Here is a 230686-nt window from a genome sequence, read left to right as displayed (position 1 = left end):
TCATCCTGTACCTCAATGGATTTCGTGACAGCCGATTCTATCACTTGTTTGAGTTCGCTTTCCAAATCCGGGATAGCGATATTAGGCCGAATATTACTGATCGGCCGATTGGTGTCGGTATCGATAAGATTCAGCAGTACTTTTGCAGCAGGAGTAAATCGCCGGATAGATAAGTTTTTGTGCAGAATGACAATGGGCGTATCAATGCTAGCCAGTAGATTGATTAGGTCGTTGTTAACTTGATTTAATTCTTGATTCCGATTTTCATGCTCTTCGATGATGGTGGTCAGTTCTTCATTGGTGGACTGTAATTCTTCTTTAGTAGTTTCTAATTCTTCGTTAATACTTTGCAATTCTTCGTTGGCGGATTGGATTTCTTCATTAGCAGACTGCAATTCTTCATTGGTTCCTTCCTGTTCTTCAATAATCGATTGCATATACTCCCGTTCGGTAAGTAATTCATTTTCCAAAGTACTAATGCGAAGATCTCTAGCATCTCTACACGAGTCTTCTGGCTGTAATGGGTTCTGCCTAGCGGGGATTTCAGCGCCAGGTTCAAATACGACCAAATAACTTGGCATCATAGTTTTTGGACTGACGAGGGGTATTATTTGCAAATTTATATTTTTATAGCTTCCATTATGATGCATGCGCAAGCCTTCCTTGCGAACAATGTTGTTTTCCTTGATGGCTTGATGGACAAGTGCTCGTAGTTCTATTATCAGTTCCGGATGCACCATTTTCAACAAGTTGAGACTTGCGCTCCCAGTAGTTGGCTCAATGTAGGGGCCGGTTTGGCCACGGAAATAGAGTATATGCATATTCTGGTCGATTACTACCGCCGGTGGCCCATATTTTGTCAGAATTATATTTTCAGCTGCTTGTTGCACTTGCATTGCCGGTGGTGCGTCCTTTGAGTGAAAATGAAATGTCGAAACTGATGGAGATGTAGAGAGTATTTTGGCTAAATCAGTATTAGGTGGATTTGCCTGAGATTTACGCAAATAAATCTTATTCTTCCTGTCAATTAAAGAGTAAAGATCGGCTTCGCTACCAATCGTTTCAGAAGTGCCTAACATCAGGAAACCATTCGGACGTAGCGCATAGAAAAAAGTGTTTAATACTCTTTTCTGTATTGGTGTATTGAGATAAATCAACAGATTGCGGCAGCAAATCAGATTTATCCGGGAGAAAGGGGGGTCTTGGATAACATTCTGTATCGCAAATACGCAGACATCCCGGATACTTTTGCAGATCTGGTAACCGTTTGTTGTTTTGATAAAAAACCGCGCAAGCCGCTCAATTCCAACAGTCTCATCGATGTGATGTGAATAGATCCCTTGGCGTGCTTTGTCGATCGCTTGCTTATCGATATCTGAAGCAAAGATCTGAATATGCATGGCATTAACTTGATTACCGAGAAATTCAAATAGCGCAATGGCTATTGAATAAACCTCTTCACCCGTTGAACAAGCGGGTATCCAAATACGAAGTGCTCTTTCATTTGCCAGTTGTTCAATGAGACGAGGAAATATTTCTTTCTTGAGAACCTCAAAAGCTTCTGGATCGCGAAAGAAGCTCGTGACATTGATCAGCATGTCCTGAAACAATATGTCCAGTTCCTTTGGGTGCTGCCGCAGAAACTTGACATAATCTTTCATTTCATCCAGTTGGTGTAGCATCATGCGCCGTTTAATACGACGCAGAATGGTCGTGTGCTTGTAGTAAGTAAAGTCGATACCGGTGCGCGCGCGCAGCAGAACGAAAATTTTACCGAGGTTCGTTTCTTTGGCTGGCACATCTTCTGCAAGCTTAACTAACTGTTGTTTTAAATAGGGATGATGCGCTATTTGCGCCAATTTACGGGCAATTTCCTTAGGTGGCAGGATAAAATCCACATGCCCGCTAGCGATTGCACTGTGCGGCATTCCATCATATTCCGCCGAATCTTCAGATTGTGCAAAGGTAATACCGCCCACTGTCTTGATGGCTTGTATACCCAAAGTGCCATCGGATGCTGTGCCTGAAAGAATAATTCCAATGGCATGATTTTGCCGGTCTTGTGCAAGACTGGTTAGAAAATCATCAATGGGCAGGAATTTACCCCATACATCCGGACGTGGGAGCAATTGCAATACACCGTGCAGCAGTGCCAAGCTATGTGTCGGTGGCATCACATAAATATGATTGGGCTCAACACGCAGATTATCGCTTATTTCGATCACGGGCATTGCCGTGGTACGTTTTATCAGATCAGGTAATAGGCTGATATGTTTAGGGTCAAGATGCTGGATCAGAACAAAGGCCATGCCAGTGTCGATAGGAAGTGCTTTGAGCAGTTGGGTAAATGCATTTAATCCTCCCGCAGAGGCGCCGATACCCACTATTGGGAATGTGTCTGTTTCTGTATTTGGATTGATATCCACTTTATCCTGATGCGTCATCGAATGAGAGAGCTTAAATTTATCCTTATTTCATGAACCCAAAAAGCTATTTTTCCATAAAAATTATGCACTACGAATATTAAACTATTTGGTTGAGGAGTTTGGCGAATTTGCTAATCCGATTAAATATTCTTGCTTTTGTTTTGGGTACTGGCTTGTTGCAACAACAAGCTGAATTACCCGAATTAATTTGGGCCTGCAGTTTATTGTGGGTAACAATTGCAATCGGCTTAATACAGCATTATCAATTGGCCTTACTGGGAACAGTAAATAGAGTCTTGTTATGGGGGATTTTCCTGGGGATTGGATTTTTCTGGGCAGCTGCTTTTGCACATTGGCGCTTGTCTGATTCATTACCCCAAGCATGGGAACAAAAGGATATTCAGGTGATTGGCGTAGTGGCCAGTGTGCCGCAAAGCGATGATCGTAGTGTGCGTTTCCGCTTCGATATCGAGCGAGTGGTTACTGAAGGTGCGATTGTGCCCAAAAAGATTGCGTTATCCTGGTATCAAGAGCAACAGGCGGATTCAGATCAGAAGAGGTTGCCGGTTATCAAAGCGGGGGAGCGCTGGCAAGTAACGGTGCGTCTGAAACAGCCGCACGGCACAATGAATCCGCATGGCTTCGATTATGAAGCATGGGCGTTGGAGCGTAATGTTCGAGCATCCGGATATGTGCGTTCCTCGGCCGATAATCGGCGTTTGCATCCCATGGTTCCACATCCAATCTATTGGATTGAGCATGTTCGCGAGGAAATCCAGCAACGCTTTGCTGCAAGTCTAGGCGATAAAGCTTATGCCGGCATATTAAAAACGCTGGCCACGGGTGATCAGCACGCCATTCCCCGCGATCAGTGGCAAATATTTACGCGTACGGGGACCAATCATCTGATGGCAATTTCCGGCCTGCATATCACCATGATCTCCAGTATGGTGTTTGCAGCGGTGTTCTGGTTATGGCGTTGGAATAATTACTTAACGTTACGTTTGCCAGCACGCCGCGCGGCTGTCATGGCCGGATTGATAGTGGCTTTCAGTTATGCTGTGCTGTCCGGCTTCGCCATTCCGGCGCAGCGGGCATTCTGCATGTTGGCTGTGGTGGCAGTCGCGTTATGGAGAGGGCACCAAACTTCTGCAACAAGGGTGCTGGCATGGGCGTTATTTTGGGTGGTGTTGCTCGATCCTTGGGCAAGCATTGCGCCTGGTTTCTGGCTATCATTTGGTGCCATTGCCATTATTATGCTGGTGACGGTAGGGCGGATCGGCAAAATTCACTGGTTGAATGATTGGTTACGGATTCAATGGGCCATTACATTGGGACTCATCCCGCTATTACTGGCTTTGTTTCAGCAGGTGTCATTGGTATCCCCCATTGCAAATGCCATTGCCATTCCGTTGGTGAGCCTGGTAGTGGTGCCGCTAACCTTATTGGCAACGATACCATTGTTTGATTTTATGTTACCGATTGCCCATGAGGCGTTAAGTATTGTCATGCTGTTACTGCGCTCGCTCAGCGATATGTCAAACGTAGTATGGCAGCAGCATGCGCCGCCGATGTGGGCAATAGCGGTGGCAATCGTTGGGATCTTATGGTTGTTGCTGCCTGGAAGTTTGGGGCTGGGATTTTTTGCCGGTTTCCCGGCACGCTGGCTGGGGGTCATTGCACTGTTGCCGATGTTTTTGGTACAGCCTGCCCAACCCAAGTCCGGTGAATTATGGTTAACGGTGCTGGATGTTGGTCAAGGATTGGCTGTAGTGGCGCGCACCGAGCATCATACTTTGTTATTTGATACCGGGCCTGGCCTTGGTGAAACAGATAGCGGCGGCCGCATTATCGTGCCTTTTTTACGCGGAGAAGGTATTCGACAGCTGGATGCCCTAATCGTATCACATGCTGATTCGGATCATAGCGGCGGCGCTGTGTCGGTATTGGAGGCGATACCTGCTCAAATGCTACTATCGTCTCTGCGCAGCCATCACCCAGTACAACAAGTTGCGCTCCATAAAGAACAGTGCCGGGCTGGTCAATTCTGGCAATGGGATGGCGTACATTTTGAATTGCTGCATCCATTGGAACAAGATTACGGAAATCCACAACGTAAAATCAATGCCAATAGTTGTGTGTTAAAAATTACATCAGCGCATGGCAGCGTATTGCTGCCGGCCGATATTGAAGGAAAGGATGAGCAGGCATTGCTCGCTCGCGCCAGTGATAAACTTCCCGCAACAGTATTGATTGCGCCGCATCATGGCAGTAATACTTCATCGACCGCCGCTTTTGTTCAAAAAGTAAATCCATCGCTGACGATATTCACAATGGGTTATCAAAATCGCTACGGTCATCCGCGAGAAAACGTGGTGGCGCGCTATCACAATTCGGGAAGTCAATTGCTGCGCAGTGATAGGGATGGTGCTATTTTAATTCGTTTTGCAAATAATGGATGGTTTGCCGATAGCTGGAGAAAATTACATCGCCGCTATTGGCACCACAGCACAATTGAATAAATTGATACTGTGATTAAAGTGCGCATCTATGATTTTAGTGAAAGCTGAGGTTTCTATTATTCGTCAGGAAATTCGATATTGTTAAACATCACAGTGAAAGAAGTTCCGGCTCCGGGCTCGCTGGCAACTTTGATTTTTAGTTTGTTATTTTCTGCTGCGATTCTTACTATAGACAAGCCGATACCGCTGGTTGCCTTGTTATGGAGAGCTGCTCTGGGTGAATAAAAATACTCATTAAATATATTCGGCAAATCTTTGCTATCAATACCGATCCCATGATCGGTTATGGTAATTTCGGCAGTATGATTAAGCCGGTTGACAGTCGATGTAATTTCAACGGATCCATTATCATGAGAGTAAGTGATTGCATTGGTAATAATATTTTCCAGAAGTATCCCCAATTGATCAGGAATTACCTTACAGATAAAGTTCTCAATAGATAAATTGAGTACAACATTTTTGGAGTTAGCAACGGGAGTTATTTTTTCAAGACACTTTTGCAGAGCGGTTTGAATATTAACGGACTCGAAAACCGCAGTGTCAAGACAGGTATCTTTCAATCGTTCTAACCGGAGTAAATCAAGTATTAAACCAGACATATTTTTTGCCCGGACATCCATCTGAACAAGGGCCGTACTGACTTCAGGTGTTGTTTCTCCCAGATAACCTTCGTTAATTAAATTTATTTTGCTACGAATAGCATCGAGAGGGGATTTCAATTGGTGTGTGATTAGCAATGCATATTGGTCTTTTTCTACTTGTGCTTGATTGATTTGTTTATAGGCATCCAATAGATGGCGTTCATGAGCACGAACGATCAAGGAAAGCCTCGAGACAACATACCAGACGATAAGAAATAAGGCATCTAAAAAGAACATCCATACTATTGCACCATCTCTGCGTGAACTTTCAGAAAGAAGATGATTGTTTATCAACGTTGAGAGCGGCGTTTGAGTGATTAGGAAGTTATCAACAACGATGACGATCGTATCCATTAAACAGACTAATATGGTTACATACAGGCTTTCACGGGTAGAAAAAAAGATACAGGCTAGTGCGATATGCAGCACGTAGAAGAAGGAGATTGGTGTAGTAGTGCTGCCAATATAATGTACGACAACGGATAAACAGACCAGATCAACGATGATTTGCACCCACAAATTAATAGAGGGCGAGTTATATTTACTGGGTTTGCCATGATTTAATGCGAAGATGTATGCAATATTAGCAACAACCAGCACAATAATGACAGCAATCGGCCATTTTTGCTGCTCACTGATACCCAATTGCGCCAGCGCATCTGACGCTGATAGCATCAGGATCTCGAAAAAAACCAGTGTGGCGATCAATACCCAGCGAAAGGTAATAAACCAACGGATATTGCTAATTAAAACATCATCACTGAGTTTTAGTTTTTCTCCTATTAATTCAAGCGATATATTGGGGATATTCGATTTATTCCAGGAAAACTCAGTAGTTGCCATGCTTGTTTAATCCAGATCCAATTAGGCTGCTGCTCCAGTATGTTTCAAGCGCTCGTTAATTGTTGCCAATAAGCTCACCGGTTCAACGGGTTTCTCCATAATACAAACCCATTCATGCGACCCATCTTCAAAATAGGGTCTGATCATATCACCGAGAGATGTCAGGAAAATGGCTTGTATTTGCGGAAAACGCTTGTGGATTTGTGCATAGGTAGTCAATCCGGAATCCATTGATTCAACCATTACATCAAGGATAGCCAAATCAGGCCGTTTGGTCTCATCTTCCAATGAGTCGATAAATTCCTGCATAGTCAGGTAACTATCAACCTCATACCCGTTTTTACACAGTATGCGCTCAACTGCTTCCCGTATGTCCGAGTCATCATCGACGTGTGCGATTCGTGGTGCCATAGTAATTCTCCTTACTTCATAATGTGGGCCCGGAAAAGCTTTTTACAAGAAACCGCTTGCTTACCGGGGATATTCTTGATTCGATCATATCTTAACAAATGTGAAAAATATGTGAAGTGCGATTAGTATCATCTGACCGGGAAATCTTAGTTCTCAGGTAGAGGAATTTAACAACTGGAGCCATTTTTTCATATTTCACTCTCCTTAGGGAAGATTGAAGATTAAGTTTAGTTTGAATACTTAATAATCAAGACACAGAAAACGAAAAATACTCCAGTAAGTAAAGTCCCCCAACGCTACTAAATGGCATTAATAACGACAATACCACCGGATGTTGTGATAGCGGTAAGAAAGGTCCTTCCTTGAGATTTTTTATTTCTGCAATCAGTAGCTTTATCATATAAAGATGCTTTTCTATTAATAATTTTATCTTATCAGAACGCTCATCTAGCTTATGCCAAGCTGCATTCCTGGATAATTGCAACAAATAATCCGCCTCTAATTCCTTAAGAACACTTTTTCTAGTTTCTTCCGCTGCTCTTTTAAGTCTGTATGCGCTGGCGGAAGCAATTAATGCGGTAAAGCTGAAAATCATAATAAGTTCTTTTGTAACTTGCCAGTTATCGAAATAATGATTGCGAGACAAAATTAACAAGAACAGAATGATGAAAGGATAGTATACAAAGCTATTAATTGTTTTAGTATTTGTGAGAATGATATCGATAAGAATTTTTTTCTTAACTATTTGCTCTGGCAAAGCGTATTTCTTGGAGTAGCGGCGAAGTAAAAATTTTGGCCAAACGACATTATGGCTTTTAAGTAGTGTTACGAAATGACTACTTGAATGCGAAATATCTACGATAACAAAAATTAAAGCTAAATAAATACCAACTGTTAGATAAAGAATTTTAGGAGTAAAATATTGATTCCATTCACCGCGCGTTGGAAAAGTTAGAAGATTTAGTTTAAATGAGTCATTAATAAAATATAGAAGAAGAAAGATACATGCTAGATATACTAGAAGTGAGATTAACACCCGATAAATATGTAATAGGTAAGAATGCTTACGATATTTAGAAAGATAATTAGTGAAATAAATTGACCAAATCGAACTAAATTCTATTGGTTCATTTTTCATAAAGTCTTTTCCCCACTGATCAATGTATAGAAAAGACGTTGATGGTGTATCTTGTTTCTCTTTTAATGTTTTTACCGATATCGGTTTATAGCGCTTAATGATTTCACGATTATTTTCTTTAATTTGATCATATATATGTTTTAGAAAACAGCAAGCAAAAACGAAGGCTAAAATTCTTATCCCACTAGCGTGCCAGGAGCTAGCGCCACTGGTAAATGATAATGGCTCAGATCCCAAGTCGCCTTCTAGTAAGATTGCTATTGCCATGTAAAAACTAACTACAGAGAGAGTGCCAAGCGCAATTATATTAATGTATTTGTGAGAAATGCGTGGGGTTAGGAGATAAGATAAAATTATTAAAGAAGCTATACCACCAAAGATATTAATATAAGAAATGGAATGTGTTATTTTAGAATTTCCAGCATATTTTAGTTCAGGGTGTATTCCTTTCCCGGGTGTATGACTCAGATCGATTGCCTCATTATTGCCAATCTCAAACAATCTAGGCTTAATTTGTAGTTTTTTAATTGCTTCATTCAAATTGTCTCCTGAGCAGTGTTTTTCCGTATGAGGACAATACAAAGCTAACAGGGTGGTTAAATATAAAGCAGTTTGATAGCTATCACGGAAAGGCGGAGTATTTCGTTGTAACTCATCATGTAACCGTAAACCAAATGGTGAAGCAACGATCAGATTTCGCGCCCATTTTATCTCAGTTTGTTGTGTGAGCAGTGCATCGAGATCTGTTGTGAAGAACAAGCGATCAGGGAATTTATTGCGTAGTGCCTGCAATATGGATAACTTGTCATATACATCGCTGCCTGTAATACCGATTGCTTTAATGCCTCCTTCGCCGGCATGTTGCTTATCCAGTCGTTTTATTTCCTCAGCAAGTCTGAGTAAATAATCGAGTTGGCTTGGGCCAACGGGGCGTTCGCGTTGTTCTATTGTTTCTTTGCTAACTTGCTTATTGACTGAAGATCCTTGATCCTTAATCTTGGAAGCTTGATTGTTGAAGGCGCCTGCAGTTGTGATGCCGTCAAGTCCACGAAGATAACTGAAAGTATGCACCCGGCTGGACTTTTCTTTATGAGATTGACCGCTATCTGGGTTAATTTCTTTCAATAAGGTAGTGAGTAGCGATTGCGAATCAAAAGTATCCAGTTCATTAATCAATACAATATGATGCGTTGTTTGAGCAGGTTTCTCAAGTACAAATTCTGGTTTTACACCACACTTTTCTTTTTCATACAGTGTTACTCCTCGTAATGCTAACTCGCAGAGCAGGATATCAACTAGCTGATCATTGGTGTTAATTGTTCTAATTATGTTACTTTGCAGCCATTGCGACAAGTTTGCAGGGGGCTCATCTATCCAATTTGCGTTTACTATTTTTGTTTTAGAAGGGATTAGTTGATTATCTTCCGCAGTTACAAAAGGTGAAAATATATTACTTCTTGCGAAGCGATAGTATTCTTGCTTGTGAATTAAGGGTAAGTTTTTCCAAATTTTATTCAAATCATGTGCTTCAGTATACATCCCCTTTAGAGTATCAGAATCGTGTGGACCGATAACATTGAAGTTTATCGATGCAGTGCTTTTGCTATTAGATTTTATGCCGGTTTTTAGCTGACTTAAGATTTTTATGCTATTAGTGTTATGCGCCAATATATCATTGTTCAACCAAAGTACGAGGACTAATTCTTTTTTATCTGAGGACTTAAGTTCGAGCTTTTGCATGATTGCTGAATCATCGGCGATATCATTAGTTGATTTGGATTTATCCAATTCAAACCATTCATAGGGAGTGTAATCCGGGAAGTCGCAATAATCTTTATTTTTTCTACATGCTTTTTCAAAATCGATAAATCCGATATGCTCGGAATCTATCGGGTTATAGCCAGCAGCACTGAGCCCTGATATCAGTGCATAACGGTTGCGCAACCGCCACTCTTGATTCTCTGCATAAGGTCTGTTGGATACCATGACGGCCAAAATATGAAGCGATTTTCCTTCATCAGTTTTATGATAAATTTGACAGCCTAATTCTTCTATCGAGTGAAGAGTTGTTTTATTGTGCAAGTGGGATCTGCAAATTTCTTGTATAGAGCCAGCTTCATCCTGGTAAGTACGACCAGATTGATCGGTGAATATTATTTCTGTCTTTTCGTTATTATTTTGTTTGCGATGCTGCTCTACAGCTTGAAAAGGATCTTCCCATAATCGTGCACGGACATCTTCTGTGACTGCTCTTTCTGTATTGTTCATGGCAGGCCGTGTTGGATTGAAGATCGTACCTTGAGTCGCAAAGAATCCTAACAGAAGTGCAATGACTGCAATTGTAGGCGTTGTGTGAGAGGATTTATCCTCGGATTTATTTTGCTCGCTCATGATATAACCTCCTAATAATTATCATGCATTGCATCACCTATCTGCATTATGACAAATGGATGACTTATTGTCTGTGGTTATTATCACAAGCTTGAATTGTGCGGGGTATATACTGGTTGGGGGTGTTGGTGGAGTGTTTGGAGTTTGGTTTATGAAGCGATTATTTTTATCGCCCGCAAACAATTTAATGCACTGTCGGCCCGGCTTCCCGGAATACCGCGTCAACCGCCAATGCATCCAAGCGATATTCGCGGTTACAAATATCATCACTGACAACGACTTCGCCAAATTCTTGCAGGATTGAATCTACTTCCTCGCGCCCTAATGCGCGCAGCATGGCATAAATTCTTGCCGGGTTTTCTTGGCAGCCATAGTGGACGGTTTGTGCGTCAAAGATACGTATGGTTTCTTCGTAAAACAGGCGAGTCAGTATTTCTTCAGCGGTCAGATCAAATAGCGTCTGATCGTAGACTGTTGCTGCCAGCGCTTCGGCACGCGTCCAGCCATCGGGATCTTGTTGATCGGCGGCGGGCAGTTTTTGTAACAGTAAACCGAAAATGGCAGTGTTTGTAGTGATCAAAAAAAGGCGCGAAGGCAGTTGTTCGGATTGTTTGAAATAATGTTCGAACAGTTCAGCGATGTTGTCGCCGTCGAGCGGTACGATACTTTGGTAGGATTCCCGCATGGAGGGCATATCCAGGGTCAGCAGCAGTTGTCCGTGACCGAGCAAATCGGACAGAGGTTGCGCTTCGATAGCTTGCGCGCATTTGGCCATGCCGCGTATGTGCAAGCTGTCATTACAGTCGATGACCAGCATTGAAACCGGGCCGCTACCGTTCATTTGGATGGTCAGGCGTCCGGCTTGCTTGAGGTTTTCGCCCAGGAGCAATGTGACTGCGCTCATTTCTCCCAGTAATTGAGTTACGGGCTGCGGGTAATTGCGGCCGGATAGCATTTGTTGCCAGACCGAATCAAGATGCACCACTGCGCCCCGAATATCCAGGTTTTCCAGAAGGAAGCGCTGTACGTAGTTACTCATTTATAAACCTTGGATGAATTGATCAATCAAAAATACAGTCACAATTATACCGCAGAGCTACCCATGCCTGACCTAACGCAATGGCGCTGTCATCCGGTTGTATTTGTTGCGCGCTGAATAGGTGGAAAGATGGTGTGGCTAAGCGGTTTTTTAATCCATGTCGCAACACAGCATTATGAAAGCACCCGCCGCCCAATGCCAGTTGTGAAATATTATGCTGGCAAGCAGCTTTTTCCACCCATGCCGCTAATCCTGCGATTAAAGTGGCGTGGAATAGGGCGGCTGCGTAGGAAGTATCATGCTTTGCATCATGACAATCGATCATCGCCGATAGCAATGGTGAGAAATCCAAATGATTATTTTCAGTGATTTGAAAGCCATCAGCCAACGCGGCAACTTCTCCATGTTGTTCGGCCAATTGTTGTAATTGTATGGCTGCTTGCGCTTCGTGGGACTGAATCGAATTGACTTCCAACAAACCGGCCGCTGCATCGAATAATCGACCCATGCTGGAAGTCTGCGGGCTATGGAGATTCTTTGCCAGCATGGTGGTAACGGTTCCGGCTGCCGGTTGATCTGAGAAACGTTGCATAATTTCATCACTACGATTTAATCGCGCCAATGCCGCTGCCGCCATGCGCCAAGGCTCCAGCGCAGCACGATCACCACCCGGTAGAGCCAGGTTGGTCAGATGGCCGAGCCGGTGAAATCGGGCGCCATCCACCAATAGTAATTCGCCGCCCCAGGGTGTGTTGTCCGTTCCCAATCCGACGCCATCCAGCGCCAAACCCAACACAGGTTGAATCAGTTTGTGCTCGGCGCAGACCGCAGCAATGTGTGCATGATGATGCTGCACGGCAAGGGTTGGAATATGCTGCTGTTCAGCATAGGCTTGGGCAAATTGTGTGCTGTAAAAATCCGGGTGCAGGTCATGTGTAACGATTCCGGGCGATACCGAATAATCCTGACACATGCGTTGTACGGTTTTGTCCAACTGGTGGCGGGCCTCTACAGTGGCTAAATCACCAATAAGCGGTGAAATATACGCATTATTTCCCTGTGTCACACAGATGGTGTTTTTTAACCAGGCACCACAAGCCAGAACGGCGGGTCCGTTGATAGCCAACGGAATCAGTGTATCGTTCGAATTAGTCAAACGTGGAATCGAATTGTTTCAGACCTTGCTTTGCATTTGCAGCACTGCGGCAACCAGTCATAATCCAGTCTATCCATTCCGGCATACCGTTGTCTTGCGTGGCTGAAATCTGAATCACCGGCAATTCGGGGTGAATGCGGTGCGCATATTCAATCGCCTGGTCAACATCAAAATTCAGGTGTGGCAGCAGGTCGCATTTGTTCAGCAGCATCAGATTGGCGGCATGGAACATATCGGGATACTTGAGCGGCTTATCTTCCCCTTCGGTGACGGACAGGATAACTACTTTATGCGCTTCACCCAGATCGAAACCAGATGGACAAACCAGATTGCCGACATTTTCAATGAATAGCAAGCTGTTATCTTGCAAGGGGAGCTGTTGTATGGCTTGATTTATCATGTGCGCATCCAGATGGCAGCCTTTGCCGGTGTTGATTTGTATCGCCGGTACGCCAGTTGCACGGATACGCGCCGCATCGTGATCGGTTTGCTGGTCGCCTTCAATCACGGCGATGGGCAGCTTGCCGCGTAGCATCTCAATGGTTTTGACCAGCAGGGTGGTTTTCCCGGAGCCCGGACTGGAAACCAAATTGAGTGCGAAAATGCCCTGTTCTGATAAGAGCCGCCGATTTTCATCGGCATAAAGGTTGTTTTTTGCCAGAATATCGCGCTCAATTTTAATCATTCGCGCCTGACTCATTCCTGGAGCATGTGTGCCTGCAATGCCTGTTCCGAAATGGATGGTATTCGATGAATGACTCGTGCCGGCAGGCATCGGATTGTGTTCGTGTACATGAGAATGCTTATGCGGGCGATAATTTAGCGGTTTATCAGAGTGCTGATGCGGTTGCATCGATTTGCCATTAATGCGCGTCTGGCCAATACCACATCCACAAGTTGTACACATACGATTTCCTCTATTTCACTTCAATCTCTTTAATCCGCATTTCGTTACCTTGGGTGACATGCAATGCGTAGCTGCCACAGTGCGGACAGGCTGCATGGTAAGCAGTGATCAAAATATCCTGATTGCATTGATTGCACAAGGCTTGCCCTGGAATTTCTATAATTTCCAGTTTAGCTTGCTGGGCAACGCTGTCTTGTGTCACCACATCAAAATAGAAATGCAATGATTCCTTTTCTACACAAGCCAATTGTCCAATTTCCAGCCATACCGTGATGACCTGCGTGAACTGTTGCTCAAGTGCCGCATCTTCAATGAGTTGCATAATATTCTCGGCGAGTGACATTTCATGCATACCTCACCTCATTGTTTATTAGATCATTAAAAATCCGCCGTAAAATGCAATTATGATACCGCTAAAGCGTATCCAGTTGGCATTGGCGAAAATTCTAAACAGCAGTGCCAGACCAATGCCGCATAAATGCAGCAACAGGGTAGCCAGCATGAACCCTGCTGCATAGGAAATCATCGAGATGCTTTGCGGCATTTCGTTGCCATGCGCATAGCCATGACTGAGTGCAAACAATCCGACCAGAATAATACTGGCACTGAGCGGCAAATGTTTCCGGCAGGCAAGCAATGCACCCAGAACTAATAGTGATAGTGTGATGCCAAATTCCGCAAAAGCTATCGGCAAGGTGATCATTCCCAATAAACCGCCTAATCCCATAACCATTACAAAAACCAGCGGGATTAACCAGATAATACGACCATGAGCTTGTGCCGCCCATAAGCCCACTGCGATCATTGCTAGCCCATGATCCAATCCGTTCAAAGGATGAAAAAACCCGTGTAGCAAGCCATTATGCGGACCAGCATCGGAATGGGCAAAAGCCATTGCAGGAATAATCCAAAAAGGAATAATCCAAAAAGGAATGATCAGAACCGAAAGTCGGAAGAATTTGAATTGTGGAATCGGGTTCTTCATACGTGCTGTAAATGCCATTGTTGTATTTGCTTGATTGCTGCTTCCAGATTTACACCTGCCCGAGCGCTAAGTGTATCACCCAGCTCAAAATGATAACCGCGGATACGCAGTAGAAAAGCAGGTGGTGCTGCATGTTGATAGATTTGCAGATAAACAAACAACAGTGCAGCCGGCGTTAATGTGTGGCTGGTATAACTGCTGTCTTTTTCGGCATGCACAGCTGAGAATTCAAAGGGTTCCCCGCACGATATATCCGCGTCAACAAATATGATCTGGTCAAATCCTGTCAAGTCGCTAGCATGCTCGATCAGTAATTGCATGTCAACGAGACAGGTAACACCCGCCAATTCCAATTGAGCCAAACGTTCAATCAATAAGGGGCCTAATGCATCATCTCCACGTCCTGGATTTCCATATCCGAATATCAGTAATTTGAGCATGGATTGAGGGCTATTGAATTATTTTCTAAAACAAGCGTTCAGCCAATACCCGATCATTCCAATACCACCGGTTTATTAGCAAGCTCATTTTTTTTGTGATTGGAGTCAGATGGAAAATATTTCCGTAAATGACTGCCAACCGCGTTGATTCCTTCGATTACACCGCCCTCAAATTGTTGTTGCCGGAATGAGGATTCCATTGAGCGGCAAATAGTTTCCCATTCATCACTGGAGACTTTAGCATGGATACCGCGATCCGCAATGATTTCTACGTCACGATCGGCAAGCAGCAAATAAATTAATACGCCATTATTGTGTTCGGTATCCCAAATACGCAATTGTGAAAATACTTCTACCGCACGTTCGCGGGCGGTCTGGTTTTTGAAAAGTGGAATTGTGTTGAGTGTGGTTTCTACGGCAAAACAAATTTGACCCCCGTGTTTCATTTCCGACTGTTGAATGGCTTGTTCGATAGCACCCAGCGAAGCAGCGGGGAATATGCGGCGCAATGCGAGTTTCCCGGTTAAAAGATGGCGGAGGATACGGGCAAAATTCATTTACCATCTCCCCGATGCGCCGCCGCCACCAAAGCCACCCCCGCCTCCGCTAAAACCGCCCCCAGAGCCGCCGCTTCCAAAACCTCCATTCCTGAAACCATCATCTGGCCAATTGCGTCCGCTTCTATAGATTCCACTGCCTGTGCTCTGAAAAAGGCTTATAAAGAATACAACAACGGCGATGAATATGGCGGCAACGATCGAAGAAAAAAATAACCAGCCAATGAATCCCACACCGATACTGGTTATAGCAGCTCCAACAAGACGTCCTAGTAGTGTTTGCAGTATTCTTCCGAGCACAATAAGTCCGATTAAAATGGGAATAAAATTGTCAAGAAGGAAATGCATGCCGGAAGAGTTGCCAGGGCCGTTTCTGGTTGATGGTAGTGGAAGTGATTCTCCTTTAAGCGAACTTAGAATCGCGTCAATGCCCGCATCAATACCGGCTGCAAAGTTTCCTGCTTTAAATTGCGGCACGATAATTTCAGCGATAATCCGTTTTGCCATCGCATCAGGCAATGCACCTTCAACACCATAACCCACTTCGATGCGTAGTGTTCTGTCATTTTTAGCAATGAGCAGCAGTACGCCATCATCGATGCCTTTACGACCTAATTTCCAAGTTTCAGCAACCCGCAGTGCATATTGTTCAATGGTTTCTGGATGTGTGGCGGGTACAATCAACACCGCGACCTGACTGCCTTTTGCTTTCTCGAATGCCGCTAATTTTTGTTCCAATTGTGTAACTTCACTGGCGGAAAGTATTGCAGTCAGATCGGTTACATGTGACTTGAGCAATGGTATTGCTACCTCTGCTCTGGAGAGTGTGGCGGCAAGAAGTAAAACTGCAAGCGCCAGGATTTTTACCCAAATGTGGATCATTTTGACAGATATCATCTTGCTCTCTGGTTAGCTTTTAAAGGAAACATTTAAACTGGGTATTCCTGCATGAGGTGCCTTTATTTTGCCGCCGGATTGGGAGCATTAAAATCAACTTTGGGTGCACTGGAAATCTCTTGCTCATTTTCTACCGTGAAACTGGGTTTTATTTGAAAGCCAAATAGCATCGCCGTGAGATTGCTGGGAAAAGAACGTACCACGATATTATATTCTTGCACTGCTTTAATATAGCGGTTGCGGGCCACAGTAATGCGGTTCTCAGTGCCTTCCAGTTGTGCCTGCAAGTCCCGAAAATTGGCATCCGATTTTAACTCCGGATAATTCTCTACTACTACTAACAGCCTTGAAAGGGCACTAGACAATTCTCCCTGAGCACTCTGGAATTTGGAGAATGCTTGCGCATCATTAATCAATTCGGGTGTTGCTTGAATACCGCCAACCCTGGAACGAGCGTTGGTTACACCCAGCAATACATCCTTTTCCTGGGAAGCAAATCCCTTTACCGTATTAACCAGATTGGGAACTAAGTCCGCTCGCCGCTTGTATTGATTCAATACTTCCGCCCAGCTGGCCGTAATCTGTTCATCCGTTGACTGAAGTGTATTGTAGCCACATCCACTCAAAGAAAAAGTACAGAGAATCGCTACGATTAATAGCAAATTGCGCATAAACTTCTCCTGATAAGAATCATAATTATTTATTAAATAACGATGTAAAGGGTATTTTCAAGAACATCAGATTATTGTTTTGTAAAAAAAAGCTTTTTTCATCATTACATATTTTTTCGGTACTTTGTGGGTTATGAAGAATATGTTTGTTTAATTCATTTATTTTTATATAAGTTATGTAAAATAAATAGGCTGCATGCAATGAAAGCAATCAACACTGATTGGATTTTAGTTATCAGGCTTTGGGTAGTCTGGCTATAAATTTATCAATAACTTGAGTACGCATACGCTTATTTTGAAAGCTTAAGCATATAGATTAAACAAGTTTTTTATGATGTTCTGCATATAGCGATTTATTACTTATACAGTTTTAATTTAAAAGGGAGAGATTTATGAGTATGGAAAGTGAGATGAGAATGAGATTTGGAGGCTTTTGGAACTCCCTCATTTTGCTCTTTGTAATTATTGTTTGTCTTCGCTTCTCAAGCCTTGAGCTTGCAGATGCGGATTTAACCAAAAGAGTTCTTTGTGCATTACATCTATTTTTTGGGTGTGTGGCTACAGGCGTATTGCTTGGTATATTGAGAATATTTTTGGCATTCTCCAATCAAACCTACACGCGCGCGCCAGCATCGGCCAATTTTGTGCTGGGTCTTAAATATGGAATTGTTGCTGGTGGTTTATTGATTCTTATTGTGGGTGTTCTGCAGTTAAATAATTTCTTGGGTGTATTCCAACCCATGGTTAATGGCTTGTTAGCAAAACTAACCGCTATTTTTGTGTAAACTCAAAGTGGGGCTAGTTAGCGGCGCTACTTGATAACTGGCCCCAAACAGTTAGAACAAATAATGGATTGGCTCTTTAGAAGCACACTTTTTCAGTTAGAACATTACTGAGTAGAAAATTTTTTGGTTTTCTCTTTCCTTATCATGTTACTTCCTATTCACCTGCCTGTCACTGAGTGCTATCCAAGATAGGCATTAGTTAGTACGCATTATCTTTACGCAGTACGATCCAGACGGTTTTGAGGATGATCCAGAGGTCGAGCCAGATAGACCAATGTTTAAGATAATACAAATCGTGTTCGATGCGTGCTTTCATTTTTTCCAACACTTCAGTTTCACCGCGCCAGCCGTTGACTTGAGCCCATCCGGTAATGCCTGGTTTGGCCTTGTGGCGTAGCATATAGCCTTTAATCAGCTTGCGATACAGCTCATTATGGGCCACCGCATGCGGGCGCGGGCCGACAATACTCATGCGTCCCTGCAACACATTAAAGAACTGCGGCAACTCATCCAATGATGTGCGGCGCAAGAAGCCGCCGATTTTCGTAAGCCGTTGATCGTTTTGTTTCGCCTGTTGAATGCTTGCACCATCTTCCGTGACGGTCATCGAGCGAAACTTATAGACGATAATCTCCTCGCCGTTGAGACCATAACGGCGCTGTTTAAAGATAACCGGACCCGGCGAAGTAAACTTTACCGCCAATGCAATGCACGCCATCACTGGAGAGAGCAAAATAATAATCACCAAAGCCAGCACAAAGTCGCTAGCAGCCTTGACCACGCCATCGACACCGACAAAAGGTGACTCACTCATTGCAACTACTGGCACATCACCAATGTATTCGAAACGGGTTTGCATCAAATCAAAGATATAAATATCCGGCAGGAAATAGATAGAAACCGTAGTGTCGGGTAACTCATCCATAAGCTTCTGAATACGCGGCTGAGACGACATCGGCAAGCTAATAAAAACCATCTCGATATTATGCTTTTGAATGTAAGGCACGACATCAGCCAGTCCACCCAAACGGGATCCGAAGTTATCCGGCCTGGTAACCGTTGCGGCTACGGGAGGATGGGTCAGTTCTCCCAAATGGGATCCAAAATCGCCGGCGATTCGGGAACTGTTGCGTTCATCGAAGAAACCCTGATATTTAATCAACAGAAAGGGGAGCTCTGCGATATGCTGGATGAACGCAAAACTGGTTTCGTTCGCTCCGATCACAATTGCTAAACGCAATTTACCTTTGTTGTACAGGTTGGTGACGATACTGCGTACGGTGATATGACTGGCAATCAGCATCAATGGTGTGACAATAAACCAGGTCAGAAGCACTTTTCCGGAAAACTGATTGTGAAATTTGGTGGCATAACCTAGAAATATCAGGATAGTGATAATCACCAGCCAGCCCATTACCGTATCCCGCATATAGGCAAGCAATCTGCCTTTGCGCCAATTGCGGTAAATGAGAATACGCTCGTAAATGTAGGTGGAAATGAAAAAGGTAATAATGACTAATACTAGATAGTAACTGGTAAAATCTTCGTCATACATCCAGGTTGTCAGTATCAGCATGCTCCATATGATGAAAGGGTCGAGCAGGTGCTTGAAGAAGGCCACTATGGGTAAATCGTTGGCTGTCATCGTCTTCCGTAAGTATACTGTAAATTGATATTTGCACCATTTGCGTCAAACCCGCCTCGAGAGGAATCTGATTTTAAGTGATTATTGTAGATCGAGGCACTGAGCTGCAAACCAAGATAAGGGGTGTATATGAGTTTTATCGCTGCATTGCGAAGCGTGTTGTTTATACCCAATGGTAATGCTCCGTCGGTGAGAATCGAAAAGCGGTCAAACTTCATATGCTGATAGAAAAAATCTCCCTCCAATCTTATTTTCTGTGTAATGTCCCAGGATGGAGCAACACGTACCCCAGTATTAAGACTAAAACTTGCAGTAAGCTGTTGCATTGCTGCGGTCTCGCGCCATCCGGAAATCGATAATCCGATCTTGTCGGTAGGTTGCCAGTGATAGGTCATGCGGGCATTAAATCCGCTAAAATTACGCGCTGTAAAGCTGGCATTATTGCGTTCTACCCACCCGCCCGTCCCGCTAAGGCTGGATTTTGCAGATACTGCCCAGTTGATTTTGGCCAATGCTTCTTTCTGATCATAGCTGTTGTCTGTGAATGAGCCATCCGGTGCTCGGACAAGAATCGGAAAATCACCGATTATATTGCGAAAGAGCACACCCACAGTATTTCTACCGGATGTCAGGTAGTCTACTCCGCCTTCAAACCGGTCTTCAGTCCGGTTTAGAAATCTAAAGATGTTGCTCGGACTATCGTTACTGAGATCATAGCGCGTATAGTCGCCATGTAAATTCCAGCTTGGGTGAAAGCGCCAGACGGCATTAATAAATTCTCTCTGCTCGGTACGTATATTTCTAACACCCGGCTGAAACAGGAACGGTGACAGGGATTGCACGTAGCTTGCTCCCATATTACCTTCCAACCGGTTGCCTAAAAACCAGTTCCAGTTACCGGTCAAACTCTTCAGATCGTTATCCATCTGATTGAATTTATCGAAACTGGTGTGGGTCCAGTTCAAATTGGCGGTCAATCGTTGCCGGCTGATTTCTTTCTCGAACATGAGACCGCCGGTAAAACGATGGGACATATCGAAAAGATTACGCGTGCCGAGCAGCGGCAGGGGATCCACTTTATCCCGTATACGCAATAGGTTGTCATCAGCAGTATAGGTATAACTCCCAAAGGGCTGCACTACTTTGCCTATTACGGCAGCAGATGCAGGCTGGTGGAGAAAGAACAACAGCAAAACCCCTGGAAGGAAGGACTGCAACCGGCTGGGTCGTGTAAAGCAGGGCGCTATGCGCGGAAAATACTGATTGATGTTCGTAAGTGTAACTTCCATGAACTGATGTATCATTAATGTGAGATTCTCAGAATTTCCAATGGCCAAGTATCAATGGCATTTGACAGAATTTACCTTTTCTTTAACATGTTCTCATAAAACTATTTTGAACAACACCTTTTACAGGAGAAAAAACGCTTTTTTGCCCAAAGGGTAATATTACTGTCGCTATTTTTGGCAAATCATTTTGGGAACCTCTGAAGTTTTAGAATGTTGGGTATTGCACCTTCTTTAGAATGAAGCTGGATGTCTTCACTTTCATTTTTTTACACCCATTTCCAAAATCTGCAAGAAATCTACCGGTTATGAATTTGATGGAACAAATCTCATTTGTCTTTCGGGCTTACCGGGAAGAAATGGTGCGGGTTTTCCGCTCACCCAATTCGCATGTCCGCTGCCATAATAGGGAGAGAGCGGATGCCCGCTTTGCCCGCCCGGCATATCTAAATAGCCTCGCTCTTCTTTGCCTGGAGTGACTGCAGAACGTTGGGAGGCACCAAAATCAGGGGTTTGAACACGCGGCATATTGTGATCACCGGGTAGCGGATCTGCTGGCATATCAAGCCATCGTGCAATCCATGCGGGAAGCTTGTGACTGAGTGGGTGCCGGATACGTGCTGCGTTGACTTCACCCCAGTTCCGTTCAGTAATGCCGCCATCTTTTTGCATTTGCTCTGCGATTCTCTGAGCAGAAAGGAACAATAGATCTTCCCAGTTTTTATAGGTTGCTGGAAGCAGATGCTGTGGTTGTTGTTCGATTAATTGCCATACTATCACTTCAGCCTGACTTAGCCGAGGCAGCTTAAATGAGGTATCGTATTGCCTGATCTGAGCAGCAAATCCGTTTAGGACAGTCTGCATAACTTCATAGCGATAAGTACGTACAGCCCGGTAAGCGATAGAATTCGAGGAAGCATGTCCGTCCCAATCGTTTAATGCCGCTTTCATAACGGAAACCCATGGCAGAGTGTTGTCAGCTGAATCCAGCGTTGTTGTCAGCAATTGATACCATTTCGATAATAATAGCGCGCGATGATCCAATTGGATTGCTTGCATGTCTTCAACGGTAAATTGCTCGCGCGCAAATAAACTGTTGCGAATTTGCGTTGCCCTTGCTCCCAGGTCGTAACCACCGTTGCCTAGAAGTTCTAGTTTATTGCCGGAAACGGTGCGCGAATTGGCCGACCATAGCCGATGCGAAGCGGGATTAGTAATCAGCGGGTATTGCTCCGGATTTAGCCAGCCGTTCCAGCCGGTATTAGGGGAAGTCCAGTCGGCAGGTAGCTGCGGATCAAAGTTGCCGGATCGTGCAGGAATCCGTCCTGCAAGCGTCCAGCTGATGTTGCCGCTACGATCGCCGACAATAAAGTTCTGTACCGGGATGCCGGCTAGTTGAGCAATCTTTGCGGCTTCTTCGGCTGTTTTTACTTGTTCCAGTTCAATTAGCTTAAGATTAATTGCTTCGGGCCGCAGTGCCGTCCATGCGAGCGCTAATGGAGTTTTATCATGGTCTTCCGCCATAATAGGTCCCCACTCGGTCTCGGAAATAGTGAGTATTTCATCTGGGGCATTGCGAATACGAATGGTCTCCTGAATGATATGGATGGGTTGCCAGCCGGTTGAATTGAGATAGCGTGTTTTGTCGTTCCCATCGAAATTTATCCGCACCCAATCAGCAAAATCACCATGGCTGTTGGTGAAACTCCACGCAATATAACGGTTTGAACCGATAATAATGGATGGCACACCTGGCAGGCTGATGCCTGTAATGTCATGAAGTTGTCCTGCAGATGCTGCGGACGGATAAATAAGACGTGACCGGAACCATAAATTAGGTACGCGTAATGTCAAATGCATATCGTTGGCTACTACGGCAGAGCCGTTGGCTAACGCACCGGAAACCGCAAAACTGTTACTCCCCGGTGTCTGCTCGGTGATGAATCGCTCATCTTTAAATAAATGTTCATCCAAGCTTTGCAGGTTAATGTCCGTGGCTGAGGGGAGTTCCGGTAACTCAAAGGATTCATCGAGGAGTGGTGCATCCCAGATCCCCGCATGCATTGTCAGAAATTGATAAACGGAATCTGGGAGTGTTGCGCGCATGCTGGATAATTTTAGTTCACGATAAATATTCGTTTCATTTAAGGTAAAAAACATGGCGAATATCACCAGGATGCTGTCTTCATTCTGCCATACAGCGGGCTGGGTTTGCGTCAGTAAGTAAGGAAACGGGTGTATGGTTAGTGCAGAAATACCTCTGTTAACACCAATCCGGTAAACTTCGAGTAATTGCCGTTGTTCTGCAGGAAGTTGATTCAATACTGCTGACGCACGTGCGCGCATGCGAAAGTGACGTGCCTTGAGATCATGCGTGATTGCAGCGGCACCAAATAATTCAGACAGTTCACCCGCAGCCTGCCTGCGCATTAAATCCATCTCAAAGAACCGTTCCTGAGCATGAATGTAACCCATAGCCATGGCCAGATCTAATCGATTTTCACCCGTTAAGGTGACGCTGCCTAGCCCATCTCTGTCAGCAAATACAGGGGCGGATAATTGCGGCAAAACTGTTTCCCCGTCATATTGCGGCAAACTGCCTCGCAGTAGTAAAACTGTCATAAGAATTAATAAACAAGCGATTAACAGGCTTATTATCAAGAAGTAACGAGTAAAACGTAAAGTAATATGCATAGCCGCAAGAAAATAATCGAGAAATCGTTAAAGCGCAATCATGGGCGCGTTCTGAACTAAAAGCCTCAATCTGGGTAGTTATCTCATAACCATTTGATAGCACGTATGAAATAAAACAGCTGCTGGCGCTTCAGTAATAAAGGGGATGATTCCTTCTTTATTCCTTATATTGAATTCGAGCATTTGCAATGATAATTCATTTGTAGAATTTTGGAGTTGATCATGGCTGAAGACAGTGATTTAGAACGTACCGAAGAGGCCACGCCGAAGCGCTTGGAAAAAGCGCGAGAGGAAGGCCAAGTTGCGCGTTCTCAGGAACTTACCACATTTACCTTATTGATGGCTGCTGCTGCCGGAATAATGTTTATGGGTGCTGGCCTGATGGATAAACTCTTGAGAATCATGAAAGCAGGCATGCAAATGGAACGTGATCTGGCGTTTCAAACAGATCTCATGCTTAATCGTTTGTATGAACTTGCTTTTGAAGGTTTGCTATCGATGGCGCCTTTATTATTTTTGCTGCTGGTTATTGCATTTTTCGCACCGATGCTATTGAGTGGCTGGATGTTTAGCGCCAAAGCGCTTATACCTAAATTTGATCGTATTAATCCCATTAAAGGGCTTGGCCGGATTTTTTCCGTGCACAGCTTGGTCGAGCTGGTGAAAGCTATCCTTAAGACCGTTGTGATTGGCGGTGTCGCAGCATTGGTCATTTGGCACAACAAAGAGGCTGTGATGGCACTGTTGACCGTGCCGGTCCATCTAGGCATCAGCCGCGCTGGTGATTTTCTGGCGATGAGTTTTTTATTGATCATTGGTGCCATATTACTGGTTGTTGTGATCGATGTGCCTTATAAAATCTGGGAGCATGCAAAACAGCTGCGGATGACTAAGGAAGAAATTCGCAAAGAACACAAAGACAGTGAAGGCGATCCGTTTATTAAAGCACGTATTCGCGGTTTACAACGCGAAGCTGCGCGTCGCCGCATGATGGCTGAAATACCGAAAGCCGATGTCATTGTCACTAATCCGACGCACTATGCGGTGGCGCTTCGCTATAAAAGTGAAACTATGCGCGCACCTACGGTAGTTGCAAAAGGGGTGCATTTACTGGCTGCCCGTATCCGTGAAGTAGCCGAAGAGCATCGTATACCTATTCTTGAAGCGCCACCACTTGCACGAGCTTTATATCATCACGCGGAACTGGAAAGTGAAATACCAGAAAAACTCTACACCGCGGTTGCTGAAGTATTGGCTTATGTCTTTCAGTTAAGGCGCTATAACGAATACGGAGGAGCAGCGCCAAAACCACCGGTTGATGTCCCCGTACCTGTTGAACTGGATCCGGCGCAGCAGGCAGTTTAATAGATTTCAACAGGGTTTTTATTTTAAGCAGATTTATTATAGGTATTTATTACACATGCTATGAATAACACGGCCGCATTGTCATCCTTAACGGATATCAATAATCTCAAGACTCTTGCCGGTCCGATATTGATTATTATGATTCTGGCTATGATGGTGTTGCCACTGCCGCCATTCATACTGGATTTTCTATTTACCTTCAATATTGCAATATCCATCATCGTGCTCATGGTGAGTCTTTACACCAAAAATCCGCTTGATTTTGCCGTTTTTCCTACAATACTACTGATTACAACCTTATTAAGGTTATCACTCAATATAGCTTCAACCCGGGTTGTATTACTGGAAGGGCATACCGGCCCAGATGCAGCTGGCAAGGTGATCGAAGCTTTCGGTCATTTTTTGGTCGGAGGAAATTATACCGTTGGATTGATTGTGTTTATTATTCTGGTCATCATCAATTTTGTGGTGATAACCAAGGGTGCCGGACGTATTGCTGAAGTCAGTGCGCGTTTTACACTGGATGCTATGCCGGGTAAGCAAATGGCCATTGATGCCGATTTGAATGCCGGATTGATTGGTGAAGATGAGGCTCGCAAGCGTCGATCTGATATTTCGCAAGAAGCTGATTTTTATGGATCGATGGATGGTGCCAGTAAGTTTGTGCGGGGTGATGCTATCGCGGGCATATTGATTATGCTCATTACCATTATCGGTGGATTGCTTGTCGGTGTACTGCAGCATGATTTGGAATTAGGTGCAGCAGCCAAGCAGTATACGATGTTGACTATTGGTGATGGTTTGGTTGGACAAATTCCTGCGCTGATTATTTCAACAGCAGCTGGTTTAGTCGTGAGTCGTGTGACCACCGATGAAGATCTGGGCGAGCAAGTCTTAAGTCAATTATTTAATCAACCGCAAGTATTAGTGATAACGGCTTGCATTATGGGCATCATGGGTTTGGTGCCTGGTATGCCGAATTTTGTATTCTTGTTTATTGCATCTATTTTAGGCTCTATAGCTTATTTAAAGATAAAAAATATTGCAGTTGCTCCAACCATTGAATCAATCGCCCCAGAAATACCTTCCATAGAAAAAGCAGATGCGAGCTGGGATGATGTGACACCCATTGATACGCTTGGGCTAGAAGTCGGTTATCGATTGATTCCTTTGGTAGACAAAGCGCAGCAAGGTGATTTGTTAAAAAGAATAAATGGCATACGTAGAAAATTTGCGCAAGAAATCGGCTTCTTGCCACCGGTGATTCACATCCGGGATAACCTGGAGCTGCGGCCAAACGCCTATCGCATTACACTCAAAGGCTCGGTAATCGGTCAAGGGGAGTCTTATTCCGGTATGTATTTGGCGATCAATCCGGGACGGGTCACTATGCAGTTACCTGGGACTGTGACCAGTGATCCGGCGTTTGGACTTCCTGCTGTATGGATAGAAGCTGCACTGCGTGAACAGGCGCAAATCAATGGTTACACCGTTGTCGATGCCAGCACTGTCGTAACCACGCATATCAACCATTTGATTCATTCACATGCTGCCGAATTATTGGGCAGACAGGAATTACAAAAGCTTCTTGATCATCTCAACGCGCAGTTTCCAAAACTTATCGAAGATCTGGTTCCGAAATTATTGCCGTTATCAACGGTGCAGAAAATCTTACACAATTTATTGGAAGAAAGTGTGCATATCCGGGATATGCGTACCATCATCGATGTACTGACCGAACACGCAACGCAAACCCAAGATGCGATTGAATTAACAGCGATTGTCAGGGCGGCTTTAGGTCGTGCAATCGTGGATCAGTTTTTCCCCGCAGGCGCGGAGGTCCAAGTCATGAGCCTACATCATGAATTGGAAAATATACTTATCCAGGTGATGCAGTCTGGTGGTATTCAAGGCACCGGGATTGAACCCGGGCTTGCCGACACGTTATTAAAAGAAGCCCGGAGTGCAGCGCTACAACAAGAAAAACTTGGATTGCCTATTGTATTACTGGTACCAGGTGCTATCCGTTTCTTACTGGCGAAATTCTTACGCCGTGCATTACCTCAATTAAGAGTGCTTTCTCATTCAGAAATTCCGGATTCACGAAAAATCAAAATCACTTCCCTTGTTGGAGGTAACAAATGAAAGTAAAACGCTATATCGCTTCCACATCACGAGAAGCATTACGTCAAGTTAAAGAAGAACTTGGTGTTGATGCCGTCATATTATCGAACAGAAAAACAAGGGACGGCGTTGAAATCATGGCGCTGGCGGATTCTGAGATGTCAGATCTGGTGCATACCCAAGGGCCGTCTGCTATGTCATCAAATGATATTACTCACCACAGACAAAACAAAGAGTCGAGTGTGGTTGACTCCTATTCAACGCTACTTTCTTTAGCGAGTGAGCCAGCAGAAACGGTGAAAGCATCGAATGATGTGATGTCCGCGTCATTGGCCCGCGACATTATTGCAGAGATACAGTTGATGAAAAATACACTGGAAGATCAGTTGGCTACTGTTGCATGGGGAAACTTTACGCAGCGCAGGCCAGAAAAAGTAAAACTGTTACGTACTTTGTTGGATACGGGTTTTAGTCCGATGTTATCACGCCGGCTTGTCGACAGACTACCCGTCGATCTGGATTATGAACAAAGTCTGAAACAGGCAATGTCCGCATTGGCTTTTAATCTGCGTACAGTTGCCAATGATGACATGATTGAAAAGGGTGGTGTTTATGCACTGATCGGTCCTACTGGTGTCGGCAAGACCACGACTACGGCGAAACTGGCGGCGCGTTGTGTAATCCGGCACGGTGCAGACAAAGTCGCGTTGCTGACTACTGATAGTTACCGTATTGGTGGCCATGAGCAACTAAGAATCTATGGGCAATTATTGGGTATTCCTGTGCGCAACATCAAAGATACCGATGATTTGCAGTTAACGCTGTCGGAGCTTAAAAACAAGCATATGGTGTTGATTGATACGGTGGGTATGAGTCAACGTGATCAAATGGTTGCTGAGCAGATTACGATGTTGAGCAACTGTGGCACCGATGTAAAACGTATGCTTATTTTGAGTGCTGCATCGAATGGAAAAACTCTGGATGAGGTGATTTCTGCCCACCAGAAGAGCGGTATTTACGGTTGCATCATTACAAAAGTCGATGAGGCTGCCAGTTTAGGCGTAGTTTTGGATGTAGTCATACGCAGAAAATTACCACTGCATTATGTCGCAAACGGACAAAAGGTCCCGGAAGATATTCATGCCGCTAATCCACGCTATTTGTTGCATCGAATTTTTAAATCGACCCCGGGTGAGTCCGCTTTTACTTTGCGGGATGCGGAGTTTGCTTTAATTATGGCAACTAAGAATGGTGGAACGCCGTCACAATCAGAGGAAAAAGCATTGGCAGGATTTACCTATGACTAGATTGATTTTACACGATCAGGCGGCAGGGCTACGTAATCTGACATTATTTCAGGCACCTGATTCAGCGCGTGTTTTCACAATCGCAGGTGGAACAGCACGGGTCGGAAAAACGAGCATTGTGGTGAATCTTGCTACGGCATTAGCGCAGAATGGCCAACGTGTGTTATTGATTGACGAGAATCCCTGCCATAACAGCATTTGTACGAGTTTAGGCCTACAGGCACGCTTTGATTTGCTACACGTGATCCACAAAGATAAAAGACTGGATCAAGTGCTTTTACAAGGCCCGGAAAATATCATCATATTATCTGCCATGCGCGGCATTCATGCATTAAACAAGCTGAATCCGCTTGAACAAGATTGGCTTATTAAAAGTTTTGCGGAGCTTACCGGTTCTGTTGATATTGTGTTAATTGATACTGCAATGTCCGGTACAACCCATGTCCTGCCTTTAAGTTTAGCTTCAGAACAAGTCATGATCGTGATTTCTGGTTCAGCCGCATCCCTTACGGGAGCGTATGCGCTGATTAAAATCATGAGCCAGGAATATACCAAACAGAATTTCCTTGTTCTGGTGAATAAAGTTGACTCGGAAACAGAATCACTGTCCATCTATCAGAATTTATACAAAGTGGCTCGTCAATATCTGTCTGTAACACTGGAATATATTGGCTATATCCCAAGTGATGAAAAATTACGTAATTCAACGCAATTATGTAGACCGGTGCTTGAAACATTCCCGGCTTCGCAAGCAGCACTTAGTTTTAAACATCTGGCTCAGAATGTTTTGCGCTCTTCATGCCCGGATAAATATACCGGGGGAATCGATAATTTCATGCAACGATTGATTCGGACAAGCCATCTTAGTATGGCAAATTTTATGGTGTGATTGGATATGTATACTGCGACCGGAACTAAAGCTATTGATAAAGAACAGTTTATAACGGAATTTACGCCATTGGTAAAACGCATCGCCTATCACATGATGACTCGATTGCCAGCAAGTGTGCAGGTTGATGATCTTATTCAAGCGGGGATGATTGGTTTGCTTGACGCAATCAATCGCTATGAAGGTTCGTATGGCCGGCAATTTGAGAGTTACGCAGCGCAGCGCATACGCGGTTCTATCTTGGACGAATTGCGGGAGGCAGATTGGCTGCCGCGCAGTATACGAAAAAAAATGCGACGTATAGAAGCTGCGGTGAATTTGTTAGAGCAACGCAAAGGCTGTGCACCCAGTGAACAGGATCTGGCTCAGGAATTGGATATGTCGCTTGATGAATACCATGAGACTTTGCAAAGTGCACGGGGCGCTCAATTAATTTATTACGAAGATTTTCAGCAGGATGATGAAGAACCATTTTTGGATCGTTTATTCATCGACTCTGAAGGTGATCCATTAAATGTGCTTCTGGATGAGAATTTTAGGAATCTGCTGATTACAGCTATTGATAATCTTCCCCCTCGGGAAAAACAGGTAATGGGGATGCATTACGAACAAGAAATGAATTTAAGAGAAATTGGTGAAGTGCTTGGCGTTAGTGAATCCAGGGTTTGTCAGCTACACACGCAGGCAGTTGCGCGTTTGCGCAGCCGTTTAAGAAATCTTTGAGATGTCATGCGAATTATCCAGTGTCATTAAATGGATTCTGCGATGAATAAAAAATCAAAGATGGATTTAAATAGTGTTATCGGTATTTTGTTGGCTTTTATTGCAATAATTGGCGGGCAGATTCTCGAAGGCGGTCATGTTGGTTCCTTGCTGCAAGTTGCTGCTTTTTTGATTGTTATGGGTGGTACAGTTGGAGCAGTTTTGCTACAAAGCCCAGTGAAAATTTTCCTCAATGGAGTCAAAATGAGTGCGTGGGTATTTTTTCCGCCAATCAATTCTCCGCAAACATTAATAAAACAAATTATCAATTGGGCTCATATATCACGCAAAGAAGGATTGCTAGCGCTTGAAACGCATGTGCCGGTTGTAAAGGATCCTTTGACAAGGAAAGGATTGCAGCTACTGGCCGATGGGAGTACTCCGGAAAAATTACGTGAGGTTCTGGAAATTGATATATTGGCTTTAGAGGCGCACCAACGCCAATCTGCCCGGATTTGGGAAGCGGCTGGCGGTTATGCCCCGACGATCGGCATATTAGGGGCTGTGCTGGGTTTGATTCATGTTATGGAGAACTTGTCGGATCCTGAACTTTTAGGGAATGGTATTGCAGTCGCCTTTGTTGCAACCATATACGGTGTTGGATTAGCCAATCTGATTTTTTTGCCGATAGCAAATAAGTTAAAAAGTATTATTAATGAACATGTGGTCATGCAAGAAATACTGGTTGATGGGTTTGTTGCTATCGCCAGTGGCGAGAATCCCCGGTTAATTGAAAACCGCTTGAAGGGTTATTTCATTTAAATTGAACGTGCAATATCTGATTGTCCAATGAATTTTTGAATAGTCCATGTTAAAGAAAAGAAAGCGAAAAGAAGATGAACATGCGGATAATCATGAACGTTGGCTAGTTTCATATGCTGATTTCATTACGCTGTTATTTGCTTTTTTTATTGTAATGTATGCAGTTTCATCGGTTAATGAGGGTAAGTATCGCGTCTTGAGCTCTTCGCTGGTTAGCGCATTTAAAAACGATAATCCATCCAATTTTCCACCTCCTCAATCAACAGAGTTTTCACCTATCAATACCCAACAATCCAGTCAGGCTGACTCAATCAAGCTGATTGATAATCTAAGTTTTCAGAAAACAAAGAAGCAAGAAAAAATGAAAAGCATGGCGAAAAATATTCTCCATGCGTTGGAGCCCTTAGTAAAGGATGGTCAAGTGCGAGTTACACAGAGTGCTTTAGGAATTACTGTTGAAATCAATGCCAGTGTTCTTTTTTCACCGGGACAGGCTAAACTAGCAGACAGTTCAAGTTTGACATTGCAAGCAGTTGCTCACGTTATCAAGGGACATGAGCATGAGATTCATGTCGAAGGGCATACGGATAATTTACCCATCCACACCGAGAATTTTCCCTCAAATTGGGAACTATCTTCAGCACGTGCAAGTAGTGTGATTAGGTTATTCATAGAAAATGGTGTTGAGGCACATCGTCTTACTGCACTTGGCTATGGTGAGAATAGACCCATAGAAACTAATGAAACACTTGAAGGTAGAAAAAGAAATCGCCGGGTAACGGTTATGATTTTATCAACGAATCCGGATAAAGTAACTGAAATCCCGATTGTTGAGTATTAGAATGAAATTCAAATATAAGTTTGACCTTTCGGGCCATATAAAGAAACATTCCCTGCTGCACAGTGTAGTGCAGTGAAAGCACGTTGATTATGTTGCAGCTGAGTTGAAATAATCAAACCATTTGAATGATTAAGTTGTTGCGCTGTTTTTGCCAGATCTAATAATTCATTCCATAAAATTTTTATTTCAGACTGACCAGTATGTTGTTCGCTCAGCCAAGCATTGATGCTGTTCTTTTCCAAAGAAAGACCTTGCTTCCGTAAGAATTCGTTTCGATGATCATCAAACTGTATCAATTCTTCAATTAAACGTGATTTATCGGAGGCAAGGTAATCTATTTTTTCTATTTTTCCTTCAACGAGCGCATTTTCTTCTTTTTTAAGAATTTCAATAAATGCACGTAAAGTGTTTCTTTCAGTTTCTAGTTCTTTCATAAAATATAAGAAAGGCTGAGAAGAAGTCATTAAATAGCACCTTTCTTAGACTGTATCAGTTCTTTAACTGTTTCAAGCAATCTATCGGCAACGACCTCCGGATTTATTTGAAAATTTCCTTCACTGATTGCTTGCTTGATTTCCTGAACACGTGCCGTGTTAATAATCGAGCCGCTAGCGGAGCTGCTGTCGACATTTTGCAGTTTCGCAACATTCGGACTTAAATGCACATTATTTTCTTGGCCTGCACTTGGATTAGGCGTGATATCAATGCGCCTTTTTCCATCACTGACAGAAACCGTCGACACTGGCTGTAAAGATTTATCTATTTTCATTTTTATACCTCATAACAAATTTCATTGGCTGCTTAACGGCACCTTTATTAAGAACTTTAGTATCCAAGTCTATATTGTTGGGATTCTGGAAAGTTAAAGCAAACACTTTAAGTATTACATAATTAAGACTATTACGGCGATAGTCAAAAAGAAATTCAGTATTTTTCTCAACTAAAGAACAATAGTAGGCGTTGCCTTACCTTACCGTTTCACCATATTGTAAAGGATTAGGCGCCTAGTAAATCAAGTTGAGATCGTAGATAATTACCATTTTAAGCCTATGTATCATTTTTTGGTGACAATCTAAATGTCTTTTATTTTTAAAGCGACTGCAAGTGCATTTCGCGATCTGATACGGTTTAAGATCGCATGGATTATTATTTGGCCAATTTTGGTTTCAACACTGCTCTGGCTCATTATCGGTTTTGTTTTTCAAGATAGCTCTTCTGGACTGATACTCCTGGTGCTTAATGAAATTGGTATTGGCGAATGGTTGCAAAATATGGAATCCGGGTGGATAACTTCTGTTATTCAAAGCTTAATCCATATAATTGTGTTCATTCCACTCGTGATGATAACCACTTTATTGATTACAACTATTTTTGTTATGCCTGCACTGATCAAGCTGGTTGCTAATCGTTATTACCCTGAGCTTAAGTGTGAGTATGGCGGCACCGTGAGCGGCAGTATCATTAATGCGATACTTGCCAGCGGTATTTTTATACTGATCTGGGTCATTACAGTGCCGCTATGGGCAATTGGGGCTGGAATTATTATTCCTTTTGTGGCAGCAGCATTTATGAACCAGCAGTTGTTTCGATATGATGCATTATCTGAACATGCCAGCAAACAAGAAATGAAGATTATTTGTGCATCAAATAGATACTCACTATGGGGATTAGGTTTGTTAACCGGTTTATTTCAGTTTGTACCTATACTTAATCTACTGGCTCCGATTTTTACAGCGCTTGCATTTATTCATTTTGGATTGGAGCATTTAAGGCTTTTGCGTGCAGAAAATGTGAAAAAAGATTTGTCTGTGATTGATCATTAATTTTTTATCAACATATCCTTTAGTTAGGATCCAAACCAAGCATGAACATACGTGATTGGAATCCAAATTTTGTGGATATTTCGCCCATGTTCGAATCGTTTCTGCATTTGAGACAGTATCTTGCAAATTGTCCATTATGGCCTGAGCATACTGACTTAAATAAGCTGGTGCTGCTGAGAGACCAACAAGTTCTTACTCAATCTGAGAAACAAATTTGTTTTGTACCTCAGGGCATTGGGAAACAATGTTTTGAGCAAGACTACGAATCGAGAATTTATCTAACCGGTCAAGTGCAAACAAGAGCTAAGAACTGGCATGATTTTTTTAACGCCTTAGTATGGAATACATTTCCACGTACAAAATCAGCACTTAATCAATTGCATTATCAAGCTCAATTATTGGAATCAGTAAACAAAATTAAACATCGTAGTACGTTAAGAGATGCTGCGACGCTGTTTGACGAATCAGGTGTTATCGTTGTTAGTAGCGAGAAAACACTCATTCAATTATTAAACGACTTTGAATGGAAAGAATTATTTTGGCAGCAACGTAAAGCAGTGTTGTCATCAATGCGATTCTTTGTTTTTGGTCATGGGTTGTATGAGAAAGCATTAAACCCTTATATTGGTATGACAGGTAAAGGAATAATTTTTAATGTCAAAGCAGCATTCTTCGCGCAGTCCTTATTAAACCAATTACAGTCAATCGACTCTATTTTAGAGTCCTTTCTATTGCAAAATTTAACATCAAACTCTGATTTGACGCCTGTTCCACTCTTGGGCTACCCAGGTTGGATTGAAGACAATAATAAAGAAATATACTATGAAAATAAGAAATATTTTCGAGAGCGACATAAATCTGATCCAGTATCTTGAGAACTATAGTTTGATTTCAACTAATTTTTAATCATGATTTAATAATGAAATTAAGTGATACGATAAGGGTAAATACAATGAAAAAAATCTTATTTTCGCTTCTGATTTTGTTATTCTGCTTTGTGAATACATCAAAAGCGGAGAGTTTGGCGCCAGAAAACATTGAAGGTGCGCGCACCATAAGTACTGCAACAGCGAAATTATTATTTGATAAAGGTTACCGCTTCATCGATGTCAGGGGACTAGATGATTTTAAAATTGGACACATTCCGGGCGCTTATCATCTTCCTATCAAAAGCGGTTTCGATGAGCAAAATTTAAGTACCGTTGTAAAAAAGAACCAGCCTGTTGTTATTTATTGTAACGGCATTTTATGTATGGGCAGTTCAATTGCCACCCGGAAAGCCATTGATTGGGGTTGGTCAAATATTTTCTATTATCGTGAAGGCATTAGAGATTGGAAACAGCAAGGCTATTCAACTCACGCGATCAATCCATAATCGTGCGCGATCTGCAAAATATTGCATTGATTTATTATTCTTAATTTGCAGAATAATTTGCCTTTAACACAATACAATTTGTATTTGCGAATTGTTGATGTGTTTTTTTGTTAAAATATAATGTTTAATTTATTAATTTATTGGAGTATTTAATGGCAATTGAAAGAACGCTATCCATTATTAAACCGGATGCTGTTGCAAAAAATGTAATCGGACAGATTTATTCACGTTTTGAATCAAATGGTTTGAAGATTATCGCGGCGCGTATGATGCATTTGTCACAGTCGGAAGCGGAACAATTTTACGCAGTGCATCGTGAACGTCCTTTTTTTAGGGATCTGGTTACATTCATGACATCCGGTCCTGTCATGGTGCAAGTATTAGAAGGAGATGAGGCTATTAAAAAGAATCGCGATTTAATGGGTGCAACAGATCCCAAAAAAGCGGAAAAAGGGACTATTCGTGCCGACTTTGCTGACAGTATTGATGCCAATGCAGTGCATGGTTCAGATGCGCGCGAAACTGCCGCGGTCGAAATCGCTTGTTTCTTTCCGACATTAAGTATTTATTCCCGTTAAAGCTCACCAGTCTCTGAATAGTGACAATCAATCTGTTAAATTATGATAGCAAAGGCCTAGTGGATTTTTGCACTGGAATTGGTGAAAAACCTTTTCGCGCAAGGCAACTGCTGCGCTGGATTCACCAAAATAGTACTGCCGATTTCAATGCTATGAGTGATCTGGCTAAAAGCTTGCGTGAGAAACTTGCAGATCAAGCGGTTATTGAATTACCACAGATTATCTCTGACTATGTGGCGACAGATGGAACGCGTAAATGGTTATTAGCGGTTGGCGCGGGTAATGGTATAGAAACAGTTTATATACCGGAAGCGAATCGTGGCACATTATGTGTTTCAAGCCAGGTTGGGTGCGCTTTAGCTTGCACTTTCTGTTCTACGGGCAAACAAGGTTTTAATCGTAATTTAACAGTTGCCGAGATTGTCGGGCAGTTATGGATTGCAAATAAGACACTGCGATCGGATGTGAGCGATACCTCAATCCAAGCAAACAGAGCTGTTACTAATGTGGTAATGATGGGTATGGGTGAGCCGTTGGCCAATTTTGAGAATGTTGTTACAGCGCTGGATTTGATGCTCGATGATCATGCTTATGGTCTTTCACGGCGGCGTGTTACGGTGAGCACTTCGGGGTTGGTGCCCGCGATTGATCGGTTACGTGAACGTTGCCCGGTTGCCCTGGCCATATCTTTACATGCACCGAATGATGCTTTGCGCGATCAATTGGTGCCGATTAATAAAAAATACCCGATTAAGGAGCTATTAGCTGCTTGCCAGAGATATCTGCTGGCAGCCCCTCGTGATTTTATAACTTTTGAATATGTAATGTTAGCGGGTGTTAATGACAGTATCGCACATGCACGTGAACTGATCGCATTGGTGCAAGATACACCCTGTAAATTTAATTTAATTCCGTTCAATTCATTTCCAGGATCTGGTTTTAAGCGTTCGACAGCAGAAACTGTACGTGTTTTTCGTGATGTGTTAATGCAAGCAGGGCTTGTAACCACGGTTAGAAAAACCCGCGGTGATGATATTGCTGCCGCTTGCGGTCAGCTCGCTGGTCAGGTAAAGGATAAAACGCGCCGTACAGCTGGTGTGAGCGTAGAGGCGGTTCAGTGAAAAAAAATCTGTCAATTTTTTTCATATTGATGCATTTTGTATGGCTAGGTGGTTGCGTGCAACAACCCATAGATGATGGGATGTCGGCTCAAGCCAATTCAGAAAGGGTTTTTCAGAGTGCAAAAATCCACACAGAATTGGCTGCGGAATATTTTCATCGAGGACAATTGGATGTTGCGCTAGAAGAAGTTAGTGAAGCTTTAAAGGCTCAATCGAATTATGCGCTTGCATATAATGTACTGGGGCTGATTAATATGACCTTAAATGAAAACAGCAAAGCGTTGGATAATTTTGAACGCGCGATCCGGATGGCACCTAAGAACCCTGAGATTCACAATAATTATGGATGGTTTTTATGTCAGCGTTTTTCTCAACGCATGGATCAAGCTATTGATCATTTCATGACGGCTGTCAGAGATCCGCTTTATTCGACGCCGGAAATGTCCTATACCAATGCGGGAATCTGTGAAATTAAGCGTCAGAAATACAACGAAGGACAAGTTTTTTTTCAAAAGGCGTTATCCATCCAGCCCAATTATTCACCTGCACTGATTGGATTGATTGATGCGGATTTTCAACGTGGTAATCTAATCGATGCACAATCTAAACTTGTTCTATTTCTGCAAAATAATGCGCCAACGCCTGAAGGTCTGATGCTGGCGATAAAGATCGAGCAAGCAATGGGTAATCAACTGGCTGTTGATAGTTATATTTTTCAATTGCAGAAGCATTTCCCTGAATCCAAAGAAGCAGCAGCGATTCGAGAAGGAAAGATCAGATAATGAATACAATAAACGAAAAGAACGGCAATAAGGATCAATCTCCTGAAGATATTACTGCCATCAGTATTGATCTAAATGTAGCGCCTGGAAATCATACTCTCCAAAATGACACTGAAAAGATTTGGCAAGATCGGGCAACGAGTGAAAATATTCTAAAGACAGAAAAAAGCGAGATCGAATCATTATCTGGCATGCAGATTATTGATTCAGATGCAGTTTCTTCCGGTTCTGATAATCATCAGAACGCGCTAATCAAGGACAATAGCAATCAGAATAATATGTATACCCACAATGATCATAATAAACCGGCAGGAAATGAATTAAATGACATTGATTCCGCGAGTGTTGTCCAAAGCGTCGGGCATTTGTTGCGCAAGGCCAGAGTAATGAAAGGTATGAGCATCGAAGATGTATCTCGACAATTACGTCTCTCGGTGCAGCAGATCGAAGCAATTGAGAAAGAAAATTATGAGAAGTTACCGGGACGCACTTTTTTAAGAGGTTTTATTCGTAATTATGCCAATCTGGTACAGTTAGACCCAATTCCTTTGCTGCAATTGCTTCCTGAGTCTACTCCTGTTATATCAACTTATGAACGTACACCGTTTAAGAATAGACAAATATCGTTTACTTCAAACCGGGAAAACGCAGGCAGCAATAAAATAATAGTTGTTATTGCTTCACTTATTCTCATTGCGGGTGCTTATTTTAGTTTTGTGAAAGATATGTGGATTAAAACGCCTGAGACCAGTTCTGTAAGTACTGTAGCAAAAGTTGAATCTGGAACAGCTTCGGTACAAATTCAGTTGCCATTGTCGGAAACCGTGAAAACTGCAGCCAGTTCTCAAACCAATCAACAATCTCAAACCAGTGATCGAGTTAATGGCGAGAAAAATTCTGAAGCGGAGCTGGATAAAAAAACCGAAGCAATTCCAGCAAAAAACAAGCCCGTTATTCCAGGTGCTGAGAAACCAATTGCGGCGCCAAGTAACTCAGGTAATTTATATTTTAAATTGACCGGGGATTCATGGATTAAAGTAGTCGATGGCACAGGCGCTTCTTTGTTCGAGCAGCTCAAGAAGAACGGCAGTGAACAAATTATCACGGGTAAAAGACCATTATCGATTGTTATAGGCAATGCATCGGCAGTTAATCTCACCTATAATGACAAAGTAATTGATATCGCTTCTTATAAGCGGCAAGACGGAACTGCACGTTTTACACTTGAGTAAAAGCGTTTGTAATAATTTTTTGATCTTAATACAGTTAAATTATGCCTGAAAATAGTACTTCTACAAATCGCCGGTCTAGCGTGGGTGTCCGGGTTGGTACAGTAATGCTGGGTGGCGGTGCGCCAGTCGTAGTGCAATCAATGACCAATACGGATACGGTTGACAAAACTGCTACTGTCGAACAGGTCGCACAGTTGGCGCGTGCTGGCTCTGAACTGGTTCGTATTACGGTCAATTCAATGGAAGCTGCAAGTGCGGTGGCGGAAATTCGTGCACGCCTGGATGATATGGGATGCCATGTGCCTCTGGTAGGCGATTTCCATTTCAATGGTCATAAACTACTGACCAGTTATCCTGAGTGTGCGAAGGCTTTGGCAAAATTTCGCATCAATCCTGGAAATGTCGGTCAGGGTAAGAAACGCGATGAGCAATTTGCCACTTTGATTGAAACAGCTTGTAAGTATGACAAGCCGGTGCGAATTGGGGTCAATTGGGGAAGTCTGGATCCGGAAATGCTGGCGCGTATCATGGATGAAAATGCGGCTTCCAGTAATCCACAAGACGCCAAATATGTTATGCGGGAAGCATTAATCACTTCAGCACTGGAAAGCGCTGCCAGGGCCGAGGAAATTGGCCTTAACCGCAATAAAATTGTTTTATCTTGTAAAGTAAGCGGTGTCCAAGATTTGATCATGGTTTACCGCGATTTGGCTGCACGTTGCGACTATGCGCTGCATCTGGGATTGACAGAAGCAGGTATGGGATCCAAGGGTATTGTGGCATCTACAGCGGCATTGGCAATACTTCTGCAAGAGGGCATTGGAGACACAATCCGCATTTCATTAACACCCGAGCCGGGTGGAACCCGTTCTCGCGAGGTTATTGTCGCGCAAGAAATTCTGCAAACCATGGGATTACGTGCATTCGTACCGCTGGTGGCCGCTTGCCCTGGATGCGGCCGTACCACCAGCACGTATTTTCAGGAACTGGCAGAAAGTATTCAAGCCTATGTACGTGACGAAATGGTCGTTTGGCGTGAGCAATATGATGGGGTTGAAAACATGTCTCTGGCGGTCATGGGCTGTGTCGTAAATGGCCCCGGTGAAAGCAAGCATGCCAATATCGGAATCAGTTTGCCGGGTTCCGGAGAGAATCCGGTAGCGCCGGTGTTTGTCGATGGGCAAAAAACCGTAACGTTAAAAGGCGATAATATTGCCAACGAATTTCGCCAGATTGTCGATAAATATGTTAGCGAAAAGTATCCGAGAAAAGCTGTCTGATGACTATTGGTGTTAAAGCAATTCGCGGGATGAATGATATTCTCCCGGACGAATCCTATCTTTGGGCCTATTTTGAACAGACGGTGCAACAATGGCTCGCTGCCTATGGCTACCGGAATATCCGGACACCTATTGTAGAACAGACCGATTTATTCATCCGCTCCATTGGTGAAGTGACTGACATCGTTGAAAAAGAGATGTATACCTTCATTGACCATCTCAACAATGATAGTCTGACCTTGCGGCCTGAAGGCACGGCATCGTGTGTACGTGCTGTCATCGAACATAACCTATTGTATGCTGGTCCACAAAGGCTCTATTATGCCGGTCCGATGTTCCGGCATGAACGTCCGCAAAAAGGGCGTTACCGGCAATTTCATCAAGTGGGTGTCGAAGCGTTGGGTTATGCCGGACCGGATATTGATGCGGAATTGATTGTCATGTGCTCACGCTTGTGGGATTTATTGGGAATCTCGGGCTTGCGTCTTGAAATCAGCACATTGGGTAATGCTGAATCACGTGCATTGCACCGCGCCCGGCTGATCAAATACTTTGAGCGATATCGTGATAGCTTGGATGAAGATTCATTAAGACGTCTGCATACTAATCCACTGCGCATACTTGACAGCAAAAATCCCGGAATGCAGGAAATCATTGAGAATTCGCCAAAATTGATTGATGATCTGGACGTTGAATCATGCATCCATTTCGAGGCAATGCAGCATATACTGCGTGAGCAAGGTATTAATTTTGAGATTAATTTACGCTTGGTAAGAGGGCTAGACTACTACAACCGCACGGTATTTGAATGGGTAACCGATAAGCTAGGCGCGCAAGGGACCGTTTGTGCAGGCGGAAGATACGATGGTTTACTGGAACAAGTCGGAGGAAAACCCGCTCCAGCTTGTGGTTTTGCAATGGGTATAGAACGATTATTAGCGTTGATGCAAGAGTGCGGAAAAAAGATCACGCAACCTGTACCCGATATTTATATCGTTCATCAAGGTGAGCAAGTGATGGATTATGCTTGGAAATGCGCTGAATCTCTTCGCGATGAAGGATTCAATGTCGTATTACATTGCGGGGGTGGCAGCTTTAAATCGCAGATGAAGAAAGCTGATGCCACTGGTGCCAATTATGCAATGATTATTGGTGATGATGAAGTGAATGCACAGGAAGTAACTATTAAACCGCTACGAGAGCCCATCGAGCAAGCCAGTGTTAAGTTAAACATGGTCACCGATTTAATCAGAAAACAACCTTCGTAGCATTACTATTTCGCTACTTAACACAGTAAATTGCAATCTTTAGTAAATTTAGTGTTCATATCATTTAGTATTTATTCAGGAAGATATAATGGCAACTTATAGTTTTGAAGAACGGGAAAAAATTGATGGATTCAAGGCCTGGTGGGACAGGTATGGCACGGCGATCACTGTTTTCCTAACAGTCCTGCTGGTAACGATTGGCGGCATGCAAGCCTGGAAGTATTATCAACAACAACAGGCACAACAGGCAGCCGATTTATACAACCTGGTACAGCAAGTTCAATCGTCAAATGATCCAGCAAAAATTAATGACGCGGCTCAGCTGCTCACAGAAGGATTCCCATCCAGCGGCTATGCGTCTCGCGCCGCCTTGATTGCTGCACAAGCCGATGTGCAGGCAAACAACAATAAACGTGCTATACAAAACCTTCAATGGATCATTGATTATGCGAAAGAAGCAGAACTGCACGATTTGGCGCGTTTGAGGATGTCCGGTATTTTGCTCGATGAAGGAAAATACGACGAAGCATTACGGCTTTTGAGTGCCGGGCACGGTGAGTCCTTTGCAGGATTATATTGGGATCGTAAAGGTGACATTCAGGTGGCGGCAAAGAAAATTTCAGAAGCACGGCTAAGTTATCAAACTGCTATCGATAAGTTAAGTAAAAATAACAATTATTACAATATTGTTCAAATGAAACTGGATGGACTAGGCGATTCCGATTAATTATCAAGAAGTGACTTGTCTGTTGAATTCTGCCAGATCCTGGCAGATATTACTCTATTGGATGATATTCACCTTGTTGCTATCAGGTTGTGGCAGCACGATGAATCCCTTTGATATGCGTATCATTGAATCGATGAGTACGCAGCTATCCGATATATTAGTCAAGGAAGAAGTCATCGTTTATGAAAAAGAAGAGCTCGATGCTTTAAAGGCAGCTGATCCAATTCCTTTAAAATGGAAAAATAAAGTCAGTGAGAATCATATCGCTTCCTTTTATACCGTTTATGAAAATGACGCAGTATACACAGCTGATGAAGAAGGAAAGCTGACGAAGTATGATGCGGCTAGCGGAAAAGAGCTATGGCAGATTAAAACCAAAAATAAGTTTTCAGCAGGCGTTGGTATTGGTGAAGGACTGATTCTGGTTGGAACATTTAAAGGCGAGCTACTTGCATACAATGAATCCGGACATATGTTATGGCAAGCAACGGTCACTAGTGAAATTCTCAGTCCACCGCAAGTACAAAATAATATCGTAGTTGTGCGTACTGTCGATGGCCGGATATTTGGTCTCGATGCCATTGATGGAAAGCGCAAATGGGTTTATCAGGGCGCTACACCTCCATTGACTGTCCGAAGCACTGCTGGAATAACGATTGCACATGGCGCTGTGTTTGCTGGTTTTCCGGGTGGAAAAATGGTGGCTATGAGCCTGTTTAATGGCAATATTGGCTGGGAGGTCGCCGTTTCGCAACCGCGTGGTGTCACTGAACTGGAACGCATGACGGATATTACCAGTGCCCCGGTGGTTAATAATCGATTTGTCTGCGCAGCAGCATATCAGGGACGTGTCGCCTGCTTTGCGATTAATGATGGCGCGCAAATCTGGGCGCGTGAATCATCCAGCAGCGCCGGTTTGACTATGGACAATGACTATGTGTATGTAACCGAAGAGAAAGGTGTCGTTGCTGCCTATGAATTGCTCAGCGGTGCCAGCATGTGGAAACAGAGCCGGTTAGGTAGTAAGAAGCTGACGAGACCTATCATCAAAGGCCAATACATTGTGGTAGGGGATGATCAAGGGTATGTCAATTTACTACGGAATTATGATGGCGCCTTGATAGCGCGTTCGGCCACCGATGGCAGTATTATTCCGAACTCGGCGAGTTTATTGCCTGACGGGTTTGTAGTGCAAACAGCAAAAGGCGGTGTCTACGCCTTTAGTACGACACAATTCTAGCAGGTTGTTGAAAAACGTATTCGAGGCAGCCGATACAAAACAAAAACAGACGAAAAAGCGCAGCTTATGCTTAATAAATGAGTATCTTGAGTCTGTTTTTAACACCGCAGCGGCAACGCAGATAGTTTTTCAACGGCCTGCTAGTAGACCTTGTAAGTCTCTCTGAATCTTAACGATTCATCTGGATTCTGGTAACACAAATATGAATTCTTTCCATTTAATGACACCTAGCGTGTACGGCACTGGTAGCAAAAAATCATGAAACCTACACTTGTTTTAGTTGGCCGGCCGAATGTCGGCAAATCAACCTTGTTTAACCGCCTCACCCGCACCCGCGATGCCATCGTTGCTGATATCCCCGGTTTGACACGGGATCGTCATTACGGTCAAGGCAGAATAGGGGAGAAACCCTATCTGGTGATGGATACCGGGGGTTTCGAGCCGGTTGTTAAAGAAGGAATCTTGCATGCTATGGCCAAGCAAACATTGCAAGCGATTGATGAGGCGGACAAAGTACTGTTTATCGTGGATGGCCGCCAAGGTGTGACGGCCCATGACAAAATTATTGCCGAACAATTGCGCAAATCCGGGCAAAAAATTCTGCTGGTCGTGAATAAAACGGAAGGTATGGCGACAGCCGTCGTCACCGCTGAGTTCTATGAGTTAGGTCTGGGTGATCCTTGCGCGGTGTCAGCGATCCATGGCGACAATATCAAGGAATTGGCCGATTATGCGTTAGCGGATTTTCCTGATGTCGAAGAAGAACCGCTCGAGAGCAAGTATCCAAAAATTGCGATCGTCGGTCGTCCCAACGTCGGGAAATCGACGCTCATCAACACCTTACTAGGCGAAGAACGAGTGATCGCATTTGATCAACCGGGAACGACACGCGACAGTATTTACATCGATTTTGCGCATAAGGACAAACACTATACATTGATCGACACGGCGGGTTTGCGGCGCCGTGGCCATGTGTTCGAAACCATCGAGAAATTCTCCGTCATCAAAACGTTGCAAGCTATCGAAGATGCCAATGTTGCGGTACTGATATTGGATGCAAAAAATGAGATTTCCGATCAGGACGCGCATATTGCCGGATTTATACTGGAAACAGGGCGCGCGCTGGTCATCGCAGTTAACAAGTGGGATGGCTTGGATGAATACCAGCGCGATACGATTAAACGTGAACTGACGCGTAAACTGGCTTTTCTGAGCTTTGCACAATTGCACTATATTTCTGCATTGCACGGCAGCGGTATGAAAAATCTGTTGCCTTCGATTGATCAAGCCTATGCGGCTGCCATGGCTGATTTATCAACGCCTAAATTGACACGTGCATTGATTGCGGCGATCGAGAAACACCCGCCGCCGCGCGGTGGCATGTCGCGCCCCAAAATGCGCTATGCGCATCAGGGCGGTTCCAACCCGCCGCTCATCATCGTGCATGGCACCATGCTCAACCATGTGCCGGAAACCTACCGGCGCTATCTGGAAAATACTTTCCGTGAGGTTTTTAAACTGAAGGGCACGCCGTTGCGCGTTGATTTTAAAGTCGGACACAATCCCTATGCCGACAAAAAACCTGCACCGCTTACCGAAGCTGAAGCCCGGCGCGCGCATGGCAAGCGTCGGCGCAACCGGAAGAGATATGGATAAATTGGCAATCTGGGAAATGAGATTAGCCTGAAATCAGTTCCCAGGAATGGCAGACTAATAGCCGAACAACATCAGATATTCAGCCGCAAAAAGGCCGAGTGAACCCAATAACAATAATGCGGAGCGAACGACGGGCTGTTCTGACATGGGTTGAAAAGCCCCATAATTCACTTCTTGTATTTTCCTGATCATTTCTTTTTTATCTTTTATATCAATCGAAGTTATTTGATTTTCAATAGTGTCAATAACATTCAATTTTAATCTGTTTGCTTCAGATCTGAGTTTCAGTCCTGCATATAGAAGCAAAGAAATACAGATGGTAAAGGTGATTCCGCTACTGATCGGAAATTCCAGAAAATCAAAATATACTATTCTGGCAAAAAACATCAGCATCAAAGCGATAATCGGAAAATAAATAAGCTGATCGACAGCACGCGTTCTTTTTGCGACCAACGTGATGATTTCTTCTAGGGATTGCGATGGATCATTTATTGCTTTTTTACTATCTATTAAACCTAGCATATCGCAGTAGGGTGCTTTATTAAGTTTTGTCTCGTCAACTAGTAATGGATGCTGGGTACGCAATTTTTCTATCCAATGAATGCAAAGCCTTTGAGCATCTAGTACAAGTAATATTAGAAAAATGACGAAAGAGCTGCTAAAGACTAATGTCAGATCATCCATCACATCGCAGGAAAAAAAACCGCGGCAGAACGATGAATGCTCAGTAAACATATGTGTCAGAAAAATATCAATATTCATAAATATCAACCACATGATGGTGGTTCGCAATAGGCGTTGTTCAAGCATGCCGTGTTCCCGATATTCTTTCCAAAGAAAGGTCTCTTTCTTAAAAGGCCCCGAATCATTTTGTACCCATTCCTGAATGGATTTCATTTTTTCATTTTCATCTTTTTCTGAATAAATCAGGAGGGAAAAAATCAATAAAGTTGCGATAAGAGGGGTCAATTCTGGATGTGTTAGGATATTCAGAAATACAAATAAGGTCGGTATAAAAATCAATATAGTAAGTATTTTATTAGATACTATCTTTTTTAATAATAGAGAAAGTTTTGCAAAACACGATTTGAGTTCTTCAATGTCTTCTAGCTTTTTTTCAGGGTATAGAAGAATTAAGGCGAAAATGATTTCCAAAAGTATGAAAACGTAATATATGAACTGATAGTTTCTTGGATCAAAATCGAATAACGTAGAAAGGACATAAGAAGCTATGCCAAATAGCATAAAAAATATAGATACCTTGATCCATTTTTTCTTACAACAAGTATCCATTATTGAGGTACGAATCTCTTCCCAGTGATCCAGAATCTCTTCTTCTGATCTTCTTCTATCAGTATCACGGAATATTGCTCTGAGACTGGATCCTTCTTCTAAATTTAAAGCTTCTTTTCCCCTTCTCCTGTTCATGCGATAAAAATTAGTTTCAAGCGCCCAAATCAGTTTGATAATGAATGCGAGTACCAGCAATATTGTAAATGTACGTATCAGAATAGTCGGCCAGGTGCTGATGCCATCAGTGAAGCTGAATGGCTCGTTGTCGGTAGGAAGAAAAAAAACCTGCAGGGCAATAATAAGAAATAAGAAAATTGCCGTCCCAGAAAGCCAGAAAGTTTGTGCTCCCGAATTGGGGCGCATCTGATATTCCGTAAGTATTAGTGCGATAGTAATAAGGAAAACAAATGACAGAGAATAAATCAGTTGTTTTTGTTGATCATAATTTGGATGTATGGAATCAGTACCTAAATTTGTTATCGATAGAGGTAAATAAACTGGGCCGTTTCTTCCAATTTCAAAAATTAGCGGTGATAGTTGTGCATTTTGAAGATCCTTCTTGTTATCGCTAAATATCATACGCGTCTGATAAAAAATCCCGGTTTGTCGGCTGTCACGGAAAGGCGGAATTTGCTTCTGCAAATCGTCGCGAAGACGCAAATCAAAATGCGTTGCTACGACGAGGTTGCGTACCCAATCCCAATATTCCGGTTGCAGCATCTGCGCATCCAGATCCGTAGTGAAATAAACAATATTCGGATTTTCCCGCCACAATGCTTCTAGAATGATGAGCTTGTCATAAAAATCGCTGCCGAAAATGCCGACGGCTTTGATGCGATCTTTAGTCGGAGCTGTATGTGCTGTTTTGTTATGATCTTTAATTTGCTGTGCTAGCCGGTGCAAGTAGTCAAATTGCGCATGACCGATAGACGGGTTTTCATGAGCATGAAGTGAAAAATAGTCGCTCCAGTTTTTTACACTGGTTTGATTATCAGGTTCATCCCGTTTCTTGATAGCCTGCTGGTTGGCATCCAATCCTTTGAAGTAGGAGAATTGCATTTCACCTTTATTATCCGGATCAAAAAGATTCTTTAGGCTCTCAGCTAATTTGTTGGCAGTATCTGAGCCTTGTTCTGCAATGATGGCGACCTCAGATAATTTCTCGATTCTGCGTAAATTGAGTTCTTTTTTAAGTCTTTCTGTGAGTTTTTCACTCTGATCGTGGTGATGAAATTTGACTAATTGAGGATATATGCCATATTTATTTTCTTTTATTCCTGAATTTAATAAGTTATCTAAAGCATAGATATAAATTCCATGATTTAATCCTGAATAATTTTCAGGATCGAGTAGATTCAAATTTAAATCGAACAAACGTTTGCCAAAATTATCTATAAAACTATTAATCTCAGTATCATGAGTAATCCAGGCAACAATAACGTCTGGTTTACTTGTATGCCTGAAATGTTCCCAGCGTACGTTATATTTTTTGATATGCTTACTGATAGATTCATTAGCTGATTCATTTAAACTGGTACAAAAATTCAAACGATTAGATTCTAAGATGGAATAACCGGAGGCTGTCAACCCTGCATTCACAGCATAGCGCTGCCGGGTACGATTCTCTTTATTTTCAACAGTTTTTGGGTTAATCTTGACGACTGAAATCAGTATTTTGACGGGTCTCGTGATGTCCGCAAGTTTTTTTCAAGTTCTTTGCTACATAAACCATTTCCTTCTCCTGAAAAATCATGACCATCCAGGCTTTTATGCAATCTGATTTGTAACTCTTGCTTTTTATCTTTGTTTAAGCCGATAAGTCGACCTAAATCTTCTCCGATATCAATCTGATACAAATCTCTTTCCTTGAGGTCGCCTGGTTTGAAGTCGAAAGGATCTTCCCACAGCCAGCTTTCGTAAGAATAATCAGCCAATTGACGATCCAACGGTTGCGGATAAGGCGTATCGTAAGGGCGGGGACTTTGAACTGGCTGGTCATTGAATATCATGATACCGAATACAATCAGCAACAGTACGCCGACAAACGCCATGCCGGGTTCATTTTTCTGCGATAATGCCATCAGCTTCTCCCTGCTTAAGACAAGCACTATTCAACGAATAGGGGAAAACAGCAAATGATTGGCGAGGTTATTTCAGCAGTCGCTGGAACAGGTTATACGATGTTACTTGCACGCATACTTATCATTTGTGTATGAGGCTATCCCCATTAGAGTCTGGTTTAATAATATAGCCATTTGAAGTTGCTGATGCAATCATTACTGAAAATCAGATCTAATCAATTGAAATGTATAAAACAGATCAATCGCACTGTCTTCGCCTGCTTGCGTGACAACGGGTCCGTAGGATGTGCTGAGCAAAGTGAAGCGCATCATTCTCGACAAATGCGCTTCCTTACGTCCATCCTACATACTTTCTTGTTATTGCTCTGGAAAGAGCAGGGTGCGCAGTATCATTGATTAAACCCGTGCCAACAAATGTACCTCGTTCAGCAGCTCGCCAAGGCTAGCCTCGGCAATTTTTAAATCATAAGCGGTTTGCAGATTGAGCCAATATTGCGGCGATTGATCCAAAGCGCGTCCGATCAGTAGAGCCAGTTCTGCTGTGACCGGACGTGTGCCTTTGATGATATGCGTGATGCGCATCGAGGAAACGCCGATAGCGCGGGCGAAATCGGCCTGTGAAATATTCAATTCTGTTAGGGTTTCGCTCAGATATTCGCCTGGATGAATTGCGGACAATCCTTGTTTGATCATAATAGCGTTCCTTAATGATAGTCTACGATTTCGACGTCAAATGCATCGCCATTCTCAAAGCGAAAACATACGCGCCACTGGTCGTTGATACGAATACTCCATTGCCCGGTGCGATCCTGTGTTAATGTTTCCAGCTTATTTGACGGCGGCAAACGTAAGTCTTCGATTCGTGTGGCTGCGTTTAGTTGTATCAAACGCATTGCTGCGCGCTTCAAAATATCCGGCGGAAGCCGGCGCGATTTGCCAATGGAATAAAATTGCTCTGTTTCTGAGGTGGCAAAACTTCGAATCATTCACAGACTATAAACAAATAGTTTACGACCGTCAAGAACATCAAGGCCTATCATAAAGTATCCCTTTAGCGAAGAATAACTCCAATCGTCGTTTTCTAGTCTTTTTCTGCTTTGGTATATTTCAGTCGTCATTTTTCTTTGATAGTGATCTGATCCGTTCAGTACAGAAAATTAGTTCTAATCAAACTGAAATGTATAAAACAAATCAATCGCGCTATCCTCGCCTGCTTGTGTCACAACAGTAATTTTTGGAGTCAAATTGTAAGTCAGTTTCGTGATTCCCATGGTGGTTGTCGCCAGACTGCGCTCATAGCTCAAATAAACACGCGATGAAATACGCTTTCCGACCACACCGATCTGTCCGCTTAGTGAACTGCCGAGTCCTGCTTGCTTGAATGAAATTTCATCGACACCCAGTGCCTTAGTAATCTGTTCCGTAATTCCGCCGCCGGATTGTCCGCCCAGTATAGAACCCGCGGCTGCCAGTAATACCGAAGTGTCTAATCCGCCGGGGTCGGGTTTTCTTCCTAAAACAATCCAGGAAAGCTTTTCGGTATCGGGAACATTCGGAGTCGATACCAATGTCACCCTCGGGTGACGCACCGAACCCATGATTTCAACGCCGGCTTCTACTGCTAAGCCTTCCCGCACGGCCAGAATATTTAACCCGGGATCATCCAGGGGGCCTTGAAAGCTGACAATGCCGCGTTGAACCGTAAGGTTCTGGCCATACGCTTTAAAAGTGGTATCTTTTGCTGCAATGGCGCCATGCACCTTAAGCGTATTATTTTTATCATTCTGAACCTGTAATTGGCCCGCTAAGCGGCCTTCCAACCCGGCTGCGCGGAGATAGAATTTTTCTCCTAAATTGAGGGCTATATCCAACAGCAGCGACAAATTTTGCGGGGCAGTATGGGGGCTGTTCACAAACACAATGTCGTCCGATAATTCCGGGCGATCTTGCGGCGGTTGCAACAATAAGCCGGCATCTGCCGCTAGGCTGCCTGTCACGCTCAAACTATTTTTGTGATACCTGGCCTGACCGGAACCGGATGCGATGATCCAATAATCTGTTTTGTGTGTGAAAGGGAGTTGATTCATTTCAAACTCTAACCGGCTTTCATTGCCAACAAGCCCAATGTTTCCGGTGATTGCTAAAGAGCCCGATGCGCTATCCAGCTTGACATCTTTTAGCAACCGCTCATCCGGTGGCGCTTCGTGCAGTGTAATAAAGTGCAGCCGATCAATCTTTAAGTTCGATTGACGGAAATTGGCAACCAAGCTGCCTTGCTGCAAATTTATGCCATGCTCCAGCAGCACCACACTCAATTGCGTGCCGGAAACGCGGCCATTAAAATCCGGCTGCTTGAGCGTTCCTTGTATAGTTGCCTGAACTTGAAGTTGCCCATTGGTACTTACACTGTTGCCTAAAAGGGAATCAATCCATTTCAGGTCCTTAATGTTGGCAATGACTTCCCCGTTCAGCGGTGTTTCATCGGGAATAGTCCAGCTATTGTTCGATTGTTTTACCGGTACGGACAAATGCGCTTTGGCAGTGCCGATAGATTGGCTAGCTAATTCAAACTTGCCGGTTATTTTGCCATTTTGTGCGACGATTTTGAGCCGGGCCACCTCCAAGCCCAAAGGCTGTGATATTTCGTTGGGTAAATACCAATCCCCTTTTTCACGTTGTATTTGCAAATTGCCGGTTAACTGCGAATTGGAAACAAAATCCCAATGACCGCCTAAATGTAACGACGATTGATTTGAGTCCTGGTGTTCGCCCGGCAGTAAAGCGATGCCTGAAAAATGACCTTGGGTTTTCCATTCCCGGGGTGTCCAGTGCAATTGATCGATGCTTAAGAACCCATCGGAAACAGACAATTTTGTATGGCCGAGCGACACCAATTCCGAATTTATTGCCAAAGTTGTTGGCGCTGTTAAGCGAACGGGTATTTTTCCAGTGGAGGTGAGTTCGGCTAATTGCCCGTTCCAGCGCAGGGATTGAGCGGGTGATTTTTTGTCTAGGCCGCCTACGGCTTTTAATTGGATTTTGGAAATATCATTTATCTGTGCTTTAGCCAGTAGCGTATGGTCAGAAATTTTTCCGCCGACGTTTATTTCCACGTGCTGCAGGGTTGCTTTATCGCTGGCAGCATAGTTTCCAATAGTTGCTTTGAGTGAAATAGTTCCATTGTTTAAACTTCCATCGGCAACTAGCCCTGAGAGGTGTTGATTTCCCGGTAAGTGGAGATGCCGGCTTTTTATCTTGAGATCAAGATCGGGTGACTGAAAGTTTCCGTTCCACTGAATGTGTGTCTGTAAATCGCCCGCCAAACCAAAGCCGAGGTGTTCTAAAGCGGGCGCATTCACAGCGAGTTGATAGGTTTCGTCGGATTCACCGGTGCCGCCTTGTGCCAGAAAATGATTGGATCCGATATTTAGTTCTGCCTTACCCTTAATCTGGTCCAATCCATTGAATGCAATCCGACCGGCTCCTGTTACCGGGAATTTCTCTAAGCGGCTTTTTTGAATCGTGTATTTCAATATTCCAGAGATTCTTGGAGACAATTGACCAGATAGCTGGATCGCTGCATTCAGATTAGAATCCGGTGCCTGGATAAAATCAGCAATATTAAAATTTTCTAGATTCCCTGACAGTTCAAATGATTGTTCATTGCCGAGATTGAATTTCCCTTGCCCGGCTAATTGTGATTTGCTGCGCTGAAGATTAAATTGCTCGAGCGTAACATGCTCGCCATCCCGCTTTATTGCCGCATTGAAACTGATTGAATTATCCTTGAGCTGGATACGGACAGACTGTGTTTGCGCATTGCCTTCCAATTTAATTTCACCCGAAACTTGGGCTGCGCGGACGCGGCTATCGATATGCTGCGGATTTACTTTGCTGACAAGCAGATTGGCTGCCCCGGAAGCTTCTTCTAAATGCCAGATAAGATCCCCGCTTACAATTTCGCCGGGCTTAATTTGCGCATGGAAATCCTGCAACTGCAGGATTTCTGCAGTGATGCGCGCCTGCGCGCTGATTGCGGAAAAGGGTAGGCTGCCGTCATTCAATGTGGCCGCAGCATGATTCTCAATTAGAATCTTGCCTTCAAGTTGTCCGGATTCATTCTGGATCAAATTTGTGATGACGGAAAGGCTGGCATGGGGTGCGTCCGAAACAAAACTAGCCGGATTAAGCCTTTCTAAAACTGCATGAAACTGTGTCACTGGATTGGTTGCAAATGGCTGCAGTTGTAGAGTCAAATCTTTTTTTGTGTGCGACTGCTTGGCATGAATCTGAATATTCATCTGCTCCAGATTCCCGGCGATGACAGCTTGCGCATCGCCCCATTGATGGGCATCAGACAGATCGATTTGCGCAGACAGATCAAAAGGAGAATTTCCGTTGAGTTCTGCCAGAGCACTGAAAACCCCCCAAGGTGTACGAAAATCCAGATTGTTAAGTCGGTGGTAATGCCCATTGCTATCAACCGATAGCATAAGGTCAGAAATAATCAAAGTAGAACTTTCATGGGTCGCTGAGATTAAATGCACAGAATCTACTTTAATCGCATGAATTGACAGAGCAAATGGCAGAGATAAGTTTTCGGGTAAAGTGCGCTGTGGCGCTGCAGTGGGTGAAGGGAGTATGCGGATATCTATCGTTTCAACAGATAACCGATCGATTTTTATCTGCTTCTGAAGCAAATCATTGGGATTCCAGGTTACGTGGGTGTTGTGCAGTGTTAACTGAAATTCCTCATTGGCAAAATGAATGCTATTAATTTGAATGTTTCGCAGTGTTCCCTGAATTCCTTCAAATTGAATCGCCCCGGAACTCAATCGATTGATTGTCGAGAGCGTTCCTTGTAACCCTGTTTGGCTGTTCAATACCCAATACCCGGCTATCGACACGGACACCAGCAAGACTAAGAGCACACCGATCAGCCGTTTGAATTTCTGACTGATCCGCTTGGGATTCTGATTGCTATGCGGTTGATTGGTCATGGTCAAAGTTTAGAATGCAACCGCCATAGAGAAATGGAAACGTAACGTGCCGGTTTCATGCGCCCGGGCCAGATCAAGCGCGATAGGTCCTGCAGGACTGCGCCAGCGAACGCCGCCGCCATAGCCTATAAACGGATGCATTTTCTGCCAGCTGTCCGCAGCGCTACCGATATCCGCAAAAGCAGCGGCACCCCATTGCTGCGTTATCCAGCGCGTGTATTCAATGGTGCCCGTTGCCATGGTACGGCCGCCGACAATTGCATTGCCTTCCTGCACCCCAATGCTTTTAAAGTCATAGCCGCGAATCGATTGAATACCACCCGCACGAAATAGATATTCCTGAGGAATTCCGAAGCGTGACGAAGCAAGCGTGTAACCAATTTCCGCGCGCAGAAAAATGACATCCTGAGAGCCAACCGGCCACCAGCTTTGATGTCGCGCATAGGTGCGTACAAAATCCTGGGTTGATAGGAGTTGCTGACTGCCTCCTCCGATACGAATCTCGGTCACATCACCACGCCGGATATTAAGCGGATCATCGACAATCTGGCGCCGCCAGCGCCAGTCCAGCGTTAAAGCTTCATTAATCTGGTTGATTGCACCCGCAGGCTGTTTATTTTCTCGTTGCCAATTCATTCCAAACTGCATTTGAATTTCTGGCGTTTGATAATTGCGCGTCATACCAATTTTTTGTTCATTCGTCTTCAAATTCTGAATGTCAGTCATTTGCAGGCTGGTGATTAATGAATAATTGATATTATTCTGATCGGGAAGTGTATCAATGCCAGCAAAAAAGGTTTGGCGTTTTTGCTCTAGACGCAGCATGCTCGTCAAATTCCAGGCGCGATCCAGGAAATTATGATTACGATAATTGATCTCACCGCGTGCCCCGTTGTTCGAGCTGTAACCGCCGCCAAATGCGAAACGTTGCGATTGCGCTTCAGTCAAAACGACTTGAACAGGAATGGACTTGTGTTGGGATGTGTCGGGAGAAATGTTGACGGAGACCGTGTTAAATTGCGGCGCTTTTTGAAGTGCAATTTGAAACAGATGCAGTAGTTCGCGTCGATACGCATCGCCGGTTTTAAATGGCGCGAGATTAGTGATCAATGCCTGGTTATATCGTTCTAATCCGGTTATTTGTATCGCACCCAAATAAAAAATGGGCCCGGAATCAATGATTATGGAGAGATCCGCACGTGCATGATCGGGATCAATCGTTGCCTGGCTGGTAACAATATTTGCTGCCGCAAAATCTTCTTGTGTGATGTCAGATAATAAAGTCGCTTTTGCTTGTTCCCACTCGGAAGAACGGAAGGGTGAGCCCGCTTGTAAAGACCATGCGGCACGAAGTTGTTCAATGCGTTTCCGGTATTTGGCGTCTTCTTGTATGATTTCACCGCGAAACACGATGGAAACCTCGCCAATGCGCGTTACTACGCCGGGATCGACTCGGATTTCGGGTTTTGTAACTTCCCCTTGAGTCTGGTGCGACAATGTAATTACGGGCGAGAAATAACCTTCTGTTGCCAGTAAGCTGCGAATTTCTTTTTGCGCGCGATACAGAAAAGTTTTCTCGGCAGTACTGTCAGCAAAGGGTTCTGCTGGGAGTTTAAAGTACTTTGCAAGAAATTCTTTAATAGTGTCCGGTGCCGACAATATCACGGTTGTTGAATTTTTTGTGATATCGAATGATTCTTGCGCCACAGCTATACCAGGTATGATTGCGATGAGCAGCAGGATTGTTGACCAGAACCGAATATAATAATAATCAATTTTTGAGGGGGTGCTTGACATAGTGACTCGATCTAAAACCGGCTACGGCCTCAGTCTAAATAGCATCCTTTTGTATTTTTATGGTTAATACAGTGTACCTTTATCAAAAGAAGTTTAACAAAAACTCCATGTTGAACGGATTGAACCTTGCGCTATCACCAATTACTTTGATTCCCATTCATGACGAATAATTCTTTAACGCAGCACTGCAATACTTTGGATTCTTTTGATTGTACGCAATGCACACGTTTATCCAATTTCTTGCAATCCGTAAAAACCAAGCACCCGGATTATTATGCACGGCCCGTCAGCGCTTTTGGGGATATTCATCCGAAACTATTGATTATTGGTCTGGCACCCGGCATGCACGGCGCCAACCGGACAGGACGGCCATTTACCGGTGATTTTGCGGGAATTCTACTGTACCAGACATTGCATAAATTTGGTTTTGCCACTCAGCCAGAATCCGTTTCTGCGGATGACGGGCTGCAACTGCTTGGATGCCGCATCACCAATGCGGTCAAGTGCCTGCCGCCAGAAAATAAGCCCGTTCCTCAGGAAATTAAGCAATGTAACCAATATCTGGCAACAGAAATCAACGAATTTGTTCAAAAAGACGGCACAGCATTACTTGCGCTCGGGACAGTCGCGCATCAAGCGGCATTAATGAGCGCGCGGCTTAAACTAAAGGATTATCCTTTCGGTCATGGCGCCGTCCATCATTTGCCGCTTGAGAATGGCGTGAAACTCTATGACAGTTATCATTGCAGCCGCTACAATACACAAACCAAACGTCTCACAGCGGAAATGTTTGAACAAGTATTTGAAAAAATTGTTACTGACATGAATCGATAAGAATATCACTAAAAAACAAAGGAGAAATTTTATATGCCGTATGTCAATATCCGCGTTGCCGGAACACTAACACGTGAACAGAAAAAGCAAATCGCTGCAGAGTTGACCGATACCCTGGAACGCATCGCCAAGAAGCCGAAATCCTATACGTATATCAGTTTTGATGAGATTCCTGATGAAAATTGGGCGATTGCAGGAAAATTACTTGGTAGTCAGGATTAAGCAGTTTGTCGAACACCGATTTTGATGCAAAGGATTTTTGTGTAAATTTACCGCATCAGCCGGGTGTTTATCGCATGATAAATGCCAAAGGCGAAGTGATCTATGTCGGAAAGGCGATTAGTCTTAAGAAACGCGTCTCTTCCTATTTTCAGAAGACTAATCTGGGGCCCAGAACCCAGTTAATGGTTTCGCAAGTGACCGGTATTGAAACAACGGTCACTCGCTCCGAAGCCGAAGCGCTGTTACTTGAAAACAATTTAATCAAGAGCCTGAAGCCGCGCTATAACATCATATTCCGGGATGATAAATCCTATCCCTATGTGATTCTGAGCGGTCACAATTTTCCCCGGCTGGGGTTTTACCGCGGCGCGCTGGATAAAACGCATCAGTATTTTGGACCGTATCCGAATGCCGGTATAGTCCGGGAAAGCATACAGCTATTACAAAAAATATTCCGCTTACGTACCTGCGAGGACAGTGTTTTCAGCAACCGGACAAGACCTTGCTTACTGTTTCAGATCAAGCGATGCAGCGGGCCGTGTATCGGCCAGATTTCTCAGCAGGCGTATCAAAATGACGTAAAAAACGCCGAGTTGTTTTTACAAGGCAAACAAACTGAAGTGATGGAAGTTATCTCAGCCAAGATGCAGCAGGCTGCAGACCGCATGGAGTATGAGCAGGCAGCTGCACTGCGGGATCAGATTCAAGCTTTACGCAGAATCCGGGAAAAGCAGTTTGTCGACAGCGGGAAAGCACTGGATGCCGATGTCGTTGCTTGTGTACTGCTGAACGATGGCTCAGGAAAAGTATGCGTCAACTTAGCGATGATCAGGGGAGGGCGGCATCTGGGAGACAAGAGCTTTTTCCCGCAAAACGCGGATGATTGTACCGCGGTAGCTGTTGTTGAAGCATTTCTGGCACAGCATTATTTGAATAGAAGCGTACCACCGCTGATTATTCTGAGCGAAAAAATTGAGCGCGAAGCAATACAGGATCTATTAACTGAGCAATGCGGGCATAAAATTACGATTAACTTAAATCCGATCGGGGAAAAGCGCGTATGGCTCGATATGGCGACCGAGAATGCGCATTTGGCACTGAAACAAATGATGAGCCGGCACGCTAGCCAGGAAAAACGTTTATTGGCATTGCAGCAGGAATTGCAGATGCCCGGCTTGAACCGGATTGAATGTTTCGATATCAGTCATACCCTCGGTGAGGCTACCGTTGCATCCTGTGTTGTGTATGATAATTTTTCTATGCGCAATAATGAATATCGCCGTTATAACATCGATGGGATTACTCCCGGTGATGATTATGCCGCCATGCGCGAGGCGCTTTCCCGGCGCTATCAGAAGGTTGTTAGCGGAGAAGGGCAGTTGCCTGATTTGATTCTGATTGATGGTGGAAAAGGGCAAGTCACAGCAGCGCAGGAAGCCTTGCAGGAGCTGGGTATTTCTGATGCCAATTTATTGGGTGTGGCCAAGGGCGAAGAACGTAAACCCGGTTTAGAGCAATTGATTTCTCCCGCACTGGAAAAGCCGTTACAATTACCCAGTGAGCATGCGGCGTTACATCTGATTCAGCAGATTCGTGATGAAGCGCATCGGTTTGCGATCCAGGGCCATCGTGGCAGACGCGGAAAAGCCAGAACTAGCTCCAGCCTGGAGAATATCAGCGGTGTTGGCGCTAAACGCCGGCAACGCTTGTTAGGCCGGTTTGGCGGGTTGAAAGGGGTTTTAACCGCGAGTATTGAAGAATTACAACAAACAGAGGGAATTAGCCGGAAGCTGGCAGAAAAAATATATAAAGAAATACATTAATAATTACTTTCTGTTACCAGTCCAGATCGCTACCCATTTAATCAATCAGTATCAGCTTACGATCATGCCTTACAATCTACCTAATCTGCTCACATGGCTACGGATACTCGCTATCCCGTTATTTGTCGGTATTTTTTATTTGCCGCATTCCTGGTTATCGCCAGACAATCAGAATCTGGTAGCTACGCTGATTTTTGCCGGTGCAGCCATCACAGACTGGCTTGACGGTTATCTGGCGCGTGTTTTGAATCAAGCCTCCGCGTTTGGCGCTTTTCTTGATCCGGTTGCTGATAAATTGATGGTGTCAGCTGCGTTGATTGTATTGGTTTATCTTGGGCGGCTGGATGCGCCGATTGCCTTAATCATCATCGGGCGTGAGATTACTGTTTCAGCGTTACGCGAGTGGATGGCACAAATCGGTCAGTCAAGAAGTGTTGCGGTATCTTTCCTAGGTAAAATCAAGACAACTTCACAAATGGTCGCCATCCCTTTGTTACTTTATCATGAGTGCATCGGTGAGAACTTTAATTCGCAAGAAATAGGTACATGGCTTATTTATATTGCCGCAGTTTTAACCCTATGGTCTATGTTTTATTACTTAAAGGCTGCTATGCCACAGGTGCTTAAGGATGAAAATAAGATTCTTTAATTACTTTCCATCTGCCCCAAGTGATAAACGATGAAAATTTTGATTGATGCGGATGCGTGTCCCGGCGTAATCAAAGAAATTCTGTTTAGAGCTGCTGAGAGAACCAAACGGCATTTGGTATTGATCGCAAATCGTCCAGTATATATACCGCCATCACAATTTATTCGAATGCATCAGGTGGAATCCGGATTTGATGAAGCGGATAACGAAATTGTAAAAAGGCTGGTAAAAGGCGATCTGGTGATTACCAGTGACATTCCGCTGGCAGCCGAAGTCATCAAAAAAGAAGGTTTTGTGCTGAGTCCTCGTGGTGAACTATACACCCAGGAAAATATAGGGGCACGATTAAGCATGCGGGATTTTATGGAAGCTTTACGTTCCAGCGGTATTGATACCGGCGGTTTGTCTACTTTGAATCAAAATGATCGCAAATCATTTGCGAATCAATTGGATAAATTATTAACACAATAGCCGCGAAGATTATTTGCGCGCAACAACCATCCATTCGCTCTGCCACCCCTCTATTTTGATAGCAGGATGGCGAATATCGGAATGATTACTATGTATTGGTGATTATTCCATAAAGCTTATCTTTTAATAACAAGCGTTTCTTTTTCAGTTCCTCCAGGTATTCATCCGTTGTATTTTCGACGCCTTCCTCAATTCTGAGAATTTCTCGATTGACGGAATGATATTCCTCAAACAGGTGCGCGAAATGACTGTTGCTGATCTTTAATTCATGGATGCGATCATAGTGTTCGGGGAATTCATGGTGTAAATCATGTTTTTCTATCATTGGCTAGTTCCTTATTCTAGTTATCGTTCAAATTAATATGCTGAGCTGATTACAAAGAGCAAATACTGATCTAAATCAAAACTCAAGCGGATCTATGTCCAGCACCCAACGCACTTTATGTGCGGGCAATTTATTAATTTGTGCATACCATTCGGTCATAAACGCTTGTAATTGCCGGCGTGAGGACGATTGTATCAGTAAGTGCGCGCGCTCCAAACCCTTTAAACGCAGCATTTGCGCGGGTACCGGATCAAATAGTTCAACGGAGCGGGGCGGTTTGGCAAGATTGGCAGCTTGCGTAAGAAAATCCAGCACGATTGCAATGTTGTGGGCTTCTGCACGCAATAAGGCTTGATAGACATAAGGCGGGAATCCGGCTATTTTTCTTTCCGCCAGCAGGGTTTGTGCCAGTGCATCATAATCGTGTTTCTGTAAGGCATGATATAGGGGATGATCAGGAAACTCGGTTTGAATAAGCACGTGACCGGCGACATTGGCGCGTCCTGCACGGCCGGCGACTTGCATCAATTGCGCAAATAAACGCTCACTGGCACGAAAATCGGTACTGTATAGCGAAGTATCGGCGTTCAGAATACCTACCAATGACAGATTCGGGAAATCATGTCCTTTGGCAAGCAGTTGTGTGCCGATCAGAATATCGACTTCTTGCGCATGAATCGCTTGCAGGATGTTTTGCCAAGCATTTTTACGGCGTATGCTGTCCCGGTCGATGCGCAGTATCCGTGCGGCTGGAAAATGCGCTGTCAAAGTTTCTTCCACGCGTTGTGTGCCTTGGCCGAAAGGCGCGATATCCTGATTGCCGCAGTGCGGGCATGCGCGGGGAAAGTTTTCCCGGTGGCCGCAATGGTGGCAGCATAGTTTTTTATCGCGTAAATGAACGACCAGACGGCTGGAGCAGCGCTGGCAGAGGGCTGTCCAGGCGCAGGCTTTGCACAGGAGCACCGGTGCATAGCCGCGCCGGTTGATGAAAACGAGACTCTGGTGTTTTTCTGCCAGACACTTGTCCAATGCTTTGATGAGCGGTTCGGATAAACCTTCCTGAGTTTTGTTGGTGCGCGTGTCTATACACTGAATCAGCGGTAATGCGGCATTCTTGATAGCACGGGATTGCAGACGCACACTGCGGTAGCGTCCATTGAGCGCATTGTAATAACTTTCCAATGAAGGGGTGGCAGATCCCAGCACCACTGGAATATCATTTTCTCTGGCACGAAAAATCGCCAGATCACGCGCGGAATAGCGTAATCCATCCTGTTGTTTGAAAGAGCTGTCTTGTTCTTCATCGACGATGACCAATCCCAGATCGGGCAATGGGGTAAAAACAGCAAGGCGTGTGCCCAATATGACTTTAGCTTCACCGCGTTGCGCCTGTAACCAACCGGTTAGCCGTTCCGTATCATTGAGTCCGCTATGCAAACTGACCAAATGGGTAGCGGGGAAACGTGCGCGAAAGACGGCCTCCAGTTGTGGCGTTAAGCTGATTTCGGGAATGAGTATCAGTACTTGCTTACCGTGAGCAAGTATGTGTTCAATGATTCTGAGATAAACCTCAGTTTTGCCGCTGCCGGTAACACCGTGCAGCAGCCAGGTATTGAATTGCTGGATGTCGGTTGTAATGGTATTAACAGCAATTTCCTGCTCGGCGGTCAACGTTGGGATTGCTGCAGCCTTTTTCACCGCAGATGGAGGAAAGGGTATTGCCGACACCCATTTCTGTTGTACCCATTCTTGTAACAACTTGACGGCGCGTGGCGAGATTTGTTTTGCTTGGTGACTGGTTAGCGTTGTCGCGTGATGGAATTCGGTAAGTAAGCGCCGGGCTATGCGCTGACGTGCTGGAATACTGGATAAATCAATTTGTTTGCCTGCTTTGGTAAGGCTGTATTGAAGATCATTCGAAGATTCTTTCAATTTGACCGGTTTGTTGCCGCGCAGCTTGACGGGCAAGCCGTTCATGACAACCATGCCAAGCGGGTGATGATAATACTGGCTGCAAAAATGAAATAAGTCTAGCGATGCAGCCGGCAGCGGTTCTATTTCCCTGAAAATACAATGTGCTGATTTAAGTTTCTCAGCTGGGACTTGTGTCTCGGAATTGACCGCGATGATGACACCGGTTACCTGTTTCTTTCCGAAGGGTACGCAGGCGCGTAAGCCGATATCGTGCTGGGTTGCTTCATCCGATTGATAATCAAACAATGTGTCGACTGGAACGTTAAGTGCGACACGAATGATAGGCATAGGCGATGTTAAGGCAGGTTAGTCCGGAGTGATTAAAGCATTTGCTACCTTAAGGAAACTCTGAATAACTGCCATTTCGAGCGTAGCGAGAAATCTATGGTATTGATTGCCAAAGATTCCTCACTTTGTTCGGAATGACATATGACAGTTATTCAGAGTTTCCTTAAAGACAAAGCACTCACCGGCAATTCGTGCAATTCCGGTGAGTGTTTTTAATTTATTATTAGTAACCGTGTTATCTGGAAACCCGATAGACCGTCACCGATTCATCACCTGGTTTTTCGAGTTTGGCGGTATTTCCATCAGAACTGATCGAGAAGCCGATTGCCGTATTGTTGTCCAGATCAGAGAAGCCAGCGCATCCATTGGTGTTGTACGTAAAACTGGATAAGTTTAGCTTGTTGGCACCTTTGTTATACGCGTAGGAAGCAAATTCGATACCGGGTTTCCCGCATTTTGCTTGATCTGCCCGCTGGGTAGCGCCGGTCGGGTCAATCATCAGAAATTTGCCGTTTGGAAAGAAAACCAAGGTTTGTGTTTGGATGGCATGCTCGTCATAGGCCCATGCGCCGGTGATACCAGACGGATCGTTATCAATTTTTGCGTAGCGTGTTTCTTTGACTTCCTTTTCTACCACTTCATTTTCATCGCTCAGCTGAATCGGTTTGGCGATATGGAACAGTTCGCCAAATACACTGCTTTCTGCGCGCGCTCTTTGCACAATGACGATGTCGGAGTTGATCAACTCAAGACCATCGGTGCGAACCCGGCGGGTTGGACCAGGATTGGAGAATCCAGCCTTCAGGTTGGTGTCAACGGAGGGTTTTCCAGTCAGTTTGAATCCACGGGTATCAAATTCTTCTGCAATAGCAACACCGTATTCGACACCGGATTGAAAAATGGTACGGCCGCCACAAACACGGTTTTCATCGCAGGAATCATCCGGTCTGGCATCGCCCTGCAAATATTCTCCGCTGCTGTCGGCAGCGATCCGCAGGACGCTGGCTGTTGTATTGTCATAGCTCACCCAGATTTGAGCGCTGAGAAGAGCGGTGCCTTGTGAGAGGAAGTGCGTGCGGGCTTCTTCGGGTGTTCTGATATTGCCTTCGATGCCACTGGTTTCCATGATGTTTTTTAAATTGGCCGAACTGGCAAATGTTTCCGGATCGCTTTCCAGATTAATCGATGACTTGACAGCAGCGGCTGCTTCGCTCGAAATGGCGATGCCGTTTGAAAGATCGCTATCGGAATCCAGAGATTGCAACAGAATTAGCAGATTCTGTAATTTATTGTCATTGCCGTTGGCCAATTCGATCGGTGTCACTATTTGTGAACCTGGGATATTGCCCAGTGTCAAACCACCCAGTTTAAATTCGATTTTGTCACCGTGATTAAAATTAAAGCTGCCTTTATCATTGGTTAAGCCCGATTTGCCGGAAGATGCGGCATAGGATATACCGGAAACAGGGGAGTCAACCAAAATACCAGTCGCTGGACCTGTAGGCATGGTCCTATTAGACGCCGTCGTTGATGATGAAGTTGAGGATGACGACGCGGCTGATTTTTCATCGCCGCTGCCACAGGCTGTTAGACCAACAATAAATAGAGTGGATAATATGGGTATCCAGGAATTCTTTCTTAACGGGTGTGTAAATTTCATTCAAGAGGCTCTCTTTTTGATTAATTAAATAATTCAATATTGTACAATTCGCAATTTTGTACGCATAACGTGCAAATGGATACTAATATTTTACTACCAAAAGATTGCTATTATAGCGAAGCATTCAATTTTTCTTTCCTCACTTGCTTAAATTGGTTTTAAATTTTTGTCTTTTCGTGTATTTTCGCCGCTAATTTTTTATTCGGGAGATATAAGGTATTTATATGTCTAACATGGCTGAGATCTCACAACTGACAGAGATGTCAGTGCAGCTCCCCATCGATTGGTACTTGGATCCTAAAATCCTTGAGATTGAGAAACGTATTCTGTTTGATCAAGGTCCTGGCTACGTGGGGCATGAAGTGATGGTACCCAATGTTGGGGATTATTATGTGCCGGAGTGGATGAACAATGCCAAGGTACTGGTGCGCAATGGGCAAGGTATTGAGTTACTTTCTAATGTTTGCCGTCACCGGCAAGCGCTTTTGTTGAAAGGTAGAAGCAGTACTAAGAGTATTGTGTGCCCTATTCATCGCTGGACTTATGCACTGGACGGCAAATTGCTGGGCGCGCCGCATTTCAAGCAGAATCCTTGTCTTAATCTAGATAAGACGCCACTGCAAAGTTGGAATGGTTTGTTATTTAACGGCAAGCGCAAGGTTTCGCAAGATATGGCTAATCTGAGTGTGCTTAAGGATTTTGACTTTTCCGGTTATCTGCTGGACCGTATTCAAATTGATGAGTATCCATGTAACTGGAAAACATTTATTGAAGTGTATCTGGAAGATTACCATGTTGACCCATTTCATCCGGGTTTAAGTCATTTTGTGAATACCGAGCAACTCGATTGGGAGTTTGGCGACTGGTATAGTGTGCAAACGATAGCAATCGATAATGCACGCTTTCAGCGGCCAGGCAGCCCGGTTTATGCCAAATGGCACGAGCAGGTGCTGCAACAGACGGAAGGAAAAACACCGCCGCATGGTGCGATATGGCTGCTTTATTATCCCAATATCATGCTCGAATGGTATCCCCATACCTTGGTAATCAGCACAATACTGCCTACCGGGGTTGAGAGTTGCACGAACGTGGTGGAATTTTACTATCCGGAAGAAATTGCACTGTTTGAACGTGATTTTGTTGAAGCGGAACAGGCTGCCTATAAAGAAACTGCACTTGAAGATGATGAGATCTGTAAATTGATGACCGCCGGACGGCGTGCGTTATACGAACAGAACCGCAATGAAACGGGACCGTACCAAATCCCTATGGAAGCGGGGATGGAGCATTTTCATCAATTCTTGCAAAGAGAAATCGGGCCGCATGTTTGATCATCGCTTAACCGCAATTTCTGTATTCTAGGAAGGGCCAACGAGTGCGCTCGCTGTGGATGCTGGTGGCTGCATTTATGTTTGCTTGCATGGGTGTGCTGGTCAAACTGGGTGCCGCTTATTTTTCCAGTACCGAGCTGGTATTTTACCGCTCGTTATTTGGTGTCTGGATGACTTATTTGATCCTCCGTTACTATCGCCTCCCGGTGCGCACCCCGCATTGGCGGATTCACTGCTGGCGGGGGATCTCCGGTCTGGTCAGTTTGTTGATGTTCTTTTATTGCCTGACGCAATTGCCATTAGCAACGGCCATTTCGTTGAATTACACCTGGCCGCTTTTTGTGGCGCTATTTTCCACGCTGATTCTCAAAGAACATATCCATTGGCCGTTAATCTGCACAATTTTGCTTGGCTTTGCTGGTGTTATTCTGCTGATGCGGCCTACTTTACCTGAAGATCACTGGGTTGCCAGTCTGATGGGTATGGCTTCTGGTTTTTTTGCGGCGATTGCATATGTCAATGTCAAGCAACTGGGCAATCTGGGCGAAACGGAATGGCTCGTGGTGTTTTATTTTACATTGATCAGTACGCTGATTACCGGGGTATGGCTGCTGTTTACCGCGTTCAATCCGATTACCTGGCACGGATTGTTGCTGCTGTTGGGCACCGGCTTGACAGCGACTCTGGCACAACTTGCCATGACGCGTGCTTATCACAAAGGTGTAACGCTAGTCGTTACTTCGCTGGGTTATAGTACGGTATTGTTTGCCAGCCTTTGGGGCATCCTGCTATGGAACGAGCTATTGCCGCCCATTGCTTGGCTGGGTATGGGATTGATTATTCTCGGCGGATCGCTCAGCGGGTTTTTGAGTGTTAAGCTGACTCCTGCTGTTGCACAAAAGTGACTTCGCAACCGATTTCCCGGTAGCAAAATTTGCACCATCCCGTTTAATTGCCTATGATGGGCTTGTTATCATTTGAGGTGGGGTCATGATTACTATTCAAAAGAAAGGCAATCTCGTTATTGTTGCAATTATTGGAGAGTTTACGTTAGCGGACTATAACGAATTTGAACAGCAGGTGCTTTACCAGTCGCACTTTGAAGGCAAAGCAAACCTTTTATTTGATTGGCGCGACATGCTGGATTACACCGTCGATGTGGCCTGGGAAGAAATCAAATTCATGCGTGATCACGGCAGTGAGTTTAATAAGGTGGCCATTGTCACTGATGACGAATGGCAAGCGTGGGGCGCCTGGGTTTCTAATCTATTTACCAATGCGAACGTAGTGGTGTTCCATAACTATGAAGAAGCCGAGGAATGGGCATCTGACAGCACAGATAGTTGATGTGCTGAGCATAATCGCCAGATGCGCTGTATCAAAGTATTACACCTTAGCTACAGCACATTCGGGTTCGATAATTCGGTCATTTTCAAAAATGTTAACCGGTAAGAAGAAATCGCATGGATGAGTTTGTTTTTGCCAGAGTATTGCATGTTCTGGGCGTGGTGCTTTGGATCAGCGGTGTCGCTATGGTGACTACCGTACTGTTGCCGACTCTGGCGCGCATGCAATCACCTGCGGAAGCGGTGGAATTTTTTGTTCGATTCAGACAACGATTTGCCGCACAAGCCCGTGTTTCCACATTAATCGTTGGTCTGAGCGGTTTTTACATGGTGTATGTACTGGATGCCTGGCAGCGTTTCACGCAATGGCAATATTGGTGGATGCACACGATGGTTTTGATCTGGTTGTTGTTTAGCGTGATGTTGTTTGTCATGGAACCGCGTGGTCGGCGTCAGCAAGCTACTGCGCCGGTGCAAACAAATGTTTCGGCAGAAACATTTGTTAAAATTCAGCGTAAGCATCTGTTTTTATTAATTCTGAGCTTGATCACCATTGCCGGTGCCGTGGCAGGCAGTCATGGCTGGTTGATTGCCGGGAGCTGAGCATGAGTTACGCAGTACTAAAACTGATTCATGTGGGTAGCGTTATCGTGAGTTATGCGTTGTTCTTCTTGCGCGGCGTCTGGTTGATGCAAGATTCGGAGAAATTACGCCAACGGTGGATAAGAATCTTGCCACATATCGTGGATACCATTCTACTGACCAGTGCCATTGTATTGGCAATGACCATTCAGCAAAATCCGCTCGATAATTCCTGGTTAACTGCCAAAGTAACCGGTTTGTTGCTCTATATCGGTCTTGGCATGATAGCAATCCGCTTCGGTAAAACCCGGAGAACAAAAATCACCGCTTGGATTGCGGCGCAGTGTGTGTTTATTTATATCGTACTGGTTGCTCTGACCAAAAGCCCGGTGTTAGGCCTCTGATCCTAAAACCGGCAAGACTGTTTTATCCTGCAAAACACCCTAAAAACCGATGGATTTCTCGCATTTTTGTCTTGAAAAAGCCAGTCGGGATCAAGCGCAGGCGATAGCTGATCTGGTTAATCTGACCTATCGCGGTGAAACCGGCTGGACCCGGGAAACGCATATTATCCAGGGTGATAGAACCAACCAGCAGGAAGTGGAAACGGCCATGTCCAATCCCGGCGCACGGTTCTTTGTCATCAATCAACCGGAAAACCTGGCTTCCTGTATCTATGTCGCTAAAGAACACGATTCTGCGTATATCGGTTTTTTCTCAGTTCACCCCAATCTGCAAGGAAAAGGGCTCGGCAAGTATATGCTCGAACAGGCGGAAACCTTTGCGCTGCGCACTCTGGGTGTGCACAAGCTTGTCATGTTCGTGGTATCGCAACGCCCGGAATTAATCGCATTTTATCAACGCAGAGGCTACTCGCGCACCGGCAAGATTGAAACTTATCCATTGCATCTGGGTATCGGTGTGCCCAAGGTTCCCGGGTTAACGATTGAATATCTAGAGAAGATCATTTAATTCAAGGCTGTTGAATCAATGTAATTATTGCAGTACTGTCCAGTTTTTCCTTTATACTTTTCCGTAATTATTTTTCCATTGGTGGATGAGGCTTTGTTCATCCATCCAACTCCGCCGCTTGTGCAAGGAATAACAGGATGACTGAGCAAGACATATCGAAGAAAGCGATGGCAAATGAACAACTTTCTCTGCCTCCGCTGGTTGCGGCATTACGTCAACGCGCGAAGCGGTTGAAGTATATTTCGACGCTATATTTGGTTTTAATTCTGGTAGCGTTGGGTGGCGGTGGTTTTTTATTTTATTGGTTGCCTCAGATTCTGGCAGGGCAGGAACAAATGCTCGGTCAAGTGCAACAACTTTCGGTTGAAAAGGGCACATTGGAAGCTTCCAGAGAATTTGCATTCTCTCGATGGAAGAATCAATACGATGATGCACGGGCTGCCGTTTTAAGGAACGGATTTGTCATCACTAAATCTGGTTTTAACAATCTCTCTTCGGTGAGTTTTATCACTGCGCAAACGGGCTGGGCTGTGGGTGAAATGGGCAGTATTTATAAATTGATCATTCTTGATGATGCATTGTTAATGAATGCAAAAACATTGGATGAATTTGGCCAGGCATTGGACACGCTTTCAAATGAAAATAAAATTGACTTAAAAGTATTTCAAGGCTATGTAGTAATTAACTGTTGAAATTGTCTTGTTTTCCCAAGTGACATTAGGAAACAAAGGGTTGGTGTAACGTTCTGACCGAGACGGTCAATCATTCTATGCCACCCCAGATAACTTGCAAGATAGCGTGTTGCCACACCATGGAACTTCGCCATCCATTGTCTGAGTCGGCTGCCATAAGCATTAACATTCTGAATGTGGTAAACATCGTTGATAACTCGTTGACCTGCAGCAATGTTGACTGGACGATGAACAATTCTTGCATTCCTGGTGATCTGTCTGTAGGCGGGCATTCCATCTGTGCAGAGAATGACATCTTTGCTTAACAAAGGGATAAGCACTGTTCCGATTTGCTCTGCGCTTGTGTCATGCAGTATACGGTCATCAGTTTCACCATAACGATCGCGCACCACTAGCACAGGTATCTGTTCTTTTGATGTGCCGCGCTTGGCAGCTTTGCCGCCTCGTTTGCGTGCGGCTCTCGGTAAATGATGTTGTCCCTTAAAAGATTCCAGAAAATACATTTCGTCAGCTTCAACAATGCCAATCATTTTGGGAGATTGATGGAGTGCAGGCGTTCGCAAAAAACGGTGACGCCATTTAAAGCTCGTGTTCGTGGTTACTCCGCAGCTGACCGCTGCTTTACGTACACTTACCCCTTGAACCATCGCTTGCTCATAATCAAACCATTTGTCTTTGTGGCGTAATCGGGCCAATGCCGTGCCTGTCAGGGCATTAAATGTGTGATTGCAGTGGCGGCATCGGTAGCGTTGTAACTCACTGGCTTTACCCCACCGATACAGCTTTGTTCCCTGACAATAGGGAACAAATTCGTTCTTCATTCTGCCCTTGCTCAATCAATTCTATGATCGTATCAGCACCGGCTTTTCTTTCTAATCTTTCTCGAAGCTTGTCTCGCTGACCGCGGCTCATCCTCTCAATCGATTTTATCCAATCTTTGAATTCAGCTGCTTTCATGATGCATAACCCCTCTTTTACATTCCGATGCATATTTGACTAGCAATTCAACAATTAATTGCTACAGAGCCTATTTCAAACCATTGTAAAAACAGATCAACAGGAAATAAGCAGACTGACAGAGAAATTGAAGGGCATCGATGACAAAATTGCACGTTTAAAAAAACCAGCTAACCGAACAGAGACAGATAAGAAAGAACCGGAGCAAACCATTAATGAATTTTTTGATCCGCTCAATCAGCTTTCGACCAATGCGACCATGACGTTGAATTTTACCCGCGTGGGTGTGATTGGTTTTGTCATCTATTTCATCAGTATCCTGTCCAATCTTTACCGCTATAGCATGCGTCTTGCCGCATTTTATGACAGCCGTGCCGATGTGTTGGAATTGAAACAACCCGGCGAGACCGAATTCACCACCTTGATTGATAATTTCTCTCCCGATCACCTGAATTTTGGCAGGCAAGTGCAAAATCCGGCCAGTCAAGCGATTGATTTGGCCAAGGAGCTGTTGAAGGTCAATAAATAGGGGCAATACTATATTTTTTAAGGAGACTCTGGATAACCGTCATTTCGAGCAGAGCGAGAAATCTATGCAATTGATTCTCAAAGATTCCTCACTACGTTTGGAATGACAAATATCGGTTATTCAGGGAAGCACGGGGTCAGATACGCGAATCGAGAATATATCCGACGGATTAAGTCTGATTTCTGTTTTGTGACTTGGTGGTGTGTGCGTTGCCAGTATTGGATTCGAGATTCGGTGCTTGGTAGGCATATTGTAAAAAATCACTCAATGTACTTGATAATCATTGATGTACTTGAGTCCGATGCCTTCAGTAATGCCGAGTAATGCGCATCGATGGCAATCAATTGCCCATGGCCGAAAATAATATTTGCCGGTGTCTGTGGCATGCAGGCTCTTTCCGTTTGTAGTGCTTGCGGAACGACACAAACGAAATCATAAAGTTGTTGCGCTGTGGTTATTTCGGCTGCAGGAATAGCCGCATCGCGTGCCGCAGGACTTTTATTTCGTCCGCCGGTTAAACTTCTGAAATAACTCAACTGGCGGGATGTTGCCGTATCCTCGATTTCTACGCGGTAGACGGTGCTGCGCCCGTTTTGTGCCGGTTCCTGCTTGGTATAGAGGGTTTCATTGACTGGGATGTAATCTTGCGCTTGCAGAATTTTCGTTATCGTTTCCGGCGGTGTATTTAACGAAATACCTGCGATCTCAATTGTTTCCAATGGGTGTTTCTCCGTGCCGGTAGTCTGACTGGCCGAAATTGAGAAACTGATTGTCGTCGCTACCCCTAACAACAAAAATCGGAGTACTAAAGAACTTTTATGCCAATTCGACGAAGAAATAAAGCGCATCATAAACCTCTCGTAGAAACATTAATGGGCATGCTCACCAGGCGGCATTATCTCACCATCCTGGTTGAGGAGTCTCTGAATAAACCACCTTGTCATTCCGAATGAAGTGAGGAATCTTTGGGGAACAATAGCATAGATTTCTCGCTATGCTCGAAAAGACAGTTATTGAAGCATGGAGCCAGGTCCAGAACTGAGAATATAGCCGATGAATTAAGTTTGATTTTTGATTTGTGATCTTGTTGGGTGCGTTGCCGGTATTGGATTCTTGATTCTGTACCTGATCCCAAAGATTTGGATTTGTGTGACCCCAAAGACTTGCGATAATGGATTCTCTCGATGTCGAATTTATCGCGAATGCATTTAAACTTGGTACAGATTAATACAAACAATAACATTTTAATGTCAATCGCACAGTACAACCCTGAAATATGCTTCGATTTCTGAAGTCTCTTTCTTTCGTAGAGCATAGGCCTTGAATAAGGAAGAAGAGCCTTTCCATGTGCAGCGTACCTGCACGCGCAGATCGGATAAAGTGCAAGAGCGAAGAAGTTTTTCTTTGGAATCCTTTCGTGATCAAGCTGCATACGTGTTACTGGGCGATCCGGGATTGGGTAAAACTACATCCTTTAAGCAAGAAGCGGAAGAATCCGGCGACAAGTATATTAGCGCGCGAGACTTTGCCACTTTCGAACCTGGAGTGGAGTACCAAGGCAAAACCCTGTTCATTGACGGATTGGACGAGATGCGTGTCGGTGGTGGTGATAGCAGAATACTACTTGATGACATTCGTAAACATCTGGCAAGACTCGGCCGTCCACGATTCCGTCTGTCATGCCGCGAAGCGGATTGGCTGGGCGCGAGTGACAGCGAAGCCTTGAAGTGGGTATCGCCGGATAGCGAAATCATCGCGTTGCATCTTGATCCCTTGAATGATAATGACATCGCCGAAATTCTCCGGCATAAACCCGCCGTTTCCGATCCGGCTAAATTCATGCGCCAGGCGCGGATCCATCGGGTGGATGAACTACTTCGCAATCCGCAAACATTGAATTTGCTGGTCAATGCAGTAGGCGGAAACGAATGGCCGCAAAGCCGTATGCAGGTTTATGAAATGGCTTGCAAAAAGCTCATAAAAGAAGAAAATCGCGAGCACCGTCAAGCAAAACGGGAACAGCCATTTTCCGAAGATATACTGCTGGATGCTGTAGGATATTTGTGTGCCATTCAGTTGTTATCGGGTGTGGCTGGTTTTTCGCTCGATGAAGAATGGGTAGATGATCAGCATCCTTCCTGGAAGGAATTGATAGAGTCTAATCTTCCACTGTTTGCTGCACTGAAAACCAATTTGTTTCAGGGTGATGGTGAAGAATTGCGCGTCCCGGTGCATCGCAGCATTGCTGAATTTCTCGGGGCGCGCCATCTTGCTTTACGTATCAAGGATGATGGTTTGCCGTTTGCCCGCGTGCTTGCATTGATGACAGGTGCGGATGGCGGCGTAGTCACCGATCTGCGCGGATTTGCCGCATGGCTTTCGGTTCATTGTCTTAATGAGTCGCGCCGCCTCTTAATCGAACGCGACCCATTGGGTGTGGTGCTATATGGCGATGTGCGGCATTTCCCATTGGCGGATAAAAAATTTGTTTTTGCCGCTTTAAAAAATGAAGCGCAACGCAATCCGTGGTTTCGTTCGGAAGATTTTTCTTCCTCACCTTTTGGCGCATTGGGCACGAAGGATATTGAGCCGCTATTGCGTGAAATATTGATTTCGCCTTCTCGCGAGCAAACGGATCAGGAGATATTAAATTGCGCGCTGGAAGCGATCCGTTATGGCGAACCACTATCAAATCTTAATGATTTACTCGAAGTTATTGCGCGCGATAGCAGCTACCACCGATTCGTTAGAACAAGTGCGATAAAAACGTGGGTTCGTAATGCTCTGGATGATTGTGTAACGTTGCTGAAATTCGCGGTGGATATTCGCGCTGGTATTGTCGAAGACTGTGATGATGAAATACTCGGTATTATTCTAAAAGAGCTTTATCCGCAGCTTATTCCGCCTGACAGAATATTTGATTACTTGCATGTTCCAAGAATTGAAAGTTTGATTGGCAGTTATCGTGTTTTTTGGATTCACTATCTTCCGGAAAAATCTTCCAAAGAAAGCTTGTTGGCTGTGCTTGATAGATTCATACAAGTAAAACCGGATATCGATCATATTCTGAAAGAGCATCATCAAAACCGTATGGCGGGAAATCTGCTGGTGCGCGGATTAAAGGAGTTCGGCGATACAATTGCCAATGAACAGCTCTATGACTGGTTAGGCATTGGTCTTAACGAGCATGGCGGCCCTAGGCTTGATCGAGAAAGCGCTGAATTTATTGCAGCATGGTTTGCTGATCGGCCTGAACGTTATAAAGCCATGATTGAACTGGGTGCTGCACGATGCGCCAATCATGAGAATACTCGGGCTTGCATGTATCGCTGTGAAAATCACCTGTACCGGTCACGGCCTCCAAACGGAATTGAAATGTGGTATCTGGAGAAAGCGGCAACGGAACAATATCGCGAATTAGCGGAATTTTATTTTGATCAAGCTATTCGGCAGCTAAAGCAGCGAGGAGAACAGCAGGAATTGACTCTCTCGATGTTGGAGTTTCTTGAAATATGGATTGCGGCACATCCCAATTTTCAAGTCCAGTTTGAACAAGTTATATCTTGTCCCATCGGAGATTGGCAACATAAATTCGCCCTCGAAGATCGGCAACGCAGAATCGGGCAGGAAGAGCAGAAAAAAGGCTGGATTAAATCTTTTCGTCAACATATTGCAGTTATTCGGGATGGCAGTGCGCATCCAAAGATATTGGATGAACTTGCTTTGGCATATGAGGGATTAAGTGACGAGACCTGGGGGGAAACATCTCGCGAACGTCTTGTGAATTTTCTGAATGACGATGAGGAACTGATCGAAGCGGCTTATTCAGGTTTTCGCCAAGCGCTTAATCGTAACGATTTGCCGAGTGTGAGTGAAATTGTTGATTTGGAAATTAGGTCAGAATGGGATCATATTCGTTTGGTTTGCTTGGTTGGTATGGATGAATTATTTCAGAATGATCCAATCAATGCGTTACGGCTTGAAGATGCTGTGTTGTCACGCTTAATAGCGTTCCAGCTTACTTATGGCAATTACAATGATTCGGAATGGTTTAAGGCACTTGTACGGCAACGTCCTGCGTTGGTGGCGGAAGTACTGCTAGTTTACCTCCTGGCCATGTTGCGTGCGGGGAAAGAGCATGTTTCCGGGCTGAGTTCCTTGGTGTGTGACGATGCGTATAGTGAGGTTGCACGCGCGGTGCTACCGAAACTTCTGGAAGAATTTTCGTTACGCGCCCGAAGAATTCAGTTACCGAACACACTTGTTCTGCTGCTAAAAGGTGCATTGCGTTACCTTGACCGGGAAGTATTTACAACATTGGTCGCTCGAAAACTTGAACTAAAAAGTATGAATGCTACGCAGCGAGTGTACTGGTTAAGTTGTGGTTTGCTGATTGCCCCGGATATTTATGAAACCCGATTGTTTCAGCATATTGGAGCGAACGCTGTGCGGAAGGGATGCTTGGTAAATTTTTTCTATCACGACCACGTCGAACGCCATTTGCCCGATTGGGTGTTAATTTCCGAAACTGCGCTTGGCCGTCTGATCGAATTGCTGGCACCGGATTGTTCTCCCGAACGTGTAATTGGGGCTTATACGGTTAGCTTATCCATGAACGCAGCCGACTTGGTACGCTCCTTTATCAATAAACTAAGTAATTACCCTACGGAAGGAGCTGCCTGTGAACTTGAACGTTTACAGAATCTACCTGAGCTTAAGTCTTGGCAGAGTCATTTGCGCAACGCTTTGCATTCTCAGCGTATTATTCGACGCAAGGTGTCGTTCAAACGCTTAAGCATCACGGAAATTGGTCGCACGCTGGCTAACCTTCAACCAGCTAGTGCTGCCGATCTGGCTGCTTTGACTTTTGATCATTTGCGCGGTATCGCGCGGAAAATTCGTGATGGCAGTACCAACGATTACCGGCAATATTGGAGCTACGACGCAAATAATAAAAAACTGGAAAAACCCAAACCTGAGAACGATTGCCGCGATGCTTTGCTGTCCGATCTGCGGGAGCGGCTTGGGAAGCTCAGTATTAATGCCGAAAGGGAGGGCAGTTACGCGGACGACAAGCGTGCTGACATCAGGGTTTCATTTGACGGCGCCAATGGATTCAACATTCCCATCGAAATCAAGAAAGACAGTCATGCTGATCTTTGGCGTGCGATTCGTGAGCAATTGATTGCCAAATATGTTCGCGATCCGGGTACGGATGGGTATGGAATTTATTTGGTGTTTTGGTTTGATGGGGAAGGGATGCCCTCTCCTGTCGATGGCGGTAAGAAACCCACTACTGCTCCTGAATTGGAGAATCGTTTGAAACAGACACTGACATCAGAAGAAATGCATCGTATTCGGATTTGTGTAATTGATTGCGCGCTTCCACGGAAATAAACTCAAAGCTACGGCAATACTGGGGGGAAGGTACTTTGTCGCGGATCCAATGCAAGTCAATAGACATCCCACAAGGTCACGAAATAAAAATTATCGTTATGCCATCGGCTATATTCTTAGTTTGAGACTTCATTACTTAAAATGGTCGAATCTATAATATGGGATCCAGTCTGTGTTCTGACCTCAATTTGCAAAGAAAAAGGCTCGGCAAGTATGTGCTTGAGCAGACAGAAAGTATTGCATTCAGCACTCTGCGCGTGCACAAGTTTGTCATGTTTGTGATATCACAGCGCCCGGAATTAATCGCATTTTATCAACGCAGAGGGTACTCGCGCACCGGCAGGATTGAAACTTATCCATTGCATCTGGGTATCGGTGTGCCCAAAGTTCCCGGGTTAACGATCGAATATCTTGAAAAAATTATTTAGCTAAACAAGTTTGCGCGCTAATTGCTATAGGTGTTCACACGTATTTCATCTTAATTATTTTTCGCTACAATTTCTACTGAACAGGTTGGACGCTGTTTGAATGATAAGAGCTCGACTAATCCTTTTTTAATAATGAGGAATTTATGCTTATAAAAATATTTCTGGTTGCTGCATTGACTTTTAGTACTTCATGTTTTGCTGAATCAGCGGGAGATAAATCCAAATTATCCTCTGACTCGGATCAACAAAAGCAGACGTCACCATCAGATTCGTCAACCACCAAAGAAAATTCTCAATCCCCTCAGGATTCGAAGCAGACCAAGAAACCAGCCATGGTTGAATTTTGCAAAAAGAGTACCTGCTAATCCAATGACTATCTGAAATCGGAGTTAACCAATGAGTACAAAAATATTGAGAAACCTGGCTTCTACAATTTTTATAGGCTACGCAACCGTTGCGATTTCCAGTCCGCACTGGGGTTATGATGAACAATCGCAATGGGGTGCGATTAAAGATGATACCCAGTCAGAAGTGCCGTTGATGTATCCATATGCCACTTGTGGCATTGGTAAACATCAATCCCCCATAGATTTGACAGCATTAAGCCACGAAGAACGGCTGGATAGATTAAAGTTTAGATATCCTACCGATAAACCGGTTTTTTATAATACCGGCCATGCGGCGCAGGTCAATACATCGGATGATTACCAAGGTCACGCGGTTATTGGTGAAGAATCTTATCCATTAATACAATTTCATTTCCATGAACCCAGTGAACATGTCATTGGAGAAAAAAAGTTTCCTGCGGAATTGCATTATGTACATATTAAAGACGATGGAAAAATTGCTGTTGTCAGCGTCTTGATAGAAGAAGGCGAGAGCAATCCGGTATTCCAGACTATTTTGGACAATGTGCCGGCTACCAGTGGCGAACAAAACGATCAATCCGGTATCCGGCTGAATCCGGGATCATTATTGCCTAAAAATCAAATGGATCATTATTCTCTGGCAGGCTCTCTCACAACGCCACCGTGTAGTGAAGGCGTTAACTGGCTGGTTTTGTCAGAACCGATCACCATTTCGCAAGAGCAGCTTGCACAATTGAAAAGCATTTATTCCGATAATGCCAGGAATAAGCAAGAACTGAACGGCCGCTCTGTTTCACAAAGGATAAATCACTAAGCTTCTTCTCTCGCTGTAATCAGTAGTTCCGGAGGGATTCAAAGTTTGATTTGAATCCCTTTTTATTCCAGTAAACTGCTCAGTGTTTCTATGGCGCGGTTGTGTGCCGATTGCCACAGCATTCTCTGGGTTTTTCTTTATACTCTTCCGTTATTTTTTTCCATTGGTGGATAAGGCTTTGTTCATCTATCTCTCCATGCTGCTTGTATAAGGATATTAGCAACTGCAGGTGTACGCTGGTTAAGAAAGGCGGCAAGTCAGTTTTTGGCTATAAGCAGTACACCTTAATCAATAACAACGATTTGTTGATAGCCGTTGAAACCGCTGCTGCCAATCAGCTGCCAGAATACCTTCTTTCAAGAGCTCTGTACGATTAGATATTCTTGATTCTGGACACCTATTTGTTTTGTCTGCCAGTGTTTCGGCAACGCGGATTTTAATTTCTTCGCGCGTTTTGCCCGACATTTTCAGCGAGGATCCGATATTGTCGGTTACTGTCATATGCGGAAATGGCGCATAGCTCTGGAAAACGGTATGAAAGGGACGTTTCTCCGGAGGAAAGCCGACAATATCTTCACCATCGAGCAAAATTTGCCCGCCGTCGGGCGCATCAAAACCGGCGATCATGCGTAATAACGTCGTCTTGCCACAACCGGATGGACCCAGCAGCGTGAAGAATTCACCGGCTTTGATCTCGATACTAAAATTATCTACGGCGGTGAACTTTCCTAATCGCTTGGTTACATTGCGTATTTCAAGTAGTGTCATCACTTTTCTCGAAGTGAAAACGTACACTTTATCAAAGTTTACTAACGTACTGAATGTATAAATTCAATGCGAACAAAAGTAGGCAATCTATTTTCTGCTAACAGGCCCCAGATCATTAAAAATAACAGGATTAGGCTATGAATACCGGCAGCCGATAATTGGCCGGCGGTTGGTTTATGTTGCTTATCGCACAGACAACTCGCGTACGGAAGGTTAAATATATAATTATTTACGGTATATTTAAGAAGTAAAAGGTTGAAATCTTAAGTTGCCGTTGTGTTAGCACAGGATATTGCCGATCGTTTAACACTCTTCATTAAATAAGCTATGCGCAATCCAAAAAATACCTTGCGAACTTCTCCTTCGGTGCCAGCGCAGACACCTACCTCCAAATCGATGAGCGATCTTGCTCTGAAAGCGTTACTGGTATCGGAAAGCCGCTACCGTCGGCTGTTTGAATCCGCTCGCGATGGGATTCTGCTTCTCAATGCCGATACTGGGCAGATTGAAGATGTTAACCCTTATTTGATCGAGATGTTGGGTTATACGCATGCGGAGTTTCTAGGAAAAAAGTTGTGGGAAGTTGGTACGTTTACCGACATTGCTGAAAGCCAGAAAATGTTTTCTAAGATACAAGCAGAAGGCTATGTACGTTACGGAGATCTTCCGCTCAGGACAAAAGCAGGTGCATTAATAGCGGTTGAGTTTGTCAGTAATAGTTACGACTGTGAAGGGACGAACGTAATTCAGTGCAACATCCGCAACATCACTGAGAGAAAGAAGACGGACGAAAGGATCAAAGAACTGGCATTCTTTGATCAACTTACCGGTTTGCCCAACCGGTTACTCTTGCAGGATCGGCTGAAGCAGGCTATGTTCGCCAGCTCACGCAGCGGTATATTTTGTGCGCTGTTGTTCATGGATATGGATAATTTCAAGAATCTTAACGACACCCTGGGTCATGACAAGGGCGATGCGCTGCTCAAACAAATCGGGCAGCGTCTGACTTTGTGTGTGCGTGAAGGCGACACCGTTGCCCGATTGGGCGGTGATGAATTCGTAGTCGTGCTTGCCGGATTGAATGCAGATAAAGCGGAGGCGGCCAAGGGCGTCAAAACCGTTGTCAGAAAGATGAACGTCGCGCTTAACCAGCCATACCAAATTGGCGGTGCGTTGCATAATAGCACGGCAAGCATGGGTGTAACGCTTTTTAAGGACGATCTGATTAACAGTGATGATCTGATGAAGCAGGCTGATCTTGCCATGTACAAATCCAAGGAAGCCGGGCGCAATACACTACGTTTTTTTGATCCGAACATGGAGTTGGCCGTAATGAAGCGCGCTGGGATGGAAAACGATTTGCGGCGCGCTATCGAGGAGAAGCAGTTCGTACTTCACTATCAGGCTCAGATAACAGGTGAGAACCGCATCACGGGTGCCGAAGTCCTGTTGCGCTGGCAGCATCCCCAGCGTGGCATGGTACCTCCCGCCGAATTCATTTCATTGGCCGAAGAAACCGGGCTGATCCAGCTTCTGGGAAAATGGGTTCTGGAAACTGCTTGTGCTCGTTTGGTTGTCTGGGCCGACCAGCTTGAGATGGCGGATCTCACGATTGCGGTGAATGTCAGTGCGAACCAATTTCGCCAACCTGACTTCGTCGATCAAATATTAAAAATACTGAAGAACACGGGCGCCAATCCCAGTCGACTGAAGCTTGAGCTGACAGAGAGCCTGCTGATACATGACGTCGAGGATACAGTCGAAAAAATGTTCGCATTGAAGGCAAAGGGGATATGTTTTTCACTGGATGATTTCGGGACAGGATACTCATCCTTGTCGTACTTGAAACGTTTGCCGCTGGATCAGTTGAAGATTGATCGGTCGTTTGTACGCGACATACTCACCGATCCCAACGACGCCGCGATTGCCAGGACTATCGTGGCTCTGGGTCAGAGCCTTGGATTGGGAGTAATCGCAGAAGGTGTCGAAACAGAAGCGCAACGGAATTTTTTGGCCGTCTCGGGTTGTCATGCTTATCAGGGTTATTTTTTCAGCCAACCTTTACCTGTTGAGGGTTTCGAAAAAATTGCGCAAGGCGTCTGAACATCGGCCTGGAAATTTCCGGTAATTGCTCTGTATGAATGTGACCTGTTGCTCGATATTTATAAAATTTAATTTCTTAGAGAACTGCAGCTGACAAATGATCATGTATGCGGATACGAATTGCCCGATGGCTAGCTGAAAATTCCTGATCAGATCTTAATAGGCTATGTGCGGTAACAGACAGACATAATTCCGGCAATAAATTATGCTGCTCTTAGAATATAAATCTGTAATGAAAAGGAGAATCGAATGAAAATCTTAAAATTGTTTACAGTGGTAGCGATGATTGTCGCGGGAACAAGCGGTTGCTTGTCGTTTGGTTCTGGAACGCCTGGTCCACAAGGGCCGCAGGGTAACCAAGGGCCATCCGGAACCAATGAAAAGATTATCGTGGTTCCAGAGAGAACTGACGAAAAGGTTATCGTGGTACCAGCGAAATCATACTAAGCAAGGGATTTTCTGGCGGTTAGCCGATGCGAAAAGCCAGTGCGAAAAGCCAGTGCGTGGTTTTGAACATGTGTCGCATAAGGCGAGATTACTCAATCTGGCCGAAACGCTGCAGAATGTCGCAAAAGCCTACAAGATAATGGGTATGTCCAGAGATACTTTTTATCGTTATCAGGAACTGTAGAGACAAACGGTTGGAAGCATTAAACTTGATCCAGATCTACAGGTCGTTGAAAAACGTTTGCGAGGCAGCCGATGCAAGGCAAAAACAGGCGAAGAAGCGCAGTTTATGCTTAATAAATGAGCATCTTGAGTCTGTTTTTAACACCGCAGATAGTTTCTCAACTGCCTGTTAGGGGAATTGAGCTCATTCTGCAGTGGGGTGATAATGCTGCGCGAGCAATCATACTGCCCGAGTAATTCACGGTAAACACTAGGTTTGTTGAGATCCCCATGCTACTAACTTTTTCAACAACTGTACTCAGGGTTAATCTTTTTTGGCGGCTGGCCAGGTTAATGTAATTATTTTCCCATGCTTTTCTTGAATATTTAGATCGCGATGGAGGGTAGTTAACTCGTAGGTGGCATTAAGGGAATAGTTTCCTGGGGCAAGGTTTACCAACAGGTAGGGGCCTTCAGTGGTGGTATCAAGAACAGTATTGCCTGCCTTGTCTTTAATTAATACGTGGACATCACTGATGTATTGGGCTTTGGAGCCGGTTTCTTGTGATAATTCAAGCATCAATGCCCATGCTTTTCCTGCCTGCAATATTGCTTCCGATTCATCTTTGCCTATGCCTCCAGAAATAAATTGCGTTTGCCCTTGCAATTTAACGAGTGGAAGTGATGACGTTACTTCAGCAAAACTTGCAATTGAAAAAATCCCGGTTAGCGCTATAATTATTTGACTGATTTTAATTTTCATATTGGCTTCGAATCTTGATAAGTGTTCATTTAAAAAGAATTTCATCGCGCTTTATATCGCTATGCAACAGATCCATCTGGATTCACCTGCCGACAGTTTTATAGTCATAACGAAATTGTTGCGACCAAAGCACGACTTGCTTATTCCACAAAATAAAAGAAACACATTACAATTATCTTTGAACCAGTTCTGTGCAGTAACGCACATAGACGCATTGTGATGTATGTGCTGTCAAATATAGAAAATATCGTGTTAAACCGCAACTAGATTTGCATCACATTGCCCAAGTATATTCATTTGGCAATCAATAGCCTTCATCTTCTCGCTTTCACTGTCAGTTTATTGCTTTATCCTTGTTCTCTACTTTCATTTCTTCATTGTATGAAACTATCAATTCCATGAAAATCAGCATAGCTCAGATAAGGAATAATGTGATGATAATCGCATTTAAGTTCGCTGCTGCAGCGACCTACTGCTTATTCATCGCGACCGGTTGCGCGACGCTGCCGGATACGCAGTTCCTGTCAGAGCGTTACATTGCACAAGCAGCGCATTTCAAAGACGCATGGGGTTCGATTTCGGCAAAAAGAAGTGCTGCCATCGTGGAGAAACTCAAGCAAAAGTCCGGCGACATCGATATCTTGGATAAACAGATTGCGCTCGAACAGGAAATCGTCGGCAGTCCACTCGTGGTAGGCAATAAGGTCATATTGCTGCAGGACGGCCCAGCAACGTACCAGGCTATGTTCGCCGCTATCCGTAAAGCCCAAGATCATATCAATTTGGAATCCTTCACCATCGAAGATAATGACGTCGGTCAACAGTTCGCGGATCTCTTGATCGAGCGGCAAGCACAAGGCGTCCAAGTCAACCTGATTTATGACAGCTACGGCACAATAGGCACAGCAAGAACGTTCTTCGATCGTCTCGCACAAGCCGGCATTCAGGTACTTGAATTCAATCCGATTAATCCATTATTAATAAAGAAGTCATGGACACCCAATAATCGTGATCACCGCAAGCTGCTCGTAGTGGATGGACATACGGCATTTCTTGGCGGCATCAATATCAGCAACGCTTATTCGACCGGATCCTCCATCAGGAGGAAAGAAGAACCGGTCGACCAAACACGCGGATGGCGCGATACTGACATTCAAATCGAGGGGCCGGTAGTTGCCGAATTTCAAAAATTGTTCCTGCAGACCTGGAACAAGCAGCATGGCAAGACGCTGGCACAAAGAAACTACTTTCCGCTTATCGCACCACAAGGTAAGGAAATAATTCGTGCGATTGGCAGTACGCCGGATGATCCTTACAGCCTGATCTATCTGACGCTCATAGCCGCGATCACCAACGCGGAAAAACAGGTATATATCACAAATGCCTATTTTGTGCCTGATCCGCAGCTTCTCAATGCCCTGCTTGATGCTGCTGGTCGTGGCGTAGATGTCAGGCTGATCCTACCGAGTTATTCCGATTCGGTAGTGGCATTTCATGCGGGACGTTCACACTATTCTGAATTGCTGAAGGGAGGCGTTAAAATTTACGAACGGCAAGGTGCACTACTGCATGTAAAAACCGCGATTGTAGACAGTGTCTGGTCCTGCGTTGGATCCAGCAATCTGGATTGGCGCAGCGCGCTGGACAATGATGAAATCAATGCGGTCATTCTGGGGCGTGACTTTGCGCAGCAAATGCAGGCAGCCTACTTTAGGGATATTGCGAATTCGAATGCGATCGAACTCGAAGAATGGGAGCGTAGGCCGCTACTGCTCAGGCTGAAAGAATGGACGGCTCGATTGTGGGGGCGCATGTTCTAGAAAAATGCTGAATAAATGGACCAAATGTATTTTTCACCACAGCAAATCATATCCCTTCCCTGGTAAGTTATACATCTAGAAGATCCTAGGTAGAATTCCCTGACTCAAAAACCACGTGGCGTAGTTGCGTGAACCCTATTATGGTGTTTTTTGGTTTTGCTCGTCCATCTTTCGTTCCGTTGCGCTTAATGATCGAGCTTTCTGACTAAAAATTCGCGTTTAATCGTCAGTTGTCCTATGACACGGTGGAAATCGTCCGTGGTGAGCTGTCGTTTTCAGTTATTGATCTGTGTGGGATGAATCCCATAACGAGCTGCCAGTTGGGGAACCCGGTATTGCGGCCAGCTTCACCTTTGCCTTGAATTCACTGGAATTCTTACAGAAAAACCTGAGCAGCTGGATCGTTTATTACAATAATGAAAGTTTGTGTTTATTACTGATTTGCGTGATATGTTAGGCTTTGTGCTGCTTGTGCCGGAGTCAAAGTGCAAATTTCAACTTTGACCCCGGTACATTAATCACCTCTGCACCGCTTCTGCGTCACTCTAGCCAATAACCTATAAGGCTGAGATGCATCTAAATGCCTATGAGAGATTGAGTGTTCCCCGGCAAATTTACCAGAAGGCTTAAAACAAGCGATAAAACGCCATTACAAGGACGGAATTAACCTACGAGCCGCTCCAGCAGGGATATTTGAATTCTTTGGCGAAGGATCGCTTGGATTTACTCCAGATGGAAGCTGCATTTCTTCTTCTGAAGTTTTTACTTTTGCTGCTTTCTCTTTGTCGATTACAAAACCGGTTTTAAAATTTGGACCAATACTTTCTCTATCGACAAATTGATGGTTTGGATGAAAAGCTTTATCGAAAGCAGATGCACTGCCTGCAAAAAAAACTGTACAAATAATAATCGCTATCGTTAAGATTTTGCTAAGAATCATCATTATTCTCCTTAAATGCGTTTAATGTAGATTTTTATAATCCCAAAATTTACATACTTGATCGGTGCGTTACCGCACATTTAATTAATATATCTAGCCAACAAAAACTTGCATGAAGCTAGTGTGGGTGGCTGATGCATCAGATATTAAGGAATCTTTGGCAATCAACAGTATAGATTTCTCGCTCTGCTCGAAATGACGGTTATTCAGAGGTTCCTTAATTAATCGACTGTTTCTGGAGGATTATCTGGCCTCACTCTGCCAATAGTTAAAATAAGTAAGAAATTGATTCATATTTACTTATTATATTTCCGGTGTTCTGAACGCGCTTAAGTCGCGCAACCGGCTACCGCAAGGGGCGGCATACTACCCAGTACCCAGTTATTTTCAGTGTTCGTTACCGAACAGACTGGCCGTGCTTACGCATATATATCTATAAATGGCGATTGGAGACATTATTCGCTGTTCTGACCATCGTTTAAATTAAACATCACTGGAGTAATAAATGAACAAGAAAACTATTATCATCTATGCAAGCATTCTCATCATGGCCCTTTTCTCATTTGGCGCAGTTGCGGGGCAAAGTCATTTAGATGAAGCAATTCAGCACGCTGAGGCTGCGGTCACATCAGCCGATGGAAAAGCTTTGGCCAAACATGCACAAGAGGCTAAAACCCACGCGAAAGCCGCCAAAAACGATAAAACCGATGCCAAGCACGTGGATGAAGGGATTAAATGTTTAGATGCTGCGATTAAAGAAGGTAATGAGGGAAATTTAGATGCAGCTAAGAAAGAGGCGACGGATGCTGTGAATCATTTTAAACAAGCTGTAAAATAATCCAATAAGCTCCGAAATATAAAAAACAGTGGCTAACAATCCACTGTTTTTTATATTCTTCTACCGATAGTCCTTAAAATTACCAGAATTTCCAATTGCAATAACAGCCAGATACCCTGTAAGATCATCCGCGCTGTACCCCATGACGCGCGCCCGAACACCCTACTTGGAGAACCCATCAGCCAATGTCCGACACAGCGGTTACAGTTTACGATTATTTCGATGAGACCACCTGGGGACGGATTAAAGCCTTCTCCGACACGCACGAAACACCGTTCCTAGTTGTCGATCTCGCAACGATCGATCGCCAATATGATGAGATGTTGCGGCATTTTCCGTACGCGCGCACTTACTACGCGGTCAAAGCCAATCCGGCATCGGAAGTCCTGACACTGCTCAGAGACAAAGGCGCGTGCTTCGACATCGCGTCGACGTACGAACTTGACAAGGTGCTTGCGCTCGGCGTGACGCCCGATCGCATCAGCTTTGGCAATACGATCAAGAAAGCCAAGGACATCCGCACCTTCTACCAGAAGGGTGTGCGCATGTTCGCGACCGATTCCGAGGCGGATCTGCGCAACATTGCAAAGGCTGCACCCGGCGCGCGTATCTACGCCCGCATCTTAACAGAAGGCACATTGACCGCCGACTGGCCGCTGTCGCGCAAGTTCGGCTGCGAAAGTGACATGGCTATGGATCTATTGATCCTCGCGCGCGATCTCGGTCTCGAGCCATACGGCGTATCGTTCCACGTCGGCTCGCAACAGCGTGAAATCGGTGCTTGGGATGCGGCACTCGGCAAGGTGAAAGTGATCTTCAATCGCTTGTGGGAAGAAGATCGCATCAAACTGAAGATGATCAACATGGGCGGCGGATTTCCCGCCAACTATTTGCAACGTACGAACGAACTCGCGATTTACGCCGAGGAGATTACGCGATTCCTGCACGAAGATTTCCTGGATGAAATGCCGGAGATCATCATCGAACCGGGCCGATCAATGGTATCGAATGCCGGAGTACTTGTGAGCGAAGTCGTGCTGATCTCGCGAAAATCTCGTACGGCGTTGCATCGCTGGGTGTACACCGATGTCGGAAAGTTCACCGGATTGATTGAGACGCTTGACGAATCGATCAAGTATCCGATCTACACCGAGAAGAATGGCGAGCTCGAAAATGCGATCATCGCCGGACCGACGTGCGACAGCGCAGATATCATGTATGAGAACTATAAGTACGGATTGCCGTTGAATCTCGCAACCGGCGATCGGCTGTATTGGCTATCGACCGGCGCCTACACGACAACATACAGCTCAGTGGAGTTCAACGGCTTCCCGCCGTTGAAAGATTACTACATCTAATAGCTTCCGGCTTTGCCGGAGGTAATTTAACTGATATACGTGCTTGCTCGTATATCATCTTTATTATTTTTCGCTAAAATTCGTGCCGAACAGGCTAGACGCTGTTTAAATCATAAGGGCTCGACTAATCCTTCTTTATTAGTGAGGAAATCATGCTTATAAAAATATTTTTGGCTGCCGCATTGAGTTTAAGCGTTTCATGTTTTGCTGAACCAGGAGGAGATAAATCCAAATCATCCTCTGATTCAAATCAGCAAACCCAATCATCGCAATCTGGTTCATCGACATCTGATCCTTCAACTACAAAAGAAAGTTCTCAACCCACTCAAGATTCTAAGACGGATAAGAAACCACCAATGGTTGATTATTGCCAAAAGAATACTTGCTAAGCTTGGTATTAAGACTTAATAACATAGAGAGGTATATCAATGAAGATAATTAAATTTGCTTTAGTAAGTGTGGTGTCTATTCTTATGCCTAATATCGTTATTGCTAGTCCGGAATGGACTCATGCCGAGCAATCAACGTGGGGTGCGATTCAAGATACATCTCAAACAGTAGTGCCTCTAAATTACCCTTATGCGGAATGCAGTATAGGCAAGCACCAATCTCCGATTGATTTTGCTGCAGCGCCAGTAAATAATGCAAAAGCGCTCAATAAATTAGAAATATGGTATGACATCGATAAGCCAACATTTTTCAATAGCGGTCACGCGGTACAGGTAAATACTTCGTCTGGTTATGCGGGTGAGTTTAAAATCGGAGAAGAATCTTATCCATTAATTCAGTTTCATTTTCATGAACCAAGTGAGCATGTAATCGGCGATAAAAAATTCCCAGCTGAATTACATTTTGTTCATATTGGAGAAGATGGAAAAATTGTAGTTTTGGCTGTTGCTGTTAATGTGGGGGAAGCCAATGCAACATTCCAAACTATCTTGGATAATACTCCTCACTCCGCAGGAGCGCAAAATTCAACTTCAGGTATCCAAGTCGATCCTTTATCCATACTTCCTCCTATTAATCATCAAGATTTGAATTTTTATTCATTAGCGGGTTCGTTGACTACGCCACCTTGTAGCGAAGGGGTGCAGTGGTATCTTTTGTCAGAAGTTGTCACGATATCATCAGCGCAACTTGATCAACTTAAGGGGTTCTACTCTAATAATGCGAGAACACCCCAAGCTCTAAATGGACGAGTTATATCGTCAAAAAATTAATCTTTTTAAGCTTGTCACCATTGCGATATGAGGGAATATCGCAGATTTCTTGACGAGTTAATGTTATTGTTCTGCTAATAATGTAAGTGATCCTTCCCCGGTTGAAGTCTCGGAATCGGGGAAGGATAAAAAATACAAACTCTCTTGTTTATATAATTTTCACTACCCTATCCTTTTTGAAAAATAAATAAGAAATTTGATTTTGGTCAGAGCAATATTGATATCTCTGACCATCTTTCAGCAGATGCGGCCTTGAATTGAATACTATTTGCGTGGATTCGATCAATATACTGCCAATGTCCCCCTCTGCAACATACACTTCGTTATCTTTATGATAGCCGCACTGATGATGCCGGAATTGAAGCGCGCCTGAGATAACAAATGCACTACGAATTCCAAAAATCCTGTGCATAGCCAGCGCCCATATCCCAACCGCCTGATACCAATCGGTTATCCAAATACTGTTGTAAAAATTATTACACACGCGGAAAAATTTGCAAAAATTTGCAGCTTTGTCATAATTTGTGGTGTACTATTTGTGCCGTAGTTATTTGTGTTAGACACTATATATAGTGGTATTGAGAGAAAAATGATAGTTCATTGAATCAATGGAAATTTATTTTTTCTCACGTGAATAATCAGTCAGGAGGGATCATCGATGCAGCTTACGACAGAACATACCAACCTCAAACCTGTTTCCGGAAGTCAAAGTTTTGCCGATTCCAGTAACCAAAATTCCCGTTTTTCCCAATATCGAGTCATCCGCCGTAATGGCGCGGTGGTGGCATTTGAGCCGGGTAAAATTACAGTTGCGATGACCAAGGCGTTCATCGCGGTCGATGGCGGTCAGGGTGCGGCGTCGGTCAGGGTGCGCGAGGTGGTCGCGGGGTTGACCAATGATGTCGTGGGCGCATTACTGCGCCGCCAGCCGGATAGCGGTACTTTTCATATCGAGGATATTCAGGATCAGGTTGAGCTGGCTTTGATGCGCTCGGGCGAACACGATGTGGCGCGTGCTTATGTGCTGTATCGTGAAGACCGTGCGCGTGAAAGAGCCAAGCTCAAACAGAAATCCGCCGCCGAAGTGGCAGCAGAAACACTGTATGTTGTGGATAACGGGCAGAGGGTGCCATTGGATATGGCCCGATTATCTGCATTGATCGAATCTTCCTGCAGCGGGTTGGGAAATACCGTCGATGCTTCGCTGATTCTGAAAGCCACAATCAAAGATTTGTATGACGGCGTGCCGCTTGATGAAGTCAGAAAATCCGTGATTCTGTCCGCGCGCGTTTTGATCGAAAAAGACCCCGCATATAGTTATGTCACTGCACGTTTATTGTTGAATAACATGCGCTATGAAGTGCTGGGCGAAGAAGTTTCCCAGCAAATGATGCAAGCGCAATACAAGGATTACTTTCCGGCTTTCATCAAACGCGGCATTGAGGCCGATCTTCTGGATGAGCGACTGGCGCAGTTTGATTTGACGCGTCTGGCCGAAGTACTCGATGCGGCGCGTGATTTGCAATTTGATTATTTGGGATTGCAAACCCTGTATGACCGGTATTTCCTGCACATCAAAGAAAACCGTATTGAATTGCCGCAAGCATTTTTTATGCGCGTGGCGATGGGGCTGGCACTGAATGAAATCGACCGCGAAGCGCGCGCGATTGAGTTTTATCACGTGCTATCCAGTTTTGATTTCATGAGCTCGACGCCGACTTTGTTCAATTCCGGCACTTGCCGTTCGCAATTGTCATCGTGCTATCTGACCACAGTGCCGGACGATCTGGACGGCATTTACGAAGCCATCAAGGAAAACGCCTTACTGGCCAAGTATGCGGGTGGATTGGGCAATGACTGGACCGCGGTGCGCGCCATGGGTGCACGCATTAAAGGCACTAATGGCAAATCGCAGGGTGTTGTGCCTTTCCTTAAAGTGGTATCGGATACGGCGGTTGCGGTGAATCAAGGCGGCAAACGCAAAGGTGCGGTATGCGCGTACCTGGAATGCTGGCATCTGGATATCGAGGAATTTCTCGAATTGCGTAAAAATACCGGCGACGACCGCCGTCGCACGCATGACATGAATACCGCCACCTGGATTCCCGATTTGTTCATGAAACGGGTGATGGACGGTAGCGACTGGACCTTGTTCTCGCCTTCCGATGTGCCGGATTTACACGAAAAATTCGGCCAGCAGTTTGAACAAGCGTATTTAGCGTACGAAGCCAAAATCGAGCGCGGCGAGCTGGAGCTGTACAAAAAAATCCCGGCGGTGCAATTGTGGCGCAAGATGTTGAGCATGCTGTTTGAAACAGGGCACCCCTGGATTACTTTTAAAGATCCGTGCAATATCCGCTCGCCGCAGAATCATATCGGGGTGGTGCACAGCTCGAATTTATGCACGGAAATCACCTTGAATACCAATGACAAGGAAATTGCCGTGTGCAATCTCGGTTCGGTGAATCTGGTGGCGCATTTGAAAGACGGCGCGCTGGATCTGGACAAACTGAAACGCACTGTGAGTATTGCCATGCGTATGCTCGACAATGTCATCGATATCAATTTCTACGCAGTCGCCAAAGCCAGGAATGCCAACCTCAAGCACCGGCCGGTCGGATTAGGCATTATGGGATTTCAGGATTGCCTGCATCAACTAGGTATTCCGTATAGTTCCGATGCCGCAGTGGAATTTGCCGATCGTTCGATGGAAGCGGTGGCGTATCAGGCTTATTGGGCTTCCACCGAACTGGCGGAAGAACGCGGTTGCTATAGTTCGTACAAAGGCAGCTTGTGGGATCGCGGCATTCTTCCGCATGACACGCTCGAAATACTGCGAAAAGAGCGTGGCGGTTTTGTCGAAGCGGATTTGTCCACAACGCTGGATTGGGATGCGCTACGTCAACGCATCAAAAATCATGGCATGCGTAATTCCAATTGCCTGGCGATTGCGCCTACCGCAACCATATCCAATATTATTGGCGTTTCAGCCAGCATTGAGCCGACTTATCAGAATTTGTATGTCAAATCCAATCTGTCCGGTGAATTCACGATCACCAATCGATCCTTGGTTGATGATTTGAAGAAACTCAATCTGTGGGATGAGGTCATGATTGCGGATCTGAAATATTTTGACGGTGCCATCAGCAAAATAGACCGTATTCCGGAGAGTATCCGCACGCTATATGCCACCGCATTCGAAATGGAACCGTGTTGGCTGATCGAAGCCGGTGCGCGGCGGCAAAAATGGATTGATCAATCGCAATCGCTGAATATTTATATGGCGGGCGTCTCTGGTAAAAAACTGGATGACACTTATAAATTGGCTTGGCTTCGTGGTCTAAAGACCACTTATTATTTGCGTTCGATGGGAGCGACAGCCGCTGAGAAATCGACTGTGCGTGCGGGTTCGCTCAATGCAGTGCCTGCCGATGGCGGTATGGCGAAAGTGGCGATGGAAGTATCGGCTGTCGAAATCAAATACTGCGCGATCGATGATGAAAGTTGCGAATCGTGCCAATAACCTATTGAATAGATAAGAATAAAAGGAGTAAAACATGCTGACATTTGAAGATGAACCCGTTAAAGCGCAAGCACCATTACCCATTGATCCATTGTTTCAAACAGGCAAACAGGATTTTGATTTACGGCCGCAAACGCCGTTGCAGGGACAGGGCAATGCTTCTGTAGGCGCCAACGCAGCAACTGCGGATGAAGCCGTAGCAGGGAGCGCCAACCGGCGCGTCTCGGTTGAGGACAAGCAGATCATCAATTGCAATGCCGACGTCAATCAACTCGTGCCGTTTAAATATAAATGGGCGTGGGATAAATATCTGGGCGCGTGCGCCAATCATTGGATGCCGCAGGAAATCAGCATGAGCCGGGATATTTCATTGTGGAAAGATCCCAATGGCCTGACCGAGGATGAGCGCCGCCTGATCAAACGCAACCTGGGCTTCTTTGTGACGGCGGATTCATTGGCAGCGAATAATATCGTGCTGGGCACTTACCGGCATATTACCAATCCGGAGTGTCGCCAATATTTGTTGCGCCAGGCATTTGAGGAAGCCATTCATACGCATGCATATCAGTATATTGTCGAATCGCTGGGCCTGGATGAAGGTGAAATCTTCAATGCCTATCATGAAGTGGCTTCTATCCGCGATAAGGACGAATTCCTGATTCCATTTATTGATACGCTGACAGATCCGCATTTCAAGACCGGGACGCAAGAAACCGATCAGCAATTACTCAAGAGCCTGATTGTTTTCGCCTGCATTATGGAAGGATTATTCTTCTATGTCGGTTTCACGCAGATACTCGCGCTCGGCCGGCAAAATAAGATGACCGGCGCCGCTGAGCAATATCAGTATATTTTGCGGGATGAATCGATGCATTGTAACTTCGGTATTGATGTGATCAACCAGATTAAAATGGAAAATCCGCACCTATGGACCAAAGCATTCCGCGATGAAATCAATGAATTGATGCATAAAGCCGTTGCGCTGGAGTATCGTTATGCCGAAGACACCATGCCCCGCGGCGTGCTCGGCATGAACGCGCCGATGTTCAAGGAATATTTACGCTATATCGCGAATCGCCGTTGCCAGCAAATTGGTTTGGATATCCTTTATCCGAATGCCAATAATCCATTCCCCTGGATGTCGGAAATGATTGACCTGAAGAAAGAAAAGAATTTCTTCGAAACGCGGGTGACCGAGTATCAAACGGGGGGTGCGCTGAGTTGGGATTGATGGTTGTTGAATAGTCGCAATCGATACCGATTTGGTATATGCAACATTTTTTGTCGTTAGCCTTCAAAGAGACGAAATAATAAATGCAGACAACTAATTATTTCCCACCGGTACTCGGTAATGGCGAGTACAACTGCCCTCACTGCAATGTATATGCAAAGCAATTTTACGGACACATACATTCTTTAGCCAATTTCGGTTGGACGAGCATTGTTGATAAGCAATCAAAATTTGAGGAGTCCCTGCCTGAGGTCTGGGTCGTGACAAAATGCCAACACTGCCAGGGTGTTGCCCTTTGGCACGGCATGAACATGATCTATCCGAAGAAGCTCATTGCACCTCCCCCAAACCCAGATCTGGATGAAGAAATAAAAAACGATTATCTGGAAGCAGCCAACATTCTCGCTGAGTCTCCACGGGCTGCAGCAGCGCTACTCAGGTTGGCCTTGCAAAAACTGTGTATTCAACTGAATGAAAAAGGCGAAAACATCAACGAAGACATCAAGAGTCTCGTAGCAAAAGGATTAAATCCTTTAGTTCAGAAGTCCCTTGATGCTCTTAGGATCACAGGAAACAATGCGGTTCACCCAGGTGAAATTAATCTTTCTGAAGAGCCAGAACGTGTGACGAAACTCTTTGAATTGATCAACTTCATTGCAAGTAAGATGATTACCGAACCAAGAGAAATTGAAGGATTCTATTCAAATCTCCCGGCTGGTGCACTTGAGGCAGTTGAGAGGCGAGACAGAAAGGCTAGCTAGTTGTTCAGCCAGATGCCTTCTGGTGCCGGTTAAGATGGAGGTTTATTGTTGCAACTGTTGGAAGCTAAATTTTTCACTACAATTCCTACTTACTACGGGAGCTAATGATGGCAAAAAATACAGGTAATGAATTTCGCAAAGGTTCGGTAACGGATAGAACCCAGACTCACAATCCAAAAACAGATTCCTGGGTGAAGCGTGATACCAACACAGGAAAGTTTATGGATCAGAAATCCGATGGAACTCCGTTCAAAGGTGTTGCAAAAGAAAAAGATGATCGTCGTAAGTAATAAAAAACCGAGCTCGTAGGTTGGGGTGAGGCACGAACCCCAACATCAACAAGGTCGCCAATCGTTGGGCTTCATTTCATTCAACCCAACCTACGGGTTGTTGCCATTGAAGATGATGCGGTGCTCGGCGGCAGTATGGGGGTTTTATATTCCGCTCATAATGTTGGTTGCAATCGCGAGGAGCCTTGTAATCGGATAAAACGTTTAGCAGTCGTGTCAACTCGGACAGAAAACGTCATATATGCAATGAATGAAACGCTAAACCGGAATTTTATGAGAACACTAAATTATTCGTCACACCGGCGAAAGCCGGTGTCCAGTTCGTTGGTTTTTCTGGATTCCGGCCTTCGCCGGAATGACAAGTTTAGAATAATTCAGCGACTTTTTAGTAAACCAGTACCCCAATTTATCCACATAGTGAGGTAACTACCCATGCAAACCCGTGAAGAACGCGACACTATGGGCGTGGTCGAGGTGCCCACCGAAGCATTATGGGGCGCGCAAACGTAGCGCTCGTTACGGAATTTCAAGAAATAAAGCTTCACAGAGACCTGAATTCTTATAATTTTTGTTAAAACACTTATTTTAGGCTTATAATAATAAGTGTGAATGATATTGACTGGAAACCCAAAGCGCTTAAGCAGGTTGAGAAAATCAAGGCTGCTGCCGTGCGCAAAAGAATTTTTACAGAAGTTCAGTCGTTGGCTGATTTTCCTGATTGCCAAGGTGTCAAGAAACTCGCCAATCATACGTATAGCTACCGGCTGCGGGTTGGTGACTATCGGGTATTTTTCGAGTTTGACGGTAGCGTGCATGTTATTGATATTGAAGAGGTGAAAAAACGCGATGAGCGCACTTATTAATTACCAAACCATCCTGGATAGCAACGGAAAACCGGCTTTTGTCGTCGTGCCTTATGCTGAGTTTGTCAAACTTCCCGGCGTAGTACGCCCGGGCATGATTCCCAACGAGGTTGTCGGTAAGCGCATCATGAATGAAGTCAGTATGCTCGCCGCCTGGCGCGAATACCTGATGCTGACGCAAGAGGAAATGGCTAAACGCATGGGGATTACGCAAGCCGGTTACGCACAGATAGAAGCTGCCAAACGCCCGCGCAAGGCAACACTTGAGAAAGCCGCAGCGGCTATGGGTATTACCTTGGATCAGCTCGCGTATTGAAGGGCGTGTTTGGTGCTAAACAAAATCTCAATCCCGGTCAACTAATTCCTCCAATTCATTCCATTTAGTGAGGTAGCTACCCATGCAAACCCGTGAAGAACGCGACACTATGGGCGTGGTTGAAGTGCCCGCCGAAGCATTGTGGGGCGCGCAAACGCAGCGCTCGTTGCAGAATTTCAAGATTTCAAGCGAGCGTATGCCGGTTGCGTTGATTCATGCGCTGGCCAAGGTCAAACGCGCAGCCGCCAAGGTCAATCACGATTTGGGGTTGCTCAATGCGGCCAGCACTGCGGCGATCATTGAAGCCGCCGATGAGGTGATCGCCGGTCATTTCGACGATCAATTCCCGTTGGTGGTATGGCAAACCGGTTCCGGTACGCAAACCAACATGAACGTGAACGAGGTGCTGGCGAACCGGGCGTCAGAAATTCTCGGCGGCGGGCGCGGCGCCAGCCGGATCGTGCATCCCAACGACGAGGTCAACAAGGGTCAATCATCGAATGATGTGTTTCCCACTGCGATGCATGTTGCTGCGGTGCAGGAATTGCAGCAACGGCTGATTCCGGCGATTCAGCAATTGCGTGACACGTTGGCGGGTAAATCGCAGGCGTTCGACAGCATTGTCAAAATCGGCCGTACGCATTTACAGGATGCCACGCCGTTGACGCTGGGACAGGAATTTTCCGGCTACGTGGCGCAACTGGATCATGGCCTGCGCCATGTTGAAGCCGCGATGGCGCATGTGTGCGAACTGGCGCTGGGTGGCACGGCGGTCGGCACCGGGCTGAACGCACACCCGGAATTCGCCGTGCGCGTCGCCGCCGAATTATCGCGTTTGACCAGTTTGCCGTTTGTCACCGCGCCAAATAAATTCGAGGCGCTGGCGAGTAACGATGCTCTGGTGCATGCGCACGGCGCGTTGAAAACTCTGGCGGCGTCACTGATGAAAATTGCTAACGATATTCGCTGGTTGGCATCGGGGCCACGTTGCGGCATCGGTGAATTACGCATCCCCGAAAACGAACCGGGTAGTTCGATCATGCCGGGCAAAGTCAATCCGACGCAATCGGAAGCCATGACGATGGTGTGCTGTCAGGTCATGGGCAATGATGTCGCCATCAATATGGGCGGGGCGCTGGGGAATTTCGAATTGAATGTGATGAAGCCGCTGATTATTCATAATTTCCTGCAAAGCGTGCGGCTGCTCGCCGATGCCATGGTCAGTTTCAACGAGCACTGCGCCGCCGGCATCGAGGCCAATATTGAGCGTATCGATAGGCTGATGCATCACTCACTCATGCTGGTAACCGCGCTCAATCCGCATATCGGTTACGACAAAGCCGCCGAGATTGCAAAAAAGGCGCATCGCGAAGGCATCACGCTCAAAGCGGCTGCGATTGCAACCGGGTATGTCACTTCAGAGCAATTTGAATCCTGGGTTATTCCAGAGAAAATGGTAGGAAAGTAGGGCGGTTTAATTGCCCTGCTTTACGGTACACACCATGTCATCAACCAGCAAAAAGCCCGATCCAGCTACCCGGCGTGAACGTTTTGCGTGGTGTATGTACGATTTTGCCAATTCGGGTTACACCACCGTCATACTGACCGCCATCTTCAATGCCTATTTTGTCGGCGTGGTAGCCGCTGAGAGCGGGAATGGCCATGCCACATTACTATGGACATTGACCATGGCTTGCGCCAATGCGCTGGTTTTGCTCAGTGCGCCGGTGGTAGGGGCTATCGCCGATTATTCCGGTGCAAAAAAACGTTTTCTGGTTGTTACGACAGTGGGCTGCGTGCTGTTTACCGCATTATTGAGCTTGGTCGGTCCCGGCGATATTACCTTAGCGATCATTTTAGTCATCCTTGCAACTTTTATGTTTGCCAGCGGTGAGAATCTGATCGCGGCATTTTTACCTGAAATCAGCACGCCTGAGACGATGGGGCGGCTTTCCGGGTATGGTTGGGCGCTGGGTTATTTGGGTGGCTTGCTTGCTTTGGTGTTATGTCTGGCTTATGTGACGTATGCCGAAAATCAAGGATTGGATGCTACACATTACGTGCCGGTTTCCACGCTAATTGTCGCTGCCTTATTTGGTATCGCCGCGTTACCGACGTTGCTGTGGTTGCGTGAACGCAGTGGTATCTCAAATTCAATCCAAGCTACACATGTGATACGCAAGGGGTTTGAACGGCTAAAAGTTACGCTGCGCGACGCCAGCCGGCACACTGATTTGTTCCGTTTTTTAATCGCATTGACTACCTATTATTCTGGTATCCATATCGTTATTGTGCTGGCGGCAGTGTATGCGCAAGAAGTGATGGGATTTAAAACCCAGGATACGATTATCCTGATTATGGTAGTGAATGTAACGGCGGCTATCGGCGCCTTTCTGTTTGGTCATCTACAGGACCGGATCGGCTCCAGTCGATGTATTGCCATTACTTTGTTGATCTGGATTGCGGCGATTATTTGCGCTTATTTTGCCACGGATGAGAGTTTGTTCTGGATTGCGGCTAATTTAATTGGCACTGCACTCGGTGGCGCACAATCAGCGGGTAGGGCATTGGTAGGGCAGTTTACGCCGCCAGGGCGTCAAGGGGAATTCTTCGGTTTGTGGGGATTGGCTACAAAATTGTCGGCGATCATCGGCCCGCTTACTTATGGCGGAATGATTGTTATTTTTGAAGGGGATCACCGGATAGCGATACTCAGCACACTGGTGTTTTTTATCTTCGGTCTTGTGTTTCTTGCGACTGTGAATGAGAAGAGAGGGCGGGAAATGGCTAAAATCGAATATTAAGTGGCTTTCTCTCAATTAAAAACAAGATCAAATTTGTTATTGCGATTTGCTTATTGTTTAAAGCGCCTGTAGGAAAAATACAGATCCTACAGGGTATCATCTAGGTCAATTACACGACATTGAACGATAAATTGTATCTATTGCTTTAAACTACTATTACTTAGCTGGTGGAAGTTCATTGCGGCCTTCCGCTGGTTTACCTTCATGCGTTGTTCCGTAACCTTCAGAATTTGCGCCTTCCGGTGCTGTTGGTTTGCCACAAGCTACTAATGTTAATGCAAAAAATGTTGCAACTAAAAATGCTGAAATTTTCATTTATGGGGACATCCTTAAAATTTATAAAAAGTATCACTAGTTTTTCTTTGTCACAATGAAACTATAGCATGTTACGTGCCGTAACCTTGCATTAAATTAATTTTGTATAAATTATTTAGATAAAAAAATAAGCTTGATCAATTGAGGAGGGTATCGCAATTTAACTTATCAAAGCTGTCAGCTGGCGTCGTTTTTACCTATTATTTAACCATCAGATTTTTCTTGACCAATTAAGTCAAGCGCATAATCTTCGATTTCTTTTATCTTAATAAGTCTATTGCGAAGTTCGGTAGTTATCGCTTCAAACCACCTGATTTGATTTTCTATTTGTCTGCGTTCTTCAACGACATCTTCTATGGGCATATTGGCTGAAGGCTGCCCATGTTCATCAAAAAGAAATTTAATTTCTTCAGCGATTTTGCGTTTCGTATTGAGTTGAGTTACCTGCTTTTTTACATACTTTTTTATTTTCTTTGCTTGAAATTCCCGGAGTGTCGCAAGGCGGAGCGATTGCTGGAAAGGGGTTAATTTGCTCAGATCGGCAATCCGTTCATCGCTACCGGAAATGCCTATTTTTTTCCGTGTAGTTTTAATTTCATTGATTAAATCACTCATAATGTAATTCTCTGTCCAGATTCGTTTCGTTTATTTATAGCCAAATTCCTGTGCCATTGCAACCACTTCCGGGCGCAATCCTTTTTTATCCTTTCTCCAAGGAACTGGCATATCTAACGATGGTATTTTAACCTTGTGCGGGCGGAAGGTAGGGCCCTTCAGGAAAGCAGGATCGTTACCAAAAAGCGCGTTAAACGGGCCAAAACATGCAAATGGAGATCGCTCGGTATGTATCATTTCTTCAATCGCCTCATCGTCATCGCGAATTCCAAGCCAACGGCAAATTATTGGCAAGTAATGTCTGGGATTCTCAATAATATCTTCGCCTCGCATACGCAGCTGTTGTTCTTTCGGTACAGTATCAAGAAAATTGAGTATATTGATATTAAGGTCATGCCAGGCTATTTGCGGTTCTATGATAGCCCGGTTATCTGTAAATTCAATAGAATTTACATACTTTGCAAATGTTCCTTCATTAAGGCTCATTACCGATTTGCATTGTGAAATGGGATGCCGGACTAAGTGAAGAAAACGCGCATCTGGAAAAGCTTCCCGTATTGAGAGCATGCATTTCAACGATGTTGTATAAATAGGACTCTTTTCTACCGAGATCAAGGGATCAATCTTCGCTACTAACTCTTGGTATACGGACGCAATAGATCTTTCCTCGCGCGCGATAGCCCAGTGATGAGCCATAGTGATAGCCGCAGCACTTTGTTCTCCCGCATAAATCTCAGCCACTGCTCTAAGAAAACCATGGATAGCCCAAGTGGGTTGTGATTCGATTCTGGGATCGGTAGGGGGCATCCACATTTCTTTCAATTTATCAACGACAAACATGCACAATTCGGGCAAACCAAACGCCTGTGGATGTTGGCCAATCATAGCGTTGACTAGCGAGGTATAGGATCTGGGGGGAGCTAAAAGAAATAGTGGAGCGGCCATAACGCAATAACCTACTTAGCAAATCCTTCAACAAACGGAATTTCAAAGCATTTCTCGTGCATTATCGGCCCATGCCCAAAATATCCGTCTTCACCGAAAAGCTCGCCATGGTCTGCTGTGACAATGAAATAAGTATTTGATGGCGCTTTCTCCATCAGTTTGCCAATATATCCATCAACATACTCTACACAAGTTATTTGTTGTTTATGCAGCATTTTCATTTGTTCCATGCTGAAAGACTGATCTTGTTCCGGTTTATTATCAACCGCATCTTTACCGATATCTTTTAATACGCCATGAACCCCGGAAACATGCGGTAAATTATCACCGGATAGCATATACGGATAATGCGTTTCGCCAAGATTCAGAAAATAATAACAGGGTGTATCGTCTGGGAATTCGATCTCAGAAACCATGCCGGAAAAATCATTGTGGTGACTCATAAGCTTATATTCATCAAAGTGTTGACTAATTAGCGTATGCTTGTTAAGTACCGGCATCGATACTTTGGCGACTGTGTGATAGCCAAAATTTTTCAACACTTTCGGTAACGATATCTCCGGTATAAAATCCTTAAAAGAGACATCTTCAGAACCAATTCTAGTTTTCCATTGCAGGAATTCTTCTTTGTATACTTCGGAAGCAAAAACATTGGTCGGACTAGAGTGCGGCATCATCCCCATGGTAAATGCATAGTGCGATGGGGCAGTCCATGAAGCATACGAGTATCGTTTTTCAGCTTCACCAATACGATCGATATTCGGTGTTTTAGCAGCTAAAAACGAGTCATACCGGCAACTATCCATTACAATAAAAACGATATGATTCTTATGCATATAATCTCCAAATTTCAAATGATGGGGGTAAAAAATTAAGGCTTGCAATAATACGTCATCTTATTAAGATAATCAGCAAGAATGATGACACTATTATTTCATATTAAATCAAAGAATACGGCAACCAATACGATACATTTAATCAATAACGTTTGACTGTGTTGCTTTAATTTTCGCGTCTGCACAGAACTCGTGGCAGACGGCGATATATGCGCAGAGAAAGTGCGGGAATCTATCATCTATCCGTCTTCTGGCATTACTGACCGCGCAAGATGAGTTTGTCTGCATGGAAAGCGCGCTCATCCTCAAATATATAAGATGAGCGAGTATATTGAATCAGATCTTATTTCTCCTGATCTACGCCAATACGGAGCGCTATAGGATCAACTGCCTGCAGCTTGTAATGTATTATTTGTATTCAGACAGGATGGAATCAATACACGGATTGGTCTCGGGCTGATGCTAAAATCGACCGTGCTTTCTGCTTCAATATCACGATTGCGGAAATAATCACCATCGACTTGAAGTGGATAAGCCCGGTCATGTAATGTACATGCAATGTTTTTGCCGGAAAAATACTGCATGGGCAGGTTAGCTGGTTTGCGTTGCAGAATTCTCATGGCTTTGACCAACTCGTGCTGATGCCGGGCTCCTGGTAAGAAACCAACAACAAGTTCGTTTTTGGATGGATTAGCCGCAGGAACAAGCTGCAGATTTCTTGCATACGCCGAATTGTTGGCTACGATGATATAGCCGGATCCATGATCAATGACTTGTTCGCCATCCACACTGACGGAAACAGTAGGGTGATGTAACGAGCATAAAGCTTTTAATCCGTGCCAAATATAGATCGAGTCATTGAGCGGGCCTTTTCTTTTGCCAATATTTTTGACGGTGAGCGAATCCAAACCCATCGACGCCATATGGAAGAAAGGTTTCTCCCCTTTAATGCCTTTACCGCTGATCAGGCCATAAAATTGCTGCAGGCATGTTCCCGAGGCTATAGCGCGGAGTAAATCGTCGGCATGGATACTCATTTCATAGGAACGTGCAAACAGCGATTCATTTCCGCCCGGGATAGCATAAATCGGTGTGTCTGTTTTGTTGATGGCATCTAACAATTTTCTTATCGTTCCATCTCCGCCGACTACGACAACGAGGTCACTTGCGGCGATGTTATCTGAAAGGCGTGTATACCCTTTCATCTTTTTCTCAGATGCACATACTTCAACATTTTTCCCATGGAGAGTCAGTTCCATTTCCAGCTGACAGGCGAGTGTTTCCGTGTTTCCTGCGCTGGATATCGGGTTAAAAATAATTAATATTTTTTCCGGCGAGGGTATTTTAATAACCAATTGATTGGTTTGAAATAAGAGATCGTCTTTCATGGAGAGTGTTGAGTGCCTTTAGAATCATAGATTAAACCGGCAATTTTTAGTAAGCGCATGATTGTTAGGATTAAGACCACTCGACCGGTATTACTTTGACATCCGCCCAGATCTGATTACACCAAGACTGATCAATCGGCGGCATGCCTTCCTTTATCCATTGCACCAGATATTTGGCGGTGTTGGGATAGGTAACACGGATGGCTTTGGTTTCATACAGCCATTGCTCAATAACTCTTGCATCGATTTTGTGCATCATTTTTCCATAGCCTAACGTTTGCAAAGCTGCTGCATTTGAAATTTGTTCCATCTGCGCATGTAGCGGTTTCACCAGGATTTTCTTACCTAATTGTAAGGATTCACTGGCCAGTTCAAAGCCGGCATTGCAAATAATACCGGCGCAATCCGATAGGTCTTTCTGGAAACCTTGCAGGGATAACGGTTTGCAATGCACGTGCGCATAAGATGAGGATATAACCTCTGGAGAATACATAAAAAATTCAAATTCTTTAAATGGCGCTAGCAGTGCTGCCATACGAAGTTGATCCTCGAATGGCAGATAGACAATAATTTTATTTTTTTGTATTTGCTGGGAAATGATGGGGGTTTCAATAACCGGCGGCAATATGGGCTGATCGAAATGATGCCAGTGCAGACCAATACCGATATCGACCGGAGCAAAATTTCTCATAACTGCTTCAGAAAGCGGATCATTGCCTGCGCGCGGTATGTTATGGTGGAATGCATACTGATGATTGATGCCGATGGTTTTCTTATTTTGTCGGCGTGCTGCCCATGCGGTTACGGGCTCGTAATCGCAAATGACCAGATCGTAACTACTCAGATCCAGTTGCTTGATGTCTCTAAGAAAATTTAATGGTTTGGATTGCAGTACTGTTTTGACAGGACTGAGTTTGCCGTTCTTTGTACTGAAAGTCAGACCATCGCGCCATTGATAGCCATTAAAGACTTCCATATCAAAAAATTTATCTTGCGGCCTGCCGGTAAACTGGTAGGTAACCTCAAGATTTGCAGCCTTAAATTCCTTGGCCATAATCCGGCCGCGCGTGATATGACCATTGCCCGTTCCTTGGATACCATAAAATATTTTCATTTCATTACGGCTCCTAAACGGATTAGTACGACACTGATGTCAGAATCAAAAGATTGGATTACGTTATGGAAGCTTTGTGGGATTAATTGCGGCCGTGTATCAATTGATCCTTGAAATAGCGTTAAATTATTTTGATGAGCGTTTTTCTGTGGCTTCATAATCTCAACTTTATTGATTGAAACCAGAGCAGTTTAGTGATTTGATATGACAAGAAAATGACCGATATTTTGCTTTTATGTGACAGTTTTATTAATGCGCATGCAGCTAAACGGGAGAAAAAACGCCAACGTCAGTTTTGTATCCAGTGCTGGATTTGTTCGCGTTGATTGGCATACCATAGCTTGCCGATATCCAATGCTTTTTGTTGGAGTGCCGGATTATTGGCGGAATCCATGTTGCCGGGCATATCGTAGTTTTTCAGATAATGATTGATATACAGAACACGATTGCCCAAAACTTCTTCGGTCATTCTGACATTCGCCATCATTTTCTCTCTGAGAATGATCGAAGCGATACCTTTCGCCGACCATTGCACACCGCCATATCCGCAGGCTTTGGCACCGCTTACTGCAAAGCTGCGCCAGCCCGATCCGATGGAGAGCATTTTTATTTCATAATCTTTCCAGTATTGCTTGGCATGAAGATAAGCGCTTAAGCCGGGATTATTCATGCCAACACCGCCATCGATTCGCCAGTCGCCATCTTGCATTTGCACGGGCGGGTAGAACGATGGTGCAGCGGTGCAGGCATCGGCTATCTCGCTTAACAAAAAATCCGTTTGACTGTCATTGGTGAAAACTTCCAGTTGATCCTGATCCAGATTGAAACAAGGAATAAATATCCGTTTGTTGAGTGAAGAAAGCCTGAGATTCTCTAATTCTGTTTGTAAGGCTAGGTTTTTCGAGTCACCTTTGAATTTGGGATGAATTTGCAGCTTACTGAATAACCGGCGCAACCAGTGCTCCGCCATCATTTTTTCCAGCAATCTCTCTTGTAAAACCTTTTGAATGATTTCTTTTGCGCTCAAACGCCGTCCCAAGATCAAGCAGGTGATTAATCCGCCCGATGAAGAACCGGCGATCAGGTCAAATAAATCATAAGTTGAAGCGCCAGTATCCTCTTCCAGACAGGCCAACACGCTCAATTGAATCAACAGATGGCTGCCGCCGCCGTCCAGGCTTAAAACCGTTTTGGGTAACAGTGAATGTTTCAAATTGTTTTAAGCTGCCCTTTTACTGGCCAATAATTCTTCTTGCAAAAGGTTTTTATATTGCTCAAACCGCTCAGACCAGAAAACCAATTCCAACGATCCATCGTTATGTTCCAGCAAAGTAGAACAGCTTTCTACCCAATCGCCGTCATTGCAGTAAAGGATCGAATTGATTTCTCTTAATTCAGCATGGTGAATGTGGCCACAGACGACACCATCGACACCGCGATCTTTTGCCAGATGTGCCAATGCATCCTCAAAACTGCTGATGTAGCTGACCGCATTTTTAACGCGCAATTTTAAGTAGGCCGCAAGTGACCAATAAGAAAACCCGAAGAACTTGCGCATGCCATTGATATAATGATTTAGATCCAGCAGCGTGTCATAAGCAACATTTCCCAGTTTTGCTAGCCAACGGCTGTTCTTGACGATGACATCAAACTCATCGCCATGCATTATCAACAGCTTTTTACCTTCGGTAGTGGTGTGCACATAATCTTGATGAATCTCAACATTACCGAATACATGGCCGATGCAATCCCGCATCCCTTCATCATGATTCCCCGGTATGTAAATCACTTTAGTGCCATGCTTGGCTTTGCCTAAAATAGACCGGACCACGTTGGTATGCTCTTGCGGCCAGTAAGGACTCTTTTTGATACTCCAGAAATCGACAATATCGCCAACCAGGAAAAGATAATCGGTTTCAATCGAATGCAGGAAATGCAACAGTGCATCTGCCTGACAACCGCGAAATCCGAGGTGAACATCTGAAATCCAAACGCTTCTTACTTTGATAGGGGCTTTATTTGTCACCATACATGCCTTTTAATTGGATTAGTGATGGCATGACAGCATAAAGCGCATTTGTTAAGCTTCTTTGAAGTATTTGTTAAATATTCATGAAGTATTTATTAAAAAAGAGAGTAGGGGGAGTTTTGCAATGATTCTTTGATGCGTATGAGCATATTCCAGTAAGATCCATTTTTTACAGTAATTACTTTTACGGTAGCAGTACTTTAATACACAATGCACGCCACACCCACCCTGAAGCGATCATTACCTGAATTGCAACAAGTTGAAGCGATTATTCAGGAGGATAATAATGTACATCTGCACAGTAAGGTGCTTTGTCATGCGCCTTGCGATGATGATCTACTGCCAATTTACGCGCTGACGCTCGGGAATACCGCGCAAGATATTCCGTGTGTGACCTATGTTGCCGGTATCCATGGCCTGGAACGCATTGGTACACAAGTAGTCATTGCTTTTCTGGAAGGTTTGCTCGAACGCCTTAAATGGGACCGGGTCCTGGCTGATATCTTGCAACGGGTGCGGATCAATATTTTACCCATCATCAATCCGGTTGGCATGCTGAACGCTACGCGCTCAAATGGGCAGGGGATCGATCTCATGCGCAATGCGCCGGTGGATAGCCACGAAAAAACCATTTGGCTGGCTGGAGGGCACCGGATTTCATCGGTGTTGCCGTGGTATCGGGGAAAGTCCGGTGACGTCATGCAACCGGAAGCCCAAGCACTGTGTGACTTTATTAAGAAGGAAGTCTTGCCTGCGCCGTTTAGCTTGGTCCTGGATTGTCATTCAGGTTTTGGTTTTCGTAACCAAATCTGGTTTCCTTATGCCAAAAGTCGGCTTGAGCCGATTAAACATCTCAAAGAAGTTTACTACTTGCGCCAACTCTTTATGCAGACATATCCGCATCAGGATTATTTGTTTGAGCCGCAATCACAGCATTATCTGACCCATGGTGATCTTTGGGATTTTCTTTATCAGCAATCGTTGGCGAGCAACAATGTTTTCTTGCCATTAACGCTTGAAATGGGCTCGTGGCGGTGGATTCGCAAAAATCCGCTGCAGTTGCGCCGATTGCAGGGCCTGTATCACCCGGTCAAACCACACCGGCTGAATCGCGTGCTGAGAAGCCATTTAATCCTGATGGAGTTTTTGTTGCACGCGACCTTATCGTATCAAAACTGGCTTAATCTAAGTGAGATGCCGGGATTGGAACAACAAGCACGGGCACTGTGGTATTCATGAGGGATAACGAGCATTTCGTGCTGATTCGGGGATTATTGCGTGAGGCACGACATTGGGGAGAGTTTACCGGAAGTCTGCAACAGCAATTCCCCCACGCCACGATCAGTACACCGGATATTCCGGGAAATGGCCAATTGCATCAGGCCACCAGTCCCCAAACCATTGCGGAAATGACCGAAGCATTACGCGAGCAAATCAATACAACCCAGCCACTCCGATTGATCGCACTTTCCATGGGCGGGATGATCGCGATGGATTGGATGACGCGGTATCCGGATGAAATAGAAGCGGCAATTCTCATCAACACCAGCGCAAGACCGATATCGCCGTTTTACCATCGCTTACGCTGGACGGTTTATCTCCAAGTTCTCAAGATGATTTCCGATTCGGCTGCACAAAAGGAAGCGGATATCCTGAGTTTGACTTCAAATCGTCACCCGCATGACAACAAGCTACTGGAGTCCTGGCAGCAGTGGCAACAACAAAATCCGGTATCAAAGGCCAGCGCCAGAAACCAATTTCTGGCCGCCGCAAAATTTTCCGTTACAGCCAAACCGCAGCAACCCATACTCGTTGTAACCAGTCGGGCTGATCGTTTGGTGGATTATCGTTGTAGTCTGAAATTGGCGGAAACTTGGCAAACCAGCTATATGCAACATGAGACGGCCGGTCATGATTTGCCGCTGGATGAGCCGGAGTGGTTGGTGCATGTCATGAAGCAGTGGTTTGATCTGCAGACTGGTGTTTAAGTTGCAGCCGAAGAGCCAACCATATTCCGGCTGAGTGTAATGTGATTTTATTATGCTCTGCACTATTGAGCAATAATTCAGGCAGCAACTTCAATATACTGAACGATACTTGTAGGTTGTGGTACAGGCAAACCATCTTCGATCATTCCTTCGATATGCAGTCCAATTGCTTCACGAATTTCCCGCTCTGTTTCTTCAATCGTAGAGCCGGTCGCGATGCAACCAGGCAAATCGGGCACATAGGCTGAGTAGTTATTTTCTGTTTTTTCGACAACGATTGCATAACGCATGAATTACTCCTTTAGTTTTGCTTGCTTGAGTATGCTATTCAAAGTGCCCGGTGCTAAATCATCGCCAGGTTTCCCAGATACAGTTACGCGGCCGCTTTTGATTGGATGCTTGAATTGTCGATGGCTTCCTCGCATTGTGACAAGATACCAGCCATCTTGTTTCAGCATTCTCAATATTTCATTAACTTTCATGTAAGTAGGATGGTGGATTACAATAATTTTTCCATAATTCCTAATGTGATCGTAAGTACACAGTTGACCAATCCAGGGTCAACGACAGAACGGTACAACTGTTACCAGATGATACGTGTCTTTGATTACCATCTGCTGGTTATTATGTTTGATTGCAAGATTCGATCCTTGCTCCTGCTCAGTGATATCGAGAAGGATTAGATTGAGTGTTACGTCAGATCTATCCACGTTTCCAGTTAGTAAGAGAAATTTTGGGTTTTTTCTGAATTTCTTCGATTTGTTTTTTGTACGTATAAACTACAAAGAAAAGAACAATAATTGCACCAATTAATAGGACTACTACTGGCAGCAGCAATATTGATAATTTCTGCGCCAATTCTAGCGGCAAGAGCTTATCAATTTGCAACCACTCAAGGAGAGCATAAAGCGATCCTGAGAGGAATAAAAATAGCCACGCTGCCCATTTAGCCGAAGTACTCGGCAGGAAGTCGATTACTTTGAATGGAGGTTCCATGATTTGCTGCCTTAACAAAAATTAAACTTCAGAAATAATTAAAAATTATCTCGTCAGAAATGAGTTCCAATACAGTAAGCCTTATGATGTTTCCTTGTGTTTTATGGCGGTTAGTTGAGTTAACTTTGATCATACCAAACTTTGCAAGCCCCACAGAGATAAGACCAATAAATCAGTAAAAAAATTGAACGTCATTCCTTTGTCACATTGATCTTCTATCTTATCCAACATCAATTTCTGACATGGAGTCTGTTTTATGCTTGATGTGGATATCTTACTGAAAGATTATTTTCAGAATACGGATGAGGGCCATGACAAGCCGCTGATGAAGGCTGCTTCTTCGGTCTTAAAGAAGCTTTTTCATCAGAAAGAAATCAACGCATTCATTGAAACTCACCGGCATTTGGAAGGGTTGGAGTTCAACGATGCGGTGCTGGAACATTTTAATTTTACCTTTCAGGTTTCTAGCAAAGACCGCGCGCGTATCCCTGATCAGCGCCGGGTGCTGATTGTCGCGAATCATCCGCTCGGTTCTCTAGACGGGCTGGCGCTACTTAAGATGGTATCGGAGATCAGAGCCGACGTGAAAATTGTCGCAACGACCTTGTTGAACTGTATTGATCCGCTGCAAAGCTTGTTTCTCTCGGTGGATAATTTAGCGGAATCCGCGAATCATCGTGACAATTTGAACCAGATTGTTGAAGCATTGGAAGCGGAGCAGGCTGTTATTCTATTTCCGACCGGAGAAGTGTCGCGTATTTGCCCGTTGGGTGTTCGTGACGGCAAGTGGAAAACCGGTTTTATATCGCTGGCCAAGAAAACCAAAGCACCGATTGTTCCGGTTTATATTGGCGGCAAAAATTCAACACTTTTCTACGGACTTTCGAGCCTCTACAAACCGCTGGGCACGATGATGCTGGTGAATGAGATGTTCAACCAGAAGGGCAGTGAAATTTCATTCCGGATTGGTAAACCGATCCCATGGGAATCCATCGCGGCTATGGATTTATCCAAAAAAGCCGTGGCAAAATTGATGCGCAAGCAGGTCTATTTATTAGGCAAAAAGAAGAAAAAAGAACTGTTTAAGCCGATTGAAAATATTATCCACCCCGTCCGCACCAAATTAATCCGCAAGGAGCTGAAAGCGTCGCAACTGATCGGCAAAACCCAGGACGGCAAGCATATTTATCTGTTTGACTATATGCCGAACTCCAGTGTAATGCGTGAGATTGGCCGGTTGCGCGAATTATCTTTCCGGCAGGTGCAGGAAGGCACCGGCAACGCGTTGGATATCGACAGTTATGATCGCTATTACCGGCACTTGATTCTGTGGGACGAAGACGAACTGGAAATTATCGGCTCCTATCGCATCGGAGAAGCTGAAAAAATTCTTAAGGAACACGGGGAAGCGGGGCTGTACACCCATAGCTTATTCGAGTTTGATTCAGCGTTTAAGCCTTATCTTGAACATGCGATTGAATTGGGACGCAGCTTCATTCAACCGCGATACCAGGGGAAACGCAGTCTGGATTATCTCTGGTACGGGATTGGCGCGTATCTGTATCAACACCCGGAGATACGCTATATGGTTGGACCGGTGTCGCTGAGTACTTCCTTACCTGAATCTGCGCAAAAAGTGATTGCAGGTTTTTATACAGAACTTTTCGGTAAAGACGAGCTACTTGCTAAACCCAGATTGCCGTTTGAATTTGAGCAAGTAGAGGATTTCGCGCCATTCAAGAAGGTTGCGGATGAGGTTGAATACAAACAAGCCTATACGATTCTGAAAGAAAAAATGGATGAATTTGGCGTGAAGGTTCCGATACTCTATAAGCAATATGTGGAACTATGCCAGCCGGGAGGTTGCGAATTTCTGGGGTTTAATATCGATCCAACCTTTTCTAACTGTGTCGATGCGTTGATTCTGGTGCATATCGATACCATTAAAGAAAAGAAAAAACAACGCTATATTGAGAGCCATGCAATGGTCATGCAGAATCTGAACTCCGCATAGTGAAGCTTTGAACATCCGGGAATTTTTATAGGTGGCGTGTGATGACTTGATTACCGCCATTTGATTTTGCTTGATTAATAGCATCGTGGGTGGCTTTAAATAATTCAGGGAAACTTTCGGTCGAATCCGGTTGCATCTCTGCGACGCCAAGGCTTGCGGTTACATTCAGGTCTGATGGATGCAAATTTTCAATAGCTTGCCGTATTTTTTCTGCAATGATCGTCGCATTAGAGATATTGCAGTGGGACAGTAACAAAACAAACTCTTCTCCATCATAACGCGCGACAATATCTTCTTTGCGAGTAGGTTTGACTAATTCGGAAGCTATTTCTTTCAATACCAAATCACCCGTTAAGTGACCGTAATTCTCATTGATTAGATTGAATTTATCGATATTCACTATAATCAGGCTATAGGGAATACTATGACGGGTTGCTTCGCGCAATCTTGAGGAAACAGCTTCCATCATAAAGTAGCGATTATACAAACCGGTCAATGGGTCCTTTACCGCCAATTCTTGCATGACATTCTGCTGTGTGACTGTCTTATCCAGTAACTTCTTATTGGTAATAAGATTGCTGACTCTTGCAAGCAATTCTTCTTGGATTAGGGGTTTTGTAACGTAATCATTGGCTCCCAAGCGCAACAATTCTACTTTGTGTGCGGTATCATCAAGCACCGAGAATACCAGTAAGGGCACATATTTTTTATTATCCTCAGCAAGGTGCCGTAGTGCTTTAACAGTTCCCTGGCCGTTTAATTTGCCTTTGAGCAATATATCGGTAAGCACTAAATCGTAGGCATTCTTCTGGAATGCTTGTAACCCCTCTTCACCCGTGGCGAAATGATCGACGGTATAGCCTTTGTCTCTTAACACCGCCGATGTTAAGCTGACAACTGATGGACTGTCTTCAATATATAAGATGTGCCCCGACATGGTTTTGCTGCCGTTTTTTCTAGAAAACTGAGCAGCATAACTGGTGATTTTGTCCAGTTCATGTTTAGCAAATATTTCTGTTACGCCTGCTGAAAATGCCTCGTCTAATAATTCTTTATCTTCATTCGAAGTAACCATAACCAGCGGTATTTGCCGGGTGCGGGAATCGGCACGCAGATGCGACGAAAACTTTGGACCATCCATATCCTGCAAATGCATTGCAATAAATACCAGATCAAAAGGCTGTTTTTTAAGCAATGTCAGGGCTTCGTTGCCGGTTGAAACCTGCTTTGTTTCAAGTCCGCCAGATTCAATTGCAGACGATAGAAGTTTTTGATACGTTCTGGATGGTTCAACGATAAGTCCTTCCATATTTTAATACCCCCTCAATGACATAAATCTGATTGGTTGTGGCCAACAAAACCGGCCTGTTACGATATGAGAAAGGATATCGACATCTATATTGATTTCTTTGAGAAGGTTTGGTAAATAGATTGTAAAAAATGACTTTTATTTCGATCTGTTTGAGTTCAAGATCGTAAAAATTTTACACAGAAGTTAATTGCGCTATGTAATCCTGTGTAATCATGAATTGTTTGTTTAGATATGAAGAGGTAAACTTCTGATAAATTTCTGCTCATTTCTTAACTGAGAACAGAGATCTTATTTTAAAATCGAATAAAGGAGTTTTTTGATGAGAAGAATTGCTAAATTATCTTTACTGCTTTCTATATTTTTTCTTTTCTCGTCTCAAGCTGTTGCGTCTGACAGTTATTTTGGTAACTCAAGCGAGAAATTTGTAAGTGGTATTGCTAATGCGGTTACTGGGTGGGTGGAGTTACCTAAGAACGTTATTTTAACCAGCCAGAAAGAGGGGCCAATTTATGGTGCCACAATTGGCGTGGCAATGGGTATCATGCATACAGTCGGTCGTAGTTTGGTGGGTGTGCTTGATGCAGCTACTTTCTTTATTCCAACCAAACCATCGGTTAATCCCCCTTTTATCTGGCAAGATTTCTCCAGGGAAACTTCCTATTGATCGGTTTGTTATCGTTTTTTATCTGATCCCATAAAATAAGAACGCCGTACCCGTGCGATGGTACGGCGTTTTCACAGAGCGTAGTGCAGTGATACTAGCGTTGCATCTCAAGTGCTGCAATTCTTTCTTCCAGCGGCGGATGTGACATGAATAAACGCATGAGTCCGCTACTACCCCCGGAAATACCAAAAGCAGCAAGCTGATCCGGTAAATGTGCCTGTTCGTGAGTTAATTGTAAGCGCCGCAATGCAGCGATCATTTTATTTCTGCCCGCCAGGCTGGCACCACCGGCATCGGCACGGAATTCACGCTGACGGCTAAACCACATAACGATAATACTCGCCAAGACACCCAGCACGATTTCGGCAATGATAGTAGTAACCCAGAAAGCAGGGCCGTGACCTTCTTCTGTTTTGAAAACAACACGATCGATCGTATGGCCGATGACACGCGACAAAAAGATCACAAATGTGTTGACGACACCCTGAATCAGCGCCAATGTCACCATATCTCCATTCGCGATATGACTGACTTCATGCGCCAAAACGGCTTCAGCTTCATCCTGGCTCATGGTATTTAAAAGCCCGGTACTGACAGCGACGAGCGCGTCATTTTTTGACATACCCGTGGCAAAAGCATTGACATCCGGTGCATTATAAATGGCTACTTCCGGCATACCAATACCGGCTATTTTTGCTTGACGTTGTACAGTGGTGACTAGCCAGTGCTCCTGCGCGTTACGCGGCATCTCAATGACTTGTGCGCCGGTAAATCGTTTCGCAGTCCATTTTGACAAGGCAAGCGACATAAACGAGCCGCCAAATCCAAATACCGACGCGAACAGTAACAGGGAATTGATATCCAATCCTGTCCCTTGCGCATCTAAAATTTTTTCAAACCCAAACAGCCGTAGTGTGATGCTTAGAACGACGATGATGGCTAGGTTGGTTGCTAAAAAAAGAATAATTCTTTTCATTTCTTTACTCCATAGTGTCAATAAAATCCAAAACAAAGCTGGTGTGGATATGTGATCAAATCGTCACTTTTCAAGCGGATTATATTTAAATTTGCCTGATTAGACTGCTAAGAATTTAGGTGCCGGAATTCTTGAAGCGTTCAAATGAACTCGGAATTTTCTGGGAGCAAGTGCGGAAATAATACCGAGTGAGTTCACCGGAGAGCGTTTTTGATCGCTACTGGGCGGTTTGAGTAGTACGAGATTACTGGGAAGGTTGGGATGGTGTATTTCTGACAATCTGAAAAAGTATTTCGCCTTCCTTGATCATGCCCAGGTCGCTACGGGCACGTTCTTCAATGGCTTCAAAGCCTTGCTTCAGATCATTCACTTCGGCTTCAAGCTTGTTGTTGCGATTCTGCAGTATTAAATTGTTTCCACGCGCCGCAACAACATCTTGATCAACCTGCCAGACTTTAAGCCAGCTTGCTTTGCCGTACCATAAGGGATACTGCATCGCAGCAATCAGTAGCAACAGTATAAAACTCAAAAGCTTCATTATTTGAGCTGATAGAATGCTCTCCGGCCAGCATAGCTTGCTGAATCCCCCAGGTCTTCTTCAATCCGCAATAACTGATTGTATTTGGCGAGACGGTCAGAACGGGATAGTGAGCCGGTTTTTATTTGTAATGCATTGGTTGCCACCGCAATATCAGCGATGGTGGTATCCTCGGTTTCTCCGGAACGATGTGAAATGACCGCGGTGTAGCCGGCGCATTTTGCCATTTCAATGGCTGAGAGTGTTTCAGTCAGTGTGCCAATTTGATTAACCTTGATCAAGATCGAATTGGCAATGCCCCGTTTGATGCCTTCTTGCAGAATCTTTGCATTGGTAACAAAGATATCATCGCCGACTAATTGAACCGATTTACCCAGTTGGTTAGTCAGTATTTCCCAGCCATCCCAATCATGCTCACTCATGCCATCTTCGATACTGATAATCGGGTACTTATCTACCCATGATGCGAGGTAATCAGCAAATTGCGCGGAAGTCAGATGCAGGCCTTCCGACGCCAGATGGTATTTGCCGTCCTGAAAGAATTCCGAGCTGGCACAGTCGAGACCAATAGCAACTTCTTGTCCTGCTTGATACCCTGCCAGATCAATAGCTTGTACGATTAATTGCAGGGCTGCTTCATTATTTTCCAGATTGGGAGCAAATCCGCCTTCGTCACCAACTGTTGTAGGCATGCCTTTATCGTTGATGAGCTTTTTCAGTGCGCTAAAAACTTCTGCTCCGCAACGAATGGCGTCATGAAAGTTTGAAATTCCCAGCGGAACAATCATAAATTCCTGCATGTTGATATTGTTGTTGGCATGTGCGCCGCCGTTAATCAGGTTCATTAGAGGAACAGGCATAGACATCAAACCGGCGCCGCCCAGATAACGATACAGGGGTAAACCGGATTCTTCGGCAGCGGCTTTGGCAACGGCGAGAGATACCGCCAGAATGGCATTGGCGCCAAGCCTGGATTTGTTTTCAGTGCCGTCCAAGTTGATCAGCGCTTGATCGATGAAGCTTTGGTCGACAGCATCCAGCCCCATCAATGTTTCAGAAATCTCAGTGTTAACGTTTTCGACCGCAGTGAGCACGCCTTTGCCTGAGTAGCGCTGCGCATCCCCATCTCTCAACTCAACGGCTTCCCTGGTTCCAACAGACGCTCCGGAAGGAACAGAAGCGCGGCCTAACACGCCCGATTCCAGCAGTACATCTGCTTCAATGGTTGGATTGCCACGAGAATCAAGAATCTCGCGGGCGATGACATCTACTATTGCGCTCATGCTACATTTTCCCTGTTATTGAATTGGTATTATTTCTGATATTTTTTGTTGCTATATTATTATTGTTACTTATTCAGAACTGCATGTATTTTTTCATCCCCTGTATGCTGGCGGCTGTCATGAAAGCAGATGGCTGCCTGAATATAGGATTTAAATAGCGGATGACCTTGTCGTGGTGTGGAAGTAAATTCCGGATGAAATTGACAACCAAGAAACCATGGATGTTCTGTTTCCGGAAGTTCTATCATTTCACACAGACTTTCTTCTTTGGATAAGCCGCCGATGCAAAGCCCTGCTTTTTCTAATTTGGGGATATAAAGGTTATTGACTTCATAGCGATGGCGGTGACGTTCAGTAATTTTATCCGCGCCATAAGTTTTCCAGGCTAATGAGTTCTTTTTTAAAATGCATTCCTGTCCGCCTAGACGCATACTGCCGCCGATGTCAGAATTTTCATCGCGTATTTCAATTTGTCCATCCCGGGTACGCCATTCCGTAATCAATCCGATGACCGGGTACGGGGTGTCCGGATTGAATTCAGTACTGTGTGCGCCTTTCATCCCGGTCATGTTACGCGCATATTCAACGACAGCCAGTTGCATCCCCAGACAAATACCCAGATACGGAATACGGTTGGTACGGGCAAAGTGGATGGCCATGATCTTGCCTTCCACGCCGCGTTTGCCAAAACCGCCGGGAACCAGAATCGCATCCATATTAATGAGACTGTCTGTGCCTTCTTTCTCGATAGTCTCTGAATCTATGTAGTTGATATTAATCCGGCTGTTAGTATGAATGCCGGCATGAATTAAGGCTTCAGATAGCGATTTATAGGATTCGGTTAAATCAACGTACTTGCCGACCAGTGCAATGGTAACGGTACATTTCGGATGTTCCAGTGCAAAAACTAACTTCTTCCAGATACTTAAGTCGGCTGGTTTGGCCAGGATATTCAATTTATGGCAGATGATTTCATCGAGCATTTGTTCGTGCAGCAAGCCTGGTATTTTATAAATGCTGTCAACATCGATGGCGGATATTACCGCTTCTTCCTGGACATTGGTGAATAGTGCTATTTTGCGGCGCTCTTCCTTGGGTACTTCGCGATCTGAACGGCATAACAATACATCCGGTTGGATTCCAATTTCCCGCAATTCTTTGACAGAATGTTGCGTGGGTTTGGTTTTTAGCTCACCGGCTGAACCGATATAAGGCAATAAAGTAAGATGGATAAAACAAGTATCAGTGCGTGGATTTTGCACGGCCATTTGCCGGATCGCTTCCAGAAAAGGGAGCGATTCGATATCGCCGACCGTGCCGCCGATCTCGATAATTGCGACTTGTGCATCACCAACACCAGCTTGAATATAGCGCTTTATTTCATCCGTGATATGGGGAATAACTTGTACCGTGCCACCGAGATAATCGCCACGCCGCTCTTTGCGGATAACACTTTCGTAGATTTGACCGGTGGTGAAGTTGTTATGCCGGGTCATACGGGTGCTGATAAAACGTTCATAATGACCCAAGTCAAGATCCGTTTCGGCGCCGTCTTCCGTGACAAACACTTCGCCATGCTGAAAAGGACTCATCGTGCCGGGATCTACATTGATATACGGATCCAGTTTGAGCATAGTGACTTTAATCCCGCGCGTCTCAAGAAGTGCGGCCAGGGATGCAGCGGCAATACCTTTACCCAAAGAAGAAACAACGCCGCCGGTCACGAAGACATACTTGGTCATGGATGGTTATAGTAACTAGAATAATCGAGGGGAATTGTGAGAGTGTTTTTGCATGGTTTTTGAGCAGACAAAACTTTATCCAGTATTTATTAGCGAATTTCAGCAAGTAATCTATCCATCATTTGTTCAGCTTGGTGGCAGTAACTGCCGCCAAAAAGATTCAAATGATTGAGAATATGATAGAGGTTATACACAACTTTACGAACATTATACCCGGAATCCAACGGATAATCATATCGGTAAGCAGAATAAAAATCGGCTGGAAAGCCGCCAAAAAGCTCAGTCATGGCAATATCCGCTTCACGATCACCGTAATACACGGCAGGGTCAAACAGTACCGGATTTCCTATTTCATCATAGGCATAATTGCCACTCCAGAGATCGCCATGTAAAAGCGAAGGGGATGGTGTTACACCCGAAAAGAACTCATCCAGATCAATCAATAAGTGCTCCCCCAATTTTTGCAGTTTTCCGTTAAATCCATTGGTTTTGGCGAGATCTAATTGATAGCCCAAGCGATGCATTTTCCAGAAGTCTATCCAATCGGAAGAAGCGGTATTTATTTGCGGGCTTTGTCCGATGGTATTATCCCGGATCCAGCCAAATTGTTTGGCAGCAGTGCGGTGCATAGCGGCGAGTTGTATGCCTAGATCGGATGCTTTGCCACGGGCGCCAGTATTAATTTCAAGATATTCCAGAACCAGCCAGGCAGCGTGATCAGCATGTCCATAACAGACCGGTAGCGGAACACGCACGGTGTGCGATTGATGGATTTCCACTAAGCCGGCTGCTTCCGCTTCAAACATAGCAAGACGGCCGGGAGAATTTAATTTAACAAAATAGCGTTGTGCGCCATTAGTAATACAATAGGTTTGATTAATACAACCCCCGCTAATTGTACGGGTGTCTTTTATTTTGAAGTAACTACCAATGGTTGTGGAAATTTGTTCGCCGATTTGATCCCAGGCATGCATGTTGTGTGTTCCGTCAAAAGCAGCCTGAGCGCATAATCAGGATAACCACTGTCTGGCCTGGTTAATTGCTCTCTGTACTTGCTCGGGCGCTGTTCCGCCAGAGTGTTTGCGGCTTTGCATAGAACCTTCCAGCGTCAAAACAGCAAAAATATCGGACTCGATTTGCTGCGAGAATTTCTGTAACGCATTCAGATCAAGATCGCTGAGATCGCAACCTTTTTGTTCTGCGAATTGTACCGCTTTTGCCACAATCTCGTGTGCATCGCGGAAAGGAATGCCTTTTTTAGTTAAATAATCGGCTAGGTCAGTGGCCGTAGCGTAGCCACGCAGAGCCGAACGGCGCATGGCATCTTGATTAACGCGGACACCGGTGAGCATATCGGCATAGATCCGTAGAGTATCGGTCAATGTATCGACGGTATCAAAAAGCGGTTCTTTGTCTTCCTGATTGTCCTTATTATAGGCGAGCGGCTGGGCTTTCATCAATGTCAGCAGGGCAACCAGATGGCCATTGATACGGCCGGTTTTGCCACGTACCAGTTCAGGCACATCCGGATTCTTTTTTTGCGGCATGATCGAAGAACCGGTGCAAAACCGGTCGGCCAATTGGATAAAACCGAATGACGGATTCATCCATAGAATAAACTCTTCCGACATGCGGGATAAATGGGTCATGATCAGGGCTGCACAGCCAGTAAATTCGATGGCGAAATCCCGGTCTGAAACAGCATCCAATGAGTTTTCGCAAATCCCATCAAAACCCAGTATTTCTGCAACTCGTTCCCGATTGATCGGATAACTGGTGCCAGCCAGAGCTGCTGCTCCCAGCGGTAATTGATTCACGCGTTTTCTGCAGTCGGTTAATCGTCCGATGTCGCGTTTCAACATTTCGAAATAAGCCATCAGATGATGACCGAAGGAAACAGGCTGAGCAACTTGGAGATGTGTAAAACCTGGCATAACGGTATGGATATGCTGCTCCGCCAGATTTAACAAAGCGTGCTGCATGGCTTGGATCAGCTCAATAATTTCATCGATCGCGGTGCGCAAAAATAATCGAATATCGGTAGCGACTTGGTCGTTACGCGACCGGCCGGTATGTAATCGTTTGCCTGCATCTCCGACAAGAGCTGTCAAACGTTTCTCAATATTTAAATGCACATCCTCCAGTTCCAGCAACCAGGTAAATTGCTGATTACGGATTTCATCACGAATTTGATTTAAACCTTGTTGGATATCTCCCAAATCTTCTTTGCTGATAATTCCTTGCTCTGCAAGCATCTGTGCATGAGCCAGCGATCCCTGAATGTCATATTCAGCAAGCCGCTGATCAAATCCAACAGAAGCGGTATAGCGCGCCACAAGCGCTGAGACCGGTTCATTGAACCGTCCAGACCAGGTTTTTTTATTATTTTCTTGTTCTAATGCTGAGTTATTATCCATTGTGTTGCTATAATCCCTTATTTCCTGCCGTGAGAAGCATCGATTATAAAACATAAATGCACACAGCCGTTCATTTTGCGGTACTGCAATATTTTTGCATTGCGACTGTTATCTGCCAAGTTTGTAATTATTAAATCATAAGAACAATGATCAACAATCATGATAGCAGCGGCCGCCAGTAAATTTAAGGAACCTCTGAATAACTGTCATTTCGAGCATAGCGAGAAACCTATACTGTTGATTGCCAAAGATTCCTCACTACGTTCGGAATGACAAAGGTGAGTTATTCAGAGATTCCTTAATTGATGTACGCCACTTTTCCTTCCTCAAGGATTAGTGGATAATTTGAACTTTCCCCTACTATCCATAAATACACAAGGAGTTATCCATGACGGATCGAAACAACCAAAACCAGAATGAACAATCCGCAGTTAATACTTTTTTTTCAATGTTAAGCGCCAAATTCGAGATCTTGGCTAAAATTCCTACCATGCAGTTTCCGGCTAAGTATGCTGTGATGCTCGTTGGCGTCATAGTGGTAATTTTTGTTTGGAAAACCATTGCTGTGAGTAAAGTGGAATCTGATATGGCCAAGAAACTTGAGGGCGAACGCGTATTGATTACACAGCAAGCCCGCGAATACGCTGATCAGCAATATACTAAGGAAGAAGAGCGCTTTGGCCAGGTTCTGTCCTGGGCGGTGCGTGGCGAGTTGATTCGTCACAATATTGATCAAATTGATCAATATTTGAGTGAAATCGTCAAAATGAAAGATACCGAAAGAGTTGTGTTGATTGGTGAAGATGGCCAGTTGCTGGTTTCAACAGATAAAAGACTGGAAGAAACAAAAGGCGTGGAATTATTTCCGAAGGAAATTCTCAATCTCCAGAAGGTAACTGTTAAATCCGATGTCGACGGCAAAAAAATTCTGGTTGTTCCGGTAATGGGATTAAATAAGAAAATTGCTACCGTTGTTGTCAGCTACAAGCAACCGAAATTTTAATGGAATTTGATCAATCGGCGCGATTGATGATTTAACGCTGTCAACGCATTAAAAGGTCTTTGTTAGCTACAAAGGCCTTTTTGATTTTCTAGCTTGCGCGGCAGATTTGCGCACCCAGCGCAGATAACTTCCCTTCAATATTTTCATAACCGCGATCCAGGTGGTAGATACGATCAATCACGGTTTCACCTTGAGCGATCAATCCTGCAATCACCAGACTGGCCGACGCCCGTAAATCGGTGGCCATAACATGTGCGCCATCCAGCTGGGAAATACCGTAGACAATGGCAGCATTGCCTTCCACTTCGATATTGGCATTCATGCGTTTTAATTCCTGCACATGCATCAACCGGTTCTCAAAAATAGTTTCAGTGATGATGGCAGTTCCGCTGGCAATACAATTCAAGGACATGAATTGCGCCTGCATGTCGGTTGGAAAGGCCGGGTAGGGGGCCGTGCGTAAATTAACCGATTTGGGTTTTGCGGACATTTTCAGGTGAATCCAATTTTCACCGGAATCAATCTGGGCGCCAGCTTCGGTCAGTTTGTCCAGAACAGCATCAAGTAAGTGAGAATGGGTGTACTTTAAATGAATTTCGCCCCCGGTAGCTGTGGCCGCAACTAAAAAAGTTCCCGTTTCGATTCGATCTGGCATTACAGTGTGTTCTGCACCATGGAGCGAAGACACACCTTCAATCGTTATGATGTCACTGCCAGCGCCATGAATTTTTGCGCCCATTGCCGTCAAGCAATTGGCAAGATCAACGATTTCCGGTTCGCGTGCGGCATTCTCCAGAATGGTTGTGCCATCCGCTAATGTGGCCGCCATCATTAAATTTTCTGTTCCAGTGACGGTGACAATATCAAATACAATGCGTGCACCATGCAGTTTCTTTGCCACGGCATGGATGTATCCATGTTTGATGCTGATTTCCGCGCCCATAGTTTGCAGCCCTTTGATATGCTGATCAACCGGACGTAGCCCGATGGCACAACCGCCTGGTAATGAAATATTAGCTTCTCCGGCGCGGGCAAGGAGTGGACCAAGCACCAGAATTGCTGCGCGCATGGTTTTAACCATCTCATACGGAGCGATCAGATTGGTCAGTTTATCTGCTGACAGCACGACTTCCGATGAATCGTGCGCTGTGATGCTTGTTCCCATTTGTTCGAGCAATGACAACATGGTGGTAATGTCTTGCAGAGCCGGGACATTACTTACTTTTAAAGATTCTCGGGTTAGAAGTGCAGCACATAAAACAGGAAGCGCAGCATTTTTCGCGCCCGAGATGGTAATTTCACCCTGTAATGGTTTGCCACCCTGGATAATCAGTTTTTGCATTGCATCAAAGATTCAATTAAAAGTTTTATTAAAATGCTTGTCCGAGTGGATGCAAAGCAGACAAACAGGAATTAACCGGTTGAAATGCGCTCAAGTTCACTGCATCATAGCGTAATAAAGCGTTGAAGGTTTTGTTCAGAAGCACCTACTATAACAAAAAAAGTATTCAATAAATTCATCAGGAGAAAAAATGAGTAAGCAAATCATCCAAACCGCAGATGCTCCGCAGGCAATCGGTACCTATTCACAGGCAGTTCGGGTCAGTGGCGGCGATACGGTTTATTTATCCGGTCAGATTGGGTTGGATGCGGTAAGCATGCAAATGGTCAATGGGATTGATGCACAAATTCAGCAGGTATTTTTAAACCTGAAAGCTGTGGCAACGGCCAGTGGCGGTAGCTTGAATGACATTGTAAAATTAAATATATACCTGACGGACCTGGATAATTTTGCACTGGTGAATGAAATTATGGCTGGTTATTTTACTCAGCCTTATCCCGCACGCGCCGCGGTCGGTGTTAAAGCGCTGCCACGCGGTGCTTTGGTGGAAATGGATGCGGTGATGGTTTTGCAGGGTTAGATCTTGAACCAATCTGCGGATACCGCATGACCCGATATCGTAATGATTGTTAGTGCCAATGTGCAGGAAAAATTATCCCGTCTAGGTATTCGCAAAGAACTGGACTTGATTCTGCACCTGCCGATTCGTTATGAAGATGAGACGCATCTGTTTCCAATCAGTGACGCGCTGCCAGGGCAAGTGGTTCAGGTCGAGGGTGTGATTATTCATAACGAAGTGGTAATGCGCCCCAGACGGCAATTGGTTTGCCAGATTGAAGACAGCAGCGGCATCTTGGTCATGCGTTTTCTGAATTTCTATGGCAGTCAGATAAAAACCTACGCAGTGGGAAAGCGTGTGCGATTATTGGGCGAGATTCGCAGCGGTTTTTTCGGTGCGGAAATGGTTCATCCCAAATGCCGCATTATTCGTAAGAGTGAGTCTTTGGCCGAGTCGATGACACCCATTTATCCCACCACTGCGGGTCTGACACAGAGTATTTTAGGTAAGCTGATCGGGCAAGTTTTGCAGGATGCACAAAAGACGCAGGCTTTGACTGAGACTCTGCCTGAGAAAATCATCCAAAAATACCGGCTGGCAGGTCTCAAGGAGAGTGTGATGTGCTTGCATAATCCGCCTCCCGATGTATCGATAGAAGCCTTGCAAGCACGCACGCATCCAGCATGGCGGCGTATTAAGTTTGATGAGTTACTGGCGCAGCAATTATCCATGCGCTTACACTACCGGCAGCGGCGCAGCCATTCCGCTCCGGTGCTGGTGCAAAAAAATAAGCTGGCAAAGTTGCTTCTCAAACAGCTTGCTTTCGAACTGACGGCTGCACAAATCAAAGTATCCGCTGAAATTAGCCGGGATCTGGCCGCCGCCCACCCCATGCAGCGCTTATTACAAGGCGATGTCGGCAGCGGCAAAACAATCGTGGCTGCATTGGCTGCCTTACAGGCCATTGAGAATGGCTTTCAGGCGGCACTGATGGCGCCGACCGAAATCCTTGCCGAGCAGCATTTCCAAAAATTATCAGCCTGGTTCGATCCATTAGGAATACAAGTTGTCTGGTTATCCGGAAGCCAGAAGAAGAAACAAAAGCAGGCGGCGTTGGATGATATCGCGCTGGGGACTGCGCAGCTTGCGGTGGGTACGCATGCCTTGTTCCAGGATCAAGTGGTATTTCATCAACTGGGATTGGCGATCATTGATGAGCAGCACCGGTTTGGTGTGCACCAACGCCTGGCGCTACGTATGAAGGGCTCGCTATCCAATACGGTGCCGCACCAATTAATGATGAGCGCCACGCCGATTCCACGTACGCTGTCGATGAGTTATTTTGCCGATCTGGATGTGTCGATCATTGATGAGCTGCCCCCGGGCAGGGCGCCGATCGTGACCAAATTAATCGCAGACAACCGCCGCGACGAAATCATCGCACGCATCCAACAGGCCTGTCAGCAGGGCAAACAAGTGTATTGGGTGTGTCCGCTGATCGAAGAATCGGAAACCTTACAACTGCAAACGGCGATGGAGACCTATGAAAGCTTGAGCCAAATATTTCCGGATTTAAGCGTCGGTTTGGTGCATGGGCGTTTAGCCACTCAGGAAAAAACCGCAGTGATGGCATCGTTTAAGCAAGGAGAAATTCAATTATTAGTCGCCACGACAGTAATCGAAGTGGGCGTGGATGTGCCGAATGCGTCGCTGATGGTGATTGAGAATGCCGAACGCATGGGGTTGTCGCAATTACATCAATTGCGCGGCCGTGTCGGGCGCGGATCGGAGGCCAGCATTTGTATTCTGTTATTTCAGCAGCCTTTATCGGAAATTGCTCGTAAACGACTCAAAATCATTTTTGAACATACCGATGGTTTTGAGATCGCCCGTCAAGATTTGCAATTGCGCGGCCCCGGTGAATTTCTGGGGGCGCGTCAGAGTGGCGTGCCTATGTTGCGATTTGCCGATCTGGAACAAGATGGCGAATTGCTCGCAACGGCACAGGCCACGGCGAATGAAATGCTCAATGACTATCCGGGCCTGGCACAACGGCATATCGAACGCTGGCTGGGGGATAAAACTGAGTATTTGCGGGTATAGATCGTCAGATAATCAAGGGCTGATGATCTGGGCACGAATACGATGAATCAACAATAAGGAATTGTTTCTGACGTGATTGTTAAAGATAAAGTTTCATGGGTACGGCTGCTGTTTCATTTCAGAGGCAGTAGTTTTATGGAAACGTGGCCACGGATTCTCACGGTGACGGTTGTCGCGGTTGTGGTTACTTACGTCGAACTGTATTACCACATCCAAGAATATACCCTCACAACCACGCCGTTTACTTTAGTTGGCGTTGCATTAGGTATTTTCCTCGGTTTTCGCAACAACGCCTCTTACGATAAATTCTGGGAAGGGCGTAAACTCTGGGGGGCATTGGTCAATACGTCACGGAGCCTGACACGTCAGGCTTGTTTTGTGATTGATTCTTCCCATGATGCCGAGGAAGTGCAGCATTTCCGGGAAGTTTTTGTCAAACGCTTGATTGCGTATGCGCATGCATTGCGCTGTCACTTGCGTAATGAAGATCCCGCAGAAGAAATTAAAAAATTTCTATCCCTGGAAGATAGGGCCAGCGTTGTTGAATCCAAACACCGGCCGCTTGCGATTCTGCAGCTATTGGGACGTGATTTGGCCGTCGCACGGGATCGGCGCTGGCTGAGTGAACATAGTTTTCCGTTTATGGATGCTCAGCTGAATGAACTGACCAATATCCTCGGTGCTTGTGAACGGATTAAAAATACCCCGATACCGTTCAGTTATTCCGTATTGATCCACCGCATCGTGGCTTCCTACTGCCTGTCTCTGCCATTTGGGTTGGTTGAAACAACCGGCGTGCTGACACCGATTGTTGTACTGCTGATTTCCTATGCGTTTTTTGAGCTGGATGCCATCGGCGATGAAATCGAAGACCCCTTTGGTTTACAACCCAATGACCTGCCGCTGAATGCAATTTCGAGAAATATCGAAATTAACTTACTGGAATTGATCGACGACCCCGATCGGCCAAAGCCTCTCAGGCCTGTGGATGATATTTTGATGTGATTGCAAATGACAGGATCAACGAGTAACTGAGCGAACACTATAGAGTCGGCAATCAAACAGTTCGATTTTTCATAGCAAAGAAGGCCGGAATATGGAGATTCTAATAAATCTTTTTAATGGCCGGATCAATAATAAGATATTGTGATTATTTCTGTAATGGTGTTAACTTCGACGCAAATATTACATTATTTCGCGGACTTAATTATTAGATAGGGATTCAATAGTGAACAAGCCGGTATTTATAAAACTATTAGAGTTTGGTGAGCAAGTTGGTTTAGTAGGAACAGATTTTGATGCAGTTACGGAATGGGCCGTAAGCTCAGGTGTGCTACCTCCTGTGTTCGATCAAGCTCACGTAAAACAGAAGTATCTACTTAGAGATTTATTTTTTGAATCGTTTGTTTTGAATTCAGGCACTACAGAATCTGTTTGGGTGCTAAAGGCAGAATATTATTTCAGATTGCTAGAGTTTCGTGAGCTTCAAGAGAGTAGAGCATCTTCTCACAAAGCCAATATAAGCTCTCGTATCGCAATGATAATTTCAGTAGTCGCAATTATTTGTTCTTCTTATACCGCAATTTTACAGATTAGTACTCCTGTTGGGATTCAGGGTGCAGTTACTATAAATGAATCTCAGATTAAGGCAATTATAGATTCAAATAAATATAACATTAACAATAAGTTAAGCCATAGCACAGACGAATGCACTGTATCTCAGAACTGATCATGGTCGCCTTCTGCGATAAGATGTATTTACTGACTCAAAAAATGAGTACTACGATTTGAAGCAAAAGGCTTCTGCTTCAACAAATAGCAATTGGAGTGTATAAGCAAAGTTTATTTATCTTATTTGTATTAATTCATATTGTTTGGGTTTTGCAATCCCTGCTTTGAGACTGCTGTATAATTCCATTCCAACAATTCTCAGTATGACTTTGCCGGATCTCAGTATAAGAATTCCAAGCATGCAACAATCCCATTTTTTAGCTTTTCCGCGATGAACGAGGCGCATCCGCTGGCCTGGTATTCTGCGCTAACATCTGTTTCGTATCGCCAACGTAACTGGTTACAGGATCGCGGGTCTTTGACGCGCCGCATCCAAGATCGCTGTGATCAATTTTGCGTAAAACGCGTATTTCAGTCGCTGAGTAGGGTTTACGGGGATGAATTGGATGTGATGGGACTGCGGGCTAATGAATTAGCCATGGTGCGGGAAGTGTATCTGTATTGCGGTGATACGCCGGTGGTGTTCGCGCATTCGGTGGTGGCACACAAGAATTTACGCGGTGCCTGGCGGGGTTTGAGCGGGCTGGGGAATAAATCGCTGGGGACGGTTTTGTTTACCAATCCCAGAATTAAACGTACGCCGCTGGAATTTAAAAAGGTCAGTCGCGGTCATTTCCTCTATGATCGTGCTTGCGCTCGCTTGCCTGAGAAACCGGCGAGTCTGTGGGCGCGGCGCTCATTGTTTACGTTGCACGGACAATCGATTTTAGTGACCGAAGTATTTTTGCCGGCGATTCTGGATTTACCCTTATGAACATGGCAGACCGAATTAAAACTTACGCGCAATTGATGCGGCTGGATAAACCGATTGGCATTTTGCTGCTGTTGTGGCCGATGCTGTGGGGCTTGTGGTTTGCCGCGCAGGGATTGCCCGATTGGCAAATTTTAATCATTTTTGTTCTGGGCACGGTACTGATGCGCTCGGCGGGTTGTGTCATCAATGATTATGCCGACCGTAAAATCGATCCGCATGTCGAACGCACCAAGAATCGCCCGATGGCGGCAGGCCGAGTCAGTTCCAAAGAAGCTTTATTACTGGCTGCCGGATTAAGTATCTGTGCATTTCTGCTGATTCTGCCTTTGAATCAATTGACCATCCTGCTCTCGGTACCGGCATTATTCCTGGCCGGAACGTATCCATTCACCAAGCGATTTTTCGCGATGCCGCAGGCCTATCTGGGGATTGCATTCAGTTTTGGCATCCCGATGGCTTTCGCGGCGCAAACTGATAATTTGCCGCCGATCATCTGGATTTTGATGCTGGCCAATCTGTTCTGGGTAATTGCGTATGATACGGCGTATGCTATTGTCGATAAGCCAGACGATTTGAAAATCGGTATCCAAACTTCCGCGATTACTTTTGGGCGTTTTGATGTGTTGGGCGTGATGGTGTGTCATGCCTGTTTTATCGCGATCATGCTAATTATCGGGCAGTTGCAGCAGATGAATCTGGCTTATTACGCCGGATTGATGGGGGCAACGGGACTTATCATCTATCAATATACGCTGATCCGTAACCGCGACCGGGCGCTGTGTTTTAAGGCATTCCTGCATAATAATTGGGTGGGGGTGGTGGTGTTTGCCGGGATTGCGCTCGATTTCTTCATTTTTCCGCATTAAGGATTCAATCAATGCAATATAAAGACCTGCGGGATTTCATCGCGCAACTGGAAGCTATGGGTGAACTCAAGCGCATTCAAACGGAAATTGATCCCGCATTGGAAATGACGGAAATCTGTGACCGTGTCCTGAAAGCGCAAGGCCCGGCGCTACTCTTTGAACATCCCAAAAGACATTCCATGCCGGTACTGGGTAATTTGTTCGGGACACCAAAACGGGTGGCATTGGGCATGGGGCAGGAATCGGTCGAGGCGTTGCGTGAAGTCGGTAAATTACTGGCTTATCTGAAAGAACCCGATCCGCCGAAAGGGCTGAAAGACGCCTGGGATAAACTGCCGGTATTAAAAAAAGTATTGAATATGGCACCTAAGGAATTGAGCAGCGCGCCGTGCCAGGAGATTGTTTGGGAGGGCAATGACGTCGATCTGAGCCGGATTCCGATTCAAACCTGCTGGCCCGGTGATGTTGCACCGCTGATCACTTGGGGGTTGACGGTAACCCGGGGTCCAAACAAAACCCGGCAGAATTTAGGCATTTACCGCCAGCAAGTCATCGGTCCTAATAAAGTCATCATGCGTTGGCTGGCGCACCGCGGCGGGGCATTGGATTTTCGTGAGTTTAGTTTGGCTAATCCGGGCAAACCGTATCCGCTGGCGGTTGCTTTAGGCGCTGATCCGGCGACCATTTTGGGTGCTGTGACGCCGGTGCCGGATACGTTGAGCGAATATCAATTTGCCGGTTTGTTGCGCGGCGCCAAAACCGAAGTGATCAAATGTATCGGCAATGACTTGCAAGTTCCTGCCAGTGCAGAGATCGTGCTGGAAGGCGCGATTCATCCCAATGAGACCGCGCTGGAAGGCCCGTATGGCGACCATACCGGTTACTATAATGAGCAGGAAACTTTCCCGGTATTCACCATCGACCGCATCACCATGCGGCGCAACCCGATTTATCATTCCACTTACACCGGTAAACCACCGGATGAACCGGCGATTCTCGGTGTGGCGTTGAATGAAGTATTCGTGCCGCTGCTGCAAAAGCAATTTCCGGAGATCACCGATTTTTATCTGCCGCCGGAAGGCTGTTCATACCGCATGGCGGTGGTCAGCATGAAAAAACAATACGCCGGGCATAGCAAACGCGTGATGTTCGGTATCTGGAGCTTTCTGCGTCAGTTCATGTACACCAAATTCATTATCGTCACCGACGACGATATCAACGTACGCGACTGGAAAGAAGTGATTTGGGCGATTACCACCCGGGTTGATCCGGTACGGGATACGTTGCTTGTTGAGAACACGCCGATCGATTACCTGGATTTTGCCAGTCCGATTTCAGGATTGGGTGGCAAGATGGGGCTGGATGCAACCAATAAATTTCCGGGCGAGACGAACCGGGAGTGGGGGACGCCGATTGTGATGGATGATGAGATTAAGAAACGAGTGGATACGATTTGGGGGGGATTGGGAATCTAAGATGCTTTGTAACATTGAAAACCGATTCAGTTTAGTAGCTTTGGCACTGGTAGCTGAACTTAGTGTTTTCTAAGAAAACTTTAATTTCAAGGATTAAATAATGGATATCTTCTGGTGCATCAATCAAACGGGGATAATTCTAGAAATCATTGGTGCATTGCTCATTGTATTATCTGCATTTAAAACTAGAAATAAAATTAAAGATATTCCAGATTCTTGGGAAGCTGATCTCGCAGAAAGATTGAGAGATGTAATTTCTAATCAGGCATTTACTGAGTTGAAAGGTTTTGGTTTGTTAGCAATTGGTTTAGTAATGCAATTTATTGGTGGGTTTGGTTAGTACTATGCGCGAGATTTGGCAAACCGTCCTCCTGTTAACTATGAGTAACGTGTTCATGACCTTTGCCTGGTATGCGCATTTAAAAGAATTAAACCACAAGCCATGGATAATTGCTGCGCTGATCAGTTGGGGCATTGCGTTTTTCGAGTACCTGTTGCAGGTTCCCGCTAACCGGATTGGTTTTACCGTGTTGTCTGTCGCGCAGCTCAAAATATTGCAGGAAGTCATTACGCTGACTGTTTTTGTACCCTTTGCGCTGTTTTATTTAAAAGAACCGTTAAAACTGGATTATCTGTGGGCTGCACTGTGCATGGTGGGCGCGATATATTTTATGTTTCGCACAAGATAACGGTGCGCAATTTCCATGTATTTGAAATTGAAATGAAGGAACACGAGGGAAGTAGGGTGAGTGTGTTATTTTATAAAAGAGCTCATCACACAACTGCTTTAAGCAACTGAGAACTTGCCAACATGCGTTTAGCGGCTATTTTTTGCTCACTGATAATTTCACCGAGCCCTAAGAATTGTTGCTGATGATCATATAAGCGCACGGTATTGCCTTCCGGTAACTTGCTGATATCGGATGGATTGGCGACGATTTTCCCCTGCACGATATGCAGTGCTGCCTGTTCATCCAGAACGACAGCCGGGAATTTTTGTAATAAGCAATCGATGGGCAGCAAACACGCATCTTGCTCATCGGCATTCATCGCTTCCAATGCTGACAAAGTTTGTGTTTGAGATAAATCAAAACGATCGATCGCCGTGCGTCGTAATTGCGTCAGATAAGCGCCGCCACATCCAAGTGCGCTGCCAATATCTTCCGCCAAAGTTCGAATATAGGTGCCGGTGCCGCACTGAATACTTAACTGCAGCGTATTGTCTATTAATGATTTGATTTGTATGGCATGGATGGCGATCTCACGCGCTGGACGTTCAATGTTTTTGCCATTTCTGGCGTAAACATATAATGGTTTTCCTTGATGCTTGAGCGCGCTGTACATGGGGGGGACTTGCATGATTTTACCGATGAAGCGCTGAAGTACTTGCTCACACTGTGACAAGGTTGGATTTCCTGCATTGGCCGTGAGCTGGGTGATTTCGCCTTCCGCATCGCCAGTTGTGCTCAGAAAACCAAGCCGCAAAGTAGCTTCATAGGCTTTATTGGCACCTAATAATACTGAAGAAAATTTGGTCGCTTCTCCCAAGCAAAGGGGCAGTAATCCGGTTGCCATGGGATCCAGTGTGCCGGTATGGCCGCATTTGGCAGCGGAGAATATTCTTTTTACAATCTGCACTGCTTTATTGGATGAGATGCCATACGGCTTATCCAATAGTAGAACGCCGTTAATAGTGCGCCTAACAGGTTTAATCGGGCTGCGCGGGGGAATTTCAGCGTGCAACATGCAGGCTTTATTTTATGATTTTTCGGAGTCTGAATCCGCTTGATGCGATGTTTGTTCTTGGGCTATCGCTTCGTCGATCAGTTTTGACAGCCGAACGCCGCGTTCGACGGATTCATCATAAATAAAATGCAGTTGCGGGACAATTCTTAATTTCATCCGGTGCGATAAGTTTGAACGCAAGAAACCCTTCGCGTGCTCCAAACCTTTTTCCACTAAGAAGTTTTCTTCTTTGCTGCCCAATGTCGTGTAAAAAACTTTGGCATGACTATAATCACGGGTTACTTCTACGCCGGTGAGTGTAATTTGCCCGACACGAGGATCTTTGATTTCGTGTTGTAACAGATCGGCTAATTCTCGTTGTATCTGGTCCGCAATACGTAATGTGCGGGAATAGTCTTTGGGCATCGGAAGTTAGATTGATTTAAGCTTTGGCTACAGGAACCGCGCTGTTTCAACAATTTCATAAGCTTCCAATTGGTCTCCCACCTGAATATCATTATAATTTTTTAGAGACAATCCACACTCAAACCCTTCTCGAACTTCCTTGACATCGTCCTTAAAGCGCTTCAGTGAATCCAATTCACAACTGTGTATTACCAGGCCGTCTCGTAACACTCTGATTAATGAATTTCTTTTAATGATGCCTTCTGACACATAGCAACCTGCTACGATGCCAACTTTAGGAATGCGATAAATCTCACGAATTTCAACCAAACCTTGTATGCTTTCCTTACGATCCGGAGACATCATTCCAGAAAGCGCCGCTTTAATTTCATCCACCGCTTCATAAATGATGTTGTAGTAACGCACATCAACGCCGCTCGATGCGATTAACTTACGTGCACTGGCATCTGCGCGGACGTTAAAACCAATGATAACGGCCTTTGATGCCAGGGATAAGTTAACATCAGATTCAATAATAGCGCCAACACCGCTGTGAATGATATTTACTTTCACTTCATCCGTTGAAAGTTTGTGCAATGCATACGCCAATGCTTCACAGGAGCCTTGAACATCGGCTTTGATAATCAAAGCAAGAACCTTGACATCGGCTTGTTGATCAAAAACATTTTCAAGTTTCGCTGCTTGTTGTTTGGCAAATTTTACATCACGATATTTTCCTTGGCGGAATAGGGCGATTTCTCTGGCTTTGCGTTCATCATCCAGTACAAATACAAATTCACCTGCCTCAGGCACTTCGGATAATCCTTGAATCTCAACTGGTATAGATGTTCCTGCCTGTTTGATTGACTTACCAGTTTCATCATTCATGGCTCGTACCTTGCCAAATACTGCGCCAGCCAACAAAACATCTCCACGCTTTAGAGTTCCGGACTGCACCAGAATGGTTGCAACCGGACCACGACCTTTATCCAAACGGGATTCAATCACAACACCCTTGGCAGGTGTGTTGATTGGTGCTTTTAGTTCTAACACTTCAGCTTGCAGCAATATGCTTTCCAGTAAGGAATCAACACCTTGACCGGTCTTGGCTGAAACTTCCACGAACATCGTATCTCCGCCCCAATCTTCCGGAACTACAGCGTTGGCAACCAGTTCATGCCGGATTCGTTCAGCGTTCGCCTCTGGTTTATCTATTTTGTTCATTGCCACGATAATAGGAATTTTTGCTGCTTTTGCGTGATGAATTGCTTCAACCGTTTGAGGCATAACGCCATCGTCGGCAGCCACTACGAGAATGACGATATCGGTAATTTTAGTTCCGCGTGCGCGCATTGCGGTAAACGCTTCGTGCCCCGGGGTATCCAAAAAGGTAATCATGCCATGATCTGTTTCCACATGATACGCACCGATATGTTGGGTTATGCCGCCTGCTTCTCCGCCGGCGACACGGGTGCGGCGGATGTAATCCAGCAAAGACGTCTTGCCATGATCGACATGGCCCATGACAGTTACCACAGGGGCCCGTGGAACCAATTCTAATTCTACGTCGGATGTTTCACGATCTACAAGGAAATTTTCTGGATTATCCAACTCAGCATATTTTGCAATATGCCCCATCTCTTCAACAACAATCATGGCAGTATCTTGATCCAGCATTTGATTGATTGTCACCATACTGCCCATTTTCATCAGTACTTTAATGACATCAGCCGCTTTAACCGACATTTTTTGTGCAAGCGCACTCACAGAAATTGTTTCTGGCACCATGATTTCACGTACGATTGGTTCTGTCGGCGCAGAAAAGCCATGGATATTCTGATCATCTGCATGTGTTGGCTTGCTATGCTTGTCTCTACGTGTACGCCAGCCTTGGCCGGCGGAAAGATCGCCACGGGTTTTAACACCGCGTTTTTTGGTATTTTCATCTTTCCAAACAACTTGCTGCTTGGCTTGTTTCTTTTTCTTATCGGCTTTCTCTTCGGGTTTTACAACAGGCTTATGCAATGTTCCGTCAGTAGCGCCAGGTGGTAATTGCACTTCAGTTTGCTGATCAGGCTCAAGTTTCTTAGCAGCTTCCGATTGCGTGACATCCTTGGTTTCTGCAGATATTAGTGGTAGCGGTTTAGCCGGTACTGATGTTTCACCAGTAACTTCTTTGGATTCTTCCTCTTTTTTGTTTATATCATCAGTGACTTCGGTTTTTTTGCGCGCTTTCTTCTGTTTAATTTCCTCAACTTGGCGTGCAATTAGCTCTGCTTGTTTTCTTGCTTCTTCACTACGCAGTGCTAGTTGTTCTGCATCAATTACGGCTTCTCTAACGGGCGGACTGATGACATCAGGTGACTTAATTGCAACCTGAGCAGATTCTATGTTCTCAGTAGTTGGTTGTGTCAGGACACGTCTTTTTCTAACTTCCACCTGGATGGTTCGTGCTCGCCCCGTACTGTCTGATTTTCGGATTTCCGAAGTTTGACGGCGGGTTAAAGTAACTTTACTTTTAATCTCAGCGGCTCCATGAGTTTTCCTTAGATAATCAAGCAACTGAGATTTATCTTGCTCTGTTAAACTGTCTTCTGCCAACGCTTTTTTCACGCCAGCAGCTTTAAGCTGCTCCAACAAGACAGCTGGTAGCAAGCCCAGTTCATTAGCAAATTGTTCTACACTCATTTGAGCCATTTATAACCCTTCAGCATTCAAAACTACAAGCAGATTCTCATCAAAATAAATAATTACTCTATTATCATCCGATGACTTAAATCAAGTAAACCATGGTTCACGTGCTTTCATAATCAGCTGATTTGCACGTTCAATATCGATACCTGTCATTTCGACCAAGTCATCAGTAGCCAAATCAGCCAAATCAGCTTGCGTATTTATACCTTTTGATGCCAGTTCTCGAACGATATTTATATCCATTCCTTCTAATGCAAGCAAATCTTCAGCAATGTGCTCCACTTTTTCTTCTTTGGCTATGGCATCTGTTAGCAGTACGTTACGGGCTCGATTACGTATTTCATTGACAGTTTCTTCATCTAATGACTCGATCTCCAGCATCTCATTGAGAGGAACATAAGCCACTTCTTCCAAAGTAACGAAGCCTTCCTGCACAAGTATCTCAGCAATTTCTTCATCAACATCCAGTTTTTCCATGAAAAGCTGACAAATCAACGATGATTCTTGCTCATGTTTGACTTTAGATTCCTCGACCGTCATGATGTTCAGCTCCCAGCCAGTTAATTCGGAAGCTAACCGTACATTTTGTCCGCCCCGGCCAATTGCTTGCGCCAGATTGTCATTATCCACCACGATATCCATGCTGTGCTTTTCTTCATCAACCATAATGCTGCTGATTTCAGCAGGTGCCAATGCATTGATAATAAAAGTCGCAGGATCATCCGACCACAATACAATATCAACACGTTCGCCAGCCAGTTCACTAATAACCGCTTGTACTCTGGATCCACGCATGCCGACGCAGGTGCCAATAGGGTCAACGCGTTGATCATTTGATTTGACAGCAATTTTAGCACGTGATCCGGGATCTCGCGTTGCCGCTTTGATTTCCAGCAAACCTTCCTCAATCTCAGGCACTTCCAGTTCAAACAATTTCATCAGAAATTCTGGAGAAATTCGTGAAAGCTTTAACTGTGGTCCTCTGGCAGCGCGATCTACTTTATATAGATAAGCACGAACCCGATCACCTACGCGCAAGTTTTCTTTCGGTATCATCTGGTCACGTGGCAATTCGGCTTCAATTTTACCGGATTCAATAATGGCATTGCCACGTTCCATCCTTTTAATCGTGCCGTTAATTAAATAGTCCTCTCTCTCGAGAAAATCATTTAATGTTTGTTCACGTTCCGCATCCCGTATTTTCTGGAATATTACCTGCTTTGCCGCTTGGGCTCCGATACGTCCGAATTCGATAGGCTCGAGTAATTTTTCAAGATAATCGCCAACCTTAATATCTGCATCAGTTGTTAAAGCATCACTTAACGAAATTTGGCGCGCAGGATCTTCCACAGCACCATCTTCAACAACCAGCCAGCGGCGGAAAGATTGGTGATTCCCTGTTAATCGGTCAATCGAAACACGTGTTTCAATATCCTCCTGAAACCGTCTTTTTGTGGCGGATGCTAATGCAAGCTCCAGTGCTGTGAAAACAACTTCCTTTTCAACAGCTTTTTCACGTGCCAATGCATCGACCAACAGTAAAATTTCGCGGCTCATAGTCCTCCAGCCAAATCTTTATATACCTACAATTTTGGAACCAAACGGGCTTTTCCAAGGTTACTCAATTCAAGGTCTAACAATTTTCCTTCGACTTCAATTTTGATTATGCCATTATTCGTTTCCCGTAAGACTCCCACAAAATTCCTTTGTCCCTCAATAGGAACACGCAGCTTCAATTTAACCGTTTCTCCGTTATAGCGGAGAAAATCGGCTTCTTTCCGTAAAGGCCTGTTCAATCCAGGTGATGACACTTCCATGCGGCCATAATCAATGTTTTCAACTGCAAACAATCGACTCAGATGATTACTGATGGCCACACAATCATCAATATTGATACCACCTTCTTTATCTACAAATATTCTTAATAATTTGTTGTGTGCTAACCGCTCCACTTCAATCAACTCATAACCCATTCCTTGCAGAGTTGATTCTAATAATTCTTCCAGTGCCATAGCTCCGCCACAAATAAAAAATGGGCTGAAAAAGCCCATCGAATCTATCGTTGTCATTTTAACAAAAATTTATAAAATAGGAAACATAAACTTCGTTAAATGTAATACCTTAGCGATTTTATAAACTTTCTGACTGTACTCGCTCCAGGTTGTTTGCAGATTTTCCGGGCGCAAATTCTCTTTCTAAATTAAGAAGTGTAAATGACGCCTGAAGCCAATGATACAATCTTTCTCTAGTGTACTGAACAAACGAAATACCGGAGAATTTCATGTCAACCATTGAATCAATTTTAAATGAAACTCGCATTTTCCCGCCTTCTGATGAATTCGCCAGAAAAGCAAATATTCCTAGCCTCCAAGCATATCAGGCTTTGTGCGCAGAAGCGGAACTGGATTATCAAAGTTTCTGGGCAAAACAAGCTAATGAGCAGATTCTCTGGCATAAACCTTTTACGCAAATACTGGACGATAAGACTCCGCCATTCTATCGTTGGTTCAACGATGGTGAATTAAATGTTTCGTATAATTGCCTGGATCGGCATCTGGCAACACAAGCGGATAAGGTTGCTATTATCTTTGAATCCGATGACGGTGAGGTTATTCAGTCGACTTATCGTGATCTCCATCAGCGTGTTTGCCAGCTTGCCAATGCGCTGAAATCGCGCAATATTCAAAAAGGCGATCGTGTCATTATTTATATGCCGATGCGTATTGAAGCTGTTGTTGCCATGCAAGCCTGTGCGCGCATTGGTGCAATTCATTCGGTGGTATTTGGCGGTTTTTCAGCTAAAAGTTTGCATGAGCGTATCGTAGATGCGGGTGCTGTAGCAATCATTACGGCAGATGAGCAAGTGCGCGGCGGTAAACACAATCCGCTCAAGATGACTGTTGATGAAGCTTTGAATATGGGTGACACAATATCGGTAAAACTGGTTGTGGTTTATCAGCATACTGGTACCAAAATTCCCTTTAATCCAGCACGTGATGTCTGGTGGCACGAAATCACGCAAGGTGTTAGTGTCCTTTGCGAACCGGAATGGGTCAATGCAGAACATCCGCTCTTTACATTGTATACCTCGGGATCAACGGGTAAACCCAAGGGAGTTCAGCATTCCAGCGCAGGTTATTTACTCGGAGCCAAACTGAGTATGCAATGGATTTTTGATTACAAGCCATCCGATATATTCTGGTGTACTGCGGATGTTGGTTGGATTACCGGCCATAGCTACGTCACCTACGGGCCTCTGGCCATGGGTGCTACGCAGGTGATTTTTGAAGGAGTTCCTACTTATCCGCACGCCGGTCGTTTCTGGGAGATCATCCAGAAACATCGCGTCACCACGTTTTATACCGCACCGACTGCAATTCGTTCGTTGATCAAACTGGGAGCGGATTTGCCCGCGCAATTTGACTTATCCTCATTACGGCTATTAGGTTCGGTAGGCGAACCCATAAATCCTGAAGCTTGGATGTGGTTCTATGAAAAAATAGGCCAGTCACGCTGCCCCATAGTGGATACCTGGTGGCAGACAGAAACCGGTTGCCATATGATCGCACCCACGCCGGGGGCGATTGCGCTGAAGCCCGGTTCCTGTACTTTCCCATTGCCGGGAATTTTTGCAGCTATCGTCGATGAAGCAGGTCATGATGTAGAAAATGGCAAGGGCGGTTTCTTGGTGATTAAAAAACCTTTCCCTTCACAAATCCGTACACTCTGGGGTGACCCAGAGCGCTTCAAGAAAACTTATTTCCCGGAAGATCTAGGTCATGGAAAATTTTATCTGGCCGGAGACTCGGCATATCGTGACATGGATGGTTATTTCTGGATTATGGGTCGTATTGATGATGTTTTGAATGTTTCCGGTCACCGTCTAGGAACAATGGAAATTGAATCTGCTTTGGTTGCCAATCCTCTGGTTGCAGAAGCTGCTGTTGTTGGCAAACCGCATGAAATAAAGGGCGAATCCGTGATCGCATTTGTTGTGCTAAAGGGGAAATACCCGCATGGCGAAGAAATTGCTCAAATCACTAATACTTTGCGTGACTGGGTGGCGCAGGAGATTGGCCCGATTGCCAAACCGGATGAAATCCGCTTTGGAGAAAATCTGCCCAAGACGCGATCCGGTAAAATTATGCGCCGATTATTACGTGCACTCGCCAAAGGTGAGGAAATAACCCAGGATATTTCTACTCTGGAAAATCCAGCCATCCTTGAACAATTAAAACAACCCTCCAAATAACTGAATAGCAACTCTCGTGTTGGAAGCTTGCGTACAAACCCGGAATAATATGTCATTACCACTTGTAATAGATTATGAACACGGCATCAGTTCCATCGATGCACAATTTCACCGTCCCCGGCGGGCAGCTATTCATCTCATCGTTGAAAAAGGTGCAGCCGCACTGGTTGATACCGGCACGTCCTTTTCCATTCCTGGTGTCATCGAATCACTTAAGCAAAAGAATATTGCCATTGAAGACGTTGCTTATATCATATTGACGCATATTCATCTTGATCATGCCGGCGGCGCCAGTGAATGTATGCGTTTCTTCCCTAATGCCAAATTGGTTGTTCATCCGCGTGGTGCAAGTCATATGGCTAATCCCGCGCGGCTGGTCGCTGGTGCAATGGGCGTCTATGGGGAAACGGAATTTAGGCGCGTGTATGGTGAGATTTGTCCGATTGATGCGAACCGGATTATTGAAGCGCCCGATGAAAGCCGAATCGATCTCAATGGCCGCTCATTGCTCTTTCTCGACACGCCTGGCCATGCACGCCATCATAATTGTATTTATGATGAACGCAGCCAGTCTTTTTTTACGGGTGATACGTTCGGTGTTTCGTACCGGGAATTCGATGTCAATGGATTGGAATTCGTATTTCCGACCACCTCACCGGTGCAATTTGATCCGGTAGCAGCGCATGCTTCAATCGATCGCGTCATGGGCTATCAACCGCGCTATGCTTATTTGACACACTATAGTCAGATAGCTAACTTAGCACACCATGCAGAATCGATGCATTACTTGATTGACGCGCATGTGGAAATCGCTCAGGCTGCAAAACATGATGAAACGAATCGACAAGCGGTTATTTCAAATGCTTTGAGTAAGTTATTGTTACAAAGATTATCAGAACATGGCTGTCGATTACCGCGAGCAGAAATTGATGAGCTCCTGAGCTCGGATATCCGGCTGAATACACAAGGATTGATTCATTGGCTAGATCATCCGGCAGAGCGATTCAAACGTCTATAGCGCTTAAGCGTGTTACCACTTTTGTAAAAAATAGCTTTCTGCAATTCTTAAATAATAAACGGGGTTAATGCGATTGAAATATTCGCATTAACCCCGTTCAGACTAGAAATTTTATACAGTAACTTTGTTTGCCGGATAATGTTTTCTGGTTTTTGATGAACTGTATATCATAGCAAATACCAAATAACCTACATACAGTATCGATCCAAGAATAATATCTAAAGTAACCTGTTCGATTACAGTTTCTGGCGATTCAAACAAAGATAAAACGCCAAAGAATGTGCCGCTAATAGCTAAAACTGACAGAATGAAAATATAACTTTTTTTCATGAGAATCTCCTTCACTCATATGAGATAAAATCACTATTGGGTTAGTGTGATTGAAGTATTCGCATTAACCCAGTTCAGGCTAGAAAATTTTATACAGTAACTTTTTTTACCGAGTAGTGTTTTCTGGTTTTTGCTCCGCCATGTGCCATGGCAATCACCAAGTAGTTCACATAAAGTATCGTTCCGAGAATAATATCTGAAATTACCCATTCCATTGTGGTTTCAGGCAATTCATACAAGGATAGAACGCCGAAAAAAGTAGCGCTAATGATTAATACTGACAGAACAAAAATATTACTTGTTTTCATGAGAATCTCCTTGATTAAAATTTATAAAAGCTATTTAAAATAACTTTGTGATCTTATGATACGTTACTTCACAAAAAGTTCACACATATTTCACATTTAATTCACATTATTGTTGTTGAAAAGATAAAGTATTTCTTTCTTATTGAAAAATAAAGGAATTATTTATCTGAGAAATAAGTAAAAATCGAGGAAAAAAATTCAATTCATTTATTTGCGCTAAAATAAATAGTACTTACACTTTGGAGATTTAGCCGGATGAATACGTTGTTTACACCGTTAAAACTGGGTGCATTGCATGTGCCAAATCGTATTTTTATGGCACCATTGACGCGCTGCCGGGCAGGGGATGAGCATATTCCGAATGCTTTGATGGCGGAATATTACGCGCAGCGAGCCAGTGCCGGTTTGATCATTGCCGAAGCAACGATGGCAATCGAGGGCAATTCGGCTTTCTGGAAGGAGCCGGGCATTTACTCGGCGGAGCAGATTAGCGGCTGGCAGTTAGTCACTAAGGCAGTACATGCCGCCGGTGGCAGAACTTCTTACAAATTTGGCATGGCGGCAGAGCTTGTCATCCGTTGCTTAATCGCGGCGCGCAGCCGGTCGCGCCCAGTGCCATTGCGATTGCCGATGAAGTGCGCACGCCGGAAGGAAAGAAACCTTACGTCGTGCCGCGTGAGCTGCGGGACGATGAGTTATCCGGCGTTGTGGGCGGATTTAAAAGAGCCGCGCAAAACGCCAAAAGTGCAGGCTTTGATGGTATTGAGATCCACGGCGCGAACGGTTATCTGTTGGATGAGTTTCTGCGCGATGGCGCGAACAAACGCACCGGTCCTTACGGCGGCTCGCTCGAGAATCGTGCGCGCTTGACACTGCAAGTACTCGAAGCGGTCAGCTCCGTATTGGGCAGCGACCGCGTTGGCTTACGCATTTCACCGCTGAGCAGTTACAACAGTATGATCGATAGCGATCCGGCCGGATTGTCCGCTTGGCTTGCCACCCGGCTCAACGATTATGATCTTGCTTATCTGCACGTGATACGTGGCGATATTTACCAGCAACAAAGCGGCGATGTGATGACGCCGATTCGCCAGCATTATAAAGGTGTGCTGATCGGCAATATGGGTTACACCGGCGAGGAAGCAGGCAAGGATGTCGCCGCAGGAAAAATTGATGCGGTGGCTTTTGGTACCAGCTTTTTGGCAAACCCCGATTTGCCGGTGCGGATCAAAATGGGCGTAGCGCTCAATCAACCCAATCCGGCTACGTTTTATACCTGGGGCGCAGAAGGATATACTGACTACCCGGCATTAACAACTTTATGAGTACATAGAAATGCGTTTGCTATCCATTATCTCTTTCAGCATTCTGCTCAGCGGGTGCTTATCGATTCCGCAGAATGTCAAACCGGTTGATGGGTTTGAGCTCAACAAGTATCTGGGAAAATGGTATGAAATCGCCCGGCTCGATCATTCGTTTGAACGCGGGCTCGACAACGTGACGGCGGAATACTTTCTACGCGACGATGGCGGTGTCAAAGTCATCAACAAAGGCTTCTCGGCGACGGAAAACAAGTGGAAAGAAGCCGAAGGCAAAGCTTATTTTGTCAGAAACCCGCAGCAAGGCTATCTGAAAGTTTCTTTCTTCGGCCCGTTTTATGGCGCGTATGTTGTGTTCGAATTGGACAAGGAAGCCTACCAATACACCTTCGTGACCAGCTACGACAAATCGTACTTGTGGCTGCTGGCAAGAACCCCAACGGTCAGCGATGCATTGCTTGACCAGTTTGTGCAGAGAGCCGCAGAGCTGGGTTTTGAAACAGACAAACTGATATTTCCAAAACAGAATTAGATCCGATTATGTAATTATTATGTTGACCGGATAAAACGCGATGCAACAGTTACTGATTACACTAGGAATTTTACTGCTCGTGCTGGGCCTGCTGTGGCCCTGGTTGTCGCAATTGCCCCTAGGCCGCTTGCCCGGTGATATCCATATCGAACGCGAAAATTTCAGCTTTCATTTTCCACTGATGACCGGTTTGCTGATCTCTGTCGTGCTGTCGCTGATATTGTGGTGGATGCGTAAATGAGCATTACTCAATGCGATTGGCAGTTTTCTTTAAAACCTCGATTATTTGCGGCAGCATGTCAACTTGCGTGACCCAAGAAATACTTAATTAACACTGTTGCTGCTATCAGTATGTTCTATCATTTTTCAAAAAATTACTCCCGAATAATAAACTGAAATCCAATGCACGATTTAATTGGCATGGGAATCGAGAGGGGGCATATATAGCGCAAATGCTGGCGTTCGTGCGTAGCGACCAATTAGAGAACCCTAATATTTTTTTGGCTGACATAAGAATTTGCTCCTAATTTCGTAACTTTCTGGATTTCTTTGAGCAGTGTAGGAAAATGTTCAAGAGAGCAAATAATTGTTTGCGAAAAAAATTCAAACAACTTCCTCCCGGGTGGATCAGATAATGCAGCACAACGCTTTGAAGGGAGGAGGAATTCATATTCGCCTTTGGCTGCGCGCTCTGCATCGAGTACTTTAACCCACTCATCATGAACAAGCATCGAGAGCGATTTGCACTCCATCTGTCTATGGCGCTCGAAGTCAGGAGTTAAGTCGGAGTGCACTACAACCCATGGCTTAGGCTTTGAGAAATCATCTAGGGAGTCGGCTTTTTCGACCATTCTGATAGATGTTCCGGGGTTGGCGACCAATATTCTGGAGGTTGTTAGAAGAATCGGGCAGAAGAAAAATGGGTTGTTTTCATTTTCTGGGTGTTTAATTTCAAAGCCTACACGATCCGTTATTAAGCGAGGCAAACCATACTGCAATTGCATCAAGCCATGTTTGATTTCTGAATCATAAACATTTCCATTTGATGTATCGATCTCTACCCCTTTCATACAGAACGTAGCGGCTTCATCGAATGATGTTGTGCAATTTGCTGGAAAGAACTTCCATGAAAAGTCATCTATTGCCCGAATAGTGTGCCCGAGGGTGAACGGTGACATCTCCCCTTCGTTTGTATCCTCGAAGAATAACCATATGTTGTTGTAATGCCTGTATTTGCACTCAACAAGCAACTCAGTTACGGCCAAAATGTTATCAATATCGCTTGTGATGTATTGGGTGGCAAGGAGATCAATTGAAAAATCCTTGAGAACTCCGGCATCATTTCTCGAGTATGAAAACTCGGAATCAACGGAAAATCCATTCGAAACCAGCAGCTGAGCCACTTCGTATTCCATAGGGACACTTGACGAAAGAAGCTTTGATTTCCATTTATTGGATTCTGTCATTTGATTTGAGTGGTTGAAAGCATTACAACTAAGAATATCTGATTAGAATTAGAGATCCGAAATGACACAATTGAATCCGCGACATTAAAAACAAAATACCGCATGTTGTTTCCATCTATTGTATGAAAAATTGTCAATTTAGCTTTTAATATAGCAAGCTTTTTAAATCCGTGCCTCTTTCATTCATTATCGAATCGCACCATCCACTCCCTTCGTCAATTGATGGATTACTTTTCCATCGCTGCCCTGTAACATCACCTGCAACGGCATTTTACCCAGTGCATGCGTCGCGCACGACAGGCAAGGGTCGTATGCGCGCACGGCGACTTCAAGGTGGTTTAGTAGCGCTTCGGTGATTTCCTGTCCGTCGAGGTATTGATTCGCGACGGCGCGCACCGATTCGTTCATGGCCTGGTTGTTGCTGGTGGTCGATACGATCAGGTTGGCTTTGGTAACCAGTCCTTCTTCATTGACCTGATAATGATGAAACAGCGTGCCGCGCGGGGCTTCGATGACGCCGAAGCCTTCTAGCTGGCGTTCGCCTTTTTCGGTCATTAATTCGGTGCCGGTGATGTCTGCATCATCCAACAATGCGTGAATCGATTCGGCACAGTGCAAGGCCTCGATCATGCGCGTCCAGTGATACGCGAGCGTGTCGTGCACCAATCCGCCTTGACCGAATGCCTTAAAGCGCTGACGCGCCGCTTCGGCGAGCGGTGTTGAGATGCGGTCGCAGTTGTTGATGCGCGCGAGCGGGCCGACGCGGTACCAGCCTTGCTCGATTCCCAACGCGGATAAATACGGAAACTTCATGTAACTCCACGGACGCACTTCTTCCTGCAGAATCTGCCGGTAATCGCAGTAATCGAACTGATCGAAAATTGGATTGCCGCCGGCATAACGCGCGCGCAATCCGCCGTGGTAGAACTCCAGTTCGCCGTTGCTTCCGGTCATGCTGAGGTAATGGCTGTGCAGCGTGCCGAAATCGCGGTGCTCCGGGTGTGCGGTGTGGATTTGCTCATTCAGTGCCAGTGCTTCCTGGCTCCATTGCAAGATATTATCGATGTCGGCGAGCAGCGCGTCGCGCTCAGAAATTGTTAGCGCTTTGTTCATGCCGCCGGGCACGGTGCCGGTGCCGTGAATGCGTTTGCCGGTGATTGCTTCGATGATTTGCTGGCCGTATTTGCGCAACTTGACGCCTTTCAGCGCGATTTCCGGATATTGTTCCAGCACCCCGGCGATGTTGCGTTGCCGCGGATCGCTGCCGAAGCCGAACAGGAAGTCCGGGGAAGAAAGATGGAAAAAATGCAACGCGTGCGATTGCAGGATCTGGCCGAAATGCAGCAAGCGGCGCAATTTGGTTGCCGTTGGCGTGAGTTGCCGCACGCCGACGATTTGATCGACTGCTTTCGCTGCCGCCAATTGATGACTGACCGGGCAAATGCCGCACAGGCGTTGCACGAAGAACGGTACTTCCCAATACGGGCGGCCCTGGATAAATTTCTCAAAGCCGCGAAATTCGACGATATGCAACCGCGCTTCGGCGATGTGATTGTTGTCGTCCAGCAGCAGTGTGATTTTGCCGTGTCCTTCGACACGCGTGACCGGGTCGATGGCGATGCGCCGGGTGGCGGGTGATGAGGCGGGTTTATCCGGTTCCATAGCGCTTAATCGTAATGCAACTGGGATTTTGCAATAACCGGTTTTTGTCCGGTCAATAACGGTTGCAGCAATTGCAGAAAAGCATCGGCGGATGGCGGGCAGCCGGGCAGAAAATAATCGATGTGCACGACTTCGCTGACCGGATATACCTTGTCCAGCAGCAGCGGTAATTCAATATCATCGGGAATTTGCGGGTTGGTGATGCCGCTACCTGTGAGATACACTTCCTGCAAGCACTCCTGCAAATCAAAATAATTGCGCATTGCAGGCACGCCGCCATTGATCGCGCAAGCGCCGACGGCTACCAGCGTTTTGCAATTGGCACGAAATTCGCGCAGCACATGCACGTTCTCCGCGTTGCACACACCACCCTCGATCAAACCAATGTCGCACGGGCCGCAGTGCTTGATGTCGGTGAACGGCGAGCGGTCAAATTCCACGCGTTCGAGCAAACCGGCCAAGCGCTCATCCATATCCAAAAAAGACATGTGGCAGCCGAAGCAGCCGGCGAGCGACGTAGTGGCGATTTTGATTTTGCGCTTTATCATCATTCTTCTTCGCGACAGATAGTGTTCATCCAGCATGCCCAAATAATAGCACGGCATCAATCAGTTCAGTCTTGTACATGGGGGGCGCCGCTCTTGGTGGTTTAACCTAAATTCCTCAGTTGAAGTCACTTAAATCGGAGCTATAGTCAAATCTGGTGTATAGAGAATCAAGCGGCATTCTGTTTTTGATCCTCTGCTTGTTTAATACCGTTAACAAATTTAACGCCATTGATTACATCTGCTAACAGATTATACCCTCTTAAGCGGAACCATTTTTTCTGTGCGGTTTCCATGAGTTTGAATGCCATCGTCAGTGTTGTTATACGGCTTCCACAATTTTTCGTTTTGGCAGTTCTTAGTCTGACAGTAGCAAATACAGACTCAATTGGGTTGGTGGTTCTGATGTGCTGCCAGTTCTCGGCAGGATAATCATAGAAAGCCAACATGGAATCTTTGTCCTTGGCCAAGCAATCCATCGCGCCTGGATATTTTGGGCTGAATCGTTCAATACAATCATCAAATGCTTTGTAAGCCTCTTCCCGAGTTTCCGCTTGCCAAATATCATGCAAGGCTTCTTTGACTTTGGGTTGCATGGCTTTGGGTAGTTTCTCCAATACATTGGCGGTCTTATGCACCCAGCAGCGCTGCTGATCGGTTTCTGGCCAGAGCTTGGTGACAGCTTTCCAGAATCCCAGAGCGCCATCACCGACAGCCAATTTAGGTGCGTTCTTGAGTTCTCGCTGCTTTAAATCCGTTAATACTTCCTCCCAACTCGCGGCCGATTCACGGTAGCCGTCAGACAATGCCAGCAATTCTTTGCGCTCCGTTTCATCGGAACCGATAATAGGGACTGAAGTAAAAATCATGTGAAGGGATTGTAATTGGCTTCTGAGCAATCCAAAATTGAAATTCGTCAATGAATCAAAATAAATACTGGAGATGAAATTATGAATAATGATCACGAAACAAAAGAATGGCCTGAAAAATTAATTCTCTCTTCAAGAGATAGATATACCAAGAAACATGGCGGTGTAATATGGAAAATATCGACAGTTGATTTTATTGAAGATCGCATATGCCTAGTATCACTTAATAATGAGGAGCATAAACAAACCGAAATTTGGACTGGAACTGGTCATGAGTTTTTAGAAAAGTTTACCAAGATCGAATGGCATGAATAAAAATAATCAACGGGTCCCTCTACAGGCATGCGCGGCCAGGGTAATTAACACCTCGTGAATTTTTTAGCTATTGATTTTTTAAACTTGGTTCCTGGTTTCAAGTTTCTAAACAACTACTAATAAGAGGCAATATTTTATGAAAACAATTGATTTAGCAGCAGGTTTAGGTATATCGACACAAATGACTAACAGACTGATTAAACAAGGAATGCCTAGAGACTTGGACAAAGCTATTGCATGGCGTAAAAGTCATTTACAACCGTTTCGCACGAAATCCACAAGGATCGGCGGCAATAGCGGGAAACCATATCAATCAGCGCAGATTAACAAAAGTGCAATTGCATCAGATGAAGTTTACTGCGCCGAAGAAATCTCTGGCGTTACAAAGGCTTTAAGGAAAATTGTCCCTAACTTGTGGTTTTCTCAGATTGGCTGGTTAGCTACAGCGCTAAGAGAGCAAGGCGTCAAAGTTACCCCAGAGCAATTGATTGGAGCTCAAAGCATACTGTTTTTGATTTACATGGAAACGGCTGATGATCTTCTTAAATCGGAGAACCCGTACACAGTTCCAGCAAGCTTAATGGCGAAACCGGGTGACGAAATTTACCCTTCATTGATTGCATCGCTGAATCAATTATTAAGCGAGGATAACGCAGCAGAATGACGTCTGGTCAATTAATCTTTCTTAGGAAACTACCTTCAGACCAACTTAAAACACTACAAATTGATGTAAACAATTATTGATTTTTTATATCATTTTATTTTGAATAAGCTCAAGACTAATCCTGTGGCGCATTTACGCTACTTGAATTTAGCACGCAACACAGACCGCACAATTACCGCTAGATAACCCCTAGCAGAACACAAACCAGACTCATCTTAATGACGGGTCTGTTTTGCCTATTAAATGTTGGATACCGCACAGAACTTATCCTTAAGTAGAAATAAAATGCAATTTCACACTCATAACGAAACTGTGAATACCGCATGGCGAAGTGCATTTCCAGTGCATAGTCGGATTCCCTAAATAAAGTAGATCTTCCACCCAGTGCGTTTTCCCCTCACTTCTCTCACGAACGCATTGGGTTTTTCTCTGTAAGTTATTACATCGCTTTAATCGTGCATTCTCTCTCTTATATTGAGGAACATAGAAATGTTCTGTACCGCACAGATAAGTTTGAGGAGAATGGATATTATTACATTGTTTTATAGATAATTGATTAAACGATTTTAAATTAAGGAGCACATTAAAAATGAAACCATCTAATTTATTAATGATACTGGCAATAGGTTTGTTTTTTTCAACTGCACATGCAGCCGAAACATTGCCCGAAAAGAGTGAAGCGGTTTCAAAAGATATAAAACGTGAAGCTAACAAAGCAGTTGACCGTATAGAGGAAGGAACATGTACGGACACTGATGTTGAATGCACGAAGAAAAAGCTTGAAAATAGAGGCAAAGAAGGAACAGATTTAATTAAAGACAAATCTTCAGAAATGAAAAACAAAATAGATTAATTCAAATTTTAATAACAAAAACCCGTCCATGAGGCGGGTTTTTTATTGTTTAATGTTGATTTATCGCGGTGACATAATGGTGACATTTTTCAGAAAATAAAAAAGCACATCAAGATTATTAGTCTTTAAGTGCTTGTTTTTATTGGTGGCCAAGGGCGGAATCGAACCACCGACACAAGGATTTTCAGTCCTCTGCTCTACCGACTGAGCTACTTGGCCATTTGAGATACGACTAGACAAAAAAACGGATAAGCTCGTTTATTGAATTGTAAAAATATTATTCGATGAATTGGCGCGCCCGGCAGGATTCGAACCCACGACCCCTTGGTTCGTAGCCAAGTACTCTATCCAACTGAGCTACGGGCGCTAAGTACAATCTAATTACTTCCAGCTATTTTATCAACCGGGAGATTATATCAGATTGAAGCAATTACGGGATTCGAACTTTTGCTTTTGTTACTGTATTCGATGCCTTCAAACTGTAATCGACTGAGCCGATTGTTTCTCTACAAATAATCACAATTTCTTTTTGCGGGGGCGATAATGGTGTATTTGGTGGATCTTGTCAAGATTTAACTGCATGAATGCCAGGGCAATCGGGCTTAAATTACTCCAATAATGCGGAGCAAATAATCATTATTCCAACCGGCCTTTAATCGTTTTATTTTTACACCGACTTTTGATATTTTTTCTTTATTTATCAGGTTTAAAGCAATATGTCTGATAGTGGCAAGATTGGCTGCACTATGGCCTTTGCGTGTCCGGTTGCTATCTTCATCAAAAGCAATATCAAGCACCCAATGTAAATTGTTCTCGATAGCCCAATGAGCGCGAACAGCATGTTCCAGTTTAGCCGGATTATTGGCGCTCAGACTACTGATGAAATAACGCGTTTCCCCGGTGATTCTATTTTCTGATTCTCTTGTTGCTGTAACCGCAATGATACTTTGTAGTCCTGCCCAAGCATGACGTTCTTTTAACCATGCGATCTCATCTGTCACACAGATAGTACGTGTTTCAATGCGTCCATGATCCCCATCAACAGTCACCATGGCGGCTTCAGGCGATAACTGCGAGGTAAAATACGTGGCAACATCTTCATGTAAGTTACCCTGGTTGCCCTTCAGGCTCAAGACATAATCGCCACCTTGTTGAATAATCTGCTGAGCAATTCTTTTCTGGCAACCCATGGCATCAACTGTAATCACACTTCCTGCAATATTCAGTCGCGATAACAGCTTGGGAATGGCCGTAATTTCATTGGATTTATTGTCCACTTTAACCTGACCCAAGACCAGGCTATTGTGCTGCGCCCATGCACTGACCATATGGATAGCTGCCTTTCTTGAAGCCTTATCAATGCTACGCCTTAAGCATTTACCATCAATTGCAATGACTTCTCCTTCAGTCAGACTGGCTAAGTCAGACACCCAGTTGGAAAAACACTCGCCAAACTGTTCATTGTCTATCGCTGCAAAAACATCTCCAAAGGTATCATGCGCGGGTATCCCATGCTGCAAACCAAGCAATTTAGTGAACCAGTCTATCTTGGCTTTGCCAAATTCTTCAATAGCCACCCAATTGTCCGCCCCACAGATAACAGCGCATAAGGCGATAAAAAATATATCCTGTAACTGGTGTTTCTTTTGCCTGTCTACTCTCGGGTCTTCAATGCTTGAAAAGTGATGGATAATTGACGCTATCGGTTTCTCTATCATTTGAAATCAAAATGATAAGGCTAATACCTCATCTTGTTTCTGTTTTCAAGCCTCTTTTAGCCCGATTGCCCTGGCATGAATGCTTGCTCTGATGCTTATACATCTTCTTCGGGTTCCGGATCTTCTCGCAATGGTGTTTTTGTTGTCGTCTGCGCAGTGATGCATGTTTCGGTATTTACACTGCCGGGTATCTTCGGTGTTTTGCAATCCACATCAGCGTTTTGTGCGCGATGCCGCAGAGCGTGATCAATCAATACCAATGCGAGCATGGATTCCACGATCGGTGTGGCGCGAATACCGACACAGGGATCATGCCTGCCATGCGTTTCAACAATTACCGGCATGCCAGTTTTATCAATCGAATGCCGTCCAAGACGTATACTGGATGTCGGTTTGATCGCGACATTGACGGTGATGTCCTGTCCGGTAGAAATGCCGCCTAATATGCCGCCAGCGTTATTACTTCGGAAACCATCCGGCGTCATTTCATCCGAATGTTCCGTGCCTTTTTGTGTAATGCTGGCAAATCCAGCACCGATTTCTACGCCTTTCACCGCATTGATATTCATCATCGCGTAAGCAATTTCTGCATCCAGCCGGTCATAGACCGGTTCGCCCCAGCCGACTGGCACACCTTGCGCCACTACGCTGATCTTGGCGCCTACTGAATCACCGGATTTGCGCAGTTTGTCCATAAATATTTCCAGTTGGTCGGCGTAGCTGTTATCTGCAACAAAAAAAGGATTGCGATGGACATCATTCCATTGTTTGAACGGAATTTCTATCGGCCCTAGCTGTGACATGTAACCGCGAATGACAATGCCAAATTTTTCATGCAGCCATTTCTTCGCAATGGTACCGGCTGCAACCCGGACTGCAGTCTCACGAGCCGACGCCCGGCCACCGCCACGATAATCGCGAATGCCGTATTTTTGCCAATACGTATAATCGGCGTGGCCAGGACGGAAAACATCCATGATTTTACTGTAATCCTTGCTGCGCTGATCTTCATTGCGAATTAACAATGCAATCGGTGTGCCGGTAGTTTTACCTTCAAACACACCCGATAGAATTTCCACCGTGTCAGATTCGCGCCGTTGTGTCACATGACGCGATGTTCCCGGCTTGCGCCGATCGAGTTCCAGCTGGATGTCTTCCACAGTTATTTCTAATCCGGGCGGGCAGCCGTCCACGACGCAACCAATCGCGGGGCCGTGAGATTCGCCAAAAGAGGTGACACTGAAAAGTTTTCCAAAGGTATTTCCGGACATTCTGTTTTTCTCTTAAAACTGATTATATGAGTCTATCATACGTATCTGTGGTTTTTTGAATTGGCATAAAGGAAATGGGTGATTTGCTTTCTGCAGAGCATAAAATTCACACTGTTCAATACGCAACTACCACGAATCAGATTGAGGAATATCAATAATGAAATGCTTTCATCATGCTATACCTGCGGTAAAATGCAATCCGTTGCCTAAAGACTATTATAAAAGCATATCGTTTTTTGGAATATACGAAGATAAAAATGATTATACGAATTTCTGAATATCCGAATACGCATACGCCCTGCATTGAATAATATTAAATTAAAACCGGGAGCTTGCATGAATACACCACGAGTTAAAGAATTTCTGCTAAACCTGCAAGACAGCATCGTTAAAGGGCTTGAACAGGTGGATGGTAATACATTCCGGCGTGATCAGTGGGATCGCCCGGAAGGTGGCGGTGGGATGAGTAGTGTCATCGAAGAAGGCAATGTTTTGGAACGCGGCGGTGTTAATTTTTCTCATGTGTATGGTGCCGGATTACCAGCATCAGCCACGGCTGCACGTCCTGAATTAGCCGGCCGTTCGTTTGAAGCGATGGGGGTGTCTCTGGTTTTGCATCCGCGCAACCCCTATGCGCCCACAGTACATATGAATGTGCGTTACTTCGAAGCGCGTAAGGAGGGTGCTGAGCCGGTCTGGTGGTTTGGCGGCGGTATGGATCTGACGCCTTATTATGGCTATGCTGAAGATGCGATTCATTTTCATCAAACCTGCAAGAATGCGTTACAACCGTTCGGCGATGATTGCTACCCGCGTCTGAAAAAATGGTGTGATGATTATTTTTATTTAAAGCATCGCAAGGAACCGCGAGGTATTGGCGGTGTTTTCTTTGATGATTTGAATCAACCTGACTTTGATACCTGCTTTAAACTTACCCAAAATGTAGGGGGATATTTTTTGACAGCTTACCGGCCCATTCTGGAGAGACGCAAAGATATACCGTATGGTGAGACTGAGCGCGATTTTCAAGCGTACCGTCGCGGGCGCTATGTGGAATTTAATCTGGTATGGGATCGGGGCACTTTGTTCGGGTTGCAAACGGGTGGACGAACGGAATCCATATTGATGTCTTTGCCACCAATTGTTAAATGGCGCTATGACTGGAAACCGGAAGCGGGCACTGCAGAAGATAAACTGTATACCGATTTTCTGATTGGCAAGGATTGGGTGTAATCAACTTGATACATTTGTTTGGAGTGCATAGCAGAATGGGCGTGAATCAGTGAACAGGGTATCGCTGAACACGCAGATTTTGCTCGGTACGCTATCGGGTGTTGCATTGGGTCTCTGGTTTGCCCAGTTAGGGCAAGCGTCAAGTATTACACAGAATGGGCTATATGCTGCAAAACTGGTGGGTACATTGTTCATTGATTTGTTGCGAATGGTGTTGATTCCGCTGGTTTTTACATCAATTGTGGTCGGTGTGGCCAATTTACGTTCACATCAGCAAATGAATCGTGTTTGGCAGGTGACACTGATTTTTTTTGTTTCGACGATGGCATTGGCCGTTGTGTTGGGATTAACGGCTGCTAACTTATTGCAACCCGGCGGTGGTTTACAGATAGCCATGTTTCAGGATGCAATGCAAGGTTTTCAGGCAACGCAGATGTCACTGCCTGATTTCTTTGCACATTTCTTGCACTCATTGTTTCAAAATCCAATTGCGGCGCTGGCGCAGAGCAATGTATTGGCTGTCGTGATATTTGCTTTATTGCTGGGCATTGCGTTGGTGGTGGGCGGTGAGCGTTATCGCAATATCCTGACACTAATGCAGGAATTTCTGGAATTGATATTGATGCTGGTTGGCTGGATCATGCGCCTGGCGCCATTTGGAATCATGGCGTTATTGTTGCAGCTGGTCGCTACACAAGACACTAGCCTGCTGACAACTTTGATCAAGTTTGTAGCTATTGTTATGGGTACCCTTTTGTTGCATGGGCTAGTGGTGCTGCCATTAATTCTTTATCTGATTACCGGCATGACACCGCTCAAATTCTGGTTGGGGGCACGTGAGGCATTAATTACCGCCTTTGCTACCAGTTCCAGTGCTGCGACGTTACCCATTACATTACGTTGCGCGGAACAGCATTTGCATGTCAAGCGCGATGTGGCAGGTTTTGTTATTCCACTTGGTGCGACGATGAATATGGATGGCACGGCATTGTATGAAGCGGTTGCGGCTTTGTTTATTGCTAATCTGGCCGGTGTTGAATTGAGCTTCTTGCAGCAGATGGTTGTATTTCTGACGGCCATGTTAGCCGCAATCGGTGCGCCGGGCATTCCCAGTGCCGGTATGGTAACGATGGTAATGGTGCTGCAATCGGTTGGATTGCCGGTTGAAGCGATCGCTATTTTGTTACCAGTCGATCGAATACTCGATACGTTTCGTACCATGGTAAATGTAGAAGGGGATTTGGTGGGAAGTCTGGTGGTACAGAAATGGATCAAACAAGATCAATCAAACGAATAAAGTATTTATCATTTCAATTTCTTAGATCAGATCGTTATCAATAAAACGTTGTTGAATCTCCCGCACCTTCTCAGCGTTGTTGATCAATGCTTCAACACAATCTCGATCTAATTTGGAATTAGACATTTTCCGCAACATGCTAAAAGCATCTTCATTACTCCACGGTGCTTTATAGGACCGCCGCGAAGTTAATGCATCAAATACATCCGCTACAGCGCTGATACGCGCTTCAATAGGAATTTCTTCACCTTTCAAACCTTGGGGATACCCGCTGCCATCAACCGCTTCATGGTGAAACTCAGCAATATTGCGCAAGATATTGGCGTGCCCAAAAGTACCCAGACTGAAGTCTTCAAGAACCGAATCAATAATTTCACGGCCTTTCGCCGGATGAGTTTTCATCACATCAAATTCTGCGGAATTTAATTTGCTCGGTTTACGAAGGATATTATCAGGAATCCCAATCTTGCCAACGTCGTGCATTGGTGAGAACAAGAAAATATGTTCGATTTGTTCATCGCTAATGTTATAGCTTGGAGAAAGCTCGCGTGCAATGAGCCGGGCGTAGTGCGCAGTCCGGTCAATATGTGAACCAGTTTCAAGATCGCGGTAATGTGTCATGTTACGTGCAGCGCGGACTGCAGCAAGCAAAGTGCGTATGGCGGTTAATTCATTGATCACCATCAGTGCGATTAGATGCCCGTAGATGTCAATCTGGCGCAGAGTTTTGGGAGCAAATGGGTGTTCTTGAAGTGAATTAAAAAACAAAAAGCCAATGAAAGTGCCGCTTTGATAGAGTGGCATGGTGTAACTGGATTTATAACCTTTGGCCGCGACGCGTTTGGTATGTTCATGGGTGCCTTGAGAAAAAATATTGAGATCCTGTACCAAGCGTGGACGGCGATGTTCGATAATGGCATAGAGTGATGGTGCGGAACTGAGCGGTGCTTCGTAGGTCGTCACCGGACTGTCATTACCTTCCGTGCTATGGGTATAGGTTTTGAGCATTTCTGTTTTTTCGTCAAACAGGGCAATGGCCAAACGATCAATAAACGGAAAATCTTGGCGAATGATTTGATGTAAGAAGCGCAGCTTTTCAGTCAGCGGTAAATTTTCATGCAAGTTAGCCAGCGTATCCTGGTGTGTAAAAAGATCTTCTTCTTGTTGCATACAATTCCTTCCAGCAAGTGATTGTGACGGTAACCCGCATGGTTGTTTTGCCAGCATTAACAGGCCTTTGAAAAACTATCTGCGTTGCCGCTGCGGTGTTAAAAACAAGCCCAAGATGCTCATTTATCACGCATAAACTGCGCTTTTCTCCTGTTTCTCCCTTGCATCGGCTGCCTCGAAAAAGTTTTTCACCGGCCTGTTAGCCGAAACGGTATTGCGGAAAAACAATCGTACAGTGGCTGTTACCTATTAATCCACTTAGTATTTTAAACGAATTATTTTGATCATGTCGTGTTGGTTTGAAGGTCTGATTTACAGAATCGCTACGGTAATTATTGTTGGCTTCGAGGATAGAATCATTGTGTGGCAAATAGCCGCGCGACAATTTGTCACATTCCAAAAACAAATCATTCTTTTTACAATTTGCCCAACGTGGTTGATTCAGGTTTGAAAGATATCGAATGCCACGACAAAGACAGAAATTATTTTCGTTACAATTAGGAGGATGACGAGCGTACAAGAAACTAGAGTGCGCTCACATAACACTTATGAGAATACCCAAACGACTTGAGCCATTGATTGAGGAAGGTTTAATTGATAGTGTGATATGCCAGCTGATGAGCGGCAAAGAAGCCATGATCTATATGGTGGGGTGTGGAGATGCTATCCGTTGCGCTAAAGTATATAAAGAAAGCAATAAACGCAATTTTCAGCATCGCGCTAATTATACAGAAGGGCGCAAGGATAAAAACAGCCGCCGTGCCCGGGCGATCGAAAAGGGGAGCCGCTATGGCCGCAACGCACGCGAGGAAGCTTGGCAAAGCACTGAGATTGACATGTTATGCCGCCTTGGAATGGCTGGCATACGTGTGCCGAAATTCTATAGTTTCTTCGCCGGAGTCCTGGTGATGGAGTTGATTACCGATTTAGAAGGAAACGTGGCGCCACGGCTGAGTGATCTGATACTCACCCCAAAACAGGCGCGTGTTTATCATAAGATTCTGATCGACCAGATTGTAAAAATGCTTTGTGCCGGAATTGTTCATGGTGATTTGTCGCAATACAACGTGCTGGTAGATAGTCAAGGTCCAGTCATTATTGATCTGCCTCAGGCGGTGAACGCGGCAGGCAATCACCAGGCCCGTTATATGATCAAGCGTGATATTGATAATGTAACAGCTTATTTCAGCCGGTTTGTTCCAGAATTGACGCAATTGGATTATGCGACGGAGATATGGTCCTTTTATCAGCGTGGTAAATTACCACAGGCACAATTGACCGGAAATGTAAAACAACAGGACAAGCCTGTTAATGTTAGCAATATTCTGCAGATTATTGACGCAGTGATTAAAAAAGAAGCCGCCTGGCAGCGGCATAAACAGACCAAATGGGGTAATCCCTTATCGCAATGCTAACGAAATTGTTAACTGCTAAAAATGCAGAAGATGTTATTTGACCTGCATACGCCAGCTTGTGTTATAATTCCGCCTCTGACGCGGGGTGGAGCAGTCTGGCAGCTCGTCGGGCTCATAACCCGAAGGTCGTAGGTTCAAATCCTGCCCCCGCAACCAATAAAATCAAGCACTTAGAGCTTAATGGCCTAAGTGCTTTTTTATTTTATTATTGGCATGTAAGGCCAGTGTAAGAAAATAGAATCAACATCAAACAATAAAAAACCCGCCGGAGCGGGTTGTTAAATGAAAATGGATGATATACGAATATCAATATCCAGCCCCTGCACCAGCTGGATTAATTGGATTATAGCCCCCTGGGTTGCGTGGAGTTTCTCCAAATCCCGGAGGTACTAAGCTTTTTGAAGAGTCGGGGGATTCTGTAATTTGGGAATCAGAATGAGTTTTTTGCGCCGAATCATTATTTTTTGATTTATTGAAGATGCTGCAGCCGGAAAGGATAAGTATTAAAAAAATAATTAATGATTTTGAAATATGATTAGGATTAAACATTCTAACTCCAGCTATTAAATTAAGCGCTTTGTCGTGGCCACTCTTGGCGGGCGGAAACTGCATGCATCATTTAGAAAGAACGTAGGCCAAGGTCTTCTGCGTTGCAGATCGACACCAATTCCAGCCATAAAGAAAAAATCCCAGTGCTTAAGGGAGAGTTTGAGCACTGGGAGGGCTTAGAGCTAGTTTGACGAATCCGGCTATGCATAGAATGCACTTCGTCTGCGGTCTTCACATCTGGTGTTTTCAGATGTGAGATAAGATTTTATTTATATTTTTGGTTCAGTTCTGTGCGGTTGCCAACATAAGAAACATGATAGACCCGCCAATAAAAGACGGGACTGTGAATGCGTTATGCTACGTTCGGGCCGTTAGTGTGCGATCGTTATATATGTCCAATATCTCAAACACCCTAAGGTCATAATTAAAGCTTTTGGCTTTAGCTTCAGCGTCAGCCTGTGTCTTATGTGTTGATATTACCTTCCGCTTAGCACCAAGTCCGCAAGACTGTCTGATTCGAAGGCAGTACCCATTTGGCATTCTGTTCATTTCTTTGCTCCGTTTTATGTATGATTAAATCAAATTTGTAGTTGTTTGCTGAGGTTTAAGTAGTTTTGAAGGTAGCCTCCTAAGAAATGATTCATAATCGCTTAATCGTCATTCTGATACGTTATCCTCGCTCAGTAATCTATCCAATGACGCAATCCGTAACTTTCTCTCATAACTTTCGATACGTGCTTCAAAAAGAGGCGGTAACTCGAAACTACCTTCAATCTCAAAGTATCCATAAATTATCTCTTCCATAAATACTGAAAACAGCGAGTCTTGAATTTCGATTACTTGCTTACCTGTAACAGCTACGCCAGCTTCTTTCAAAGCGATTGCCAGCCAATCAACCCTTTCAAAATACCGATCAGGAATAATTCTTGTTATGGTTCGTTCGTTAACAATGCGCTCAACCTCATGTGGTTGTAGTGCTTTTGTTGTCGCGTTAACCTGTGAACCCGGTTTACTTTTGCCCCCGCCGGTGTTGCCAGTTATTCGAAATTCCTTGGTCTGCGTTATGTCCAGATTCCTTGATCGCCATAGAAGGGCAGATTCAAGGTTATCCGTTGGACAGCCGCGTTTTATATGCCTGTGAAGTAGTTCTCGACTAATGCCGATTTGTTTTGCCAATTTGGTGACTTGCATGGTTGTTTCCTTTGGTTTGTTGTAAGTTTGTGAACTCATTTAGAAATTTTCTCCGCTAGGATTTTAATGGGCTCTTCATTACGCCCGCGCGCCAATTGCCCAGAAGTACCTTAGCTTTTGTCTCAATGCACACCTTCACTATTAAGTAATTCCAGCATCAGGAAGCCGTCATACTTATGCTTTGGTATTTGCAGCTCGAAAGAGTACAGACCCCTCAATGCGACTGTGACTATCACAAGCTGCGAATCAGATTCAGTGCAAGTCAAAAAAGCGCGTGGAATGTCTGGCCTGTCATGAAGCATTTTTAATACCCGCTCCCTTCTCTCTTCGCGCTGCAATTCCATAATGATTGCCGGTTTATGTTTTCTTAGCCTCTCTATAAGTTCATTGGTCACTTTTGCCGCTGGTGCTATATCAAGATATTCACCGTCAGCTTTCACAGTAAAGTTTTGCTGTCTCAGCTCTGCAATAATTTCTATAGCTCCCATGTTCTATATCCTCACGCATTTGTCAGTCAGGGGTGTTTTATCCGTAACAACGTCACAATCTAATGCTGGTGCGGGTTTCGGTGTTACCTTTTGATTTTGTGCGCCGTCACATTTTTCTCTATCCGTAACATTTGTGACTTTGTTACCTTTTGCGATTTCATCCGTAACACCATCAGTAACACGCAAATTGTTATTGGTATTAGCTCTCAGAGAAATGTTACTTTGTGACGGCAAAAAATGGGGGTGCTGTGAAAGGTATCGTTCGAATACATCTGTAAACTGGTCAAGCTCAAATCCTTTGGCGGTTTCATAGCCTAATCTGACCGTCTTTGAATAAATACTGTAATCTCTTAACTTACTTGCAAGCTGTCTTGGTGTAATCGGCTTTCCTCGGTTATATGTTGCCCAGGATTTCTCATCGTCAGAAACTAAGGTTTCAATCAGATCGGCTGTGCTTATCTTGCTGATATGCTTTGTTTCAAATGTTTCCTGAATATCTGCCAGCAATTCATTTGCTGTACTCTGATTGCTTTGCGAAGCTTTGAATATTTTTAATGCTGCTTTCGTCGATGTATCTGGCCAATGTCCACCAGCAACATAAGCAACTTGTAGTAATGGCTCTATGTTGTCTTGATCCCGGTCTCCAAGCTCATCAGGCAATATAGGGCGGTTCTGTCTAATTGCGTTTGAGTAGTCCTCCGCAAATCTTGCAAGCTGTGCTGTGAATCCCTCGAATAAAAGCGGTTCGGCATATCTCAATCGGTCGACTTTCTCATCCGGTCTTTTGCGTCTAAGCTCGAATATGATTGATCTACTAGTCACGGTTTCAGCAAGCTTGATTGCGTTAATACCGGCAATCGCTTTCATTCCCCATACTGAGAAGCGTTTGGGTTCAAAGTCATCCGTTGAAGTGTCGGCACGCCATACAAACGCACTATCTCGGGTATGACCAGCGTTAAACAATCCGCGTAATTCTCCATTGTCTTTGAGCACAGTTTCAATCTCATCAACAAACAAAGAGGGCCGGTACTTCTCAATCAGGCGAAACAAAACGCTAGGACTGATACCGCTTATTGATCCGGCCATTAAATAGTTTTAAGCGGCATATTTTACGTACGGATCTTGGAAGTAAGAAGCAACGCGCTCTGGATTATTCTGCAGCATCAACATATGATCATCGACAGCGGCATGTAATTTCTCCTTGGTCCGCACCGGAACTTTCGAACCGATAGCCTGTTTCAAATCTGAGTTTAATCTTTCTTCTGGATTTAATTCCGGACTGTAGCTGGGTAAATAAAAGCATTCGATCTTTTCCTTATTTTCTTCCAGCCAAGCCTTCACTGGTTTGCTGTGGTGCACTCTCAAATTATCCAGGATCAAGAACACTTTCTTCCCTGCATCCTTGATCAGTAGTTCGAGAAATTCAATGAGTCTATCTGAATTGAAATTTCCATCAATAATCTGCCAGCGTGCACAGCCTTTGTTGGTTACAGTGGCAATCATTGACAGCCGTTGCCGCGTGCCAGGAGCGTAGGTCACGGGTGTTTTTCCCTTGGGTGCAAAGCCACGTCCTCGCGCATCCGTATTGACTAATCCTGTCTCATCACCCCAGTGAATCTCTCCGCCTTCAGTTCGAGCGCGCTTGGCAATATCCGGATATTGCTCATTGAGCCATTGCTTTACCGCCTCCGGGCGTTGTTCATAAGCACGTCGGATCGGCTTCTGCGGGGTAAATCCCCAACGCTTGAGGTAGTGTCCCACCGTGCGTATCGGCATGGATATGCCACATTCCTGCTCAATTAACTGTCTTATCGCCCCACGATTCCACAACGCAAAATCCATCTTCAGTTGCTCAGGACGCTTATCACAAATAAGCCGTTGCAATCTCAACTCCTGCTCTTCGCTTAGGCTGCGTTTGTCACCCGTACGTCGGCCGCGTCTACCAGGCTTTAGTCCAGCTGCACCACCTTCTTCATAAAGTCGAATAATCTTCTTCACAGCCGTGTCGCTCAGCTCCGTAACCTGCGCTATTTGCCCAGGTTTCCCGCCTCGCTTGTGAAGACGAATCACTTGCCGGCGACGTTCATGCAGCGCTTCATCTCTTAAGGTTCTTGCATCTATTTTTTCCATCCTCCTACGACATGCAAAATCAACAAAAATCAAACTATTTATTGGCCGGATCTATAACTGAGTAGCACGCGGCGCAAGCTTGCTAAGTAAAGTCAGTAACTGTGTCTTACCGCATGCCCTTTCAGGAGCATTGATTAAAGCAATCGGTGCGGTTTGGATCTCATCAATAAACCAGCATGACGTTACCCAAAGCGCGGCAATATCAGCCTGATATTTATCCATAGCAATAAATCGTCTGATTGTTGCTGATATTTCATCCAGTAATAGCGCTGGGTTTATTTTCTCGGGCCATGGCTCAATATCTGGAAAAGGCGCATTATCATCTGTAGATTTTTTGCGTGCTCTCGCTACTTCCTTATCCAATGTCGATAGTCGACTAATGCCTAATTTTGCAGCTTCACTTTCTCGCGCTTTGTCATATTCGAGCGGGTGCATTGCTGCAAGCCTTGCTATCGTTTCTTGCTGGGTCTCAGCGGATTGCTCAGCATAGGCAGCTTGCTGTTCGGGTGTCGCTTCTATTGCTGCGTATGGGTCGATCATGCGGCCTCCATTACTGACTTAGAATAGATCATCTTGAAAGCGGGCTCACCTCGCTTGACTGCATCCATATTGAATGTCGATAATGATTCTGGCTGAATCGAATGGATTTCAGTGATTAAGCTTTCTAAAATATAGTTGTCATGGTCGTAATGCACGATTTGGGCATGTAATCCCGAAAGGTAATTAAACTGAAGGTTGGTTACTGGCTGTTCTTGAGTAATAATAATCCGTGGATATGCAGCCCCAAGTTTCCAATCAGTAGTCACAATAACTCGCATTGCTGCGATTAAACCCTGACGGCGAAGATCGTCAAGTTTCTTTCCGTAAGGCGGATATTTTCTGCTATGATTCATTTCAACAAACTCCTGTTTGTGTTTCATCTAATCTCATCCATTTCGCCATGGATGAGATTTTCTATTTGTTACTGATCAAGCTTATGTTTTTCTGCAAATTCAAGCGTTGCAGATCCAATCTCATCAAAGCTTGGCTGTGGAAATATCCGTTTAAGTACAAGTTCCCATTGGCCCGGATATTGAATACCTGATAAACATTCCGCTGCACGTATCGCTAATATTTGAGAGCGGATCTTCGAATTAAGCTCAGTCGATAATTCAGTTATCAATTTTTGCAAATGTGCCCGGCGCGCTATTTCATAATCTTGTTGGGCGACTGGATTTTTTGGTCAAGCACTTTAATCTCTTCGCTTGCAAGTGTCTGTAAACGCTCTGACGAAGCCAGTTTTTCGTTGGCTACTTTAAGTTTTTCTTCAATAGCTGCCACTGTTTCGGCTGTGCATTCGCCCCTAATTAAGAACGTTCTGCCGCGTCTCTTTCATGGGTCAGTGCGACAACATTGGATTGAGATGCTGCAACACCATCATTAATATTTTGAAGCGTATCTGACATTTTGGATTTGTCAGCGAGTTCATTCGCTATGGTTTTTTGTGCTGTTTGAAAGTCGTTCATTTTTATTCCTTAAATTAATTGGGTGTATTTGGGGATATGGTTATGCCGCATCGCCGCTAAGCAATGCTTTGATATCAGCAACTTTCCAGGCCAAACGGCCGTTGAGATGAATCGGACGTAACGGCCCATTCTGTAAGCAGCTCCATGCTCTCAAAGTCTGAGGACGGCGCGAAAGATAGTAGGCGGCTTCTTGAGTCGTTACTGCGGATCGTGTGACTAATTCGATTTGTGGGTATTGATGTGAAGCGAGTGCTTCGGGTAGAACAGGGGATTGATGTGTTGTTAATTTCATTTTGAACCATCCTTTGCCTTTCGGCGACATTTAGAATGATTCAATTGTGAACGAGCGTTAAACGCTTACAATAGCCCGTGAAAGTTTTGAGGGATACCGCGCCAATATTGGAGAAAAATGTGTTTTATAGAAAAACTCTCACCGGAAGTTTGAGAGTTTTAACCTAGACTTACGTTCGAAAATGCCTTTATTATCGTACTAGGATCATGAGGCAATTTTCCCCCGCGTTTTTTAATACCTGCTTTGGTCAGTAATTGACCAACTTTTTGAGCCAATACATCCCGCTTCTCAAGTAATTTCGGGTCACTTTCTACAAGCTGGCGTGCAAAATAACGTGCAGGTGTATACCAAGGTTGCGCTGGCTCCGGGTCATTGGAATCCCGCACTAACCATGGCTTTTTATCCCCGTCTTGTTGTATGTTTGCTGATTTTGTAACTTGCGGTTCTGATTCCAGTAAAAAAACAAATGGTTTAGCCTCTCGTTCTCCTAGGTGATTAAGATACTTCCTGAGTGATACAAGCATGTCATTTAATGCTTTTGGTCTTTCAGGGTGTGTTATCTTAAAACTTGCCAGCATCCCCAGACTAATTAACAGTTCAATTGCTGCGGTCTGTCTTGCGCTTACTGTCAGCAAGTGAGCTTGGGATTCATATAAAAGCCTTTCCCCTAGCGCCAGCGCCAGATATCCCCACTTTTCATCGTGAGAAGTATCTACTCCATTAATGATTAATGGATTTTTTCTTACAAAGTGTCCTTTAGGTACAAATTCTCTGAGGTCAAAAAGTACTTGCGCATTCAGTTCCTTCAGCATCCAAAAATCCATAACCGCCCCTTTTCAGCGCCTTTTGAAAGAAGCCACTGTCAGGCCAGAAAAGGTAAAACTGGCCTTTCCCTCCGTCGAGGTAGGCAGTGGCTAAAACGTTAATTTATGTTGGTTGCATATACCGCAACGCTGCGGCAAATACGCCTATAGGATCATCTGAACCTAAGGGGAAAATAGGTTTAAGTGAGTAAGGTAGACGGCCAATATTAGGGTTCTGCTCTGCTACACGTAATGCATTATCAACGCGCTCAATCTCGCCATAACTTTCAAGTCCGATTAATAGAGCATCAGCAATAACTTTCTTTTGCTTGGCACCAAGAAGCAAACCATTATTGATCTTTTTGTGCCTTATTCTTAAAGCCTCAGAAATAATCAATGCCGTTTTGTAGTTTAAAGCTTCGGTAAAAGCATGGCCTTTTTTGTCATTAACAGCCCATTTATAGCGGTCTGAATCTATGCAATACCAAACCCCAAATGGATCGCCATTGTCCGGGTATTGCTCTGCTAATTGCTTCGGTGTTACTTTCTCTTGTACTGTAGAATCTTCATTAGCCATGATGTGACACTCCTCTTTAGTGTTGCGTGGTGGTTAGGGGCTTCAGGTGCTTGATCACTTGATAGCCCCGCTTTTACCTGATTCCGTCAGGTGGCGGTTATTGCCCGTAAACTGGCTTTACCCGGTGTGAATTGAATCCCGGCTTCTTGCAAGATCCATGCTTCGTATTTCGTGTGCCATACAGCCAGTAATTCAAGCGGCCTATTGATATAGTGACGTTCAGCCGTTGCACTTGGTGCGTGTCCCATAATTTGAGCAACTATGCCTTTTGGCATTTCTACCCATTCGGCCAAACTGGCAAAAGTTCGGCGTAACCCATGCAAAGTTAATGGGGGCAATCCGGCAATAGATAGAGCTCGATTATGTGGAATACGCGGCTCTGCTATTCTGCCATTGGCGGCGGATATGCTACTAAAAACCCATTGATTGCGGCGGGGAAGGGCAGCTAGTAAGCTTGAAAAGTAAGGAGAGAGCGGGATTTTTCGACCTTCCTCACGAATCTTGTCTTTTATCCATAGATTGTTCCACCGGAAGTCTACATCTTCCCAGCGCAAGCCAGCCATTTCCTCGCGCCTACAGCCCAGTAATAGCAATCCTTGCAAGTAGGCAGAAATTACCTGATTCCCTAATGATTGGACGGCTGCAAACCATGCAGGCAGGTGTGCACGTTGCAATACGTCAAACTGCTTATTTTTCCGGCTCGGTATTTCATCGCGTAAATCTTTGCTTTCTACAGCTTGCAGATCGATAACCGCGTTATATTCCGAACGTGTCGCACCCCATCGCCAAAATGCACGGAACATTTCAAACCCTTGCCGGGCATTATTTGGGCGTGTTTGCGCTTCCTTTCTCTGCCATTCTTTCAGTACTACGGCGTTAATATCGATCATCAGCATCTGTAACAGTGGGTAAAGTACACCTTGTATTGTTAAACCATTGCCGCGTTTTTTGGGTTCTCCACCCACTTGCGATAGGTTTTTATGGTCTCTTAAATGGCGTTCTCCCCATCGTTTGCCGCGTTCTATATGGGTATGCTGCATCTTATCTTTCTGGTATGCAAGGTAGGCTTGCCATGCGTCACTCACCGTCATAGTTTCGCGTGTTTCCTGTGCTTTTTTTGCGGCGGTGGTGGCTTCATTCTTGGCGCGTTGCTCCGTAGCTTGTTGACGCGGATCAATGCCTTGATCTGTTATGACTTTAAGGCGCGTTGCCTCGTCTTGTGCATCGCTGATAGACCAGGCGCGCGAATCACCAATAGTTAAGCGGATAGTTTTGCCGTGTAGATCAGTTTGGAAAATGTAAGATTTCGCCCCGCTTGCCGTGACTCGCAAACCTAATCCGGGTGTTTTGCCATCCCAGAAAATGCTTTGCTTTGCGCCCGGCTTGCATTTGAAACCTGCAACCCTGCCAGTTGTAAAGTTTTCCCATTTCATAACTATTATTTCCGTGTAAGGCTGGTGTAAGGAAATAATAACAGAATAGCGGAATATTGATCAACACAAATAAATAGAGATATTTATTAACTGCATTATTCTAAATGGTTTTATTGTTTTTATATATTCTGATCAACACTAATAAATGCTATTATATTCGGGCTTACAACCCGAAGGTCGTAGGTTCAAATCCTGCCCCCGCAACCAATAAGATAAAGCGCTTATAGCTTAATTGCATAAGTGCTTTTTTATTTTACTGTGCCTGTGTAGGCGATATGTAGGAAAATCAATTCGACAACAATCAAAAAAACCAGCACCCAAAGAGTGCTGGCAAAGGAATATATTCAACCATCCGACTATACACTGATATTTTATGCACTGGTTGAAGCGGTTTTAGAATCAAAGAAAGGAGAGTTGATTCGTTAAATTGGAGTAATTTAGCTTTCATTAGTTCCCCTGGTAATTCTGCTATTGTTACCGCTGCACTTAAGATTAAGCTATAGAACAAGCAATAAGAACCCGCCGGAGCGGGTTTGTGTAATTGAAGACATTGTCTGCTAAATTTCATGAAGGGCAACAGTTTCATCTATCTCGGTTTCCGGAAGGTTGGTTTCATGTAAATAAGTAAACTCGATCGTATAGGTTTTATTGTATATATTGTACGCATTCATTAACACAATAACCGTTCCAACAATAATTCCTATTACTGCATATCTCATTATCATTATCATAAAGTTACCTCCATTCTTCACAATTGGAGTCTTTATAATCCAAAATTTGTATGCCAGTCTGTGAGTTTTCTCACATTTAATTGATATAGTTAGACAACAAAACTCTCTACATGAGCGGGTTAGTGATAATTCAGCTATACTGGCAGGACATATGTACTAGAAAAAAAGGAAGCATTTCCTATATACGCAATAATTTATTAAATATAACCTTACATATAAAATGGATTGAATTAACTTGATAAAATTTCGCAACTTTTTATCAAGGGTGTGTTTAAGAATAACTATTGGTTATTCTGAGATGTAAGTTAATAATGAGTGGCAATATAGTTTTTATAATTTGAGGAGTAATTATCATGACGAAGATTAAGAATTTTGTAGGTTTAGCTGCATGTGGGCTTATTTTTGGTGTAAGTCAAGTCAGTCAGGCAGCAGGTGTCGATTTCGAGGATCTGAGCATTCCATTGGGAACGCAAATATCCCCTAACCCTATTTCAGTTACGAGCGGAGGGTATCAGTTTAATTACGGACCTGATTCAATTTTGAATGGTTGGGATCATTTGCATGCTGGAAGCGAAGCTTTCTGGGCAAATAATGGGACGACGGTATTGACGCCGCATTATGATGTAATTTTTGCAAGAACTGATTCGAGTCTATTTTCTCTTGGATCAATGGATTTAGCTGGTTTTCCTGGAGGCGAAGGAACCATGCAAGTTATCGGTACATTTGCGGACTCCTCGACAATTTCTACAACTTTCACATTGGATGGTATAGTCGATGGCATTGGTGGAAGCGTTGATTTTGAGACATTTGCATTCGGTTGGAATAATCTCGCTTCAGTTAGAATCGTAAACACGGCAGGTTCAGTGGATGGACTTTTCAGTGTCGACAATATTACCCCTGTTCCAGAACCAGAAACCTATGCTATGTTATTAGCTGGTTTAGTCTTATTGGGTTTTATGGCACGCCGCAGGAAAGAAACTGCTGTTTAATTCAGACCTAGATTTAATCCAGATCGGGAGGTTGGGCTCCCGTTTCTGTTTTTTAGTATTGTTCTTTTTCTATTACTTTCTTGTGAATTGAACTGGATCGGTTTAGACGTTACGTAGTTTTATTGCTATTCAGTTTCTGCAGTTGTTCATTCAGGTTGTCAAGTTTTGTATTAAATGCATTCAAACGATCTTTCTCCTGCGCCACAACGTTTTCAGGAGCCCGTTCTACAAAGCTTGGGTTTGATAGTTTGGTTTGCGCTTTGGATATTTCTACTTCAATGCGTGTTATTTCTTTCGTCAAACGTTCGCGTTCAGCTTCGATATCTATTTCAACTTTTAGCATCAACTTGAAGTCTCTTACGATGGATACCGGCGCATCGGCATCGGGTAGTTCACCCTGGCAAATTTCTATGCCGGATAATTTAACCAGAGACAATAAGTACGGCGAGAAATCCGCCAATGTTTGCTGATTTCCGGCCGCAAGCAATGGTACTTTTACTGCTGGTGATAGGTTCATTTCACTGCGCAGAGTGCGGCAGGCATTTATCATCTCTTTTAGTAACAGGATATTTTCGGTGGCCTGCTGATTAATAGCCGCAAGATTCGCGGTTGGATAAGGTTGGCACATAATACTCGCTCCCGATTCTCCAGCCAATGGCGCAACTTTTTGCCACAGCTCCTCGGTGATAAATGGAATAACCGGATGAGCCAGCCGTAACATGGTTTCCAATACACGTACCAAGGTGCGGCGCGTTGCTCGCTGTACTGAGTCTTGATCACTATTTAACTGCACTTTGGCAAGTTCAACGTACCAATCGCAATATTCATCCCAAAGCAATTCGTAAATTTCGCGTGCGACCAAATCAAAACGGTAATTGCCAAATGCTTGTTCAATCGCCAGTTCTGCCTGCTGTAAACGGCTGATGATCCAATGATCCGCAGCGGAGTAAGTTAATAGTAACGCTTCATCCAATCCGGTATCTTTTCCTTCACAGTTCATCATGACATAGCGGGTTGCGTTCCAGAGCTTGTTACAGAAATTTCTGTACCCTTCGCAACGTTGCATATCAAATTTGATATCGCGGCCATGGGATGCCAGGCTCGCGAATGTAAAGCGCAAGGCGTCGGTACCGAAAGCTGGAATGCCTTCGGGAAAATGTTTGCGGGTATTTTTCTCAATGGATTCGGCTTGTTTCGGATTCATTAATCCTGTGGTGCGCTTTGCAATCAAGTCGGGCAGGGTAATGCCGTCAATCAAATCCAATGGATCCAGTACATTGCCTTTGGACTTACTCATTTTCTGACCCTCAGCATCACGAATCAAGCCAGTGATGTAAACCTCCTTGAATGGCACTTTACCGGTGAAATGCAGCGACATCATCACCATGCGCGCGACCCAAAAGAAAATGATGTCAAAGCCGGTGATGAGTACCGAAGTCGGCAGGAAGGTTTTTAGTTCCGGCGTTTCATCCGGCCAACCCAATGTGGAGAATGGCCAGAGCGCCGATGAGAACCAGGTATCCAGCACATCATCATCTTGTTTCAGATTATTTTTCCCGGAAAGCTTTTGCGCTTCTTCCAGATTATATGCAACCGTGATGTTGCCGTCCTCGTCATACCATGCGGGAATGCGGTGCCCCCACCACAATTGCCGGGAAATACACCAATCCTGAATATTTTCTAACCATTGGTTGTACACATGCGACCAGTTATCCGGCGTAAATTTAACATCGCCCTGTGCGACGGCTTCCAATCCACGTTTGGCCAAACTTTCCATCGCAACATACCATTGATCGGTCAGCATCGGTTCAATAATGGTATTGGTACGATCGCCACGCGGCGCCATGAGTTTGTGGGGTTTGGTTTCAACCAGGAAGCCTTGTTTTTCCAGATCAGCGATAATCATCTTTCTGACGTCAAAGCGGTCCAATCCTTGATATTCAGCGGGTGCCAAGTCATTGATTTTCCCATCCAAGGTGAAGATATTGACGGGAATCAAATGATGTCGTTGTCCCACTTGGTAATCATTAAAGTCGTGGGCCGGGGTGATTTTTACGCAACCGGTGCCAAATTCCAGGTCGACATAAGTATCCGCGATAATCGGAATGGTGCGCTCACAAAGCGGTAGCCGTACATGACGTCCGATCAAGTGTTGATAACGGAGATCCTCGGGGTGGACGGCAACGGCCACATCTCCTAGCATGGTTTCAGGGCGAGTGGTGGCTACAATTAAGGCCTCCGTTTCTTCGGTATGAATACCATCCGCCTGTTCCAGCGGATAACGAATATGCCACAAGGAACCGTTTTCTTCTGTTGATACCACTTCCAGATCTGAAACTGCCGTTTGCAATACCGGATCCCAGTTTACTAGACGCTTGCCGCGATAAATGAGTCCTTCGCGATAGAGGCGGACAAATACTTCAGTCACTGCACGCGATAAAGCGGCATCCATGGTGAAACGTTCGCGTGTCCAATCACAGGAAGTGCCCATGCGCCGCATTTGCCGGGTGATCGTAGAACCGGATTCTTCCTTCCATTTCCATACTCGTTCCAAAAAAGCTTCCCGTCCCAATTCGCGACGATCGAGTTTTTGCTGATCGAGTTGACGTTCAACCACAATTTGCGTGGCAATACCGGCATGATCTGTGCCGGGCTGCCATAGTGTGTTATCTCCTAACATACGGTGGTAGCGTGTTAACGCATCCATTAAGGTATGCTGGAACGCATGCCCCATATGCAAGGTACCGGTGACATTGGGGGGGGGCAACATAATGCAGTAGGCGGGTTGATCTGTTACAGCGGCTGGTTTGAAATAGCCAGCCGATTCCCAGGTGGAATACCAACGATCTTCAATGCGCTTCGGGTCAAAACTTTTTTCGAGTTCCATGGAATGTAAAGTTATATTGAATGGTACAAATAAGACCGCCATTATAGCGGATGGCATTTCGGTTCGTATGACAACAAACAATGCTGTATTTTTAATACGCCCGGAGAACTGTAAGCCGCATGAGATTGAAGGCGATGGAGTTGTGAAAGATACTGTTATTTAATTTGATCGGCCAAGCGAGCTTCCAGTGCATTCGCTAGCACTTTTCTATTCAAAACATCCATTTCGATATGCGCATCTTCCAGCGCGGCATCAAGAATTTGCCGGATAGGTGTCAAGCGTTTTGGTTGCGGTTGTATGACTGCAGGATGGAGAACTACAGCCTCAGTCAATACCGGTATTTTATCCGCCACGTTTGACCCGGTATTTTCAATTGGTACCCGTGGGACAGAAGTGAGGGTCGAGGTAGAGCTGGCGATTATTTTTCCTTGATTCTGGTATTTATTCAGCAAGCTACGAAACTTTGCCAGTATCTCAGAATCATCGGGATCACTGGAGGTTTTATCATCATTCATCGTGGAGTGACTCTATTTAATCAATCAAGGTTGAAATGCTGTATCTCATAGCCGCTATCTTTATAAAGACGGAAACGTTCGCGGGCTGCCAGTTTATCCTCATGAGAAATACCTGCTATCTCTATGATTCTTTTGAACTGATTGAATGAAGGCGGATGTTGCTGATGTAGATTAAGCAGCACGTCATACTGGCTATCCGGTGGTATCTGGTTACTCAAAATAACAGGTGTTACACTGACCAACTGAGGATCATCTTGAATAGCACAATGCGGGATAAAGCTAGTGGGGGAGAACGTCCAAAGTAAGTCATTGAATTTTGCAAGTACTGCCGCATCAGGGGTATAAACCATTACTTTCATATTTTGTTTGACAGCCTTGGAGCAAAGCCGGCAGGCTGTTTGTAGTTTATCGTTGGATCCCGAGTAGAAAAAAATTTGAGTCATTCAATAATCGTTGTGCTTAAAGCATCACTATCCATTCGTATAGCTGTTGCATCGTCATTGCTGATTAGTTTGGCACAAGTAGGTAATAATTATGTGTTATCCATCGCAGATTCAGGAATTAATCAGCAAGTTTGAACGTTTTGTTAACTGCTTGTCTTGGCTTGTGTAATTAAAAATTGCGTCAGTAGTGGTACAGGGCGGCCGGTTGAGCCTTTCTCTTTGCCGGATTTCCATGCCGTACCTGCGATATCCAAATGTGCCCAGCGGTATTTCTTGGTAAAACGGGACAAAAAACAAGCGGCTGTGATGGTTCCTGCAGCGCGTCCACCGATATTGGCTATATCCGCAAAATTGCTTTTCAATAAATCCTGATATTCGTCCCACAAAGGCAACTGCCAGGCGCGGTCAACGGCTTGTTCTCCGGCAGCCAGTAGTTCTTGCGCCAATTTATCATCATTGCTGATCAGCCCTGTTGTAAAATTCCCGAGTGCGATTACACAAGCACCAGTCAAAGTTGCGATATCAATCACTACTTTCGGGTTATAGCGTTCTGCGTAAGTTAAAGCGTCACACAAAATCAGGCGTCCTTCCGCATCGGTATTTAGAATCTCAATTGTTTGACCCGACATACTGGTTACCACATCGCCCGGCTTTGTTGCTTTGCCACTGGGCATATTTTCGGTGGCTGGAATAATTCCGACCACATTAATCGGTAGCTTCATTTCAACAATTGCAAGCAGAGTTCCCAAAACACTGCCAGCTCCGCTCATATCGAATTTCATCTCATCCATTTCGGCAGCAGGTTTGAGTGAAATACCGCCGGTATCAAAGGTAACACCTTTTCCTACCAGAACAATCGGGCTTTCTTTTTTGCCTGAACCCTGATACTCCAGCACAATTAATTTTGCCGGTTGTTCACTGCCCCGCGCTACAGCGAGAAGAGAGCCCATGCCCAGCTTCTCCATATCTTTTTCTTCAAGTATAGAGGCTTTGAGTTTGTGCGTTTTGGCAAGATCTTTAGCTTGTTTAGCCAGATACGTGGGTGTACAAATATTTGGCGCAAGGTTACCTAAGTCTTTTGCCAGATTCATGCCATGTGCCACTGCCAAGCTTTGTTGCACGGCTTCTTCGCAGACCGCCAGCTCAGTGCGGCTATCAATGCACATGACTAATTTGCGTAAACTATGCGGACTGTTTTCCGGTTTACTTTTAAGCTGATCAAACCGGTAATTGCTGCTGGCTGCGGCAATGATAATTTGTGAGACTTTCCATTGATTTGTCCGCTCCTTGATAGGGAAATCGGATAAAAACAGCGTTGCATCGGTAACGGCTGTTTTTTGCAAGGCACTCAAAGCAGTATTGACCGCGGATAGAAATGTTTTCTCCTTGAATTCCTGTTCCTTGCCTAATCCGATCAATAAAACCCTTTTAAATAGCGTATCTGGAACATTATGTAATAGCAGTGCGGTATTGGCTTTGCCATCCATATCACCCAGAACAAGTATGTTTTTAAGATATCCTTGGGTGACTTTATCCAGAATTTTGGCTGAATCAGTCAATTTTCTTGATTCAAAAATACCTACCACCACACAAGCTCCGCGTTGTTTCTCCGGGGTTCCTACTTTTATTCCAAAATCCACGTTAGACTCCTTTATCTATAATTTTCTTTCAAGCAATTTATTCTTGCCGTTTATTTCTTGGCTTTCTTATAGCCGCATTATTTCAAATATTCAAAACAATTTATGCTGAAGATTAATAGCATAACATCTGCTTAATTGAAAGAATGAATACTTGTTAGGGGTATAAGGTGTAAAGGAGAAAAATCTTACAAGTTATTGCAAATATGTCTTATGAAAATAGTTGTATATGTTATCTTTATATTATTCTAAAAATAGAATCATTCATTCTTTCAATAATATATAGATGTTATCTAATAATAAGGATAATAAGTGATTGATGATACATTGAAAAGACGGCTAAATTATTGCACAACGCTACCAAGCTTACCGGCGGTTGCTGTCAAAATAATCGAAATGGCTAATGATCCTGATGCCGATATCAGAACAGTTTGTGAATATATCTCTTTGGATCCAGTTCTCGCGGCAAAATTACTTCGAACAGCTAACACACCTTTATATAAATCGCGCCGGGTTGCAACAAATATCCGGCAAGCTGTTAGTATTCTTGGAACACATACCGTTCTTGTCATTGCATTATCCTTCACGTTAGCCAATTCACTCATGATGACATCGTTGTCAAATAGCAGCTCTGCTTTTGACAGTAATATTTTCTGGCGCCGGTCGATTACATCAGCGCTTGCCAGTCGTGCACTTGGGGAAAAGCTTGAGCTGAATTTCTTGGATGATTTGTTTCTGGCTGGGCTAGTGCAAGAAATCGGTATTCTTGCTTATTGGGTCATTATGCCTGAAGAATATGGCAAAATTTTTGCATCGACCCCTGATCATGATATTTTGCTTGAAATTGAACGTAAAACTTTTGGAGCTGGGCATGATGAATTGGGGTACGCACTGCTCAAAAAATGGCATATTCCGGATTATATCGCTTTATCCTGCATTAACAGTCACTCCCAACCGGAGCCCCAAAACTTAGGACCAACGCTTCAATCTTGTTTGGCTGTGTCGCGTTACTTAGCTGATTATTTTCTGTACCCGCACGAGGCTGAAAAAATGACCACTCTAAATAAAGCTACACAAGATTGGCTTGGATTGGATCCCTCTGCTCTTATTGATGTGATCAAAATTATGGAAGTTGGTTTGAGTGCTGTGGAGGAGCTTTTTGAAATGACGATTCACCATCCGTGCGAAGTAACTGGAATTCTGGCAGAAGCTAAAGAGTTACTGATGATACACGACCTGTCCAGAATGAAGGATTTGGAAGACAAATCGCAGCGTGACGGATTAACCGGTGCATACAATCGGACCTATTTCGATGAAACACTGCGGCGCGAATTCAACCTTGCCATGCAATACAATCTGCCGTTGACTATTGCTATTATTGATCTTGATCATTTTAAAAATGTGAATGATACCTACGGACATGTCGCAGGAGATTCGTTATTGGCTACTGTCGTAAAAACACTTTTCGATCAAATCCGTCAGGACGACACGCTGAGCCGTTATGGCGGCGAAGAATTTGCTTTGATTCTTCCGGGCACAACACTTACCGCCTCAAGAAATCTTATTTCCCGCTTAAAAGACTCCATTGCAGCAATTGCGTATAAATTCGATGGGGGTATTACAATCAAAATAACTGCTTCCATAGGTGTTGCTGCTTATTATGAAAATGCAACACATTTTCAGGAGCCGAGAGATCTCATTAAAGCCGCTGACTATGCGCTTTATGCTGCCAAACATGCCGGCCGGAATCAGATTATGGAATGGAGTGCCAGCTAAGTTTTTCATAGCCCGCTCGTTTTTGTACTAAAGAGAATTATAAACCACATGAATCTGATTATTCAGGGACTGGAAGTCAATAATAGTGACTTGCGGGCCTTAGCAAAATTATCCCAAGCAGATGGGATTGAACGGATTACCGGTCACGCTTTCCGGTTAATAAATGCCATTCATTCCAATGCTATCTCCGAATATTGCACACAAGCAGAATTAGATTTTGCTTTTGTAAACCTCGATCAGAAGCTTTCTGATTTTAAATTGATTGCAATGGATATGGATTCCACGCTATTGGCAATTGAATCTATAGATGAAATTGCTGATATGCAGGGTATAAAATCCCAGGTAGCAGAAATTACATTGCAAACCATGCGTGGCGAAATAAGTTTTGAAGAAAGCCTCACGCGCCGCACAGCTTTATTGCGAGGCTTGCATCATGATGCATTGCAAAAAGTCTATGACGAACGTGTAAAACTTAACCCCGGTGCTGAGAGAATGCTGCTACAAGCCAGGTTATCCGGGTTAAAAACGATGGTTATCTCTGGCGGTTTCACATTTTTTACCGATCGGATTAAAGCTAGGCTGGGATTTGATTTCGCGGCTGCCAATGTGCTGGAGATTGTGGATAATAGACTGACAGGCAAAGTGATTGGAAAAATTCTTGGCAGACAAGGAAAAGCGCAAGTATTAAAAAAGATTCGTGACGAACTGGGTATTAAGTGTGAGCAGATTATCGCTATTGGGGATGGTGCCAATGATCTGGACATGATGACAGAGGCCGGAGTCAGTATTGCGTACCACGCTAAACCCATCGTAAGGGACCATGCAACTTATTCAATCGACTACGTGGGGTTGGATGGTGTTATCAATTTATTCAAATAAATTAAATCAACTTGTCCGTCTTTGAACCGGATTTAATAATTCGGTTCATACATCAGCGTCTTAACACAGCCAGGCAGATCCTCAGGCAAGCTGGAATCCGTCAATCCTTCTTGAACTGCAACCCGGCAAACTGCAACAGCAATCGCATGGGAAACCTCACGTACCCGTGTCAATGCGGGATAAACCGCGCCAGTGCTGATCTCCTGTTGTGTAACGGTATTTGCCAACACCTCGGCAGCTGCTAGAAACATAGTTTGTGTGACAAGCCGGGCCGAACTTGCGTAAATTCCAAGACCTATGCCTGGAAAAATATAAGCGTTATTACCTTGAGCGGGCTTGAATAACTGATTGCCGTACCGCACGGCGTCAAAAGGGCTGCCGCTGGCAAAGATTACTCGCCCATCACTCCATTGATAAGCCTGTTCAGCAGTGCACTCAGTATGTGAAGTTGGATTTGATAAGGCGATAATGACCGGGTGTTCATTCACTGCAGCCATCTTACGCACAATGGCCTCAGTAAATGTTCCGGCAACACCGGTTGCACCGATCAGTACATCGGGCTTAATTTCACCGATAGCATCAACAAAACTGCAAGCGGGATGTTTCTGAGCAAATGGTTTTATGCGTGGTTTAATATTTTCGTTTGCTGCTGTCACCAATCCTTTTCTATCGATAAACCATAACCGTTTCTGTGCTTCCGGCTTGCTTATGCCAGCTGCACGGAATGCATCGACTATCAATTCCGCAGTGCCGCCTGCCGCAGAGCCAGTGCCCAGAAACATAATATTCAGATCGGCAAATTTCTTCCCGGTAATACGGCAAGAGGTATAAATACCTGCAAGTGTCACCGCAGCAGTACCTTGTATATCGTCATTAAAACAGCGAACCTGTCCACCATACTTGTCTAGAAATTCAAACGCATGCGGCGTGAGGAAATCCTCAAACTGTATCAATGCATTTGGGAAACGAGATTGCACAGCTTTGACAAATTCATCAACCAGTGTCCGATAGGCATCACCGCTAATTCTCGGATAGGGATAACCTAAATAAAGCGGGTCTTCACGTATTGCTATGTTATTTGTGCCAACATCCAGCATGATAGGCATGCATTGAGCCGGATGAATCCCAGCGCAGGCTACATAAAGAGCGACTTTGCCGATGGGTATTCCCATACCATTGGCGCCTAAATCTCCTAAACCCAGAATACGTTCTCCGTCTGTAACAACAATCACACGGATATCTTCTTCCGGCCAGTTTCTCAGAATTGTTGCAATCTCACCGCGATCTTCAGGTGTAATATAAAATCCTTGCGGTTTCCTGAATATATGCGCAAATTCCTTGCATGCTTCACCGACTGTTGGGGTATAAACCAAAGGCATTATTTCTTCAATATGATCAATCATCGTTCGATAAAAAAGCCGCTGATTGCGCTCTAGCAGAGCATTGAGAAAAATATATTTTTCAATCGCAGTGCTTTTGCAGCGCATGCTGCCCAAAACGCGATCTATTTGTTTATTGATGCTTGCAACATCATAGGGAAGTAATCCACGTAAACCATAGCGCTGGCGTTCCTCTCGAGTAAATGCAGTTGATTTTGTGAGTGCCGGATCAACCAGCAGTGCTTTTCCATATAATTCTTTCATGTTAATCGACGCCTCCAGAATAACTGATAATTCTTGCATTTACCGGTACTATGCAAAATTGCCCAATATAATTCTAAGTTGGACAATCCCGACAACCAAAGATAAACTTATTTGTCTCAATAGAAAACACTTTTAGTCGTATTTATACTACATAGGCTTTAGTTTTTTTATATATATTGAGTTGATTATTTAACTAGTAACGACTTTTCATCCAGAGGTAAGCTGAAAAAATTATGAGTCAATCACCATTTTCCATGCCCGATCCCAGTTTATATAGTGAAGAAGAAATAGCGCAACTGGTCCATACGTTTTATGCAAAAGCCAGAAAAGATCCTGCTCTGGGGCCTATTTTTGAAGCACATGTGATTGATTGGGACGCGCATTTTGTGCAAATGATCAATTTCTGGTCGGCCCAGTTACGTGGCACCAGCCGATTTCGCGGCGCGCCTATGCCTAAACATATCGCACTTCCTGAGCTTAGCGCAGAGTTATTTGAACGTTGGCTTCAACTTTTCCGACAAACAACCGAAGAACTGGGTAATCCAAGTTTGCAGCAACATGCCAATGCAATTGCCTCATTTATTGCAAGCAGGCTTTGGCAGGGGTATCAAATGAGTAATTACCCGGATAAAGAACCCATAACACTTCGTACCGTATAACTTTTAGAGTCCTTATCAAGATTATATTGAAAAGCATCAAAAGCAAAATTATCGTTTTTTCAATGCTAGCCACGCTGATTCCTTCACTGGGGCTGGGCATATTGTCGTTTCAGCAGAATGAGACGATGATCAGTGAGAATGTAACACGTGAGTTGCGTGCTTTGGCTAACTATGCCAGCCGGGAGTTGGATTTATGGATTAAAGAGCAAGTTCTTGTCGTTCGCGAACTTGCAACATCTAAGATTCTTATTGAAGGATTATCTTTAGGATCTCAACCGCAGAAGAATAAATTCATAAAACAGCAGAAAGCATTAGAGCTCTATCTGAAGTCTGTGCATAAGCGATTGGAAACAGTATTGGAATTAACGGTAATCGATGCAGAAGGTGAAATAATTGCTAGTAACGTGGATTCACCTTTTCCAGTGACGCTTACTCAACATTGGCCACAAGATGCGTCTATCCAAGGAGACGTTGTTGTGCCGCCACAATGGAATGCGAATTATGCAACGGCGATAATGAGCATTTCGGTGCCTGTGTTATCGGTGGATGATTTTATCTTGGGTGCACTGATCGTAACGTTTGATTTACGCAATATTCAGCCAAGTTTAAAAGATAAAATAAAATCACCGCCTGGTGATGTTCTTTTATTGGATAAAGACGGTTACGTCATGTTGGCCAGTGATGTTTCGATTGTTAATACTGATAACCCGGTATCGCTTGAGCCTGCAGTATTAAAACGATTGCAGGACAATCCGGGGGAATATGAAGTATTTCATGGGCCACGGCAAGAAAATGTAGTGGGTTTAGCTTATATGTCGGAGAAACCACCCATAACAGTAATCGCCAATAGAAGTCATAAATTGATCTATGCTGCTTGGGAACATCAGCGTGATTTGTACATCGGTTTGATTAGTATCATCATCTTTGTTGTCACTATAATCGCTTTCCGGATGAGCCATGCTATCGTGGTTCCTTTACAAAAATTAATTGATGCGACCGGGAGAATTGTTACGGGTGATTTAAGCGTTGAATTGACTAATACACGGCGAGACGAGCTTGGTCACTTGACGCGAATATTTAACCAGATGACTGATAAGTTACGTCTAAACCAAGCTGAAATAAATGCAGCCAGTGTTGCTATGCAGCAAAAAAATCAGCTGCTGGAAACATTGTCTGCAACTGACAGCCTGACAGGGCTATATAATCGCAGCAAGCTGAATTCGATTATCAGTGAGCAATTGGCTCGCTATGAACGGACAAGGCGCCCTTTCGCTGTACTCATGATAGATGTCGATTATTTCAAAACACTCAATGATAGCCTTGGACATGTTGTTGGTGATGAAGTAATAGCCGCGATAGCGAAAAATATTTCACAATGCATTCGCAACGTTGATTTTGCTGCGCGTTATGGTGGTGACGAGTTCCTGATCATTTTAACTGAGGCGAATGTTGATGAAGCGATGAAGACAGCGGAACGTATCAGGGCGCATGTGGCCGATGTATACTGCAATACATTAGATAAAATACTCCGGGTGACACTCAGTATCGGGGTGATTCAAAGTGAATCTCAGGATAAATCCGTAACTTCTCTGCTGTCCAGGGTTGATAGTGCCCTGTATGAAGCAAAACATGCTGGACGTGACCAAGTTTATTGTATACAACCACAGTCCAGCACCGCAATATAATTTCAGTTATGGATTGTGGTTCTTCTCTATTTCAAGTGTTGTGCTAAGAACCCAGCCTTGATTGCTTTCAGTCTGAACTCGAAGCCACGAGCCTTGACTCGCACTTGCTATCAATGTTGCATCTTTTTTCAGGGTAGCTAATATTGGCGCACGGGTATTGGGTTCTTTACGCAAATTGACATTTGCTTTTGTGCGTAATTTTATCGGTGTAAGAAACTCGAGAAGAGAATTATTTTCAGTGGATATTTTCTTAAGATTCGGATCAGTTATCAGACCAATCAAATGTTTGGCCTGTGCAACATGGTTCATGGCCTGAGCATATTGATCTTTTGCATAGAATACTGATGCAGTTTCTACTAAATGTTGTGCTTGGATCTGCAATATTTGATCCGCTGCAGAAATTTTAACTTGTTTCAAGTGGTCTAATGCCACTTCGATTTCTGCAATTGCAGAGGCTGTGCTTGGTTTTGTAGCTAACCTATGTAGTTTTACCTGCGCGCGAGTGGCTTCTTTATTGACTTCTCGTAGTACCTGCGCTTGGTTTTGTTGGCGAATTTTCTGACTTTTAATCAATTCATCTTTTTCAGCAATCAATTTCTCTAAGCGTGCGATCTCAATTTTTAAACCTTCGTCCTGCGATACTGCCACTGGTATTGGTTCAATAATTTGAATGGGAGCTTGTTCCTGCGAAGCACATCCTGCCAAATGCAGTGCAAGCAAGCTAAAACTCAGTTTATTCAATAACAAACCAGGAATTTTTAATGGATAAGATGACATAGCTTGCAACAAAAATTTTTTCATTGTGTATTTCTCTGACCTTGAACGATTCAGCATAGTTTTTATCCGGAAGTAATTCTCAGTATATTCGTATCTGTGCATAAAATGCGAATGTTAGGTAGGGCTGATTTTAATGAGAACATAAATGAAAAGAAATTATTGAGTCTTTTATAATTCGGTTAATTAAGCTGCATACTAAGGGGAATTGATAGGGACAAAGTTTATCCAAGAATCATGTGATTCTCCAGGCATTCAAGGGTCATGCAAATATTGAGAACTAATATCCATAGTAGATGATAAATCAATTTACCTTCATCAGAGTAATGATTTGCAGGAATCAGTGTAATTTCCGTACCATGCCTGACAGTGTAAGATGATGTCTTGTCAGTTTGAAGTCTGTTAAGAATCTTTTTTATTTAAACGAAGTTCTTGAACACATATTTTTTGTGAGGGTGTCATGTATCAGCGAATTTTAGTACCCATTGATGGCAGTGCAACTTCTGAGCGAGCATTGGATGAAGCCATTAAATTTGCGCAACAGCAAAATGCACAAGTGGAAGTGATACATGTATTAGAAGATATCTGGTATTTTGACAATGAGGATTATCTAAATTATGCGGAGCTAATCCAATCCATGAGAGGAATTGGAGAAAAAATACTGGCACAAGCGCAAAAGAAACTTAAACAGGCCGGAGTCGCAGCTGAAATAAAATTGCTTGAAACGCAGGGGGAACGTATTGCCAGCGTTATTGCTACGGAAGCTAAGAATAACCGGGTAGATTTGATCATTATCGGAACGCATGGCCGATCTGGTTTTAGCCGTATGCTAATGGGTAGTATTGCGGAAGGCGTGGTACGAACGGCGCATATTCCGATTCTTCTGATTCGTGGTGTTGATGTTTGATAACGCCTTGATGTACAAAGACCGTTATTACCTAACGGGATAAATGTATTCGCGATTAAATAGTTAATTCTTTTAATAATCAAATTCGAACATGGAAAATTATGAGGCGCTATTAGCGACCATTGCACTAATGATGGGTGCTTCCTGGGCAAGTGGCATCAATCTGTATGCGGTGTTGCTGGTACTAGGCTGGGGTGGCTCAACAGGTCATATCGATTTGCCTGCCGAATTATCGGTATTGGAAGATCCATTGGTGATTGCGGCAGCCGGTGTTATGTATTTCATAGAATTTTTTATGGATAAGATACCTGGTATGGATTCCGTGTGGGATTCCATTCAAACCTTTGTTCGTATTCCGGCTGGTGCCATGCTGGCAGCGGGTGCGGTTGGCGATGTGACGCCAGCGCTCGGGATTGCAGCAGGTATTCTGGGAGGTGGCGTGGCGGCAACGAGTCATGCAACCAAGACAGGTACTCGGCTATTGATTAATACATCCCCCGAGCCATTTACGAATTGGTCGGCCTCCATTGGGGGAGATCTGCTAGTGCTCTCGGGAATGTGGGCAGCATTAAAACATCCCGAGATCTTTCTCGTTTTATTTGTTATTTTCTTGGGTTTTTCGATTTGGTTTTTACCCAAATTATGGCGTCTAATTAAAATATTACTCTCGAAAATCGGAAAATTTCTCGGATTATCAAAAGCACAATCTTTTGTAACTGATGAGTCGGGTTTTCGTACACCCAAGGCAGAATCGCAGCAATATGATCAAATTACAGCACTAGCGCGCTTGGAACAATTAAGAGACAAAGGCATGCTTACGGAACAAGAATTTGAACAGCAGAAAAATAATATTCTTAAAGGGAACATTCAATAGGCTAATTTTGCCGTTATGTATGTCTTTCCAAAACACCGCAATTTCTAGCTTCTGGTTAAATATCTAATTGTTAAAGTCATCTCCTAAGACTACTATGCAACGCCAGTGGGATATTTTTTGTACGATTATCGATAACTTTGGTGACATCGGTGTGTGTTGGCGTCTGGCACGGCAATTAACACAGGATCATCATCAAGCAGTACGGCTTTGGGTTGATGACCTGACCAGCTTTTCGTGTATAGCACCGGATGTTAATCCGGAGATTCAACAACAAATAGTGCAGGGTGTTGAAATCTGTCATTGGCAATGTGTGTCGGCCAAAGTTGAACCGGCAGAAGTTGTGATCGAAGCGTTTGCTTGTGAATTGCCTGATGTTTATGTGACGGCATTGTTACAAAGAAAAAAACAACCGGTTTGGATTAATCTGGAATATCTCAGTGCTGAACCTTGGGTAACTCAATGTCATGGTTTGCCATCGCCACATCCACGACTTCCCTTAATCAAAACATTCTTTTTCCCTGGATTTGTGCAAGGTACTGGCGGGTTATTGCGAGAAAAGAATTTAATCGCGCAAAGAAGTGCTTTTAGCACAACAGCAGAGCGTGCATTTTTACAGCGTAAAGGTTTGTTAGCGCGAAAACCGGGTGAGATACGAATTTCACTGTTTTGTTATGAAACCGCGCCAGTTACTAAATTTATTCAAATATTGTCTGAATCTTCAAAGTCGGTTTTGTTAATTGTGCCAGAGGGGAGTGTGGCTGGAAGCATAGCAACTCTACTAAACAATCCATCATCTCAGACCGGGAAGTTGATTCAGCATGGGCAATTAACCGTCCAGATCATTCCATTTATGGAGCAAACTGATTATGACCGGTTACTTTGGAGTTGTGATTTTAATTTTGTGCGTGGTGAGGATTCCTTTGTACGCGCGCAATGGGCAGGTAGCCCATTTATCTGGAATATTTACCCTCAAGCAGAAGGTGCGCATTGGAAGAAGCTGGAGGCATTTCTTGATCTATATACCGAAAATATGCCGGATAAAGTGGCAGATGCAGTGCGTGAGTTATGGGCCTGCTGGAATGGCAAATGCGAAATAAATAGCGTTATTTGGTTGAACTTCTTTTTTTTTCGAGAATCTATCACGCAACATAATAAAAACTGGCTTAAACAATTATTGGGACAAGTTGATTTAGCATCCAGTCTGGTGCAGTTTGCTGAAAATCGGCTATAATTTATCGTTTATGAATTTGATGTTTACTGCTCTAAAGCAACATCAATCTTGCTTATAACTTAATTTTGGAATTGAAATATGAAAACGGCAATGGAACTACGCTCAGGTAATGTCGTGATGGTTGGTAATGATCCCATGGTAGTGCAGCGGGCAGAATTTACCAAGTCTGGCCGTAATGCATCTGTGGTTAAAATGAAACTAAAAAATTTGTTTTCCAGCACCACGATGGAGACCGTATACAAAGCAGATGAAAAATTCGATTTGGTTGTTCTTGATCGCAAAGAGTGCACCTACAGCTATTTTGCAGACCCGCTATACGTTTTTATGGATGCCGAGTATAACCAGGTTGAAGTGGAAGCTGACAACATGCCGGATGTTTTGAATTATCTGATCGATGGTATGGAAGATGTTTGTCAGGTAACTTTTTATGAAGATAAAGCCATATCCGTTGAATTACCTAACACGATTGTACGCGAAGTTGAATACACCGAACCGGCTGTGAGAGGGGATACAACAGGTAAAATCATGAAACCAGCACGTCTGGTAGGGACCGGATTTGAAATCCCGGTAGCCGCTTTTGTAGAAATTGGCGACAAAATTGAAATTGATCCGCATAACAATGAATTTAGAAAGCGGGTTTGATGCATGATCGAATTTAAAAAGGTGGCGTCAGCCACCTTTTTTTGATTATTAGCTAGCAATAACCTGTATATCCGGCTCAATGGTTTTTAGCATATTTTCAATCCCTTTCAGCGTGCCGGAGATAGAACTGGGGCAAGTGCCACAGGCGCCTTGGTAGTGGATACGCAAGACATTGCCTTCGAGTCCTAAGATATGCAAATCACCGCCATCGTGCTGCAGATATGGACGTACTTCCTCATCCAGTAAGACATTGATTTTTTCCAGACGCAACTGATCTTCTGGGCTTAAATCAGCAAGTACATTGCTGGCGGCGGCTACAGTTTCTGCAGATTGCGCCGACGCGGCGGGTGCTGCCCGGATGGGATCGGCGATTTCACGTGCCAAATCCTGCCAATTGGCTTCTCCATCTTGGGTGACCGTGATCCAATGATCGATATAAAAAACATTTGTAACATGATCAATATCGAATAATGCGGCAGCCAGGGGATCATCTTGAGCGGCTTCAGCGTTATCGTACGATCGTGCAATCCCCCAGGTCAGTGGTTCTTTGAGGATAAATTTCAAAGCATTTTTGTTAGGTGTTCCTTCGATATCAGCAATTTTTGGCATTTTAATTTTTATCAATACTGAGTATGCAATTATTATTCAGGAAAATTATTTGAGCATGTTGAGGATTGCGGCAGAGTCAAATTGAACCAACCTATATGCGATCTAACTTTGCGTGCTACTAAATCAAACTAGGATTTACTCGATACCGCGTGCGCTGAATCATGATTTGCTTCTGTTGATGTGCAGGCTATTGAATTCAGCGCGGCATGCAGGGTATGCCACGGTAGGATTGCACATTTAACGCGTGTTGGCAGATCACGTATGCCAGAAAAAACCGTCAGGCGTCCAAGGTGATGCGGGTGAGTAATATCCAATTTCCCAGTCGCTAATTCACGAAACTCATGAATGAGCGTTTCTGCATCTAAACGAGATTTTCCCTTAACCGCTGCTGTCATCATCGAGGCGGAAGCCTTGCAGATTGCACAGGACTCACCTTGGAAAGCAATGTCATTGATCTGATCATTCTCTAGTTGCACTGTAATATCCAAACGATCGCCACATAAGGGATTATGTCCCACTGCTTGGTGGTTGGCATGATCCAGTTTGCCATAATTACGTGGCTTTCTGTTATGGTCGAGTATGACTTCCTGATACAGTGAATTGGCGTGCATTATAAAAAAACCTTTTGGACATTCTTAATGCCAGCGACTAAGGCGTCAACTTCTGTTTTTTTATTGTAGAAGGCAAATGAAGCACGGGAAGTTGCTGGTACATTAAAACGTTGCATCACAGGCTGTGCACAGTGATGTCCTGTGCGAACGGCAATACCATCCTGATTGAGAATCGTGCCGATATCATGCGGATGAATACCGTCGATCGTAAATGAAATGACGGCTGTTTTTTCTGCCGCTGTGCCAATAATCTTAAGACCTGGAATATCGTTTAAACACTCGGTCGCGTAGTTAAGTAAGGATAATTCATACGCGGCGATACGTTCGATACCAATAGCCATTAAATAATCTATGGCAGCGCCAAAACCAATAGCGGCGGCAATAGGAGGCGTGCCTGCTTCAAATTTATGTGGGATGGTATTGTAGAGTGTTTCTTCAAAAGTAACGGAAGCAATCATATCGCCGCCGCCTTTAAAGGGTTGCATTGATTCCAGTAAAGCGGCTTTTCCATAGAGTATGCCTACACCGGTCGGACCGCAAAGTTTATGTGCAGAAAAGGCATAAAAATCGCAATCGAGAGCTTGAACGTCAATAACGATATGCGGTGCTGCTTGTGCGCCATCGATCAGAACGGGAACGCCGTGTTGATGCGCAAAATCAATCATTCGTTTGATGGGATTGATGGTGCCGAGTGCATTCGATACATGAATTAAACCAACAAACTTGGTGCGTTCATTAAACAGCTTTTCATATTCATCAACTTCCAGCTCACCTTTATCATTAACTGGAACGACACGAATTCTTGCGCCTTTCTCATTGGCGAGCATTTGCCAAGGTACGATATTGGAATGATGCTCCAGAGTGGTTAAAATGATTTCATCGCCGGTTTTGATGAACTTGCGCCCATAACCATGCATGACCAGATTGATGGAATCTGTCGTACCACTGGTAAAGATAACTTCTCTGTCTTCAAGTGCGTTGATGAATTGCTGCAGTTTGCAACGCGCGTTGTGATACTCCATAGTGGCAACTTCGGATAGATAGTGAACAGCGCGATTGATATTCGCATGTTGCGTAGTTTGATAGCGTATCAAGCGATCAATAACTTGCTGCGGCATTTGACTGGATGCTGCATTGTCGAGATAGACAAGCGGCTTGCCGTCTATTTTAAGTTTCAGAATCGGAAAATCTGTGCGAATCTTTTCCGCATCAAAATCGCCGGCGGAAATTTCAGGTTTCAGGGAGACTATGGCTGAGTTCATGATTAATTACTTTGAGTCTGATTAAGAACTGCCTGTTCCAATTGTTGCCTGAGCGAAGTGACAGGAATACGGCTGATGATTTCTGCACCAAATGCGTAGGTTAATAGATTGCGTGCAGCTTTCTCTGATAAGCCGCGGCTTTCCAGATAAAAAATCTCTTCTAGATCCAATTGTCCGACTGTCGCGCCGTGCGCGCATTTAACATCATCGGCAAAAATTTCCAGTTGCGGTTTGGTGTCAACTTGCGCCATCTTGCTGAGTAACAAGTTGCGACTGGATTGCGATGAGTTCGTCTGCTGCGCATGAGGGTGTACTATGATTTTTCCATTAAACACAGCGTGTGCGGCATCATCGACAATGCATTTATGATGCTGGCGACTGGTGCCGTTGGGTTTTACATGGTCAATGCAGGTGTGCGTATCTGCCAGTTGATGATCTGAAATTAAAGTCAATCCATCAACAACGCATTCCGCCGCTGCATCAGTTAACCGGACATTCAGGTTATAGCGGGAAATCTGCGATCCTAGGGAAATACTGGTTGACTGATAATTACTTGCATGGGCGAGAGACACTGCACAGTTTGCCAAATGAAAAGCCTGCGTGCTTTCACGCTGGATTCGAATATGTTTGGCCTGTGCATTGGCAGCCAAGCTGATTTCTGTGACGGAATTGGTAATATAAGTTGCTTGCTGAAGCGCTACATAATCCTCAATAAGTGTTACATTGCTACCTGCTTCACCAATCAATAAACAACGCGGATAACTTGTTACTTCATTTTGAGTTGCAATAAACAGCAAATGGATTGGTTCCGCAATGGCGATATTCTTTGGAACAATGATCAGCGCGCCATCGCGTAGGAAGGCTGTGTTGAGTGCTGCAAATAAGTTGTTGTCAAAATGAACGTAGTGTCCCAAATGAGATTCCAGAACCGATGCATGCGTTGCGACAAATGCTGGTAAGTTGCCAATTACAAGTGCCGCAGGGTCAACAGGGTCAATAATGGTCGATAAGTTTGGAGAATAATGACCATCTACAAACACCAAACGGTGTTTTGCTTCCTTCAAATAGAAGTGTTCGATGTCATGCGCAAGCAGATTGCATTCCGGTTGTGACGGTTGATAGGGTAGGTGGACTAAGGGTGATATATCCGTAAAGCGCCATTCTTCATCACGCCGGGTCGGCAATTTCTGTGTGCCGACACGATCAATTGCTTGGGTGCGTAATTGATTCAACCACGATAGCGATTCAGTTGATTTTATCGGCCAAGATTTAAGCAGACATTCAAGATAATCCGTGTTGGCTAGATCACTCATGCGATTACCCCGATAACTGATTTGTTTGCATTTACCCAATCGTAACCACGCGTCTCCAGCTCCAGTGCCAGTTCCTTCCCGCCCGTCATGACGATGCGGCCTGCCTGCATGATATGTACAAAATCAGGCACGATATAATCTAACAAACGTTGATAATGCGTGACCAGGATCGTTGCATTGTCTTTATTGGCAATTTGATTGACACCATTGGCCACTATTTTAAGTGCATCGATATCAAGGCCGGAATCCGTTTCGTCCAGAATGCTCAGCCTGGGTTCTAATAATGCCATTTGTAAAATTTCATTACGCTTTTTCTCACCACCTGAAAAACCTTCATTGACGCTACGATCCAGAAAATCAGGCTTCATTTCCAGTAATTTCATTTTTTCACGGACAAAGTCATCAAACTCAAGAGGGTCCAGCTCTTCTTTGCCACGCTTTGTTTGCACGGTATTGTAGGCGAGGCGAAGAAATTGCGTGTTAGCAACACCTGGAATTTCGATCGGATATTGGAAAGCTAGAAATAATCCGGCTCGAGCGCGCTCTTCGGGGGGCAATTCTAATAGGTTATTGCCTTCAAATTGAACTGATCCGCCTGTGATTTCATATGCTGAATGACCGGCTAACACTTTTGCAAAGGTACTTTTGCCTGACCCATTTAAACCCATGATGGCATGTATTTCCCCGCTTTTAACAGTAAGATCAATGCCTTTTAGAATCTCGGTGCCGCTAATACTGGCGCGTAATCCTTGAACAGAAAGAATGGTGCTGCTGCTTTTATCAATCATCCGATACTTCCCTCCAACTTGAAGCTCAGAAGTTTCGTGGCTTCAACGGCAAATTCCATTGGCAGTTGCTGAAACACATCCTTACAGAATCCGTTGATAATCATTGAAACTGCCTCTTCGGCATCAATGCCGCGTTGCGAGAAGTAAAAAAGCTGATCTTCGCCAATCTTGGAAGTTGAAGCTTCATGCTCAACTATTGCACTGCTGTTGTGTACTTGTATGTAGGGAAAAGTGTGTGCACCCGATTGATCACCAATCAGCATGGAATCGCATTGCGAATAGTTGCGTGCACCCTCTGCAGTTGGAGCGATGCGCACCAGACCGCGATAACTGCTATTTGAATGACCCGCCGAGATACCTTTGCTGACAATTGTGCTACGTGTATTTTTTCCGAGATGAATCATCTTGGTTCCGGTATCAGCTTGTTGATAATTGTTAGTAACTGCAACGGAATAAAATTCACCGACAGAGTTATCCCCGCGTAAAATACAAGATGGGTATTTCCAGGTAATTGCAGAGCCGGTTTCTACCTGTGTCCAGGAAATCCTTGAATTAACACCTTTTGCCAGGCCACGTTTGGTTACAAAATTGTATATCCCGCCCACACCATTTTCATCACCGGCATACCAGTTTTGAACCGTTGAGTATTTAATATCCGCATTATCTAATGCGATTAATTCAACAACTGCAGCATGCAATTGGTTTGTATCAAATCTGGGGGCAGTACACCCCTCAAGATAACAAACAGACGCGCCTTCTTCAGCAATGATCAAGGTTCGTTCAAATTGCCCGGAGCCTTCGGTGTTAATACGGAAATAGGTGGATAAATCCATTGGGCACTTAACGCCTTTCGGTATGAAACAGAAGGAACCATCGGTGAATACTGCAGAATTCAGGGCTGCAAAGTAGTTATCACCCACTGGAACAACAGATCCTAAATATTTTTGAATGAGCTCCGGGTGATTTTGTACTGCCTCCGAAATGGAGCAGAAAATGATGCCTATTTCAGCAAGCTTTTCTTTATAAGTAGTAGCTACTGAAACACTATCAAAAATAACGTCGACAGCTACACCCGCAAGTGCTGCGCGTTCGTGCATGGGTACACCAAGCTTTTCAAATGTGCGCAATAATTCAGGATCAACTTCATCCATGCTGGCGAGTTTTTGCTTTGGTTTGGGTGCTGAATAGTAGCTGATTGATTGAAAATCAATTTTTGGATAGTGAACATTCTGCCATTTAGGTTCAGTCATTGTTAGCCATTTCTGATAGGCTTTCAGGCGGAATGACAAAAGCCATTCGGGCTCATTCTTCTTAGTTGAAATTAATCGGATGATATCTTCATTCAGTCCTTTGGGTGCGGTGTCGGACTCAATTTCAGTAACGAAGCCATGTTTGTACGGTTGATTAACCAGACTTTGCAATACTGCGCTCATTTGGTTTGTTCCTTTATTTTAGTATCTTTAGTTTTGAACCAGATATCTTAATTTGCTTAACAGTCAGGTTACTTGTAAACAGAAATATATTTCAATTGGAAATATTATTGGTTAAATCTTAGCAGATTCTTTTACGCTAAAACTATCACCACAGCCGCATGTGTTATCAATATTTGGATTGATAAACTTGAAAGAACTATTGAGGCCATCTTGAGTAAAATCAATTCGAGATCCGTCTAGATAAGGTAAGCTACTTATATCGACGACTATTTTCGTTCTGTGGGATTCAAATAATTGATCGTCAGGCTTGATTTCATCAGCATAGTCAAATATGTATGAAAATCCTGAGCAACCTGATTTTTTAATCCCAACTCGTAATGCAAGACCTCTGCCTCTTTTTTCGAGTTGCTGTTGGATATGTTTTGCGGCTTTTTCAGTTAAGGTAATTGGCATAACATCCATTCAATGCAATATTCTCAATTTGATTAAAATTATCAGGGCTTTTTATATCGTGTGCTTTATATAATAATAAGGCATACTTTTTACATCCGCTGTCCAAATTATTTTGACACAAGCCTGATTAAATTGTTCAGTATAAAACTTGTAAAGTCATTAGGACGATACTCTTGAGAACTGAGGTTTTTTTACCAGCTGACACGCATTTTACGCAGCGTTTGTTTCGCGCATATCAAGAAGTGGAATGATAGCGTCATTTTGTTGATTTATTTGATTGTCAACAAGCTCCTTGAGTGTTACAGCGCCAAGGTACTCAAAAATAAGATCGTTTAATTTCGCCCATAAGTCGTGGGTCATACACTTTCCATCGTTGTGGCAATTTTCTTTGCCGCCACACTGTGTTGCATCAATAGGTTCGTCAACCGCAAGAATAATGTCCGCTACAGATACTTTATCTAAATCTTTTGCAAGACAATAGCCGCCTCCAGGTCCGCGCACACTATCAACGAGTTCAGATTGACGCAATTTTGCGAATAACTGTTCCAAATAAGACAGTGATATTTTTTGCCGTTGACTGATGTCTGCCAACGTCACGGGGTGGTTACTTTGTTGCAAAGCAAGATCTAATAATGCTGTTACCGCAAATCTGCCCTTCGTTGTTAGTCTCATGGTTGACTCCTTTTAAAAATCGGGTGGTTGATGATTGTTAAAAATAAGTTCTTGCATGAATAATACCCGATTGATTTGGTCAACTATACAATACCCGATTGATTTGGTCAACTATATATTGAAGTAATGTAGAGAGCAAAAAAACTGCTAGGATGTTAAGAAAGAACAGGTAATTTTTTATTTTCCCCATCTAAAATTCTGTTCTTCGATAGATAAGCTACTGGAAGAAATAGTACAATGACAGCTTTATTGATGTGAATAAATATATCCATTAATTATTGGTATGATTTTGAAGTAGACAGATAAGGAAAACGGGAGTGTGGATAATTGAACCAGCTAGTCAGTCATCATTTCATTGTGCGAATTTGCTTTGTTTTAAATTCGATTAGCTTTGTACGATGAAGCGAATTGATAGATTTAAAGTATTGAAAGCAGAGATTGGTTGTATCAGTTTGCTGTATCCCGGAAAAATAATTTCGTAATGAACATGTTTTTCTTTCGGAATATATTCGTTCTGGCTCTGTTGTTTATACAGCCGTTGACTTGCCTGGCGGATGAACTAGCTGTTAAACCTGTGAGCGAACAAAAGGCAATAATTAAACCACAGAAGAAGCCAGTACTGATCGAAGCAGACCGTATCACAGGCTATTATAAGCAGGAAATCGAAGCAACCGGGGACGCGGTATTGCATGATGGCGATAATGTACTTACCGCGGACCGCATGAAATACTATCAGCAGACTGAAGATACCGAAGTTGAAGGAAATGTGCGTCTGGAGAGACCTAAAGATACTTTGAAAGGGGAACATCTTCAACTTAATCTGAAAACTGAAGAAGGTTATCTAACAGAACCGCGTTATTCGATGAAAGAAGGAAAAGGCCGTGGCGCTGGTGACATTTTGTTATTTGAAGGTAAAGACAACTACCGGTTGAAGGAAACCAATTACACTACTTGTCCAGAGGGTGATAATGGTTGGCACATTCGTGCCAAAGAGCTGGAAATTGATAATAAGAAAGAAGTAGGCACCGCACGTCATGTCAGTGTTGTATTTAAAGATACGCCCATACTGTACTCCCCTTGGATAGATTTCTCCTATAGCGGCAAACGCAAATCAGGAATGCTGGCGCCTGTTGCGGGCTATAATGTAAGAACCGGGTTTGATATCGCGCTTCCGTTTTATTTAAACATTGCACCCAACATTGATGCCACCATAGCGCCACGCATTATGACTGAGCGCGGTTTCCTGTTGAGTAACGAAGTGCGGTATATCGGCAATAGGAACATGAATGGCCACCTGCAGTTCGACATTCTTCCGCATGATATCCATACCAACCAAACCCGCTGGGGTGTTTTATTCACACACACTCAAAATATTGGTAAAGGCTGGCAAGGATTTCTTAATTACAATCAAGTTTCGGACGATCGTTATTTTCGGGAGCTCACGCCCAATCTTGCCCAAACGAGCTTGACCAACTTGTCGCAACAAGGCGGAGTTTCTTATAACGGCAGATTGGGCTCAAACGGCGCAGTGAGTTTCACCGGATTTGCGCAACGTTTTCAAACAATCCAGGATCCATTTGCGCTGTTTGTATCTCCTTATGAACGTTTGCCGCATTTTTCCATGAATGCCATTAAACGCGATATAGGAAAAATGGATTTTGAACTCAATAGTAGCTGGACAAATTTTTATCATCCTACCCTCGTCGATGGAAAACGCTTTGTATTTTATCCTAGTGTTAGTGCCCCATTTCGCAATGAATATGGATACATTACGCCTAAAATCGGCTTGCATTATACGCAATATAATTTGGGCACACCGGTAGAAAATAAAGGGGAAAATATCGATCGCGCCATCCCAATTTTCAGCGTGGACAGCGGTATCGCATTTGACAGGCAGTTGCAACTGGGTGACAGGAAATTTGTCCAAACGTTAGAACCGCGTGTATTCTATACTTATGTGCCATACCGGAATCAAAATTATCTGCCAAATTTTGATTCGGCGGTTAATGACTTTAGTTTTGCGCAAATGCTCACTGAGAATCGCTTTAGCGGCAGTGATCGCATTAATGATGCCAATCGCGTTACAGTCGCATTGACATCGCGTTTTGTTGAACAGGAGACGGGAATTGAGCGTTTACGGCTTGCAGTAGGACAACAAGTCAATTTTACTGACCCCCGAGTTTTGCTTCTTCCTCCTCAAGTTACCAGCGGCAAATCTGATTTCATTGCAGCCATTTCAGGGCGTTTAACACCCCACGTTAGTACTGATTCCAATATACAAATGGATGAATCCAAATTGTGGATTGAAAAGGTACGTAGCGGTATCAGTTATCAACCGGAACCAGGTAAGGTGCTCAATTTTGGCTACCGGTTTACACGTAATGTTCTGGAACAAGTGGATACTTCATTTCAATGGCCGATTTCCGGAAATTGGCATGGCGTTGCCCGGGCAAATTATTCACTGAAAGATGACAAAATCCTAGCAGGATTGGCAGGTTTTGAGTACAACGCATGTTGTTGGGCTTTGCGGTTTGTCATACAACGGCTGACAACGGCGACACAAACTACAACCACCGCTGTTTTTGTGCAACTGGAATTGAAGGGGCTAATGGGAATTGGTAACAATCCATTGCAGGTGCTGCAACAAAGTATTCCAGGGTACACCAGCGTTCACTGATCATTGATTTGCTACACCAATCGTATTCACAAGTATCACACTCTATGCATAACAGAAACTATTCCTGCATCTTTCTACTGCTCATTGTATTCATATCTGCTCATGTTACCGCACAAGAATCGGAATTCGTCCCAGAAGCAAAGCCAATTGATCACATCGTGGCAGTTGTGAATGAAGATGTCATTACCCGGCAGGAACTTGATGAAGCCATCAAAATTGCTATTGGCCGATTGCAACTGCAAGGCGCTCAATTACCTAATCAACACACAATGGAGAATCAGGTACTGGAATCCTTAATAACCAAGCGTATTCAATTGCAGCACGCAAAGGAAGTGGGATTGTCCGTCGGTGAAAGTGAACTGGATGAAACCATACTGCGTATTGCTGAGGAAAATAAATTGACTCTGCCGGAATTTTATGTTGTGTTGGAAAAAGACGGGATCAGTTATAACAAGTTCCGCGATGAGATCCGCGAAGAAATGATCATGGCGCGAATGAAGGAACGGGAGATTAAAAATCAGGTGAATGTTACGGAAGGAGAAGTTGATAATTTTCTGCATACCCAGGAAACATCCGCCGAGGGCAATGATGAATATCGTCTTGCGCATATTCTGATATTGGTATCAGAAAATATGAATTCCGCCCAAATCCAGCAAAGAGCCGAACGCGCCGATATGGCGCTGAGAAAGCTGAAAGAAGGCGTGGAATTTGCGCAAGTGGTTGCTGAGTTTTCCGATGCTGCCGATGCTAAACAAGGCGGGATCATTGAATGGCGCCCGATCACCCAAATGGGCCCGGCATTTGCTGAATTATTGACACCGTTGCAACCGGGGGATGTGACACAAGTAGTCCAAAGCCCGAACGGTTTCCATATTTTCAAACTGCTCGGCAGACGTGTTCAGGAAGTGCCGACAGTGATCATCGATCAGACGCATGCGCGCCACGTACTGATTAAAATTAACGAATTGACTTCCGAGAATGATGCCAGACTAAAGATTATTCAGATTAAAGAGCGACTTGATAAGGGCGAAGATTTTGCAGAAGTAGCCAAACTTTATTCCGAGGATACCAGCGCGTCATCCGGCGGTGATCTTGGCTGGCTTTCACCGGGTGATACCGTGCCGGATTTCGAACGGGCAATGAACGCCCTGTTACCAGGCCAAGTCAGTGATCCGGTCAGATCGCAATTTGGCTGGCATTTGATCCAAGTAATGGAACGCCGCTCCCAAGATATCAGTCTTAACCGGCGCCGGCAGACAGCACGGCAAGCAATACGAAATCGCAAAGCAGACGTTGTAGTTCAGGAATGGCTACGGCAATTACGGGATCAAGCCTACGTGGAGTATCGTCTAGATAATGATCATTGAAAATGAACAATAAATTTATTCCTACATTAGCACTAACAGCTGGTGAGCCCGCAGGAATCGGTCCTGATTTATGTGTGCAAATTGCACAGCAGCCACTGTCATGTAATCTGGTAGTCATCGCAGATAGTGATTTGTTGCTGGCACGTGCGCAACAGCTCAAGCTTCCGCTGAAGCTGATTGATATCTCGGTAACTAACCCGAGTCCGCATAAAGCGGGTAGCTTGCATGTTCTGCATGTCCCCTTAGCGGAAACGGCCATGCCGGGAACACTGAATCCGGCGAATGCGCGTTATGTTCTATCCACGTTAGAGCGTGCTGTTGAAATCTGTAGATCCGGTGAATTTGACGGTATGGTCACAGCACCAGTACATAAGGGCGTGATTAATGATGCAGGCATACCTTTTACCGGGCATACAGAATATTTAGCAGAATTGATGCATTGCCCGGTTGTTATGATGTTGGTAGGTGGAAACATGCGCGTGACGCTGGCGACGACCCATTTACCGCTTAAGGATGTGGCTGCGGCGATCACACCCGGCAGAATCGAAAGCAAATTGCGTATAATTCAACGGGACTTGGTCACACGGTTTATGCTGGATAACCCGCGTATTGTTGTTGCGGGACTCAATCCGCATGCAGGTGAATCCGGTCATCTGGGGCGTGAAGAAATCGATGTCATCATTCCTGTGCTCAATAAGCTGCGCGCTGAGGGGATGCATCTGACCGGTCCTGTTCCGGCGGATACTTTGTTTAATCCTTCACAACTTAAACAATATGATTGCATTTTCACCATGTATCATGACCAGGGGTTGCCGGTATTGAAGCATGCCAGTTTTGGCGGTGGTGTCAATGTTACATTAGGATTGCCTATTATTCGTACTTCGGTTGATCATGGCACTGCACTGGAATTGGCTGCAACAGGACGCGCGAATCCCGGTAGCTTGTTGACTGCAATTGAAATGGCCGCGCAACTGACCAAAAACCAAGCATTGTTTCTTCATGCATCATAATCCGCGCAAACGTTTTGGCCAGAATTTTTTAGTTGATCAGCAGATCATTGCGCAAATCATCAATGAAATATATCCGCAGAAGGGTGAACGGATCATTGAAATCGGCCCAGGTCTCGGTGCGCTAACACGTCCTTTGCTGCACGTGCTGGATCATTTGGAGGTTGTAGAAATTGATCGCGATATTGTAGCCAAGCTGGAAAAGGAATTTTCGCAAGAAAAATTGACTATTCATGCAACCGATGCGCTGAAGTTTGATTTTTCTGCTTTAGGTGAGAAATTGCGTATTATCGGTAATCTGCCTTACAACATATCGACTCCTTTACTGTTCCATCTGAGTCAATTTTCAGAACAGATCTTGGATATGCATTTCATGCTACAAAAAGAAGTTGTAGAACGTATGGTGGGAATGCCATCGACGCCGGATTATGGACGTCTCTCCGTCATGCTGCAGTATCGCTTTGATATGGAGCATGTTTTTAGCGTTCCTGCAGAATCTTTCCGTCCGATACCCAAGGTCGAATCAGCCATCGTGCGAATGGTTCCACGCTCTCAATCATCTCGAGCCGTTAAAGATGAAGCGTTATTTTCACAAATAGTTTTGGCAGCGTTTTCACAACGCCGCAAAACGCTCCGCAATACACTGCATCATTTTTTGAAGGCGGAAGATTTTAGCGTTCTGGGTATTGATCCTGGGCTGCGCGCTGAGAACTTGCCGGTAGAAAAATTTATTGCTATCGCAGATTTTCTGGCCCGAATAGCTCACCGGTAAACGAGTTGAAGGAATGGGCGGGAGTATTTGAGAGAGTGTTTGACCACAATTTGTTTCCGTATTTATGTGAAATACCACGGGTAAGAGAAAGTCAGCTTTCCGCACAAGAAATAGTTCATATCGATGTAGTTCCTGACGTTTCTAAAGCCGCGAGCACGTCGTTTGGCCAATTTGGAAATGTGCACTTGTGATTCTTTAGTGCAGCATGCTCCTTGCTTTCACTGGTGGTGATACGTGGCACTCTGAAATGAAAGAAACATAATGTTCAAAGAAGTTGAAGTGTTACCACTGACACTCAATTGTGTCATGCACAGCGCAATCAACACCTGCCTCGTCTTTGAATTTTCTGCCAGTAACAAATCCGATTCGCAGGTGCAATTCACATCTTGCTGCATCGTTTGTTTTGAAGGTTACATCCGTAATTCTCTACGGCGCTTGTAATCCCAATGCCACACCAAATAGTGCGTCGCTGTTCATATCAGAAGTTTACCCACTCAAAGTCACCTAGATCCGAAATAACCAACTATGCCAAAGGCGTGATACAACAAACTTGTCAACATGTTGAAAAGATCTCATGATTAAAAGTCAGAGACAACTTCAACCTTTAATTCACTCTCTTAAACATGCATTTGATTATCAAGTACGCGCTCCCCGGATGAATCTTATGGTATCGGCAGACTTGGAACGAGCTGTGATGAATTGAAAGACCTGGACGGTTAGAAACACGCAATATGGTAGATCGTTATGCCAGTTTGCGACTGAGAACCTAGCCTTCGCAACGTCAAGAATTGAGACAGGAAAAGACCGAAAAGTTATTCCGCTGTCATGTTTTTGTCACTATACAGATGCTAACCAGAGCTATAAGCCGACTAACTCTTTGAGTTAATTGGCTCCCCGACCAGGGCTCGAACCTGGGACCTGCGGATTAACAGGTGTTTTAACTAACTGTTTTTATTAATTTTACACTCGCAAGTGCTCGCCAAAACTCGCCAATAATCGTCAGATTTGTCACGTTCTGTTTTTTGATAATTCATTTTGGAAAATTAGCATTATTTAAGATTTGATATTTTGATGGGAAGTGCATAATATAGTATGCACTCTAATGTATAGATAAGATAAAGAATAGAGAATAAATTGGTTCAATCAATACGAGCAAAGCAAATTATTATCTATGCAGATGAAAATGGTCATGAACCTTATCGCAGTTGGATAGATAGTTTAAAAGACAAAAAGGGTCAACAACGAATCAGAGCGCGCATTCGGCGATTAGGAGAAGGGCTCTATGGTGATTGTGATTCTGTAGGAGAAGGTGTTTCAGAGCTACGAATGTTTTTTGGCCCTGGATACCGGGTTTATTTTGGTGAAGATGTCGATAATATTGTTGTTTTATTATGTGGTGGTGATAAAGACAGTCAGAGCCGAGATATCAGAAACGCTAAAGAATATTGGAAGGATTATAAAAATAATGGCTAAAGAACGTACTTATAAAACATTAGATGAAAGTGAAGAAATGTATTACCGTAATCATCCCGACGAGATTGATGAATATCTCGCCACTGCTTTCGAGGAATACGCGAGAGATGGATGTACTGCCGCCTTATTTGCTCAATTACGCATGATCGCCCGTGTTAAAGGTGTTTCAACATTAGCTCAGGAAACAGGAATTACGCGAAACGGCATACAAAAGGCATTATCAGAAAATGGCAATCCTAAATTTGAAAGTATTAATGCAATTATGAATGCTATGGGATACCGCCTTACACCACAAAAGCTAGATGTTCATGCAAAGTAGTATTTTACAAGTAAAGCAGCATCCAGAATTCACCACTTCAGCTGGATTAATTCAGATTTAGTTCACTATTGATAATTGTCACGCTTTATAAGTAACAGATTGATTTTAATGTAAATAATTCTGATTAACAGGTGTTTTAATTAACTGTTTTTATTGATAATATGCTTGCCAGTGCTCGCCAACACTCGCCAATAATCGTCAGATTTGTCACGTTTGATATTTGAGATTAGATGGGTTTGAATCAACCCGCCTTAACAGTCTGGCATAGCCAGTCTGTCTTAATTCCATGTACAAGAGCGAAGCTTTTGTACCTATAATAATTTGAGAAATTGCCTTAATGATTACGAAACGCAATTATAATTAATATATTATATAAAACAATAACTTATAATGCTTGCCAAGCATCAAAACTATGTCACACAGTCATAAACAATGTTGTTTATAGCGCAGTTTGGCACAATATTATTTTTTCCTTATATTATGTCAATAAGGTCCTTTCTTGCCAAAAATAATCTTGAACCAAATACAATTAGATTGATTTTTACATCTATCTAATAAAAATTAGTACTAAAAATGTGAGGTCACTCTTTACTCCTTAAGATATGCAATTCAGTTTATTGGTTTGATAGCATATACTTCAAGCTCTCTTATTGGATTGCTGATTTATGCCTACAAATAGAACACCAGAGACTCGATTAAATATAGAAGAAATGGGTAAATATCTTGCAGAGAAGAATGTACAGATATTTCTGTCGTATGCTTATGAAGACAAAAAAGAGGTTGATTTCATCGTAACAATTTTCTCTGAATATGGGATTCCATTGCGTTACGATGAAAACCTAGAACATCACAGCAATTTTCTAGAATTTATGGAATCAGCACAAAATTGTGATTTTATGATTCCTGTTATTAGCATACATATTTAAAAAAACAAAACCCCATGTATGAAGCTTCTGTATTTATGGCCAATGGAAACCATGAAGGTAGGATACAACCAATAGTTTTGAATAGCTCTGATATTCTTGATAATTTTGATGAAGAAAATTATTCCAATTATTGGACGAACCAATTTGAATTAATAAAATTAAAAATAAGTAAAGCTAGTCCGGCAAGGAAAGACGAACTCATCTGGAAATATAATGTACTATCAGAAATATGTCTGAGAAGCACAAGCTTCATTCGATATATTCAGATCCACAAAAATCGCAAAACTTCACCTTCCCAAAACCTCAAGCACGACATAATTAAAGATATAACTGAATATATATTTAAAAAAACCAAAGAAATCGAACTTAAGAAAAATTATACTGATAGTAATCTTGGTGTCATAAGTATAGAAAATGGAAACTATAGCGACGACAACTTGTTCAATATACTGCTTGAAGCTACTGAAAAAAGGATATCTCTCAAATTTCTGAGACTCGCAGGTCCAACTGATTTTAGACAGAATATTATTAACTTTGCGGATTCCGCCAATTCCTCTAAATCTTCTACAGGTCATAATTATATTGAATTATTAATTGACGAACGTATTCCTAAATTAGAATTTATCCTCGCAAACCCATTTTGTGAGTCTTTACTATCAAAGCTAGATTCTGAACAAAATAGCACTTGGGAAATAACAAAAACAAAAAATAAAATTATTAAATATGCGAAAAGCTTGCTTTTCTTAAGTTATCGAAAAGATAAAAAGAAGTTATCTGTTGGTTTTCATGAAGAAGAATTAATATGGAATTTATGCATTCTCGATTCAAAAAAAATTCTCTTGAGGTCTTATGGTGAAAAAGGAGAGATAAGGGGGCATAAAAAGTCGGATGATAATGACGGTGATAAAAGCGATCTTAAGGAAGTAATCTTTGAAACCGGATCAAATTCTTTAATTGCCGAATCCCTTCTGAAATATTATAGATCAATCTCTAAAAAAACTTACTGGCTCTCTGATGTAGATCATTTATCAGATTATTTAAAAAATGAGTGCAAGTATCCATCTCTGTATAGAGGTAATGCTATCAAGGAAACGAGTTCTGCATTTCTTAAAAAATGCATGGATTCTAAAGCGCAGCTAGTAGAAAAAGATATTTTAAATCAACAAATAGAATTACAGTGGTTTAGAACACCATGTTTAAATATAAACGGGGAACATGTTCCGTGGATTGAAGACGTACTCAGCATAGAACATGTACAAGGCTGTAATATGTTTGAGCTTTTCTACAAGCTACATGAATTATCATTTAGCGATCCCCAAAAAAAGCAGGTCATTGAAAATATTCTAGGATATCTTTTTTCACATTCTCTGCATGCCTTAAGTGAATTTAGAGTTTCTGTAGCAATTGCTCAAAGGGATAAGTATCCATATTCTGAAAAATTAAGATCAGGCATTAAAGAGATATCACCATTTTTAACTAAAATCCATAGAGAATTAATTGAAAATGCAATAAAGGATTTAGATTACATTGGTCGTGTAGCCAGCAAACAAGAGACCACACTTTTTCGCGACAGTCATCTAAAAAACAGGCTAATCCGATTTGACCTTCATCTCAATGGATCAGATGCATCTGTTGAAATTAATAGATTTATAAAAGAATTACTCAGTATTAATGAAAATAGGTTTGACGAATATTTTGCAGATAGAATATTTGATATTGACTTTGAAGGAGCTAACTTAGAAGTTTCTATTTGGGATGATATTGCACACTTATTTATGTTTGAAAATATAGGATTCTTCTCACTTGATGACAATCTATTTGATAAGGCGGAAATCGATAGTAGTATAAATCTAGAAAAATTTAGAGCACTTGGCAGCAATATAATTTATACAATCGAGACTATCGCGAACATAGCTATACCCGATGATCAAAAAGAGGGATTTTGGATGTCAGCATTGAGTCGCGTTTTAAGAGAATTCTTTCGCAGAGTTTGGTATGCCAATATCATGCCAGTAACATACTTGCATAGGTATGGACTTGAAGGCAGAGATTATTATCTTCGATTAGCAATATTGTGTTGCTTTCAGACAACAAAGGTAAATAACCTAAAGAAAGTTCTATTTGAGTGTAATAAGAAAGAAAATAGAATTTGGGGTGGTATAGCTTATAGATCATCAATAAATTATACTCGACCTAATTTTGCAATCAATTAGCAATAGAATGTAAGTTTTCAACAAAAATACTTTCTTATTAGTATGTTAGTGCATGGCAATAAGTAATACTAATATTTTTAAAATGCATAATAATTTTGTGTCTTTACTTTTTGGTGACCAAAGGCATAGAACTTTGAATATTCTGCTATCAAGACATTGTAGCAGTTAATATATAAAAACCATTCTTAATCATATAAATATATCCTTGCCAGAATTTAATTTGGCAAGAATGGCAGATATGCTTGTACATAACTTTCTGTGAATATCGTAGTAAACAGCAATTTCAGCAATTGTTGTATTAAGAGCATCAGCTCTATCACTTTCATTCATACTTGGTAAATAAGTAGCGAGCAGTGATACACCTGCAGAAATTGAATTAATTGAATTAAATACATGACTTGATTCTCCAAATGGTAATAGTGGAGTCAGATAAATCCGGTGGGTATTGATAGCTTCTTTTAAAGCCATTGCTTGCGTTTCCAAGTCAACTTGAATGGACTGTAAGTAAGACAAATCAATTTCTGCTGAACGCAATATAATTTCAACTTTCTGAATTGTCTGTTTCAGCAAATTGGCTCTATCGGATACTTGCTCAGTGCCTTCTATTAAAGCTTTGAGCATGTCATCAACCGCTCGCTCATAGCCTGATAAACGTTTTAATTTGCGAGTAAAAAAATAAGATGTAATACCCGATCCTATGATTAGGCCGACAATCGCTTTAATAACTTCAATTAAAATCTGGTCTGTCATTTATTAATTATCAGCCGTCCATTAAAAATCCATAAAGTCCATTTTCTTTTCTGTTTCTATTTCGTCACGAATACGTTTTATTTTTTGTTCAATATAGTGCTTGTGTTCGAGTAAGGAAACAGTATTGAATAACGGAATTAAAGTTTGGAAAAAATCAACACGCCTCTGATGCATCGGTACAGCACTTCCTGACCAGCTTCGAGAGCTGGATTCAAGTGGTAGTTGTTCAAAATCTTCAAAGTTATTGTTGAGATTGATATATCTTGAGATAAGTGAACGCTTATCATCTTCGCTAAGAATAGAGATCAATCCAAAAACAAACCTCATGAACTTGACGTTGTTGTGCCTGTCTTCGATGAGCTGCATTAGAAATTCTTTTTTTCGCGGAATAATTATCTGTAGCTCCTGATCTTCCTCTTTTAATCCAAAGAAAACGTGAAAAAAAGAATAAAAATTATCACCTTTTTCATGTTGAAATATTCGTTCAGCGGCCTTAGTCATAATTTCATAATAATTATCTCGTTTCCATATGAATGAGTAATTACGATGATCATCATGTCGACTTACCCATTTCTTTTTTTTATACATCCAATCGATATAATCCACAATGAAATTGGAATCTTGGTCTAAAAAATAGTCAAAGTTGTTTCCTTCATAATCTCCATCCCGGTAAGTATCAAGCCATAGAAAATAGGCTTGTTTAAGTAACTCTGTTTTTCCAGTAAAGTGAATTGCAATTTCTTTATTTACTTCAGAGAAATAATTAAATAAATTAAATAGTGAGTTAGCGTAATCAATATTCACCTTCGATTTAGCGATAATGATCTCTGTTATTTTAGGGAAACTCTGATTAAGTCCCAAAAACTTGTAAAATACGCGGTAGATTGTAACCACTGCAAGGGAATGCATTGATGAAACAATTAGTATTGTCGATTCCATTATTTATCAAGAAACCAAAAGTAACTCGCCGGCAAAAGTTTCTCGAAGAAATGGAGCAAGTGGTTCCATGGGTAGACTGGACGAATCGGATCGCGCCGCACTATCCGGTAGCAGGTTTGGGACGCAAGCCATTTGCGTTGGAAGCGATGCTGCGGATTCATATGATGCAGCAATGGTTTGGTTATTCAGATCCGGCAATGGAAGAAGCGTTACATGATGTGCCGATGCTACGTGAATTTGCAGGACTAGATGCGGGAGAAGATGTTATGCCTGATGAGACGACGATCCTCAAGTTTCGCCACCTGCTGGAGAAGCATCACTTGGCACAAAGCCTGTTTGCTGAAACAACTGGGCGGTTAGCGCAACAGGGATTATTGCTGCGTCAGGGCACGATAGTTGACGCCACGCTGATAGCGGCTGCGCCATCGACCAAGAACCGGCAACGCAAACGTGATGGCGAGATGAGTTCGACTAAGAAAGGCAACAACTATTACTTTGGATTAAAAGCACACATAGGCGTAGATGCCGATTCCGGCCTGGTGCATAGCCTGGAAATTACCACGGCCAAAGTGGCCGATGGCAACATGATTGATGCGCTGGTACATGGCGAAGAGGCAATTGTATTGGGTGATCGGGCTTATACTCGTAATGATCGCAATCTGGAAGCGCAACGACAGCCGGAAGAGCCGGTCTGGGGTATGCCATTCAAACGCAAGCGCGGTGAGGAATTGCCAGCAGAACATGCCGTGCTCAATCGTATGCTAGCTTCACTACGCGCAAAGGTTGAACATCCGTTTCGTATTGTCAAAAGACAATTTGGTTATACCAAAGTCCGTTACCGAGGATTGTTCAAGAATGCACAACAGCTTTATCTGTTGTTTGCCTTGGCTAATCTTTACCATGTCCGTAAGGTGTGGATGCCAACCACGGGATAATTCCGTCCAATATCCCTGAAAATCAGCATCAGGGGACAGAATAGTATGCAATCTGCTAAAAATTACAGTTATTAATCGCACAATAATGCCTATATTAGCTACTTTACCGATAGCTTTGTCGACAAAACTGGAATAAATAACTTAATCAGAGCTTCCTTAGAGATTATTTCTGGTTCAACTGCTTGGTAGCCTAGTAGGTAATCCCAATTAGTTGGAAGCTCACGCGATTCGGCATTATTGTAAAGATCGTAGAGTTGATATAGCCGTTCAGAGGAAATTTCTGATTTTGGTAAATATTCATAATAATCGAACAACCAATCCCGTTTAGTTTGATGACTGGCTTCGGCAAGAATTAAATAAGTTTCTTCTATTCCAGACACTTCAATCAGATTCTTAACCAGCAATTGATGATGATATTTGCTGAAATTCAAAGGATCACTTTGGTCGAGATAGTATTCCAGAACCATCGAGTAGAGCTTACTATTTCGCTCCGCTAGACTAATTAATGCTGTAATTATGTTTTCTTGGAATGAATGAGCCTGAATTGATTTAGATATGTTTAGCTTAATTTCAGCGCACTGTTTAAAAAACTCTGTGTAGTCTTCCAATTTGTATTGAGAGGTGTATTTCTCAATTTCATCCTTTTTATATCTCGCGTATTCTTCATAGCTTAGTTCTAATGTGTGTCTTTCTAGCCAATCGGAGGTTAATAAATCATAAAAACAGTAGATTTTACTTTCAAATCGTTCTTTTAGTGAACTGGCAACTGGTATATCCCTATTTTCTAACTTTTTTAGATAGGTTTGCACTAAGAAACAGTGTTTGAAATTTTCAGGCGATAGCTCCCGCATTAGGAATGGAATAATTTCTGAAGCATCTTGTTCAATAATCTTGCTAGCAGACACCTCATTGTTTAGTATGCTGTAATTGTGAATTTCCTCAATTACTTCATCTTTTAAACTATGAACCTTATAGAGACAAAAGAGGCTATCCCATATCGTTTTTCTTAGTTCAGTTAGTTTGATGGTTGGTGAAAGCTCAAAATTAATATAGCTGATAGCATGCTTGCCTTTACTCTCATAATTCCGAAAATTTGTTTGGATATATTCCTTTGCTACTATCAGAAATACTTTGGAAAATAGCAAATTTTCCCCTTTTCGAGTGCGTTCCCATAAAACATTTACTACTGCTTGTTGAACAGAATATGCATAAAGATAAGAGGTGTGATGGAAACAGAAGCGGTTAATAAAAATGTATAAAAAGTCAGGCAATTTCTCTGGGAATTTTTCCAAGTAGTCGCATAGTAAACCTAGAGCTATTTTAAAATTGTCATCGTCGGCATTTTGAAACGAACCAAGAATGCTAAAGATTGAAGGAAGTGAGGCTTCTGATTTGGCATCAAAATTAAGGTTTGCCAAGTCAATTTGTGTTATTGGTAGAGCTCTAATCTGTTTGTTAAAGTAAACAAGTGTTTCAGTTTGTTTTAGTAACCCAAAATCATTGAGAAGAAAGAGAAAGTCTTCTTCATTATTTTCGTGAATCTGTTTATCCCAGAGCTTATCAATGTGAGAGCGAATTGCTTCCATTAAAGCTTCGCTATGGAATATATTCATGACAGGATTAAGAGCGTCTATTAATCGTTCACGATACGTAGGAAAAAATCTTTCTAATAGCTTTCCAAAATCAAGTGAATTCTTTTTGAAGAAAGCAAGGTAAAAAAGATAAGTAGACAAAACTTGATCTGAAATTTTAGCCACCTCATCCTCATAAAGATCTATGATCTCTAAATAATGAAGCCGATTAATAGCTTCCCATATTTCTTTGGGGGTTAAGCCAAACGCACTCTCAATGGCACTTATGATCGTTTCGTTGTTCCTATCTAGAATTCTGAAAAAAGCAACAATTCCTGCGACTTTTAAAAGACAGGCATCGTCAATTTCATCTAGATCTTGATGTATTGAAGCAAAGTAGCTGTCATAGAGGTTTGAAACATTGTTAATACTTTCGAGGGTGTTTTTTTCCTTAACTACTTCTGCTGCCATTATTGCAAGGCGGGGATTGCCTTGAGCAATATTGGCAATACGCTCCGGGTAGTGATAGTTCCGAAAGTTATATTCATTCTCAACTAGTTGTTTGATTTGCTCATCTGTAAATGGTTGAACTACTATTTCTGGTGCTTCGCCATATGCCTTGGAAGCTTTGAGAATATTTTCGATTGCATAATCGCGAACCGTCACTATTATTTTGATTTGTTGGTCTTCGCGTTTGTATTGTAGCTGCTGGACCAGATATTCAAATTTACTTACGCGATTCGCGTCGTCGATCAGGATAAGGAAAGATCCAGGCTCACTAAAGTGAGTCTTAATGTCATCAAAGATATCTAGCCCACGATTAAATATACAGAGTGTTTTATATTCTGAGTGGATTTCAGTAAATCGAACGCAACATTCAAGCGCAACTCTGGTTTTTCCAACCCCCGCTTTACCCTGCACAATAACTAAATTGTTGTTCTCAATAGCATAGCTAATACTCTTAGTTTCATCATCTCTGAAAATAAAATCTGTATCGAGTCGTGTGGCGTATTTGTTCTTGCTATATAAATTGACAAACTCATCTGGTGGAACAACTTGCCCAGTGTCAACATTTATTCCTAAATAATCTCTCGCAATCCCTGGGTATTTTTCCAGTAGGTCATATGAAATTAAACCAATATCAAAAATGTTTAAGTTAACGCTGTGTGCTTCGCAATTTTTACGTAGCTGGTGAAACTCGCTAGCATCTAAGTTAGATGTGTGGCAGATCACTATCTCCTGAATTTTTGCCACGGGTATACCGGTTTTTATCTCATCGAAGCATTTATTCAAATCACCGGTTAGTTTTTCTACAAGCCTTGCTTGTTGAGTCGTATATTCGACAAAGACATATTTTCCATTCGGAAGTATTGCCAATGTGTCTGGAGTACCTTTTTTGACTTTGTTTGAACCAATGACAGAGCCTAATGGAATCAGATACTCATAGCCTTTCTTTTTCAGGTAGGAGTCAGCTAGCTTCTGAAAAGCTCCGCCATCTAATTCTTTCAAAGCATTCTGGATTTGATTTATTTTAGACATGACAGGCAATATGCATGAAAAAGCAATCCTAATTGTTGAGTATTTTAAACCATATAAAAAACCATCGACTGCATTAACATAACAGTCTGGCTTAGCCAGTCTGTCCCCATGCCATGCACAAGAGCAAAGCTGTTGTGCCTAATATTAACATTCAGTATTTGAATATGTTGCCGTAAATTTTGTAACAGGCTAAAAATCAAAATAAAACTAACGATTATTGTTTTGATTTATGGCCTAACTTATTTGGCAACTTATCATGAATGAAACTAACTACGGCAAGGGCATTACAGCACGGAATCTCCGTGCATTTCTTGAACTGTGGCCACTGGTTGCAGTTGGAATCGAGGATACCAAGAAAACGATAAATGATTGTGATGATCGGCTCTTTGATAAAGAAGATGAAGAGTTCAGCTGGTGCTATTTTTATGAGATTCCTACTAAAGACTTTACAGTTTTATTATGTACCGGGCTTTTGCAGTTTGTTTCACTAGAGCAAATTTTGGATTGGTTCAAGCAGATGTCCGATTGTCCTGGAAACATTGGAGCTTTACCGGGTATTTGGAATCAGGTGCACGAGCACTTTGAGGCACGGCCAAACCCGACTAAAGATGATATTGAATCGTTGCGCCCCTCCCTTCCAGAGATTAGTGCTGCTTTTATTGCTGTGCAGTATTCTCTGTGGTGTGTGCTTTATCACGGTTGCTTCCTGAATGAATTAATCAAACGGATTCGCAACGGTGACAACAAAGCTTTAACTGATGCCATAAAGATTGACGCTTCCATTATTGGTTGTCCAACTGTCGTTGGAAAAATAAGTAGGGCAACGCGATTACAAGACGTGAAGTTTTTTGCAAAACTAAAGTCCGCCATTAGTGGTAAGAAAGAAAAAGTCAAACAGGCTAACTTCCAAAAAATGCGCTTGGTCTTTGAAGTGCTTTATGAATCTGGCGCTCTGCGCTTAACTGATAAGCAACTTTACCAATTATTTGTCGAGGAATTAAAGCTTTATACTGCCAATTCAAAAGGCGGCGGTAGTGAAAAGGCACTGCGTAAATTTGCTGATACCTACATGAAGAAAAACGCAACCACCTAAAAACTTAATTTTTGAGTGGAATACAAATCTTGAGCTGAGTTACAAAATCTCTATCCGTTGCGATGCAGCAATTTTTGCATGGTCGCCGTGGATGCGAGGTTTATCATGAAGAAAGAAGCAGAAGTTTCACCTGAAGCTATAGCCTTTAGTAAAATCGAAGCCGCCGAGCCAACGCAGAGGACGACGAGCTTCAGCGAGGAGGAGCGATGCGAGGGCGAGGTGGAAAGAGATTTGACGAACGCATTGCATCATTTTGTTTCATCCTCACAGGGTACGCCGCCTAGTAACACAGTACCCAATAACTGCAATTCTGAGTATTTCAAGCTTTTAAGATTTGGGGTTGATAGTCTTTATTTATCCTATCCGGGTGAATTATTACCGGTTGTGGATGACAAGCTGAAAGAACTCAAGAAAATAGCGCAATCACCAGAACCTTTTGAACAAATCAACGCGCAATATCCCATTAATGGCCATATCTTCGAAGTCAAAGACAAAGGAGCGAGATTATTTCCTTATATTCTTGAAGATAATGCTTTTCGTATTCAGCTATCCCGCAGCCAATCGGTTCCATTCGCCTATGTAAAGATTTCTAGCGAGTATCTGACCCATGTGGGTTCCGTAGTAGCAGAAAAAGCGCTAGAAGCTATCCTGGATCAATTTGGAGTGGTTCATGAATCTGCTAACGTCAGCCGCATTGACCTGTTTGTTGATTTTGTCAGTTCAGAAAATATGGAAAGCTGGGATCGTCATGCCTGGGTAACGCGCGCTTCAGCGATTAATACCTATTCTATCGAACGTGCCTTCTCCGGCTGGGTCATTGGGGCAGGGGGTGTCATTAGTTGTCGTCTGTATGACAAAACATTGGAAATAGAAAAACAATCCAAGAAATTCTATTTGCATGAGTTATGGAAAAAAGCCGGATGGAATGGCGAAGATAAAGTCTGGCGACTTGAATTTCAATTAAATCGAGAAGTATTGACCCAGAAAGGACTCGGAAAGCTGACTGAGGTGCTTGATAACCTCAACGGCTTATGGAGCTATGCCACAACAGAATGGTTACGTCTGACCCTGCCTAATGGGGATGATCAAACCCGTTCACGCTGGCCGATTCATCCGTTATGGGGTTATCTATCCTCTATCGACTGGGAAACCAATGGCGGCCCGTTATCATCTCGTTTCAGCGCTGCGCGTGTGCCTGGCAATGATTGGCTATGTAAGATCGGACTCAGCACGCTGATTTCACTGATGGCGTGCAAAGGCATCAAGGATTTTGATTCGGGCATAAGGGCTTTTAAGGATGCGCTTTATGTTTATCATGAACGTAAAAGTTTTTATCTAGGACTGACCTTTGATGGCTATATTCAGGAAAAGGTAACCATTAAAGCGCGTCAATTTAATACCATCTTAAATCGTTCTGTCGAAGCGGAAGAACAAGCCAGTATAGATAAAGATGCGGCTGAGTATCGGAAACAGTCAGACGGCGAATAACAATGGATAAAGTTAGCCTGCCACTGCCTGCCATTCGATGCTTATCCAAAGAAGAAGCGGCGCAATATCTCGGTATTGGCGTTACATTGCTGACAGAATTGGAGATTCCTTATATCAAGCTGGGTCGTCGTTGTTTATACGATAGGGTTGACCTGGATGTCTGGATAGAAGAATATAAGCAAGGCGAGCACGGGCGGGCTAAGAAGGAGGCAACATGGCCCAAACCCAAGAAGGTGTCTACCGAAGGCAAGATTCTCGCTTCTGGTGGATTGCAACAACGCTCCCAAACGGCAAAAGAATACGCCAAAGCGCTGGGACTGAAACCCGACAAGATGCTGAAGCACTGCTAGCCAAAATCCGGCTGGAAGCATTTCGAGAACATCATTTCGGTATTAAACCCCAGCGCTTATGGCAAGAAGCTGTCGTACGGTATCTCACAATCAAAGCGAGTTTGCGTAGTTTTCGGGATGTAAATCGGATTTGCCGGATGCTTGATCCCTATTTGGGAAGTCTGACACTGAATCAAATTAACGGTGACGTGATTTGGTCAGTGGTACAGGGACAACTCAAGAAGGGCAATACCCCGGCAACGGTGAATCGTTATCTGGCCTTGATTCGCAATTTGCTGAAAATGGCACGCGATGAATGGCAATGGATCGATAGCATTCCTAAAATTCGTTTGCTGCCTGGTGAAGTGGAACGGGATCGGTGGTTGAACAGGGAAGAAGCAGATCGACTCATTGCGGCTGCACCTGAACATCTGGCAGCCTTGATCCGATTTGCACTGGCAACAGGCTGCCGGGCGCGTGAGATTACCGGTTTGGAGTGTAATCGCGTTGATTTGGATCGACGCACTGCATGGCTCAATCGCACTAAGAATGGCACGCCGCGAGGTGTACCACTCAATGCGGATGCAGTATTAGTTTTACAGGAACAAATGGGTAAGCATGAGCAGTTTTGTTTTACTTATCGCAATCAGCCGATTCTTTGGGATTTAACCAATACGGCTTGGAAGAATGCGATTAAGAAGGCAGGACTGGAAGATTTTCGGTTTCATGATTTGCGGCATACTTGGGCTTCATGGCATCGGCAGGCTGGAACGAGCTGTGATGAATTGAAAGACCTGGGCGGCTGGAAATCACGCAATATGGTAGATCGTTATGCCAAGTTTGCGACTGAGAATCAAGCGTTTGCAGCGTCAAGAATTGAGACAGGAAAAGACAGAAAAGTCATTCCGCTGTCACGTTTCTGTCACGCTAAGGAAGCTAACCAGAGCTATAAGCCAGCTAACTCATTGAGTTAATTGGCTCCCCGACCAGGGCTCGAACCTGGGACCTGCGGATTAACAGTCCGTCGCTCTACCGACTGAGCTATCAGGGAACTGGTGAGATGCGCATGTTAACGGTTTGAAGCCTTCTGGTCAACCATCAGATTACTTCTTGTACTAGAACGTTGTAATAATTTAGTCAAATACTGGTAGTGAAATCTGCAAAAAATTAATTTTTCTGCTTCGCTTTTCACGAAATTATTTTTAATAGTATCGGTATTTACACCACTGAATGGCCAATTAAGCTAGCCGGCTCTGCTTGGGGATACTCTTGACGATGTCGGGGGTCATCTGGCAGAAAACCAACGTACATTAAGGCCACGCATCAACTTCGGACAGCAGTGGCGTTCATTAAATCCTTTCTCTATGCTTTTTTTCACGGACTAAACCTAAAAGATGAAATTAAAGTTTCGTTTCATTCAGTCGTAAAAAAGCCAAATATAAATAGTATGTTTGCCAGGTATGCTCAGAAAAAACTTAAAACTATTGGCTATCGCTTTCTCTGAAGAAGACGGAAGTTTTTTGTATTCTAAGTTAAATGGTATTCATGTGAATAAGAACTTAAATAATCTTCAGGATATACGTGCTGCTTTATGGGAATCGGACTGGGATGTCATACTCTTTAATTATGATAAATCTTTCCTTGATTACAGTCCTGTACTGAATTTATTAAAGGAAAATGGAAAAGATATTCCATTTATTATCTATTCGGATGATTATGATGAGGATACCGTTATTTCTGCCTTATATGCCGGTGCGCATGATTATATTCATAAGAAGAATATTTTTCGCTTGGCTCATACCATTGAGAGAGAAATAAGAAATGCCGGAATTCGGCAAGCAAGAATTAAAGCTGAGGATCAAATATATCACTTGGCTTTTTACGATGTACTAACCAGCCTTCCCAACTTTAATTTATTTTCGGAGAAAGCTTCGGCAATGCTTGCGAAGCACGGCGGGCCAGATACTATCGCCGCATTGTATTTAGTAGACTTCGAGCGTTTCCCTTATATCAATAGTATCTATGGAACTGGTGTCGGTGATCGGATATTGCAACAATTTTCTCGTCGATTATCCGCTTATAGTAATGAAAACTGCTTGTTGGCCCGGATTGGGGGATGCAAGTTTGCTTACTTTAATGCGAATGTAACGGATGCAGAGAGTGTGCGAGAGTTTGCCAATCAAATTATAAAATTGGCAGTATCGCCGATTATTGTTGATAACTTGGCATTTTATCTGCGGATTGCTATCGGGATTTGTGTTTATCCTGCAGGTGGTGAAAATATTTCGAATTTATTGGCTAATGCAGAAAGCACTTTATCTAATTCCCGGTATCTATGGAAAAATAACTGCACGTACTACACGAAAGAAATAGAAGAAATTGTTATAAAGCGCTCAGTACTCGAAGCATCACTACGCGGTGCAATTGATCGAAATGAGCTATTACTGCATTATCAGCCTATTGTAGATCTCCAATCAGGCGCTTTATCAGGAGTTGAAGCCTTAATCCGCTGGGATCATCCTGAATTTGGTTTACTTCTACCTGAAAAATTTATTCCATTGGCACAAGGAACCGGTTTAATTATTGATCTAGGTAGATGGGTGTTGCAGCAGGCATGCAAACAAGCCAGGCTATGGCACCATGCAGGCTATGGATCACTATCGATTTCGGTCAATATTTCAGCTATTGAATTTGATCAAGCACAGCTTATCAGTAGTATTTCGTATGTACTTGCCGAGACAGGCATCCTTCCTGAATTGCTGGAGCTGGAAATTTCTGAATCAACGCTGATGCGGGATGCCGAAACAAGTATTAGGGTTTTACAAGCACTAAAAGATATGGATATTAAAGTCGCGATGGATAATTTTGGTACTGGTTATTCATCATTACGGTATTTGAAGCATTTTTCCATTGATATTCTTAAGATAGATCGCTCCTTAACACATGATATTATTGCTGATCCTGACAGCTCAGAAATTATTGCTGCAATCATCGCAATGGCTAAGAATCTTGATCTATCCGTGCTTGCAGCGGGAATTGAAGCCAAAGAACAGTTTGACTTTTTACATCGTTTGCGATGTGACCGTGCACAAGGTTTTCTTTTCAGCAGGCCAATGATTGCTCAGGATATACTGCATTTGCTGGAGCAACGTAAAACCGGAACACTTGCTTAGGCTCCGGACTCATTAGAAATTTCCAAATCCAATAGAATTCTGTTTTTCTGTGTAGGTAAAATTCTTACATTGCGATAGGAATAGTACCTAACTGCGTTTAGGCTGAACTTCCATTTACTTCCACCTCCTCATAATCGAAAATCTATCCCTACGCATTTGCATTTTTGATTTATACATTTTTTAATCTAAAGGGGTGTTGAAATGGAAACAAATCAAATTCTAGAAGAAATCAGAGACATCAATTTGAGCTATTTGTTACTTGCCAAACAGATGTTACGCGATGATAAGGTATCGGCGGTCTATCGATTGGGAATTAATCAAGATCTTGCTGAGATTTTGGATAAATTAAGTTCGGCACAATTAATAAAATGGCGGCTTCAAATATGTTGCTTTGCCGCTTTCGTTTTGATGACCGTCTAATTGCTGAAATGTTAACCAGTGATAATCGTGAACAAGCTGTTATTAAGTCGCATGCAGCGATATTAATGGCAGGAAAACCGGCGGAAGCTATAGTTTAAGAAAATAATAGACGGAAAAGGGGCACATTATGCGCAATCGAAGTATTATCACCGAGGCTAAACAAATTCAACTTGCCACTGAATTAATCGAATTGGGCGCGCGATTACAAGTTCTGGAGATGAACACTGATCTGAGTCGTGAAAGACTGGTTAAGTTATATAAAGAAATTAGAGGGGTATCTCCCCCTAAGGGTATGCTGCCGTACTCCGAAGATTGGTTTATGAGCTGGCAGCCAAACATGCACTCTTCATTATTTATTAACATATATAATTATATTGCAAAGAATGCTGGGATTGATGGCATAGATGCGTTGATCAAGAGTTATAAGCTCTATATTGAGCACATCAATATCAATGAACTTGAGAAAGTGTTAAGTTTGACGCGTGCCTGGACTTTAGTACGTTTTGTTGACAGTGGTGTATTGTGTATTGCGCCCTGTGTGAGTTGTCATGGCAAGTTTGTTGTGCATACGCTGGAAATTCATTCGAATCACGTGTGCGGACTGTGTAATATCCCCTCGCGAGCTGGAAAAACCAAAAAAGCAGCAATTGCCGCTCTGCATTAAGAAATGCAGAGTTTCTTCTGTTGAGTCAGCCAGTTTACTTCAGCAAATTTTTAATACGGCTTAACGCTTGCTGCAGATTTTCCATTGAAGTAGCGAAAGATAAACGCATATAGCCTTCACACCCGAATGCGGAACCTGGAACGACAGCAACACCAGCATTTTCTAGGAGGTATTCACTAAACGCGATATCGTTTTGTGCACCAATCAGGTTTCTTTTATAGAGATCATCGATTGATTGGCGGACATCCGCAAACGCATAAAATGCACCCTCGGAAGATAAACAGCGGACGCCATGGATCTGATTCAATTGCTCGGTCACAAAAATATTGCGTTCTTTGAATGCGGCAATCATTGGATTCATACAAGATTGATCGCCATTTAGAGCAGTTTCAGCGGCTGCTTGGGAGATCGAGCTGGGGTTTGATGTGCTTTGCGACTGAATATTCTCCATCGCGGTTATGATATGAGCAGGTCCGCCACAATAGCCAATTCGCCATCCGGTCATTGAATAAGCCTTGGATACACCATTCAGAACCACTGTTTGCGGAAATAATTCCGGACACGCATTGACGATATTAATAAATTTCTGATCCGACAACAGAATATGTTCATACATATCATCTGTGGCAATCAGAATTTGTGGATGTCTGCGTAAAACCTCACCCAATGCTTTGAGTTCATCACGGGTATAAACCGCTCCCGATGGATTGCTCGGGCTGTTGATGACAAACATTTTTGTTTTGGGAGTGATCGCTGCTTCCAGTTGCGCTGCTGAAATTTTAAAATTTTGTTCGATACCGGTATTGATAAAAACCGGTTTGCCTTCAGCGATTAAAACAATATCCGGATAGGAAACCCAATAGGGCGCGGGGATAACCACCTCATCGCCGGGATTAATTACGGACAATACTAAATTAAAGAAGCTCTGCTTGCCGCCGCATGAAACTAAAATTTGTTTAGCCTCAAAATCAAAATTATTTTCACGTTTAAACTTTGCCACAATGGCATTTTTTAAACCGGGTGTTCCACCGACTGCGGTATATTTGGTCAAACCCTTATTAATCGCAGCGATTGCAGCATCTTTGATATGCTGTGGTGTATCAAAATCAGGCTCGCCTGCCCCCAATCCAATAATATCTTTGCCTTCAGCCTTTAATTTAGCAGCTCGAGCGGTAACAGCAAGGGTAGGGGATGGCTTAATGGTTTGAACGCGATTAGAGAGTTCCACAAAAAATCCTCACACAAAAATAGGTGGACCGGCATGTTAAAATGACATGAAGAAACAATTCAATTTTGGAATTATACCTGTGATCGTAACCTTCCCCAATAGTCCGTACAAATTACATCAATCATTTGAGCCAGCAGGCGATCAACCCGAGGCAATTACGAAGCTGGTCGAAGGGATTAATGATGGTCTTGCGTTCCAAACTTTACTGGGTGTTACGGGTTCAGGGAAAACCTATACGATTGCTAACATGATTGCACGTCTCGGCCGCCCTGCAATTGTGATGGCACCGAATAAAACGCTAGCGGCACAGCTGTATGCAGAAATGCGCGAATTTTTTCCTGAAAATGCGATCGAGTACTTTGTTTCTTATTATGATTATTATCAACCTGAGGCGTATGTGCCGTCACGCGATATTTTTATTGAAAAAGATTCCAGTATTAACGAACATATTGAGCAAATGCGCTTATCCGCCACAAAATCATTGCTGGAGCGGGAAGATGCAATCATAGTCGCCAGCGTATCGTGCATTTACGGTATCGGGGATCCCGTTGACTATCACGGCATGATTCTACATTTGCGCAGCGGCGAGAAAATCACACAACGTGAAATGATTAAACGCCTGACTGAAATGCAATACGATCGTAATGAATTAGAGTTCAAACGCGGTGTGTTTCGCGTGAGGGGCGATGTGGTGGATATTTTTCCTGCTGAAAGCTCTGAAACGGCTGTGCGTGTTTCGCTATTTGATGATGAAGTCGATAGCATGTCATTATTTGATCCGCTAACGGGCCGTATGTTACAAAAATTATCACGCTATACCGTATATCCTTCCAGCCATTATGTAACGCCTCGGAGCACTACGCTGCGCGCAATTGAAACTATAAAAGTTGAGTTACGTGAGCGTTTAGAGGTTTTCTATCAGGAGCATCGGTTGGTTGAGGCGCAACGTCTTGAGCAACGCACACGATTTGACTTGGAAATGCTGAATGAATTGGGTTTCTGCAAAGGCATTGAAAATTATTCACGGCATCTTTCCGGCAAGCAACCGGGCGAACCACCGCCAACGCTTCTTGATTACCTGCCGCGCAATGCCTTGATGATCATTGACGAAAGCCATGTCACCGTGCCGCAGGTGGGCGGAATGTATAAAGGCGATCGTTCGCGGAAAGAAAACCTGGTGAATTATGGCTTTCGCTTGCCATCCGCATTGGATAATCGCCCTTTAAAATTTGAGGAATTTGAAAAAAGGATGCCGCAAACTGTTTTTGTATCGGCAACGCCGGCTGATTATGAAAAAATAAACAGCGGTCAGGTTGTGGAACAGGTTGTCCGGCCAACAGGATTAATTGATCCGATCATTGAAGTGCGTCCAGTGACAACGCAGGTTGACGATTTGATGTCTGAAGTCAGCTTGCGAACGGCAAAAAATGAACGGGTGTTAGTCACTACCTTAACGAAACGCATGGCCGAGGATCTGACGGATTATTTTTCCGACCATCAAATTAAAGTGCGTTATTTGCATTCGGATATTGATACCGTTGAACGTGTCGAAATTATTCGTGATTTGCGCCTGGGTAAATTTGATGTACTGGTGGGTATTAATTTATTACGCGAAGGGTTGGATATTCCGGAAGTTTCATTGGTCGCCATATTGGATGCCGATAAAGAAGGCTTTCTGCGCTCGGAAAGATCATTGATTCAAACCATTGGCCGGGCTGCCCGTCACATAAATGGCACGGCAATTCTTTATGGAGACAGAATAACCAAGTCAATGCGCTTTGCAATCGATGAAACCAAACGCCGGCGCGATAAGCAGACACAATATAACTTGCAACATCATATAACACCGCGATCTGTCCATAAGCGGATTAAAGATCTGATCGACGGTGTTTACAATTACGAATCCGCGCAGCAGAATCATAAAGCAGCGCAAGTGCAGGCGCGCTATGATGCCATGAGTGAAACCCAGTTAGCCAAGGAAATTCAACGAGTTGAAAAACAAATGCTGAATGCTGCAAAAAATCTGGAATTTGAGCAAGCAGCATCGTATCGGGATGAATTAAAAAGCCTCAAGAATAAATTACTGATCGGCTTTACCGACGTTACCTAAAATAATCTATTTCTTAACTTCGGTAGAAGAAACAAAAATGACGGTGCTGAAAGTGCGATTCAACGTTTTGCTGGTGAAGTTAGTCATCACCATACTTTCAACGAAACGGATATGGTCACCTTTGTTGACCTTGGTCGTAGGTGCAGCGATCCAGAACTTATTGCCGCCATTTTCTAATTCCATATACGTATAACCGGTTGTATCGAGGATAGAGATGACTGTCCCTTCGTTATTAGCTAATTTTCCAGCGGATCCTTGACTGTTCGGCGGTTCATGGTGAAGTGCCATGACATTGGCTGGATTCAATAGCAAACTTACAACCAGGGCGATAAGGGATAAAAATGAAATTTTCATGCATGCTCCAAAAATACTGTGTTGATCGGCGCAGTATAATACACTGCTAAATTATTTAGTTCCAATATTGGAAAATTCTGTTGATGCTCTATCCTGACGTACTTTTTCAAAAAAACAAATGGCAGCCGCAGCCGCCGCATTGAGTGATTCGGTTTTGCCAGGCATGGGGATAGAAATATTCTCATTGGCTGCTTGTATCATTTCTTTAGATAATCCAGCGCCTTCGTTACCGAACACAAATGCTGTCGGTCCAGCTAATGAAATCTCAAAAAGTGTTTTTGTGGCTTGTATGGATGTGGCAATGACAGTCCCGGAAAATTCCTGCGCAACCTTCTGTAAGTCACAGTTCTCATGAATACGTAAAAAAAAATGCGCCCCCATAGATGCTCGGAGTGTTTTGGGGGACCAGGCATCGGCGCATTGTTTTGAAAGGTAAACATCTCTTACGTTAGCAGCGGCTGCTGAACGTAAAATCGAGCCAAGATTTCCAGGATCTTGAATTGCCTCGAGTAAAACACTGAAAATTTCTTTGCCATGATCGCTTTCTTTCTTCAATTCAGGAATGGCAATGAGCGCAAGAATTCCTGTCGGCGTCTTGACAGGGGATATTCCACGCAGCAGGGCATTACTGACGATGGTTATTTTAGGGCGCGTATTACCAAAGAGCCTGTTTAGAAAACCTTTGTTCTCAATGTCTTCAAAATAGGATTGACCGACAACCAAATTCTTCGGCGTGCCCAGTACCGAGCAATAGATCTGAATGAGATGTGCGCCATCAAGCAACGTTAGCCCCGCTCTTTTACGATACTGTGATGATCCTTCTAACTTGATCAGTTGCTTGATGAGCGGATGATCGCGTGAAGTTATAACCGGCATGATTAAATTCTGCAGTTATCGGTAAGTTATTACGATAATCATCCCGGACTTATCGATTTTTATAACGATATTCTGCTGACCTGGCATGAGCCTGTAAGCCCTCTCCATAGGCTAGAACGGATGCAATTTCTCCAAGTTTTGCAGCACCCTGCTGAGAGACCTGAATAAGACTGCTGCGCTTCTGGAAATCATAGACACCCAATGGGGAAGAAAACCGTGCTGTCCGTGATGTCGGTAAAACATGGTTAGGACCGGCACAATAATCTCCAAGCGCTTCACACGCATTACGGCCGAGGAAAATAGCGCCGGCATGGCGGATTTTATCCAACCAAATTTCCGGTTGATCGACAGATAATTCCAAGTGCTCAGGCGCAATTCTATTAGCGATCGCACAGGCCTCATCGAAGCTTTGTACTTGAATCAAAGCGCCGCGATTTTCCAGTGAAGCGCGGATGACATCTTTGCGCGGCATTCCGGATAACAAGCGATCAATACTGCGCATTACCTGATCGAGAAATTCCGCATCGGGAGATAATAAAATTGCTTGCGCGAGTTCATCGTGTTCAGCTTGTGAGAATAAATCCATGGCAATCCAGTCGGGATCTGTTTTGCCGTCACAGATAACCAGAATTTCAGAAGGACCGGCAACCATATCAATACCGACGACACCGAATACCCGGCGTTTTGCGGCAGCGACATAAGCATTCCCCGGACCCACGATCTTGTCCACTTGCGGGATCGTTTCAGTGCCATACGCCAGCGCACCGACAGCTTGGGCGCCGCCGATGGTAAAAACCCGGTCAACCTGACTGATTGCAGCCGCTGCCAGGACCATGTCGTTTCTTTCCCCGCCCGGTGTGGGTACAACCATGATCAGCTCCTTCACACCGGCCACTTTCGCGGGGATGGCATTCATCAGAACGGACGACGGGTAGGAAGCTTTGCCGCCAGGGACATAAAGGCCTACACGATCCAGCGGGGTTATTTTTTGGCCTAACAACGTACCGTCGGAATCCGTGTACTGCCATGAATTCAATTGCTGTTTCTCATGGTAACTGCGAACGCGCTCTGCAGCCTGTTCCAGTGCATTACGCTGGTTCGACGGTAAAGTTTCTAAAGAATGATGCAATTGCTTCTGCGTCAGTTCGAGATCTTTGCCGGTTGTTGCTGAAAGCCGGTCAAAACGGTTGGTGTATTCGATCAAGGCTGCATCTTTGCGGTTTCTGATGTCGGCAAGAATCTTGGCGACAGTGACATCGACCGTATCATCTTGCGCATTCTCAAAAGCCAATAGTTTTTCAAGATTGGAATTGAAATCAGGATCGGTTGAATTGAATCGTTTTATTCGAATCATGGTATGAGTGAATTCCTGATGAATGCGATTGCCGGAGGATTTTATTGTTTAACGGCTTCAGTAAACGCATCCAACACGGGTTGAATAATATCTCTCTTTAGCTTCAGCGCGGCTTGATTAACAATTAGCCTTGCCGAGATTGGCATAATTTCTTCGACAGCTCTAAGATTATTTGCTTTTAATGTGTTGCCGCTCGAAACCAAATCAACGATTGCATCAGCCAAACCTACCAGTGGAGCCAATTCCATCGATCCATACAATTTGATCAGATCGACATGGACGCCTTTGCTAGCGAAGTGTTCACGAGCGGTTTGCACATATTTGGTGGCAATACGCAATCGTGCGCCTTGCCGCACGGCGGAATCATAATCAAAGCCTTCAGGCACGGCTACCATCATCCGGCAGCGGGCGATATTCAGATCCAGTGGTTGATAAAGACCGGAACCGCCATGCTCGTGTAACACATCTTTGCCAGCAATGCCAAGATCCGCAGCGCCATATTGCACATAAGTCGGCACATCCGATGCGCGCACAATAATCAAACGGACATTGGCGCGATTGGTGGAGAGAATCAATTTACGCGATGATTCCGGATCATCCAGCGCAACGATTCCCGCCGCTTTTAACAAAGGCGCCGTGTCTTCAAAAATTCGCCCTTTTGACAGGGCGATTGTAATATCAGTCATAAATCAGGAAATTATCCAAGATTAGCTGCGGCAAAATCCCAATTGATCAATTTATCCAATACCGTATTCACATAGTCTGCACGGCGATTTTGGTAATCCAGATAATAGGCGTGTTCCCACACATCGATGGTCAATAGCGGACGGACATTTTTTGTCAGTGGTGTTTCAGCATTGCCGGTTTTGGCTATGGCAACCTTGTCCCCATCCAACACCAGCCATGCCCAGCCACTTCCAAATTGTGTCAATGCTGCTTGAGCAAATTCCTTTTTGCACGCATCCAAGTTGCCAAACGACGCTTCGATTTTCTGTTTGAGCGCAGCGGATGGCTCGCCGCCGCCGTTGGGTTTCAGGCTATGCCAATAGAACATGTGATTCCAGACTTGCGCAGCATTATTAAAAATTGCAGCCTTATCAGCTTGTCCGGCGGTTGCCCTAATGATCTGCTCCAGCGATTGTCCTGCCAGATCGCTGTTTGCCAACAGATTATTCAAGTTATCGACATATGTCTTGTGGTGTTTGCCATAGTGAAAGCTGAGGGTATTGGCGGTGATCACCGGCTCCAATGCATTATTCGCATACGGAAGGGGTGCCAGGACATATTGTGAACCTGATTGGGCGGCTTTAGAAAAATTATCGAGATTGACAGCGGACATAGGAGTCTCCTTAGAATGAAAAGTGAGTTTATTGTAATAACTTTTTATTAATTCAATCATGATTGGGAATAATCCTCAGTGAGCATTATTTGTTTCCGTGGTGAATGTAATTTTATTGTAACCCGCAAGCCGGGCAGCTTCCATCACTGTAATGACAGACTGATGCGTTGCTTTGGCATCCGCATTGATAATAATAAACGGATCCGGTTGATTCTTGGCCGCGGCGAGTAGCGCATCGCGCAAGCTTTCGATGCTGGAAAACTTGATCGGTACCAGATTGATTGTATAGTCTCCTAGTGCGTTGACAGTAATATCAATGCTATTGGGCTTGTCGATATTTTTGTCGACTTTCTCCGCATTGGTCTCCGGCAAACTGATTTCAAGTTCGGCAAATTTTGAATAAGTGGTCGTAACAACCAAAAATATCAGTATCACCAGCAATACATCAATCATCGGTATCAGATTGATTTCCGGGTCGTTATTTTGTTTTCCGCGTTGAAAATTCATTCCGTTACAGGTCGTGTTTAAGGATAATCTAAATAACAAAACGCAATACAGCAATATTTCACTCAATGAATAGACGCATTGCTAAAGCAGATTAGTATAATACCAATTGTATTTTTTATTGAAGCTATCGAAATAATGACACAATTATTGCACAGACTTATAAAATAGCCAGCCGTGTTTTTATAGCTTACTCATGCACGATCTTTTCAATAATGATTCTCAAATTTATAGCCGACTGAAGTCAAATGATTAAACCATTAATAAGCGTAGTGATGGGCAGTAAAAGCGATTGGGATGTGATGCAGCACGCAGTTGCCATATTAAAAGAATTTCATATCGCTTATGAGGCCAAAGTAGTCTCGGCGCATCGCACGCCGGATTTGATGTTTCGATTTGCCGAAGAAGCCAAGGCGCGCGGGATCAAATGCATTATTGCAGGCGCGGGCGGCGCTGCACACCTGCCCGGTATGATTGCCGCAAAAACCACGTTGCCGGTTCTGGGTGTTCCGGTGAACTCGAAACATTTGCAAGGCCTGGATTCACTGCTCTCGATTGTGCAGATGCCGAAAGGCGTGCCCGTCGCTACCTTTGCCATCGGCGAAGCGGGTGCGGCCAATGCGGGATTATTTACTGTGGAATTGCTGGCGGTGAATAACAGTGAATTGAGCGCGCAACTGGACGAATACAGGAGGAAACAAACCGAATCTGCTCTCAACGCAGAGTTGCCGAAATAATGCGCATCATGCCTGGAGCCATGCTGGGCGTGCTGGGAGGCGGGCAGCTCGGGCGCATGTTTGTGATGGCGGCGCAGCAGATGGGATACCGGGTGACCGTATTGGATCCATTGCCGGATAGTCCTGCCGGACGCACCGCGGATGATTTTATCTGTGCTGATTATGCCGATCAATCGGCGCTGGAAAAACTCAGTAGCCAATGTATTGCCATTACCACCGAATTTGAAAATATCCCAGCGAATTCGCTACGAAAGCTGGCCAAATCCTGTGTCGTTAGTCCGGATGCATACAGTGTTTCGATCGCACAAAACAGGATTGCAGAAAAACAATTTTTGGGTACCAATGGTTTTGCCATTGCGCCGTTTGCAGTCATACAGCAGCAGGATGACTTTGCCACGCAGGATGTCGCAGATTTGCTTCCCGGTATCCTGAAAGTCAGTCAGTTCGGTTACGATGGCAAAGGCCAGAAATCCGCTGTCGATGAAATGGAACTGGTAGCCGCCTATGCGCACCTGAATCACCCGGTTTGCGTGCTGGAAAAATTCATGCCGCTGAAAAGCGAGCTGTCGGTTGTCGTGGCGCGTGGCAGGGATGGTGAATTAAAAACTTTCCCGGTATCCGAGAATCAGCATGTCAATGGCATTCTCGATATCAGTATCGTGCCGGCCAGAATTTCACAGGAATTAGCAGCACAAGCCCAGTCCATTGCTTGCAAGATTGCGGAAAAGCTGGATTACCAAGGCGTGCTGTGTGTCGAGTTTTTTGTATTACAGAACGATGATTTACTGATCAATGAAATTGCGCCGCGCCCGCACAACAGCGGGCATTATTCGATCAATGCCTGCGTCACCTCGCAATTCGAACAACAAGTGCGCACGCTGTGCAGCTTGCCACTAGGTTCAACCACGCAACACAGCACCGCCGTGATGGTCAATTTGCTCGGCGATCTGTGGCAAAATGGCGAACCTGACTGGAATCTGGTTTTGCAAAACCCATCGGCCAAATTGCATTTGTACGGCAAAACCGAAGCGCGCCCAGGCCGTAAAATGGGGCACTACACCGTGTTAAGCACGGACACCGGCACGGCGTTCCAACAAGCCATCGCCATTAAAAAACAACTTGAACCCATTAAATCCTGAACCCATGACGCAATCCTCCGCTTTATTTGAAACCAGTATCAAAAGCCTGCCGTTATTGCATCGCGGCAAAGTCAGGGATATCTATGCCGTCGATGACGACAAGCTGCTAATCATTCAAACCGATCGCTTATCGGCGTTTGATGTAATTTTGCCGACCGCGGTGCCGGGGAAAGGAAAACTGCTGACGGCACTGTCCGATTTCTGGTTCAAAAAATTGGCGCATATCCTCCCCAATCACTTGACCGGCATTTTGCCGGAATCGGTTGTGGCTGAGAGCGAGCGAGAACGTGAACAGGTGGAAGGGCGCGCATTTGTCATCCGGCGCTTAAAACCGTTGCCGATCGAAGCGATTGTGCGCGGCTATGTGGTTGGATCAGGATGGAAGGATTACCAAAAAACCGGAGCGATTTGCGGGATTCAACTGCCGCCCAGATTGAAGTTGGCCGAGAAGCTACCCGGTGGTGCTATTTTCACCCCCTCGACCAAAGCGCCAGCCGGTGCGCACGACGAAAACATTTCATTAGCGGAAGTGGAAGCCCAATTAGGCAAAACACTGACCGACAAAGTCAGTGAAAAAGCTATCCGGCTCTATACCGAAGCCGCCGACTACGCCGCGCAACGCGGCATAATCATCGCCGACACCAAATTTGAATTTGGGCTGGATGATGCCGATGAACTGTATTTGATCGATGAAGTGCTGACACCCGATTCATCCCGATTCTGGCCAGCCGATCAGTATAGGGCAGGGCAGAATCCGCCCAGTTTCGATAAACAGTTTGTGCGCGATTGGCTGGAAAAACAGGATTGGAACAAAAAAGCCCCGGCGCCTGAATTGCCGGAAGAGATTCTGCGGCAAACGATGGAGAAGTATCGGGAGGCATTGCGGTTGCTAATAGTGCAATAAGCTGTATGCGAACGAAAACGACAATCATGATCGTTAATAAAGCGAGTGCACAACCAACGACAATTGATGTCATCATGGGTAAGAATAAGATTCTTTATTATGGAACTGATCGCTTGCTTCTCTAAAATATCTTGGTAGAAAAATGTCAAATGAAAATATACGATCTCTGATACAGCAGTTAAACCGTATAGATGTAAACAAAGCAGATTATGAGTACATTGTCTCTTTATTTCGGAAAGCAATATATCAAGTTGTAATTTATGTAAGTTTGACGCGGTCAACAGATCTCTATTTTAGAGCAGTTATCTGGAAAAATGAAAAACCAAAGAAAATTGATAATTTTAAAGCCCCACCAGCAGAATTAGTAAAAGGATTCCAGCGATGCAATCCGCCAAACACACCAATGTTTTACAGCGCATCTAAAAGAATTACAGCTTTACTGGAGTGCGATGTTCAAGTAGGAGATACGGTTTATTTAAGTCAATGGGTAAATAAAAAGCCAGTGCCTGTTAATAGAATACTGTTTCCAGATAAAAACTATGAATCAAATGTAAAGCTCACCCTTAGGGAAATGGCCCTATATTCCTATGTCGATACAATTTTTACTCGACCTGTTCATGAAGCGTTTTCAAATGTTTATAAAATTACTGCTGCAGTTACAGAAGCGCTTACAACAGGTTTTACTCCACTTCAAGACTCAGGCCTGGACATTCGTGAAGATGGCACAGTTGGACTTATTTATCCATCTATAACGGATATTGAGGACAGTTATAATGTGGTATTCCACGCTGATTTTGCAGAAGAAAGGTTGCAATTGACGCATGTTATGGAACTTGTTGTAAAGAAGCGCGAAGGAAAAAAAATAACTATTGAAGTAAATGACAATGCAATCGAATTTCCAGACGGTAACATAACATGGTTAAACAATAGATTTTCCATACCGAAACTTAGAAATAGCCTTGATCATTTGGAATTTAAGGGCAACGGAAGAGCGTGGGTAATTCCTGTTAAAGATACGTTTCACTCACCTGAAGAAATTGATGATTTACTCAATGAAAATGCTAACAATGAATGGCTATGAAACAGTAATTACCGTCAGCCCGAACAATAAGGGGTCACGAACAATAAGGCAGAACAATAAGGGGTCGCGAATCAAGAATATCGCCTATGAATTAAGTATGTTTCTGTTTTGTGAATTCGTGGTGTCCGCATTGCCTGTGCTTGATTCGTGATTCTGTACCTGACCCAGAGGATCACACCGATAGCCATGACATGGCGCCTGCAACCAAGCCGACAAAGCCAGCAATAAGAATATCCGCATGTATTGCCTGAGCTGATGCTACGCCGATAATAAGACTTGCTGTTGAAACGGATACCATCGTTGGCGTTGGCGCCAAGAACGGCGGCGTGTAATCATCCGGTACGGTGTGATCGATGTATCTTATAGCGACTCATACATTCCCCAGGTGTTTTAGGTGCTTTTGAACAAATTATTCAGCGTTTCCATAATTTTCAGTACGGATTTATGAATTTATTCAGTTTCTGTTTACCTTCATTGGTCTAGATTGGAATCGCCAGGAATACTTGTTTCTTGTTTCAATGATCTGCATAGAAAAGCGCATTGGAAGCTTGCTTAAGGGTATATTGGATTTGCGCACTGAAAACTTCGACACAAACTACGAGAACGTAACAATCATGATTAGATTACTCAGGCATCTTAGTATCAATGTAATGTTTTTATTACTTATGTTGATTTATGCGCCTGGATGGATTGCTGCCGGACCATTACTGCATACCACGGAAGGTTACGTCTCCGGTCAATTAAATAGAATAAGCCGTGATAATAATGTAACCAGAGCTTATGTTGGGGAAATTTCACTCGGACATGAAAGTATGACTTTTATTAGTCTTGGAAATCAACCTCCTAACCTGGTTTCTAATCCATGGCAGTTTTGTTTTGAAAAGGATCGGTACGAAGAGCTTGAGAATCTCATTGGCAATAACGTCGTACTGGAATTTAAAACACCCAAAAATAATTCACTGCTATCTTGTTCTTCTGTAAACGAATTGGTGGCGGTTTATCCGGTTATTCAGAATCAACCCTTAGAGCAAAAACAGTTTGCTGGCAACATTTATACTATGGATCAGGAAATTTCCCACGGTGTTGAGTTGGGAAGAATAACAAATTTAATCAAAAACAAGGGCGCCAATAGAAGCTACTTTATGACGATACAAGTTGGCACTGGCGGGAGCAAATTCCGTCATTTCGTCATAGATGATCATGATTTATACGATTTTGCAATTACCACCTTAAAAAATGCCACCATTGTTAAAGTACACTATAGCGATCGGCTTGCTTTTTTCACTAATTTTTATGGATTGGGATCCAGATCGGTTGTTTCAGAAATCGAAGCGGTTGATTAGATTGCATCTATAAATTAATTCTTGCGACCGTACGATCCGAGTAGAAGATTCTTGTTGACGATGAACACGGGGCTAGGTTGCGAATTTAGAATATTGCCGATGGAATTCAGCATATTGTTTGTTTTTTGATCTTGTGATGTGTGCATTGCCTACCCTGGATTCGTGGTTCTGTATTTGACCCTAACGGCTGTTTTTTTATTTAAATCGGAAATAAACATGAAAATCAATTTTACAAAAAAAGAGTTTGTTACCCTCCTTGAAATGATTGATATTGCAAATTGGGTGATTTCGGCAAATAAGGTTGAAAAGGGGCCAATTGAGAGGCCCTACGAAGAGCTCGAAGGAAAGCTGTTCGCGCTTTCATCTGAATTCGGTTGTGAAGATAAGGTGAAATATTCAAAGGAGCTGGATGGTTACTACCCGACCCATTTTTTTGAAATGGAATCGCCACATCGAGATTTCATTGATGAATATAACGAAGAAACGTTCTGGGATGAGCTGATAGATCGGCTTGCATTGAGGGACGCGATCAGAGAGTTAGGAGAAAAAGAATTTTTGAATTTGGAGCCCTTGGAAAGATTCAAGGTATTGGGCAAGCATGAAGAAAAGTGGGCTCAAGAATTCGAAGTGCACGGTTTAGAGAACGTTTCTGTAAAAACATAACAATTCACTCTATTCGTATCATCTAAAGGTGGTTTTTAAGGGCTTGTGATCTCATAGATACTAGGCTATTGGCGGAAGGCGTCCGCCTAATGGTTATCTGATATCATCCAAGTTTGTCCATAAGATAACCTATAAGACAATATGTTACATAATATAATTGTCCAAAGTTGTTCTATGCAATCCAACTAAATCCTGTTATAGTTTGATAGTCAATTTGATAGTCAATAGATAACATGGCACGCCAACAACAAAGACTTTCTGCACTGCAGATTACCAAGCTTACTAAGCCGGGATTATATGGCGATGGTGGAGGTTTAACTCTCCAGATCACAACCACTGGCGCAAAGTCTTGGCTTTTTCGTTATATGGTGAACGGTAGGTCTTTCGGGATGGGATTGGGACCGACGCATACCGTGAGTTTGGCTGAGGCTCGTCAGAAGGCAATGGATGCACGGAAACTGCTTATCAATGGTATCAATCCTTTAACAGCCAAAAAGCAGAAACAGATAGCAGCAGCACTGGCCAGCGCCAAGATGATGACATTCGACCAGTGCGCCGAGGCATATATCCTAGCGCATAAAGCAGGCTGGAAAAATGCCAAGCATATCGATCAATGGACAAATACACTAAAAACTTACGCTAGCCCGGTGTTCGGGCATTTACCCGTGGCCGAGATTGACACCGGCCTGGTCGTGAAATGTCTTTCACCTATATGGGAGAATAAGACCGAAACCGCTAGTCGCCTACGAGGTCGTATCGAGTCAGTCCTAGGGTGGGCTACCACCAGCGGTTATCGTACTGGCGAAAACCCTGCTCGATGGAAAGATCATCTAGCAAACCTACTGGCAACTATCAGCAAATCCAGTAGGACAACACACCATCCATCGTTACCGTGGCAGCACGTAGGTGCATTTATGTCTGCATTGAGGGTGCGGGAAGGTATATCCGCTCGAGCGGTAGAGTTCACAATCCTGACCGCGTGCCGGTCGGGTGAGGTGCGCGGCGCTCGATGGACTGAGTTCGATACGATCAGCAAGGTTTGGACGATACCTGCGGAGCGTATGAAGGCTAAACGTGAACATCAGATTCCATTGAGTGATGCGGCGCTGGCCCTGCTGGATTCTATATCGAAGGATAGAGATATTGTGTTTGCGGGAACACAGGGTCAACCATTGTCCGATATGTCATTGACGGCCGTGATCCGGCGCATGAATGGCGATGACAAGCTAGTCTGGGTCGATGCCAGTGGTGCTAGTGTAACAGTGCATGGTTTTCGTAGTACTTTCCGTATGTGGGCGGCAGAGACTACAAATTACCCGCGCGAGGTTGCTGAGCACGCACTAGCGCATCAGTTGCCGGATGCTGTCGAGCGTGCCTACCAGCGAGGTACGCAGTTCGCCAAACGCACTGCATTGATGGCTGAGTGGGCCGCATATTGTTCTGCGGTTAAGACGGATGCTGTGGTCAGATCTATTCGTGGGACTGCGTAACATACTTGAATTTGAATTCATCTACGCTGATTCGTAATCAGAAGGTCCAGAGTTCGATTCTGCGCAACAGAACCAATATAATCAAATGGTTATGCTTATGTATCTGGAGTTTTCTACCATATTTAACCGCATTTATTCAATATAGCCCCAGTTATAGTCCCAGTAAGAAGTTTGGTTGGGATTGGATGCCTTCAGAAGCTTCATTTCCAAACAGCAAATAAATTCAAAATAGCCATTGAAATTTACTCCTTTCAATTCCAATTGTTTATTAAGGATAAATGGATGATGCAACAATGTGTAACTTCCAAAGTTTGGAGATTAATAATTGCAGAAAAACACGGATTCGAATCCATCAAAACCATAAGTTATAAACTTTATATTATGCTTTTAGTTCAGCGCTGTTGCAATTATAGTATGGCGTAATGCCGAACTTCCAGAACGCACTTTAGTCGGCTCGCCTTGATTGATTTCAGAGAGCGTCTTGGAGCAGATGGAAGCAGTGGCGCGTAACGCGGCGAGATATAAAGGCTAGGCCAGCGCTCTGCTAATCCTTACTTCACTAACTCCATCAATTTCCCGTAACTGTCAACAACATCGTATTTCACTTGGTCAGAAGTGATTTTGGTGAAAAACTTCCGAGCGCATTAAGGAATATTGGACTGCTTTCTCGGTAGAATATCACCGTTTTCACCAAGGAATTATCTTGGAAGAAGCCATAGAAAAGGTTGCAGAAGAAAAAGGTTTAACTGAATCTTTAGTACGAAAAAGGTGGAAGAAAAAACATAAAGACACAGGTAAGACTTTGGAAATGATGAGCAGCATTTCGAAGTGACCCAGAAAGCAAGTTATTCCAATTCTTGATAGAAATGAAAATTATAAAATATATAACTAACTGTTTTTAATAATTTAAACTAATATAATTATTACTGTTTCTATCTGTAATTGGAATTACATCAAAATCGCGAAGAAAAAAATAATCATAAAAAAGCACGCAAAGGGCTGTTTTGCGTACCGTGACTTCACATTATCCATAATTTTAAGATGCTATCTGTTCCAATCCAATAAAGGACGGCATCAAATGAAACAACTACCAGAAACAGGCTTTCTTCACCTACCCCAAATCATCGGCAATCGTAAAGCTGAACCGCCGATTCTTCCAATTATCGCTGTTTGCAAATCGACCTGGTGGGCTGGCATAAGTCTGGCCGTTATCCTGAACAAGTAAAGCTCGGTTCACGTATAACGGCTTGGCGCATGGAGGATATTCGCGCTCTGATTGAAAAAATTTAAGGGGGACATATTCATGACAATTATTCCATTGACAGTTTTTCTAATCGAGCCTTTGAATGGCGGTAAAGGCGGTAACAGGCCGTTGAAAAACCCACCGAGTCGGATAAAATTTCATGTCCCCCTCACCTCATAAATTATGCGCGGAATTGAACACTTACGACAACAGCTTTTTAGCTATGTCAATCTGGAAGAAAGGATTCCTGGTAATCATGCACTGCCCCTTTGAAAGTATTGGTGGATGGAATACTCAAGGAGATGGATCATCAACTTGAAGCTGTTTACTCGAAAGAAGGCCGCCTCTCGATACCGCCGGAGCGATTATTGAGAACATCGCTGTTGCAGGTACTGTTTACGATCAGATTCGAGCGGCAACTGGTCGAGCATATTGAATATAACCTGCTGTACCGCTGGTTTGTTAGGTTGGACATAGACGATCCGGTATGGGATCACAACATCTTTACCCAGAACCGGGGTGTCGTTTGTTGGATAGCGAAGTGTCCGGGCATTTCTTTGCAGGTGTCAAACAACTGGCAGAGTGGGTGGAATTAAGTGGTGACGAGCACTTCAGCATTGATGGCACACAACTGGAAGCCTGTTGCTTTGCACAAAAGTTTCATACGCAAGAATGGCGGCAGCAATCTGCCGGACGATCACACCCGCAACCCGAGCCGTGATTTTGCAGGGGAAAAGCGCAGTAACGCCACCCATGAATCGACCACTGATTCCGATGCACGTCTGGTGCGCAAGAGTGACGGCGATGCCAGTCGTCTGTGCTACATGGGGCATGTATTGATGGAGAACCGTAACGGCCTGGTAGTAGATGTCAGCGTATCGGCGGCAACAGGAATAGCTGAACGGGAAGAATCTCTTAAGTTGTTGCAATCCAACACAAAATCGGGAGCCACAGTTGGAGAAGATCGTGGTTACGACGTAGACACAGATTACCAAGCACTAACCCAGGGTGCCCAATAGAGCGCGGATTGTCTTTATCCTGACTTACTTCATTTTGCAGAAAGCTTTTTGATGGTTTTTGCCCTTTTTGGCTCCCCGACCAGGGCTCGAACCTGGGACCTGCGGATTAGCAGGTGTATTAATTAACTGTTTTTATTGAAAATATACCCGCTAGTGCTCGCCAACACTCGCCAATAATCGTCAGATTTGTCACGTTTGATATTTGAGATTAGATGGGTTTGAATCAACCCGCCTTAGCAGTCTGGCATAGCCAGTCTGTCTTAATTCTATGTACAAGAGCGAAGCTTTTGTACCTATAATAATTTGGAAGATTGCCTTAATGATTACGAAACATAACTATAATTTATAGATATATAAAAAACAATCACTTGCAATGCTTGCTAAGCGTAAGTTCAGTGTCACACTGTACCAAACTTGGATAATTGTAGTGTAGTTTGGCACAATTTTGCCACAATTTTTTTTCTTACTTCTTATAGCTTTCTTTAGCGATGATATTTTTGAAAACCTAATTTTCCTAAATTAGAATCAGACTTT

General features: G+C 44.0%; 212 protein-coding genes, 4 tRNA genes and 7 pseudogenes (1 of these 223 cut by a window edge). 117 read left to right on the top strand and 106 right to left on the bottom strand.

What is annotated here, in order from left to right; translation table 11 throughout:
- A protein-coding gene (locus NIT79A3_RS10855) for a chemotaxis protein CheB (protein WP_348225607.1) crosses the window boundary here: on the bottom strand, nucleotides 1–2426 show its 5' portion. Its footprint begins 478 nt before the window's first position; only the first 2426 of its 2904 coding nucleotides appear in the window; the start codon lies at nucleotides 2424–2426; its stop codon lies beyond the left edge, outside the window.
- Between the two features lie 128 nt (nucleotides 2427–2554).
- Between NIT79A3_RS10855 and NIT79A3_RS10850 the strand changes: the two genes are divergently transcribed.
- Nucleotides 2555–4948, top strand: a complete 2394-nt coding sequence (locus tag NIT79A3_RS10850; protein ID WP_013966240.1) for a DNA internalization-related competence protein ComEC/Rec2 — start codon at nucleotides 2555–2557, stop codon at nucleotides 4946–4948.
- Nucleotides 4949–5004: 56 nt separating this feature from the next.
- Here the strand turns inward: NIT79A3_RS10850 and NIT79A3_RS10845 are convergent, their stop codons facing one another.
- From NIT79A3_RS10845 to NIT79A3_RS10790, 12 genes are all read right to left on the bottom strand, one after another.
- Complete coding sequence (locus NIT79A3_RS10845) at nucleotides 5005–6432, bottom strand: HAMP domain-containing sensor histidine kinase (RefSeq protein WP_013966239.1); 1428 nt, start codon at nucleotides 6430–6432, stop codon at nucleotides 5005–5007.
- A 21-nt stretch (nucleotides 6433–6453) separates the two neighbouring features.
- Nucleotides 6454–6843 carry a response regulator gene (locus tag NIT79A3_RS10840; protein WP_013966238.1) on the bottom strand — a complete coding sequence of 130 codons (390 nt, stop codon included), beginning with the start codon at nucleotides 6841–6843 and terminating at the stop codon, nucleotides 6454–6456.
- A gap of 247 nt (nucleotides 6844–7090) precedes the next feature.
- Complete coding sequence (locus tag NIT79A3_RS10835; protein WP_013966237.1) at nucleotides 7091–10372, bottom strand: hypothetical protein; 3282 nt, start codon at nucleotides 10370–10372, stop codon at nucleotides 7091–7093.
- Between the two features lie 184 nt (nucleotides 10373–10556).
- A complete protein-coding gene (locus NIT79A3_RS10830) occupies nucleotides 10557–11411 on the bottom strand; it encodes an Hsp33 family molecular chaperone HslO (RefSeq protein WP_013966236.1) in 855 nt (284 codons plus the stop codon).
- Nucleotides 11412–11433: 22 nt separating this feature from the next.
- Entirely contained in the window at nucleotides 11434–12567 is a 1134-nt protein-coding gene (locus NIT79A3_RS10825; RefSeq protein WP_049785367.1) for a carbamoyltransferase HypF, read from the bottom strand.
- Complete coding sequence (hypB, locus tag NIT79A3_RS10820) at nucleotides 12560–13474, bottom strand: hydrogenase nickel incorporation protein HypB (RefSeq protein WP_013966235.1); 915 nt, start codon at nucleotides 13472–13474, stop codon at nucleotides 12560–12562. Before hypB ends, NIT79A3_RS10825 begins: the two co-directional genes overlap by 8 nt.
- 10 nt (nucleotides 13475–13484) lie before the next feature.
- On the bottom strand, nucleotides 13485–13826 hold the full coding sequence (gene hypA / locus NIT79A3_RS10815; protein ID WP_013966234.1) for a hydrogenase maturation nickel metallochaperone HypA: 342 nt from the start codon (nucleotides 13824–13826) through the stop codon (nucleotides 13485–13487).
- Nucleotides 13827–13844: 18 nt separating this feature from the next.
- The gene (locus tag NIT79A3_RS10810) at nucleotides 13845–14477 is read right to left on the bottom strand and encodes a HupE/UreJ family protein (RefSeq protein ID WP_348225605.1); all 633 of its coding nucleotides are present in this window, start codon (nucleotides 14475–14477) and stop codon (nucleotides 13845–13847) included.
- Entirely contained in the window at nucleotides 14456–14899 is a 444-nt protein-coding gene (locus NIT79A3_RS10805) for a hydrogenase maturation protease (RefSeq protein ID WP_013966232.1), read from the bottom strand. Before NIT79A3_RS10805 ends, NIT79A3_RS10810 begins: the two co-directional genes overlap by 22 nt.
- Before the next feature lie 53 nt (nucleotides 14900–14952).
- The gene (locus NIT79A3_RS10800) at nucleotides 14953–15456 is read right to left on the bottom strand and encodes a TPM domain-containing protein (RefSeq protein ID WP_013966231.1); all 504 of its coding nucleotides are present in this window, start codon (nucleotides 15454–15456) and stop codon (nucleotides 14953–14955) included.
- Nucleotides 15457–16338 (bottom strand): YgcG family protein, encoded by an 882-nt coding sequence (locus NIT79A3_RS10795; protein ID WP_198009350.1) that lies wholly within the window; start codon nucleotides 16336–16338, stop codon nucleotides 15457–15459.
- A 77-nt stretch (nucleotides 16339–16415) separates the two neighbouring features.
- On the bottom strand, nucleotides 16416–17024 hold the full coding sequence (locus tag NIT79A3_RS10790) for a LemA family protein (RefSeq protein WP_013966229.1): 609 nt from the start codon (nucleotides 17022–17024) through the stop codon (nucleotides 16416–16418).
- 392 nt (nucleotides 17025–17416) lie between these two features.
- On the opposite strand from NIT79A3_RS10790, the gene NIT79A3_RS10785 reads away from it, so the two are divergent.
- Nucleotides 17417–17809: a hypothetical protein gene (locus NIT79A3_RS10785; RefSeq protein WP_013966228.1), complete on the top strand. Its 393-nt coding sequence runs from the start codon at nucleotides 17417–17419 to the stop codon at nucleotides 17807–17809.
- 199 nt (nucleotides 17810–18008) lie between these two features.
- Here NIT79A3_RS10785 and NIT79A3_RS10780 read toward each other — a convergent pair whose 3' ends face one another.
- The 3 genes from NIT79A3_RS10780 to NIT79A3_RS10770 all read right to left on the bottom strand — a co-directional run bounded on the left by NIT79A3_RS10780 (nucleotide 18009) and on the right by NIT79A3_RS10770 (nucleotide 23362).
- Nucleotides 18009–19454, bottom strand: a complete 1446-nt coding sequence (locus NIT79A3_RS10780; protein WP_013966227.1) for an undecaprenyl-phosphate glucose phosphotransferase — start codon at nucleotides 19452–19454, stop codon at nucleotides 18009–18011.
- Nucleotides 19451–20743, bottom strand: coding sequence for an XrtB/PEP-CTERM-associated polysaccharide biosynthesis outer membrane protein EpsL (epsL, locus tag NIT79A3_RS10775; RefSeq protein WP_156797067.1), 1293 nt, complete (start codon nucleotides 20741–20743; stop codon nucleotides 19451–19453). Before epsL ends, NIT79A3_RS10780 begins: the two co-directional genes overlap by 4 nt.
- 303 nt (nucleotides 20744–21046) lie before the next feature.
- Nucleotides 21047–23362, bottom strand: coding sequence for a penicillin acylase family protein (locus NIT79A3_RS10770; protein ID WP_348225604.1), 2316 nt, complete (start codon nucleotides 23360–23362; stop codon nucleotides 21047–21049).
- Between the two features lie 294 nt (nucleotides 23363–23656).
- Between NIT79A3_RS10770 and flhB the strand changes: the two genes are divergently transcribed.
- The 7 genes from flhB to motD are packed head-to-tail and all read left to right on the top strand — an operon-like array spanning nucleotide 23657 to nucleotide 31484.
- Nucleotides 23657–24799: a flagellar biosynthesis protein FlhB gene (flhB, locus tag NIT79A3_RS10765; RefSeq protein ID WP_013966224.1), complete on the top strand. Its 1143-nt coding sequence runs from the start codon at nucleotides 23657–23659 to the stop codon at nucleotides 24797–24799.
- Nucleotides 24800–24859: 60 nt separating this feature from the next.
- Nucleotides 24860–26944 carry a flagellar biosynthesis protein FlhA gene (flhA, locus tag NIT79A3_RS10760; RefSeq protein WP_013966223.1) on the top strand — a complete coding sequence of 695 codons (2085 nt, stop codon included), beginning with the start codon at nucleotides 24860–24862 and terminating at the stop codon, nucleotides 26942–26944.
- Entirely contained in the window at nucleotides 26941–28230 is a 1290-nt protein-coding gene (flhF, locus tag NIT79A3_RS10755) for a flagellar biosynthesis protein FlhF (RefSeq protein ID WP_013966222.1), read from the top strand. The genes flhA and flhF overlap by 4 nt, the downstream gene beginning before the upstream one ends.
- Entirely contained in the window at nucleotides 28223–29119 is an 897-nt protein-coding gene (locus NIT79A3_RS10750) for an AAA family ATPase (protein ID WP_013966221.1), read from the top strand. The genes flhF and NIT79A3_RS10750 overlap by 8 nt, the downstream gene beginning before the upstream one ends.
- 6 nt (nucleotides 29120–29125) lie before the next feature.
- A complete protein-coding gene (locus NIT79A3_RS10745; protein WP_013966220.1) occupies nucleotides 29126–29842 on the top strand; it encodes an RNA polymerase sigma factor FliA in 717 nt (238 codons plus the stop codon).
- A 60-nt stretch (nucleotides 29843–29902) separates the two neighbouring features.
- Nucleotides 29903–30643: a flagellar motor protein gene (locus tag NIT79A3_RS10740; protein WP_041360881.1), complete on the top strand. Its 741-nt coding sequence runs from the start codon at nucleotides 29903–29905 to the stop codon at nucleotides 30641–30643.
- Between the two features lie 46 nt (nucleotides 30644–30689).
- Nucleotides 30690–31484, top strand: coding sequence for a flagellar motor protein MotD (gene motD / locus NIT79A3_RS10735; protein WP_013966218.1), 795 nt, complete (start codon nucleotides 30690–30692; stop codon nucleotides 31482–31484).
- Between the two features lie 8 nt (nucleotides 31485–31492).
- Here motD and NIT79A3_RS10730 read toward each other — a convergent pair whose 3' ends face one another.
- Together NIT79A3_RS10730 and flgM are read right to left on the bottom strand one after the other, a co-directional pair.
- Nucleotides 31493–31948 carry a flagellar protein FlgN gene (locus NIT79A3_RS10730; RefSeq protein WP_013966217.1) on the bottom strand — a complete coding sequence of 152 codons (456 nt, stop codon included), beginning with the start codon at nucleotides 31946–31948 and terminating at the stop codon, nucleotides 31493–31495.
- Nucleotides 31948–32253, bottom strand: a complete 306-nt coding sequence (gene flgM, locus NIT79A3_RS10725) for a flagellar biosynthesis anti-sigma factor FlgM (RefSeq protein ID WP_013966216.1) — start codon at nucleotides 32251–32253, stop codon at nucleotides 31948–31950. Before flgM ends, NIT79A3_RS10730 begins: the two co-directional genes overlap by 1 nt.
- A 307-nt stretch (nucleotides 32254–32560) precedes the next feature.
- Between flgM and NIT79A3_RS10720 the strand changes: the two genes are divergently transcribed.
- From NIT79A3_RS10720 to der, 12 genes are all read left to right on the top strand, one after another.
- Nucleotides 32561–33307 carry an EI24 domain-containing protein gene (locus NIT79A3_RS10720; protein WP_013966215.1) on the top strand — a complete coding sequence of 249 codons (747 nt, stop codon included), beginning with the start codon at nucleotides 32561–32563 and terminating at the stop codon, nucleotides 33305–33307.
- Nucleotides 33308–33348: 41 nt separating this feature from the next.
- On the top strand, nucleotides 33349–34182 hold the full coding sequence (locus tag NIT79A3_RS10715) for a DUF3025 domain-containing protein (protein WP_013966214.1): 834 nt from the start codon (nucleotides 33349–33351) through the stop codon (nucleotides 34180–34182).
- Between the two features lie 44 nt (nucleotides 34183–34226).
- Nucleotides 34227–34682 (top strand): rhodanese-like domain-containing protein, encoded by a 456-nt coding sequence (locus NIT79A3_RS10710; protein ID WP_013966213.1) that lies wholly within the window; start codon nucleotides 34227–34229, stop codon nucleotides 34680–34682.
- A 152-nt stretch (nucleotides 34683–34834) separates the two neighbouring features.
- Entirely contained in the window at nucleotides 34835–35260 is a 426-nt protein-coding gene (ndk, locus tag NIT79A3_RS10705) for a nucleoside-diphosphate kinase (RefSeq protein WP_013966212.1), read from the top strand.
- A gap of 20 nt (nucleotides 35261–35280) precedes the next feature.
- Nucleotides 35281–36381 (top strand): 23S rRNA (adenine(2503)-C(2))-methyltransferase RlmN, encoded by a 1101-nt coding sequence (gene rlmN, locus NIT79A3_RS10700; RefSeq protein ID WP_013966211.1) that lies wholly within the window; start codon nucleotides 35281–35283, stop codon nucleotides 36379–36381.
- A gap of 29 nt (nucleotides 36382–36410) precedes the next feature.
- Nucleotides 36411–37163, top strand: coding sequence for a type IV pilus biogenesis/stability protein PilW (pilW, locus tag NIT79A3_RS10695; protein WP_041360877.1), 753 nt, complete (start codon nucleotides 36411–36413; stop codon nucleotides 37161–37163).
- Nucleotides 37163–38395: a RodZ domain-containing protein gene (locus NIT79A3_RS10690; protein ID WP_013966209.1), complete on the top strand. Its 1233-nt coding sequence runs from the start codon at nucleotides 37163–37165 to the stop codon at nucleotides 38393–38395. The genes pilW and NIT79A3_RS10690 overlap by 1 nt, the downstream gene beginning before the upstream one ends.
- A 41-nt stretch (nucleotides 38396–38436) precedes the next feature.
- On the top strand, nucleotides 38437–39675 hold the full coding sequence (gene ispG, locus NIT79A3_RS10685; RefSeq protein WP_013966208.1) for a flavodoxin-dependent (E)-4-hydroxy-3-methylbut-2-enyl-diphosphate synthase: 1239 nt from the start codon (nucleotides 38437–38439) through the stop codon (nucleotides 39673–39675).
- Nucleotides 39675–40943 carry a histidine--tRNA ligase gene (gene hisS / locus NIT79A3_RS10680; protein ID WP_013966207.1) on the top strand — a complete coding sequence of 423 codons (1269 nt, stop codon included), beginning with the start codon at nucleotides 39675–39677 and terminating at the stop codon, nucleotides 40941–40943. Before ispG ends, hisS begins: the two co-directional genes overlap by 1 nt.
- Nucleotides 40944–41031: 88 nt before the next feature.
- Entirely contained in the window at nucleotides 41032–41670 is a 639-nt protein-coding gene (locus NIT79A3_RS10675) for a tetratricopeptide repeat protein (RefSeq protein WP_013966206.1), read from the top strand.
- A 61-nt stretch (nucleotides 41671–41731) separates the two neighbouring features.
- Nucleotides 41732–42910, top strand: coding sequence for an outer membrane protein assembly factor BamB (gene bamB / locus NIT79A3_RS10670; RefSeq protein ID WP_083817960.1), 1179 nt, complete (start codon nucleotides 41732–41734; stop codon nucleotides 42908–42910).
- 258 nt (nucleotides 42911–43168) lie between these two features.
- Nucleotides 43169–44566, top strand: coding sequence for a ribosome biogenesis GTPase Der (der, locus tag NIT79A3_RS10665; RefSeq protein ID WP_013966204.1), 1398 nt, complete (start codon nucleotides 43169–43171; stop codon nucleotides 44564–44566).
- A gap of 54 nt (nucleotides 44567–44620) precedes the next feature.
- Here der and NIT79A3_RS10660 read toward each other — a convergent pair whose 3' ends face one another.
- The 6 genes from NIT79A3_RS10660 to NIT79A3_RS10635 all read right to left on the bottom strand — a co-directional run bounded on the left by NIT79A3_RS10660 (nucleotide 44621) and on the right by NIT79A3_RS10635 (nucleotide 54737).
- A complete protein-coding gene (locus tag NIT79A3_RS10660) occupies nucleotides 44621–47458 on the bottom strand; it encodes a hypothetical protein (protein WP_013966203.1) in 2838 nt (945 codons plus the stop codon).
- 68 nt (nucleotides 47459–47526) lie between these two features.
- Nucleotides 47527–47940, bottom strand: a complete 414-nt coding sequence (locus NIT79A3_RS10655; RefSeq protein WP_013966202.1) for a hypothetical protein — start codon at nucleotides 47938–47940, stop codon at nucleotides 47527–47529.
- Between the two features lie 396 nt (nucleotides 47941–48336).
- Entirely contained in the window at nucleotides 48337–48633 is a 297-nt protein-coding gene (locus NIT79A3_RS10650; protein ID WP_013966201.1) for a HigA family addiction module antitoxin, read from the bottom strand.
- Between the two features lie 11 nt (nucleotides 48634–48644).
- Nucleotides 48645–48926 carry a type II toxin-antitoxin system RelE/ParE family toxin gene (locus tag NIT79A3_RS10645; RefSeq protein ID WP_013966200.1) on the bottom strand — a complete coding sequence of 94 codons (282 nt, stop codon included), beginning with the start codon at nucleotides 48924–48926 and terminating at the stop codon, nucleotides 48645–48647.
- Between the two features lie 177 nt (nucleotides 48927–49103).
- A complete protein-coding gene (locus tag NIT79A3_RS10640; protein ID WP_013966199.1) occupies nucleotides 49104–52940 on the bottom strand; it encodes a translocation/assembly module TamB domain-containing protein in 3837 nt (1278 codons plus the stop codon).
- A 9-nt stretch (nucleotides 52941–52949) separates the two neighbouring features.
- Entirely contained in the window at nucleotides 52950–54737 is a 1788-nt protein-coding gene (locus tag NIT79A3_RS10635; protein ID WP_013966198.1) for an autotransporter assembly complex family protein, read from the bottom strand.
- Nucleotides 54738–54896: 159 nt separating this feature from the next.
- On the opposite strand from NIT79A3_RS10635, the gene NIT79A3_RS10630 reads away from it, so the two are divergent.
- From NIT79A3_RS10630 to NIT79A3_RS10610, 5 genes are all read left to right on the top strand, one after another.
- Nucleotides 54897–55571 (top strand): uracil-DNA glycosylase, encoded by a 675-nt coding sequence (locus tag NIT79A3_RS10630; protein WP_013966197.1) that lies wholly within the window; start codon nucleotides 54897–54899, stop codon nucleotides 55569–55571.
- 33 nt (nucleotides 55572–55604) lie between these two features.
- Nucleotides 55605–55793, top strand: coding sequence for a 4-oxalocrotonate tautomerase family protein (locus tag NIT79A3_RS10625; RefSeq protein ID WP_013966196.1), 189 nt, complete (start codon nucleotides 55605–55607; stop codon nucleotides 55791–55793).
- Between the two features lie 5 nt (nucleotides 55794–55798).
- Complete coding sequence (gene uvrC, locus NIT79A3_RS10620) at nucleotides 55799–57616, top strand: excinuclease ABC subunit UvrC (protein ID WP_013966195.1); 1818 nt, start codon at nucleotides 55799–55801, stop codon at nucleotides 57614–57616.
- A 64-nt stretch (nucleotides 57617–57680) separates the two neighbouring features.
- Nucleotides 57681–58265 (top strand): CDP-diacylglycerol--glycerol-3-phosphate 3-phosphatidyltransferase, encoded by a 585-nt coding sequence (gene pgsA, locus NIT79A3_RS10615; RefSeq protein WP_013966194.1) that lies wholly within the window; start codon nucleotides 57681–57683, stop codon nucleotides 58263–58265.
- A 30-nt stretch (nucleotides 58266–58295) separates the two neighbouring features.
- A complete protein-coding gene (locus tag NIT79A3_RS10610; RefSeq protein WP_013966193.1) occupies nucleotides 58296–58736 on the top strand; it encodes a YaiI/YqxD family protein in 441 nt (146 codons plus the stop codon).
- A gap of 88 nt (nucleotides 58737–58824) precedes the next feature.
- Here the strand turns inward: NIT79A3_RS10610 and NIT79A3_RS10605 are convergent, their stop codons facing one another.
- The 3 genes from NIT79A3_RS10605 to NIT79A3_RS10595 form a co-directional block, all read right to left on the bottom strand.
- The gene (locus NIT79A3_RS10605; protein ID WP_013966192.1) at nucleotides 58825–59061 is read right to left on the bottom strand and encodes a DUF465 domain-containing protein; all 237 of its coding nucleotides are present in this window, start codon (nucleotides 59059–59061) and stop codon (nucleotides 58825–58827) included.
- A gap of 75 nt (nucleotides 59062–59136) precedes the next feature.
- Nucleotides 59137–61323 carry a primosomal protein N' gene (locus tag NIT79A3_RS10600; protein WP_013966191.1) on the bottom strand — a complete coding sequence of 729 codons (2187 nt, stop codon included), beginning with the start codon at nucleotides 61321–61323 and terminating at the stop codon, nucleotides 59137–59139.
- 235 nt (nucleotides 61324–61558) lie between these two features.
- Nucleotides 61559–62983 carry a hypothetical protein gene (locus NIT79A3_RS10595; protein WP_013966190.1) on the bottom strand — a complete coding sequence of 475 codons (1425 nt, stop codon included), beginning with the start codon at nucleotides 62981–62983 and terminating at the stop codon, nucleotides 61559–61561.
- A 224-nt stretch (nucleotides 62984–63207) separates the two neighbouring features.
- Between NIT79A3_RS10595 and NIT79A3_RS10590 the strand changes: the two genes are divergently transcribed.
- The 7 genes from NIT79A3_RS10590 to NIT79A3_RS10560 all read left to right on the top strand — a co-directional run bounded on the left by NIT79A3_RS10590 (nucleotide 63208) and on the right by NIT79A3_RS10560 (nucleotide 67906).
- Nucleotides 63208–64314, top strand: a complete 1107-nt coding sequence (locus NIT79A3_RS10590; RefSeq protein ID WP_013966189.1) for an aromatic ring-hydroxylating dioxygenase subunit alpha — start codon at nucleotides 63208–63210, stop codon at nucleotides 64312–64314.
- Nucleotides 64315–64358: 44 nt separating this feature from the next.
- On the top strand, nucleotides 64359–65219 hold the full coding sequence (locus NIT79A3_RS10585) for a DMT family transporter (protein ID WP_348225603.1): 861 nt from the start codon (nucleotides 64359–64361) through the stop codon (nucleotides 65217–65219).
- An 85-nt stretch (nucleotides 65220–65304) separates the two neighbouring features.
- A complete protein-coding gene (locus NIT79A3_RS10580) occupies nucleotides 65305–65661 on the top strand; it encodes an STAS/SEC14 domain-containing protein (RefSeq protein WP_013966187.1) in 357 nt (118 codons plus the stop codon).
- 116 nt (nucleotides 65662–65777) lie between these two features.
- Complete coding sequence (locus tag NIT79A3_RS10575; RefSeq protein WP_013966186.1) at nucleotides 65778–66263, top strand: membrane protein; 486 nt, start codon at nucleotides 65778–65780, stop codon at nucleotides 66261–66263.
- 2 nt (nucleotides 66264–66265) lie between these two features.
- On the top strand, nucleotides 66266–66646 hold the full coding sequence (locus NIT79A3_RS10570; RefSeq protein WP_013966185.1) for a SirB2 family protein: 381 nt from the start codon (nucleotides 66266–66268) through the stop codon (nucleotides 66644–66646).
- A gap of 49 nt (nucleotides 66647–66695) precedes the next feature.
- Nucleotides 66696–67214, top strand: coding sequence for a GNAT family N-acetyltransferase (locus NIT79A3_RS10565; RefSeq protein ID WP_013966184.1), 519 nt, complete (start codon nucleotides 66696–66698; stop codon nucleotides 67212–67214).
- A gap of 137 nt (nucleotides 67215–67351) precedes the next feature.
- Nucleotides 67352–67906 carry a hypothetical protein gene (locus tag NIT79A3_RS10560; protein WP_013966183.1) on the top strand — a complete coding sequence of 185 codons (555 nt, stop codon included), beginning with the start codon at nucleotides 67352–67354 and terminating at the stop codon, nucleotides 67904–67906.
- Here NIT79A3_RS10560 and NIT79A3_RS10555 read toward each other — a convergent pair.
- A pseudogene (locus NIT79A3_RS10555) lies at nucleotides 67885–68863 on the bottom strand (IS1595-like element ISNtsp4 family transposase). The gene NIT79A3_RS10560 and the pseudogene NIT79A3_RS10555 overlap by 22 nt on opposite strands.
- Before the next feature lie 127 nt (nucleotides 68864–68990).
- On the opposite strand from NIT79A3_RS10555, the gene NIT79A3_RS10550 reads away from it, so the two are divergent.
- On the top strand, nucleotides 68991–69392 hold the full coding sequence (locus NIT79A3_RS10550) for a hypothetical protein (RefSeq protein ID WP_198009349.1): 402 nt from the start codon (nucleotides 68991–68993) through the stop codon (nucleotides 69390–69392).
- Nucleotides 69393–69652: 260 nt separating this feature from the next.
- Here the strand turns inward: NIT79A3_RS10550 and NIT79A3_RS10545 are convergent, their stop codons facing one another.
- Nucleotides 69653–70243 (bottom strand): hypothetical protein, encoded by a 591-nt coding sequence (locus NIT79A3_RS10545; RefSeq protein WP_041360315.1) that lies wholly within the window; start codon nucleotides 70241–70243, stop codon nucleotides 69653–69655.
- 469 nt (nucleotides 70244–70712) lie between these two features.
- On the opposite strand from NIT79A3_RS10545, the gene NIT79A3_RS10540 reads away from it, so the two are divergent.
- From NIT79A3_RS10540 to NIT79A3_RS10525, 3 genes are all read left to right on the top strand, one after another.
- Nucleotides 70713–74789, top strand: a complete 4077-nt coding sequence (locus NIT79A3_RS10540; RefSeq protein WP_013966181.1) for a hypothetical protein — start codon at nucleotides 70713–70715, stop codon at nucleotides 74787–74789.
- 215 nt (nucleotides 74790–75004) lie between these two features.
- On the top strand, nucleotides 75005–75217 hold the full coding sequence (locus tag NIT79A3_RS10535) for a hypothetical protein (protein ID WP_198009348.1): 213 nt from the start codon (nucleotides 75005–75007) through the stop codon (nucleotides 75215–75217).
- A gap of 396 nt (nucleotides 75218–75613) precedes the next feature.
- Entirely contained in the window at nucleotides 75614–76399 is a 786-nt protein-coding gene (locus NIT79A3_RS10525) for a carbonic anhydrase family protein (RefSeq protein ID WP_013966179.1), read from the top strand.
- 420 nt (nucleotides 76400–76819) lie between these two features.
- Here the strand turns inward: NIT79A3_RS10525 and NIT79A3_RS10520 are convergent.
- A pseudogene (locus tag NIT79A3_RS10520) lies at nucleotides 76820–77167 on the bottom strand (ABC transporter ATP-binding protein); the annotation flags it as partial.
- Nucleotides 77168–77494: 327 nt separating this feature from the next.
- Here NIT79A3_RS10520 and NIT79A3_RS10515 point away from each other — a divergent pair.
- The 3 genes and pseudogenes from NIT79A3_RS10515 to NIT79A3_RS19145 all read left to right on the top strand — a co-directional run.
- Nucleotides 77495–79270 carry an EAL domain-containing protein gene (locus NIT79A3_RS10515; protein WP_013966177.1) on the top strand — a complete coding sequence of 592 codons (1776 nt, stop codon included), beginning with the start codon at nucleotides 77495–77497 and terminating at the stop codon, nucleotides 79268–79270.
- A gap of 249 nt (nucleotides 79271–79519) precedes the next feature.
- Nucleotides 79520–79717, top strand: a complete 198-nt coding sequence (locus NIT79A3_RS10510; RefSeq protein WP_013966176.1) for a hypothetical protein — start codon at nucleotides 79520–79522, stop codon at nucleotides 79715–79717.
- 52 nt (nucleotides 79718–79769) lie between these two features.
- A pseudogene (locus tag NIT79A3_RS19145) lies at nucleotides 79770–79898 on the top strand (helix-turn-helix domain-containing protein); the annotation flags it as partial.
- A gap of 306 nt (nucleotides 79899–80204) precedes the next feature.
- On the opposite strand, the gene NIT79A3_RS10505 reads toward NIT79A3_RS19145, so the two are convergent.
- A complete protein-coding gene (locus NIT79A3_RS10505; RefSeq protein WP_013966175.1) occupies nucleotides 80205–80642 on the bottom strand; it encodes a carboxypeptidase-like regulatory domain-containing protein in 438 nt (145 codons plus the stop codon).
- A gap of 434 nt (nucleotides 80643–81076) precedes the next feature.
- On the opposite strand from NIT79A3_RS10505, the gene cls reads away from it, so the two are divergent.
- Nucleotides 81077–82462: a cardiolipin synthase gene (gene cls / locus NIT79A3_RS10500; RefSeq protein ID WP_013966174.1), complete on the top strand. Its 1386-nt coding sequence runs from the start codon at nucleotides 81077–81079 to the stop codon at nucleotides 82460–82462.
- 649 nt (nucleotides 82463–83111) lie between these two features.
- Here cls and NIT79A3_RS10495 read toward each other — a convergent pair.
- Nucleotides 83112–83405 (bottom strand): hypothetical protein, encoded by a 294-nt coding sequence (locus tag NIT79A3_RS10495; RefSeq protein WP_348225602.1) that lies wholly within the window; start codon nucleotides 83403–83405, stop codon nucleotides 83112–83114.
- Nucleotides 83406–83907: 502 nt separating this feature from the next.
- Here NIT79A3_RS10495 and smbP point away from each other — a divergent pair.
- The 12 genes from smbP to NIT79A3_RS10435 all read left to right on the top strand — a co-directional run bounded on the left by smbP (nucleotide 83908) and on the right by NIT79A3_RS10435 (nucleotide 96606).
- Complete coding sequence (gene smbP / locus NIT79A3_RS10490) at nucleotides 83908–84240, top strand: small metal-binding protein SmbP (RefSeq protein ID WP_013966172.1); 333 nt, start codon at nucleotides 83908–83910, stop codon at nucleotides 84238–84240.
- A gap of 185 nt (nucleotides 84241–84425) precedes the next feature.
- A complete protein-coding gene (locus NIT79A3_RS10485) occupies nucleotides 84426–85598 on the top strand; it encodes a type III PLP-dependent enzyme (protein WP_013966171.1) in 1173 nt (390 codons plus the stop codon).
- Nucleotides 85599–85750: 152 nt separating this feature from the next.
- Nucleotides 85751–85987 carry a hypothetical protein gene (locus tag NIT79A3_RS18335; RefSeq protein ID WP_013966170.1) on the top strand — a complete coding sequence of 79 codons (237 nt, stop codon included), beginning with the start codon at nucleotides 85751–85753 and terminating at the stop codon, nucleotides 85985–85987.
- A 39-nt stretch (nucleotides 85988–86026) separates the two neighbouring features.
- Nucleotides 86027–86818 (top strand): carbonic anhydrase family protein, encoded by a 792-nt coding sequence (locus NIT79A3_RS10480; RefSeq protein ID WP_013966169.1) that lies wholly within the window; start codon nucleotides 86027–86029, stop codon nucleotides 86816–86818.
- 658 nt (nucleotides 86819–87476) lie between these two features.
- Nucleotides 87477–90341 (top strand): ribonucleoside-diphosphate reductase subunit alpha, encoded by a 2865-nt coding sequence (locus NIT79A3_RS10470; protein ID WP_013966168.1) that lies wholly within the window; start codon nucleotides 87477–87479, stop codon nucleotides 90339–90341.
- A gap of 34 nt (nucleotides 90342–90375) precedes the next feature.
- Nucleotides 90376–91572 carry a ribonucleotide-diphosphate reductase subunit beta gene (locus NIT79A3_RS10465; protein WP_013966167.1) on the top strand — a complete coding sequence of 399 codons (1197 nt, stop codon included), beginning with the start codon at nucleotides 90376–90378 and terminating at the stop codon, nucleotides 91570–91572.
- Between the two features lie 83 nt (nucleotides 91573–91655).
- Nucleotides 91656–92333: a DUF4145 domain-containing protein gene (locus NIT79A3_RS10460; protein ID WP_013966166.1), complete on the top strand. Its 678-nt coding sequence runs from the start codon at nucleotides 91656–91658 to the stop codon at nucleotides 92331–92333.
- Between the two features lie 107 nt (nucleotides 92334–92440).
- Nucleotides 92441–92623, top strand: a complete 183-nt coding sequence (locus NIT79A3_RS10455; RefSeq protein WP_013966165.1) for a hypothetical protein — start codon at nucleotides 92441–92443, stop codon at nucleotides 92621–92623.
- Between the two features lie 605 nt (nucleotides 92624–93228).
- The gene (locus tag NIT79A3_RS10450; protein ID WP_013966164.1) at nucleotides 93229–93486 is read left to right on the top strand and encodes a type II toxin-antitoxin system RelE/ParE family toxin; all 258 of its coding nucleotides are present in this window, start codon (nucleotides 93229–93231) and stop codon (nucleotides 93484–93486) included.
- Nucleotides 93470–93802, top strand: coding sequence for a helix-turn-helix transcriptional regulator (locus NIT79A3_RS10445; protein WP_013966163.1), 333 nt, complete (start codon nucleotides 93470–93472; stop codon nucleotides 93800–93802). The genes NIT79A3_RS10450 and NIT79A3_RS10445 overlap by 17 nt, the downstream gene beginning before the upstream one ends.
- An 82-nt stretch (nucleotides 93803–93884) precedes the next feature.
- Nucleotides 93885–95270, top strand: a complete 1386-nt coding sequence (gene fumC, locus NIT79A3_RS10440) for a class II fumarate hydratase (RefSeq protein WP_013966162.1) — start codon at nucleotides 93885–93887, stop codon at nucleotides 95268–95270.
- A gap of 34 nt (nucleotides 95271–95304) precedes the next feature.
- A complete protein-coding gene (locus tag NIT79A3_RS10435; protein ID WP_013966161.1) occupies nucleotides 95305–96606 on the top strand; it encodes an MFS transporter in 1302 nt (433 codons plus the stop codon).
- Nucleotides 96607–96762: 156 nt separating this feature from the next.
- Here NIT79A3_RS10435 and NIT79A3_RS19140 read toward each other — a convergent pair whose 3' ends face one another.
- The 8 genes from NIT79A3_RS19140 to NIT79A3_RS10395 form a co-directional block, all read right to left on the bottom strand.
- Nucleotides 96763–96921, bottom strand: a complete 159-nt coding sequence (locus NIT79A3_RS19140) for a membrane protein (RefSeq protein ID WP_013966160.1) — start codon at nucleotides 96919–96921, stop codon at nucleotides 96763–96765.
- A gap of 204 nt (nucleotides 96922–97125) precedes the next feature.
- Nucleotides 97126–97536 carry a hypothetical protein gene (locus tag NIT79A3_RS10425; RefSeq protein WP_013966159.1) on the bottom strand — a complete coding sequence of 137 codons (411 nt, stop codon included), beginning with the start codon at nucleotides 97534–97536 and terminating at the stop codon, nucleotides 97126–97128.
- A 30-nt stretch (nucleotides 97537–97566) separates the two neighbouring features.
- Nucleotides 97567–98481 carry a sulfotransferase gene (locus tag NIT79A3_RS10420; protein WP_013966158.1) on the bottom strand — a complete coding sequence of 305 codons (915 nt, stop codon included), beginning with the start codon at nucleotides 98479–98481 and terminating at the stop codon, nucleotides 97567–97569.
- Nucleotides 98482–98492: 11 nt separating this feature from the next.
- Nucleotides 98493–99317, bottom strand: a complete 825-nt coding sequence (locus tag NIT79A3_RS10415) for a sulfatase-like hydrolase/transferase (RefSeq protein ID WP_013966157.1) — start codon at nucleotides 99315–99317, stop codon at nucleotides 98493–98495.
- 383 nt (nucleotides 99318–99700) lie between these two features.
- On the bottom strand, nucleotides 99701–100705 hold the full coding sequence (locus NIT79A3_RS10410) for a diacylglycerol kinase family protein (protein WP_013966156.1): 1005 nt from the start codon (nucleotides 100703–100705) through the stop codon (nucleotides 99701–99703).
- A gap of 70 nt (nucleotides 100706–100775) precedes the next feature.
- Nucleotides 100776–101819, bottom strand: coding sequence for an MJ1255/VC2487 family glycosyltransferase (locus NIT79A3_RS10405; protein ID WP_013966155.1), 1044 nt, complete (start codon nucleotides 101817–101819; stop codon nucleotides 100776–100778).
- A gap of 289 nt (nucleotides 101820–102108) precedes the next feature.
- Complete coding sequence (locus tag NIT79A3_RS10400; RefSeq protein ID WP_013966154.1) at nucleotides 102109–103032, bottom strand: patatin-like phospholipase family protein; 924 nt, start codon at nucleotides 103030–103032, stop codon at nucleotides 102109–102111.
- Nucleotides 103033–103038: 6 nt separating this feature from the next.
- Nucleotides 103039–103848 (bottom strand): UDP-2,3-diacylglucosamine diphosphatase, encoded by an 810-nt coding sequence (locus NIT79A3_RS10395; protein WP_013966153.1) that lies wholly within the window; start codon nucleotides 103846–103848, stop codon nucleotides 103039–103041.
- A 210-nt stretch (nucleotides 103849–104058) separates the two neighbouring features.
- Here NIT79A3_RS10395 and NIT79A3_RS10390 point away from each other — a divergent pair, with 210 nt between their 5' ends.
- Together NIT79A3_RS10390 and NIT79A3_RS10385 are read left to right on the top strand one after the other, a co-directional pair.
- Nucleotides 104059–105087, top strand: a complete 1029-nt coding sequence (locus NIT79A3_RS10390) for a M14 family zinc carboxypeptidase (RefSeq protein WP_013966152.1) — start codon at nucleotides 104059–104061, stop codon at nucleotides 105085–105087.
- Nucleotides 105084–105836, top strand: a complete 753-nt coding sequence (locus NIT79A3_RS10385) for an alpha/beta hydrolase (protein WP_013966151.1) — start codon at nucleotides 105084–105086, stop codon at nucleotides 105834–105836. The genes NIT79A3_RS10390 and NIT79A3_RS10385 overlap by 4 nt, the downstream gene beginning before the upstream one ends.
- A 77-nt stretch (nucleotides 105837–105913) precedes the next feature.
- Here the strand turns inward: NIT79A3_RS10385 and NIT79A3_RS10380 are convergent, their stop codons facing one another.
- The 3 genes from NIT79A3_RS10380 to NIT79A3_RS10370 form a co-directional block, all read right to left on the bottom strand.
- Complete coding sequence (locus tag NIT79A3_RS10380) at nucleotides 105914–106126, bottom strand: type II toxin-antitoxin system HicB family antitoxin (protein ID WP_013966150.1); 213 nt, start codon at nucleotides 106124–106126, stop codon at nucleotides 105914–105916.
- A 3-nt stretch (nucleotides 106127–106129) separates the two neighbouring features.
- A complete protein-coding gene (locus NIT79A3_RS10375) occupies nucleotides 106130–106318 on the bottom strand; it encodes a type II toxin-antitoxin system HicA family toxin (RefSeq protein WP_013966149.1) in 189 nt (62 codons plus the stop codon).
- Nucleotides 106319–106538: 220 nt separating this feature from the next.
- On the bottom strand, nucleotides 106539–106832 hold the full coding sequence (locus tag NIT79A3_RS10370; protein ID WP_013966148.1) for a hypothetical protein: 294 nt from the start codon (nucleotides 106830–106832) through the stop codon (nucleotides 106539–106541).
- Nucleotides 106833–107088: 256 nt separating this feature from the next.
- Here NIT79A3_RS10370 and NIT79A3_RS10365 point away from each other — a divergent pair, with 256 nt between their 5' ends.
- Nucleotides 107089–108846, top strand: coding sequence for a lysophospholipid acyltransferase family protein (locus NIT79A3_RS10365; protein WP_013966147.1), 1758 nt, complete (start codon nucleotides 107089–107091; stop codon nucleotides 108844–108846).
- Nucleotides 108847–108871: 25 nt separating this feature from the next.
- Here NIT79A3_RS10365 and NIT79A3_RS10360 read toward each other — a convergent pair whose 3' ends face one another.
- On the bottom strand, nucleotides 108872–110155 hold the full coding sequence (locus tag NIT79A3_RS10360; protein ID WP_013966146.1) for a diguanylate cyclase: 1284 nt from the start codon (nucleotides 110153–110155) through the stop codon (nucleotides 108872–108874).
- A 322-nt stretch (nucleotides 110156–110477) separates the two neighbouring features.
- Between NIT79A3_RS10360 and NIT79A3_RS10355 the strand changes: the two genes are divergently transcribed.
- On the top strand, nucleotides 110478–110822 hold the full coding sequence (locus NIT79A3_RS10355; protein ID WP_013966145.1) for an exosortase system-associated protein, TIGR04073 family: 345 nt from the start codon (nucleotides 110478–110480) through the stop codon (nucleotides 110820–110822).
- 94 nt (nucleotides 110823–110916) lie between these two features.
- On the opposite strand, the gene htpX is transcribed toward NIT79A3_RS10355, so the two are convergent.
- From htpX to argH, 6 genes are all read right to left on the bottom strand, one after another.
- Entirely contained in the window at nucleotides 110917–111798 is an 882-nt protein-coding gene (gene htpX / locus NIT79A3_RS10350; protein ID WP_013966144.1) for a protease HtpX, read from the bottom strand.
- Nucleotides 111799–112042: 244 nt separating this feature from the next.
- Nucleotides 112043–112336, bottom strand: coding sequence for a cell division protein FtsB (ftsB, locus tag NIT79A3_RS10345; protein WP_013966143.1), 294 nt, complete (start codon nucleotides 112334–112336; stop codon nucleotides 112043–112045).
- Entirely contained in the window at nucleotides 112336–113619 is a 1284-nt protein-coding gene (gene eno / locus NIT79A3_RS10340; RefSeq protein WP_013966142.1) for a phosphopyruvate hydratase, read from the bottom strand. Before eno ends, ftsB begins: the two co-directional genes overlap by 1 nt.
- Nucleotides 113620–113684: 65 nt before the next feature.
- On the bottom strand, nucleotides 113685–115361 hold the full coding sequence (locus NIT79A3_RS10335; RefSeq protein WP_013966141.1) for a CTP synthase: 1677 nt from the start codon (nucleotides 115359–115361) through the stop codon (nucleotides 113685–113687).
- Nucleotides 115362–115450: 89 nt separating this feature from the next.
- Nucleotides 115451–116335, bottom strand: a complete 885-nt coding sequence (locus NIT79A3_RS10330) for a fructosamine kinase family protein (RefSeq protein WP_013966140.1) — start codon at nucleotides 116333–116335, stop codon at nucleotides 115451–115453.
- A 36-nt stretch (nucleotides 116336–116371) separates the two neighbouring features.
- On the bottom strand, nucleotides 116372–117778 hold the full coding sequence (argH, locus tag NIT79A3_RS10325; RefSeq protein WP_041360311.1) for an argininosuccinate lyase: 1407 nt from the start codon (nucleotides 117776–117778) through the stop codon (nucleotides 116372–116374).
- Nucleotides 117779–118166: 388 nt separating this feature from the next.
- Here argH and NIT79A3_RS10320 point away from each other — a divergent pair, with 388 nt between their 5' ends.
- Entirely contained in the window at nucleotides 118167–118781 is a 615-nt protein-coding gene (locus NIT79A3_RS10320) for a hypothetical protein (RefSeq protein WP_013966138.1), read from the top strand.
- A gap of 88 nt (nucleotides 118782–118869) precedes the next feature.
- On the opposite strand, the gene murA is transcribed toward NIT79A3_RS10320, so the two are convergent.
- Entirely contained in the window at nucleotides 118870–120123 is a 1254-nt protein-coding gene (gene murA, locus NIT79A3_RS10315; protein ID WP_013966137.1) for a UDP-N-acetylglucosamine 1-carboxyvinyltransferase, read from the bottom strand.
- 190 nt (nucleotides 120124–120313) lie between these two features.
- Between murA and NIT79A3_RS10310 the strand changes: the two genes are divergently transcribed.
- The 9 genes from NIT79A3_RS10310 to NIT79A3_RS10270 all read left to right on the top strand — a co-directional run bounded on the left by NIT79A3_RS10310 (nucleotide 120314) and on the right by NIT79A3_RS10270 (nucleotide 128360).
- Nucleotides 120314–120703, top strand: coding sequence for a RidA family protein (locus tag NIT79A3_RS10310; RefSeq protein ID WP_013966136.1), 390 nt, complete (start codon nucleotides 120314–120316; stop codon nucleotides 120701–120703).
- A 42-nt stretch (nucleotides 120704–120745) separates the two neighbouring features.
- Nucleotides 120746–122785, top strand: a complete 2040-nt coding sequence (gene recG, locus NIT79A3_RS10305; RefSeq protein WP_013966135.1) for an ATP-dependent DNA helicase RecG — start codon at nucleotides 120746–120748, stop codon at nucleotides 122783–122785.
- A gap of 72 nt (nucleotides 122786–122857) precedes the next feature.
- A complete protein-coding gene (locus tag NIT79A3_RS10300; protein WP_041360310.1) occupies nucleotides 122858–123790 on the top strand; it encodes a bestrophin family ion channel in 933 nt (310 codons plus the stop codon).
- A 223-nt stretch (nucleotides 123791–124013) separates the two neighbouring features.
- Complete coding sequence (locus NIT79A3_RS10295; protein WP_013966133.1) at nucleotides 124014–124514, top strand: hypothetical protein; 501 nt, start codon at nucleotides 124014–124016, stop codon at nucleotides 124512–124514.
- A 273-nt stretch (nucleotides 124515–124787) separates the two neighbouring features.
- A complete protein-coding gene (locus tag NIT79A3_RS10290) occupies nucleotides 124788–125330 on the top strand; it encodes a chorismate lyase (protein WP_013966132.1) in 543 nt (180 codons plus the stop codon).
- Complete coding sequence (ubiA, locus tag NIT79A3_RS10285) at nucleotides 125327–126196, top strand: 4-hydroxybenzoate octaprenyltransferase (protein ID WP_013966131.1); 870 nt, start codon at nucleotides 125327–125329, stop codon at nucleotides 126194–126196. Before NIT79A3_RS10290 ends, ubiA begins: the two co-directional genes overlap by 4 nt.
- A gap of 11 nt (nucleotides 126197–126207) precedes the next feature.
- Nucleotides 126208–127671, top strand: coding sequence for a 4-hydroxy-3-polyprenylbenzoate decarboxylase (gene ubiD, locus NIT79A3_RS10280; RefSeq protein ID WP_013966130.1), 1464 nt, complete (start codon nucleotides 126208–126210; stop codon nucleotides 127669–127671).
- 100 nt (nucleotides 127672–127771) lie between these two features.
- A complete protein-coding gene (locus tag NIT79A3_RS10275; RefSeq protein ID WP_013966129.1) occupies nucleotides 127772–128011 on the top strand; it encodes a hypothetical protein in 240 nt (79 codons plus the stop codon).
- Between the two features lie 4 nt (nucleotides 128012–128015).
- Nucleotides 128016–128360 carry a DMT family protein gene (locus tag NIT79A3_RS10270; RefSeq protein ID WP_013966128.1) on the top strand — a complete coding sequence of 115 codons (345 nt, stop codon included), beginning with the start codon at nucleotides 128016–128018 and terminating at the stop codon, nucleotides 128358–128360.
- Between the two features lie 85 nt (nucleotides 128361–128445).
- On the opposite strand, the gene truB is transcribed toward NIT79A3_RS10270, so the two are convergent.
- From truB to rimP, 5 genes are all read right to left on the bottom strand, one after another.
- Nucleotides 128446–129417, bottom strand: coding sequence for a tRNA pseudouridine(55) synthase TruB (gene truB, locus NIT79A3_RS10265; RefSeq protein WP_013966127.1), 972 nt, complete (start codon nucleotides 129415–129417; stop codon nucleotides 128446–128448).
- Nucleotides 129418–129429: 12 nt separating this feature from the next.
- Nucleotides 129430–129822 (bottom strand): 30S ribosome-binding factor RbfA, encoded by a 393-nt coding sequence (gene rbfA / locus NIT79A3_RS10260; protein WP_013966126.1) that lies wholly within the window; start codon nucleotides 129820–129822, stop codon nucleotides 129430–129432.
- A 27-nt stretch (nucleotides 129823–129849) separates the two neighbouring features.
- A complete protein-coding gene (gene infB / locus NIT79A3_RS10255) occupies nucleotides 129850–132498 on the bottom strand; it encodes a translation initiation factor IF-2 (protein WP_013966125.1) in 2649 nt (882 codons plus the stop codon).
- Between the two features lie 81 nt (nucleotides 132499–132579).
- Nucleotides 132580–134052, bottom strand: coding sequence for a transcription termination factor NusA (nusA, locus tag NIT79A3_RS10250; protein WP_013966124.1), 1473 nt, complete (start codon nucleotides 134050–134052; stop codon nucleotides 132580–132582).
- A 26-nt stretch (nucleotides 134053–134078) separates the two neighbouring features.
- Nucleotides 134079–134507 (bottom strand): ribosome maturation factor RimP, encoded by a 429-nt coding sequence (rimP, locus tag NIT79A3_RS10245; RefSeq protein ID WP_041360309.1) that lies wholly within the window; start codon nucleotides 134505–134507, stop codon nucleotides 134079–134081.
- Nucleotides 134508–134776: 269 nt separating this feature from the next.
- Between rimP and acs the strand changes: the two genes are divergently transcribed.
- Both acs and NIT79A3_RS10235 read left to right on the top strand, forming a co-directional pair.
- Nucleotides 134777–136747 carry an acetate--CoA ligase gene (acs, locus tag NIT79A3_RS10240; RefSeq protein ID WP_013966122.1) on the top strand — a complete coding sequence of 657 codons (1971 nt, stop codon included), beginning with the start codon at nucleotides 134777–134779 and terminating at the stop codon, nucleotides 136745–136747.
- A 49-nt stretch (nucleotides 136748–136796) separates the two neighbouring features.
- Entirely contained in the window at nucleotides 136797–137765 is a 969-nt protein-coding gene (locus NIT79A3_RS10235; RefSeq protein ID WP_013966121.1) for an MBL fold metallo-hydrolase, read from the top strand.
- A 111-nt stretch (nucleotides 137766–137876) separates the two neighbouring features.
- On the opposite strand, the gene NIT79A3_RS10230 is transcribed toward NIT79A3_RS10235, so the two are convergent.
- Both NIT79A3_RS10230 and NIT79A3_RS10225 read right to left on the bottom strand, forming a co-directional pair.
- A complete protein-coding gene (locus tag NIT79A3_RS10230; protein WP_013966120.1) occupies nucleotides 137877–138095 on the bottom strand; it encodes a hypothetical protein in 219 nt (72 codons plus the stop codon).
- Nucleotides 138096–138184: 89 nt separating this feature from the next.
- Entirely contained in the window at nucleotides 138185–138403 is a 219-nt protein-coding gene (locus tag NIT79A3_RS10225; protein ID WP_013966119.1) for a hypothetical protein, read from the bottom strand.
- 255 nt (nucleotides 138404–138658) lie between these two features.
- Here NIT79A3_RS10225 and NIT79A3_RS19515 point away from each other — a divergent pair.
- The 4 genes and pseudogenes from NIT79A3_RS19515 to NIT79A3_RS10210 form a co-directional block, all read left to right on the top strand.
- A pseudogene (locus tag NIT79A3_RS19515) lies at nucleotides 138659–138880 on the top strand (alkene reductase); the annotation flags it as partial.
- 101 nt (nucleotides 138881–138981) lie between these two features.
- Entirely contained in the window at nucleotides 138982–139728 is a 747-nt protein-coding gene (locus NIT79A3_RS10220; RefSeq protein WP_348225601.1) for a hypothetical protein, read from the top strand.
- Nucleotides 139729–139738: 10 nt separating this feature from the next.
- Entirely contained in the window at nucleotides 139739–140254 is a 516-nt protein-coding gene (locus tag NIT79A3_RS10215) for a lipocalin family protein (protein ID WP_013966118.1), read from the top strand.
- Between the two features lie 40 nt (nucleotides 140255–140294).
- Nucleotides 140295–140495, top strand: coding sequence for a DUF2905 domain-containing protein (locus NIT79A3_RS10210; RefSeq protein ID WP_013966117.1), 201 nt, complete (start codon nucleotides 140295–140297; stop codon nucleotides 140493–140495).
- A gap of 238 nt (nucleotides 140496–140733) precedes the next feature.
- Here NIT79A3_RS10210 and NIT79A3_RS10205 read toward each other — a convergent pair whose 3' ends face one another.
- From NIT79A3_RS10205 to NIT79A3_RS10190, 4 genes and pseudogenes are all read right to left on the bottom strand, one after another.
- A complete protein-coding gene (locus tag NIT79A3_RS10205; protein ID WP_156797065.1) occupies nucleotides 140734–141657 on the bottom strand; it encodes a hypothetical protein in 924 nt (307 codons plus the stop codon).
- A 249-nt stretch (nucleotides 141658–141906) separates the two neighbouring features.
- The gene (locus NIT79A3_RS10200; RefSeq protein ID WP_013966114.1) at nucleotides 141907–143382 is read right to left on the bottom strand and encodes a Ni/Fe hydrogenase subunit alpha; all 1476 of its coding nucleotides are present in this window, start codon (nucleotides 143380–143382) and stop codon (nucleotides 141907–141909) included.
- A 5-nt stretch (nucleotides 143383–143387) separates the two neighbouring features.
- Nucleotides 143388–143933: an NADP oxidoreductase gene (locus NIT79A3_RS10195; RefSeq protein ID WP_348225770.1), complete on the bottom strand. Its 546-nt coding sequence runs from the start codon at nucleotides 143931–143933 to the stop codon at nucleotides 143388–143390.
- A gap of 164 nt (nucleotides 143934–144097) precedes the next feature.
- A pseudogene (locus NIT79A3_RS10190) lies at nucleotides 144098–144775 on the bottom strand (IS256 family transposase); the annotation flags it as partial.
- Between the two features lie 102 nt (nucleotides 144776–144877).
- Between NIT79A3_RS10190 and NIT79A3_RS10185 the strand changes: the two are divergent.
- The 3 genes from NIT79A3_RS10185 (at nucleotide 144878) to NIT79A3_RS10175 (ending at nucleotide 146628) form a co-directional block, all read left to right on the top strand.
- Complete coding sequence (locus NIT79A3_RS10185; protein WP_013966112.1) at nucleotides 144878–145111, top strand: hypothetical protein; 234 nt, start codon at nucleotides 144878–144880, stop codon at nucleotides 145109–145111.
- A 136-nt stretch (nucleotides 145112–145247) separates the two neighbouring features.
- A complete protein-coding gene (locus tag NIT79A3_RS10180) occupies nucleotides 145248–145775 on the top strand; it encodes a hypothetical protein (protein WP_013966111.1) in 528 nt (175 codons plus the stop codon).
- Nucleotides 145776–146364: 589 nt separating this feature from the next.
- A complete protein-coding gene (locus NIT79A3_RS10175) occupies nucleotides 146365–146628 on the top strand; it encodes a hypothetical protein (RefSeq protein WP_013966110.1) in 264 nt (87 codons plus the stop codon).
- A 143-nt stretch (nucleotides 146629–146771) separates the two neighbouring features.
- On the opposite strand, the gene NIT79A3_RS10170 is transcribed toward NIT79A3_RS10175, so the two are convergent.
- The 4 genes from NIT79A3_RS10170 to aroC all read right to left on the bottom strand — a co-directional run bounded on the left by NIT79A3_RS10170 (nucleotide 146772) and on the right by aroC (nucleotide 149617).
- Nucleotides 146772–146847, bottom strand: a tRNA-Phe gene (locus tag NIT79A3_RS10170).
- Between the two features lie 71 nt (nucleotides 146848–146918).
- Nucleotides 146919–146995 (bottom strand) — tRNA-Arg (locus tag NIT79A3_RS10165).
- A 235-nt stretch (nucleotides 146996–147230) separates the two neighbouring features.
- Nucleotides 147231–148346, bottom strand: coding sequence for an ISAs1 family transposase (locus tag NIT79A3_RS10160; protein WP_013964816.1), 1116 nt, complete (start codon nucleotides 148344–148346; stop codon nucleotides 147231–147233).
- 95 nt (nucleotides 148347–148441) lie between these two features.
- A complete protein-coding gene (aroC, locus tag NIT79A3_RS10155) occupies nucleotides 148442–149617 on the bottom strand; it encodes a chorismate synthase (protein ID WP_013966109.1) in 1176 nt (391 codons plus the stop codon).
- Between the two features lie 336 nt (nucleotides 149618–149953).
- Here aroC and hemF point away from each other — a divergent pair, with 336 nt between their 5' ends.
- Entirely contained in the window at nucleotides 149954–150850 is an 897-nt protein-coding gene (hemF, locus tag NIT79A3_RS10150) for an oxygen-dependent coproporphyrinogen oxidase (RefSeq protein WP_013966107.1), read from the top strand.
- A 49-nt stretch (nucleotides 150851–150899) separates the two neighbouring features.
- Nucleotides 150900–152147 carry a dicarboxylate/amino acid:cation symporter gene (locus NIT79A3_RS10145; protein WP_013966106.1) on the top strand — a complete coding sequence of 416 codons (1248 nt, stop codon included), beginning with the start codon at nucleotides 150900–150902 and terminating at the stop codon, nucleotides 152145–152147.
- A 21-nt stretch (nucleotides 152148–152168) separates the two neighbouring features.
- Here the strand turns inward: NIT79A3_RS10145 and NIT79A3_RS10140 are convergent, their stop codons facing one another.
- Nucleotides 152169–153317, bottom strand: coding sequence for an HD domain-containing phosphohydrolase (locus NIT79A3_RS10140; RefSeq protein WP_013966105.1), 1149 nt, complete (start codon nucleotides 153315–153317; stop codon nucleotides 152169–152171).
- A gap of 548 nt (nucleotides 153318–153865) precedes the next feature.
- On the opposite strand from NIT79A3_RS10140, the gene NIT79A3_RS10135 reads away from it, so the two are divergent.
- Both NIT79A3_RS10135 and NIT79A3_RS10130 read left to right on the top strand, forming a co-directional pair.
- On the top strand, nucleotides 153866–154732 hold the full coding sequence (locus tag NIT79A3_RS10135) for a PA4780 family RIO1-like protein kinase (RefSeq protein ID WP_013966104.1): 867 nt from the start codon (nucleotides 153866–153868) through the stop codon (nucleotides 154730–154732).
- A gap of 79 nt (nucleotides 154733–154811) precedes the next feature.
- Nucleotides 154812–154888: transfer RNA gene (locus NIT79A3_RS10130), tRNA-Met, on the top strand.
- A gap of 150 nt (nucleotides 154889–155038) precedes the next feature.
- On the opposite strand, the gene NIT79A3_RS10125 is transcribed toward NIT79A3_RS10130, so the two are convergent.
- The 13 genes from NIT79A3_RS10125 to NIT79A3_RS10065 form a co-directional block, all read right to left on the bottom strand.
- The gene (locus NIT79A3_RS10125) at nucleotides 155039–155281 is read right to left on the bottom strand and encodes a hypothetical protein (RefSeq protein ID WP_013966103.1); all 243 of its coding nucleotides are present in this window, start codon (nucleotides 155279–155281) and stop codon (nucleotides 155039–155041) included.
- A 657-nt stretch (nucleotides 155282–155938) separates the two neighbouring features.
- Nucleotides 155939–156511 (bottom strand): hypothetical protein, encoded by a 573-nt coding sequence (locus NIT79A3_RS10115; RefSeq protein ID WP_041360308.1) that lies wholly within the window; start codon nucleotides 156509–156511, stop codon nucleotides 155939–155941.
- A gap of 83 nt (nucleotides 156512–156594) precedes the next feature.
- A complete protein-coding gene (locus NIT79A3_RS10110) occupies nucleotides 156595–156960 on the bottom strand; it encodes a hypothetical protein (RefSeq protein WP_013966100.1) in 366 nt (121 codons plus the stop codon).
- A 3-nt stretch (nucleotides 156961–156963) separates the two neighbouring features.
- The gene (locus NIT79A3_RS10105; RefSeq protein WP_013966099.1) at nucleotides 156964–158046 is read right to left on the bottom strand and encodes a DUF3631 domain-containing protein; all 1083 of its coding nucleotides are present in this window, start codon (nucleotides 158044–158046) and stop codon (nucleotides 156964–156966) included.
- Nucleotides 158047–158055: 9 nt separating this feature from the next.
- Entirely contained in the window at nucleotides 158056–159090 is a 1035-nt protein-coding gene (locus NIT79A3_RS10100) for an IS630 family transposase (protein ID WP_013966098.1), read from the bottom strand.
- Nucleotides 159091–159141: 51 nt separating this feature from the next.
- Complete coding sequence (locus NIT79A3_RS10095) at nucleotides 159142–159630, bottom strand: hypothetical protein (RefSeq protein WP_013966097.1); 489 nt, start codon at nucleotides 159628–159630, stop codon at nucleotides 159142–159144.
- Entirely contained in the window at nucleotides 159627–160010 is a 384-nt protein-coding gene (locus tag NIT79A3_RS10090) for a hypothetical protein (RefSeq protein WP_156797064.1), read from the bottom strand. The genes NIT79A3_RS10095 and NIT79A3_RS10090 overlap by 4 nt, the downstream gene beginning before the upstream one ends.
- Nucleotides 160011–160275: 265 nt before the next feature.
- Nucleotides 160276–160410 carry a hypothetical protein gene (locus NIT79A3_RS19510; RefSeq protein WP_348225600.1) on the bottom strand — a complete coding sequence of 45 codons (135 nt, stop codon included), beginning with the start codon at nucleotides 160408–160410 and terminating at the stop codon, nucleotides 160276–160278.
- A gap of 26 nt (nucleotides 160411–160436) precedes the next feature.
- Complete coding sequence (locus NIT79A3_RS18780) at nucleotides 160437–160595, bottom strand: hypothetical protein (RefSeq protein ID WP_013966095.1); 159 nt, start codon at nucleotides 160593–160595, stop codon at nucleotides 160437–160439.
- Nucleotides 160596–160635: 40 nt separating this feature from the next.
- Nucleotides 160636–160887 (bottom strand): hypothetical protein, encoded by a 252-nt coding sequence (locus NIT79A3_RS10080; RefSeq protein WP_013966094.1) that lies wholly within the window; start codon nucleotides 160885–160887, stop codon nucleotides 160636–160638.
- A 158-nt stretch (nucleotides 160888–161045) separates the two neighbouring features.
- Nucleotides 161046–161699 (bottom strand): hypothetical protein, encoded by a 654-nt coding sequence (locus tag NIT79A3_RS10075; protein WP_156797063.1) that lies wholly within the window; start codon nucleotides 161697–161699, stop codon nucleotides 161046–161048.
- Between the two features lie 115 nt (nucleotides 161700–161814).
- Entirely contained in the window at nucleotides 161815–162267 is a 453-nt protein-coding gene (locus tag NIT79A3_RS10070) for a hypothetical protein (RefSeq protein WP_013966092.1), read from the bottom strand.
- Nucleotides 162268–162353: 86 nt separating this feature from the next.
- Nucleotides 162354–163700 (bottom strand): integrase family protein, encoded by a 1347-nt coding sequence (locus NIT79A3_RS10065; RefSeq protein WP_013966091.1) that lies wholly within the window; start codon nucleotides 163698–163700, stop codon nucleotides 162354–162356.
- A 1084-nt stretch (nucleotides 163701–164784) separates the two neighbouring features.
- Here NIT79A3_RS10065 and NIT79A3_RS19505 point away from each other — a divergent pair.
- Nucleotides 164785–165420 (top strand): PEP-CTERM sorting domain-containing protein, encoded by a 636-nt coding sequence (locus tag NIT79A3_RS19505; protein WP_013966089.1) that lies wholly within the window; start codon nucleotides 164785–164787, stop codon nucleotides 165418–165420.
- A 109-nt stretch (nucleotides 165421–165529) separates the two neighbouring features.
- Here the strand turns inward: NIT79A3_RS19505 and NIT79A3_RS10050 are convergent, their stop codons facing one another.
- The 4 genes from NIT79A3_RS10050 to NIT79A3_RS10035 form a co-directional block, all read right to left on the bottom strand.
- Nucleotides 165530–168307 carry a valine--tRNA ligase gene (locus tag NIT79A3_RS10050; protein WP_041360305.1) on the bottom strand — a complete coding sequence of 926 codons (2778 nt, stop codon included), beginning with the start codon at nucleotides 168305–168307 and terminating at the stop codon, nucleotides 165530–165532.
- 155 nt (nucleotides 168308–168462) lie between these two features.
- Entirely contained in the window at nucleotides 168463–168822 is a 360-nt protein-coding gene (locus NIT79A3_RS10045) for a hypothetical protein (protein WP_013966087.1), read from the bottom strand.
- A 20-nt stretch (nucleotides 168823–168842) separates the two neighbouring features.
- Complete coding sequence (locus NIT79A3_RS10040; protein ID WP_013966086.1) at nucleotides 168843–169265, bottom strand: DNA polymerase III subunit chi; 423 nt, start codon at nucleotides 169263–169265, stop codon at nucleotides 168843–168845.
- A 143-nt stretch (nucleotides 169266–169408) separates the two neighbouring features.
- Complete coding sequence (locus NIT79A3_RS10035; protein ID WP_013966085.1) at nucleotides 169409–170905, bottom strand: leucyl aminopeptidase; 1497 nt, start codon at nucleotides 170903–170905, stop codon at nucleotides 169409–169411.
- Nucleotides 170906–171214: 309 nt separating this feature from the next.
- Here NIT79A3_RS10035 and NIT79A3_RS10030 point away from each other — a divergent pair, with 309 nt between their 5' ends.
- Nucleotides 171215–172678, top strand: coding sequence for a GGDEF domain-containing protein (locus NIT79A3_RS10030; RefSeq protein WP_013966084.1), 1464 nt, complete (start codon nucleotides 171215–171217; stop codon nucleotides 172676–172678).
- A gap of 48 nt (nucleotides 172679–172726) precedes the next feature.
- Nucleotides 172727–173557, top strand: a complete 831-nt coding sequence (serB, locus tag NIT79A3_RS10025) for a phosphoserine phosphatase SerB (protein WP_013966083.1) — start codon at nucleotides 172727–172729, stop codon at nucleotides 173555–173557.
- A gap of 32 nt (nucleotides 173558–173589) precedes the next feature.
- Here the strand turns inward: serB and NIT79A3_RS10020 are convergent, their stop codons facing one another.
- On the bottom strand, nucleotides 173590–175200 hold the full coding sequence (locus NIT79A3_RS10020; RefSeq protein ID WP_041360304.1) for an NAD-dependent malic enzyme: 1611 nt from the start codon (nucleotides 175198–175200) through the stop codon (nucleotides 173590–173592).
- A gap of 233 nt (nucleotides 175201–175433) precedes the next feature.
- Here NIT79A3_RS10020 and NIT79A3_RS10015 point away from each other — a divergent pair, with 233 nt between their 5' ends.
- Both NIT79A3_RS10015 and NIT79A3_RS10010 read left to right on the top strand, forming a co-directional pair.
- A complete protein-coding gene (locus NIT79A3_RS10015; RefSeq protein ID WP_041360303.1) occupies nucleotides 175434–175859 on the top strand; it encodes a group III truncated hemoglobin in 426 nt (141 codons plus the stop codon).
- A gap of 26 nt (nucleotides 175860–175885) precedes the next feature.
- Nucleotides 175886–177544: a diguanylate cyclase gene (locus NIT79A3_RS10010; protein WP_348225599.1), complete on the top strand. Its 1659-nt coding sequence runs from the start codon at nucleotides 175886–175888 to the stop codon at nucleotides 177542–177544.
- A gap of 6 nt (nucleotides 177545–177550) precedes the next feature.
- Here NIT79A3_RS10010 and NIT79A3_RS10005 read toward each other — a convergent pair whose 3' ends face one another.
- Nucleotides 177551–178378: an SH3 domain-containing protein gene (locus NIT79A3_RS10005; protein WP_013966079.1), complete on the bottom strand. Its 828-nt coding sequence runs from the start codon at nucleotides 178376–178378 to the stop codon at nucleotides 177551–177553.
- Nucleotides 178379–178778: 400 nt separating this feature from the next.
- Between NIT79A3_RS10005 and NIT79A3_RS10000 the strand changes: the two genes are divergently transcribed.
- The 4 genes from NIT79A3_RS10000 (at nucleotide 178779) to NIT79A3_RS09985 (ending at nucleotide 181972) form a co-directional block, all read left to right on the top strand.
- A complete protein-coding gene (locus tag NIT79A3_RS10000; protein WP_013966078.1) occupies nucleotides 178779–179225 on the top strand; it encodes a universal stress protein in 447 nt (148 codons plus the stop codon).
- A gap of 91 nt (nucleotides 179226–179316) precedes the next feature.
- Entirely contained in the window at nucleotides 179317–180099 is a 783-nt protein-coding gene (locus NIT79A3_RS09995) for a DUF4126 family protein (protein ID WP_013966077.1), read from the top strand.
- 94 nt (nucleotides 180100–180193) lie between these two features.
- Complete coding sequence (gene earP / locus NIT79A3_RS09990) at nucleotides 180194–181330, top strand: elongation factor P maturation arginine rhamnosyltransferase EarP (protein WP_013966076.1); 1137 nt, start codon at nucleotides 180194–180196, stop codon at nucleotides 181328–181330.
- 78 nt (nucleotides 181331–181408) lie between these two features.
- On the top strand, nucleotides 181409–181972 hold the full coding sequence (locus NIT79A3_RS09985; protein WP_013966075.1) for an elongation factor P: 564 nt from the start codon (nucleotides 181409–181411) through the stop codon (nucleotides 181970–181972).
- Nucleotides 181973–182020: 48 nt separating this feature from the next.
- Here the strand turns inward: NIT79A3_RS09985 and NIT79A3_RS09980 are convergent, their stop codons facing one another.
- From NIT79A3_RS09980 to iscR, 8 genes are all read right to left on the bottom strand, one after another.
- The gene (locus NIT79A3_RS09980) at nucleotides 182021–182581 is read right to left on the bottom strand and encodes a NifU family protein (RefSeq protein ID WP_013966074.1); all 561 of its coding nucleotides are present in this window, start codon (nucleotides 182579–182581) and stop codon (nucleotides 182021–182023) included.
- Between the two features lie 128 nt (nucleotides 182582–182709).
- Nucleotides 182710–183192, bottom strand: a complete 483-nt coding sequence (gene sufU, locus NIT79A3_RS09975) for a Fe-S cluster assembly sulfur transfer protein SufU (RefSeq protein ID WP_013966073.1) — start codon at nucleotides 183190–183192, stop codon at nucleotides 182710–182712.
- Complete coding sequence (locus NIT79A3_RS09970; protein WP_013966072.1) at nucleotides 183192–184454, bottom strand: cysteine desulfurase; 1263 nt, start codon at nucleotides 184452–184454, stop codon at nucleotides 183192–183194. The genes sufU and NIT79A3_RS09970 overlap by 1 nt, the downstream gene beginning before the upstream one ends.
- 2 nt (nucleotides 184455–184456) lie before the next feature.
- Complete coding sequence (gene sufD / locus NIT79A3_RS09965) at nucleotides 184457–185767, bottom strand: Fe-S cluster assembly protein SufD (RefSeq protein WP_013966071.1); 1311 nt, start codon at nucleotides 185765–185767, stop codon at nucleotides 184457–184459.
- Complete coding sequence (sufC, locus tag NIT79A3_RS09960) at nucleotides 185764–186555, bottom strand: Fe-S cluster assembly ATPase SufC (RefSeq protein ID WP_013966070.1); 792 nt, start codon at nucleotides 186553–186555, stop codon at nucleotides 185764–185766. Before sufC ends, sufD begins: the two co-directional genes overlap by 4 nt.
- A complete protein-coding gene (sufB, locus tag NIT79A3_RS09955) occupies nucleotides 186552–187988 on the bottom strand; it encodes a Fe-S cluster assembly protein SufB (RefSeq protein WP_013966069.1) in 1437 nt (478 codons plus the stop codon). The genes sufC and sufB overlap by 4 nt, the downstream gene beginning before the upstream one ends.
- Nucleotides 187989–188099: 111 nt before the next feature.
- Nucleotides 188100–188441, bottom strand: a complete 342-nt coding sequence (locus NIT79A3_RS09950; protein ID WP_041360861.1) for an iron-sulfur cluster assembly accessory protein — start codon at nucleotides 188439–188441, stop codon at nucleotides 188100–188102.
- A gap of 210 nt (nucleotides 188442–188651) precedes the next feature.
- The gene (gene iscR / locus NIT79A3_RS09945) at nucleotides 188652–189113 is read right to left on the bottom strand and encodes a Fe-S cluster assembly transcriptional regulator IscR (protein WP_013966067.1); all 462 of its coding nucleotides are present in this window, start codon (nucleotides 189111–189113) and stop codon (nucleotides 188652–188654) included.
- 574 nt (nucleotides 189114–189687) lie between these two features.
- Between iscR and NIT79A3_RS09940 the strand changes: the two genes are divergently transcribed.
- The 8 genes from NIT79A3_RS09940 (at nucleotide 189688) to NIT79A3_RS09900 (ending at nucleotide 199867) form a co-directional block, all read left to right on the top strand.
- The gene (locus tag NIT79A3_RS09940; protein ID WP_348225598.1) at nucleotides 189688–191790 is read left to right on the top strand and encodes an LPS-assembly protein LptD; all 2103 of its coding nucleotides are present in this window, start codon (nucleotides 189688–189690) and stop codon (nucleotides 191788–191790) included.
- A 44-nt stretch (nucleotides 191791–191834) separates the two neighbouring features.
- Nucleotides 191835–193157, top strand: coding sequence for a peptidylprolyl isomerase (locus tag NIT79A3_RS09935; RefSeq protein ID WP_013966065.1), 1323 nt, complete (start codon nucleotides 191835–191837; stop codon nucleotides 193155–193157).
- Nucleotides 193158–193159: 2 nt separating this feature from the next.
- Nucleotides 193160–194167, top strand: coding sequence for a 4-hydroxythreonine-4-phosphate dehydrogenase PdxA (gene pdxA, locus NIT79A3_RS09930; protein ID WP_013966064.1), 1008 nt, complete (start codon nucleotides 193160–193162; stop codon nucleotides 194165–194167).
- A complete protein-coding gene (gene rsmA, locus NIT79A3_RS09925; RefSeq protein ID WP_013966063.1) occupies nucleotides 194157–194936 on the top strand; it encodes a 16S rRNA (adenine(1518)-N(6)/adenine(1519)-N(6))-dimethyltransferase RsmA in 780 nt (259 codons plus the stop codon). Before pdxA ends, rsmA begins: the two co-directional genes overlap by 11 nt.
- Nucleotides 194937–196070: 1134 nt before the next feature.
- The gene (locus NIT79A3_RS09915) at nucleotides 196071–196409 is read left to right on the top strand and encodes a type II toxin-antitoxin system RelE/ParE family toxin (protein WP_013966062.1); all 339 of its coding nucleotides are present in this window, start codon (nucleotides 196071–196073) and stop codon (nucleotides 196407–196409) included.
- A complete protein-coding gene (locus NIT79A3_RS09910; RefSeq protein WP_013966061.1) occupies nucleotides 196402–196728 on the top strand; it encodes an addiction module antidote protein in 327 nt (108 codons plus the stop codon). Before NIT79A3_RS09915 ends, NIT79A3_RS09910 begins: the two co-directional genes overlap by 8 nt.
- 665 nt (nucleotides 196729–197393) lie before the next feature.
- Nucleotides 197394–197654, top strand: a complete 261-nt coding sequence (locus tag NIT79A3_RS09905) for a toll/interleukin-1 receptor domain-containing protein (protein ID WP_041360301.1) — start codon at nucleotides 197394–197396, stop codon at nucleotides 197652–197654.
- Nucleotides 197655–197668: 14 nt separating this feature from the next.
- A complete protein-coding gene (locus NIT79A3_RS09900) occupies nucleotides 197669–199867 on the top strand; it encodes a hypothetical protein (RefSeq protein ID WP_013966059.1) in 2199 nt (732 codons plus the stop codon).
- A 189-nt stretch (nucleotides 199868–200056) separates the two neighbouring features.
- Here NIT79A3_RS09900 and NIT79A3_RS09895 read toward each other — a convergent pair whose 3' ends face one another.
- A complete protein-coding gene (locus NIT79A3_RS09895) occupies nucleotides 200057–200617 on the bottom strand; it encodes a hypothetical protein (RefSeq protein ID WP_013966058.1) in 561 nt (186 codons plus the stop codon).
- A 21-nt stretch (nucleotides 200618–200638) separates the two neighbouring features.
- Entirely contained in the window at nucleotides 200639–201556 is a 918-nt protein-coding gene (locus tag NIT79A3_RS09890) for a hypothetical protein (protein WP_156797061.1), read from the bottom strand.
- Between NIT79A3_RS09890 and NIT79A3_RS09885 the strand changes: the two genes are divergently transcribed.
- Nucleotides 201529–202491 carry an IS5 family transposase gene (locus NIT79A3_RS09885; RefSeq protein WP_013964369.1) on the top strand — a complete coding sequence of 321 codons (963 nt, stop codon included), beginning with the start codon at nucleotides 201529–201531 and terminating at the stop codon, nucleotides 202489–202491. The genes NIT79A3_RS09890 and NIT79A3_RS09885 overlap by 28 nt on opposite strands.
- Nucleotides 202492–202589: 98 nt before the next feature.
- Here the strand turns inward: NIT79A3_RS09885 and NIT79A3_RS09880 are convergent, their stop codons facing one another.
- A complete protein-coding gene (locus NIT79A3_RS09880; protein WP_013966056.1) occupies nucleotides 202590–205601 on the bottom strand; it encodes a hypothetical protein in 3012 nt (1003 codons plus the stop codon).
- Between the two features lie 256 nt (nucleotides 205602–205857).
- Between NIT79A3_RS09880 and NIT79A3_RS09875 the strand changes: the two genes are divergently transcribed.
- The 4 genes from NIT79A3_RS09875 (at nucleotide 205858) to NIT79A3_RS09865 (ending at nucleotide 209485) form a co-directional block, all read left to right on the top strand.
- Nucleotides 205858–206694 (top strand): hypothetical protein, encoded by an 837-nt coding sequence (locus NIT79A3_RS09875; RefSeq protein WP_013966055.1) that lies wholly within the window; start codon nucleotides 205858–205860, stop codon nucleotides 206692–206694.
- A gap of 105 nt (nucleotides 206695–206799) precedes the next feature.
- The gene (locus NIT79A3_RS09870) at nucleotides 206800–208182 is read left to right on the top strand and encodes a hypothetical protein (RefSeq protein ID WP_013966054.1); all 1383 of its coding nucleotides are present in this window, start codon (nucleotides 206800–206802) and stop codon (nucleotides 208180–208182) included.
- Nucleotides 208183–208184: 2 nt separating this feature from the next.
- Nucleotides 208185–208532 carry a helix-turn-helix domain-containing protein gene (locus tag NIT79A3_RS19500; protein WP_156797060.1) on the top strand — a complete coding sequence of 116 codons (348 nt, stop codon included), beginning with the start codon at nucleotides 208185–208187 and terminating at the stop codon, nucleotides 208530–208532.
- The gene (locus NIT79A3_RS09865; RefSeq protein ID WP_348225769.1) at nucleotides 208451–209485 is read left to right on the top strand and encodes a site-specific integrase; all 1035 of its coding nucleotides are present in this window, start codon (nucleotides 208451–208453) and stop codon (nucleotides 209483–209485) included. Before NIT79A3_RS19500 ends, NIT79A3_RS09865 begins: the two co-directional genes overlap by 82 nt.
- Nucleotide 209486: 1 nt before the next feature.
- Here NIT79A3_RS09865 and NIT79A3_RS09860 read toward each other — a convergent pair.
- A tRNA-Asn gene (locus NIT79A3_RS09860) sits at nucleotides 209487–209562 on the bottom strand.
- A 496-nt stretch (nucleotides 209563–210058) separates the two neighbouring features.
- Here NIT79A3_RS09860 and NIT79A3_RS09855 point away from each other — a divergent pair.
- The 3 genes and pseudogenes from NIT79A3_RS09855 to flhC all read left to right on the top strand — a co-directional run bounded on the left by NIT79A3_RS09855 (nucleotide 210059) and on the right by flhC (nucleotide 212768).
- Complete coding sequence (locus NIT79A3_RS09855) at nucleotides 210059–211684, top strand: EAL domain-containing protein (RefSeq protein WP_198009347.1); 1626 nt, start codon at nucleotides 210059–210061, stop codon at nucleotides 211682–211684.
- Nucleotides 211685–211885: 201 nt separating this feature from the next.
- Nucleotides 211886–212202 (top strand): annotated as a pseudogene (gene flhD, locus NIT79A3_RS09850) (flagellar transcriptional regulator FlhD).
- Between the two features lie 29 nt (nucleotides 212203–212231).
- On the top strand, nucleotides 212232–212768 hold the full coding sequence (gene flhC, locus NIT79A3_RS09845; RefSeq protein ID WP_013966051.1) for a flagellar transcriptional regulator FlhC: 537 nt from the start codon (nucleotides 212232–212234) through the stop codon (nucleotides 212766–212768).
- Between the two features lie 34 nt (nucleotides 212769–212802).
- On the opposite strand, the gene NIT79A3_RS09840 is transcribed toward flhC, so the two are convergent.
- Nucleotides 212803–213996, bottom strand: coding sequence for a pyridoxal phosphate-dependent aminotransferase (locus tag NIT79A3_RS09840; RefSeq protein WP_013966050.1), 1194 nt, complete (start codon nucleotides 213994–213996; stop codon nucleotides 212803–212805).
- Nucleotides 213997–214075: 79 nt separating this feature from the next.
- Between NIT79A3_RS09840 and uvrB the strand changes: the two genes are divergently transcribed.
- The gene (uvrB, locus tag NIT79A3_RS09835; protein WP_041360856.1) at nucleotides 214076–216106 is read left to right on the top strand and encodes an excinuclease ABC subunit UvrB; all 2031 of its coding nucleotides are present in this window, start codon (nucleotides 214076–214078) and stop codon (nucleotides 216104–216106) included.
- Between the two features lie 6 nt (nucleotides 216107–216112).
- Here the strand turns inward: uvrB and NIT79A3_RS09830 are convergent, their stop codons facing one another.
- The 6 genes from NIT79A3_RS09830 to NIT79A3_RS09805 all read right to left on the bottom strand — a co-directional run bounded on the left by NIT79A3_RS09830 (nucleotide 216113) and on the right by NIT79A3_RS09805 (nucleotide 220536).
- Nucleotides 216113–216460, bottom strand: coding sequence for a hypothetical protein (locus tag NIT79A3_RS09830; RefSeq protein ID WP_013966048.1), 348 nt, complete (start codon nucleotides 216458–216460; stop codon nucleotides 216113–216115).
- A 51-nt stretch (nucleotides 216461–216511) separates the two neighbouring features.
- Nucleotides 216512–217336: an RNA methyltransferase gene (locus NIT79A3_RS09825; RefSeq protein WP_013966047.1), complete on the bottom strand. Its 825-nt coding sequence runs from the start codon at nucleotides 217334–217336 to the stop codon at nucleotides 216512–216514.
- 49 nt (nucleotides 217337–217385) lie between these two features.
- Nucleotides 217386–218687 carry a histidinol dehydrogenase gene (gene hisD, locus NIT79A3_RS09820; protein WP_041360855.1) on the bottom strand — a complete coding sequence of 434 codons (1302 nt, stop codon included), beginning with the start codon at nucleotides 218685–218687 and terminating at the stop codon, nucleotides 217386–217388.
- A 44-nt stretch (nucleotides 218688–218731) separates the two neighbouring features.
- The gene (hisG, locus tag NIT79A3_RS09815) at nucleotides 218732–219376 is read right to left on the bottom strand and encodes an ATP phosphoribosyltransferase (protein ID WP_013966045.1); all 645 of its coding nucleotides are present in this window, start codon (nucleotides 219374–219376) and stop codon (nucleotides 218732–218734) included.
- 11 nt (nucleotides 219377–219387) lie between these two features.
- The gene (locus NIT79A3_RS09810) at nucleotides 219388–220029 is read right to left on the bottom strand and encodes a superoxide dismutase (RefSeq protein ID WP_013966044.1); all 642 of its coding nucleotides are present in this window, start codon (nucleotides 220027–220029) and stop codon (nucleotides 219388–219390) included.
- A 75-nt stretch (nucleotides 220030–220104) separates the two neighbouring features.
- Entirely contained in the window at nucleotides 220105–220536 is a 432-nt protein-coding gene (locus NIT79A3_RS09805; RefSeq protein ID WP_013966043.1) for a biopolymer transporter ExbD, read from the bottom strand.
- Between the two features lie 245 nt (nucleotides 220537–220781).
- Between NIT79A3_RS09805 and purE the strand changes: the two genes are divergently transcribed.
- The 4 genes from purE to NIT79A3_RS09785 all read left to right on the top strand — a co-directional run bounded on the left by purE (nucleotide 220782) and on the right by NIT79A3_RS09785 (nucleotide 224394).
- Nucleotides 220782–221270 (top strand): 5-(carboxyamino)imidazole ribonucleotide mutase, encoded by a 489-nt coding sequence (purE, locus tag NIT79A3_RS09800; protein WP_013966042.1) that lies wholly within the window; start codon nucleotides 220782–220784, stop codon nucleotides 221268–221270.
- Nucleotides 221270–222409: a 5-(carboxyamino)imidazole ribonucleotide synthase gene (locus NIT79A3_RS09795; RefSeq protein ID WP_013966041.1), complete on the top strand. Its 1140-nt coding sequence runs from the start codon at nucleotides 221270–221272 to the stop codon at nucleotides 222407–222409. Before purE ends, NIT79A3_RS09795 begins: the two co-directional genes overlap by 1 nt.
- A gap of 4 nt (nucleotides 222410–222413) precedes the next feature.
- Nucleotides 222414–223313, top strand: a complete 900-nt coding sequence (locus tag NIT79A3_RS09790; RefSeq protein ID WP_013966040.1) for a phosphoribosylaminoimidazolesuccinocarboxamide synthase — start codon at nucleotides 222414–222416, stop codon at nucleotides 223311–223313.
- A 142-nt stretch (nucleotides 223314–223455) separates the two neighbouring features.
- Nucleotides 223456–224394, top strand: a complete 939-nt coding sequence (locus NIT79A3_RS09785) for an RES family NAD+ phosphorylase (protein WP_013966039.1) — start codon at nucleotides 223456–223458, stop codon at nucleotides 224392–224394.
- Nucleotides 224395–224569: 175 nt separating this feature from the next.
- On the opposite strand, the pseudogene NIT79A3_RS18325 reads toward NIT79A3_RS09785, so the two are convergent.
- Nucleotides 224570–224768, bottom strand: a pseudogene (locus NIT79A3_RS18325) (VIT1/CCC1 transporter family protein); the annotation flags it as partial.
- 276 nt (nucleotides 224769–225044) lie between these two features.
- Here NIT79A3_RS18325 and NIT79A3_RS09780 point away from each other — a divergent pair.
- The 7 genes from NIT79A3_RS09780 to NIT79A3_RS18315 all read left to right on the top strand — a co-directional run bounded on the left by NIT79A3_RS09780 (nucleotide 225045) and on the right by NIT79A3_RS18315 (nucleotide 230152).
- A complete protein-coding gene (locus NIT79A3_RS09780) occupies nucleotides 225045–225737 on the top strand; it encodes a hypothetical protein (protein ID WP_348225597.1) in 693 nt (230 codons plus the stop codon).
- Nucleotides 225738–225953: 216 nt separating this feature from the next.
- Entirely contained in the window at nucleotides 225954–226400 is a 447-nt protein-coding gene (locus tag NIT79A3_RS09775) for a hypothetical protein (RefSeq protein ID WP_013966037.1), read from the top strand.
- 233 nt (nucleotides 226401–226633) lie between these two features.
- Nucleotides 226634–227890 (top strand): integrase arm-type DNA-binding domain-containing protein, encoded by a 1257-nt coding sequence (locus NIT79A3_RS09770; protein ID WP_013966036.1) that lies wholly within the window; start codon nucleotides 226634–226636, stop codon nucleotides 227888–227890.
- Nucleotides 227891–228593: 703 nt separating this feature from the next.
- Nucleotides 228594–228722 (top strand): hypothetical protein, encoded by a 129-nt coding sequence (locus NIT79A3_RS19495; protein ID WP_348225596.1) that lies wholly within the window; start codon nucleotides 228594–228596, stop codon nucleotides 228720–228722.
- Between the two features lie 246 nt (nucleotides 228723–228968).
- Nucleotides 228969–229115: a hypothetical protein gene (locus NIT79A3_RS09765; RefSeq protein WP_013966035.1), complete on the top strand. Its 147-nt coding sequence runs from the start codon at nucleotides 228969–228971 to the stop codon at nucleotides 229113–229115.
- A 320-nt stretch (nucleotides 229116–229435) separates the two neighbouring features.
- Nucleotides 229436–229729, top strand: coding sequence for a transposase (locus tag NIT79A3_RS18320; protein WP_083817959.1), 294 nt, complete (start codon nucleotides 229436–229438; stop codon nucleotides 229727–229729).
- Nucleotides 229730–229732: 3 nt separating this feature from the next.
- Complete coding sequence (locus NIT79A3_RS18315) at nucleotides 229733–230152, top strand: hypothetical protein (protein WP_156797058.1); 420 nt, start codon at nucleotides 229733–229735, stop codon at nucleotides 230150–230152.
- The last annotated feature ends 534 nt before the right edge of the window (nucleotides 230153–230686 follow it).

It is taken from the genome of Nitrosomonas sp. Is79A3 (assembly GCF_000219585.1).
Taxonomy (GTDB): Bacteria; Pseudomonadota; Gammaproteobacteria; order Burkholderiales; family Nitrosomonadaceae; genus Nitrosomonas.
This window is presented reverse-complemented; position numbering and strand designations above follow the sequence as displayed.

Excerpts from the sequence above, each read along its gene's own strand:
- NIT79A3_RS10845 (WP_013966239.1), bottom strand. The coding sequence starts at position 6,432 with ATGGCAACTACTGAGTTTTCCTGGAATAAATCGAATATCCCCAATATA.
- NIT79A3_RS10840 (WP_013966238.1), bottom strand. The coding sequence starts at position 6,843 with ATGGCACCACGAATCGCACACGTCGATGATGACTCGGACATACGGGAA.
- NIT79A3_RS10835 (WP_013966237.1), bottom strand. The coding sequence starts at position 10,372 with ATGAGCGAGCAAAATAAATCCGAGGATAAATCCTCTCACACAACGCCT.
- NIT79A3_RS10830 (WP_013966236.1), bottom strand. The coding sequence starts at position 11,411 with ATGAGTAACTACGTACAGCGCTTCCTTCTGGAAAACCTGGATATTCGG.
- hypB (WP_013966235.1), bottom strand. The coding sequence starts at position 13,474 with ATGTGTACAACTTGTGGATGTGGTATTGGCCAGACGCGCATTAATGGC.
- hypA (WP_013966234.1), bottom strand. The coding sequence starts at position 13,826 with ATGCATGAAATGTCACTCGCCGAGAATATTATGCAACTCATTGAAGAT.
- NIT79A3_RS10810 (WP_348225605.1), bottom strand. The coding sequence starts at position 14,477 with ATGGCATTTACAGCACGTATGAAGAACCCGATTCCACAATTCAAATTC.
- NIT79A3_RS10805 (WP_013966232.1), bottom strand. The coding sequence starts at position 14,899 with ATGCTCAAATTACTGATATTCGGATATGGAAATCCAGGACGTGGAGAT.
- NIT79A3_RS10800 (WP_013966231.1), bottom strand. The coding sequence starts at position 15,456 with ATGAATTTTGCCCGTATCCTCCGCCATCTTTTAACCGGGAAACTCGCA.
- NIT79A3_RS10795 (WP_198009350.1), bottom strand. The coding sequence starts at position 16,338 with ATGATCCACATTTGGGTAAAAATCCTGGCGCTTGCAGTTTTACTTCTT.
- NIT79A3_RS10790 (WP_013966229.1), bottom strand. The coding sequence starts at position 17,024 with ATGCGCAATTTGCTATTAATCGTAGCGATTCTCTGTACTTTTTCTTTG.
- NIT79A3_RS10785 (WP_013966228.1), top strand. The coding sequence starts at position 17,417 with ATGAGTATGGAAAGTGAGATGAGAATGAGATTTGGAGGCTTTTGGAAC.
- NIT79A3_RS10780 (WP_013966227.1), bottom strand. The coding sequence starts at position 19,454 with ATGACAGCCAACGATTTACCCATAGTGGCCTTCTTCAAGCACCTGCTC.
- epsL (WP_156797067.1), bottom strand. The coding sequence starts at position 20,743 with ATGGAAGTTACACTTACGAACATCAATCAGTATTTTCCGCGCATAGCG.
- NIT79A3_RS10770 (WP_348225604.1), bottom strand. The coding sequence starts at position 23,362 with ATGACAGTTTTACTACTGCGAGGCAGTTTGCCGCAATATGACGGGGAA.
- flhB (WP_013966224.1), top strand. The coding sequence starts at position 23,657 with ATGGCTGAAGACAGTGATTTAGAACGTACCGAAGAGGCCACGCCGAAG.
- flhA (WP_013966223.1), top strand. The coding sequence starts at position 24,860 with ATGAATAACACGGCCGCATTGTCATCCTTAACGGATATCAATAATCTC.
- flhF (WP_013966222.1), top strand. The coding sequence starts at position 26,941 with ATGAAAGTAAAACGCTATATCGCTTCCACATCACGAGAAGCATTACGT.
- NIT79A3_RS10750 (WP_013966221.1), top strand. The coding sequence starts at position 28,223 with ATGACTAGATTGATTTTACACGATCAGGCGGCAGGGCTACGTAATCTG.
- NIT79A3_RS10745 (WP_013966220.1), top strand. The coding sequence starts at position 29,126 with ATGTATACTGCGACCGGAACTAAAGCTATTGATAAAGAACAGTTTATA.
- NIT79A3_RS10740 (WP_041360881.1), top strand. The coding sequence starts at position 29,903 with ATGGATTTAAATAGTGTTATCGGTATTTTGTTGGCTTTTATTGCAATA.
- motD (WP_013966218.1), top strand. The coding sequence starts at position 30,690 with ATGTTAAAGAAAAGAAAGCGAAAAGAAGATGAACATGCGGATAATCAT.
- NIT79A3_RS10730 (WP_013966217.1), bottom strand. The coding sequence starts at position 31,948 with ATGACTTCTTCTCAGCCTTTCTTATATTTTATGAAAGAACTAGAAACT.
- flgM (WP_013966216.1), bottom strand. The coding sequence starts at position 32,253 with ATGAAAATAGATAAATCTTTACAGCCAGTGTCGACGGTTTCTGTCAGT.
- NIT79A3_RS10720 (WP_013966215.1), top strand. The coding sequence starts at position 32,561 with ATGTCTTTTATTTTTAAAGCGACTGCAAGTGCATTTCGCGATCTGATA.
- NIT79A3_RS10715 (WP_013966214.1), top strand. The coding sequence starts at position 33,349 with ATGAACATACGTGATTGGAATCCAAATTTTGTGGATATTTCGCCCATG.
- NIT79A3_RS10710 (WP_013966213.1), top strand. The coding sequence starts at position 34,227 with ATGAAATTAAGTGATACGATAAGGGTAAATACAATGAAAAAAATCTTA.
- ndk (WP_013966212.1), top strand. The coding sequence starts at position 34,835 with ATGGCAATTGAAAGAACGCTATCCATTATTAAACCGGATGCTGTTGCA.
- pilW (WP_041360877.1), top strand. The coding sequence starts at position 36,411 with ATGCATTTTGTATGGCTAGGTGGTTGCGTGCAACAACCCATAGATGAT.
- NIT79A3_RS10690 (WP_013966209.1), top strand. The coding sequence starts at position 37,163 with ATGAATACAATAAACGAAAAGAACGGCAATAAGGATCAATCTCCTGAA.
- ispG (WP_013966208.1), top strand. The coding sequence starts at position 38,437 with ATGCCTGAAAATAGTACTTCTACAAATCGCCGGTCTAGCGTGGGTGTC.
- hisS (WP_013966207.1), top strand. The coding sequence starts at position 39,675 with ATGACTATTGGTGTTAAAGCAATTCGCGGGATGAATGATATTCTCCCG.
- NIT79A3_RS10675 (WP_013966206.1), top strand. The coding sequence starts at position 41,032 with ATGGCAACTTATAGTTTTGAAGAACGGGAAAAAATTGATGGATTCAAG.
- bamB (WP_083817960.1), top strand. The coding sequence starts at position 41,732 with ATGATATTCACCTTGTTGCTATCAGGTTGTGGCAGCACGATGAATCCC.
- der (WP_013966204.1), top strand. The coding sequence starts at position 43,169 with ATGAAACCTACACTTGTTTTAGTTGGCCGGCCGAATGTCGGCAAATCA.
- NIT79A3_RS10655 (WP_013966202.1), bottom strand. The coding sequence starts at position 47,940 with ATGGCATTATCGCAGAAAAATGAACCCGGCATGGCGTTTGTCGGCGTA.
- NIT79A3_RS10650 (WP_013966201.1), bottom strand. The coding sequence starts at position 48,633 with ATGATCAAACAAGGATTGTCCGCAATTCATCCAGGCGAATATCTGAGC.
- NIT79A3_RS10645 (WP_013966200.1), bottom strand. The coding sequence starts at position 48,926 with ATGATTCGAAGTTTTGCCACCTCAGAAACAGAGCAATTTTATTCCATT.
- NIT79A3_RS10640 (WP_013966199.1), bottom strand. The coding sequence starts at position 52,940 with ATGACCAATCAACCGCATAGCAATCAGAATCCCAAGCGGATCAGTCAG.
- NIT79A3_RS10635 (WP_013966198.1), bottom strand. The coding sequence starts at position 54,737 with ATGTCAAGCACCCCCTCAAAAATTGATTATTATTATATTCGGTTCTGG.
- NIT79A3_RS10630 (WP_013966197.1), top strand. The coding sequence starts at position 54,897 with ATGACGAATAATTCTTTAACGCAGCACTGCAATACTTTGGATTCTTTT.
- NIT79A3_RS10625 (WP_013966196.1), top strand. The coding sequence starts at position 55,605 with ATGCCGTATGTCAATATCCGCGTTGCCGGAACACTAACACGTGAACAG.
- pgsA (WP_013966194.1), top strand. The coding sequence starts at position 57,681 with ATGCCTTACAATCTACCTAATCTGCTCACATGGCTACGGATACTCGCT.
- NIT79A3_RS10610 (WP_013966193.1), top strand. The coding sequence starts at position 58,296 with ATGAAAATTTTGATTGATGCGGATGCGTGTCCCGGCGTAATCAAAGAA.
- NIT79A3_RS10605 (WP_013966192.1), bottom strand. The coding sequence starts at position 59,061 with ATGATAGAAAAACATGATTTACACCATGAATTCCCCGAACACTATGAT.
- NIT79A3_RS10600 (WP_013966191.1), bottom strand. The coding sequence starts at position 61,323 with ATGCCTATCATTCGTGTCGCACTTAACGTTCCAGTCGACACATTGTTT.
- NIT79A3_RS10595 (WP_013966190.1), bottom strand. The coding sequence starts at position 62,983 with ATGAAATTTACACACCCGTTAAGAAAGAATTCCTGGATACCCATATTA.
- NIT79A3_RS10590 (WP_013966189.1), top strand. The coding sequence starts at position 63,208 with ATGTCTAACATGGCTGAGATCTCACAACTGACAGAGATGTCAGTGCAG.
- NIT79A3_RS10580 (WP_013966187.1), top strand. The coding sequence starts at position 65,305 with ATGATTACTATTCAAAAGAAAGGCAATCTCGTTATTGTTGCAATTATT.
- NIT79A3_RS10575 (WP_013966186.1), top strand. The coding sequence starts at position 65,778 with ATGGATGAGTTTGTTTTTGCCAGAGTATTGCATGTTCTGGGCGTGGTG.
- NIT79A3_RS10570 (WP_013966185.1), top strand. The coding sequence starts at position 66,266 with ATGAGTTACGCAGTACTAAAACTGATTCATGTGGGTAGCGTTATCGTG.
- NIT79A3_RS10565 (WP_013966184.1), top strand. The coding sequence starts at position 66,696 with ATGGATTTCTCGCATTTTTGTCTTGAAAAAGCCAGTCGGGATCAAGCG.
- NIT79A3_RS10560 (WP_013966183.1), top strand. The coding sequence starts at position 67,352 with ATGACTGAGCAAGACATATCGAAGAAAGCGATGGCAAATGAACAACTT.
- NIT79A3_RS10545 (WP_041360315.1), bottom strand. The coding sequence starts at position 70,243 with ATGATGCGCTTTATTTCTTCGTCGAATTGGCATAAAAGTTCTTTAGTA.
- NIT79A3_RS10525 (WP_013966179.1), top strand. The coding sequence starts at position 75,614 with ATGAGTACAAAAATATTGAGAAACCTGGCTTCTACAATTTTTATAGGC.
- NIT79A3_RS10515 (WP_013966177.1), top strand. The coding sequence starts at position 77,495 with ATGCGCAATCCAAAAAATACCTTGCGAACTTCTCCTTCGGTGCCAGCG.
- NIT79A3_RS10510 (WP_013966176.1), top strand. The coding sequence starts at position 79,520 with ATGAAAATCTTAAAATTGTTTACAGTGGTAGCGATGATTGTCGCGGGA.
- NIT79A3_RS10505 (WP_013966175.1), bottom strand. The coding sequence starts at position 80,642 with ATGAAAATTAAAATCAGTCAAATAATTATAGCGCTAACCGGGATTTTT.
- cls (WP_013966174.1), top strand. The coding sequence starts at position 81,077 with ATGATAATCGCATTTAAGTTCGCTGCTGCAGCGACCTACTGCTTATTC.
- NIT79A3_RS10495 (WP_348225602.1), bottom strand. The coding sequence starts at position 83,405 with ATGATGATTCTTAGCAAAATCTTAACGATAGCGATTATTATTTGTACA.
- smbP (WP_013966172.1), top strand. The coding sequence starts at position 83,908 with ATGAACAAGAAAACTATTATCATCTATGCAAGCATTCTCATCATGGCC.
- NIT79A3_RS10485 (WP_013966171.1), top strand. The coding sequence starts at position 84,426 with ATGTCCGACACAGCGGTTACAGTTTACGATTATTTCGATGAGACCACC.
- NIT79A3_RS18335 (WP_013966170.1), top strand. The coding sequence starts at position 85,751 with ATGCTTATAAAAATATTTTTGGCTGCCGCATTGAGTTTAAGCGTTTCA.
- NIT79A3_RS10480 (WP_013966169.1), top strand. The coding sequence starts at position 86,027 with ATGAAGATAATTAAATTTGCTTTAGTAAGTGTGGTGTCTATTCTTATG.
- NIT79A3_RS10470 (WP_013966168.1), top strand. The coding sequence starts at position 87,477 with ATGCAGCTTACGACAGAACATACCAACCTCAAACCTGTTTCCGGAAGT.
- NIT79A3_RS10465 (WP_013966167.1), top strand. The coding sequence starts at position 90,376 with ATGCTGACATTTGAAGATGAACCCGTTAAAGCGCAAGCACCATTACCC.
- NIT79A3_RS10460 (WP_013966166.1), top strand. The coding sequence starts at position 91,656 with ATGCAGACAACTAATTATTTCCCACCGGTACTCGGTAATGGCGAGTAC.
- NIT79A3_RS10455 (WP_013966165.1), top strand. The coding sequence starts at position 92,441 with ATGGCAAAAAATACAGGTAATGAATTTCGCAAAGGTTCGGTAACGGAT.
- NIT79A3_RS10445 (WP_013966163.1), top strand. The coding sequence starts at position 93,470 with ATGAGCGCACTTATTAATTACCAAACCATCCTGGATAGCAACGGAAAA.
- fumC (WP_013966162.1), top strand. The coding sequence starts at position 93,885 with ATGCAAACCCGTGAAGAACGCGACACTATGGGCGTGGTTGAAGTGCCC.
- NIT79A3_RS10435 (WP_013966161.1), top strand. The coding sequence starts at position 95,305 with ATGTCATCAACCAGCAAAAAGCCCGATCCAGCTACCCGGCGTGAACGT.
- NIT79A3_RS19140 (WP_013966160.1), bottom strand. The coding sequence starts at position 96,921 with ATGAAAATTTCAGCATTTTTAGTTGCAACATTTTTTGCATTAACATTA.
- NIT79A3_RS10425 (WP_013966159.1), bottom strand. The coding sequence starts at position 97,536 with ATGAGTGATTTAATCAATGAAATTAAAACTACACGGAAAAAAATAGGC.
- NIT79A3_RS10420 (WP_013966158.1), bottom strand. The coding sequence starts at position 98,481 with ATGGCCGCTCCACTATTTCTTTTAGCTCCCCCCAGATCCTATACCTCG.
- NIT79A3_RS10415 (WP_013966157.1), bottom strand. The coding sequence starts at position 99,317 with ATGCATAAGAATCATATCGTTTTTATTGTAATGGATAGTTGCCGGTAT.
- NIT79A3_RS10410 (WP_013966156.1), bottom strand. The coding sequence starts at position 100,705 with ATGAAAGACGATCTCTTATTTCAAACCAATCAATTGGTTATTAAAATA.
- NIT79A3_RS10405 (WP_013966155.1), bottom strand. The coding sequence starts at position 101,819 with ATGAAAATATTTTATGGTATCCAAGGAACGGGCAATGGTCATATCACG.
- NIT79A3_RS10395 (WP_013966153.1), bottom strand. The coding sequence starts at position 103,848 with ATGGTGACAAATAAAGCCCCTATCAAAGTAAGAAGCGTTTGGATTTCA.
- NIT79A3_RS10390 (WP_013966152.1), top strand. The coding sequence starts at position 104,059 with ATGCACGCCACACCCACCCTGAAGCGATCATTACCTGAATTGCAACAA.
- NIT79A3_RS10385 (WP_013966151.1), top strand. The coding sequence starts at position 105,084 with ATGAGGGATAACGAGCATTTCGTGCTGATTCGGGGATTATTGCGTGAG.
- NIT79A3_RS10380 (WP_013966150.1), bottom strand. The coding sequence starts at position 106,126 with ATGCGTTATGCAATCGTTGTCGAAAAAACAGAAAATAACTACTCAGCC.
- NIT79A3_RS10375 (WP_013966149.1), bottom strand. The coding sequence starts at position 106,318 with ATGAAAGTTAATGAAATATTGAGAATGCTGAAACAAGATGGCTGGTAT.
- NIT79A3_RS10370 (WP_013966148.1), bottom strand. The coding sequence starts at position 106,832 with ATGGAACCTCCATTCAAAGTAATCGACTTCCTGCCGAGTACTTCGGCT.
- NIT79A3_RS10365 (WP_013966147.1), top strand. The coding sequence starts at position 107,089 with ATGCTTGATGTGGATATCTTACTGAAAGATTATTTTCAGAATACGGAT.
- NIT79A3_RS10360 (WP_013966146.1), bottom strand. The coding sequence starts at position 110,155 with ATGGAAGGACTTATCGTTGAACCATCCAGAACGTATCAAAAACTTCTA.
- NIT79A3_RS10355 (WP_013966145.1), top strand. The coding sequence starts at position 110,478 with ATGAGAAGAATTGCTAAATTATCTTTACTGCTTTCTATATTTTTTCTT.
- htpX (WP_013966144.1), bottom strand. The coding sequence starts at position 111,798 with ATGAAAAGAATTATTCTTTTTTTAGCAACCAACCTAGCCATCATCGTC.
- ftsB (WP_013966143.1), bottom strand. The coding sequence starts at position 112,336 with ATGAAGCTTTTGAGTTTTATACTGTTGCTACTGATTGCTGCGATGCAG.
- eno (WP_013966142.1), bottom strand. The coding sequence starts at position 113,619 with ATGAGCGCAATAGTAGATGTCATCGCCCGCGAGATTCTTGATTCTCGT.
- NIT79A3_RS10335 (WP_013966141.1), bottom strand. The coding sequence starts at position 115,361 with ATGACCAAGTATGTCTTCGTGACCGGCGGCGTTGTTTCTTCTTTGGGT.
- NIT79A3_RS10330 (WP_013966140.1), bottom strand. The coding sequence starts at position 116,335 with ATGCATGCCTGGGATCAAATCGGCGAACAAATTTCCACAACCATTGGT.
- argH (WP_041360311.1), bottom strand. The coding sequence starts at position 117,778 with ATGGATAATAACTCAGCATTAGAACAAGAAAATAATAAAAAAACCTGG.
- NIT79A3_RS10320 (WP_013966138.1), top strand. The coding sequence starts at position 118,167 with ATGACGGATCGAAACAACCAAAACCAGAATGAACAATCCGCAGTTAAT.
- murA (WP_013966137.1), bottom strand. The coding sequence starts at position 120,123 with ATGCAAAAACTGATTATCCAGGGTGGCAAACCATTACAGGGTGAAATT.
- NIT79A3_RS10310 (WP_013966136.1), top strand. The coding sequence starts at position 120,314 with ATGAGTAAGCAAATCATCCAAACCGCAGATGCTCCGCAGGCAATCGGT.
- recG (WP_013966135.1), top strand. The coding sequence starts at position 120,746 with ATGATTGTTAGTGCCAATGTGCAGGAAAAATTATCCCGTCTAGGTATT.
- NIT79A3_RS10290 (WP_013966132.1), top strand. The coding sequence starts at position 124,788 with ATGAACGAGGCGCATCCGCTGGCCTGGTATTCTGCGCTAACATCTGTT.
- ubiA (WP_013966131.1), top strand. The coding sequence starts at position 125,327 with ATGAACATGGCAGACCGAATTAAAACTTACGCGCAATTGATGCGGCTG.
- ubiD (WP_013966130.1), top strand. The coding sequence starts at position 126,208 with ATGCAATATAAAGACCTGCGGGATTTCATCGCGCAACTGGAAGCTATG.
- NIT79A3_RS10275 (WP_013966129.1), top strand. The coding sequence starts at position 127,772 with ATGGATATCTTCTGGTGCATCAATCAAACGGGGATAATTCTAGAAATC.
- NIT79A3_RS10270 (WP_013966128.1), top strand. The coding sequence starts at position 128,016 with ATGCGCGAGATTTGGCAAACCGTCCTCCTGTTAACTATGAGTAACGTG.
- truB (WP_013966127.1), bottom strand. The coding sequence starts at position 129,417 with ATGTTGCACGCTGAAATTCCCCCGCGCAGCCCGATTAAACCTGTTAGG.
- rbfA (WP_013966126.1), bottom strand. The coding sequence starts at position 129,822 with ATGCCCAAAGACTATTCCCGCACATTACGTATTGCGGACCAGATACAA.
- infB (WP_013966125.1), bottom strand. The coding sequence starts at position 132,498 with ATGGCTCAAATGAGTGTAGAACAATTTGCTAATGAACTGGGCTTGCTA.
- nusA (WP_013966124.1), bottom strand. The coding sequence starts at position 134,052 with ATGAGCCGCGAAATTTTACTGTTGGTCGATGCATTGGCACGTGAAAAA.
- rimP (WP_041360309.1), bottom strand. The coding sequence starts at position 134,507 with ATGGCACTGGAAGAATTATTAGAATCAACTCTGCAAGGAATGGGTTAT.
- acs (WP_013966122.1), top strand. The coding sequence starts at position 134,777 with ATGTCAACCATTGAATCAATTTTAAATGAAACTCGCATTTTCCCGCCT.
- NIT79A3_RS10235 (WP_013966121.1), top strand. The coding sequence starts at position 136,797 with ATGTCATTACCACTTGTAATAGATTATGAACACGGCATCAGTTCCATC.
- NIT79A3_RS10230 (WP_013966120.1), bottom strand. The coding sequence starts at position 138,095 with ATGAAAAAAAGTTATATTTTCATTCTGTCAGTTTTAGCTATTAGCGGC.
- NIT79A3_RS10225 (WP_013966119.1), bottom strand. The coding sequence starts at position 138,403 with ATGAAAACAAGTAATATTTTTGTTCTGTCAGTATTAATCATTAGCGCT.
- NIT79A3_RS10215 (WP_013966118.1), top strand. The coding sequence starts at position 139,739 with ATGCGTTTGCTATCCATTATCTCTTTCAGCATTCTGCTCAGCGGGTGC.
- NIT79A3_RS10210 (WP_013966117.1), top strand. The coding sequence starts at position 140,295 with ATGCAACAGTTACTGATTACACTAGGAATTTTACTGCTCGTGCTGGGC.
- NIT79A3_RS10200 (WP_013966114.1), bottom strand. The coding sequence starts at position 143,382 with ATGGAACCGGATAAACCCGCCTCATCACCCGCCACCCGGCGCATCGCC.
- NIT79A3_RS10195 (WP_348225770.1), bottom strand. The coding sequence starts at position 143,933 with ATGATGATAAAGCGCAAAATCAAAATCGCCACTACGTCGCTCGCCGGC.
- NIT79A3_RS10185 (WP_013966112.1), top strand. The coding sequence starts at position 144,878 with ATGAATAATGATCACGAAACAAAAGAATGGCCTGAAAAATTAATTCTC.
- NIT79A3_RS10180 (WP_013966111.1), top strand. The coding sequence starts at position 145,248 with ATGAAAACAATTGATTTAGCAGCAGGTTTAGGTATATCGACACAAATG.
- NIT79A3_RS10175 (WP_013966110.1), top strand. The coding sequence starts at position 146,365 with ATGAAACCATCTAATTTATTAATGATACTGGCAATAGGTTTGTTTTTT.
- NIT79A3_RS10160 (WP_013964816.1), bottom strand. The coding sequence starts at position 148,346 with ATGATAGAGAAACCGATAGCGTCAATTATCCATCACTTTTCAAGCATT.
- aroC (WP_013966109.1), bottom strand. The coding sequence starts at position 149,617 with ATGTCCGGAAATACCTTTGGAAAACTTTTCAGTGTCACCTCTTTTGGC.
- hemF (WP_013966107.1), top strand. The coding sequence starts at position 149,954 with ATGAATACACCACGAGTTAAAGAATTTCTGCTAAACCTGCAAGACAGC.
- NIT79A3_RS10140 (WP_013966105.1), bottom strand. The coding sequence starts at position 153,317 with ATGCAACAAGAAGAAGATCTTTTTACACACCAGGATACGCTGGCTAAC.
- NIT79A3_RS10135 (WP_013966104.1), top strand. The coding sequence starts at position 153,866 with ATGAGAATACCCAAACGACTTGAGCCATTGATTGAGGAAGGTTTAATT.
- NIT79A3_RS10125 (WP_013966103.1), bottom strand. The coding sequence starts at position 155,281 with ATGTTTAATCCTAATCATATTTCAAAATCATTAATTATTTTTTTAATA.
- NIT79A3_RS10115 (WP_041360308.1), bottom strand. The coding sequence starts at position 156,511 with ATGAGTTCACAAACTTACAACAAACCAAAGGAAACAACCATGCAAGTC.
- NIT79A3_RS10110 (WP_013966100.1), bottom strand. The coding sequence starts at position 156,960 with ATGGGAGCTATAGAAATTATTGCAGAGCTGAGACAGCAAAACTTTACT.
- NIT79A3_RS10105 (WP_013966099.1), bottom strand. The coding sequence starts at position 158,046 with ATGGCCGGATCAATAAGCGGTATCAGTCCTAGCGTTTTGTTTCGCCTG.
- NIT79A3_RS10100 (WP_013966098.1), bottom strand. The coding sequence starts at position 159,090 with ATGGAAAAAATAGATGCAAGAACCTTAAGAGATGAAGCGCTGCATGAA.
- NIT79A3_RS10095 (WP_013966097.1), bottom strand. The coding sequence starts at position 159,630 with ATGATCGACCCATACGCAGCAATAGAAGCGACACCCGAACAGCAAGCT.
- NIT79A3_RS10090 (WP_156797064.1), bottom strand. The coding sequence starts at position 160,010 with ATGAAACACAAACAGGAGTTTGTTGAAATGAATCATAGCAGAAAATAT.
- NIT79A3_RS18780 (WP_013966095.1), bottom strand. The coding sequence starts at position 160,595 with ATGAACGACTTTCAAACAGCACAAAAAACCATAGCGAATGAACTCGCT.
- NIT79A3_RS10080 (WP_013966094.1), bottom strand. The coding sequence starts at position 160,887 with ATGAAATTAACAACACATCAATCCCCTGTTCTACCCGAAGCACTCGCT.
- NIT79A3_RS10075 (WP_156797063.1), bottom strand. The coding sequence starts at position 161,699 with ATGCTGAAGGAACTGAATGCGCAAGTACTTTTTGACCTCAGAGAATTT.
- NIT79A3_RS10070 (WP_013966092.1), bottom strand. The coding sequence starts at position 162,267 with ATGGCTAATGAAGATTCTACAGTACAAGAGAAAGTAACACCGAAGCAA.
- NIT79A3_RS10065 (WP_013966091.1), bottom strand. The coding sequence starts at position 163,700 with ATGAAATGGGAAAACTTTACAACTGGCAGGGTTGCAGGTTTCAAATGC.
- NIT79A3_RS19505 (WP_013966089.1), top strand. The coding sequence starts at position 164,785 with ATGACGAAGATTAAGAATTTTGTAGGTTTAGCTGCATGTGGGCTTATT.
- NIT79A3_RS10050 (WP_041360305.1), bottom strand. The coding sequence starts at position 168,307 with ATGGAACTCGAAAAAAGTTTTGACCCGAAGCGCATTGAAGATCGTTGG.
- NIT79A3_RS10045 (WP_013966087.1), bottom strand. The coding sequence starts at position 168,822 with ATGAATGATGATAAAACCTCCAGTGATCCCGATGATTCTGAGATACTG.
- NIT79A3_RS10040 (WP_013966086.1), bottom strand. The coding sequence starts at position 169,265 with ATGACTCAAATTTTTTTCTACTCGGGATCCAACGATAAACTACAAACA.
- serB (WP_013966083.1), top strand. The coding sequence starts at position 172,727 with ATGAATCTGATTATTCAGGGACTGGAAGTCAATAATAGTGACTTGCGG.
- NIT79A3_RS10020 (WP_041360304.1), bottom strand. The coding sequence starts at position 175,200 with ATGAAAGAATTATATGGAAAAGCACTGCTGGTTGATCCGGCACTCACA.
- NIT79A3_RS10015 (WP_041360303.1), top strand. The coding sequence starts at position 175,434 with ATGAGTCAATCACCATTTTCCATGCCCGATCCCAGTTTATATAGTGAA.
- NIT79A3_RS10005 (WP_013966079.1), bottom strand. The coding sequence starts at position 178,378 with ATGCTGAATCGTTCAAGGTCAGAGAAATACACAATGAAAAAATTTTTG.
- NIT79A3_RS10000 (WP_013966078.1), top strand. The coding sequence starts at position 178,779 with ATGTATCAGCGAATTTTAGTACCCATTGATGGCAGTGCAACTTCTGAG.
- NIT79A3_RS09995 (WP_013966077.1), top strand. The coding sequence starts at position 179,317 with ATGGAAAATTATGAGGCGCTATTAGCGACCATTGCACTAATGATGGGT.
- earP (WP_013966076.1), top strand. The coding sequence starts at position 180,194 with ATGCAACGCCAGTGGGATATTTTTTGTACGATTATCGATAACTTTGGT.
- NIT79A3_RS09985 (WP_013966075.1), top strand. The coding sequence starts at position 181,409 with ATGAAAACGGCAATGGAACTACGCTCAGGTAATGTCGTGATGGTTGGT.
- NIT79A3_RS09980 (WP_013966074.1), bottom strand. The coding sequence starts at position 182,581 with ATGCCAAAAATTGCTGATATCGAAGGAACACCTAACAAAAATGCTTTG.
- sufU (WP_013966073.1), bottom strand. The coding sequence starts at position 183,192 with ATGCACGCCAATTCACTGTATCAGGAAGTCATACTCGACCATAACAGA.
- NIT79A3_RS09970 (WP_013966072.1), bottom strand. The coding sequence starts at position 184,454 with ATGAACTCAGCCATAGTCTCCCTGAAACCTGAAATTTCCGCCGGCGAT.
- sufD (WP_013966071.1), bottom strand. The coding sequence starts at position 185,767 with ATGAGTGATCTAGCCAACACGGATTATCTTGAATGTCTGCTTAAATCT.
- sufC (WP_013966070.1), bottom strand. The coding sequence starts at position 186,555 with ATGATTGATAAAAGCAGCAGCACCATTCTTTCTGTTCAAGGATTACGC.
- sufB (WP_013966069.1), bottom strand. The coding sequence starts at position 187,988 with ATGAGCGCAGTATTGCAAAGTCTGGTTAATCAACCGTACAAACATGGC.
- NIT79A3_RS09950 (WP_041360861.1), bottom strand. The coding sequence starts at position 188,441 with ATGCCAATTACCTTAACTGAAAAAGCCGCAAAACATATCCAACAGCAA.
- iscR (WP_013966067.1), bottom strand. The coding sequence starts at position 189,113 with ATGAGACTAACAACGAAGGGCAGATTTGCGGTAACAGCATTATTAGAT.
- NIT79A3_RS09935 (WP_013966065.1), top strand. The coding sequence starts at position 191,835 with ATGCATAACAGAAACTATTCCTGCATCTTTCTACTGCTCATTGTATTC.
- pdxA (WP_013966064.1), top strand. The coding sequence starts at position 193,160 with ATGAACAATAAATTTATTCCTACATTAGCACTAACAGCTGGTGAGCCC.
- rsmA (WP_013966063.1), top strand. The coding sequence starts at position 194,157 with ATGCATCATAATCCGCGCAAACGTTTTGGCCAGAATTTTTTAGTTGAT.
- NIT79A3_RS09910 (WP_013966061.1), top strand. The coding sequence starts at position 196,402 with ATGGCTAAAGAACGTACTTATAAAACATTAGATGAAAGTGAAGAAATG.
- NIT79A3_RS09905 (WP_041360301.1), top strand. The coding sequence starts at position 197,394 with ATGCCTACAAATAGAACACCAGAGACTCGATTAAATATAGAAGAAATG.
- NIT79A3_RS09900 (WP_013966059.1), top strand. The coding sequence starts at position 197,669 with ATGTATGAAGCTTCTGTATTTATGGCCAATGGAAACCATGAAGGTAGG.
- NIT79A3_RS09895 (WP_013966058.1), bottom strand. The coding sequence starts at position 200,617 with ATGACAGACCAGATTTTAATTGAAGTTATTAAAGCGATTGTCGGCCTA.
- NIT79A3_RS09885 (WP_013964369.1), top strand. The coding sequence starts at position 201,529 with ATGAAACAATTAGTATTGTCGATTCCATTATTTATCAAGAAACCAAAA.
- NIT79A3_RS09890 (WP_156797061.1), bottom strand. The coding sequence starts at position 201,556 with ATGGAATCGACAATACTAATTGTTTCATCAATGCATTCCCTTGCAGTG.
- NIT79A3_RS09880 (WP_013966056.1), bottom strand. The coding sequence starts at position 205,601 with ATGTCTAAAATAAATCAAATCCAGAATGCTTTGAAAGAATTAGATGGC.
- NIT79A3_RS09875 (WP_013966055.1), top strand. The coding sequence starts at position 205,858 with ATGAATGAAACTAACTACGGCAAGGGCATTACAGCACGGAATCTCCGT.
- NIT79A3_RS09870 (WP_013966054.1), top strand. The coding sequence starts at position 206,800 with ATGAAGAAAGAAGCAGAAGTTTCACCTGAAGCTATAGCCTTTAGTAAA.
- NIT79A3_RS19500 (WP_156797060.1), top strand. The coding sequence starts at position 208,185 with ATGGATAAAGTTAGCCTGCCACTGCCTGCCATTCGATGCTTATCCAAA.
- flhC (WP_013966051.1), top strand. The coding sequence starts at position 212,232 with ATGCGCAATCGAAGTATTATCACCGAGGCTAAACAAATTCAACTTGCC.
- NIT79A3_RS09830 (WP_013966048.1), bottom strand. The coding sequence starts at position 216,460 with ATGAAAATTTCATTTTTATCCCTTATCGCCCTGGTTGTAAGTTTGCTA.
- NIT79A3_RS09825 (WP_013966047.1), bottom strand. The coding sequence starts at position 217,336 with ATGCCGGTTATAACTTCACGCGATCATCCGCTCATCAAGCAACTGATC.
- hisG (WP_013966045.1), bottom strand. The coding sequence starts at position 219,376 with ATGACTGATATTACAATCGCCCTGTCAAAAGGGCGAATTTTTGAAGAC.
- NIT79A3_RS09810 (WP_013966044.1), bottom strand. The coding sequence starts at position 220,029 with ATGTCCGCTGTCAATCTCGATAATTTTTCTAAAGCCGCCCAATCAGGT.
- NIT79A3_RS09805 (WP_013966043.1), bottom strand. The coding sequence starts at position 220,536 with ATGAATTTTCAACGCGGAAAACAAAATAACGACCCGGAAATCAATCTG.
- purE (WP_013966042.1), top strand. The coding sequence starts at position 220,782 with ATGATTAAACCATTAATAAGCGTAGTGATGGGCAGTAAAAGCGATTGG.
- NIT79A3_RS09795 (WP_013966041.1), top strand. The coding sequence starts at position 221,270 with ATGCGCATCATGCCTGGAGCCATGCTGGGCGTGCTGGGAGGCGGGCAG.
- NIT79A3_RS09790 (WP_013966040.1), top strand. The coding sequence starts at position 222,414 with ATGACGCAATCCTCCGCTTTATTTGAAACCAGTATCAAAAGCCTGCCG.
- NIT79A3_RS09785 (WP_013966039.1), top strand. The coding sequence starts at position 223,456 with ATGTCAAATGAAAATATACGATCTCTGATACAGCAGTTAAACCGTATA.
- NIT79A3_RS09780 (WP_348225597.1), top strand. The coding sequence starts at position 225,045 with ATGTTTTTATTACTTATGTTGATTTATGCGCCTGGATGGATTGCTGCC.
- NIT79A3_RS09775 (WP_013966037.1), top strand. The coding sequence starts at position 225,954 with ATGAAAATCAATTTTACAAAAAAAGAGTTTGTTACCCTCCTTGAAATG.
- NIT79A3_RS09770 (WP_013966036.1), top strand. The coding sequence starts at position 226,634 with ATGGCACGCCAACAACAAAGACTTTCTGCACTGCAGATTACCAAGCTT.
- NIT79A3_RS09765 (WP_013966035.1), top strand. The coding sequence starts at position 228,969 with ATGAAACAACTACCAGAAACAGGCTTTCTTCACCTACCCCAAATCATC.
- NIT79A3_RS18320 (WP_083817959.1), top strand. The coding sequence starts at position 229,436 with ATGGATCATCAACTTGAAGCTGTTTACTCGAAAGAAGGCCGCCTCTCG.